Source organism: Microbacterium salsuginis, assembly GCF_012524205.1.
GTDB lineage: Bacteria > Actinomycetota > Actinomycetes > Actinomycetales > Microbacteriaceae > Microbacterium > Microbacterium salsuginis.
This window is the reverse complement of sequence record NZ_JABACI010000001.1, coordinates 1-229,657: the sequence shown is the minus strand read 5'-3', so window position 1 is coordinate 229,657 and position 229,657 is coordinate 1. Positions and strand designations below refer to the sequence as shown.

Below are 229,657 nucleotides of genomic sequence, written 5' to 3'. Positions count from 1 at the left end.
CTTCATCGCGCCCGACCGCCGCGTGCAGCTGCAGGCCAGCCTCATCCGCTCCCACGCCGCGGGCACCGGGCCAGAGGTGGAGCGTGAGGTCGTACGGGCGCTGATCCTGCTGCGGCTGCAGACACTCGCGACCGGCCACACCGGTGTGCGGCCGGTCGTGGTCGAGACCTACGCGGCGATGCTCAACGCGGGGATCACCCCGATCGTGCGCGAATACGGCTCCCTGGGATGCTCGGGCGACCTCGCCCCGCTGTCGCACGTCGCGCTCGCCGCGATGGGAGAGGGCGAGGTCCGCACGGCGGAGGGCGCCCTCGTGCCGGCCGCCGACGCTCTCGCCGCGGCATCCCTTCACCCTCTCGTGCTGCGGGAGAAGGAGGGGCTCGCGCTCATCAACGGCACCGACGGCATGCTCGGGATGCTGCTGCTCGCGATCCACGACCTGTCGATGCTGCTCGATACGGCCGATGTCGCGGCCGGGATGTCGGTCGAGGCGCAGCTCGGCACCGACGCGGTGTTCGCCGCCGATCTGCAGGCGCTGCGTCCCCAGCTCGGTCAGGCGGCGTCGGCGGCGAACCTGCGCGCTGTGCTCGCCGATTCGCCCATCGTCGCCTCCCACCGCGACCCCTCTGTCTGCACGCGGGTGCAGGACGCGTACTCGCTGCGCTGCTCGCCGCAGGTTCACGGCGCCGCCCGCGACACCGTGGACCACGCGCGTCTGATCGCGTCGCGCGAGCTCGCCGCCGCCGTCGACAATCCCGTGATCACCGACGACGGTCGGGTGCAGTCCAACGGCAACTTCCACGGCGCACCTGTCGCCTACGTGCTGGACTTCCTCGCGATCGCGGTGGCCGATGTGGCCTCGATCTCGGAGCGCCGCACCGATCGCGCGCTGGATCCCGCGCGCAGCAACGGATTGCCGCCGTTCCTCGCGCACGAAGTGGGCGTGGACTCCGGCCTGATGATCGCGCAGTACGCCGCGGCCGGGATCGTCTCGGAGCTCAAGCGGCTCGCGGTGCCGGCATCCGTCGACTCCATCCCCTCCTCGGCGATGCAGGAGGATCATGTGTCGATGGGCTGGGCGGCGGCGCGCAAGCTTCGCCGCGCCATCGACGGACTCTCGCGCGTGCTCGCGATCGAGGTGCTGACGGCCGCCCGCGCCCTCGATCTGCGAGCGCCGCTGCAGCCCGGTCCCGCGACCGGCGCTGTGCGCGATCTGGTGCGTGGCGCCGGGGTCGATGGTCCGGGGACCGACCGGTTCCTCTCACCGGAGATGGAGGACGTGGCGGCGCTCGTGAAGAGCGGCGCGGTGGCGGATGCCGGCCTCGGGCACGCTCGCACCTGAGCAAATCCCCGTTCGTCGTCGCCGGTCCCGATAAGCTGAACAGAGTTGTACGGGAAGGAGCGACGATGGCTGCGGTGACCACACAGGCGAAGCGCGCCGATGCGCGGCGCAACATCGAGGCCATCGTCGACGCGGCCACCGCGCTGCTGGCAGTGAATCCCGATGCGAGCGTGCAGGACATCGCGAAGGCCGCGGGCGTGGGAAGGGTCACCCTCTACGGGCACTTCGACTCGCGCACGGCCCTGATCACGGAAGTCGCCACTCGGGCCATCGCGCAGACCGAGGAGTCCTTGCGCGATCTCGACCTCAGCGGCGATCCGCGCGAGGCGATGGCGCAGCTGCTCGACGCGACCTGGCAGCTCACGCATCGCTTCGGAGCCATCGTCGTCGCCGCCGGGCAGGCGCTGCCGCCCGACGAACTGCGGCGTGCGCACGAGGGTCCTGCGAAGCGCGTGCGCGCGCTCCTGCGGCGCGGCCGGCAGGAGCAGAAGTTCCGGGCGGACATGCCGGTCGAGTGGCAGATCACCACGATCCAGGCCGTGCTGCACGCCGCTTCCGGTGCGGTTCACCGCGGCGAGATCGCGGCCGCGGACGCCCCTCGACTCGTCACCGGGACGGTGCTCGGGGCGCTCGCGGCGCCCGCGGGCTCGTGACGGTCAGTGAATGGTCTCGCCCCGTCTGAGCATCTCGACATAGTCGGCGACGCGGGCTGCACGCGACGCCGGCCGCTTCAGATTGGCCACGCGGAAGGCCATCGCGAACCGATTCTGCGCCGACTGGGACGCGAACGCCTGGGCGATCGAGGGGTCCGCGTCGAGGGCTTCCTGGAGCTCCGCCGGTAGCTCGGCGTCGCGTTGCCGATACGCGTTGTCCCATCGCCCGTCCGCCTTTGCGCGGTCGATCTCGCGCTGTCCCTGAGGCCGCATGCGACCTTCTTCGATCAGCCGGGTCACGTGACCGATGTTGACCTTCGACCACATGCTTCGGGTCCGCCGTGGCGTGAAGGTGTGCAGGTAGTAGTCGGCATCGAGCGATTGGGACTGGCCGTCGATCCACCCGAAGCACAGTGCGACATCGAGCGCTTCGGCGTACGTGATGCCGGGCTTGTTCGTCGCCTTCTTCCGCAGTCGCAGTCGCACACCGTTCGGGTCCGGGTCCGCGTCCAACCAGGCTTCCCACTCCGCGACCGTGTCGACGTGCAGTTCGGGCTTGCTCGTGCTGTTCGCCATCTGGGGAGGATAGCCCTGCCCTCCGACTCACTGCGCAGCCGGCGCGCGCCCCGGCACCACCAGCACCGCGACCGCGGCAGCGACCGCGGCCACGACCACGCCGAACCACAGTGCGAGGTTGTACGCGGTGAGCGAACTGCCGACGAGCGCGGCCGCGGCCACGCTCGACACCGCCGAGACGCCGGTCGCCGCGCCGAACTCGTGCATGGTGCTGAGCGCGCCCGACCCGACACCTGCCTCATGCGGTGCGACAGCGGTGAACATGCTGGTCGAGGCGGCGACGAACACCATGCCGATCCCGAATGCCGCGACGCTCATCGCGATGACGAGCACCGTCATGCTGGCGATCGCCGCGGCGGCGGTCAGCCCGATCGCGGTGATGACGAGGCCGGTGACGGCGATCGTGCGCAGACCGAACCGGGGAAGCGTCCGGCCGCCGACCTGCGCGCCGGCGATCGTGCCGATGGCGACGGGGAGGAACACCAGGCCGGTGTCGAGGGCGGAGAATCCGTGCACGCGCTGGAAGATGAACGAGCCCAGGAAGAAGACGGCGATCATCAGCGCTGTCGCGACGAAGATGAGGCCGAGCCCGGCGATGACCGGGCGACGTGCGAGCATGCCGAGGTCGATCAGCGGGGCGCGAGCCACGCGCTGTCGCCATGCGAAGAGCGCGTATCCGATCGCGCCGGCGAGGATCGGCAGCAGCACGACAGGGCTCAGCCAGCCGGCCTCGCCGGCTGCCACGAGTCCGTAGATCACGGCCGCGGTCGAGAGCGTCACGAGCCCGGCGCCGAGCCAATCGAGTGCGCCGCCGGCTCCGGACAGCTTCGGCACGGTGCGCTGGAGCGCGACGAAGAGGAGGACTCCGATCGGGACGTTGACCCAGAACACCCAGGACCAGCCGGGGCCGGATGTCAGCAGTCCGCCGAGCAGGACGCCGAGCGCTGCGCCGGCGCCTCCCAGCGCGGACCACACGCCGAGCGCTTTGGCCAGCTCGGCGCCTGAGAAGGTGCGCGCGATGACTGATAGGGCCGCGGGCGACATCGCCGCCGCCCCCAGGCCCTGCACGCCGCGACCGACGAGCAGCGTGACCGGATCCGAAGCGAATCCCGTCAGCAGCGACGCGATCGTGAACACCGCGAGTCCGGTGAGGACCACCCTGCGGCTGCCGAACACGTCGGCCGCCTTGCCGCCGAGCAGCATCAGGCCGCCGAAGACGAGGGCGTAGATGCTGACGACCCACGTCAGTGCGCTGCGCGAGAGCTCGAGCTCCGCGCCGATCTGCGGGAGCGCCAGCGCGACGACGGTGACGTCGATGATCAGCATGAGCTGGGCGATCCCGAGGAAGGCCAGCATCTGCCAGCGACGACGGTACTGCTCGGTCGCCACGGGCGTTTCACGAGGAGAGGTCGACATCGTTTCACCCTTCGAAGAAGTCGAACAACTATGTACGGGATGAAGATAACATGAACACGAGTGTTCAACAAGAGAACGCGAGACGCGTCAGGACGTCGGGCGCCAGCTGAACATCGCCTTCGTCGTCATGGCGGCGCCGAGGCGCAGGTAGAACCGGTGTGCCGCCTCGTTGTCGGCCCGCGCACCCCACACGATGGCGAGTCGCTCGGGCCTGGCGAGCTCCGCGACCGCCTCCATCAGCTCACGGCCCACGCCCCGGTCGCGCGCCTCGGGCCGGACCCAGAGGTCGTCCAGGGCGATGAGGTCCGACGCCGACCAGAGATGGAACCGTCGGAGCGTCGAGACGTAGCCGACAGGCCGCTCACCGTCGAGGGCGAGCAGCACGCGGACGTCGTCGCGCGCCAGCATCGACTCCCAGTCGGCGGCGGTCGCCTGCACGTGATCCCCCTGGTGCGCGGCGATCTCGCGGACGAGTGTGTCGACGAGCACGGCATCCACCGGGGTCGCCCGCCGGATCCGGATGCCGGTCGGCAGAGTGTGGGGGAGTCCCGTCCCCGAGGGGGCAGAGGTGTCGCTCATGAATCCCGCTCCTTCCGCGTCCCGCACGGTTGGTGAACAGCAGTGTACGAGTTAGGACGCGGGCGTCACGCTAGCAAACCGAACACATATGTTCAAGATTCGCGCAGTGGCGGCAGCGTCGCTGCGACCCGCAGCCACGGGATCGACGCATCCGGTCGGGCAGCGGCGCCGCGCGCGTCGCCGTCGCAGCGCACCACGACAGCCCACTCCTCGAGCGACGCTCCGGCGGCACGCAGACGATCGCGCAGCCGCTTCACCGCCTTCGGACTCGGCCGGCCGGCCACCGACACGTGCGCCATGTGGGTCGCGATGATGGCGGATGCCGCACGCACGAGCGGGTCAGGCAGCCCGAGCCTGCGCCCCAGAGAGGCGGCGATCTCGGCGCCTCGCTCGGCGTGGCCGTAAGACGTGATGCGGCCGTTGCGTCGCTGGGTCGTCTCGGGCTTGCCGATGTCGTGCCACAGCGCCGCGAGTACGAGCAGCTCCCGCGAGTCGGCTGGTGTGGGCGCCGCGGTCTCATCGGCATGCTGCGCGGCAAGGTCGGCTGCCCACAGGGAGTGCACGAGCACGTCGCCCTCGGGATGCCATGTCGGGTCCTGCGGCGTGCGGCCGAGAGCGGCGAGCTCGGGGATCCCGTCGATGAGGCCTCCGTCGCGCAACTGCTTCGACGGCACGCCCGGCCCGCGGAGGATCGCTCGGAGCTGATCTCCGCGTGCGCGGTCGGCAGGAGCCGTTGCGGCGGTCATGCCTGCCATTGGATCAGTCCCTGCCACCCCCGGGCAATGCCCGGGGGTGGCGAGTCTGGTATCTCAGACGCCGGGCCGGCGAATGCCGTTGCCGCAGCGCGGTCCGGCGTGTGGAATCGACCTCATGACCGACACGATCCAGGCCGGGAGCACCTCGCGCGCTGCGCGAACCGTCCGTGCGCCGCGCGGCGGCGAGCGCACGGCGAAGAGCTGGGGCGCCGAAGCCGCCAAGCGCATGCTCATGAACAACCTCGACCCGGAGGTCGCGGAGCACCCGGAGGACCTCGTCGTGTACGGCGGCACCGGCAAGGCCGCCCGCAGCTGGGAGGCGTACGACGCGATCGTCCGCACCCTCGACGAGCTCGAGCCCGACGAGACGCTCCTGGTGCAGTCGGGCAAGCCGGTCGGCGTCTTCCGTACGCACGAGTGGGCGCCGCGCGTGCTCATCGCCAACTCCAATCTCGTGGGGGACTGGGCGACGTGGCCCGAGTTCCGCCGGCTCGAGCACCTGGGCCTCACGATGTACGGGCAGATGACCGCGGGCTCATGGATCTACATCGGCACGCAGGGCATCCTGCAGGGCACGTACGAGACCTTCGCCGCCGTCGCCCGGTCCCTCGGCCGCGACGACCTGGCCGGCACCCTGACGCTCACCGCCGGCTGCGGCGGCATGGGCGGCGCGCAGCCGCTCGCGGTGACCCTCAACGGCGGAGCGGTGCTGATCGTCGACGTCGACGAATCCCGGCTCCAGCGCCGAGTCGAGCACGGCTACCTCGACGAGTACACCACCGACCTCGACGACGCGGTCGCCCGTGTCGTGGCGGCCAAGAATGCGGGCCGAGCACTGTCGGTCGGCGTCGTGGGCAACGCGGCCGAGGTCTTCGGCGACGTCCTGCTCCGCCACCGCGCGGGCGAGGTCGCGGTCGACGTCGTCACCGACCAGACGAGCGCGCACGACCCGCTGGCCTATCTGCCCGCGGGCATCGCGTTCGAGGACTGGAGGGCCGAGGCATCCCGCGACCCCGAGGCCTTCACGGCTCGCGCGCGCGGGAGCATGGCCAAGCACGTGGCGGCGATGGTGGGTTTCATGGATGCCGGAGCCGAGGTCTTCGACTACGGCAACTCGCTGCGGGCCGAGGCGCAGCTCGGCGGGTTCGAGCGGGCCTTCGCCTTTCCGGGTTTCGTGCCGGCATACATCCGCCCGCAGTTCGCGGAAGGCCGCGGACCCTTCCGCTGGGTGGCGCTGTCGGGGGACCCCGAAGACATCCGCAAGACGGACCGCGCGATGAGGGAGCTGTTCCCCGACAACGCCGGGCTGGTGCGCTGGCTCGAGAAGGCCGGCGACGCGGTGCACTTCGAGGGGCTGCCCGCGCGCATCTGCTGGCTCGGCTACCAGGAGCGTCACCTCGCCGGCCTGAAGTTCAACGAGATGGTGGCCGCAGGTGAGCTCGCCGGTCCCATCGTGATCGGGCGCGACCACCTCGACGCCGGTTCCGTCGCCTCGCCCTATCGCGAGACCGAGGCCATGGCCGATGGGTCGGACGCGATCGCCGACTGGCCGCTGCTGAACGCGCTGCTGAACACGGCGTCGGGCGCGGCGTGGGTCTCGATCCACCACGGGGGCGGCGTCGGCATCGGACGCAGCATCCATGCCGGACAGGTCACGGTGGCCGACGGCACGGCCCTGGCGGCGCAGAAGCTCGAGCGCGTGCTCACCAACGATCCGGGCACCGGGGTCATGCGTCACGTCGACGCGGGCTACGATCGCGCGAAGGAGGTCGCCCGTGAGCGCGGCCTGAACGTGCCGATGCTCGGTGCGTAGCGACGGCGCTCTCGTCCAGAATCCACGTCTGCGAGGATTCGCGACCGCCGTGAAGTCTGGCGAGGGAAGAGGGATGCCGTGGGCGCGACCTTGATCACGAACATCGGCGAGCTGACGACCAACGTCGGCCGCGACGGTGACCTCTGCGGCACGCTCCACGACGCCGCCGTGCTGATCGAGGGCACGCGCATCGCGTGGGTGGGGGCTGCGTCGGACGCCGCTGCGCGCATCTCCGACCGCGACATCGCATCGACCCGCCCGGGTGTGGGAGAGCAGCTGCGGTCTCAGCGTCCGAACGACATCACACGCCACCGCGGCGTTGGAGGAGGCGGGGTCGAGATCGTCGACGCGGGCGGCCGGGCGGTGATCCCGGGGTTCGTCGACAGCCACACGCATCTCGTCTTCGGCGGCGATCGTGCCGACGAGTTCGAGGCGCGCATGACCGGCACGCCGTATGCCGCCGGTGGCATACGGCGGACGGTGGCGGCGACCCGCGCGGCGAGCGACGAGGAATTGCGCGGGAGGCTCGCCGGATTCGTCGCCGAGCTGCACGCGCAGGGGACGACGACGTTCGAGATCAAGACCGGTTACGGGCTCACCGTGGCCGACGAAGCACGCCTCGCCCGGCTCGCGGCCGAGGTCACCACCGAGGTCACGTTCCTCGGCGCGCACGTCGTGCCGGCCGAGTACGCCGATCGCCGTGAGGAGTACGTCGAGCTCGTGTGCGGCGAGATGCTCCGAGCGTGCACGGCGCACAGCCGCTGGATCGACGTGTTCTGCGAGCGGGGCGCGTTCAGCCCGGCCGAGAGCGAGCGCATCCTCGTGGCGGGCATCGCCCACGGACTCGCGCCCCGTGTGCACGGCAACCAGCTCGGGCCGGGCGAGGGCGTGCGCCTCGCAGTGGCGCTGGAGGCGGCATCCGTCGACCACTGCACATACCTGAGCGACGCCGACGTCGCGGCCCTGGCGGGCTCGCGGACCGTGGCCACCTTGCTGCCCGGCGTCGAGTTCTCGACGCGCCAGCCCTACCCCGACGCTCGCCGACTGATCGATGCGGGAGTGACCGTCGCGCTCGCCAGCGACTGCAACCCGGGATCGAGCTTCACGAGTTCGATGCCGCTCATGGTCGCGCTCGCCGTCCGCGAGATGGGCATGACCCCGGCCGAAGCCGTGTGGGCGGCGACCGCCGGCGGTGCGCAGGCTCTGCGCCGCGAGGACGTCGGCGGAATCGCCTCGGGCATGCGAGCCGACCTCGTACTGCTCGACGCCCCCACGCGTGTGCACCTGGCCTACCGGCCCGGCGTGCCGCTGGTGCGGAGCGTGTGGGTAGGCGGCGAGCGGCTCTGAGAGCGGCGAGACCTCGGCGCCCTCAGCGGGGTGTGTCGATGGTCCACTCGGCCGGATCGACGGCGGTGGCCACCTCCCAGTCCTCGTCGTCCCAGCGGAATCTCGCGACGGCGCACGTGGGCATGTGGGCGATGCCGTCACCCGACAGCTGAGCCGCGAGCACGCTCATCCCGGGGTCGTGCGCCACGACGAGCACGGATCGGAGTCCGGTCGCCGCGGCGGCGGCGAGCAGGGCGCGCGCCGGCGCCCCATAGAGCTCGGGGGCGAGCGTCACGGCGGCGCCGAGCTCTTCGGCGAACGCCTCGGCCGTCGAGCGGGCCCGCACCGCAGTGCTCGAGAGAATCGCGTCGGGCCGGAATCCCGTCTCGGCGAGCCGCCGCGCCATGCGCGGCGCGTCGCGCCGGCCACGATCGTTCAGCGGACGGTCGTGGTCGTCCAGATGAGGGTCACCCCAGTCGGATTTCGCGTGCCGCACCAGCACGAGCGTGATCCCTGCGCCGGTCATCGCGCGATCGCCTTTGCCGCGAGAAGTTCCAGGACGCACAGCGCCGCGAGCCGCACGGTGCGCCCGTCGGGGGCATCCGCCGTCGCGTCGACCTCGACGATATCGGCGCTGTGCACGCGGGAGTCGGATGCCGCGGCCCGCACGAGCGCACGCAGCTCCCACGCCTGCAGGCCACCGGGGACCGAGGCCGGGCAGCCCGGGGCGACCGCGCGGTCGCACACGTCCACGTCGATGTCGAGATGGATCGGGCCCCCGCCGGAGCCCGCGATCGCGAGCGCCTCGGCGACCACGTCCGGGATGCCACGACGCCGCACCTCGTCGAGGGTGATGACGGTGATGCCGAGGTCGACGGCGCGGCGCGCGTACGCGGCGGAGTTGGCGAAGTCGGCGATCCCCACCTGCACGATGCGGTGCGGGTCCATGCCGGCCTCGACGAGCCGACGCACCGGCGATCCGTTCGACACGCCGTCGCGCAGGTCGAAGTGCGCGTCGAGGGTGATCAGCCCGGATGCTGCCGCGCCCTGTGCGACCGCGTACGTGATCGAGTTGTCTCCGCCGAGCGCCACCACGAGGTCGGCGCGCTCTCTGAGGGCGGCGACAGCGGTGCGGGCGGACGCCTCTCCTGCCGGCCCGTCCGGTTCGTCGACGTCGCCGGCGTCCGCGATGCGCAGCACCTCGTGGAGGTCGATCGGCGGCGGTCCGAGCAGCGTGGGACTGAAGCGGCGCAGCGCCGCCCGGACGGCGGCCGGTGTGGCGTGGGCTCCCGTCGGCGAGAGCGACGTGCGGAAGGCGGGAAGACCCAGCACCGCGGCATCCCATCTGCCCTCATCGTCGAGGCGGGGCCAGCCGCCCGCTCGGGGCCACAGCGGATCGACCCCGAGCTGATCGGCCCGGGGAGGATCGACGGAACGCGGCGGGTCAGCGGAAGGAGTCACTCCACGACGCTACCCCCGCGTCATGCCGAGACGTAGACCCAGGCCGCACGTCCGCTGGCCAGCACGACCGAGGCCCGCCGGTAGAGCGCGACCTCGTACTCGTCCGACGCGTCGAGTTCGTCGTCGGTGACCCACAGTGCCCTGCCCAGCACCTTGTCGAGTGGGTTGCCGGTCGCGCGCACGATCGGATGCACCGCCAGCCCGGACAGGTCCACGACGCGCGGATCCGCGATCTCGGCGTAGTCGACGGTGTACCCCGGTAGTGCGTCGTCGTCACCGTTGATCAGGCGCCCGAACGTGTCGAGCTGCACCTCCGCGTGCTGGAGGGTGCCGTAGCTGAAGAGGAGCTGCGTGGGTTCGTCCGTGGGCTGGTCGATGGGCTCGTCGCGCGACACGGCTTCAGGCTAGCCCGCCTCACCCCAGAAATGCGTGGGCGACGGAGAAGATGGCGAGCCCCGCGAGCGCCCCGACGATCGTGCCGTTCAGTCGGATGTACTGCAGGTCGCGTCCCACCATGAGCTCGATCTTCTCCGTCGTCTCGGCGGGGTCCCAGCGCTCCACGGTGTCGGTGATGATCGACGCGATGTCGTGGCGGTAGCGCTCGACGAGGAAGACGGCGGCGTCCGTCGCCCAGGAGTCGACACGGCGCTGCAGCGCGGCATCCGTCGTCAGCCGCTCGCCGATCTCGGCCAGCGCCTGAGTCGCGCGGCGACGCAGGCCGCTGTCGGGGTCGGCCAGCGAACGCAGCAGTCCCGCTTTCGCGGTGTTCCACGCCTCGGCGGCCAGTGCCCGCATGCGCGGGCTGTCGAAGACCGCGTGCTTGGCGTCTTCGAGCCGGCCGATCGTGGCGGGGTCGTGCTGCAGGTTGTCGGCGAGGCGTTCGAGGTACCCGTCCACCGCGCGGCGGGCAGGATGATCGGCGTCGGCACGGACCGCCGCCACGAACTTGACCGCCTCGTTGTACACGGTGTCGTCGACGAGCCGGTGGGCGACCGAGGGCACCCACGACGGCAGCCGCCGCGAGACGAGGCCGGTGAACGCGGCCTGGTTGGCGGCCAGCCACGTCGCGATGTTCTCCAGCGCCATGTCGACGGCGCCGTGGTGCGCCCCGGAATCGACGATCCGCCCGAGCCACTCGCCCAGCGGCGGACCCCACTCCGGGGAGATGAGGTGCTCGCGCGCGAGGTCTTCGATGACGTCCTGCACGTCGTCGTCGCTGAGCGCCTGCAGCACGCCGGCGGCCATGACGGATGCCTCGGCCGCCACGCGCTCGGCGTGCGCGGGATGCCGCAGCCAGTCGCCGAGCCTGGACGCGATCGCCGTCGCCTCGAGCTTGGTGCGCACGACGTCGCCGCGGAGGAACTCGGTCTCGACGAACTCGCCCAGAGTCCGCCCGATCTCGTTCTTGCGGCTGGGGATGATCGCCGTGTGCGGGATCGGGATTCCGAGCGGATGCCGGAACAGGGCCGTCACGGCGAACCAGTCGGCCAGCGCGCCGACCATGCCGCCCTCGGCCGCGGCACGGACGTAGGCGAGCGCGGGAACCTGCTGCTGGAAGGCGAACGCGACGGCGAACAGCACGGCCATGAACAGCAGCGCGCCCAGCGCGACGCCTTTCATGAATCGCAGTCCGCGCCGGCGCTCCTGGTCGGCGGCGCTCAGCAGGTGGGTCGGAGTTCGCGCCATGCGGTCATCCTCGCACGGGCCCCCGTATGCGCCGCGAGCCCTTCCGTCGCGCCCAGGATCATCGCAGGATGGGCTCATGACCTCGCACCAGCCCGTCGTCCGCGTGTGGCGCGGCGTGATCCGCACTCAGGAACGCGACGAGTACGTCGAGTACGTCGAACGCACCGGGATGGGGGAGTACCGGGCGACGCCGGGCAACCTCGACGCCTGGATCCTCACGCGCGACCTCGGCGACGGCACGACCGAGATCCTCACGGTGTCGCGATGGGAGTCGATGAACGCCGTCCGCAGCTTCGCCGGGGCCGACGTCGACGCCGCGGTGTACTACCCCGAGGACGACGACTTCCTGGTGCAGCGCGACGAGACCGTGCGCCACTACATCCAGGACGCCTGAGTCCGCTACTCCTGCAACGGCCCGAGCCACGCGGTCGCGACGGTCGAGTGCGCCGACTCGGGGTCGGAAGGATGGAACAGCCCTGCCAGCACATCGCGGTAGAGGCGGCCGAGCTCGTTGCGCGAGAAGTACGACGAGCCGCCCGCGACCAGCACGGCGTCGTCCACGATCGCCTTCGCCGCCGTGACGGCACGGTGCTTGACGCCCGCCAGCAGCGAGAACCACCGTGGGCCGTGGTCCGCGAGCACGTCGACGTCTCGGCTGAGAGACTCGATCTGCGGCGGCAGCGCATCGTACGCGAGAGCCATGCCGGCGATGCGCCAGCGGATGTCGGGATCCTGGCTGTACGCCTTGCCGGTGCGCTTGGACGTGCGCCCGCCGGCGGCCGTGACCGCGAGGTCCAGCGCCCGACGCGCGATTCCGGTGTACACCGACGCCAGGAGCAGCTCGAAGACGCTGAAGATGCCGAACACGAGGGGATCGGGGTTCGGCCCGGGCGCGAGCCGACGCACCACTCGGTCAGCGGGAGCGAGTGCGCCGTGCAGCTCGGTCGTGCGGGACTGCGTCGCCCGCATACCGAGGGTGTCCCAGTCGTCGCGCACCACGACGCGGTCCGCCTGCACCTCGGACCGCGGCACGAACGCGTAGACCATCTGCGGGGCGTCCGGGGAGGACGTGTCCAGGCCGTGCAGGCCGAGCTGGGTCCACACCGGGGCGAGCGAAGTGAAGATCTTGGTGCCGGTGAACGCATAGCCGCCGTCAGGGAGCGGCGCGGCATCCGTCCCGCTCCCGAACAGCACCAGATCGTTCCCCGCCTCGCTGATCCCGAACGCGAACACCTCGCCTGCCGCTGCTCCCTCCTGCACGAATCGCAGGGCGTCGATGCCGCGGTCCGCCATCACCTTCGCGACGCCCGTCCACACCAGATGCATGTTGATCGCGAGGGCGGTGGCCGGTGCCGCTCCCGCCAGCCGCTGCTGCAGAACGGATGCCTCGGCCAGCCCGAGGCCCAGACCGCCCAGCTCGCGGGGCACCAGGATGCCCAGATAACCGGCCTGCTTCAGGTCGGCGAGGTCGTCGTCGGGGAACGTGTTCTCGCGGTCGTGCCGCGCTGCGCGCTCGCGCAGACGCTCGAGCAGCTCGTCGGACAGGATCGCGGTCGGGTCGAATTCAGCGGTCACGATCCCATTGTGGCCGCGGGTGGCGCGTCGTGGGCCGGGTGGGCGGATGCGGGCGCTGCACCACGCGGGCGCCTCAGCGGCTGAGGCCCCAGCCCTCGAGGACATCGCGGAGTGCGGAGAGGGTCGCCTCGGGTCGGTCGCGATGAGGCGAGTGACCCGCGCCCGGCACCACCGACATCCCGAACCGCGGATTCCGCGCCACGACCGACTCGGCCGGCTTGCCGCGGAAGATCGAGTAGACGGCGGGGTCCGACGCGATCACGTGGGTGGGCACGTCGACGCGGATCGCGGCATCCGTCACGTCCCACGTCTCATTCTGCGAGCTGGTCTGCTCGACCGCCCAGCGGCTCGCCTGCTGCGCCGACAGTGCCTTGAGCTCGACGTCGTGCTCGTGCCAATCGGGGTGCTCGGCCCGCACGGCGGCTCGGCTCGGGTCATCGAACGAGCGCGTCTGGCTGTCGCGCACGATCTCGCGGTCGCGTCCGGTGAGCGCGATCGCGGGGTCGACGAGGACGAGGTGGCGAGTCCACTGCGGATCCTCCGCGGCGGCGATGACGGATGCCGCGGCACCGAGCGAATGCGCGACGACGAGGTCCCACGCGCTCGTGCCGGGCGGGCGGGTCGGGGCCAGGTCGGCGGCGTACGCGGCGATGCGGTAGTCCAACGCGCGCGGAGCCGTTCCATGACCGCGAAGGTCGACAGCATCCGCTCGCCATCCGGCTTCGGCGAGGGCGACCCCGTACCGCCACATGAGTGCGCCGTTCGATCCCAGTCCGTGGACCAGCAGAGCGTGGCGGGAAGCGGTGGCCGACCCCCAGGTCAGGCGAGGGAGGAGGACGGGGGCAGTCATGACCTCCAGCCTAGGGTCGCCTCATGCCCGTCACACGAACTTGTCGAGCTCCTCCGCGATGCGCCGCACGACGTCGGCCGCGCACTCGGCTTCGTGCTCGGGCAGCCCGTCGATGACGGCGACGATCGCGGAATGATGCGGCGCGAAGGAGTCGTCCACGCGCTGGACCGCGGCATCCGTCGCAACGAGGTAGTGCGCGCGCCGGTCGGTCGGGTGGTCGACGCGCTGGACGTACTCGCGGGCGACGAGCCGGTCCACGACGTTCGTGACGGTCGCACTCGAGGTGTTGAGCATCACCATCAGGTCTTTCGGACCGAGGTCACGGCCGTCACGGCGACCCTGCACGAGGTAGCGCAGTGCGGTGAGATCCATCGTCGAGAGCTCTGACGACTGCTGCGCCTGCTCCATCTGATTGCGCTCGGCCCGCCACAAGTGAAGGATCGCCTCACTCAGCCTGCGACCGGCGTCGGTCTTGGGCTGTTGTGAGTACAGGTGCTCGCTTTCGTGACGCACGACGGTGAGTGGCATGGCAAACCTCCGCGAAGCTTCGAGAGCCCCAGCATAGTACACCACCGCATAGGACAGATTGATGATTTCTTAGTTAGTGAGATACATATAAACTGAACTAGAAACTTGCTGTACAAGATGCAGCAGAACTTGGGAGAAGGGGAAGAGACATGGCGCACCTCTACTACGGGTCCGAGACGGGTCCCGCTGAGATCCCCGACCGGATCTTGGCGCACGTGAAAGTCGTCGCGACCACCAAGCTCCGGCGAGGCGAGAGCTTCCTTCTCACTTGGCGGCACTGCGATCCGGATGCACCGGGTCGCACCTCGATCTGGATGCAGCCGTCGATCCCGTTGCGGTTCGTCTTCGCGAACCCCGACCCCGAGCCCCTGGACGGAGAGTACCTGCGGGACCTCGCGAACCAGGCCAACTCGAGCGGCGGCATCGTGCTCGAGTGGGCGGACGAGGCAGCTCTGCTCGCCGAGCCGGCGTTCGCCCCGGCGCCGGCCGCGGAGGTTGCACGCCGCGAGGCGGGAGAGCTCGTCGCGGCGTGATGGTCCCACAATGGAGGGATGATCTCGACCGAAATGGCTGTCGCGCTGCGCGATGCCGGGCTGGTGTGGCACCCGAGCTCGGGTGACCGGTTCCAGCTCGACGAGCCGGAGTTCGAGGCCGATGTGTTCACCGTCAGTGAGATGACGATCGAGCCGCGCGAGTATCCGACCGGACGCATCCTCGCCTTCAACGGCACGACGGAGTGGGCGCTGGACTCCGTGGCGCTGGAGGACGCCCTGTGGCTGCCGCACGAGCACCAGCTGCGCGAGCTGCTGCGCGGCGCGTTCCGGGCACTGCGGCGGCTGCCTGACACTCATGAGGTCGAGATCGTGATCGGTGACGAGCACCGCGCGTTCCAGCATCCCGAACCCGCCGATGCATACGCGCTCGCAGTTCTGGAGCTGCTGCGCCGGATCGCCTAGCGATCTGGTGCGGCCGGACCAGCTCAGCCGATCGTCTGGACGGGTTCGGTGTCGGGGATCGGGCTCGCATCCCGATGCCGCAGATCGGGGAAGCCGCGAACGAAGATGATGGCGACCGCCAGACCCGCGATGGCGAACCCGCCGGCGGCCACGTAGGCGCCGGTGGGACCGATGTCGTCGATGAGGAACCCCGCGATCGCCGATCCCGCGGCCGCGCCGATGAGCTGGCCGGTGCCGATCCACCCGAAGGCCTCGGCGGTGTCGCTGAACTTCACGCTCGCCGACGTCATGGCGTAGATCACCGCCAGCGCGGGAGCGATGCCCGCCCCCGCGAGCAGAAGGGTGCCTCCGAGCCACCACACGTTGAGCGACACGACGGTCAGGGCGATGCCCACCGTGAAGATCCCGAGGCGTCGCGCCATCGCCCAGCGCCCGATCGGCAGGTGACCGAACGACAGGCCACCCGCCAGACTGCCCACGGCGAACACGCCGAGGACGAGACCGGCTTCGAGGCCGCCGTGGTCGAACGTGGCGACGACGCCGGCCTCCACCGCCGCACACGCGCCGATGAGGAGGAATCCGACGATCGTCGCAAGGAGCACTGGCGGCCGGGCGAGGACGCGGCCAAGGCGCCGCCGGCTGCGCGGGATGCGCACGCGACCGACCTCCGGGGAGAGGATGAACCACGCGCCACCGCCGATGAGCGTCGCCACGATGAGCAGAAGCGCCGGGACGGTGCCCGCCTGCGTCGCGACGAAGGTGATGAGCACCGGCGCGAAGATCCAGATGATCTCCTGCAGCGACGCATCGAGCGAGAACAGCGGAGTGAGCTGCCTGGACGTGACCATCTTGGGGTAGATCGTGCGCACGGCCGACTGGACGGGCGGCGTGGCCAGGCCGCAGATCAGGCCAAGCGCCATGTACGCCGGCAGCGGGAGGAGAAGGAGTGCGATCGCCGCCAGCGACGCGGCGCAGACGGCGAGCGTCGCCGTGAGCACCCGGCGCATGCCCCAGCGTCCCATCCATCGGCTGGTCACCGGGCCGGCGACCGCCTGGCCGACCGACGTGGCCGCCAGCACCAAGCCGGCGGCGCCGTAAGACCCCGTCACGTGCTCGATGTGCAGCAGGATCGCCAGGCTCGTCATGCCGTTCGGGAAGCGCGCGGTCAGCTGCGCGGCGATGATGCGACCGACTCCCGGAGTGCGAAGGAGATCACCGTAGCCAGCCACCACACAACGCTACTGCGGGTGCCGTTCCGGTGTGCACCGGACGTGCGTGCATGCCCGCTGCGCGACACGCCGCGACACGCCGGGGACGCCATCCACAGGCACATCCGATGTCGGGGGCCGCGCGTAGCGTCCCCTCTGTGGATGGATGCGGCCGCGGCATCCGAAACGCGCGTGATTCAGGGATTTTCCAGACTCGTGATCACGTCGCCGGCTGTGGATGAATCGGTGGAGAACCTGTGTTGTACATGGGGACAACGGTGGAAAATCACACGGATGTAACTACTAGCCCTTGTGGTGCTATCGAATGTCGGCACCCATATGTAGTATTGGACTCCCGGTGGGGGGCCTGCCGGAGAATCACCCGGATTCTTCCGGAAGAGTACTGAGGAGAGCAGAATCGACATGGCGATCACGGTCTACACGAAGCCCGCGTGCGTACAGTGCACGGCGACCTACCGAGCGCTGGACTCGAAGGGTATCGAATACGAAATCCACGACCTCTCGCAGGACCCCGCGGCCCTCGAGCAGGTCAAGGCGCTCGGCTACCTCCAGGCGCCCGTCGTCATCACCGACGAAGACCACTGGTCGGGCTTCCGCCCCGACAAGATCGACGAACTCGCCTCGCGTCTGGCCTGACATGTCGGCGCTCACGACGCGGCGCGTCGTGACGGACGCGCCGCTGCTGGTCTACTTCTCGAGCATCTCGGGGAACACCGCGCGCTTCATCGACAAGCTGGGCGCACGGGCGGTGCGGATCCCCCTCCACGGGACCGATCCGCCGCTCGTGGTCGACGAGCCCTTCATCCTCGTCACACCGACCTATGGCGGAGGCCAGGGCCGGGGCGAGGAGAAGGGCGCCGTTCCCAAGCAGGTGATCCGGTTCCTCAACGACGAGCGCAACCGGCGCCACATCCGCGGAGTCATCTCCGCGGGAAACACCAACTTCGGCGAGCACTTCTGTCTCGCCGGCGACATCATCAGCCGCAAGTGTCATGTGCCGCACTTGTACCGGCTCGAGGTATTCGGCACGCCTGAAGACGTGGAACGCGTGAGCGAGGGATTGGAAAGATGGCAGACACTGCACTGACCGAGATGACATTCAAGACGGAGGCGCGCTTCGAGGGCATGGACTACCACGCCCTCAACGCGATGCTCAACCTGTACGACGCCAACGGCAAGATCCAGTTCGACGCCGACAAGCGCGCCGCGCGGGAGTACTTCCTGCAGCACGTGAACCAGAACACGGTGTTCTTCCATTCGCTCAAGGAGCGCCTGGACTACCTGGTCGAGAAGGAGTACTACGAGCCGGCCGTGCTCGAGAAGTACTCGTTCGAGTTCATCCAGAAGCTCAACGACTTCGCCTACGGCAAGAAGTTCCGTTTCGAGACGTTCCTCGGAGCGTTCAAGTACTACACCAGCTACACGCTCAAGACCTTCGACGGCAAGCGCTACCTCGAGCGCTTCGAAGACCGCGTCGTCATGACGGCCCTCGCCCTCGCCGACGGCGACGAGCAGCTCGCGACCAGCCTCGTCGACGAGATCATCTCGGGCCGGTTCCAGCCGGCGACTCCGACGTTCCTCAACGCCGGCAAGGCTCAGCGCGGCGAGCTCGTGTCGTGCTTCCTGCTGCGCATCGAAGACAACATGGAGTCGATCTCGCGCGGCATCAACTCGTCGCTGCAGCTGTCCAAGCGCGGCGGCGGCGTCGCGCTGCTGCTGTCGAACATCCGCGAGTCCGGCGCGCCGATCAAGCAGATCGAGAACCAGTCCTCCGGCATCATCCCCGTGATGAAGCTGCTCGAAGACAGCTTCAGCTACGCCAACCAGCTCGGAGCACGCCAGGGCGCCGGCGCGGTCTACCTCAGCGCCCACCACCCCGACATCATGCGGTTCCTCGACACCAAGCGCGAGAACGCGGACGAGAAGATCCGCATCAAGACGCTCTCGCTCGGCGTCGTCGTTCCCGACATCACGTTCGAGCTCGCCAAGAACGGCGAGGACATGTACCTCTTCTCGCCGTACGACGTCGAGCGCGTCTACGGCGTGCCCTTCGGCGACATCTCGGTCACCGAGAAGTACCGCGAGATGGTCGACGACCCGCGGATCAAGAAGACGAAGATCAACGCGCGCGAGTTCTTCCAGACCCTCGCCGAGATCCAGTTCGAGTCGGGCTACCCGTACATCATGTTCGAAGACACGGTGAACAAGGCCAACCCGATCAAGGGCCGCATCAACATGTCGAACCTCTGCAGCGAGATCCTGCAGGTGAACACGCCGACGACCTTCAACGAGGACCTGTCCTACGGCCAGATCGGCAAGGACATCTCGTGCAACCTGGGCTCGCTCAACATCGCGCTGGCGATGGACGGCGGCGACCTGGCCAAGACGGTGGAGACCAGCATCCGCGCTCTCACCGCGGTCAGCGACCAGAGCCACATCCGCTCCGTGCGCTCGATCGAGGACGGCAACGACCGCTCGCACGCCATCGGCCTGGGCCAGATGAACCTGCACGGCTACCTCGCTCGCGAGCATGTGTACTACGGCTCGGAAGAGGGCGTCGACTTCACCAACATCTACTTCTATTCGGTGCTGTTCCACGCCCTGACCGCCTCGAACAAGATCGCGATCGAGCGCGGCCAGGTGTTCGACGGCTTCTGGGACTCGAAGTACGCCACGGGCGAGTTCTTCGACAAGTACATCGAGCAGGAGTGGACGCCGGCGACCGACAAGGTCAAGGACATGTTCGCCGGACACCACATCCCGACGCAGGACGACTGGCGCCAGCTCAAGGCCTCGATCCAGCAGTACGGCATCTACAACCAGAACCTGCAGGCGGTGCCCCCGACCGGCTCGATCTCGTACATCAACAACTCGACGAGCTCGATCCACCCGATCGCCGCGAAGATCGAGATCCGCAAGGAAGGCAAGCTCGGTCGCGTCTACTACCCGGCCGCGTTCATGACCAACGACAACCTGGAGTACTACCAGGACGCATACGAGATCGGCTACGAGAAGGTCATCGACACGTACGCCGCCGCCACGCAGCACGTCGACCAGGGTCTGTCGCTGACGCTGTTCTTCAAGGACACCGCCACCACGCGCGACATCAACAAGGCGCAGATCTACGCGTGGCGCAAGGGCATCAAGACGATCTACTACATCCGCCTCCGCCAGATGGCGCTGGAGGGCACGGACATGACGGAATGCGTCTCGTGCACACTTTGATGGTCTGATCTGGGATTTTTAGGAAGAGAGAATATGAGCGAGAAGCTCCAGCTCCTGGATCACGTCCAGGCCATCAACTGGAACCGGATCCAGGACGACAAGGACCTCGAGGTGTGGAACCGCCTCGTGAACAATTTCTGGCTGCCCGAGAAGGTGCCGCTGTCCAACGACATCCAGTCGTGGAACACGCTCACCCCCGAGGAGCGGACCCTGACGATGCGGGTGTTCACGGGCCTGACGCTGCTCGACACGATCCAGGGCACCGTGGGCGCCGTGTCGCTCATCCCCGACGCGATCACTCCGCACGAGGAGGCGGTGTACACCAACATCGCGTTCATGGAGTCGGTGCACGCGAAGTCCTATTCATCGATCTTCTCGACGCTGTGCTCGACGAAGGAGATCGACGAGGCCTTCCGGTGGTCGGTCGAGAACGAGAACCTTCAGAAGAAGGCTCGCATCGTGATGGAGTACTACCGAGGTGACGAGCCGCTCAAGCGCAAGGTGGCATCCACCCTGCTGGAGTCGTTCCTGTTCTACTCCGGCTTCTACCTGCCGATGCACTGGTCGTCGCGGGCGAAGCTGACCAACACGGCCGACCTCATCCGCCTCATCATCCGTGACGAGGCCGTGCACGGGTATTACATCGGCTACAAGTTCCAGAAGGGTCTCGAGAAGGTCGACGAGGCGACGCGAGCCGACATCAAGGACTACACGTTCTCGCTGCTGTACGAGCTCTACGACAACGAGATCCAGTACACGCAGGACCTCTACGACGGAGTCGGCCTCACCGAGGACGTCAAGAAGTTCCTGCACTACAACGCCAACAAGGCCCTCATGAACCTGGGCTACGAGGCGATGTTCCCCGCGACCGTCACCGACGTGAACCCGGCGATCCTGTCGGCGCTGTCGCCCAACGCCGACGAGAACCACGACTTCTTCAGCGGGTCGGGTTCGTCGTACGTGATCGGCAAGGCCGAGGCCACCGAGGACGAGGACTGGGACTTCTAGGTCCGCACCAGTGACGAGCGCCCTGCCCGACTGCTGTCGGGCAGGGCGCTCGTCATTGGGCCGCCCCGCAATGGGGAAACCGCGCGAGACCTCCGAAGTGTCGAGCCCCCCGACGAGACCCCGGTGGCACTAATGTCAAAGCCAGGGCGTCCCCAGCGCCCTCGGAGACGGTGTCCCCAGCACCCCTCCATGCCACGGAGCTCGTTCGCCTTGGGGGAGTTCGATAGCCGTGGCGGCTGGGTCCCGGCATCCCCTGCCGGGGCCCAGCGTTCGCACTCCGCGTGCGTTCCGCCGAGTCGCGTAATAGAACCGCGGCGCATCCGTCTCTATCGGAGGGGTGTATGCCGGAGCCCCGGTCCGGCGTCCCCGGCCGCGAGTCCCGAGTTCGCGGCCATCGGGGGCGCCGGCCGTCTCGCGCCGGCCCCCCGGTCATCCTCCTCGCATGGATTCGGCACCTACCCTTTCGCCGGCACGTCTGGCACCGTGGAACGACGACCACGACTCCAGTGAGGGAAGATGACCGATCCGACCATCGAATCCGGCTACGTCGCGCTCGGCGATCTGCGCGTCTACTACGAGCTCCACGGTGAACGGACCGCGGGCTCGACGCCCCTCGCGCTGCTGCACGGGGGATTGTTCGACATCGACCAGCAGTTCGGTCCGCTCCTGCCGCGACTGGCGCAGGGCCGCCTCGTGCTCGCCCTCGACTTCCAGGGCCACGGACGCACGAACGACATCGACCGGCCCTTCGGCTCGACGGCATTCGCCGCAGATGTGATCGGTGTCCTGGATCATGTCGGCATCGACCGCGCGGACGTGTTCGGGTTCAGCGTGGGCGGCGCCGTCGGGATCGAGCTCGCCGTACGGCAGCCCGAACGCGTCCGCAAGCTGATCGCGTCGTCCGTGTCGTTCCGCGCGGACGGGATGCGGGGGAGCGAGAACGCCGAAGCCGTCGGCGCGATGACCGTGGACATGATCGCCGGCACCCCGATGGAGCAGGCGTACCTGGCGAAGTCGCCGCATCCGGATCATGAGCATCTGCAGGGGCTGCTCGACAAGCTCGGCGCCTCCTACGACGGCGGCTTCCCGGACTGGCCGGATGACGACATCCGTGGCATCGCCGCTCCGACGCTGATCACCGTGGGCGATGCCGACATGGTCAGCCTCGATCACGCGGTGGAGTTCCTGCGACTGCGGGGCGGCGACGTCAACGGCGACTTCGAGGGCGTGCCGGCGTCGCAGCTCGCGGTGTTCCCCGGGACGAGCCACTTCTTCGGGCTCGCTCGCACCGACCTCGTCCTGGACGTCGTCGTGCCGTTCCTGGATGGCGAGGGCGGCGCCGGCTGGGCGGACGTGTGAAGCCGGGCGTCACCGCTTGGTCGAGACAGTCACCGTGAACTTCGCGTTGCGCGCGACCTGACGCGTCGGCCCCACCAGCCGTTCCAGGGCGGGACGGTACCGCAGTCCTGAGTTCCAGACGGTCCACAGCTCGCCACCCGACCGCAGCACGCGCGCGGCATCGGCGAACATGCGCGGTGCGATGCCCTCGTGCACGGCGGAGCCCGAGTGGAACGGCGGATTGAGCGCGATGAACGAGGCGCTGGATCCCGGGCGATCCGAGAGCATGTCGTCGCGAGCGACGGTGACGCGGTCGCCCACGCCGTTGGCCGAAGCCGTGGCGCGGGCCGAGGCGACGGCGGCCGCCGACTCATCGCACGCGTAGACGCGCATTCCCGGATGCTGTCGGGCGAGGCTCGCGGCGACGACGCCGGTGCCGCAGGCGAAGTCGATCGCCTCGTCGACCGCCGACAGATCCGAAGGGAGGTGCTCGAGAAGGAAGCGGGTGCCGATGTCGATCGACGTGCCCGCGAACGCCCCGCCGAAGGCGCAGACGACGAGGTCGCCGTGGGTCTCGCGCCGAGGCTCGGGATCGCGACCGTCGTGGGGTTCCCGCGCCACCAGCACCCGCGACTTCTGCCGCGCGTGCGTGACGTCGAGACGGCCGAAGCGCTCGCGCAGCACGTCGTTCATCGCGAGCGACATGTGCTTCACGCGGCCGCCGGCGTAGAGCACGACCTCCGGCGCGGCATGCGCAGCGACGAGGCCGGCGATGTCGCGAAGCGCGTCGAGCGACCGGGGCAGCCGCAGCAGCACGACCTGCGCGCCCTGCACGAGTGCGGCATCCAGCGGCAGGGACGTGAACTCTCGGCTGAGGCCGAAGCGCTCGGCGTTGGCGCTGAGGGCGCGCTCGCCCGTCAGCGGATCCTGATGGGTGCGGATGCCGTGGGCACCGGACTCCGCCGCGCCGAGGGTGAGCGCGCCGTAGCCGTCGCCGATCACGACGAGGCAACCGTCGTCCACCGCTGCCCGGGCGGACGCCGACTCGTCCAGGAGCAGGCGATCGGCGGCATCGGCGGCCACCAGATCAGGGGCCTCGATGTCGGGCCAGCGCCGCAGCGCGTCGAGCGAGAAGGTCACCGCTCAACGGTAACCGTCGGCCGTGGCGGACCGCGGGACGAACGTAGGCTGGGGGGACCCGACCCGAGGAGACCTGTGTTCCGCGCGCCCCTGAACCTGTTCCGCACACTCGCGATCGCGGAGGCGATCTCATGGACGCTGCTGATCCTCGGGCTCATCCTCCGTGCGAGTGCGGACCTTTCGATCGCGGTCACGATCGGTGGCGGCATCCACGGTTTCGTCTTCCTCGCGTACGGTGCGACCGCGGTGCTGGTCGCGAAGAATCAGCGCTGGGGCGCCGGTCCGGCCGTGATCGCCATCGCCAGCGCGGTGGTGCCCTACGCCACGATCCCGACCGAGCTGTGGCTGCACCGCACCGGCAGGCTCGAGGGCCCGTGGCGCCTCGAGCCCACCGGCGATCCCCGCGACGCCGCGTGGCACGACCGGCTCGTGCGGTGGTTCCTGCGCCGCCCGTGGACGCTCGCGATCCTGCTCGCGGCCGCCGTCATCGCGGTGTTCGTGATCCTCCTGATCGTGGGCCCTGCGGGCGGCCGGGACTGAGGCGACCGCCCGGGACTGAGGCGATAGCTCAGTCGCGCGGCGGCAGCTGCTGCAGCGTCCAGGTGTTGCCGTCGGGGTCGTCGAACGTGACGAAGCGGCCCCATGCCTGCTCGTCCACCCCCTGAGCCTCCACGCCGAGTCCGCGCAGGTGCGCGAGCGCCTCATCGGCGTCGGGTACGACGACCTGGATCGTGTTCTGCTGTCCCGGAGCGAGGGTGCTGCCGAGGTTGGTGCCGAACGCGATGGAGCAGGCCGAACCGGGCGGAGTCATCTGCACGAAGCGCAGGCCCTCGTACGGCGTCTGATCGTGATCGGCGTGGAATCCGATGCGCTCGTAGAACTCCTTCGAACGATCGACGTCGCTCACCGGCACGAAGATGAGCTCGATCTTCCAATCCATGGCACTGCCTCCTGTTCGCGGGGTCTCGGCGACCCTCGCGGCTCACGCTACGCCGCACCCCGGACGTCCGCTGTCCGCGAACGAGCGAGGGAATAGCGGGGACCTCTCGCCGTTGAACTTGATACGGCTGTGCTCAAGTTCATAAACTTGACACTCCTCCACTCAAGTTCAGGAGAATCGAATGCCCGAAGACTTCACCCCTTCGAACGGTGCCGACGACAGCTCGCGCGCCTTCGACGAGTTCCTCGCGCGCTACCTCGCGGGCGAACAGGCCCGCGCCGAGCGGTCGATCGATCTGAGTCGGTTCCTCGGTGCGCGCACGCAGGACCTGCTTCAGCGCGCGGGTCGCTTCGCGCTCGAGCGCGGTCAGCGTGAGCTCGACGCTCTGCACGTGCTGCGCGTGCTGGCATCCGAACCGCCCGCCTCCGACGCGATCGAGCGCATCGGGGCCGACGCGCGCGCCATCGTCCGTGCGGCGGAGGAGCGGCTGCCGTCCGCCTCCGCTGCGGCGGACGTCGATGGTGCGGTCGTCACCCCCTCCGTGCAGCGCGCGCTGTTCCACGCCTTCCAGGTCGCCCGCTCGTCGGGATCGACCTACGTCGACCCGGAGCACCTGTTCTTCGCCCTCGTGCTCGCCCAGGACACCCCCGCCGGTCAGGTGCTGGCACGCGCCGGCGTGACGGCCGAGGCGCTCACCCAGAGCGTGCGCGAGACGGTGGCCCCGAGCGGGGACGCGTCGACGGATGCGGGACCGGATGCTGCGGCATCGGGAACGCCCATGCTCGACACGTACGGCACCGACCTGACCGCACGGGCGGCCGCGGGCGACCTCGACCCGGTCATCGGCCGCGCCGACGAGATCGAGCAGACGATCGAGATCCTCAGCCGTCGCACCAAGAACAACCCGGTGCTGGTCGGAGAGGCCGGCGTCGGCAAGACCGCCATCGTGGAGGGCCTGGCACAGGCGATCGTCGACGGCATCGTTCCCGAGCAGCTGCTCGGGAAGCGCGTCGTCGCGCTGGATCTGGCCGCGATGCTCGCGGGCACCCGCTACCGCGGTGACTTCGAGGAGCGCCTGACCAAGACGATGGACGAGATCTCGGAGCACAAGGGCGAGCTCATTGTCTTCATCGACGAGGTGCACACCGTCGTCGGCGCCGGCGGCGCGGGCGACGGCGGCATGGACGCGGGCAACATCCTCAAGCCCCGCCTCGCGCGCGGCGACCTGCACCTGGTCGGTGCGACGACGCTCAAGGAGTACCGCACCGTCGAGAAGGATCCGGCGCTCGAGCGCCGCTTCCAGCCGGTCAAGGTCAGCGAGCCGTCCGTCGAGGATGCCGTCCGCATCCTGCACGGACTGAAGCCCGCCTACGAGGAGCACCACGGCATCGTCTACACCGACGAGGCGCTGCGCGCTGCGGTCGAGCTGAGCGACCGGTACCTCACTGAGCGCGTCCTGCCCGACAAGGCGATCGATCTCATCGACCAGGCGGGTGCGCGGCTGCGCCTGCGGCTCGGCGCCCAGGTCGACGTGACGGCGCTCGTGGAGCGACTGGCGACGCTGGAGGCGGACAAGAACGCCGCCGTGTCGGCCGAGCACTATGAGGAGGCCTCCCGCATCCGCGACGAGATCGCCGACGTGCAGGATCGCCTGGACGAGGCGACGAGCGCCGGCGCCGCCGTGCGCCCTGACGCGATCGTCGACGAGCCCGAGATCGCCGCGGTGATCAGCCGGGCCACCGGCATCCCCGTCAATCGCCTCACCGAGACCGAGCGCGAGCGGCTCGCGCAGCTGGAGGAAGAGCTGCACGCCCGCGTCATCGGCCAGGAGGACGCGGTGGCGGCGGTGGCCAAGGCGGTCCGCCGCAATCGCACCGGCATGGGCGACGCACATCGTCCGGTCGGTTCGTTCCTCTTCCTCGGTCCGACCGGTGTCGGCAAGACCGAGCTGGCGAAGGCCCTCGCGGCGTCGCTGTTCGACGACGAGGGCGCGGTGATCCGCTTCGACATGAGCGAGTTCGGCGAGCGGCACACCGTGTCGCGTCTGGTCGGTGCCCCTCCCGGATATGTCGGCTACGACGAGGCGGGACAGCTGACCGAGCGCGTGCGGCGCAACCCGTACTCCATCGTGCTGTTCGATGAGATCGAGAAGGCGCACCCCGACGTGTTCAACCTGCTGCTGCAGGTGCTCGACGACGGCCGCCTCACCGACGGGCAGGGACGCACTGTGGACTTCCGCAACACCGTGGTCGTGATGACCTCGAACCTCGGTTCGGAGTTCCTCGCCTCGCGCGGCGGGGCCATCGGCTTCATCGCAGATGGCGGCGGCTCGACCGGCTTCGGCTCGGAGAAGGACCTGCGCGACCGCGTGTTCGGCAAGCTCCGCGAGGCGATGCGGCCCGAATTCCTCAACCGCATCGACGAGATCGTGCTGTTCCGCAAGCTCGAGAAGGCGCAGCTGCGCGACATCGTGCGACTGCTGCTGGGCGCGAGCGAGGGGCGTCTCGCCCGCCGCGAGGTCTCGCTCGAGGTGACCGACGCCGCCGTGGACTGGCTGGCCGAGCACGGCTACGAGCCCGAGTATGGAGCGCGTCCGCTGCGCCGGCTGATCCAGCGTGAGGTCGACGATCGCATCGCCGAGCTGTTCGTGTCGGGCGAGCTGGCCGACGGTGGATCCGTGAGCGTGGATGCCGCGGGCGACGAGCTCGTGGTGCGCGCCGCGGCCTACGCTGCGGCGGCGTAACAGCGCCGATGCCGAGAGGCGCCGTGCCTTCGGGTGCGGCGCCTCTCGGCGTTCGGGCGTCTGCGTGCACGCGGCTCACGCCGCCAGCATCCGCTTCAGCGTCCGCGCGTTGAAGACCGCGTGAGCCTCGCCGTCGTTGTTGAAGTAGGCGTACACGTCATGGCCGGAGCGCTCCCACTCCCGGATGCGCTCGGCCCACCATGCCATGTCGTCGTCGGAGTACGAGCCGCCGTACAGCCGCTCACTGTCGGGGCCGTGCAGACGCACGTAGACCAGGCGGCTCGTCGCGCGGAGGATGCAGGGGAGCTTGGCCCCGCTCATCACGCAGTACGCGGCGCCGTGGCGCTCCAGCAGCTGGAACACCTCCTCCTCGTTCCAGGACGGATGCCGGAACTCCACGACCGGCCGAGTCCAGTCCGGCAGCGACGTCAGGAAGTGATCCAGCCTCGCGTCGTCGCGCTCCATCGTGGGCGGCAGCTGCACGATGAGCGGCCCGCGGCGCCCTCGCAGGGCATGCAGCCCCGAGGTCACGCGATCGATCCACACCTCCGGCTCACGAAGGCGCCGGGCATGGGTCAGTCCCCGCGGCGCCTTCACCGTCATCTCGAACCCCTCGGGAAGCCGGTCCCGCCACGCGGCGAAGCGCGCCTCGCCGGGCCAGCGGTAGAAGCTGCCGTTCAGTTCGACGGTGTCGAATTCGGCCACGTACTGCGCGAGCCAGCCGCTCTGCGGTCCGTGGTAGACCCTGCCGCGCCAATGCGGGTAGACCCATCCCGACGTTCCGACCCGTGCCATGGCCCCAGCGTGCAACGGGCAGGGTCGCCGGCGAAACGGGGTTGCCGCCTCGGTGCGCGGCCGCTATGCGGCTGATCCTCGCGATTCGCACTTTGCCTGACACCTTCGTTCATAGTGAAACACTGTGAAACGGAATTTCCGGATGGCGCTCGCGATTTGATCTCCTGTGATGGTGAGTTCTACAGCTCTGCTCGAGCACGAAGACTGGATCGCGGCCCGGCGCCGCAAGGTGACGGCGCCCGACGGCGCGCTCTCGCTGGTGCTGACGCACTGGTCGCCGGCCGGCCAGCCGCCGGTCGATGAGAGTGAAGCGCGCGCGGGGCATCCCGACGACGCGCTCTTCACCCGCCTGCAGCGGGCCGATCTCGACAGCACGGGCCTGACGCAGGAGGGCTACCGCATCTGGCGGCAGGACTCGCCCGCGCAGCAGGCGTTCGAGGAGATCGAGTACTACGACTACGACCCGGCGTGGATCCTTCCCGGCCGCTTCGAGCTGGTCGACGAAGAGCGCGTCGTGCCGTTCGAGCACATCAAGGATGCCGGCGCCACCCGCGCGCTGCCGGTCTCGGGTGACCTGGTGTTCGAGGTCGACGGCACCGAGTACCGCCTGAACGCGTTCGACACGGTCTACGGCGGCCACGCCAAGCTGCAGCTCGTGTTCGGCGACCGCACGAACGGAGCCGAGAGCTACGGGGCGGGGAGGTTCCTCTTCCTGGACCACCCGACCTCGGACCGCGCGCTCACCCCGGGCGACAGCATCCCGATCACCATCGACTTCAATCGCGCCACCGTTCCGCCCTGCGGGTTCTCGAACCAGATGAACTGCCCGCTTCCGCCGCTGCAGAACCGGCTGCCGTTCCCCATCCGGGCCGGCGAGAAGCGCGTGCGCTTCGCCGACGGCTTCACCCTCTAGCCCGCCGCGCCGCGGGCGCGAACACCCGACCAGCACCTGCCTCACCCGAACAGCAAAGGAACCGACGTGTCCTCACGTATCCGACGCCTGGGAGCCGCGGCCGCGGCTCTCACCGCCGCCGCTCTCGTCCTGGCGGGCTGCGCCTCCGGCGCGCCGTCCTCGAGCGGCGCCGCCGGCGAGCCCGACCCGAACGCCGAGATCGTCGTCGGCTCGCAGAACGAGCCCACGAACCTCGACCAGATCTTCGGCGGCAGCTCGGGCGTGACCGAGGTCTTCACCGGGAACGTCTACGAGGGTCTGTTCCGGATCACCGACGACGCCACGGTCGAGCCGCTCCTGGCGGCCGAGACCGAGGTGTCGGAGGACGGCCTGGTCTACACGTTCACCCTTCAGGAGGACGCGACCTTCCACTCCGGCGACCCGGTCGATGCCGAAGCGGTCAAGTACAGCCTCGAGCGCTTCGTGAGCGAGGAGTCGATCGCGGCACGCAAGCGGCAGCTGAGTGTGATCGACCACGTCGACGTCGTGGACGACAAGACCGTCGCCGTCACGCTGACGCAGCCGTCGATCAGCTTCACGTACAACCTCGGCTACGTGTGGATCGTGAATCCGGCAGCGGGCGACCTGACCGCGGCCGAGGACGGCAGCGGCCCGTATCAGCTGGCCGACTACCGCAAGGGCGACTCGATCACCCTCGAGCTGAGCGATGGCTACTGGGGTGACGCGCCCGCGAACGGCGGCGTGGTCTACCAGTACTACGCAGACCCGACCGCGCTGAACAACGCGCTGCTGACGGGCGCCGTCGACCTGGTGACGAGCCAGTCCAACCCCGACAGCCTCGCCGAGTTCGAGGCCGCCGGCTTCGAGATCATCGAGGGCACGTCGACCACGAAGGAGCTCCTCGCGTTCAATGACCGCGTGGCGCCGTTCGACAGCGTCGAGGTTCGAAAGGCGGTCTACTCGGCGATCGACCGCGAGAAGCTGCTCGACGCGATCTGGGACGGCCGCGGCCAGCTCATCGGCTCGATGGTGCCGCCGTCGGAGCCGTGGTTCATCGACCTCGCCGACAACAACCCGTACGACGTCGAACTCGCCGAGGACCTGCTGGCCGAGGCCGGCTATGCCGACGGCTTCACCTTCTCGCTGGACACGCCCGACTCGGGCGTGCACTCGACCGTCGCCGAGTTCGTCAAGTCCGAGCTGGCGAAGGTCGGCATCACCGTCGAGATCAACGTGATCACCGATGACGAGTGGTACCAGAAGGTCTACACCGACAAGGACTTCCAGGCCACGCTGCAGGGCCACGTGAACGACCGCGACATCAACTTCTACGGCAACCCCGACTTCTACTGGGGCTACGACAACGCCGACGTGCAGACGTGGCTCGCCGACTCCGAGAAGGCGGCGTCCACCGACGAGCAGACCGAGCTGGTGAAGAAGGCCAACCAGCAGATCTCGGACGACGCGGCGAGCGTGTGGCTGTACCTCAACCCGCAGCTGCGGATCGCCGCCGAAGGCATCAGCGGTGTCCCGCAGAACGGGCTCAACTCGCTGTTCTACGTGTACGGCATCGAGAAGGCGGCATCATAGGCCGCTACCTCCTCCGACGGACAGGATTGCTGCTGCTGGCCTTCGTGCTGGCGGCGACAATCCTGTTCGTCGTGCTGCGCGTGCTCGGGAACCCGGTCTTCGCGCTGATCTCGGTGGGGGCGACGGATGCTGACATCGCAGCCGCCGCGGCTCGCCTGGGTGTGGACCGCCCGATCTGGGCGCAGTACGTCGACTATCTGCGCCAGCTGGTCACGCTCGACCTGGGCCAATCGTTCACGAACCGCCTCTCGGTGGGCGACGAGATCGTCCGGCGCCTGAACGTCACGCTGCCGCTGACGCTGCTGTCGTTCCTGCTCGCCGTGCTCATCGCGGTGCCCGTCGGCTTCTTCGCCGCCTGGAAGTCGCGCACCTGGTACGGCGCGACGTTCTCGGCGCTGTCGCAGCTCGGGGGAGCGGTGCCGGTGTTCTGGGTGGGCATCCTGCTCGTCGCGGTGCTCTCGCTCGGCTGGCGCGTGTTCCCCGCCGGTGGATTCCCACGCACCGACTGGGAGGACCCGGGCGCCGCGCTCTACGCCCTCGTCCTGCCGGTCACGACCATCGCGCTCGTGGCCGGAAGCGACCTGGCCCGCTATGTCCGCAGCGCCACTCTCGACATCCTCGGTCAGCAGTACATGCGAGCCGCTCGCGCGACGGGGCAGAGCTTCGGTACGGCGCTGTGGCGGCACGGCGTGCGCAACGCCGTCGTGCCGGTCATCTCGATCCTTGCGATCATGCTCTCGACGACGTTCGTCGGCGCGGTGGTGATCGAGCGCGTCTTCGCGCTGCCGGGCCTGGGCGACATGCTGCTGGTCGGCATCAAGGAGCAGGACTTCCCGAGCGTGCAGGGCGTGCTGCTCTTCTCGACCGCTCTCGTATTGCTGCTGGGCTTCGCCGCCGATGTGATCCAGCGACTCATCGACCCGCGCCTGCGCGGCTCGCTCTCGGGCAACCGGCGCACGGCACCGGCGCAGACCGACGTGGTCACGGCGGAGGCGGCCGCATGACCGTGACGATCCCCACCATCCCCGCCGACGCGACCGCGCCGGCAGCATCCGTCCGGCGTCCTCGCGCGCGGCGCTCGATCAACCTCGCCGTGGGCGGCGTGCTCTTCGGCGTCATCGCGATCGTCGCGCTGGTGTCGCTGGTGTGGACGCCGTTCGGCTTGGAGGACACCACGGGTGAGCGCCTCATGCCTCCGTCCGCGGAGCATTGGGCGGGCACCGACCGCCTGGGCCGCGACCTCTTCTCACAGCTCATGGTCGGCGCGAGGCTCGCGCTGATCGTCGGGTTCGGCTCCGTGCTGATCGCGGCGATCCTGGGCGTGACGCTCGGACTGATCGCCGCCGTCGCCAGCAGGTGGCTCGACGACGCGATCTCGAGCCTGCTCGACATCGCGATCGCGTTCCCGACGCTGCTGCTGGCGATGCTCATCGTCGCGTGGCGCGGCGCGTCGATGGAGTCGGCGATCCTGGCCATCGGGCTCGCCGGTGCGGCCGTGATCGCCCGGCTCACCCGCATCACCACGACGCGCGTCCTCGCGCAGGACTTCATCACGGCCTCGCGCACCTCCGGGACGGGGATGATGCGGCTGATCGGGATCCACGTGCTGCCCAATGTGTGGCCGACCCTCATCGTGCCGTTCGCGCTGCAATTCGGCGGCGCCGTGGTGGCCGAAGCATCCCTGTCGTATCTGGGTCTCGGGTCGCCGCCCCCCAATGCGTCGTGGGGACGGATGCTGCAGGAGGCCCAGAGCACGGTGCTCGTCTCGCCGACCGCGGCCATCCTTCCCGGGATCCTGCTGGTGGCCACGATCATCGGCATGAACCTGCTCGCCGACGGACTTCGCGACGTCGCCGATCCGGCTTCGAGGAGCATCCGATGAGCGCGCTGCTGACCCTCGACGGCCTGGGCGTGCGGTTCGAGGGAGCCGAGCCCCGCACGCTCGTGCACGACGTCTCGTTCGACCTCGGCGAGGGGGAGCGCCTGGGCATCATCGGCGAGTCGGGGTCGGGCAAGTCCCTGACGGCGCTGGCGATCCTGGGCCTGCTCGCGCACCCCTTGCGCGCCCGCGGTCGCGCCGTGCTGTCGGCATCCGGGGGCGATGTCGACGTGGTGACGGCTTCGCAGCGCAGGCTGGATCGCGTGCGCGGTTCCGCCGTCGGCGCCGTGTTCCAGGAGCCGCTGGCCTCGCTCGATCCGCTGATGCGCATCGGCAAGCAGCTGGCCTGGCCCTTCGCCCACCATCGGGGACTGCGCGGCGACGCCTTGCGACGCGCGGTGCTCGACGCGCTCGCCGACGTGCAGCTTCCGCATCCGGAGCGCATCGCGCGTGCGTACATCCACGAGATCTCGGGTGGTCAGCGCCAGCGCGTGGCGATCGCCCTCGCGCTCGCGGCGGGTCCGCGACTGCTCATCGCCGACGAGCCGACCACGGCACTGGATGTGACGGTCCAAGCCGGAGTGCTCGCACTGCTGCAGCGGGAGGTCGAAGAGCGGGGGATGTCGCTCATCTTCATCAGTCACGACCTGCCGGTGGTGGCCGGCATCACCGACCGCGTGCTCGTGATGCGCGACGGTCGACAGGTCGAGCTCGCCGGCACCACGACGCTGCTGACCGCACCGGCCGCGGACTACACGCGCACGCTGGTGTCGGCTTCGCGCGAACTCGAGGCGTTCCTGCCCGACAGGGGAGAGGGGGCGCGACGATGACGGATGCCGAGGGCACGACCACGTCGCGAGAGTCGGCGCCGCTGCTGGCCGCCGACCGGGTGAGCTTCCGCTATCACCACGACGCCCCCGTCCTGCATGAGATCGACCTGGCCGTGACGGCGGGTGAGAGCGTGGGGCTCGTCGGCGAATCGGGTGCCGGCAAGACGACGCTCCTGCGCGTCCTCCTCGGACTGGCGACGCCCACCGGCGGGCGTGTGCTGTTCGACGGCGCGCCCCTGGATCGCCGCGACCGGGCCGCGATGCGGCTCTTCCGCCGCGCGGTGCAGCCGGTGTACCAGGATCCGTTCTCGTCACTCGATCCCCGCGTGCGGGTGGGGGACTCGATCGCCGAGCCCATTCGCTCTCTGGGACTGAGGCTGGACCGCGCCGCCCGCGCGGACCGTGTCGGCGAGCTGCTGCGCGCGGTCGATCTGCCCGCGGACGCGGCATCCCGCTATCCCGACGCATTCTCAGGCGGCCAGCGCCAGCGCGTCGCGATCGCGCGCGCTCTCGCACCCGGCCCGCGGCTGCTGCTGGCCGACGAACCGGTCAGCGCGTTGGACACCTCGGTGCGGATGACGGTGATCGAGCTCTTCCAGCGCCTTGCGCGGGAACGCGGCATCGCGATGGTGCTCGTGTCGCACGACCTCACCATCGTCTCGGCGCTGTGCGCGCGGGTAGCCGTACTGCAGAGCGGGCGCGTGGTCGAAGAGGGTCCTACCCGTCGCGTGCTCTCTCAGCCGCGGCATCCGTATACGGCACAGCTTCTGAAGGCGGTGCCGAGGCTGCCGGTCGCCTGAACCGCGGGCTCGCGTGTGTCGTCCCCCGCTGACAGAGTGGTCGCATGACCCGCATCGGCGCGATCTTCAACCCGTACACGCATTCACCCGACGAGTTCCGCGATGCCGTCCTGGCCGCAGAGGAAGCCGGCGTGCCGGAGCTGTGGATCTGGGAGGACTGCTTCCGGCAGTCGGCCTTCGCGACCGTCGGCGCGGCGCTCGCATGGACCGAGCGACTCAAGATCGGCATCGGCATCGCGCCGATGCCGCTGCGCAATGTGGCGGCGACCGCCATGGAGATCGCGACGATCGAACGGCTCTTCCCGGGGCGACTGCTCCCCGGCGTGGGGCACGGCGTGCTGCCGTGGATGGGCCAGGTCGGTGCTCGCGTCGCCTCGCCGCTGACGCTGATGCGTGAGTACGTGCCCGCACTGCGTGCGCTGCTGGCCGGCGAACAGGTCGATGTCGCCGGGCGCTACGTGACGCTCGACGCCGTCCGGCTGGACTACCCGCCTCAGGCGGCCCCGCGCGTGTACGCCGCCGCCGAAGGTCCCAAGACCCTGCAGTTGAGCGGAGAGGTCGCCGACGGCACCGTACTCGACAGCGGTCACACACCGGGTGAGGTCGCGGCCGCGGTCGCGGCGATCCGCGAGGCGCGGGCAGCGGTGGGCCAGGAGGGCGCCGCGGATATCGTCGCCTATGTGGTGGCCGCGTTCGGACCGGATGCCGAAGCTCGTGCCCGCGCGGACGTCGGCGACAAGCCGGACCCGCTCGAACGCGCGGTGTGGGGTGATCCGGCGCAGGTCGCCGAGGGCACACGCGCGTTCTTCGAGGCGGGGGTCGACGAGGTCATCCTGCTGCCGTCGTCACGCGTCGACCTGGCGGAGTTCTACGCGGCCGCTGGTGAGGTCGGTCGTCTGGTCGACGCGACGGCCGCCCGGTGACCGGCCTCCTGTCGATCGGCATCGCGGCGGCGGCAGGACCCGAGCTGGCGGCTCGGATCGCGCCGTTGCTGGAACGCGCAGAACTCCACGCCCTGTGGGTCAACGACACGCCCGGCCACGACTCGCTCGCGGTGCTCGCCGCCGCCGCACGGGTCACCGAGCGGCTGGTGCTGGCGACGGGCGTGATCCCCGTCGATCGGCGTCCGCCCGCCGAGGTGCTCGCCCGTGTGGATGAGCTCGGGCTGCCCGTCGACCGGCTCGTGCTCGGCATCGGCTCCGGCGCCGGCGCAGCCGGCTCTCTCGCTCGCGTCTCCGCGGCTCTGACGACGATGCGCGCGACGGTGCGGTCCGAACGACCCGGAGTCGTGGTGGGTGCGCTCGGCCCGCGCATGCGACGACTCGGGGCCGAGGCATCCGACGGGCTTCTGCTGAGCTGGCTGACGCCCGACCGGGCACGCGCGCAGACCGACGACGCGCACCGACTGGAGCCCGCCGCACACGTGGCGCTGTACGTGCGGGCCGCGAGCGATCCTGCCGCTCGGGCGCGACTGGCGGCCGAAGCGGAGCGCTATGCGGGCTACCCGTCGTACGCCGCCAACTTCACGCGACTGGGCATCGCGGCGCGCGACACCGTGATCGGTCCGGATCGCGTCGGCGACGGCATCCGTCACTATCGTGACTCTGCCGACGAGGTCGTGCTGCGCGCGATCGTCGCGGACGAGACGCCCGAGGACTACGAGCGGTTCGTCGAGGCCGTGGTGGCGGAGTCGTCCGCCACCACGGGCTGACGGTGCTCAGCGACCGGCGCGGGGAAGCTCCACGTCGACCCACACCAGGCGGTGGTCGCTGCTGGGGAACGGGAACGTCCCGGTGAGGGCTGAGAGCGGGTCGGACGAGACGGGCCAGAACACGCCGGCATCGACGACCTGCAGCTTGCGCGAGGGCAGCACGTAGTCCGCGCGCAGGTTGCCCGGCGCGGTGTCGGCGAAGTCGGCGGTGTCGAAGGCGGGGTCGCCGCGGTGGGTGGCGTTCGCGCCGCCCTGAAGGGCGGCGGCTTCGACGGCGCCGTCCGAGGTCGGCCGCGGGTCGACGATGCGCTTGTTGCCGAGCAGCTGATCGATCGCGGCATCCACCGAGTCGCCGTCGAGCGGGTCGGCGTTCTGGTCGCCCGCGATCACGAAGGCCTGCGACGGGTTGAGTCCGCCGCGCACCCCGGCGTCGTCGTAGATATAGCGGCCCTGGCCCGGAGTGACGTAGTCGGCCCAGAAACGGATCTCGTCGTGATTGCGACGGCCGTTCCGGTCCTCGGCGCCGTCGAACGTCGGCGGAGTCGGGTGCGAGGCCAGCAGGTGCACGGTCTGGCGACCGACCTGCACCGGGATGTCCCAGTGGGACTTGCTCGAGAGGCGCATCACGGCGAGCTCGTCGGGCGAGTACCAATCGGCCGGCGCTGCCGTCGCCGGGTCGTCGGGCAGCAGTGCGCCGGGCATGTCCTTCCACAGGAAGTGCTGGAAGGTGCGCACGTCATCAGTGACGATCGGATGCTTCGACAGCACGAGCATGCCGTACTGACCCTCGAACACGCCGAAGCCGAAGGCGTCGTCGCCGCCGCCCACGGTGCCGTCGTTGTTCAGGTCGAATCCGCTGGGGATGCCGGTGTTCGAGGGAGCGACGAACACATACGGGTAGTCGACTGCCGGTGCGCCGTTCTGGCCGACCTCGAGGTAGTTGTCGCGGAAGAGATCGGCCGCGAGTCCGCCCTCGACGTAGTCGAACTCGTTGAGCAGCACCACGTCCGGGTCGGCGCGCTGGATGATCTCGGCCACCGTGCGAGCCTGCGCGTTGGTGCCGGTCGAGAGGTCGGTGACGAGCTGTCCCGGCGCGTTGCGGTTGAGCGACAGGTTGAACGTCGCGACACGCAGGGGATCGGCCTGGGTCGCGCCGGGGGACTCGGCGTGCGGCTGAGCGGCCAGAGCCGGCGTCGCGGCGCCGGTGGCGGCCAGCGCGAGGGCGCCGGCCACGGCGAGCGTGCAGCGGAAGCGGGGGGACATCGGGTCTCCTTCGGGGACGGCGTCGTACAACGGGTGGGTCCACGCTAGGCCTGCCAGGTGACGGGCGGAAGAACACCGTCCGACCGGATGCCGCGGGTCGGAGTCGCCGGTACGGTCAGCGATTCAACACGTCGACTTCGGCAATGGTGTTCAAGCGCTCGAGCAGGAGGTCGCCGGCGGTGCCCATGGTGCCGATGGCCCAGGTCGTGATGAGTGCCGCGATGAGCGCGAAGGCCAGGATCGCGGGCAGCGCGTATCGGCGCCGAACAGTGAGCACGACCGCGACGACGGCGCTGACGATCGCGATGGTCTGCCCCGCCACGGTCGCGAAGGCCATCCGGAGGGCGCTCTCCACGGTGAGAGCGCCGTAGCTGTTCAAGGCGGCGCTCAGGGCGAAGGGGATCACGAGCACGCCGACGATCAGAACCGTCCCGCGGCTGATCCGCCGCCGTCTGGCAGTCGACGCCTGGTCCACGGAAGAGGGCGCGGTCATGGTGGTCACACTACTCACTGAACATTGTGGCGAGCCAGCATCGGCGGCGTGCGTGTGGGGGAACGGGTCAGTCGGCGGGGCGGCGGCGGAGCTGCTTGACGTCGGTGCGGTGCTTCTTCGCCGTCAGGCGTCGCTCCTTCGCGCCCCGGCTCGGGGTCGTGGGTCGCCGCGAGGGCGAGGGTGGGCGGATCGCCTCGGCCACGACGGCCGCCAGGCGAGCGCGGGCGGCATCCCGGTTCCGCAGCTGTGCGCGGTGCTCGGATGCCGCGATCGTGAGCACTCCGTCGACGAGGCGACCGGCAAGCCGCTCGAGGAGCCTCTCGCGCTGCACCGGTGAGAGCACGCTCGAGCGCGCGGCATCCCACACGAGCTCCGCTCGGGAGTCGGCGGTGTTCACGCCCTGGCCGCCCGGGCCGGACGATCGCGAGAACCGCCAGGACAGCTCGGACTCCGGGATCGTGAGCCCCGAGCTGACCCGGAGACCGGGGCGGTGGGGAGCTGGCATGACTCCATCATCCTCCGTGCGTCCGCGGCCGCTCTCGGGTTGGTGCCAGACTGAACCCGATGGATCCCCGTTTCGAAGCGCCCGCGGCGCGAGGCCGTGCCGTCATGGCGGGAGCGTCGGGGTTCGTCGGCTCGGCGCTCGTCCGTGCGCTCGCCGATGACGGCTATGACGTCCGCACGATCGGTCGCTCCGGCGCCGATGCCACGTGGGACGACCGCCGCGGCATCCGTTCCCTCGTCGACGGTGCGGAGATCCTGGTGAACCTCGCCGGCAAGTCCGTGAACTGCCGCTACACCGACGCGAATCGCGACGAGATCCTGCGCTCGCGCGTCGAGACGACACGCCTCCTGAGGAGGGCGGTGACGGATGCCGCAGCCCCGCCGCCGCTGTGGTTCAACGCGAGCACCGCCACGATCTACCGGTACGCGATGGATCGCCCTCAGACCGAGGCCGACGGCGAGCTGGGCAGCGGGTTCTCTGTCGACGTCGCCCGCACGTGGGAGGACGAGTTCTTCGCAGGCGATCTTCCCGCAACCCGTAGAGTCGCCCTCCTCCGCATGGCGATCGTGCTCGGCGACGGCCCCGCGACCGCAGCACTGGTGAGACTCGCACGCCTCGGACTGGGCGGGCCGCAGCACGACGGCTGGTGGTTCCCGCATCGCCGCTACCGCGGCATCGGACCGCACCCGACGGGCGACGGGCGTGCGCCTTCGCATCGGTCGCGCGGGCGGCAGCGCTTCAGCTGGATCCATATCGACGATGTCGTCGGGGCCGTGCGGTTCGTGCGCGATCGCCCCGGCATCTCGGGTCCGGTCAACCTCGCCGCCCCGGCGGCGAGCGACAACCGCACCCTCATGGCGACGCTGCGGCAGGCGGTCCGCGCGCCGATCGGGCTTCCGGCATGGCGGTTCATGCTGGAGCCGGCGATGTGGGCGCTGCGCACCGAGCCGGAGCTGGTGCTCAAGAGCCGGTGGGCCGCGCCGGGCGTGCTCACCGGCGCGGGCTACACCTTCGCCTTCCCCGAGCTCGAGGATGCGGTGCGCGACGTGGTCGCGCGACCGCGCGGGTGACGCTTCTCGCACAGCCAGCCCGCGCCCGTCCGTGTCCTCCCTCGACATCAGCGCTTCGGGTGGCACGACACGCGGCATCCGTCCGGGCGATTCGGCGTGTTGCGCCACCCGAACGGCCGGTCGGGCCCGGACACGTGTCCGCGCCGGGTGCGAGAATGCCGGAATGCTGCTGCATGAGCTCGTGACGGCCACGGATGCCGTGACCGCGACGTCGTCGAGGCTGGCCAAGGTCGCCGCGCTCGCGGCGGCGCTGCGCGATCTCGACCCTGACGAGATCCCGCCCGCGATCGGCCTGCTCACGGCTCGTCCCCGGCAGGGCCGGATCGGCGTCGGCTGGCGGAGCCTGAGCAACCTCGACATCGAGCATGCCGCGGAACCGTCGCTGTCCGTGCTCGACGTCGACGCGGCCCTCACGCGGCTCGCCGTCGCTGATGGTCCGGGATCCGTCGCTGTCCGCCGCGCCACGCTCGACGAGCTCGCCGGCCGGTCCACGCCGGGGGAGTGGGACTTCCTCGCGCGCGTGATCCTCGGCGAGCTGCGCACCGGCGCGCTCGAGGGCGTCCTGCTGGATGCGATCGCGAAGGCGTCCGAGCGGGATGCCGCGACGGTCCGCCGGGCCGCGATGCTGTCGGGAGATCTGGGCGAGACCGCGCGCATCGCGCTGACCGGCACACCCGACGACCTCAGCGCCGTCGGCCTCGAGGTCGGTCGCGGCGTCCTGCCGATGCTCGCCTCGACGGCGGCTTCGACGGCGGAGGCGCTGGCGACCCTCGGGGGCGCAGCATCCGTCGAATACAAGCTCGACGGCGCGCGCATCCAGGTGCATCGCGACGGCGACACCGTGCGGGTCTTCACTCGCAGCCTCGCCGACATCACGCATCGGGTGCCCGAGATCGTCGATGCCGCCCGGGCTCTGCCTGCACAGCGCGTGATCCTCGACGGCGAGACGCTGTCGCTCGACGAGGACGGCGGACCGAGGCCGTTCCAGGACACCATGGCCCGGTTCGGCTCGCTGATCGTCGACGGACGCAACGACGGCGCGGCGGCCGTCCTGCGGCCGTGGTTCTTCGACATCCTGCACCTGGACGGCCGGGACCTGATCGACGAACCGCTCGCGACCCGCCTCGAGGTGCTCGAGCGGATCGCGGGGCCCTCCCGCATGCCGGGCATCGTGACTGACGACCCCGAGCGCGCCGAGCAGTTCTCGCGTGAGGCGCTCGCCGCCGGCCACGAGGGCGTCATGGTCAAGGGCATCGACTCCGCCTACGCGGCGGGGCGGCGGGGCAAGAGCTGGATCAAGGTCAAGCCGGTGCTCACATTCGACCTCGTGGTGCTGGCCGTGGAGTGGGGCTCGGGACGACGTACCGGGCAGCTGTCCAACCTGCACCTGGGTGCACGCGATCCCGACGGGTCGTTCGGTGAGCCCGGGGGCTTCGTCATGGTGGGCAAGACGTTCAAAGGGCTGACGGACGAGACCCTGCGCTGGCAGACCGCCCACTTTCCGACGATCGAGACGCATCGCTCGGCGCACGCGGTGCACGTTCGACCTGAGACGGTGGTCGAGATCGCGATCGACGGCGTGCAGCGCTCGACGCGCTACCCGGGCGGCGTCGCACTGCGCTTCGCGCGTGTGAAGGGCTACCGGCCCGACAAGCGCCCGGACGAGGCCGACACGATCCAGTCGCTGCGCGCGTTGCTGGACCGGTCGCCGTCCACGCCCACGTCCACAGCCGGCGACGCGTAGGGCCCGACTCGATGACACGGATCGTCGTGCTCACCGGCGCCGGCATCTCGGCCGAGAGCGGCGTGCCCACCTTCCGCGGACCCGATGGGCTGTGGGAGGGGCACCGCGTCGAGGACGTCGCCACGCCGGAGGCGTTCGAGATCGACCCCGAGACCGTGCTCGCCTTCTACGACGCTCGGCGCCGGGCTCTGGCAGGCGTGCAGCCCAACCCGGCTCATCGCGCGCTCGCCCGGCTCGAGGGGGCGATCGGCGATGATCTGCTCGTGGTGACCCAGAACGTCGACGACCTGCACGAGCGCGCAGGCTCACGCAACCTGGTGCACATGCACGGCGAACTGCTCCGCGCGCTCTGTGCCGCCTGCGGTGCACGCCCGGTGTGGCAGTCGGACCTGAGCGGGCGTCCACCCTGCCCTGCCTGCGGAGAGCGGATGCTGCGCCCCGACGTGGTCTGGTTCGGCGAGATGCCGTATGACCTCGAGCGCATCGAGCAGGCGATCCTCGTGTGCGACATCTTCGTCTCGATCGGCACGTCGGGCGCGGTGTATCCCGCGGCCGGGTACGCCGCGCTGGCGGCGGCCTGCGGCGCGCGTACGGTCGAGCTGAGCCTCGACCCCAGCGAAGCCCTCGTGCCCTTCGACGAGGTGCGCGCCGGACCGGCGAGCCGCGTCGTGCCGGGCTGGGTGGACGAGCGTCTCGCCATCCACGGACCGTGACACGCGCGAGCGCCGGACGGATGACCCGCCCGGCGCCCGCGACGCAGTCCGATCGACTAGGTTCTGGCGCCGCCGGAGCGCAGCCGCGACAGTGCGTCGACGGTCGCAGCGAGGATCAGCACGCCACCCGTCACGAGCAGGTTGATGCCCGCCGGCAGGTTCAGCAGGGCCAGGCCGTTGGTGATGACGGCGATCACGAGCGCGCCGATCGCGGCGTGGATGAGGCGTCCTCGTCCACCGAACAGGCTCACACCGCCGACGACGGCCGCGGCGACACCCGAGAGCACGATGTCGCGGCCGACGGTGGCGTCGACCGATCCCACGCGGGCGACGCTGAGCAGAGCCGAGAACACCGCGAGGCTCGAGCAGATGACGAACGCCCACCACTTGATCCAGCGCACCTTGATACCCGAACGACGTGCCGCCTCGGCGTTGCCGCCGATCGCGTAGACGTAGCGCCCGAACTTCGTGCGGTCGAGCACGAACGACCCGATCCACAGGATCGTGAGCACGACGGGCACGACGATCGGCACACCGGCGACCTCGACCACGGACTGTCCGCGGTTCTGGTTGAGGATGTAGACGACGGTGCCGCCGATGACCGCGATCGCCGCCAGCTTGATCCACACCAGCGACACCGCTCGGTTGGGCACTCCGGCACGGGTGCGCCGGGCGCGATCCCAGAACGACGTCGCCGCCGAGATCGCGAGCATGATGACGAGCATCAGCCAGCCGGCCCAGACCGGCAGGTTGCCGTTCTGGATCGCGACGAGCTCGGGCACCTCGAGACGGTACAGCCCGCCGGGCCCGATGATGACCAGCGCCAGACCCTGGAATCCCAGGAACAGTCCCAACGTCACGACGAACGATGGGATCCCGATCCGGGCGACGAAGAAGCCTATCAACGCGCCGGTCAGGAAGCCGAAGCCGAAGCCGATGAGCAGTGCGAGCGGCCAGGGGATGCCGAACTGGGCGTTGAGCACCACGAACAGCGCCATGCCCACGCCGCCGGTGACGCCTGCTGACAGGTCGATCTCGCCCAGCAGCAGCACGAACACCAGCGCCATGCCGAGCACGACGAGGGTGGCCGCCTGGTTCAGCAGGTTGGCGAAGTTGCGCTCGGTGAGGAAGAACGGGCTGAGGATCGAGAACAGGATGCCGAGCACCACGAGTCCGCCGACGGCGGGGAGTGCCCCCATATCGCCGCCGCGCACGCGCTGCCACCAGGCCTGCACCTGATCCATCAGCCCGCCCTCGACGCCGCTGCCGATCAGGTCGCTCGCGACCGGGTCGGGTGCCGCCTCGGTCCGGGTCGCGTTGCTGCTCATTCCACGCCTCCTTCGGTGCGGATGGTCTCGGTGCCGACGATCTGCACGCCGAGGGTCTTGGTGCCGGTGATGTAGCCCACGACGTCGTCGCGGGTCGTCTGGCTCGTGGGGATCTGGGCGACCATCTGGCCGAGGTAGAGCACGGCGATGTCGTCGGCGACCTCGAACACGTCGGCGAGATTGTGGCTGATGAGGACCACGGCGACGCCCTGCTCGGAGAGACGCTTGACCAGGTTCAGGACCTGCTCGGTCTGCGCGACGCCGAGTGCGGCGGTCGGCTCGTCGAGGATGACCACACGCGCCTTCTTCAGCACCGCGCGGGCGATGGCGACCGTCTGCCGCTGCCCGCCGGACAGGCTCGAGACCTTCTGCCGCACCGACTTCACGGTGCGCACCGACAGGGAGCGCAGCGTGTCGGAGGCGTCCTTCTCCATGCGTCCCTCATCGAACGTGCCGAGCGAGACCTCCTCGCGTCCGAGGAACATGTTCTGCACGATGTCGAGGTTGTCGCACAGGGCGAGGTCCTGGTACACGACCTCGATGCCGAGATGCGCCGCGTCTCGCGGCGTGTGCAGGTCGCGGTGCTGGCCATCGATGAGGACTTCGCCCTCGTCGTAGGGCTGGACGCCCGCGAGACCCTTGATGAGTGTGGACTTGCCCGCGCCGTTGTCGCCGACCAGTGCGGTGACCTTTCCCGGGTGGACTTCGAGGTCGACGCCCTTGAGGACGCTGACCGGACCGAATGACTTCTTGACCCCGACGAGCCGGATGATCGGCTCTGTGCCGAGGCCGGTGGCGGGGAGGACGTTGGTGTCTGACATGCTCGCTTCCTTGCGCTGTCGGGTGCCGAGCGCGCAGAGGGCGCCGCGCCTTCGATGACGCGACGCCCTCGCGGCTGTGGTCCGAACGTTACTCGGTCACTCCGTACTGTTCACAGGCCGCGGCGACCTCGGGCGTGCAGACGTCGTCGAACGACGCGTCTCCGGCCGCGATGACGTCCTTGACCTCTTCGGGGCCGACCAGGACCGGCGTCACCTGGATGTAGGGCGTGCCGTCCTCGAGCTCGGCATCCGTCTCGACCTCTTCGCCGTTGAGCAGAGCGATCGCGACCTCGACCGCGGCGGCGGCCTCGTCGGCGACGGGCTTGTAGACGGTCGCGGTCTGCCAGCCGAGCAGGATGTTCTGCAGACCGGCCACGTTCGCGTCCTGACCCGACACGGCCACGCCCTGCAGGTTGTTGTCCTGCAGCACCTTGATGACGCCGGCCGCGTTGGTGTCGTTGGCAGCCCACACGCCGTCGACCTGTCCGTTCAGGCTCGTGAGGGCCTGCTCGAAGTTGGTCTGCGACTCGGCCTGGTCCCACACCCCGGGGGGCTCGGCGGCCGCGGTGATGCCGGCCTCTTCCATGACCTCGACGGCGCCGTCGTGGAACATCTTGGCGTTGCCGTCGGTCGGGTCGCCGCCCATGTAGACGACGGTGGCGTCGGCCGGGGCGACGCCCTTGGCCTCGAGCCCGTTGAGGACGGTCTGACCCTGCAGGCGACCGACCTCGACGTTGTCGAACGAGACGTAGTAGTCCGCACCGGCGAACGGGCGGTCGTAGGCGATCACGGGGATGCCCTCGGCCTTGGCGTCGGCTGCCACGGCCTCAGCGGCGCCCTGGTAGTCCACGAGCAGCATGACGCCACAGCCCTGCGTGAGCTGCTGGTCGGCGATCGTCGAGTACGTGTTGACGTTGCCCTGGGCGTTCTGGATGTCGACCTCGAAGCCCGCGGCCTCCAGGCCCTCCTGCAGGTAGACGCGGTCGAAGTTCTCCCAGCGGGGCGACGAGGCCGCGTCGGGCAGGATCACGCACGCACGGCCGGCGGCGTCGCCGCCACCGTCGCCGCCGTCGCCGCCGTCGGTCGGCGTGCCGCCGCCGGCACAGCCGGCGAGCATCACCGCGGCGGAGCCCGTGAGGGCGGCCACGGCGAGCAGTGAAGACTTCTTCATCTCTTGCCTTTCGTCTTTGAAGGGTGCGATTCCCAGGTCGCCCTGGCGCACATCGCGCTTGGAGCGATCATTTCCTGATCGATTCTTGGCGTCAAGTCTTGAACGTAACGCTTTGGCAACGCCGGACGTCTCGAGGGCACGCCGCGGGAATTGCGTTCGTGAAATGAAGGCAGAGCGGGTCGCCGCGCGTCAGGCGCGGCCGCTTGCCGCGCGGGTGCGCCGCGAGATCGAGTCCACGATCACCGCCAGCACCAGCACCACGCCGGTGACCATGAACTGCACGTACGAGTCGAGGTTCATGAGCGTCAGCCCCGATGAGATCGACTGGATGACGACGATCCCGATCAATGCCGAGTACGCCGAGCCGCGGCCGCCGAACAGGCTTGTGCCGCCGATGACCGCGGCGGCGATCGCGTTGAGGTTGACGTCTCCGGTGCCGGAGCTCTGGTTGGCCGATGCCAGCCGCGCGGCGGCGAGGATGCCGCCCGCCGCGGCGAGCGTGGAGCACAGCGCGAACACCGACAGATAGATCCGCTCGACGCGGATGCCGGCGCGTCGTGCCGCCTCGACCGACCCGCCGACGGCGTACACCGAGCGGCCCCAGCGCGTGCGCGTGAGCGCGAAGTTCGCGACCACGACGAGGACCAGGAAGAACACGAACATGACCCCGACGCCGCGATAGAGGTTCAGATACCACGCCGCGACGACGAGGAACACCAGCAGGGCGGCACTGCGCAGCGCGATCTGGGAGTAACTCTGGCTCACCAGGTACGCGGACGCACGGCGCTGGGCGCGCCGGATGAGCGACCAGGCGAAGGCGGCGACCGCCAGCACAGCGACCACGTACGACGCCCACGCGGGCAGGTACATCTGCTGCGCGAACTGGACGATCCACGAGTCGAAGGGGATCCCGATGGAACCCGTCTCGCCCAGCACCCACAGCTGCAGCCCGAGGAAGCCGAGGAGACCCGCGAGCGTGATGACGAAGCTCGGCAGGCCGAAACGCGTGAACAGATACCCGTAGAGCAGGCCGACCAGGCATCCGATCGCGAGGGCGGCCAGCAGCGCGAAGACGAGCGGCCATTGCAGCTGGACGAATGTGACGGCCAGCACCGCCGCGGCAAGACCCGAGACCGAGCCGACCGAGAGATCGATCTCGCCCAGCAGCAGCACGAGCACCACGCCCAGCGCGATCGTGCCGATCGCCGCGCACTGCATGGCGAGGTTGCCGAGGTTCTCGCTCGAGAGGAACACCGGATTGATGAGCTGGAACACCAGCCAGATCACCGCGATGCCCAGGACCGCCGGCACGGCGCCGAGGTCTCCGCCGCGCAATCGAGCGGCGAACATCGCGAGTCCGGCGCGCACGCCGCCGGATCCGAACAGCCCCCGGCCGCCGTCGTCGCCTCCGGCGACCTCGTCGCCCGCGAGGCTCATCGACGCCCGTCCGTACGATCGCCGGGCTTGCGCCGCGCGCCGGTCTGCGGCATCCGGATCACCGTTCCGCCTCCCGTCGGAGGCGCTTCGTGGTCGCCGTCGGCGTCATCGTCGACGCCGGCAGGAACGTCCGCGTCGGACGGAGTTGCGACCAGGCCGGGCCGTTCGGCCGCGCGGCGCGAAGCGGCGTTGTCGGCGGCGCCCGTGATCGCTGCGATCAGGGTCTCGCTCGTGACGTCCGCGACGTTGTAGACGCCGTTGTTCCGTCCGAGCCGCAGCACCACGACGCGGTCGGCGACGGCCATCACGTCCGCCATGTTGTGGCTGATCAGGATCACGCCGTGACCGCGCTCGCGCAGCCGCTCGATCAGGTTCAGCACCTCGGCAGTCTGAGCGACGCCGAGGGCGGCAGTGGGCTCGTCGAGGATCACCACGCGCGGGTCTCCGATGAGCGAACGGGCGATCGCCACCGTCTGCCGCTGGCCCCCCGACAGGGAAGCCACCGGAACGCGCACCGAGGGGATCTTGGCCGACAGCTCGCGCAGCAGGGTCCAGGTTCGCTGCTCCATGTCGACCTCGTCGAGCGTGGCCCCGTCGATGAGCTCACGACCGAGCCACAGGTTGGCCACGACGTCGAGGTTGTCGCACAGCGCGAGGTCCTGGAAGATCGTCTCGATCCCCAGCTCCTGCGCGTCGGCCGGTGAGCCGATCTGCACCAGATCGCCGTCGAACTCGATGGTGCCGGCGTCGGGCGGGTGGACGCCGGCGAGCACCTTGACCAGCGTCGACTTGCCGGCGCCGTTGTCACCCACGAGGGCGACCACTTCGCCCTCGTCGACCCAGAAGTCGACGTCGGTGAGCGCCCTGACCGCGCCGAATCGCTTTCCGATTCCGCGCATCGTCAGCACACGCTCCCGTGGACGTCCTGCCCGCGGGTGCGTCATCGACATCATCGCCCCGACCTCTCCGCCGTCTTTCGATTCCCCGACCAGGGACAGGACCCTACCCGATGCCCGCAGCTTCGCACGCATCGGCGTACGCGGGCGTGCAGATGTCGTCGACGCTCCAGAAGCCGTCCGCCACCACGGTCTCCATGATGTTGTCGACCGTCACCGCGACCGGCTCCAGGAGCGTCGTGGGCGTGCCGTCGATCTCCATCGGTGCGGTCACCTCCTCGCCGCGCAGCAGCGCCACCGCGACCTCGGCGGCAAGCTCCGCCTGCGGCTTGATCGCCTTGTACACCGTCATGTACTGGTCGCCCGTCAGGATCCGCTGAATCGCCGAGAGCTCGGCATCCTGACCCGTCACGACCGGGAGCGGATCGACGTTCGCCACGCGCAGCGCCGCGATCGCCCCGCCGGCGGTGGCATCGTTGGCCGCGTAGACGCCGGTGATCGCATCGCCGTGCTGCGCGATCTGACCGGCGACCCATTCCTGCGCCTTCTCGGGGTTCCACCCCGGTGTGTCGTACTCGGCCAGCACCCGCAGGCCGCTGTCGTCGATGACGCTGTGCGCGCCGCGCTTGAACAGCGCCGCGTTGCTGTCGGTGGGGGAGCCGTTGACCATCAGGATGCCCTCGCCCGCGGCCGCATCGCCGACGCCCTCGACGAACGCCGCCGCCTGCAGCAGACCCACCTTCTCGTTGTCGAACGAGATGTAGTAGGCCAGGTCACCGCCCGCGACGAGCCGGTCGTACGACACCACCGGCACGCCCTTCGCGTTCGCGGAGTTCACGATGCTCACCGCGGCATTGGCGTCGACCGGATCGAGGACGAGCACCCCGGTGCCCGCGGCCAGTGCCGACTCGGCCTGCTGCTGCTGCTTCGCGGCGTCCTGGTCGGCGTTGGAGTACAGCACGTCGTAGTCGCCGAGCTCGGCCACCCGCGCCTCGAACAGCGGCCGGTCGAAGGTCTCGTAGCGCGCGGTCTTGGCGTCGGGCAGCAGCAGCGCGATGGTGTCGTCGCCCGCCCCGCTCGCACCAGGGTCTGCCGATCCCGCGCATGCGGCGAGCACCGCGGCGAAGACGGCGGTGATGGATGCTGCGGCCACCACTCGACGTGCCCTCGTGAGGGCTGCTCCCGATCCCTGCATCGGTTGAGCTTACGCCGAGAACGGCAGCGAGGACGCGGCGGGAAGATCCGGTGGAGCGGGCACGTTCTGGGCGTCGACCGTGACGTGATCGACGGCGATCGCGATCGCCCCGCGAGCCTCGGCCCACTCCCCGAAAGAGGCGCCCACGATCTCTGGCAGCCCGCCCGCTGCCGGCAGTGCCGTGCGCTCGAGGGAGTGCCGCATCGGGGCCATCAGGATCTCGCCCGCCTGACCCAGTTCGCCGCCGACGACGATCAGCTCGGGGTCGAAGAGGTTGCACAGGCTCGCCGCGGCGATGCCGATGTGGCGCCCGGCATCCGCGATCACGCGCCGGGCGCTGCCGTCGCCGGCCTCGGCCGCGTGCAGGAGGTCGCCCAGGCGGTGCATCCCGACGCTCGGCGGGAACAGCGACAGCAGGGCCGGACCGCCGGCGTACGTCTCGAGGCATCCGCGATTGCTGCAGCGGCAGATCGGACCGTTCTCGTCCAGAGTCACGTGGCCGATCTGGCCGGCCTTGCCGTTGAAGCCGCGGAAGAGGTCGCCGCCGACGATGAGCCCGGCGCTGATCGTGTGGCCGACGCGGATGAAGACGGAGGAGGCGGCGGTGCGGCCGTTGCCCTCGCGGGCTTCGGCCAGCCCGCCCAGGTTGGCCTCGCTGTCGACGTGCACCTGGCGGCCGATGCGGGCCGACAGGCTCTCGGCCACGTCGACACCCTCCCAGCCGCGAAGCAGGCCCGGCGTCGAGATCATGCCCGTCCGGGGGTCGACGGGGGCGGGCAGGGCCAGCCCGACCGACAGCAGATCCGACAGTGAGCCGCCGATGGTCTCCATCATGTCGCCGAGCAGCAGCGCCAGCCGGTCGAGCTCCGCGTCGTGGCGGTGGTCCAGCGGCAGCGGCAGGGACGACTGCGTCACGATCGTGCGGGCGGTGTCGGCGATCGCGATCCGCAGATGACGCGAGCTGTAGTGCACGCCGGCGACCAGGCCCAGTCTGCGCGCGAGGGACACCAGCGTCGCGCGACGGCCGCTGCGCGACGTGAAGGACGTGTGGAGCAGGCCGGAGGCCGTCAGCTCCTTGACGATGTTCGAGACCGTGGCCGGCGACAGACCGGTGCTGCCGGCGAGCTCGATCTGCGTCAGACGACCGTGGCGCTTGAGGGATTCGACCACGCGCGCGCGATTCGCCTCGCGCAGCGAGGTCTGCGAGCCCGGCGGCGGGTTTCGGCGTGCCACAGAGCACACTGTACCGGACGAGCGTTTTCCCTGGTCTCCCGCGCATTCGTGCGGCGTCGACAGGCAGGGCGGGCCCTCGCCTCGCGAGGACCCGCCCTGTGGCATCACGTGTGCGCGCTGCCGGTCACCCGGCGGTGCGAGCGCTGGACGCCGATTCGGCGATCAGTCGCTCCTGATCGACCCGGTCCAGATCGTGCAGCGACGAGCCCTTCGTCTCGCGCAGCGAGATCACCGCGACGAGCGTGATCGCGGCCGCGACGGCGAGGTAGATGGCCACGGGAATCCACGAGCCGAAGTTCGACAGCAGCGATGTCGCGATGATGGGCGCGAGCGAGCCGGCCACGATCGATGTGACCTGGTAGCCGAGCGAGACCCCCGAGTAGCGCATGCGGGTGGGGAACATCTCGGACATGATGGCCGGCTGCGGCGCGTACATGAACGCGTGGATGACCAGGCCGAGGCAGATCGCGAGGACGATCACGACGGGGGAGCGCGTGTCGAACATCGGGAAGGCGATGAAGCCCCACGCCGCCGCCAGGACGGTGCCGATGAGGTACACCGGTTTGCGTCCGATGCGATCGGTGAGAGCCCCGATCGGCGGGATCACGACCATGTGGACGATGTGCGCGATCACGAGCCAGCTCAGGATCTGCGCCGTGTTCATCTCCAGCGCCACCGCGAGGTAGGTGATCGAGAAGGTCACCACGAGGTAGTACATGATGTTCTCGGCGAAGCGCAGGCCCATCGCGGTGAGGACGCCGCGGGGGTAGCGCCGGATGACCTCGAGGACGCCGTAGCGGACGTGCTCCTCCGTCTCGACCTGCTTCTGCACCTCGAGGAAGATCGGGGCGTCCGTGATCTTGGTGCGGATGTAGTACCCGACCGCCACGATGACCACCGAGAGCCAGAACCCGACGCGCCAGCCCCACGCGAGGAAGGCCTCCTCGGGAAGCAGGCCGCTGAGAACGAGGAGCACGATGGTGGCGAGCAGGTTGCCGACCGGAACCGCGGCCTGCGGCCACGACGCCCAGAATCCCCGCGACTTGTTGGGCGAGTGCTCGGCGACCAGCAGCACGCCGCCGCCCCATTCGCCGCCGACGGCGAACCCCTGAGCGAACCGCAGGAAGATGAGCAGGCCGACGGCCCAATAGCCGATCTGGTCGAAGGTCGGCAGGCATCCCATCAGGAACGTCGCGACGCCGACGAGGATGATCGCGAGCTGCAGGAGCTTCTTGCGCCCGTACTTGTCGCCGAAGTGGCCGAACACGATGCCGCCGAGCGGACGCGCGATGAAGCCGACCGCGTAGGTGAGGAACGCCTGGATGATCGGGGTGTACGGGTCGTCGGAGGGCGGGAACATGATCTTGTTGAAGACCAGGCTCGCGGCCGTGGCGTAGAGGAAGAACTCGTACCATTCGACGACCGTGCCGGCCATCGAGGCCGTGACGACGCGTCGCAGACTCGACGGCGGAACCTGCTGTGCGGGATCGGATGCTGTGGCTGACGCCATGCGCTGAACCTCCTTGTAGAGCGCGGAAACGGCCGGTGAGCGGCCGTCCGGCGACACTACCTGACGGGGGATTCAGGTTTCAAGGCGAAGTCCATGAGAATGCACTCACCTCACAGGCCGAGGGTCAGGTCTGGCCGGCGGCGAGGCGGATCAGGACGATGTTGCCGGACTCGTCGACTTCGGCCACCGTCGGGTGGGCCTTGACGAACTCCGAGAAGCTCTTGTGTCCGAGCGCCTTCTCGCTGAACGACGGGTCGAGCCGACGGATGAGGCTCTTCACCGCCGACGCGTGCTGCCACTCGACGTCCTCCTTGTCGCTCTCCAGGCGCAGCGCGCGCTCGAGAAGGGCGCCCGCCGGGTCGGCCGCGGCCTTCTTGGCGCGACGGCGCGTCGGCGCAGCATCCTTCTTGCCGGTGACCGGTGGTGCGGCGACCCCCGGGAGCGCATCGTACGAGTCGAACTGGTCGCACGCAGCGGCCAGGGACTTCGCGGTCGAGCCCGCCACCCCGACTCCCACGACATAGCGCCCCAGGCGCTTGCACCGCTGTGCCAGCGGGACGTAGTCCGAGTCGCCCGCGACGATCACGACGTGCGTGAGGTCGGGCAGCCGGAACATGTCCTCCACGGCGTCGACGGCCAGCCGGATGTCGGCGCCGTTCTTCGCGTACGCCGCGGCCGGGAACAGCTGCACCAGGTCGACGGCGCGGGCCACGAGCTGCGAGCGATAGATGGCGTTGACAGGGGCCGACCAGTCCGCGTAGGCCCGCGTCAGCACGAGCGTGCCGAACGACGTGGCGTAGTCGATGATCGCGCCGACATCGATCGTCGCGGCGGCCAGCCGTTCGGCGATCTCGGGGTCGGAGGCATCCGTCGCGATCCTCTGGCGATCCCGCGCGTACGAGTTCTTGCCGTGCACCCGGTCGTACCAGGACATCACGATGTTGTCGAAGTCGAGATACACCGCGACCCGGGCGTTCTGCATGTCGGGCATGTCATTCCTCCCCGGGGTAGCGGACCCCGACCAGTTCGCGGATTTCGTCGAGCGTCGACATGATCGCCACCGTCTCGTCGATGGGCAGGATGTCGGAGTCGTTGCTGCCGTCGGCGATATAGCGTTCGGCGGCCAGCGCCTGGAACTGCATGCCGCGTCCCTCGATCTCTGACACGTAGTCCTCGAGGATCGTGCCGTCGTGCGACACCACCCGGAACGATGTGGCGGTGTACCACACGCGGGCGATCTCGAGGCGGGCGTCGGTGCCGATGATCGCGGCGGTGTTGGGGCCAGCGGCACGGGATGCCGAGATCGTCGTCGACAGCGCGCCCGACTCGTGCGCCATGATCGTGGCCACCTCGGTGTCTGCTCCGGTCTCTCCCAATCGCGCGGACGCGGCGACCGACAGCGGCGCACCCAGGATGTCCCACGCGAACGAGATCGGGTAGATCCCGAGGTCCAGCAGCGCCCCGCCGCCCAGCTCGAGGGCGTTGATGCGGTGCAGCGGATCGCTCGTGATCCGCTGCGTGTGATCGGCGGTGAGCGCGCGCAGCTCGCCGAGCACGCCCGAGGCCACGATCTCGCGGATGCGGACCATGTGCGGCAGATAGCGCGTCCACATCGCCTCCATCGCGAGGAGCCCTCGTTCGGCCGCGGCGTCGCGCACCGCAGCCGCCTCGGCGGCGTTGATGGTGAACGGCTTCTCGATCAGGACGTGCTTGCCGGCCTCCAGCGCGAGCAGCGCGTTGGCGGCGTGCATCGGATGCGGCGTCGCGATGTACACGATGTCGACGTCCGGGTCGGCGACGAGGTCCTCGTACGAACCGTGGGCGCGCGCGATGTCGAACCGTCCGGCGAAGTCGGCGGCCGACTCCAGCCTCCGGGAGCCGACGGCGGCGAGGTCGAGTCCCGCGGTCCGCAGATCGCCGGCGAAGGCACGTGCGATGCCACCGGGACCGAGGATGCCCCAGCGAAGACCGGCGGCGGACGGCGAAGCAGGGGAAGTCATGACTTCGAGGCTACTGCCCGCCGCCGCGACGCTGCACCCGGGGCTAGCGTGCCGCGCTGTCGGCGAGTTGCGGCAGCGGGATCGTGATCGGCTCGAGAGCCCGCTCCAGGTCGGCCACGAGGTCTCGCGGGTCCTCCAGACCGACCGACAGCCGCACCGTCGTGGATCCGATGTGCGCTTCGGCGAGCTGGAGGGGGGACATGTGACTGTGCGTCATGGATGCCGGATGCGCCACGAGACTGCGCGCATCGCCGATGTTCGCGACCAGCCTGATCACTTGAAGGCGCGAGATGAACGACTCGACCAGCTCGAAATCCGCGTCCGGGTCGCCGGTGCCGGGCAGATCGAACGCGAACACCGCGCTCACGCCCCGCGGCAGATAGGTCTGCGCGTTGGCGTGCCAGGGGCTGGATTCCAGACCCGGGTGGTGCACGCGCGCGACGGCGGGGTGCGCGTCGAGGAATCGCGCCACCTCGAGCGCGCTCGCCGTGTGCCGCTCGACGCGCAGATCGAGGGTCTCGAGGCCCTGCAGCAGCTGGAACGCGTTGAACGCCGACAGCGACGGCCCGAGGTCGTGCACGTACTTGGTCTTCACGAGCGCGATGTAAGGCGATCCGCTGACGCCGAACCTCTCGACGAGGCTTCCGTCGGGCACGCGGCGGTACGTCTCGGTCAGCTGCGGCCAGCGCCCGGGATCGGCCGTGAAGTCGAACGTGCCGAGATCCACCACGACGCCGCCCAGCGACGTGCCGTGACCGCCCAGGAACTTCGTGGCCGAATGCACGACGATGTCGGCGCCGAAGTCCTTCGCGCGCTGCAGGTACGGCGTGGCGACGGTGTTGTCGATCACGAGCGGAACCCCCGCCGCCCGCGCCACAGCCGCCACGGCACCGAGATCGAGCACCTGCGCGATGGGGTTGGAGATCGACTCGGCGAACAGCGCGCGCGTGGTGGGGCGCACCGCCGCCGCCCAGGCATCCGTGTCGTCCTGATCGACGAAGGTCACGTCGATGCCCCAGTCGGCGAAGGTGTCCTGCAGCAGGTCGACCGTGCCGCCGTACAGCTGGCGCGCGGCGACGATGTGCTCGCCCTGACGGGCCAGTGCCAGCAGCGCGACCGCGACGGCAGCCTGCCCGGACGCGACGCCGGCGGCGCCGATGCCGCCTTCGAGTTCGGCCACGCGCTTCTCGAACACGAGCACCGTGGGGTTGGCCGCGCGGCTGTAGATGTTGCCCTCGCGGCGGAGCGCGAACAGGTCGCGCGCCTCGCTCAGGGAGCGGAACTCGAAGCCGTTGGACTGGTGGATCGAGGGCACGGCGGTGTTCTCGGCGATGCCCGGGTCGAACCCGGCCTGCACCTGCGCCGTCGCGAAGGAGCGCGAGGCGGCAGCCGGGCGCGGCGACACGGCGGGTCGGGGGTCGTGAGGCATGCGAACCATTGTCGGGCCACGGGCATTCGCGCCCCCGTCGTGTGTCGAACTGTTGCGCCGCCCGTGATCGCGCGCCCCCTCGCCGCTACGGGACGAGGGTCACCTTGCCGTCGACGCCGGCCTCCACCGCCCGATGGGCCTCCGCCGCGTCCGCCAGCGGGAAGGTCGGGCCGAGCTCGAGCGAGAAGCGTCCCGCCGCCATGAGGGCGAGCGTGACGGGCACCGCCTCGTCGCGCCACGCCAGCTGCTGCGCGGTCAGCGGGACGGGAGCGCCCCCGGAGAACGCGCGGATGCCCCAGCCCGCGGCATCCTTCCCCCGCACGAGTGTCGCGACGCGCGCGCGGTCCGCCACCACGTCGACGGAAGTCTGCAGCGCCTCGTCGGTGCCGGCCGCATCGATCGCGACGGTCACGCCGTGCGGCGCGGCGGCGCGGACGCGATCGAGCAGGCCGTCGCCGTATGCGATCGGCGTGGCGCCCAGTGCGCGCACGCGGCCCGAACGGCGCTCCGACGAGGTGGCGACGACGGTCGCACCCCACAGCACGGCGTACTGGATCAGGGCCTGCCCCACCGAGCCCGAGCCGGCGTGCACGAGGAGGGTGTCGCCGGCGCCGACCGACAGAGAGCGCAGCGTCTGATACGCGGTGCCGACGGGGATGCCCAGGGCAGCGCCGCCGGCCGCGGTCACGCCCGGTGGGCGAGGATGCACGCGGCCTGCCGGAAGCAGCACCTCCGTGGCGTACGCCCCGACGGCGCCGGAGAACACCACGGGGTCGCCGACGCGGAGCCCGTCCACGTCGGCGCCGACGGCTGCGACGACTCCCGCGCCGTCGTTGCCGACGCGGCGGGGCTCGGTGATCTCTCCCGAGGGGCGCCGGCCCGATCGGAGCTTGGCGTCGATCGGGTTCACTCCGGCGGCCTCCACCCGGACGACGATCTCACCGGGTCCGGGATCAGGCGTCGGGATGTCGATCCGACGGAGCACCTCGGGGCCGCCGAACTCCGTGTATGCGATGGCAACGCTCATGTCGGGCGCAACCCTCCTCTGCGTATCGGGTATTCCAGGTGCGTCATGCGACGACGGGGGAGATCATCATTGCTCAGCCCGAGCTCAGGGCCTTCTGGATCCGTGGCAGCGACACCGGCTCGGCGGTGCCCAGCGCCTGGGCGAACAGGCTCACACGGTACTCCTCGAGGAGCCACCGTGCGTGGACCAGGTGCGGCGGGGCATCCGGGGCGGGCGGGATCGTCCCGCCCGCGTCGGAGTAGAGCGCCGCGGCCCGCTCGAACTCGGTCATGCGCTGCCGGTCACGGCCGGCGTTGTCGGAAAGCGCGCGGACGCGGTCGAGCGCAGCACGCAGGTAGCGGGGCAGGTGCGTCAGGCGGGCGGTGCCGGTGCGCGAGGCGAAAGAGGGGAAGACGAGTCCGGCCACCTGACCTTTGACATCGTTCAGCGCTCCGAGGAGCGTCAGCGAATTCTGCTCGCGCAGCGCCCTCTCGACGTCGCGCGCGGCGGTGAGGATCCGCGCGGTCAGCGACACCGTCTGGAACAGCTCGTCGACGACGACCGCCGACAGCGTGTCGCGCACCGCCTCGAACCCGGCGCGTGTGCGCACCGGTCTCGCCGCCGTGCGCTGGATGACGGCATCCGCCACGGCCACGCGGCAGTCCTCCACGAGCGCCTTGGCGGACGGGTACGGCGATGCGGCCAGCGCGAGCTTCTCGGCGGAGGTCAGATGCTCCAGCACGTAAGCCACCGGCGAGGGCACCGCCAGGAGCAGCAGTCTGCGCACGCCGTCTCGGGTCGCGCGCTCGGCGGCCTCGGGCGTCGCCTCGATCCGCAGCGCGACCGACGCGCCCTCGTCCACGATCGCGGGATAGCCGCGGACGACGCCGCCTGCGACCTTGGTGTCGACGACCGCCGGCACGTCGCCGAACGACCACTCGGTGAGCCCGGTGCGCTCGGCGAAACCGGTCGCAGCGTCCGCAGCTCCTTGCGCAACAGCGGACGCGCCCACGCGCGTGGGCGGGAGATCGCGCCCCGTTCCGCTCTGCGCACGTGCCACGGAGCGCGCCACCGAGTCGCGCGCGCGTCCGGCGAGCCGGTCCTGCAATGCCGCGAGGTCGCGATCCGAGCCCACGGTGCGGCCGCGCTCGTCGACGGCGCGGAACGACATCAGCAGATGCGAGGGCACCCGCTCCAGCTCGAAGTCGCCGGCCGACACGGGCTGGTTCGCGACGCGCTGGATGCGCGCTGCCAGCGCGTCGCGCAGCGGCGTGGACGGCAGCCCCTGCGTGGCTTCCGGGCCCTGCCCGTCCAGTTCGGCCGACAGCGTCGCGGCCCAGTCCGCCGCCGGCACCACGTGGCGCCGGATGGCCTTCGGCAGCGACCGCAGCAGTGCCGTCACCAGCTCGTCGCGCATGCCCGGCACCTGCCAGTCGAAGCCGTCCGGCCGCAGCTGCGCCAGGAGGGCGAGGGGCACGACGATGGTCACGCCGTCGTCCGGCGCCCCCGGCTCGAAGCGATAGGCGAGCGAGAGCACCTGGTCGCCCTGCTGCCACCGCGCCGGAAAGTCGCGCTCGTCTCCCCGCGAGGCCTCATCGAGCAGGTCGGCCTCGCTCATGTCGAGCAGGCGCGGCGTGCGGCCCGCGGCATCCTGCCACCATGCCTCGAACGAGCGCACATCGAACACGTCGCGCGGCAGCCGAGCATCGTAGAACCGGAAGACGGCCTCGTCGCCGACGAGGATGTCGCGGCGGCGCTCGCGCTCCTCGATCTTCTCGAGCCGGCGACGCAGCTCGAGATTGCGGCGCTCGAATGCGGTGAGCCGCTTGTCGAGGTGCGATGAGTCCCAGTCGCCTTCGACCAGCGCGTGGCGCACGAACAGCTCGCGCGCGAGCGGGCGGTCGAAGCGCGCCAGCTGCACTCGGCGCCGCGGCACGATCTCGAGGCCGAACAGCGTGACCTTCTCGTACGCGGATGCCGCACCCGCCGCCTTGGACCAGTGCGGCTCGCTCAGCCGGCGCTTGGCGAGGTCGCCGGCCAGCGGTTCGGCCCAGGCGGGGTCGATCGCGGCGACGGTGCGGGCGAACAGGCGGCTGGTCTCGACGATCTCGGCGGCCATCACCGCCTGTGGGCGCTTCTTCTTCAGGCCCGAGCCGGGGAAGATCGCGAACCGGGTTCCGCGGGAGCCGAGGTACTCGGCCGAGCGGCGCTGTTCCCGCTCACCGGCACCGCCGCGGCCCCGGGCCGGCTCCTTCGACGTCGCCCGCTCGTCCAGCATGCCGAGGTGCGAGAGCAGCCCCGACAGGATCGCCTTGTGGATCTCGTCGGCGCCGCCGGCGGATCCGCGCGTGGACTTCCGTGCACCGGCCAGCGCGCTCAGCTGCCGGTGGACGTCCACCCATTCCCGCACGCGCACGTAGTTGAGATGCTCGCTGCGGCACATCCGCCGGAACGCGCTCGACCCCAGCTCGGACTGCTTCTCCTGCAGATGGTTCCACAGGTTCAGCAGCGTGAGGAAGTCGCTCGTCGGGTCCGTGAAGCGCGCGTGCAACCGGTCCGCCTCCTCGCGACGCTCCTCCGGTCGCTCGCGCACATCCTGGATCGACAGCCCCGCGACGATCACGAGTACGTCGCGGAGGATCCCGGTGCGCTGCGCCTCGAGGATCATGCGGGCGAACCGGGGATCGATCGGCAGACGCGCGATCTCGCGGCCGAGATCGGTCAGCCGGTGCTCGCCGGATCCCGCACTCGAGCCGCTCGAGGAGCGCACCGCGCCGAGCTCGACCAGGAGTTCGAGCGCCGCCCGCACGCCGCGCGAGTCGGGCGGAGTGAGGAAGGGGAACGACGAGATGTCGCCGAACCCCAGCGAGAGCATCTGCAGGATGACCGAGGCGAGGCTCGTCCGCAGGATCTCGGGCTCGGTGAACTCGTCCCGAGACGCGAAGTCCTCTTCCGAGTAGAGCCGGATCGCCACGCCCGGGCTGGTGCGCCCCGCGCGTCCCGAACGCTGCTGTGCCGAAGCCTGCGACACCGGCTCGATGGGCAGCCGCTGGATCTTGCTGCGGTTGCTGTATCGCGAGATGCGCGCCGTGCCGGTGTCGACCACGTACCGGATGCCGGGGACTGTCAGGCTCGTCTCGGCGACGTTGGTGGCGAGGATGACCCGGCGCCGAACGCCCGGCACCTTCGACGATTCGAACACGCGGTGCTGCTCGGCCGAGCTCAGCCGGCCGTACAGCGGCAGCACCTCGGTGGGAGCGGCATCCTTCGCGTACATGCCGCGGACGGCATCGGTCGCGTCGCGGATCTCGGCCTCGCCCGGCAGGAATACCAGGACGTCGCCGGCGGACTCGCGGTCGAGCTCGCGCAGCGCCGCCGTGATGCCGTCGACGTCATCGCCGCCGGCGTTCTCGGCCGACGCGCTCGCGGCGGCGGGTGGCCGGTACCGGATCTCGACGGGGTACGTGCGGCCGGACACTTCGATGATCGGCGCGGGCGTGCCGTCCGGCTCCGCGAAGTGCTTCGCGAAGCTCTCGGGGTCGATCGTCGCGCTCGTGACGATCACCTTGAGATCGGGGCGCTTCGGCAGGATCCGAGTGAGATAGCCGATGAGGAAGTCCACGTTGAGGGATCGCTCGTGGGCCTCGTCCACGATGATCGTGTCGTAGCGGCGCAGCAGACGGTCGCGATGGATCTCATTGAGCAGGATGCCGTCGGTCATGAGCGCGACGCGGGTGTCGGGCGACACCTTGTCGGTGAAGCGCACCTTGTAGCCCACCGTGGTGCCCAGCGGCACCTGCAGCTCCTCGGCGACGCGCTCCGCGATCGTGCGGGCGGCGATGCGCCGCGGCTGAGTGTGGGCGATGCGCGTGCGTCCGAGCTCGAGGGCGATCTTGGGCAGCTGCGTCGTCTTGCCCGATCCGGTCGCTCCGGCGACGATCACGACCTGGTGGTCGCGGATGGCGGCCGCGATCTCGTCCCGCGCCGCGCTGACGGGCAGCTCGGGCGGGTAGGAGATGACGGGTTCGGGCGCGGACATAGCCTTCGATCGTATCCCGCCCGGCGGGCGGTCCGCCTCGAAGCCCCTTGGTTCGTTCGTCACCTGTGCACGCGAAACGCCGCCGTTGGCGTACACAGGTGGCGAACGAACCAGGGGTGGGTTGTGTCGCAGAGTACTTTGCGATACAAAGTTGTCATGGTCGCGACGACACGGACGCCCACCGGCAGCGGCGCCGGCGCACGATCGCGAGCCCGTGCGCTCGCGTGGGGGCTCGGGCTGCCGGCAGCGCGCGTCGCGATGGTCGCGGCGGCGTGCACGCTCGCGTGGCTCGTGGTGGGCTGGGCCTCGGGTACCGCGACCGCCTTCCCGGTGCCGCCCCTGATCGCGGCGGTGGCCATGCTGCCGGTGAATCTCGTGTGCCTCGGACTGGTCCTGCGCCGGCTGCGCGCAGAGGGTCGCGGGCTGGGCGACCTTGTGGGCTACCGCCGGGGCCGCGTCGGTCGTGACGTGCTGTGGGGGCTGCTGTGGCTGGTGATGCTGTACGTGCCGTTCGTCCTCACGATCATGCTGGTGATGCGCGTGCTCCACGGCGATGCGATGTTCGTCGCGTTCGAGACCGTGTTCTTCGACCCGGAGGCGCTGCCGCCGCTGTCTCCGGTCGCGGCATCCGTCCTGGCCATCGTGGCCGTCGTGACCTTCGCGCCGCTGAACGCGCCGGTCGAGGAGTTCGTCTACCGCGGGACGGCGCAGCAGGATCTTTCGAGACGGATGCCGGTGGCGCTCGCCATCGTCGTGGCGTCGGTCTTCTTCGGGCTGCAGCACATCTGGTACGCGCCGACACCCGACGCGGTGCTGGTCTACGCGTGCGCGTTCTTCGTGTGGGGCGTCGGCTCGGGAATCATCGCGTGGCGGCAGCGCCGGCTGCTGCCGCTCATCGTCGCGCACGGGCTCGTGAACCTCTTGACCTCGCTGCCTTCGCTGGCCGTCCCCTTCCTCCTCGCGAACGGAGCATGATGCGATCCCCCGAAGCCCCCGACGAAGACGGAGAGCAGCCGGCCGATGTCGCGGCGATGCTCGACCTCATCCGCTCCGAACAGGAGCGGATGAGCCGCCGGCTCGCGGCCGGGGTGCCCGCCATCCTGCTCGCGTGGGGCATCGCGTGGTTCGTCGGGTTCATGCTGCTGTGGCTCATCGACGGTGCGCGGCCCGCGATCGCGGTTCCCGTGGCCGTGGCCGCCGTCGCCTTCGCCCTGCTCATGGCGGGCGCCCTCGTGGTCAGCGCGGTCATGGGCGCCCGCATGAGCCGCGGCATCCGCCCCGCACCGGGTGCGGCGTGGACGGGGACGGTGTACGGGCTCACATGGCCGCTGGGGTTCCTGTCGCTCACCGCGCTCGGGCAGGCGCTCATCGTGAACGGCATGCCGCCGGAGCTCGCGAGCATCTATTACCCGACGGCTTCGACGATCTTCGTCGGGATCATGTACGTGCTCGCGGGCGGGATCTGGCGCAATTGGCCGACCATCGCGATGGGCGGCTGGTTCATCGGGGTCGCCGCGGTCGCGCCGTTCTTCGGGTACCCCACCCACTACCTGGTGTTCGCGCTCGCCGCCGGCGGGGTCTTCCTCCTGGGCGCCCTCGTCGCGTGGCTGTGGCTGCGCGGGAGCCGTCGCCGGCCGGACGACGCCGAGGACGTCGATGAGTGAGCTGGACCCGGTCATCCACGCCGCGGCGCGGCTGCGCATCACCGCGGCGCTGGCGACGCTCCACAGGAACGAGAGCATCACCTTCCCGCGTCTTCAGGAACTGCTGGAGATGACCGCGGGGAACCTCTCGACTCACGTGCGCAAGCTCGAGGAGGCGGGGTACGTCACCGTCGAGAAGACGCACCGGGGTCGCACCCCGACCACCTACCTGTCCCTCACCAAGCAGGGGCGACGTGCCTTCGAGGACTACGTCGAGACCCTCCGTTCCGTTCTGGGAGAACAACCATGACTCTTGCCGAGTTCGATCACGTCACGCGCCGTTACGGCGACGTCGTGGCGGTCGACGACATCTCGCTCACGATCGACGCCGGCACCCTCGTGGGCCTTCTGGGCCCCAACGGCGCCGGCAAGACGACGCTGCTCTCGCTGCTGCAGGGGCTGCGACGGCCGACCGCCGGGACGGTGACCCTCTTCGGCGGGAGTCCGCAGGATGCCCGCCGCCGCACGGCGCTCGGGACCACGCCGCAGGAGACGGCGCTGCCCGAGACGCTGCGGGTGGGCGAGGTGATCGACTATGTCGGCGGTCACTTCGCCGATCGCGTCCCGTCAGGCGAGCTTGCGGACGAGTTCGGCCTCGCCGACATGCTCCGTCGTCAGTGCGGCGCGCTCTCGGGCGGGCAGAAGCGGCGCCTGGCGGTCGCGCTGGCCTTCGTCGGCCGCCCGCGCCTCGTGCTCCTGGACGAGCCCACCACGGGCCTCGACGTCGACGCACGACGAACGCTGTGGGCGGCCATCCGGCGTCAGCACGAGGCCGGGGCCACCGTCGTCATCACCAGTCACTACCTCGAAGAGATCGAGGCGCTCGCGCAGCGCGTGATCGTGGTCGGCGAGGGGAGGATGCTCGCCGACGACACGGTCGCCCGCGTGGTCGCGCGCGTCGGAGTCGGACGCGTGCAGCTCTCGAGCCACGAGCCCAAGCGCATCGAGCAGCTCGCGAGCGTCGTGCGCCACGAACGGTCCGACGATCGTGAGATCTTCACGGTCACCGATGCCGACGAGTTCGTGCGGGAGCTGGTCGGCTCCGGGCTGGCGTTCCAAGACCTGACCGTGCGCGGAGCGACGCTCGAAGAGGCCTTCCTCGCACTGACCGAATCCCGCGTCGCAGACGCGTCCCCTCGAAAGGCCGGACAGGCAGCATGACCACCATCACGGCACGGCCCGTCTCGACGGCCCGGCTCACCTTCCTCCACGCCAAGTACGTGCTCATCGAGACGCTCCGGGTGCCCATCGCGGTGATCGGCACGCTCGTCTTCCCGGCGCTCGCGCTCCTGTTCTTCGTCGTCCCGCAGCGAGTCGTCGCCGACAACCCCGAATACGCGACGCAGGCGGTGATCTCCCTCTCGGTGTTCGCCGTGATGTCGAACGCGCTCTTCTCGTTCGGCCTGAACATCTCGGAGAGCCGCGAGAAGCCGTGGGATCCGTATCTGCGGACGCTCCCGGCCCCCGGCACCGCACGCGTGCTCGCACAGATCCTCTCCACCGGCGTGCTCGGTCTCATCGCGATCGTGCCGGTCATCGTGGTGGGCGGCCTGTTCACTGCGGCCGAGGCTCCTCCCGCCCGTCTCCTGGCCGGCCTCGTCGCCCTCGCGGTCGCGTCGCTCCCGTTCATGCTCATCGGCAGCGCGATCGGCTATGCGCTGCCGTTCAAGGCCGCGATCGCCGTGGTGCAGATCGTGATGTTCTCGCTCGCCTTCATCGGCGGGCTGTTCCTGCCACCGGAGATGTTCGCGCCGTGGCTCGACACCGTCTCGCGCTTCACGCCGTCGCGCGAGGCGCGCGAGTTCGTCATCTGGGCGGTCCAGGGCGGGCCGCTGGAGTGGTGGGTGTGGGTCGGCATCGTCGTGTGGACCATCACGTCCTTCGCGCTCGCGGTGACGCTCTTCCGGCGGGATCAGGGACGCCGCTTCCGCTGACGACGGCGGCGACGTGAGCGCGCGGCGCTCGTAGGCTGGGAGTCATGACGATTCCCACCCTGACCCTCAACGACGGCCACACCATCCCGCAGCTCGGCTACGGCGTCTTCCGCGTGCCCGCCGCCGACACCGAGCGAGCCGTGGCCGAGGCGCTGGAGGTCGGCTACCGGCACATCGACACCGCCGCGATCTACGGCAATGAGGAGGGCGTGGGCGCCGCGATCGCCTCGAGCGGCATCGCCCGTGACGAGCTGTTCGTCACGACCAAGCTGTGGAACGACCGTCACCACGACGAGCAGCCGCGCGCCGCGATCGGGGAGAGCCTCGAGCGGCTGGGCATGGACCACGTCGACCTGTACCTCGTGCACTGGCCGGCGCCCGCAAAGGACGAGTACGTCCACGCGTGGGAGAAGATGGTCGAGCTGCGCGACGCCGGTCTCACACGCAGCATCGGCGTCTCGAACCACCTGGTGCCGCACCTGGAGCGCATCATCGCGGCGACCGGCGTCGTGCCGGCCGTGAACCAGATCGAGCTGCACCCCGCCTACCAACAGCGGGACATCACGGACTGGGCCGCCGCCAACGACGTCCGGATCGAGTCGTGGGGTCCGCTCGGCCAGGGCAAGTACGACCTGTTCGCCGCCGAGCCGGTCGCTGCCGCCGCGCAGGCGCACGGTAAGACGCCGGCGCAGGCGGTGCTGCGCTGGCACCTCCAGAAAGGATTCATCGTCTTCCCCAAGTCGGTTCGGCGCGAGAGGCTGGAAGAGAACCTCGACGTCTTCGACTTCGAACTCACCCCTGACGAGGTGGCCGCGATCGACGCGATGGACCCGGGCGACGGTTCGGGACGCGTCAGCTCGCACCCCGACGAGGTGAACTGACGGAGGGACCGGATGCCATGAATCCTCGCCTCGCGGAAGCGACGAGCCCGTACCTGAGAGCCCATGCGGGCAATCCGGTCGCGTGGTTCCCGTGGGGCGAGGAGGCCTTCGCCCAGGCTCGGGCACGAGATGTGCCTGTCATGGTCTCGATCGGATATTCGACGTGCCACTGGTGCCACGTGATGGCGCGCGAGTCGTTCGAGGATGCCGACACCGCGGCCGACCTCGACGCCGGCTTCGTCGCGATCAAAGTGGACCGCGAGGAGCATCCCGAGGTCGACGCCGCCTACATGGCCGCCGCTTCGGCCTTCGCGCCGAACCTCGGCTGGCCGCTCACCGTCTTCGTGACCCCGCAGGGGCGCCCGTTCTACGCGGGCACGTACTATCCGCCGGAGCCTCGTGGCGGCCTGCCGTCGTTCCGTCAGGTGCTGGCGGCGGTGCGCGAGGCGTGGACCGAGCGCCGCGATCAGATCGACGGGACGGCGGATGCTGTCGCGAGCGCGCTCGCCGACGTCCGCGCCTCGGTCGGCTCCGGGCCTTCCGGTGAGGCGACCCTCGATGCGCTGACGGCGCCCGAGATCGCCCAAGCCGCGCGCACACTCGCAGGACGCGAGGATCCGCGCCACGGCGGCTTCGGCGATCCTGCGTCGGCGGCGCCGAAGTTCCCCGTCGCCACGGCCCTGAAGTTCCTGCAGGCCCGCCTCGTGCGCGAGACGGCGGCCGAGGCATCCGTCGTCGCCGACCGCGCGCTCGCCGCGATGGCCGCGTCGCCCCTGCGCGACCCGGTCGAGGGCGGGTTCTTCCGCTATGCGACGCGCCCGGATTGGACGGTGCCGCACTACGAGCGCATGCTCACCGACAACGCGCAGCTGCTCGACGTCGCCACGGATGCGGGTTCGCACGACGTCGCACGGGGGGTCGCAGGCTTCCTCGTCGACGTGCTCCAGCAGCCGACCGGCGGGTTCGGGGCCGCGCAGGACTCGGAGTCATGGATCGACGGCCGGCGCAGCGAAGGCGGGTACTACGCACGGGATGCCGCCGCTCGCGCGGACCTGCAGCCACCCGCCGTCGACGGCAAGGTCGTGACGGGCTGGAACGGGCTCGCGATCGGCGCCCTCGCTCGCGCCGGGGCTCGCTACGGCGAGGAGCGCTGGCTCGAGTCCGCCCGCTGGGCGGCCGATGCGGTGCTCGAGAGCAACGTGAGGCCCGACGGACGCCTGCTGCGCGCCTCCCTCGACGAGATCCCCTCGTCGGCCGCCGCGACCCCGGCCGACTACGGGCAGCTCGCCGCTGGGCTGACAGCCCTGGCCCTCGCCACCGGAGAGGTCGCTTATGCGGTGCGCGCGCGGGAGCTGGTCGACGCGTGCCTGACCGATGACGGCGAGGTCGCGGTGCCGGGCGGCGGCGACCCGGTGCTGGCGGCGCAGGGGATCGGTGCCCCGGATGCCGCCTCCGACGCCGACGAGCCCTCCGGGCGCGCGGCGCTCGCCGAGGCTGCCGTGGCGTTGTGGCTCGTCGGCGCCGGGGACCGCTATCGGGCGGTGGCCGAGCACATCGTCGCGCCGCACGTGCGGGCCGCCGTCGGGCAGCCGCTCGCCTACGGGGCGCTGCTGCGAGTGGCCGCCACCCTCGCGGCAGCGCCGCGACAGCTCGTGATCGTGCTGCCGGATGCGGCACCAACGGGTGCGGGCGGAACCGAAGCGATATCGGCTACGGCCCCAGGTGCCGCGGCCGGTGCCGGCCTCGCGGCGGCGGGGCGTGGCATCCGTTCCGATCTCTTCACGGTGCTCGCGCAGAGCGCCGCAGGCGCGTGGAACCAGGCGGGTTTCGAGCTGTTCGCCGAGAAGACGACGCGCGATGGCCTGCCAACGGCCTACGACTGCCGCGATTTCGCGTGCCGGCTTCCGGTGACCGATCCCACTGAACTGGGGGACTGATTCAGATCCAGCTGGGCAGCCAGTTGTGCAGCCGCCAGAAGTCGTAGGGCACCGCCATGGCCGAGATCACCGGGTACCAGAACGCCGCCAGGAGCAGCGCCACTCCCAGGAACACCAGCACGAGCCGCTGGCCGGTGTGGCGGCGATCGTCGTCAGCACCCGATGCCGCGATGCGCTGCAGGGCGAAGGTGAGCGCCAGCAGCATGAACGGCAGCATCAGCACCGTGTAGAACTGGAACACCGTCCGCTCGGGGAAGAACAGCCACGGCACGTAGGTCACGGCGATTCCGGTGAGCACGAAGGCGTGCCGCCAATCGCGCGACACGATGAACCGGTACGCCAGATACAGCACCGCGGCCACCCCGGCGTACCAGACCAGCGGGTTCGGGATGCTCGACACGACCTGCGAGCACCCGTTGGCCGCGGCGCAGCCGTCCACCCCCAGCGCATCGTGGTGGTAGTACATGCCGGTCGGGCGCAGCAGCAGCGGCCACTGCCACGCGGGGCTCGCGTACGTGTGACCCGATGTGATGCCGGCCGCGGAGTTGTACATGGTCACGTGGAACTGCCACAAGCTCTGCAACGGCAGCGGCACCCATGAGAACAGCCCGGTCGCGGGGTTCGCGTCCGCGACATGACGGTCGTAGCCGCCGTCGGTGACGAGCCAGCCGGTCCACGAGGCGAGGTAGACCACAGCGGCGATCGGGACGAGGAGCAGGAAGGTGACGCCGCCTTGGCGCAGCGCGTCGGAGGGCCAGAACAGCACGCCCGCGCGGCGGCGGGCGAGCGCGTCGGTCACGACGAGATAGATGCCGAGCCCGGCGAGCACCCAGACCCCCGACCATTTGACCGCGCACGCCGCGCCGAGCGCTGCTCCGGCGGCCAGGATCCAGGGCCGGTTCCACAGCAGCGGGCCCCACCTGACCGTTGAGGAGAGCGGGAGCGCGTCGCCGTCGACGCGCGCCGCGACCGTCTCGGCGATGCGCGTCATCGTGCGCTCCCGGTCGACCAGGACGAAGAGGAACGCGAGCAGCACGAAGAACGTGAGCGCGGTGTCCAGGAGCGCCACGCGGCTCATCGAGATCGCGAGCCCGTCCACGGCCATCAGCAGTCCCGCGACGACGGCGAACGTCGTGGACCGTGTGAGGCGCCGGGCGATGAGCATCAGGAGCAGCACCGCCGCGATGCCGAGAAGCGCGGTCGTGAGGCGCCACGTCCACCCCGATCCCGGGCCGAACGCGAGCATGCCGAGGGCGATGATCCACTTGCCCAGCGGCGGATGGATCACGAACGCCGGGTCGGTCGAGAAGACGCCGACGTCGCCCGACAGGAAGCTCGCGTTGCCGTCCTCGGGCCACGACCCCTCGTAGCCCAGCTGCAGCAGCGTCCAGGCGTCCTTGACGTAGTACGTCTCGTCGAACTGGTTCATCAGGTCGTGCGCGGCGCCGAGGTTCCACAGACGCGCGACCGCGGCGAGCACGAGGACGATCGCGGGCCCGAGCCACCGGTACAGCCGCCGCGCCCGCTCGTCGCCGTTCACGCGCCGTGCGAACCGGTCGTACAGACTCGGGCGTGCGGGCCGGCGGGAAGGCGGGGGGAGGAGCGGTGCGGCAGGCGGGTCGGCAGCTGGCCGAAGGGCGTCCGTCACCCGGCCAAGTCTAGGCTGAGGGCGTGATCATCCTCGCGGCGACGCCGATCGGAAACCTGGGGGATGCCTCCCGTCGCCTCGTCGAAGCGCTCGAGCAGGCGACGATCATCGCCGCCGAGGACACACGAACCACGCAGCGTCTGCTCGCGGCGCTCGGGGTGTCCAACCGCCCGCGCCTCATCGCGCTGCACGACCACAACGAGAAGGACCGCGCACCCGAGCTCGTCGAGCTCGCGCGGACCCAGGACGTGCTCGTGCTGAGCGACGCCGGGATGCCGACGGTCAGTGACCCCGGCTACGGAGTCGTGGCCGCGGCCGCCGCCGCCGGTGTCGAGGTCACCGTCATCCCCGGACCCAGCGCGGTGGTGACCGCGCTGGCCGTCTCGGGCCTTCCGACCGATCGCTTCACGTTCGAGGGCTTCGTGGCGCGCAAGCACGGCGAGCGCATGGGGGCGCTGCGCCTGCTCGCCGCCGAGCCGCGCACCATGGTGTTCTTCGAGGCACCCTCACGTCTGGCGGCGACGCTCACCGACATGGCGGCCGCATTCGGCGCCGACCGGCGCGGTGCCGTCTGCCGTGAGCTCACCAAGCTGCACGAGCAGGTCGTGCGGGGCACTCTGGCCGAGCTTGCGACGTGGGCCGAAGGCGGCGTGCGGGGCGAGGTCGTGCTCGTCGTGGAGGGTGGCGCTGCGCGGGAGGTGCCGTTCGCCGATGCGGTCGCGCAGGTGCGGGCACTCGTCGGCGAGGGCGTACGGCGAAAGGATGCCGCGGCCGAAGTGGCCGGACTGACCGGCCACTCCAGCCGCGAGCTGTACCAGGCGACCCTGACGGGTCCGGCCTAGCGCTCCTTCGGCTCCTTCGCCTTCTTGAGCTGACGGATCGCCTTCTCGACGACCTTCGTGGCTGCCTTAACGTCCGCCGCCGTCGCCTTCGAGCCGGCCAGCACCACCTCGCCCACCGCGATCGCGTCGTCGAGGCGCGCGAGCGAGGCGTGCGTATACCGCTCGCGATCAACGGATGCCGCGTCGGAGAGTGCACTCTCCAGTGAGGACGTGTCGGCCTGCTCGCCCCCGCCGACCGATGCCGTGTCGATCAGGCGCACCTCGTCGAGCACACCCCACGCGCCCGCCGAGAGTGAGAACTCGGCTGAGATCTCGACCACGCCGTCGGCCCCGACGATGATCCCGGGCACCTCGGCGGTGTGGAAGTCGTTCCACACCGTGAACTCCATCGGCGCGCTCCACGTGCCTTCCGCGGTGGTCGCCGCGAGGGTGCGCGTGTCGGTGGCCGGGCTGTTCGTGCCCTGCGTCGTCGCCTGCAGCACGTACGTCCCGGCGGGGACTCCCGTCACGGTCTGCGACGCCGACGTCTCGTACGCCCACCCGTTCCAGAAGGTCACCGCGAAGTCGCCGGCGAAGGCGTCTGCGGTCTCCTGGCGCGCGGCAGGCCCGGTGAGGGTCCACGCGCTCAGGTCATCGCTCTCGAACCCGGGGTTCACGACGTGGTTGGGGGCGGTGACGGTCACGCTCGCGGTCACCGCGTGGCCCGAGTCCGTCGTCCCCGGGATGACGTACTGCCCCGGCCCGCGGATCCAGCTCACGGCGTCGCTCCACCGCACCGCGTGGTGCTCGGTCGTGCCGTCGTTGAAGTCGATCGCGAGGGTCGGCGGAAGCGCGATCGGCGTGCCGTCCACTACGGTGAGCGCGACGTCCTCGATCGAGACGATCTGGCGCGGCGCGACCGCACCGGTGCGGACGTACGAGAACGTCCGCAGCGATTCCAGCGGTGTGCCGTCCCACGCGAACAGGGCCTGGTTGTCCCACGCCGACCCACCGTACGAGTCGCCCACGTGGAGCGGGTCGTAGTCGCCGGCCGCGCTCGTCGCCCAGCCCGAGCCGAACTGCTCCCACAGCGCGCGGTTCCCCTCGACCTCGGACGCCGGCCCGACGGGCAGCCACGCCGGCTCCCAGTAGTACACGCCGATCCCGGCGTCTCCGACCGCGGCGACCGCGGCGATGACATCGCGCAGCTCCCAGGCCTGGCCTTGCACGCTCACCGGGTACTGGCCGGTGATGCCGCTCGCCCCGATGACGTTCGGGTAGCCGTCGCCGTCCTCGAGCGTGTGCGCCCAGCTGGTCTCGGCGACCATCACCTGCTTGCCGTAGGTGGTGGCGACGTCCGACAGGACGGCGGTGAGGTTGCCGATCGTGCCGTGCCAGTACGGGTAGTACGAGCTCGCGAACACGTCGTAGTCGACGCCGAAAGCATCCAGTCCCGCTGCGTAGGTCGCGTACCGGCCGGAGGTCTCGGGGTTGGTGAAGTGCACCGCGACGAGTGCGTCCGGCAGCACCTCGCGCACGGCGGCGCTTCCGGCCGAGACGAGTGCGGCGAACTGCGCGTCGATCTCGCGGCCGGGGCGCGTGTGGCCCGCGATGGCGTTGTTGGTCTCATTGCCGATCTGCACCATGCGCACGTCGACGCCGGCATCTTCGAAGCGCTGCAGGGCATCGGCGGTGAACTCGTGCAGAGCCGTGACGGTGTCGGCGTCGCTCAGCCCCGCCCACGCCTTGGGCACGAGCTGGCGCGCCGGGTCGGCCCAGAAGTCGGAGTAGTGGAAGTCGACCAGCGTGTCGATTCCGGCGGCGGTCGCTCGCTGCCCGATCTGGACGGCGCGGTCGACATCGACCGTGCCTCCGCCATAGCCCCGGCCCGACGCGTCGTACGGGTCGTTCCAGACACGGACGCGCACCGAGTTCACGCCGTTGTCGGCGAGCACGTCGAACAGGTCGGCCGGCTGGCCCGCGGCATCCCGGAAGACCACACCGCTGGATTCGAGCGACAGCACGGTCGACACGTCGACGCCCATCGCGAAGTCCTCGGCGAGGCCCTCGATCTTGTCGACGAAGATGCCGGCGTCCACCGGTCCATCATCGGCGGTCTCGCCGGCCGCGGATGCGGTCAGCGCGCCGCTGATGACGAGGGCGACGGATGCTGCGCCCGCGGCGAGCGCGGAGGCCATGGTGCGAGGGCGGATGCGAGTGGTCATGATTCTCCGATCGACGTTGATCAGGGGTCCTCCGGGCGGTTCAGCCCTTGACGGACCCCGCGGTGAGGCCGCCGACGATGTAGCGCTGCAGCGACAGGAACAGGACGAGGACGGGGATCGCGGCGATCACGGCGCCCGCGGCGAAGAGCCCCCAATTGGAGGCCAGCTGGTTGGACACCCACTGGTACATGCCGACCGCGAGGGTCCAGTTCTCCTCCGAGACCAGCACGATCTTGGCGATGATGTAGTCGCCGAAGGCGGCGATGAACGCCAGCAGCGCGACCACCGCGAGGATCGGGGTGACCAGCGGCATGATGAGCCGCCAGAAGATCTGCGCGTGGGTGGCGCCGTCGATCTTGGCGGACTCGTCGATCTCGATCGGCACGGTGTTGAAGAACCCGTACATGAGGAACGTGTTCACGCCGAGCGCGCCGCCGAGGTAGACGCAGATGAGCGCGATCTTGGAGTTGAGTCCGAGCGCGGGCACCACCTCGCCCAGCGCGAGCAGCATCAGGAAGATCGCGACGAAGGCGAGCGCCTGCGGGAACATCTGGATGATGAGCAGCCCCGTGAGGCTCGCCCGGCGGCCCGAGAAGCGGAACCGCGAGAACGCGTACGCCGCGGCGGCGCCCATCAGCACCGCACCGATCGCGGCGATCCCGCCGATGAGCAGCGTGTTGCCCGCCCAGGTCCAGAAACGCGTCTCGCCGAGCGCTGCGTAGTTGGACAGGTCGAGCACGCTGAACAGCGCATTGCTGGCGGCCAGGGTGCCGCGCGGGTTGAGCGAGGCAGACAGCACGTACACCAGCGGGAAGATCGAGTAGAAGACCACGACGACGGCCAGGAGGTATTTCCAGCCGACGTCGAGGAGCCAGCGGCGGCGGCGTGCGGTGCGGCGATCACCCGGATCCGAACGAGTGGTCGAGGCGGTCACGGCAGTGGCGGTGGACATCACTGGAACTCCTCGAGCTTGCGGGTCTGGCGGAACGCGACGGCCGAGATGGCCCCCACGACGGCGAACACCAGGATCGACAGGGCGCTGGCGAGGCCGTAGTCGGCGGCGCCGCCCGAGACCCCCGAGATGTCGTAGATGGCGGAGATCAGGATGTCGGTCGCCCCGAGCGCGTACGGCGCCCCCGGGATCGCCGGGCCGCCGTTGTTGAACATGTAGATGACGGTGAAGTTGTTGAAGCTGAAGGCGAACGACGAGATGAGCAGCGGCGCGGTCGCCACGAGCACCAGCGGCAGGATGATCGAGCGCAACTGCCGCGAGCGGCCCGCGCCGTCCAGCTGCGCCGCCTCGAGCGTGTCCGGCGGGAGAGCCTGCAGCGCACCGGTGCACACCAGGAAGTAGTACGGGTAGGTGAGCCACAGGTTCACCCAGATCACCGCGCCGCGTGCGAGCCACGGGTCCCCGAGCCAGTTGATGTCGGCGCCGAAGAAGAACAGGTCGTTGATCACGCCGAACTCCGCGTTGAACATGCCGCGGAACAGAAGCGCCGACATGAACGCCGGGAACGCGTACGGGAGGATGTACAGCGTCCGCAGGAAGCGTCTGCCCCTGAGCCGCGCGTCGTTGTAGATGAGCGCCAGGAGCAGCCCGAGCGCGAACGGCAGCACCACCGACAGGATCGCGAAGACGAAGGTCCACGCGGTCACCGCCAGGAGCGTCTGCGCGAGGACCGGATCGGTGAACAGCCGCAGGAAGTTGTCGAAGCCGACATTGACGTACCACCCGGTGGGCAGCGCGTCGCCCTCGGCCGACACGAACGAGCCGCGGTCGTTCGCGGTGTACACGGTGCCGGTCGTGGTGTCGGTGATGGTCTGCGCCGAGGCATCCCACACCAGCGTCGACTCGTAGACCGCGCCGGACGAGCCGTCGCGCGTGCGGATCGAGCCGTCGTTCGGGTCATCTGAGACCGGCACCCGCAGCGAGGCGATCTGCTCCTGCAGCGCGGGGTCGGTGATGACCGCGGTGCGCGGCACCACGGTCCAGCCGGGGACATCGGTCGGGACGCCCCCCGCTCCCACCTCGGCGTCGCGGGCGGCGCTCAGCGGCTCGGTCGCCGAGCCGACCTGTACGTCGCCGTCCTCATCGACGATCGCGAAGCCCAGTTCGCCGCCGAGTCGCTCGACCACCGAGAGCGGGTAGGTGGCGGAGTCCTCGATGCGCCGCTCGCCCTGGATGAGCGCCGCCTCGACGGCCTGCTCCTGGGTGCCGGCGTGACCCGTGCCGTAGTTGGTGAAGGCGATGTACGCCGTGTACGCGAAGATGAAGACCTGGAAGACCAGCAGGAACACCAGGCCCGGCAGCAGATACTTCAGCGGCAGTGCGCGCTTGGTGAAGTAGACCACGTCGGCCGCCAGGAGCAGCACGAGCGTCGCGCCGAAGACGACCCACGACTCCGCCCGGAATGCGCTGATCAGCGCCATCACGCCGAAAGCGTTGACCAGCGCCATGAGGGCGACCTTGGCGAGGAAGCCCCAGCCGGGACCGCGCCACCGGCGCGCGTGCGATTCGCGGCGCGGCGGGTGGGCCGTGTCGGGCGGCGAGGCCGGCGTGGTAGGGGCATCCACCGTCATGCTGTGCTCCTGTCGCTGTGCGCGGGTCGGTGGGGGCCGGAGGGCGGGGAGAGGCACTCACCCGCCCTCCGGCGGCTTGTCAGCCGGCGACCGTCTCTTCGAGGTCGGCGACCATGGTGTTCCACGTCGTCACCGGGTCGGCGCCGTTGATGATCTGCGACTGCGCGGCGTTCCACAGGTCCCACACCGATCCCATCTCGGGGATGCTCGGCATCGGCACGCCGGCCTGCGCCGACGCGAGGAAGCCCGCGATGATCGGGTCGGAGGCGACCTCCTCGGCGAGTGTCGACCATGCGGGGATGCGCGGGTCGGCCTCGTACAGCGCGCGCTGCGCGTCCTCGGTGCCCATGTAGTTCACGAGGAACTCCTGCGCGAGCAGGGCGTTCTTCGACTGCGAGCTGAGGTAGAAGCCCTGCACGCCCACGAACGGCGCCGCCGGCTGGCCGCCCGCCGACGGGATCGGGTTGACCGCGACGTTCACGTCGGGGTAGGCACTGATGGCCCACGGTCCCTGGATCGTGTACGGAGCCTGCCCCGAGTTGAACAGCTCGTTGTTGATGTCGTAGTCGACCGTCGTCGAGATGTAGCCGGTGCCGGCCGAGCCGTTCGCGCCGAGCCACGACGCGAACGCCTCGCCCGGAGCACCGCCCATCGCGACCTCCGACGTGTACGACCCCGACTCGTCCTGCACGAAGACGGGTGCGCCGAACGACGTCTGGAAGCCGTACATCGTGTAGCCGTCGCCGGTCTCGCCGTTCGTGTTGATGACGAACGGGCGCTCGGCGCCCGACGCGAGGCCGCGCGCGATCATGTCGTCCCACGACGCCGGCGCCTCTTCGCCGACGAGGTCGACGTTCTGCACGAGCGCGATCGTCTCGAGCGAGTACGGCAGGGCGTACAGCTGGCCGTCGTATGTCATGGCCTGCAGTGCGACCTCCTCGAATTCCGAGGCCTTGTCACCGAGGTCGATGGTGTCGACGACGCCCGCAGCCACGAGCGCGCCGAGCCAGTCGTGCGCGCCGACGGTGATGTCGGGACCCTCGCCGGTCGGCACCTGGGCGATGAAGTCGTTGCGCAGGTCTTCGAAGTTCTTCTGCACGAGGGTCACGGTGGCGCCGGTCTCCTCCTCGAACGCCGCGGCGGCATCCGAGATGGCCTGCTCGCGCTCCTCATCGGTCCAGATGACGAGCTCGACGCCGCTGCCGTCGCTGTTCTCGCCCTCGCCGTCGTCGGTCGAGCCGCCGGCGCAGCCGGCCAGCACGACCGCGGTCGTGAGCGCCAGCGCTCCGAATGCGATCTGCTTACGCATGATGTTCCCTTTCGGTGGTGGTGGGTATTCAGGTGTCGTCGGTCGTGCGCACCACGGCGACGCCGCCGCCGGGCACGGTCAGCTCACCGTCGACGGCGTCACCGGTGAGCAGCTCGACGCCGCTCGCGGTGAGGGTGAGAGGCTCGTCGCGATGGTTGATCGCGACCATGAACGCCGCGTCCGCGCTGCGGCGCACCACGACCTCGAGGCCTTCGGGGCGAGTGGATGCCGTCACTCCGGCATCGGCGTAGACCTCGGCCATGACGGTGCGAAGGCCCGCGGCATCCAGTCGCGTGCTGATGTACCAGCCGCTGCCTGCACCGTGGCGGTGACGCGTGATCGCGGCGCCCTCGGCACCGGGACCGTCGACGTAGGTGCCCAGCGGCTCCGCGCCCTCCAGGACGAGGTCCTCCTGCCAGGCGTCGGCGATCAGGGTGGCCGGGGATGAGCCGGACCAGCGCACCTCGTGACGTGCACCTTCGCGCAGCGGGAGGAACTCCTCCACGACGAGGCCCAGCGCCTCGCGCAGCGGAGCCACGAAGCCGCCGCCGGCGTGCACGGCGTCGTTCTCGTCGACGATCGCCGAGAAGAACGAGACCACCAGCGTGCCGCCGCGAGACACGTAGTCGGTGAGGTTCGCCGCGTCGGCGGCGCTCAGCAGATACTGCGCGGGGGCGATCACCAGCTTGTACCGCGAGAGGTCATGGCCGGGGAGGGCGAAGTCGGCGGTGATGCCGTCGCGCCACAGCGCCTCGTAGAACGCGCGGATGCGCTCGGCGTGTGAGACGTCGACGGACGGGCGCCACTCGAGGTCCTGCGCCCAGAAGGACTCGAAGTCCCACAGGATCGCGACATCCGCCTGCACGCGCGATCCCCGCAGCTCGTCCAGCCGGTCCAAGGCGGCTCCGAGCTCGACGACCTCACGCCACACGCGGGACGATGTGCCGGCGTGGGGGATCATCGCGGAGTGGAACTTCTCGGCGCCCGAGCGTGAGGCGCGCCATTGGAAGAACAGGATCGCGTCGGCCCCGCGGGCGAGATGGGTGAGCGAGTTGCGTGCCATCTCGCCGGGGCGCTTGGCGACGTTCCGCGGCTGCCAGTTGACCGCGGAGGTCGAGTGCTCCATGAGGATCCACGGCTTGCCGCCGCCGACCGACCGGGACAGGTCGGCCGCGATGGCCAGCCCGATCTCACCCTCGGGGTCGGCGGCCCACAGGTAGTGGTCGTCCGAGACGATGTCGACCTCGCGTGCCCAGGCCCACATGTCGGTGGTCCAGCTCTGGTTCGCCATGAAGTTCGTGGTGATCGGCTGCGACGCGTGGGCGCGGATCGCGTCGCGCTCGGCGATGAAGCACTCGCGCAGCTGGTGGTCGGTGAAGCGCGCGAAGTCGAGGCGCTGCGCCGGGTTCACGACCGAGGGGGCGACCGCCGGGGCACCGACGTGATCCCACTCGCCGTAGCGCTGGCCCCAGAAGGCGGTGCCCCACGCGGCGTTGAGCGCGTCGAGTGAGCCGTACTTGCTGCGCAGCCAGCCGCGGAACGCCTGGACCGACTGCGCGGAGTAGTCCTCGCCGACGGGCACGCCGTACTCGTTGTGCACGTGCCACAGCACGACGGCCGGGTGCGAGCCGTAGCGCTCTGCAAGCGCGGAGGCGATCCGGACGATCGCCTCGCGGTACGCCGCCGACGAGTGGGAGGCCATGCCCCGCGCACCGAAGCCCATGACGGTGCCGTCGCGGGTCACGACGCGAGCGTCGGGGTGGTTCGCGAAGAACCAGGCCGGGGGAGAGGCGGTCGGCGTGCCCAGGTCGACCGCGATGCCGTTCTCGTGCAGCAGGTCGAGCAGCTCGTCGAGCCAGGCGAAGTCGAACACGCCCTCGCTGGTCTCCAGCAGAGCCCACGAGAAGATGCCGACGCTGACGAGGTTCACTCCGGCCTCGCGCATGAGCGCGACATCCTCGCGCCACACCTCCCGGGGCCACTGCTCGGGGGTGTAGTCGCCGCCATAGGCGATACCCCGGATCTCGGGCCAGCGGTCGGGCGAGGTCATGGACGCTCCATCGGGTCGAAAGGGTGAGGCTCGGTCGGATCCGAGCGACGGGGAGTCGCGGACTGTGACCGGTCACAGTTCTACCTGAGACGGATGCCGCCCCGCACGGTGGGCACGGCAACCGTTACTCAACTGTGACCGGTCACAGTCGGTGTCGTGTCGGCACGCAGACGAGGACCGCGGGCGGGGTAGAGTCACTCGTCGTGGAGGAGACGACGTCTGTACGGCGCAAGCCGACGATTCGCGACGTGGCTGCGGCCGCGGGCGTCTCGCGCGGCACCGTCTCGCGCGTCATCAACGGCGGCCACTGGGTCTCGCCCGACGCCCGAGTCGCGGTGGAAGAGGCGATCCGCCGCACCGGGTACACCGCCAATCACGCCGCCCGCAGCCTCGCGACCGGCCGTGCCGGCTCGCTCGCGTTCCTCCTGACCGAGCCCCAGCATCTGCTGTTCGACGACCCGACCTTCGCCCTGCTGCTGCGCGGCGCGGCCGAGGCACTGGCCCAGCGGTCCATGACGCTCGTCCTGCTCGTGGCCGGGACGCCGGCCGAGCGGGCCAACGTCGCCCACTTCGTCGGAGCCGGGCACGTCGACGGGGTGCTGCTCATCTCGTCGCACGAAGCCGACCCGCTGGTCGAGCAGCTGCTCGAAGCAGGCGTGCCCACGGTGTGCTGTGGCATCCCGCTCGGCCATGATGCCTCCGTGCCCACCGTCTCGGTCGACGAGATCGGTTCGGCCCGCGAGATGACGCGCTATCTGCGGGAGCGCGGTCACCGCCGCATCGCCATGATCGCGGGGCCGCACGACACCCCCGGTGGACGCTTCCGCCTGGTCGGCTTCCGAGACGAGATGGGTGAGGATTTCGACCCCGACCTGGTGGAAGCCGGCGACTACAGTCAAGACTCCGGCGCTGCCGCGATGTCGCGACTGCTCGAGCGCACGCGCGACATCGACGCGGTCTTCGCGGCCAGCGACCTCATGGCGGCGGGCGCGATCGCGACGCTGCGCGAGGCCGGACTGAGGGTGCCCGACGACATCGCCGTGGCCGGGTTCGACGACTCCGGGCTGGCCGCGACCCACCAGCCGCCGCTCACGACCATGCGCCAGCCGTGGGATCGCCTCAGCGAAGAGATGGTCTCGCTGCTGCTGCGCGTCATCGACGGGGCCGAGCCCGAGCCGATCACGCTCCCCACGACCCTCGTTCGCCGCGCGAGCGCCTGACCGCCCCTCGCCACGACGTTCGTTCGTCACCTGTGTACGCGATACGGCCGCTTTCGACGCTTCTATGTTTGTCAAGTTGCGTCGGCCGCTGGGGTAGCGTCGGGTGTGTGGGGCTTGCTGAGCCCGAGGCAGCTGGTCCCACGAGGCTAAGTGCAGAACTCCTCGGCGCGTTCCTCGAATGCGTCGCGGCTGACGATCATGAAGGTCCCACCTCGCCCGTCATCTCTCACGTACTCGGATTCCTCGTCGTCGCGCGTCGGCCCGGCCAACACTTCGCCTGGTTTGAGTGCTGCGAGTTCCGAAGCGCCGAACTGGCCCGAGAACGCGTTGCCTTCTCGGCTCCCCGCCCAGAGTCGATAGAGAACGTATGTTTCGAGATCCGCCTCGTCGACCGGGAAGGGAACGTCGGCGGCGCTTTCCACCGCCGGGCTCAGGGGGAACTCTATGTTCGGTACTGACTCCCATCTATCGCTCAACGGGGCCCCGTTCTTAGCGTTGGGAAACGAGTTGATCGGGTCGACGATGAGCGTTTCGACGTAGTCCCGGCAGACTCGAATGAGCACCGTGAGGGTCCCATCGTCGTTTCGCTCTACGCCGATCGTGCCGATGAATGGTGGGCTGCAGGCGGTGAGGACGACCGCGAGCCCAATTATCACCGCGATGGAAGCGAGGCGGCGGCGCATGGCGTTACGGTATCGACCCGACGCACCTTCTGGCTGGTCCGTTTCGCAAACGTGATCGAGCATCAGCCCTGCGACATCGCGCACGAGAGCGATGCCCCTCTCCGACGGCGAGAGGGTAGCGGGGCGCTGACGACTCCGTTCCTGTCGTTCGCTATTTGCAGACTCCGCTCTCCGCTGCGCTGCGAGCTCCGCTTATCAACCGCTCACTCGGGCACTTCGTCGTCCCCTCCCCGCGTGATCAGCCGATTGTCGGAGCGAGGGTGGAGGCTGAGGTGGGCCGTTCCTCGGCGGGGTGTTCGTAAAGCGCGTTGAGGGTTCGGTAGAGGTGTCGGGCGAGGTAGCGCTTGATGCACCGTCTGATCTCGCGTCGGGTGCGCCCTTCGGCGAGGCGCTTGTCGAGGTAGGCCTTCGTGCCGGGATCGCGACTCATTCGTGTGATCGCGATGAAGTGAAGCGCCTTGTTCAGACGCCGATCCCCACCCCGGTTCAGACGGTGACGGGTCGTGTTGCCGCTGGACGCGGGGAGCGGGCTCACGCCGGCGAGCGACGCGAACGCGCCGTCGCTTCGGACCCGGCCGGGGTGGGACCACGCCGTGATGACGACCGCGGCGGTGTAAGCGCCGACGCCGGTCTCCTGCAGCAGCGGCGCGGCGGGACTCGCGATGATCAGTTCGGTCAGACGGGCGTGGTTCTCGGTCAGCGCACGCTGCAGGTCCACGATGCGGCGGGCCAGCCGGACGGCCTCGCCTCGCGCGGTGGCGATGGCGAGAGGCTCGATGCGCTTCTGCCAGCGTGATGCCTGCCCGATCTGCGCCGCGGTCAGGGGTCTGCGGGCGTCGATTCCCAGATCATTGGTGCGCAGAAGCGCGGTGAGCGCGTTCACGTTCACCGTCTTCTCCGTGGCCATCTGGTCGCGCGCGGCCACCAGCACGCGCAGCGCTTGGCGGGTCCCGTCGTCGGCGCGGGGACGACGCAGCTGCGTGTCTTCCAGAGGCAGCACTGCTGCTGCAATCGCACGGGCGTCCAACGGGTCGGACTTACCGACGCCGCGGCGGGTCCTCGCGCTGATGCGAGGTGCTTCGACCACCTCGTATCCGCTGTCGGCGGCGGCGCGGGCCAGTCGCGCCCCGTAGGTGGCGACACCCTCGATCGACCACAAGGTATCGGCCTGGCCCCCGGTCAAGCGGCCAGCCCAGCCGATCGCGCGGGCGATGCCCGGTGGTGTGGTCGGGAACTGCTGGCAGGCCAACAGCTGTCCACTCCCCGTCTCGACGACGGCATAGGTGTGTGTCTTCGCGTGGGTATCCACGCCCACGACGAACGGATGGGAGTGCGCGACGATCGTCATTGCGGATCGGTCCTTCCTTTCGATGGAACACGGCACGGCCGCGCGGCGGCCGGCGCCGATCCGGGAGGAAGTCACTTCGCGGCATCACTGTGACGGGCCACGACCCCAGAGGGTCGGGCAGGCTTCTAATCAGGCCATCGAGGTGGGCCAGGTGGCGTCGGCCGCCCTCGCCCGAGACGGACAGATCGAAAGAAAGGCCCACAAGGGGCCAGCGGCATATCGAGCCACGACCGGACGAAGACGACCAACACCAACCCTGCCAGCCAGTCCCAGACCAGCCACCTCGAGACTCACAGCGTGCATATGTGACGAACGAACCGCGTGGGGGCGGGCCGGAGCCCGCTGTCACACCGCCGGCCGGGGCATCCGCTCGAACTAGACTCGTCGGGTGACTTCCGGCCGCCAGTCCTTCTACATCACGACGCCGATCTACTATCCGAGCGACGTGCCCCACATCGGCCACGGCTACACGACCGTGGCCGTCGACGCGCTCGCCCGCTGGCACCGCCAGGCCGGCGACGACACCTGGATGCTGACCGGCACCGACGAGCACGGCCAGAAGATGATGCGCGCCGCGTCGGCCAACGGCGTGACGCCGCAGGAGTGGGTCGACAAGCTCGTCACCGAATCCTGGTTCCCGCTGCTCGAGACGCTGGATGTCGCGAACGACGACTTCATCCGCACCACGCAGGCTCGCCACGAGGAGCGCGTGCAGCAGTTCGTGCAGGCCATCTACGACCGCGGCTACATCTACGCGGGCGAGTACGAGGCCCTGTACTGCGTGGGCTGCGAGGAGTTCAAGCCCGAGTCCGAGATCGTCGACGGCACCGGCGCGTTCGAGGGGCTCAAGGTCTGCGCGATCCACTCGAAGCCGCTGGAGCTGCTGCAGGAGAAGAACTACTTCTTCAAGCTCAGCGAGTTCCAGGACAAGCTCCTCGAGCTGTACTCGAGCGTGCCCGACTTCGTGCGTCCGGACTCGGCGCGCAACGAGGTCGTCTCGTTCGTCAAGAACGGGCTCAAGGACCTGTCGATCTCGCGGTCGGCGTTCGACTGGGGCATCCCGCTGCCGTGGGACGAGAGCCACGTCATCTACGTGTGGGTCGACGCGCTGCTCAACTACGCCACGGCGGTCGGCTACGGCTCCGACCCGGAGGAGTTCGCTCGCCGCTGGCCGGCATACCACGTGGTCGGCAAAGACATCCTGCGCTTCCACGCGGTGATCTGGCCCGCGATGCTGATGGCTGCCGGCGTCGAGGTTCCCAAGGGTGTCTTCGCGCACGGCTGGCTGCTGGTCGGCGGCGAGAAGATGTCGAAGTCGAAGCTCACCGGCATCGCGCCGACCGAGATCACCGACGTGTTCGGCTCCGACGCGTACCGCTTCTACTTCCTGTCGGCGATCGCGTTCGGGCAGGACGGCTCGTTCTCGTGGGAGGACCTGTCGGCCCGCTACCAGGCCGAGCTCGCGAACGGCTTCGGCAACCTGGCCTCGCGCACGACCGCGATGGTCGAGCGCTACTTCGAGGGCGTCGTGCCCCCGCCGGCCGCGTATACCGAGGCCGACGAGCAGATCCAGAAGACGGTGGCGGATGCCGCGGCCGCGGCCGACGCTGCGATGCAGCGGTTCCGCATCGACGAGGCGATCACATCGATCTGGAAGATCGTCGACGCGCTGAACCTGTACATCACCGAGAACGAGCCGTGGGCTCTCGCCAAGGACGATGCCCAGCGTGAGCGCCTGGGCACCGTGCTGTACACGGCCGCCGAGGGGCTGCGCGCCCTGGCCGTGCTGCTCTCGCCAGTGATGCCGGTCTCGACCGAGAAGCTGTGGATCGCGCTGGGCGCGGCCGAGACGCTCGGGCGCCTGCAGGATCAGCCGATCCGCGACGCCGGCGCGTGGGGAGTACTCACACCGGGCACGTCGGTGAACGGACTGGCCCCGCTCTTCCCCCGCGTCGAGCAGTCGGTCTGACGACCCGGTCGTGTCACAGAAGTTGTGCGTCCGGCCGGCGCCGGCGGCGACTTCTGTGACAGCATCCGGAACGCTGTCTGAGAAGATGCGGGCGGGGAGCCCGCGAGCCGCAGGAAGTGAGACACGCATGAGCCAGTCGGCTGATCCGTCGCAGTACGTGCGCACGCGGGAGAAGGGCTCGCGCGATGTGACCTACCCCGACGCTCCGGTTCCCCTCACGGTGCCGGTGTACGACAACCACGCGCATCTCGAGATCGAGGACGGCGAGGAACCCCTGTCGCTGGACGAGCAGCTCGACCGCGCCGCCGCGGTGGGTGTCGCCGGGGTCGTGCAGGCCGGTGGCGACATCGACTCGAGCCGCTGGTCGGCGTGGGCCGCGGCATCCCACCCCCGTGTTCTCGCGGCGGTGGCGATCCACCCCAACGAGGCTCCGGCCTATGCGGCGGCCGGCCGCCTCGGCGACGCGATCGCCGTGATCGACGAGCTCGCCGCGCAGCCGCGGGTGCGCGCGATCGGCGAGACGGGACTCGACTTCTTCCGCACGGCCGAGGACGGGCTGGCGGCCCAGTACGAGAGCTTCGAAGCGCACATCGCACTGGCGAAGAAGCACGGCATCGCGATGCAGATCCACGATCGTGACGCGCATGACGCCGTCCTCGAGACGCTGCAGCGCGAGGGTGCGCCCGAGCGGACGGTGTTCCACTGCTTCTCGGGCGACGTCGAGATGGCCGAGGTCGCCGCCGAACGCGGCTACTACCTGTCGTTCGCGGGCAACGTCACGTTCAAGAACGCGCAGAACCTGCGCGATGCGCTGAAGGTCACGCCGCGCGAGCGGATCCTGGTCGAGACGGATGCCCCGTTCCTGACGCCGACGCCTCATCGGGGTCGTCCGAATGCGCCGTACCTGATCCCGGTGACGGTGCGGTTCCTGGCCGTCGAGCTCGAGGTGGACCTCGACGAGCTGTGCGCCCAGCTCGCCGCGAACACCCTCGAGGTGTACGGCTCGTTCGAGGACTGACGGCGGCGGTCAGTCGATCAGCGGCAGACCACCGGCGCCCGGCTCCTCGTCGCGGCTCGCTCTGTCCGCTTCTTCGGCATCGAGAACCGGCTTGGCCGCAGCGATGTGCGAGATCGAGCGCCACACCAGCAGCAGCGTGATGGCCGAGCCGCCGAACGCGAACCACCACGGCGCCGTGAGCCCCCACGTCTGGGCGATGAGGCCGCCGAGGAACTGGCCGATCACGAGGCCGCCGAAGACGCCGACCATGTTGACCGAGGCGATGCGGCCCTGCAGCTCCATGGGCACGAGGCGCTGGCGCACGGTCGTCGAGATCGTGCCCCACACGAACGCGTACGCGCCGAAGCCGAACATGATCACGAAGGCGACCCACGGCGTGCTCGTGAGCGCGAATCCGAGGTGCATGAGCACCTCGAGCGACAGGCACACGCGCATCAGGGTCGCGAACGACACGTGGCGTTCGAGCCAGCCGAAGCTGCCGATCGCGATGAGCCCGCCGAGCGCGGAGGCCGTCGTGAGCGCGCCGTAGCCGACGGCTCCCATGTTCAGGTGCTCCGTGGCGTACAGCACGAGCACGCCCCACGGCGCCGCCCACGTCACGTTGAACACCAGGATGATGAGCACGAGCGTGCGCACCGGCGGATTGCCGCGCAGCCAGCGGAGCCCCTCGCGGATCGCGTGGGATGTGCCCACGGGCGCGTCGCGTTCGGGAAGCGGCGTGCGGGCGATGCGGGAGATCAGCACGACGGCCAGCGACACGCACAGGATCTGCACCAGGAAGGGCCAGAACGAGCCGATCGCGAAGAGGAAGGCGCCCAGTGGGGGACCGGCCAGCTGATTGCCCACGAGGTAGCCGGCTTGCAGGCGGGCGTTGCCGATGCCGAGATCGGCGGGCCGCACCAGCATCGGCAGCAGCGTGCTGCCGGCCGAATCCGCGAAGACCTCGGCGGTGCCGTACAGGAACGCCGTCGCCAGCACGATCCACACGTTGGCGTGGCCGCTGACCAGGAACACGACCAGCGCCCCGACGATGACGGCTCGCAGGCCGTTGGCCAGCATCACCAGCCGGCGACGGTCATGACGGTCCGCGACCGCACCCGCGAGCAGGCCGAACAGCAGCCACGGCAGGAACTGCATCATCGCGCCGGCCGCGACGAGGATCGGCGACGACGTCATCGAGGCGATCAGCAGGGGCGCCGCCGACAACGCGATTCCGTCGCCGATGTTGCTGGTCCACGACGAGGCGAGCAGCCACCGGAAGTCGATGCCCAGGCGGCGGGGTGCGATGAGTTCGCCGAGCGAGGGCATCCCTCGATCCTACGAGAGACGGACGATGACGGATGCCGCGGGCCGCGGCATCCGTCTCAGGTCGTCGGCGCGGCGCTCTTGCGGATGAAGAGCGTCTCGGTCTGCTCGATGTCCATGCCCTTGGTCTCGGGGACCCTCCAGGCGACGTACACGAACGACAGAGCCGCGAAGACGGCGTACATGCCGTAGGTGAGCGGCAGCGACAGCGCCGACATCGCGGGGAACGAGATGGTGATGAGGAAGTTCGCCACCCACTGCGCTCCGGCGGCCACACCGAGTGCCTTGCCGCGGATGCGGCTGGGGAAGATCTCGCCGAGCAGCACCCACACCAGCGGGCCCCACGACGCTCCGAATCCGACGACGAACACGTTGGCGGCCACGAGCGCGATCGGCCCCCAGGGGGCGGGGAGCGTGACCGCACCCTCGGCGTCGGTCTCGGAGAACAGGAACGACACCGCCATGAGCGCGAGCGACAGCGTCATCAACACCGAGCCGGTGAGCAGGATGGGCTTCCGGCCGACCCGGTCGACCAGGAAGATCGCGATCAGGGTCACCAGCACGTTCGTGATCGAGGTCGCGACGCTGATCGTGAACGAGTCGGTCTCGTCGAAGCCCACCGACTGCCACAGGCTCGTCGAGTAGTAGAAGATCACGTTGATCCCAACGAACTGCTGGAACACCGACAGGATGATGCCGACCCACACGATGCGCTGCAGCCCCAGCACGGGGCCGCGGAGCGAGACGCCGGCGTTCTTGCGATCGGTCTCGATCGCGGTCTGCAGGTCGCGGATGGTGTGGTCGAGGTCGGCGGGAGGCACCAGACGGGCGAAGATCGCCCGTGCCTCGTCGGTGCGGCCCTTCGCGAGCAGGTACCGCGGGGACTCGGGAAGGGTGAACGACAGGATGCCGTACACGGCCGACGGCACGACGCCCACGATGAACATCCAGCGCCATGCTTCGAGCCCGAACCACAGTGGGCTGTCGGCGCCTCCCGCGGTGTTGGCCAGCAGAGCGTCCGAGAGGAGCGCCGCGAAGATGCCGAGGGTGATCGCCAGCTGCTGCAGCGAGGCCAGGCCGCCGCGGATCTGACGCGGCGCGACCTCGGCGATGTAGGCCGGCGCGACCACCGACGCGATGCCGATGCCCAGGCCGCCGATGACGCGCCACAGCGCGAGATCCCACACCGCGAACGCGAGGCCGGCGCCGAGCGAGCTCACGAAGAACATGATCGCGCCGAGGAACATGACGCGCAGGCGCCCCCAGCGGTCCGACAGGTTGCCCGCGAGGATCGCGCCCACTGCGCACCCCAGCAGGGCGATGGCGACCACGAACCCGGTGAGGATCTCGTTGATGCCGAAATCCGCCGAGATGGAGTCGACGGCGCCGTTGATCACCGACGAGTCGAACCCGAACAGGAAGCCGCCGACGGCCGCCGCCACCGACAGGCCGATCGCCCGGCGTCCGTAGGAGCTGCGGAGCGAGAACGCGTCGGCGGGGATGGATGCGGTCGTGTTCATGCCGTCACGCTATCGGTCGGACCGCGCCGCGGCGAGAGGGACGCGCGGCGCACGGAATCGGATCCGCGCGTGCGGACGACGGACGTGACCCGCCGCGCCCCGGCGTCCGGCGACGGCATGTCGCGCCTTGGCTCCGCAGGTGCGGATCCGAGGTTGCGCACCGGCACGCCGTACTGTGGTCGCATGCCCGTGACTCTCCTCGGCGCGGCGGAGATCCGCGCGCTGGCCGCCGAACTCGATGTCACCCCGACCAAGAAGCTGGGCCAGAACTTCGTCGTCGACGCCAACACGGTGCGCAAGATCGTGCAGGTCGCGCAGGTCTCGCCGGGCGAGCGCGTTGTCGAGGTGGGCCCGGGGCTGGGGTCCTTGACGCTGGCGATCCTCGAGGCCGGGGCGTCCGTCACCGCCGTCGAGATCGACCACCGGCTCGCCGAGCGCCTCCCCGTGACCGCGGCCGCGCACGGCGTGGCCGACGGTGCGCTGACCGTGGTCGACGCCGACGCGCTGCGGGTGACCGAGCTCCCGGGCGACCCCACGGTGCTCGTCGCGAACCTGCCCTACAACGTGTCGGTGCCCGTCCTGCTGCATCTGCTCGAGACGTTCCCCGGGCTCCAGCGCGGGGTCGTGATGGTGCAGGCGGAAGTGGGGGAGCGCCTCGCGGCCCCGCCCGGCTCGAAGGTCTATGGGGCGCCGAGTGTCAAGGCCGCCTGGTACGGACCGTGGCGACTGGCCGGCACCGTGTCGCGCCAGGTGTTCTGGCCGGTCCCCAACGTCGACAGCGTGCTGGTCGCCTTCCATCGCGACAGCGTGGAGTCGAGTGGCCGGGAGCCGCGCGGCGATGTCGAACTGCGCCGGCGCACATTCCGGATCGTGGATGCCGCGTTCCAGCAGCGCCGCAAGATGCTCCGGCAGGCATTGGCCGCTGTGCTCGGCGGCACGGCCGCCGAGGCGACGGCCGTCCTGGAACGGGCCGGAGTCGCCCCGACGGCGCGGGGCGAGGAGCTCTCGATCGACGACTTCGTGCGCATCGCGCTCGCGGTCTGATCTCGGCCATTCACGCAACGTTCACCGTGTTGCCAGGGCCCCCTCGTGTCGCGGGGGTAGCCTGCGGACAGGTCCCGGTGGTCGAGGCGAGGATGACGAGACGATGCGCACCGCAGAGTACCCCGCACCCGAGCGGATCCTGCTGCACGTGAGCGACACGCACCTGCGTGCGGGCGGGTCGCGCCTGTTCGATGTCGTGGACGGAGCTCAGCGGCTCGCGCGAGCCCTGGACGCCGTCGAGGCCAGCGGCGTGCAGCCGGACGCGCTCATCTTCACAGGCGACCTCGCCGATCTCGGCGAGCCCGGCGCGTACCGAGACCTGCGCGACATCGTCGAACCGCTCGCGGAGCGGCTGGGCGCTCAGGTGCTGTGGGTCATGGGCAACCACGACGATCGCGCGGCGTTCCGCAGCGGGCTCCTCGGAGAGCTCCCCGGTGCCGACACGATCGACCGGGTCGACGAGCTCGACGGACTGCGCGTGATCACACTCGACTCCACCGTGCCGGGGCACCATCACGGCGAGCTGACGGACGGCCAGCTGGAATGGCTCGCCGACGCACTCGCGACCCCGGCACCGCTGGGCACGATCCTCGCGATGCACCACCCGCCCGTGCCGAGCGTGCTGCCGCTGGCTGCCAGCGTCGAGCTGCTCGATCAGTCACGCTTGGCCGACGTGGTGCGCGGCACCGACGTGCGCGCGATCATCGCCGGCCACCTGCACTATTCGACCTTCGCGACCTTCGCCGGCATCCCCGTCTCGGTCGCCTCGTCCACCTGCTACGCGCAGGACCTCACCGTGCCCACGGGGGGCACTCGGCCCCAGGACGGGGCTCAGGCCTTCAATCTCGTGCACGTGTACGACGACACGATCGTCCACTCGGTCGTGCCGGTCGACGTTCCGCGCACGCTGGAGCACATCGATGCGCAAGAAGCGCGCGACCGTCTGCGTGCGGCGGGTGTGCGCCCGCTCAGCGACGCGCCCGCGGACGCCGCCCGCGCGCCGAGGGATGCGCCGACCGAGCCGATCGCTCTGATCCGCTGACCTGCGCCGCCGAGCCGGTCTCGGCAGGATCGGCCCGCTCCCACGGAGCCCGCACCGGGAACATCCGCTCCAGTGCGGTGCGCATGGCCTCGACGCGGATCGCCTCGGGAACCTCGACCTCGCCGCCGTCGTTGAGGCAGAACATGTCGATGTCGGTGCGCTCCGCGAGCCGCTCCAGACGCCGCAGCGACGCCGACAAGGTCGTCTGCACATACCGGACACGGGGCCGGTGCGTGGCCACGGCGCGGCCGGTCATGAGGGCGTAGTAGTGGTAGAGGCTGTTGGTGACGGAGATATCGCTCGCGGAGCGGAAGCGGGATGCCGCGGTCCGGGCGAAGTCCTCGGGGAATGCCTCTTCGAGCTCGGCCATCACGCTCTTGCGCAGCGGTGCCGCGCAGTGCTCGAGGTCGCGCACGATGGTGCGGCCGAAGCGCTCGCGCAGCAGCGCACGGTTGACCCGCAGCCCGTTGTCGTGCCCGCTGCGATGCAGGGCGGGCTCTCCGGCGCCGATCCGCACCTCGCACTCGACGAACTTCGTCACCCCGCCCGGGGTGAAGAACAGCTCGGGCTCGATCAGGCGCCCGAAGAACATGTCGTCGTTGGAGTACAGGAAGTGCTCGGCCAGGCCCGGGATGCGGTGCAGCTGAGCCTCGACCGCGTGCGAGTTGTGCGTGGGCAGCACGGACGGGTCCCCGAAGAACTCCTCGCTGCGCACGATCGTGACCTTCGGGTGGTCGGCGAGCCATGCGGGCGCCGGCGAGTCGGTCGCGATGAAGATGCGCCGCACCCACGGGGCGTACATGTGGACGCTGCGCAGGGCGTACCTGAGCTCGTCGACATGCCGGTAGCGCGCGGGGCTGTCGTCTCCTTCGCCGACGACGTACTCGGCCATGCGCGCGGCGCGCTGACGCTGGAACTCCGTCGAGGACCCGTCGACCCACGAGAACACCATGTCGACGTCTTCGGTGAACTCGTGCGGCTGCGGGTCGAACATGCCTGAGACGGTGCGCCACGTGCGCCCGTATCGCTCGACGGTGGTGAACGTCAGGTCGGCGCGGGGTACGAGCCGGCGGGTGAGGGCGTTGTCGTTCGGTGCCTCGAGGACGTCGCCGTGCTGTCGCCAGAACTCGATGCGGGCACCCAGCGCGGCGCCGTACCGCAGCGAGCCGTTCACGCTCACGCGCGGGCGGTAGGCCCGCACCACCGACGGCTCCGCGCCGGGGATCAGCGCCGCATTCGCCAGCACGGACGGCCGCCGCTTGGCCTTGATGTAGAGCGGCTCGCGGTCGCACAGGGCTCCCAGCGCCGCGAAGGCGGCGTCACGCGCGGCGACGTCGACGACGAGTGCCGGGACGGCGCGATCCTGCCGGATCAGCGTCACCTCGATGCCGGCGTCCTCGAGGGCCGAGGCGACCAGCAGCAGGTCTTCGATGCGCGCCTGCTCCGGCGTCACCGTGTCATGCACGAGATGCAGGATGCCGCGGTCGAGCACGACATCACGACGATCGAGCAGTTCGGACCATGGGTCCGGCTGCGGGGGGACTACCGACAGAGCGGGCATCGAAACCTCCTTCACGGCGAGGGGAAACGCCGGTGACGTCCAGGCGTCTGGCGAGGGATGCGGCTGACCGGTGGGAACTCACGGAAAGCCGCGGCGGCGCAGGGGACTGCGCTGCTCCTACAGTAGGCGCTCCATGTGTCATTCGTGTTTCCTCGCAGCGACTTCCCTGCTGCGGGCGCGTGTCGCCGCGTTCCTGCGGGCGGGGCGAGACGTCGATAGCCTGGACCGGTGACCGACGAGCCGCGCTACCGTTCCCGTGGAGGCGACCTCCACCGCCCTTACTCCGCCGCCGACGATCGGTACGCCGGTGCGCAGTACCGAAAGGTCGGGACCTCCGGCCTGACGCTTCCGCCCATCTCGCTCGGGCTGTGGTGGAACTTCGGCGACAACATCCCGTTCGACAACCAGCGGGCGCTGCTGCGTCACGCGTTCGGCAGCGGCATCACGCATTTCGACCTCGCCAACAACTACGGCCCGCCCTACGGCTCGGCCGAGACGAACTTCGGCCGGATGATGCGCGAGGACTTCGCCCCGTACCGTGACGAGCTCATCATCTCGTCCAAGGCCGGCTACGACATGTGGCACGGTCCGTACGGCAACGGCGGCTCTCGCAAGTACCTGCTCGCCAGCGCCGAGCAGTCCCTGAAGCGCATGAGCGTGGACTACGTCGACATCTTCTACTCGCACCGCGTCGACCCCGACGTGCCCATCGAAGAGACCGTGGGGGCCCTGGACACGCTGGTACGGCAGGGCAAGGCGCTCTACGTGGGTATCTCGTCCTACAGCGCGGAGCGCACCGCGGTCGCGGCATCCGTCGCCCGCTCGCTCGGGACCCCGTTGGTCATCCACCAGCCGGCCTACTCGATCCTCAACCGCTGGATCGAGGACGGGCTGACCGGCGTGCTGAAGCAGGAGGGCATGGGCGCGATCGCGTTCACCCCGCTCGCGCAGGGGCTGCTCACCGACAAATACCTCGGCGGAGGCCCTGCCGAGCGCGCGCAGCAGCGGGCGTCCCTCCCGCACCAGCAGCTCTCGGAGAAGGGGCTCGCGGTCCTGCGCGGGCTCGACGTGATCGCGAAGGAGCGCGGGCAGTCGCTCGCCCAGCTGGCGCTCCAGTGGGTGCTGCGCGACCCGGTGGTCACCTCGGCGCTCATCGGCGCCTCGCGTCCGGAGCAGCTCGACGAGAACCTGCGCGCGCTGGACGGCCCGGCCTTCAGCACCGAGGAGATCGAGCGCATCGACGCGCTGTCGGACGGCATCGACGTCGACCTCTGGGCGGAATCGGCGCGACGGTGAGCGAGGCCCTCGCCGCCGCCGGCGTCCACGTGCGGGCACCGGGAAAGCTCAATCTCTTCTTCGAGGTCGGCGGCGTGCAGCAGGACGGCTACCACGACGTCGCTTCGGCGTACCAGGCGGTATCGCTGTTCGAGGACGTGTGGGCCACGCCCTCCGACGAGTTCACCGTGGCGGTCTCGGGCACCGTCGATGTGTCGGGCGTCCCGGCGGACGACCGCAACCTCGCCGTGCGAGCGGCCCGGCTCCTCGCGCAGCGGATCGGCTACGACCGCGGGGTGCACCTCGACATCGTCAAGCACGTCCCGGTGGCAGGCGGCATGGGCGGAGGATCAGCGGATGCCGCGGCCGCCCTCGTCGCGTGCGACGCGCTGTGGGGGGCCGAGCTCGGCGGTGCCGAGCTGCACAAGCTCGCGGCACGGCTGGGCGCCGACGTGCCCTTCGCCCTCATGGGAGGGACCGCGGTCGGGACCGGCCGCGGGGACCAGTTGAGTCCGGCGCTGGCGAAGGGACGCTTCGACTGGGTGGTGCTGCCCTCGGACTCGGGGTTGTCGACGCCCGAGGTGTACGCGCACCTGGACGAGCTGCGCACCGGGCCCGACATCGTCGCCGCGCCGAGCGTGCCCGAGGTCGACCCCGCCGTGCTGCACGCGCTGCGCGCCGGCGATCCGGTCGCGCTGGCGGCGCACATCCGAAACGACCTGCAGGTCGCCGCGCTGTCGCTGCGTCCCGAACTGCGGCGCGCCCTCGAGCTAGGCGAGCAGACGGGCGCGCTCGCGGGGCTGGTGTCGGGCTCAGGCCCTACGCTGGCATTCCTGACCGCCGACCCGGAGTCGGCGCTCGAGCTGCAGGTGACGCTGTCGGCTGCGGGGTTCGAGGCACTGCACGTGCACGGGCCCGTCGCCGGCGCCCGCGTCGCCGCCTGAGACCGCCGAGACCCGGGTGCGACCCGGGAGACGCCACCGACCCGTGAGATCCGAGGAGGACACACGATGACCACGACCCCTCAGCCTGACGCCGCCGTCGCCCCGGCGTCGGATCGGGACGCCTTCCGCGCTGCGCCCCTTGACGAGCAGTCGCGCACCCGTCTCGCCGAGAACGGCCTGGAGTACCGGCGCGTCGAGGTCGGCGACGACGGCTTCTCATCGTGGCTGCAGGTCACTGCCCGTGGATTCCAGGACGGCGAGCGCAGCGACGAGCAGATCGCGGCCGCGCGGGAGCGCAGCGGCTATCGGCGCGTCACCGGCGTGTTCGATCCCGCCGCTCCCATGGCGGATGCGCCGGCGGCGACGATCGCCTCATGGCTCGGCGAGCTGAGTGTGCCGGGCGGGCGTGCGATCCCCTCGGCGGCGATCTCGGCCGTCACCGTGTCGCCGACCCACCGTCGCCGCGGCATCGCCCGCGCGATGCTGGAGGGCGAGCTGCGCACGGCGCATGCCGCCGGCATCCCGATGGCGATGCTCACGGTGAGCGAGTCCACGCTCTACGGCCGCTACGGGTTCGCCCCGGCGGCTGCCGCGGCGGCGTGGCGCATCGAGACGCGGCGCGCCACGTGGATCGGGCCGCGGCCCGAGGGCCGGGTCGACTTCATCTCGCGAGAGCGGCTGCGCGAACTGCTCCCCGTCCTGCACGACCGCTCGCGCCGTCGCGTGCCCGGCGAGATCGATGTGCCCGGCGGCCACTGGGACAACTTCGCCGGCACCCGTCCGGACGCCGAGAAGGCGGGCGACAAGCGCGCCGTGCACTACACCGACGCGTCGGGAGAGGTGCGCGGCCTCGCCGTGTACACGGTGCGCGAGAACCACGACGACTTCACCAAGGCCACCGTGAACGTCGGTTACCTCCTCGCCGAGACCGATGACGCGTACGCCGCGCTGTGGCGCTTCCTCCTCGAGCTCGATCTGGTCGCCGAGGTGCAGGCGTCCGAGCTTGCGGCCGACGAGCCGCTGCTGTGGATGATCGCGGATCAGCGCGCGGCGACCGTCACGCTGACCGACCACCAGTACGTGCGGATCCTCGACGTCCCGCGCGCGCTCGAGACGCGCCGGTACCCGGTAGCCGCAACAGTGCTGCTCGACGTGTCCGATCCGCTCGGCCTGGCCGGCGGCCGCTTCCTGCTGGAGGTGGGCGCGGAAGGTGCCGCTCGTGTGACGACCCTGCCGGAGGGCGAGACGCGAGAGGGTGCGATCACCGTGACCCTCGGCATCCAGGAGCTCTCAGCGGTCTATCTCGGCGGCGTGTCGCTGGCGACGCTGGCGGCGGCCCGTCGCGTGCAGTCCGGAGACATCGAGACCGCTGCCCGCGTCTTCGGCTGGCACACGGCGCCCCGGCTGAGCATCTGGTACTGAACGGATCGCCTGCATACGGTGGGAACACCCCGCTTGCGGACGGCGTTCGGCTTGACGGATGCAACCATCCCCAAGAGAGGAATCATGAAGGCAGTGCTCGACGGCGTGACGATCGCCGAGGCCGACAAGGACGATCTGGTGCGCATCGAGGGGAACTGGTACTGGCCACCGGTCGCCGTCACCGAGAATGCGCTCGCGGAGAGCCCGACGCCCTACACCTGCCCGTGGAAGGGCGAAGCCCAGTACTTCTCGGTCAGCAAAGACGGTGCCGCGCTGACCGACGGCGCGTGGTCGTATCCGACGCCCTACCCGACCGCGATCGAGCGCGTCGGGCGGGACTTCTCGGGGTACGTCGCGTTCGACCCCAAGGTGCAGATCGTCGACTGACCTCTCGCTCGCCTAGCCTTGGGGAGACATGGCACATCTTCTCGGGGCCGAGGCCCTGCACCTGGAGTTCCCCACCAAGGTCGTCTTCGACGGCGTCTCCCTGGGTATCGACGAGGGCGACCGCATCGGCGTCGTCGGGCGCAACGGCGACGGCAAGTCGAGCCTGCTGGCGATGCTGGCGGGCCGGCTCGAACCGGATTCGGGTCGCGTCACGGTGCGCAGCGGCGTGCGCGTCGGCGTGCTCGATCAGGCCGACACGCTCGATGACGCTCTGACGGTTCGCGAATCGGTCGTCGGAGATCGCCCGGAGCACGACTGGGCCGGCGACGCACGCGTGCGCGAAGTGATCTCGGGTCTCTTGGGCGAGATCGAGTGGGACGGTCCCGTCACCGGGCTCTCGGGCGGGCAGCGCCGACGCGTCGCGCTGGCGGCCCTCCTCACCGCCGACCACGACGTGCTGTTCCTCGACGAGCCGACCAACCACCTCGACGTCGAGGCGATCGCGTGGCTCGCCGATCACATCAAGCGCCGCTGGCCGGCCAACCAGGGCGCGATGCTGGTCGTGACGCACGATCGCTGGTTCCTCGACGAGGTCTGCACCCGCACGTGGGAGGTGCACGACCGCATCGTCGAGCCGTTCGAGGGCGGCTACGCGGCCTACATCCTGCAGCGCGTCGAGCGTGACCGTCAATCCGCGGCCATCGAGGCCCGCCGCAAGAACCTCGCCCGCAAAGAGCTGGCCTGGCTGCGGCGCGGGGCGCCGGCCCGCACGTCCAAGCCGAAGTTCCGCATCGACGCGGCGAACGAGCTGATCTCGGACGTCCCCGAGATCCGTGACAAGACCGAGCTGCAGTCGCTCGCCGTGTCGCGTCTGGGCAAGGACGTCGTCGACCTGCTGGACGCGTCGGTCGCGTTTGACGGGCGGGAGGTGCTGCACCCGGTGGAGTGGCGCATCGCGCCCGGTGAGCGCACCGGCATCCTCGGCGTCAACGGCGCGGGCAAGTCGACCCTGCTGGGGCTCGTCTCGGGCGAGGTCACGCCCACGTCGGGGCGCGTCAAGCGCGGCAAGACGGTCAAGGTCGCGACCCTCTCGCAGCGCATGGACGAGCTGGATGAGCACCTCGGCGATCCGGTCCGCGTCGTGATCTCGGGGTTGCGCACCACCTACACCTTCGGCACGGGCTCGAAGGCGCAGGATCTCACGCCGGGTCAGCTTCTCGAGCGCATGGGGTTCCAGAGCGCCCAGCTCTCCACGCCCGTGAAAGACCTCTCCGGCGGCCAGAAGCGCCGTCTGCAGCTGCTGCTGATCCTCCTCGAGCAGCCGAACGTGCTGATCCTCGACGAGCCGACGAACGACCTCGACACCGACATGCTGGCAGCGATCGAGGACCTGCTGGACTCCTGGCCGGGGACACTGCTGGTCGTCTCGCACGACCGGTACTTCATCGAGCGCGTCACCGATCAGCAGTACGCGATCCTCGGAGGCCACCTGCGCCACCTGCCGGGCGGCGTCGACGAGTATCTGCGCCTGCGGGAACGGGAGCGCTCGGCCGGCGCGGCCAGTACGAAGGTTCCGGATGCCTCGGCCGCGGCATCCGCTTCTCCCGCGCTCTCCGGCGCCGAGCTGCGCGCCGCGCAGAAGGAGGTCACGGCCCTGGAGCGGCGGCTCGAGAAGCTCGAGGCGCAGATCGCCGCCGCGCGGACCGCCCTGGCCGATCATGACCAGTCCGACTACGTGGGCCTCGGGTCCGAGATGGCACGCATCTCGGATCTCGAGAAGGAGCGCGACGGCGTCGAAGAGCGCTGGTTCGAGCTCACCGAGCACATCGGCTGACGGACCGGATCGCTCGGGCGGTGGAACGGTCGGGCGCGATTCCGCTGCCGTTCACCCTGCGTACCCCTTCGTGACAGATGTCGTGAGTGTGCTCGGACATCGTGATCTCCCGTGTCCTGGCGCGCCCGCGCGCTGCCCTCGCCTCGTTCGCCGCCGTCGCCGTCGCCCTGACCGGAGTGGGTGTCACCACACCGGCGGCGGCCGCCGAGGACGCCCTGCCGCCCCTGATCATCACCGAGGTGATGCAGGACAACGCCGGCACGCCGAGCGACCAGGACTACTTCGAATTCTTCGAGGTCACCAACACCACTGCTGGGCCCGTCGACTTCGCCGACTACCGGGTCCAGTACAACGACGCCGCGTTCATCCGCGCCGTCGAGCCTGGCACGGGCGCGGCACTCGCCGACGCGGTGATCCCGGCAGGCGCCAGCGCCGTGTTCTGGCTGCGCTACGCCGTCGGGACGGGCGACGCCGCCGTCGAGCAGTGGGAGCTCGCGGAGGCGGACTTCCGCGCGCACTACGGCGACGCCGGCTCGAGCTATCCGCTCTTCCACGCGGCCGGTCAGGGCGGCTTCGCCAACTCGGGCGCGCGTTCGCTGCGTCTCTACGAAGGCGAGGGCGCCGACGTGGTCTCCGGTTCGGACTACAACCGCGCCGCGGCGGCCAAGGGCCGATCCGATCACTTCCGCGTACCGGTGACCGGAGTCCTCCTCGCGAACCCCACCGCGGGCCCACCCACCCCCGGCGTCATCGTTCCCGATCAGCTCGTGCGCCCCGCGCCCGAGCCGGAGCCCACCGAGCCGGGTGAGCCGGGCGAGCCGGCCGAGCCCGGTCCCGGCGCAGACGGCAACGCCGGAGAGTACTTCCCCCTCGCGATCACCGAGATCCACGGGGACAATCCGGGGGCCGACGTCTCGGAGTTCGTCGAGGTCACGAACACCACGACCGAGCCGATCGACCTGACAGCGGCCGGCATCGGCCTTCGCTACCACACCAGCCAGTGGAACGCCGGAACACCTCAGCCGTTCCTCCACCTCGATGGGGAGGACGATGCGCCCGTCGTGATCCCCGCCGGCGTTTCGGCGCTGTTCTGGCTGAACTACGGCGCCGACTCCGCCCAGGCGACCCTGACGAAGGAGCAGTTCCGCACCGCCGTCGGCGCCGATCCCGGCGTTCTGGTCTACCGCTTCGGGCCGCAGGCGGGCATCGCCAACGGCGGTGATCGCGGCTTCAGCCTCGTCGGCGCGAACGGCACGATCAGCCGCGCGTGGGCGCCCGCCGACACCGACCCCGCCGGCAACTGGAACGCGCAGTTCGCCGTGCCGAGCACCATCGGCGGCGTCGACGCGATCCTGCAGGAAGCCGGCCCCGCTGTCGCGGTCACGCCGGGCACGGTCACGCTCGAGCAGGTGACGAGCGCGCTCACCCGTCCCACCGACCCGGAGCTGCACGCGCCCCTGCTGCAGATCACCGAGGTCGCACCCGACACCGCGAACGTGGGCGGCGGCGACGCCTACGAGTTCATCGAGGTCTACAACGCCTCGGACGCCCCGATCGACTTCGGCGATTACGCGCTGTCGTATCTGTACACCGACAACGCGCTCGCCGGGCCCGTCACGACGAGCTCCACCCTGTGGCCCGCCGAGCCGGGAGACGTCACGATCGCCGCCGGCGCCACGCTCGTGCTGTGGGTGAAGAACCCCGCGGGCGTGACGGCCGGGCTGACGGTCGCAGATTTCAACGAGGCATTCGGCACGAGCCTCGTGCTCGGGGAAGACATCGTGGAGCTGTTCAACGGCGGCATGGCCAATGCCGGGTCGCGGGGCCTTCAGGTGCGCACGAACACCGGGCACGACATCAGCCGCGCGTACTACTTCGCCGACGATCAGACCACCGCGAGCACAGCGATCCAGTACGGATGGAACCCCCTGACGTCGGCTCCGCTGTGGGCGCCGGCGCCGGCGGACGGCACCGTCCAGACGATGATGCGACTCGACGCCCCCACGCCCGGATCGGTGAGCGCGGATCAGGTGCCTGCGGGCTTCGTGGCCGCTCCGGCGGCGGGCAGCGCGCCGGTCATCACCGACCTGACCGGCAGCTCGGACGTTCCCGACACCGCGGATCTCGACCTCGGCTTCGATGTGACCGACGACGTCCTCGTGCGCACGGTCACGCTTCGCATGGAGGACAACCTCGGCGCGACCGAGACCCGCAATCTCGCCTTCGAGGCCGCGAACCGGTACTACTACTCCGTGCCGGCGGCCGACCTGTTCGGCAAGCGGTGGATCGAGTACACCCTGATCGCGGGCGACGGATCTCAGGATGCCGAGCTCGGCCCGGTGCGGGTGGACCTCGTCGACGGCGAGCCGGACCCCGTGCGGATCAACCTCGCCGAGGGCCAGTTCGTCGGCGGCGACGCCCGCATCTCGGCCACGGCCGACAGCGGCGGGTCCGAACTGGAGCTGACGATCGACGGCGAGCCGGTCGAGGATGCCGTCCCCTCGCTCGAGACCGGTCCCGTCTTCGCCTTCGAGGCCACCAACACCGACGCCTTCTTCCGCAACGGCGTGAAGCTCGGCGACGAGGTGCTGCGGATCTTCGACGAGGGCTACTACTCGCGCATCGTCACGGTCGACGCGACGGTGCCGGTGGAGCGGGTCGTGCCAGGGCAGCAGCTCACGCTCACCATCGCGGCCGGGACCAAGGCGTGGCCCGAGGCGAACGTCAACGAGAACAACGACGACTTCACGACGATGAACCTGCGTCTCGCGCTGCCGGACGGTCGCGTCCTGCGACCCGATCACTGCGCCACCACGAAGGAGCACGAGGGGAGTGTCACCGCCCCCGCATTCGTCGAGTGCCCTGCGCCCGATTCGCGGATCGCGTACTCCGACGCCAACCTCGTCTCGTTCCTGGCCACGTTCACGATCCCGGAGGACGCGTTCACCTCGGTGTCGGCGGTGTGGAAGACGACCGAGGTCGCCGACGGCGCCCACATCGTCGCGGCGACCGCCGGCGAGTCCGCGGCGGAGCGCACCGTGCACGTCGACAACACGGCGCCGGTCATCGAGAGCCCGCTCGTCGACGGAGAGCGCTACCGCGGTCACTTCGCGGTGGATGCGACCGCCACCGACGCGGGAGCGGGTGTCAAGACGATCACGGCGACCCTGGACGGCGCCCCGATCTCGCTTCCGCTGGCGACCACCTCGCTGGCGCTGCAGCCCGGCGCGCACGTCGCGGAGTTCACCGCGACCGACGAGGTCGGCAACGCGGTGACGCGCAGCATCGCGTTCCAGACCGCGGACGAGCAGCCCGGCGTCGTGCTGGACGGGCCGGGGGATGGCGAGATCGTCGAGGGAGACCGTGCCGATCTCACAGCGACCCCCAGCTCACCTGAGCAGGACGCCCTCGACCTGAGCTTCCGCGAGGGGTACGGCTTCGCACCCGGAGACGCGGGCATGACGGTGTCCACGGGCACGGTGACCGACTCGGGCTCTGCGGATCGCACCACGGGCGTCGCGCTGGGCGCGGACGACCTCGCCAAGCTGCTGGGCACCGACGGCGTGAACGTCGAGACCACGAGCACGACCGCTCTTCCGTATCAGCTCTTCACGGTCGCCGTGCCGGAGGGCGCCGGCGCCGGATCGCTGGTGCGCGCCGACTGGCGGGGGAGCGCGAACGCCGACGCCAAGGTGACGCTCTACGCGCGCACCGTGGACGGCGCGTGGGCACAGGCCGACCAGGTGCTGACGACCGACGGCGCGGCCACCGAGTTCACACTCGAGGCGCTCGTGCCGGTCGACGCTCACGCGTCCGACGGCACGCTGACCTTCCTGGTGCAGCACTCCGAGGGCTTCGCCGCGACGGATCTGTCGACCCGTGAAAGCCCCGTGGAGCCGTACCACGCCGAAGCCACCGCGCGCGGCGAGTTCGACTTCACGGTGGGCATCGAGTCCGACACGCAGTACTACAACGAGACCGACGGGTACTACCCGCACCAGCTCGCGATCCACGAGTTCCTGCTCGAGCAGCGGGCGAATCTCAACCTTCAGTACCTGATCCACAACGGCGACATCGTCAATGTCCACACCCAGCCCCACCAGTGGGCGAACGCGGATGCGGCATACCGGATGCTCGACGACGCGGCGCTGCCGTACGGGGTGCTCGCAGGCAACCACGACGTCGGCGGCTTCGCGGCGGACTACACGCAGTACTCGCAGTTCTTCGGGGAGGCGCGTTTCGCCGGCAACCCCTGGTACGGCGGTTCGTACAAGGACAACCGCGGTCACTACGACCTCGTGTCGGTGGGCGGGGTGGACTTCCTGTTCCTGTACATGGGGTGGCCGACGCCGAACGACGAGGCGTCCAACACCGAGGACATCGCCTGGATGAACGAGGTGATCCGCCAGTTCCCCGAGCGCAAGGTCTGGATCAACCTGCACGAGTACATGCTGACGACAGGCGGTCTGGGACCCTTCCCGCAGCGTGTGTTCGAAGAAGTCGTCACGCCGAATCCGAACGTGTTCGCGGTGAGCTCGGGTCACTACCACGACGCCTACACGCGCACGGACGAGATCGACGACGACGGCGACGGGGTCGCGGATCGCACCGTGTACTCGATGCTGTTCGACTACCAGGGCCTGCCCGAGGGCGGGCAGGGGTATCTCCGGCTCGCCCACTTCGACAACGACGGCGGGCGGATCGTCTTCCGCACGTACTCGCCGTCGCTCGACGACTTCGACTCGGACGACGCCTCGCTCAACGATCCGCCGGGCATGCAGGAGTTCGAGATCCCCTACGCGGCGGCGGGAATCGTTCCACAGGCGAAGACGCTCGCAACGGACTCGTTCCGGGTGGAGATCCTGACGGCGAACGAGATCGGCGCCGTCGAGGGGGCGCCGTCGGGGGAGCGCGCGACCGTGTCGTGGGAGGACCTCGCCGACGGCGAGCACGGCTGGTACGTGATCGCAGAGGGGCCGCACGGCGGCATCGAGTACTCGCCGGTGCGCACCTTCACGACGATCCCGGGTGAGACCGACCCGGGCGGGGAACCGGGCGGTGGCGACCCCGGCGACGGGGAGCCGGGCGGTGGCGACCCCGGTGAGGGGGAGCCGGGTGGCGGTGACCCCGGCGAAGGGGAGCCGGGCGACGGCGGAACCGTCGAGCCCTCGGGCAGCGTGGGACCGGCGCCCGGTCACGCGCTCGCTCCGGGAGGCCGCATGCAGGTCGCGTTCCGTGGGTTCCAGCCCGGCGAGGAGGTGCGCTTCGTGCTCCACTCGGCACCGCTCGCACTGCCGGAGGTGCTCACGGCAGGCGCGGACGGCACCGTGACCGGGATCCTCGGGGTCCCGGTCAAGGCGAAGCCGGGCACGCACCGGCTCGAGGCGATCGGGGCATCCGGCCTGTCGGTCATGTCGGATCGGTTCACGATCTCGGCCTTGACGGGAGCGGGGGCGAGCTCGCTGCCCCTGACCGGAGTGGATGTGGTTCCGACGCTCTCCGTCGCGCTGATCCTGCTCGTCCTCGGCGTCGGCGTCGTGCTGGTCGTCCGACGGCGGCGAGTCGCGGGGTAGACGACGCCGGCGCGGGCGATCCGCCCGCGCCGGCCGTCAGCCGGCGGTGTCGAAGCCGAGGCTGAGCTTGCGCAGCAGCGCAGCCAGCCGCTCGCGGTCGCTGCGCGACAAGGCGCCCAGCAGCACGGCCTCGGCATCCACCAGACGCGTGATCGCGGCATCCACCCGGATCCTGCCCTCGTCGGTGAGCGTCACCAGGACGCTGCGACCGTCGTCGGGATCGGCCTCGCGGCGCACCAGGCGGCGACCGACGAGCCGGTCGATGCGGTTCGTCATGGTGCCGCTCGAGACCAGCGTCTGCTGCAGCAGCTGCTTGGGACTGAGCTGGAACGGTTCGCCCGCGCGCCGGAGCGCCGAGAGCACGTCCCATTCCCACGGCTCGAGGTCGCTGCGGCGGAACGCGTCGCGCCGGGCGCGATCCAGATGCCGCGAGAGCCTGTCGACGCGGGAGAGCACGCCGAGCGGTGAGAAGTCGAGGTCGGGCCGCTGCGCGGTCCACGCCTCGACGATGCGGTCGACCTCGTCGCTCTGCGCCGTCATCCCCCCATTATCGGGGCCGGGGCGGACGGTTCCCGCGGAGGGGCATCGTCGCACGGTCTGGCAGACTTGTCGGGCGGCATTCGGCACTCGGGCTGCCGCGGTCCGCCGTAGTGTAATGGCAGCACGACAGCCTTTGGAGCTGTGAGGTCCAGGTTCGAGTCCTGGCGGCGGAGCATGACCGACACCACTCCCGAGAGCCGTCTGGCCGTCGTCGTCCTGGCCGCCGGCCAGGGCACCCGAATGAAGTCCTCGCTGCCCAAGGTGCTGCATCGCATCGGCGGACGCCCGCTCGTGGGCCATGTGCTCGACACGGCATCCGCGCTCGGCCCCGAGCGCGTCGTGGTCGTGGTGCGGCACGAGCGCGATCGCGTCGCCGAAGCGGTCGCCAAGGTCGCGCCGGCCGCGGTCGTGGTCGACCAGGACGAGGTCCCCGGCACCGGGCGCGCCGTCGAGGTGGCCCTCGACGCCCTGGCGGATTTCGCCGGCGACGTCCTGGTGCTGAGCGCCGACGTTCCGCTCCTGGAGCCCGACTCGCTGTCCGCCCTCATCCGCACGCACCGCGACACCGCGGCCGCGGCCACGGTGCTGAGCGCCGTCGTCGACGACGCGTCGGGCTACGGCCGAGTCATCCGCGACGCCGACGGCACCGTCTCGCGCATCGTGGAGCAGAAGGATGCCACGCCCGACGAGGCATCCGTCACCGAGATCAACGCGGGCGTCTACGTCTTCCGCGCCACCGAACTGCGGGCGCAGCTGTCGCTCGTGGGCACGGCGAACGCGCAGGGCGAGAAATACCTCACCGATGTCGTGGCGCTGCTGCGTGCCGCACACCTGTCGGTGGCGGCTTCGCCGGCTCCGGATGCCGCGGCCGCGCTGGGCGTGAACGACCGGGTGCAGCTGGCCGAGGCGGGGCGCGTACTCAATGCGCGCACGGTGCGGCGGTGGCAGCTCGAGGGCGTGACGGTCGTCGATCCCGCCACGACGTGGATCGATGTGGACGCCACCCTCGCGCCCGATGTCACGGTGCTGCCCAACACGCAGATCCTCGGGGCGACCACGATCGCGACCGGGGCCGTGGTCGGACCCGACACCAGCCTCGTGGACTGCGAGGTCGGCGAGGGTGCGGTGCTGCGCCGCATCGAGGCGAACCTCGCCGTCATCGGCGCCGGAGTCACGGTCGGGCCGTACACCCACCTGCGGCCCGGGACGATCCTGGCCGACGGCGTCAAGATGGGGTCGTTCGTCGAGACGAAGAACGCCAAGGTCGGCGCGGGCACGAAGGTGCCCCACTTCATCTACCTGGGCGACGCCGAGGTCGGCAGCCACACCAACCTCGGTGCCGGCACGATCACGGCGAACTACGACGATGTCGCCAAGCACCGGACGGTGATCGGCGACGAGGTGCACACCGGTTCGCACACCGTGCTCGTGGCGCCCATTAGGCTGGGGGACGGCGCGAAGACCGGGGCCGGGGCGGTCGTCCGCAAGGATGTTCCTGCCGGTGCCCTGGCGCTCAGTGTCGCCCCTCAGCGCAACGTCGAGGGGTGGGTCGAGAAGAACAGACCGGGAACCGGTGCGGCGGATGCCGCAGCCAAGGCTCGGTCCGCACAGAAGGCGGACGATGGGGCGCAAGAAGAAGACCGTTGAGCTCGACCGGGCGAACGACATCGCCCCCGGCCTCGTCGCGAAGACCAAGAAGCGCCTCGTCGTCGCGCGCGGCAGTTCGCACCCGGCGCTGGCCGCCGAGGTCACCGAGCATCTCGGCACTGAGCTCGTGCCCACCGAGTACCGCACCTTCGCGTCGGGTGAGATCCTCACGCGGTTCGAGGTGTCGATCCGCGGCTGCGACTTCTTCCTGATCCAGAGCTTCGGCCCGCCGGTCAACGAGTGGCTCATGGAGACGCTCATCATGCTCGATGCCGCCAAGCGCGCGTCGGCCAAGCGCATCACCGTCGTCGCGCCGTACTACCCGTACTCCCGGCAGGACAAGAAGGGACGCGGGCGCGAGCCCATCAGCGCGCGCCTGGTCGCCGACCTGCTGAAGACGGCCGGCGCCGACCGCGTGATGAGCGTCGACCTGCACGCTGCGCAGATCCAGGGATTCTTCGACGGCCCTGTCGATCATCTCTTCGCCAAGCCCGTGCTGCTGGAGTACTTCCAGAGGACGCTCACCGCCGCGGACCGCGAGCTGCTCACGGTGGTCTCGCCCGACACCGGGCGTGTGCGCGTGGCCGACACATGGTCGGACAGCCTGGGGGCGCCCCTCGCGATCATCCACAAGCGGCGCGATCCGAACGTGGCGAACCAGGTGACGGTGAACGAGATCGTCGGTGACGTGAGCGGTCGCGTATGCCTCCTCGTCGACGACATGATCGACACCGGCGGCACCATCGTGAAGGCCGCCGAAGCGCTCAAGGCCAACGGCGCCGTGCGCGTCATCGTGGCCGCGACGCACCCGATCTTCAGCGATCCGGCGTCCGAGCGCCTGCAGAGCGAGGCGATCGACGAGGTCGTGGTCACCGACACCATCCCGATCCCCGAAGAGAAGCGCTTCCCGACGCTGACGATCCTGCCGATCGCGCCCCTGCTGGCCCGTGCGATCCACGAGGTCTTCGAGGACGGATCGGTCACCAGCATGTTCGACGGGGCGGCCTGAGCGCAGACCGCATCACGACGGAGGGACCAGGGGCGCGATGACACAGCAGCTGACAGAGGCCCGTCTCACCGTGGATCGTCCGTGGGCGCAGCCCGCCGACGACGTGCTGGCCCAGTTGGGAGCGGATGCCGCAGGTCTGAGCACCGCGGCGGCCCGCGAGCGTCTCGCGCTGGCCGGACCGAACCGGCTGCCCGAGCCGGTTCGCCGACCGGCCGTCGTGCGGTTCCTGTCGCACTTCAACGACACGCTGATCTACATCCTGCTCGGCGCGGCGGTCATCAAGGCGCTCATGGGCGACTGGGTGGACTTCTCGGTGATCATGGCCGTCGCGATCATCAACGCGGTGATCGGCTTCATCCAGGAGGGCCGAGCCGAGAAGGCACTCGCGGGGATCCGGGGGATGCTGTCGGCCGACGCCAGTGCACGCCGCGACGGCGGCTGGGTCACGGTGCCGTCGGCCGACCTCGTGCCGGGCGACGTCGTGCGGCTGATGCCCGGCGACAAGGTGCCGGCCGATCTGCGGCTGCTGCAGGCGTTCCAGCTGCGGGTGGACGAGTCGGCGCTGACCGGCGAGTCGGTGCCCTCGTCCAAGCGCCTCGATGCGGTCGCCCCCGATGCCGGGGTCGGCGACCGCGCGTCGATGGCGTTCTCGGGCACGATCGTGAGCGCGGGACAGGGCAGGGGCGTGGTCACCGCGACGGGTTCCGACACCGAGATCGGGCGGATCCAGAGCCTCGCGGACGAGGCAGGGGCACTGGCCACCCCGCTCACGCGTCAGCTCGACGGCTTCGGCCGCGTGCTCACGCTGGTCATCCTGGCGATGGCGGCGGTCATGCTGATGATCGGGCGCTTCCTGCACGGGATGCCCTTCGCCGAACTCGTCTCGGCCGCCATCGGCTTCGCCGTCGCGGCGATCCCTGAGGGCCTGCCGGCGCTCGTCACGATCACTCTCGCGATCGGCGTGCAGCAGATGGCGCGGCACAACGCGATCACACGCAAGCTCCCCGCCGTCGAGGCGCTGGGCTCGGTGACGACCGTCTGCTCCGACAAGACCGGCACACTCACCCGCAACGAGATGACCGTGCGACGGGTGGTGACGCCGCTCGCCGACTACGACGTCAGCGGCATCGGCTACACGCCGGAGGGGGCGATCGTTCCGACGACGGGCGGCGCGGCCGGAGCGGATCTGGCCGCGGTGCTCTCGGTGGGGACCCTCTGCAACGACGCCCACATCGTGCGCGCAGACGGCGGCTCGTGGAGCCTGGTCGGCGAGCCCACCGAGGGCGCACTCAAGGTCGTGGCGATGAAGGGCGGCGTGTCGAGCGGAACCAGCCGGCGGGTCGCGGTCCTGCCGTTCGACTCGGCGAACAAGCTCATGGCGACCGTGAACGAGTCGGCGCACAGCTCAGGTGCGGCCGGTGCGTCGCGCGCGATCCTGGTCAAGGGCGCGCCCGACCGGCTGCTCGAGCGCTCGCTGACCCAGCGCGGGGCCGACGGCTCGGAACCGCTCGACCTCGTCCGGTGGGAAGGGGCGGTCGCCGAGCTGAGCTCGCAAGGGCTGCGAGTCCTGGCCGCTGCGCGCAAGCCGGTCCGCGCCGCAACCGACGCCGTGGGGCTGGACGACCTCATCGACCTGGAGTTCCTGGGGCTGTGGGGCATCGTCGACCCACCTCGCCCCGAGGCGATCGCCGCGATCGCGGACTGTCATGCCGCCGGCATCCGGGTCAAGATGATCACCGGCGACCACGCGGGGACCGCCGTCGCCATCGCGACCGAGATGGGCCTGGCGGGGGCGGATGCCGACGTGCTGACAGGTGCCGAGCTCGAGGCGCTCAGCCAAGAGCAGCTCAAAGAGGTCGTGCGCGACGTCGACGTGTACGCCCGCACGAGCCCCGAGCACAAGATCCGCATCGTGCGGGCGCTGCAGTCGCACGGCGAGGTCGTGGCCATGACGGGCGACGGCGTGAACGACGCGCCCGCGCTGACCCGCGCCGACGTCGGGATCGCGATGGGCATCAAAGGCACCGAGGCGACCAAGGAGGCGGCGGAGTTCGTGCTCGCCGACGACAACTTCGCCACCATCCGCAGCGCGATCGCCGAGGGCCGGCGCATCTACGACAATCTGCGGAAGTCGATCGTCTTCCTGTTGCCGACCAACGGCGCGCAGTCGCTCGTGATCCTGGTCGCAGTGCTGTTCGGCCTCACCCTGCCGTTGACGTCGGTGCAGGTGCTGTGGGTGAACATGGTCACGGCGGTCACGCTGTCGCTCGCGCTCGCCTACGAACCTGCCGAGCGCGGCATCATGCGCCGCCCTCCGCGCCCGAGCGGCGGCCCGATCATCGACGGGCGCGAGCTCGGCTTCGTGCTCGCAGTCTCGCTCCTGATCGGCGGGGCGGCGATGGGAGTGTTCTACGGCGTGGTGGCCGCCGGTGTGGATGTCGAGGTCGCCCGCACCGAGGCGGTCCTCATGCTCGCGCTCGGACAGCTCGCCTACCTGTTCAACTGCCGCTTCCTGTCGCGGTCGAGCCTGACGACCGACGTGCTCCGCGGCAACCGCGCCGTGTGGTGGTCGGCACTGGCGCTCCTCGTGCTGCAGGCGATCTACACGTACGTCCCGTTCATGCACGTGCTGTTCGATGCCCGTCCGCTCGCGCTCGGGGACTGGGTGCTGCCGGTCGTGCTGTCGGTCGCGATCTTCCTCGCGGTCGAGGGCCTCAAGGCGGTGCTGCGCGTCCGGCAGCCATCGTCCCGCGTGGCGGCGGCATCCTTCAAAGGCGCTTCATAGGACCCGTTGCGAAGATGCCTGCGGGGCCGCGACATCAGGGCCTCGACGACACGAGCCAGGAGGACCGTCATGATCCGCACCGCACTCGCCCCCCGTCCCGCTCGCGCCGGTGCCACTCTGGCGGCCGTCGCGGGGATCGCCCTCCTCGCCGGCTGCTCGCCGGCGGCCGACGGGGCCACGGACCAGCCGTCCGATGACGCAGGCTCGACCGGATCCGGTTCAGCCGGATCGGGCTCGTACGCCGATGGCACCTACACCGCGGAGGGCACGTACGCGACGCCCGAGACGGTCGAGACGATCTCGGTGACTGTGACTCTCGAGGATGGCGCGGTCACGGAGGTCGAGGTGACCGGCGACCCGCAGCGCGCCGAGTCGGAGCAGTACCAGGGCCAGTTCATCGGCGGGATCGCGGACGTGGTCGTCGGGCAGGACATCGACGAGATCCAGGTCAGCCGTGTGGCGGGATCCTCGCTCACCAGCGGCGGGTTCAACCAGGCGATCGAGGCGATCAAGGCCGACGCCGCGGAGTGACGGATCCCGATGACGCGATGACAGTCGCCGATGCGACGGCGGTCTGGCGGTTCGACGCGATCGGCACGCAGTGGGAGGTCGTGACCGCGCACGAGCTTCCCGGCGCGGTCCGCGACGCGACGATGCTGGTCGTCGAGGGATTCGATTGCGCCTGGTCGCGATTCCGTGAGGACTCCATCGTGAGCGATCTCGCCCGGCGGCCGCGGCAGGTCCCGGCGCCGAGCGATGCCGAGGCCATGCTCGACGCGTTCGCCGCGTTGTCCGAGGCGACGGCCGGCGCCGTGAACCCGCTGATCGGCGACGCGCTCGAGCATCGCGGGTACGACGCGACGTACTCGTTCCGCGACTCCGGCGCGGTGCCGGCGCCGTCGGCGTGGCAAGACCTGCTCACGTGGCGGGACGGGGTCCTCGAGCTGCGGCAGCGGGCGACGATCGATGTCGGCGCGCTCGGCAAGGGCAGGCTCGTCGACCTCGTGCTCGGGGTGGTCGGTGCCGCCGCCGCCGGCGGCGACGTCGTCGTCGACGCGGGCGGCGATCTCGCGGTGCGCGGCGCGCCGCAGCGCATCGGGCTGGAGCATCCGTTCGCCCCCCGTCGCGCCATCGGGGTGTGGGAGGTGACGGATGCCGCTCTCTGTGCCTCCGCGACCAATCGGCGCGCGTGGCCCGGAGCGACCGGTGCGGGGCTGCATCACGTGCTCGATGCGCGCACGGGGGAGCCGGTGCGCACGATCGCCGCCACGTGGGCCGTGGCCACGGACGCGATGACCGCCGACGCGATCGCGACGGCGCTGTTCTTCGAGGGCGGCCCGCGTCTCGCCCATGACTGGGGCGTGGACTGGGTGCGCATGACGACCGACGGCCGCGTCGAGTGGTCTCCCGGTTGCCGTGCCGACCTGTTCGTCCAACGGGATAGCGTTTAAGGGTGACGGACTCCCTCGCTCTCGAGCCGCTGCGGGTGGCCTGACATGCTCGGCACGCTGACGGCCGTCTGGAACCGCGTGTTCGCGGTGCTCGGTCGCGTCTCGATGTATCGCCTGGCCTACGTCGCGCTCGCCGCGCTCGCCGTGATCGCGCTGCTGCTGTCGTTCTTCGGGCTGGTCGGCCCCGGCCCGCTCGAGCTCGTGGTGACCCTGGTCGTACTGGCAGCCGTGTGCGTCGGCGTGGATGCGGCGATGCAGCGTGTGCTCGGCCTGCCGTGGCGCATCGAGTCCTCGCTGATCACCGCCCACATCCTGCTGTTCGTGCTGCGGCCCACGCTCGAGCTCACGGGCGTCGCGGGCATCGCCATCGCCGCCCTCGCGGCGTCGCTGTCGAAATACGTCCTGGCGTGGCGCGGGCGTCACATCTTCAACCCCGCCGCCGTCGGTGCGACCGTCCTCACGCTGCTCAGCGTCGCGTGGCCGGCGCTCGGGTCGTCGTCGTGGTGGGTCGGCACGCCGGCGATGGCCGCGCCCGTGATCGTGCTGGGGATCCTGCTGCTGGTGCGCACCGAGAAGCTGCGCGTGATCACCGGATTCGTCGTGATCGCTGTGGCCGTCGCGGTGGTGCGCACGGCCGCCCAGTACCAGTCCGCCGGGGTCGAGGTCGAGGTGCTCGAGCTGCTGTGGCCGCTTCTGTGGTCTTCGCCGTTCCTCTTCCTCGGCGCGTTCATGCTCTCGGAGCCGCTCACGCTCCCGCCGCGCCGGTGGCAGCAGTTCACCGTCGCCGCGGTGGTCGGCGTCCTGGCCGGCTGGCCGATCCCCGTCGGCGACATCACGCTCGGGCAGGAGCGGGCGCTGCTCATCGGCAACCTCGTCGCCTTCGCCTTCGCGGTGCGCACGGCCGTGCGCCTGACGCTGGTCTCGCGTGCCGCGCCGACCCCGACCGTGCGCGAGCTCACCTTCCGCGTGCACGACCGGCTGTCCTTCGTACCCGGGCAGTACCTCGAGCTCGAGGTCCCGCACCGGCATACCGACGCACGTGGCACGCGGCGCGAGTTCAGCATCGCCTCCGCCCCCGAGGACCTGCCGCAGCTGAAGGTCGCGTTCAAGGACGGCTCCAGCACGAAGCCGCTGAGCTCGTACAAGAAGGCCCTGGCAGTGGTGGGCGAAGGCGACCGGCTCGCGATCACCGGCGTGTGGGGCGACTTCCTGCTGCCCAAGCGCGACGCCGCGCCGATCCTCATGGTCGCGGCCGGGATCGGGGTCACGCCGTTCGTCTCGCAGCTGCGCCACGCGCGGCTGGCGGGCCAAGAGCGCGACATCGTGCTGGTCTATGTGGTGTCGGATGCCGCGGAACTGGCGTACCGCGAAGAGATCGAGGCATCCGGCGTCCACGTGGTGGTGTTCTGTCGCGATCGGCCCGCCGACCTCCCGCCGCACTGGCAATGGGCGCGTGGCGTGCGCCTGGACGCCGACGGCCTGCTGCGGGTCGTGCCCGACATCGCCGCGCGACACGCCTACATCTCGGGACCGGCGGCGCTCATCGCAGATCTCGCGCCTGCACTCGAGCGGGCGCGGTCGATCACGACGGACGCCTTCAGCGGCTACTGATCAGCCCCGGTGCCCAGATCGGGCCGCGCGGGGTCGGTGGGGCGCGCCGGCAGGCGCACCTCGAAGGTCGTGTCGCCGGGCGAGCTCGAGACCGTGAGGGTGCCGCGGTGCGCGTCGACGATCGCACGCGCGATCGACAGGCCCAGGCCGGTGCCACCGGTCTGACGAGCCCGCGAGCGGTCAGCGCGCGAGAACCGCTCGAACAGCTCGTCCGCGATCGCCGGGTCGACACCGGGGCCGTCGTCATGCACGCGCAGCACTGCACTCGCGCCCTCGCGGGCGACGCTCACGGTGACGGTGGTCCCGTCGGGGGTGTGCGTGCGCGCGTTGGCCAGCAGATTGGCCGCGACCTGATGCAGCCGTCCGGCGTCGCCTGCGATCAGCACCGGCTCATCGCCCACGTCCAGCACCCACGTATGGCCGGGTCCGGTCGGCCGCGCATCTCCGACGGCGTCGATCACGAGTCGCGTGAGATCGACCGTGCCGAACACGAGCTCCTGTCCTTCGTCCAGGCGCGCCAGCAGCAGCAGATCCTCGACGAGCGAGGTCATGCGCAGGGACTGCGCCTGGATGCGCTCGAGCGACGTCTCGGTGTTCTCGATCGTGCCGGCGCTGTGGTCGCGGCCGAGCGCACGCAGCGACAGCTCCGAGTAGCCGCGGATGGAGGCCAGCGGCGTGCGCAGCTCGTGGCTCGCATCGGCGACGAAGGCCCGCATCCGCTCCTCGTTGCGCTGGCGGATCGTCAGAGATTCGTCGACGTGATCCAGCAGCGAGTTCAGCGCCTCGCCCACGCGCCCGACCTCGGTGCGTGGATCGGCCTGGGCGTCGGGCACGCGCTCGGCGATGGAGACCTCGCCCTGGTCCAGTCGCTGCGTCGACACCCGCGCCGCGGTGTCGGCCACGGCGCGCAGTGGCGCCAGGCCCGCACGGATCGTCCATGCGGTCGCCGTCGCGAGCAGGATCAGGCCGCCTGCCGTCAGCAGCCCGATCGTTGTGAGCATCTGCCCGATCGTGTGGGCGACCTTGTCGCGGGAGAGGCCGACGACCACGAACGACGACTGGCCGATCCGCTCGCCCTCCACCCGGAACGTGCCCACGTCGTCGACGGTGACGACGAGCGGTCCTTCGCTCGGGACGGTCGCGACGAGCTGCTCGAGCTGCTCGTCGGTGAGTGCGACGATCCCGCCGTCCTCGTCCACGTAGGCGGCGGTCGCGGCGGCGGGCAGCGTCTGCACGACCAGGAGCGTGCCGGCCGGCATGGGCTGTTGAGCGAGGATGTCTGCGGCCGACGTGCCGCCGACCAGGTACGGTCGCGCGAAGCTCGCCGTGCGCTGGGTCTGCTCGCGCAGTTCGCTCGTGAGCCCCTCCTCGACCACTGCGCCCAGGATCGCGCTCGTGGCGACGCCGACCAGGACCAGGATGAACGACGTGATCGACACCACGGTGACGATCAGCTTGCGCTGCAGGGTCCAGGGGGCGTGTCGCGGCGGGCGCTCCTCCTGCGCGGACGAGGCTGCCGCCTCCGCGGGGCGCGGGGCCGGGGCATCCGTCACTGCGGGGCCTTGATCATGTACCCGACGCCGCGCACGGTGTGGATGAGAGGCTCGCGTCCGGCGTCGATCTTCTTCCGCAGGTACGAGATGTACAGCTCGACGACACTGGAGCGTCCGCCGAAGTCGTAGTTCCAGACGCGATCGAGGATCTGCGCCTTCGACACGACGCGGCGCTGATTGCGCATCAGGTAGCGCAGCAGCTCGAACTCGGTCGCGGTGAGCTCGATCTCGTCGCCGGACCGCTCGACCTCGTGGCTGTCCTCGTTGAGCGAGAGGTCGCCGACGCGCAGGATCGGCTCGGCGCCCGCCGTGTGCGCCGTGCCCGCGCGACGCATCAGCCCGCGCAGGCGTGCGACGACCTCCTCGAGGCTGAACGGCTTCGTGACGTAGTCGTCGCCGCCCGCCGTGAGGCCCGCCACGCGGTCGCTCACGGCGTCCTTCGCCGTGAGGAAGAGCACCGGCACGTCATCGCCTGATTGGCGCAGCCGCTGCAGGACGGCCATGCCGTCGAGGTCGGGCATCATGATGTCGAGCACCATGGCGTCGGGTCCGAACTCCCGCGCCGCCTGCAGCGCCTCGAAGCCCGAGGCAGCGGTGCGGACCTCCCAGCCCTCCATGCGCAGCGCCATCGACATCAGGTCGGTGAGCATCTGCTCGTCGTCGACCACGAGCACGCGAAGAGCCGAGCCGTCGGGGCGGAGGAGCGCAGGGGAGGGGGAGGTCATGCGTCCATTGTGGCCGTCAACCTATGCGGTTCCTATGGAGCGCGCTATGCGCGACCTGTGAATGACGGTTCATACCCTCCGCATAGCCCGCGCTGATGCCGCCCTTGAGCGGGTTCCGTAGCTTCCTGGCCGACGGCAGGCAACGCGCCCGCCAGGAGGAGACCCATGTATACGACCTATCTGCGGCGGGAGCTCTCCGGCCGCAAGAAGCAGACGATCATCGTCGCCGCCGGCCTCGCGGTCGCGATCGCCCTCGTGATGATCGTGAACTCCCTCGCGGCCGGGGTGCGCGAGGCGCAGGCACACGCTCTCGAATCGGTGTACGGCGTGGGCACGGACCTGACCGTGACCGGCGCGCAGGCCGACCCCGGCGAGATGCGCGCGCAGACGTTCGAGTTCGGCGCGGACGGTGGCCAGACGGGAGAGGACGGCACGACCGAGCTCAGCCAGTCCCGCCTCATGACCGAGCCCATGCGGTCGACGCTCGACGCGTCGACGCTGGGAGCCGTGACCGGAGTCGACGGCGTGGCCGAGGCATCCGGTGCGCTCAGCCTCACCAACATGACGTTCTCGGGCGAGCTTCCCCAGCCACCCGGCGACGGCACGCAGGGAGCCGCGCCCGAGGGCGAGGCGCAGGGCGGCGAGGTCACGCGATTCGGCGGCGGCGCGTTCGATGTGGACTCGTTCACCGTGCTCGGCATCGACGCGTCAGGCGCGGAAGCCGGGCCGTTGTCGTCCGTCGAGGTGAGCGACGGCCGCGGACTCGCGGTCTCGGACGAGGGCGAGTACGCCGCCGTGCTGGATGCCGCATATGCGGCATCCGCAGAGCTCGCCGTCGGCGACGCTCTCGAGATCGGAGGAGCCGAGTTCCAGATCGTCGGCCTCGTGACCTCCACCACCGACGAGGCCGACACGGCGGCGAACGTCTACATCCCCCTCGACGTCGCGCAGGAGCTCTCGGGGGCCGGGGATGTGATCTCGACGGTGTACGTCCACGCGGAATCGGCCGATGCGATCGCTCAGGTGCAGGCCGCGCTCGAAGAGGAGCTTCCCGATGCAGTCGTCAGCTCGCAGTCGGATCTTGCCGCCTCGGTCTCGGGGTCCCTCTCGAGCGCGTCGGCGCTGATCACGAACCTCGGCACGTGGCTGTCGCTCATCGTGCTGGCGGTGGCGCTCGCGCTCGCGGTGCTGTTCACTCTCTCCGGGGTGTCCCGTCGCACCCGCGAGTTCGGCACGCTCAAGGCGATCGGATGGTCCAACGGCCGTGTCGTGAGCCAGGTGGCGGGGGAGTCCGTCGTGCAGGGGCTGATCGGCGGCGCCGCCGGACTCGCGATCGGATTCGCGGGCATCTGGGCGATCAACCTGATCTCACCCACGGTCTCGACGGCGCCCGCGGCCGACGGACCGACGCGCGCGGGACCGGCCGGCGGCCTGGTCGGCCCCGCCTCCGAGCTCGGAGGGACGGCGCAGGGAGCGGACATCGTGCTGCAGGCGCCGGTCACGGTGTGGGTGGTCGCGGCAGCCGTCGGCATCGCCGTGATCGGGGGCCTGATCGCCGGTGCATTCGGCGGATGGCGGGCAGCGCGGCTCAGTCCGGCCGAAGCCCTGCGCGCGGTCGGGTGAGGGCACGCGATGCCCGAGACCCGAGCCACATCCCGTGAGAAGACCACACCCGACGACAGGAGCAGCGCCATGACCATGATCGACACCCCGTCCCCGGCGACACCGGATGCCGCGCCCCCGGCGCTCTACCGGCTCACCGGCGCGACCCGCACCTACCGGCAGAAGGGGCGCGTCGTGTCGGCGCTCGCCGGCGTCGACCTCGAGATCGCGGCGGGGGACTTCGTCACGATCCAGGGGCCCACGGGCGGCGGCAAGTCCACTCTGCTGCAGCTCCTCGGCGCCTTGGACCGGCCGACGAGCGGATCGGTGACGCTGGGCGACACCGACCTCTCGGCCGCGAGCGGAGGCGAGCTGAGCCGCATCCGCGCGCACGACATCGGCTTCGTGTTCCAGAGCTTCAACCTCATCCCGACGCTGACGGCGGGCGAGAACGTCGACATGGCGCTCGAGCCGCTGCGTCTGACGAAGCGGGAGCGGGCTGACCGGGTCGCCGAGGCGCTCGCCCGTGTGGGGCTGGCTGAGCGCGCCGACCATCGCCCCGGCGAGCTCTCGGGCGGTCAGCAGCAGCGCGTCGCGATCGCACGTGCGATCGTCAAACGCCCGCGCGTGCTGCTGGCAGACGAGCCGACGGGAAACCTCGACGAGAGCATGCGCGACGAGATCCTGACGGTGCTGCAGGCGCTGAACGACGGCGGACCGAACGACACCGGCCTGACCCTCATCGTGGTGACGCACGACTCGGCGGTCGCGCGACGCGCGCGTCGACGGCTGGGGCTGGCGAGCGGTCTGGTGCGCGACATCACGCGCTGAGCGTCAGCCCGCGGTGCGGGCGTGGGCCGCGATGCGATCGAACACCGCGTCGCGGTCCGCGTCCACCCTCTGGTCCTGCGGGTGGGCGTCGTAGTGGGCGAGGATGCGTCGAGCGCCCTCGTCGAAGGTGATCGTGGTGCGGAACTCGGGGGCGAGCGCCGAGATCTTCGAGTTGTCGAACACCATCGAATGGGCCTTGTCGCCGATCAGGGTCGGACCGAGGTCGGGCGCGAACGCGGCGATCGTCTCCGAGGCGACATGCACGAGGTCGGGCTCGGCGACGCCCGCGGCGTCGGCGAGCCAGCCGTAGATCTGGTTCCACGTCGGCGCGTGGGTGCCCGTGATCGTGAACGAGTCGCCGATCGCCGCCGGGTTTCCGAGGAGCGCCGTGAAGGCGACGGCGAAGTCGTCGCTGTGCGTGATCGTCCACTGGGTGGTGCCGTCGCCGTGCACGATCACCGGGCGGCCCGCGCGCATCCGCGCGATGTCGGTCCAGCCGCCGAGCGTCGGCAGCAGCCGCTCGTCGTAGGTGTGCGACGGACGGACGATCGTGACCGGCAGTCCCCGCTCGCGGTGCGCGGCGACCAGGACGTCCTCGCACGCGATCTTGTCGCGCGAATATCCCCAGAACGGGTTGCGCAGCGGCGTCGACTCGGTCACCGGCACGCGACGGGGCGGCTTCTCGTACGCCGATGCCGAGCTGATGAAGACGTACTGGCCGGTGCGGCCCTCGAACAGCTCGAGGTCGGCGGCCACGTGATCCGGGGTGAATGCCAGGAATTCGGCGACGACATCGAACTGCCGGCCCTGGAGCGCACTGCGCACGGCATCGCTGTCGCGCACATCGGCGTGGACGACCTCGACCTCGTCCGGCAACGGGCGTCGAGCGGTCCCGCGATTGAGCACGGTGACCTCGTCGCCTCGTGCCACCGACCGTCGCACGCAAGCCGCGCTGATGGTCCCGGTTCCGCCGATGTACAGGATGCTCGTCACAGCGCCGAGCCTACGCGGCACGGCCGACCTCGTGCACGGCCGGGTGTCGGCGGGAGTCCCGGCGTGTCTCACTCGCTGACGGCGAACAACGGTGCCGGATGTCGGCGGTGCGCTCTATGTTTGCCGTCATGACCATCGACGAGCTCACCACCGCCATCGGCGGTACCGTCATCCGTCCGGGCGACTCCGACTGGGAGTCCGCCCGCCGTTTCCACTCCGGCATCGGAGAACCCGCCCTCATCATCCGCGCCGGCACCGTCGACGACGTGCGCGGCGCCGTCCGATACGCCGCCGCCGAGCGGCTCGACGTCCTGGTCCGCAGTGGCGGGCACAGCGCGTGGGGCACCGTGGCCGGCGGCGTCACGATCGACATCTCCGCCCTCGACGACATCTCGGTCGAGGGCACCCGCGTCCGCGTCGGCGGCGGCGCGCAGTGGGGCGCCGTGGCGCACACGCTCTCCGAGCATGGGCTCGGCATCAGCTCGGGCGACACAGCCTCGGTCGGCGTCGGCGGGCTCACGCTCGGCGGCGGCATCGGCTGGATGGTCCGCGCATGGGGACTTGCCGCCGATCAGCTGGTCGGCGCCCAACTCGTGACAGCCGGAGGGGATGTCGTCGAGGTGACGGATGCCTCGCACCCCGAGCTGATGTGGGCGCTGCGGGGCGGGGGCGGCAACTTCGGCGTCGTCACGCGGTTCGACTTCGAGGCGCACCCGCTCGACCGTGTCGTCGTGGCCGTGCTCGGCGTCGAGGGCGATGCGCGCCCGGTGCTGCGTGCCCTGCGCGACGTCATGACCGACGCGCCCCGCGACCTCACCGTGACGTACATGGATGTTCCGGCGATGGATCCCAGCGCTCCCGCTGGCGCGACCATCACCGCGGTGTGGATCGGCGATGACGAGGACGCGGCACGACGTGCCCTCGCCCCTCTCTCCGAGACGCCCGGCCTGGCCGAACGCGAGTTCGGGGTGCAGTCGTACCCCGACATCCTCCTCGAGACGCCCGAGTTCGATCCCGAGCACCCCATGCCCGGGTTCGTCGGCGGCAATACGCTGCTGCGCGAATTGAGTGACGACGCGATCGAGCGGATCGTCGCCTTCCGCCAGCAGAATCCGGCGTCGGTGGCGTTCCTGCGATCGCTCGGCGGCGCCTACGCCGACGTCCCGCAGGCCGACACGCCCTTCCCCGCGCGAGATGCGACGTGGTTCGCGATGGCGGGGGCGTTCGACGTACCCGGCATGCTCGACGACGCCGGCCGCGCCGGCGCGCTGGCGGCATGGGACGCGATCGAGGCGCTCGGCGCGGGCGTGTACGGCAACTTCACGACATCGACCGACCCTTCGTGGGCCCAGCGGATGTACCCGGCCGACACGATGGCGCGCCTGGCCGCCGTCAAGCGCGAATGGGATCCGCAGAACGTGTTCCGGCGCAACCACAACATCGCGCCGGCCTGAACCCCGCGACGCACGAAGGCCGGGCACCCGCGGGTGCCCGGCCTTCTGCGTGCTACCACGAGGGACGCGCGATGCGCGACTCTCGCGGGTCCATCGCTCAGTGGGTGTCTTCGGCCTCGATCTCGGTGCGGTCGCCGGACCACAGCGTGTGGAAGGTGCCGTCCTTGTCGATGCGCTTGTAGGTGTGGGCGCCGAAGAAGTCGCGCTGGCCCTGGATGAGGGCGGCGGGCAGGCGCTCGGCGCGCAGGCCGTCGTAGTACGCCAGCGACGACGAGAACGCGGGGGCGGGGATGCCGGCGTTCGCCGAGGTCGATACGATGCGGCGCCACGCGCCCTGGGCCCGGCCGAGTGCGTCGACGAAGTACGGCGCGGTCAGCAGCACCGCCAGGTCGGGGGCTTCGGCGTACGCCTCGGTGATGCGGTTGAGGAACTGCGCACGGATGATGCAGCCGCCGCGCCAGATCTTGGCGATGGCGCCGAGATCGATGTTCCAGCCGTACTCGGCGGCGCCGGCGCGGATCTCGTCGAAGCCCTGGCTGTAGGCGACGATCTTGGACGCGTACAGCGCGAGGCGCACGTCCTCGATGAAGGCGTCGACGTCCTCGACCTCGAGGTCCTCCTCCGCGCCCGGCAGCGAGCGCGAGATGGCGCGCTGCTCGGGGTGCGAGGACAGCGAGCGCGCGAACGTGGCTTCGGCGATGCCCGAGACCGGCACCCCCAGCGACAGCGCGGTCTGCACCGTCCACGCGCCGGTGCCCTTCGCGCCGGCCTGGTCGACGATGACGTCCACGAGGGGCTTGCCGGTGGCCGCGTCAACCTGCCGCAGCACTTCGGCGGTGATCTCGATCAGGTACGACTCGAGTTCGCCGCGGTTCCATTCGGCGAACACGTCGGCGATCTCGGCGGGGGACTTGCCGGTGCCTCGGCGGATCAGGTCGTACGCTTCGGCGATCAGCTGCATGTCGGCGTACTCGATGCCGTTGTGCACCATCTTCACGAAGTGCCCGGCGCCGTCGTGGCCGACGTGGGTGACGCAGGGCTCGCCCTCGGCGACGGCGGCGATGGAGCGCAGGATCGGTCCGAGCGTGATCCATGACTCGTCCGAGCCGCCGGGCATGAGCGACGGGCCGAGCAGCGCGCCCTCCTCGCCGCCCGAGACGCCCATGCCGACGAAGTTGATACCGGTCTCGCGCACGGCCTTCTCGCGGCGGATGGTGTCGGTGAAGAGGGCGTTGCCGCCGTCGACGATGATGTCGCCAGGCTCGAAGACGTTCACGAGCGCGTCGATGACCGCATCCGTCGCCTTGCCGGCCTTGACCATGATCACCGCGGTTCGCGGCGTGGTCAGCGACGCGGCGAACTCCTCGTACGAGAACGCCGAGACGAAGTTCGCCTCGGGGTGGGTCGCGAGCAGCTCGTCGGTCTTGGAGCGGCTGCGATTGAACACAGCGACGGTGTTGCCCTCACGACTGGCGAGATTGCGAGCCAGGTTCGAGCCCATCACCGCGAGTCCCACGACGCCGATGTTCGCGGTCGCTGCGGCGACAGCATCCGGACCCTCCGGCTCCGGAGTCGGGCGAGGGACGTCCTCGGCGGCGGGGGCGGCCTCGTGCGCCGTCGTGGCCTGGTCAGGAGCCTGGTCCTGATCGGTCGAGATGCTGGTCTGGGCCTGCTCGCCGGTGCGCGAAGGATCGTTCGAAGACACACATGCTCCTGGGGTCGGGGTCACATCCAGCCTAGAGTCTGGTCCATCCGTGTTACACCGCGTGGCGGGGTGCTCACGCCGCGCGCGGCGGGGATGTGAGCCCGGTCCGCTAACGTGGCCGCGTGGCCCAGGGAGAACAGACGGAGACCGGACGACGGCGCATCGTCGTGATGGGCCCGAGCGGGTCGGGCAAGTCTGTCGTGGGCGCGGTGCTCGCCGAGCGTCTGGGCGTCGCGTTCATCGATGCGGACGACCTGCATCCGGCCGGGAACGTGGCCAAGATGGCGGCCGGCACGCCGTTGGACGACACCGACCGGATGCCATGGCTCGACATCGTGGCGGACGCGCTCGCCTCGGCGACCGAGGGTGCCGTCGTCGCCTGCTCGGCGCTGGCACGCCGCTATCGGGAACGAATCCTCGAGGGGGCGGCCAACGCCGTGTTCGTGGAGCTGCGCGTCTCGCCCGGCGAACTCGAGCGACGCATGAGCACGCGCCAGCACTTCATGCCTCCGGCCCTGCTGGCGTCGCAGCTGCAGGCGCTGGAGAACCTCGACGATGACGAGCCGGGTGTCGTGGTGGACAACGACCGCGCTCCCCACGATGTCGTGACCGAGATCACCCGCGCGCTCGACGCGCGGTGGGGGACGTCGCAGTGACCGTTCAGTCCTTGCGGTAGGCCTGACGCCCGAGACCCCAGAAGGACAGGACGACGCCGAGGCCGCCGATGGCCGCCATCGCGCCGATCAGCCACAGCAGTGCGTGGGACCAGAAGCCGTATTCCATGGGATCCTCCGTCGCCCGCAGGGTCGTGAAGCGGGGGCGTTCCTCATCGTAGCGGGGGCGCTGGTAGACTCGACTCGAACTTCGGCGAGGGATGCCTCGCGCCCGGCGGCAGCGGCGGGTTGCGGCATCCGTGATCGACGCGGTGATGCAGGCCCAACTGGCTTTCCTCACGCGTGTGCGTTCGAGTCGAGAACAGATCCCATAATCCCGGGCCTGCCACCGCGCAGACCGATTCATCCGGCTTCGAGCCGCACAGAAACGGGCCACGCGCCCCCAAGGAGAACCATGTCGACCGAACCCGACACCAAGGTCCACGCCGAGCTCCGCGAGAACTTCGGCAAGGGCTTCGCCCGCCGTCTTCGCGCGGCCGGCAAGATCCCCGCCGTCATCTACGGCCACGGCACCGAGCCCGTGCACGTCGCGCTGCCCGGTCACCAGACCGCGCTGCTCATCCGCCGCGCGAACGCGGTGCTCGAGCTCGACGTGAACGGCACCCACCAGCTGACGCTCGTCAAGGACGTCCAGAAGGACCCGGTGCACCAGGTCATCGAGCACATCGACCTCCTCGTCGTCAAGAAGGGCGAGAAGGTCCAGGTCGAGGTTCCGATCCTCGTCGTGGGCGAGCCGTTCGCCGGCACCATCGCGAACCTCGACGCGCAGACCATCGCGCTCGAGGTCGAGGCGACCCACATCCCGCAGAACATCGAGGTCGACGTCGAGGGCCTCGAGGACGGCACGCACATCACCGCGGCCGACCTGAAGCTGCCCAAGGGTGCGACGCTCGCCGCCGACCCCGAGGTCCTGGTCGTCGCGATCTCGGTTCCGGCCTCCACGCTGGCCGCCGAGGACGAGATCGCCGAGGCCGATGCCGAGGTCGCCGCCGAGCAGTCGGAGCAGGCCGAGCAGGCCGAAGAGGGTGGCGAAGCGGCCGAGTAAACGGCGCAGAGCATGTGACGAGGGGGCGCGGGACACCGCGCCCCCTCGTTCGTCTCGCCGGGGCGGTCGCGATCGCCCCGGTCGGGCAGGATGGAGACATGGCACAGGTCTGGCTGATCGTGGGACTGGGCAATCCCGGCCCCCGCTACGAACTGACTCGCCACAACGTGGGGCAGCTCGTCGTGGACGAACTCGCCGCGCGGCGCGGCGAGACCTTCCGTGCGCACAAGGCGAACGCCCGCGTCGTGGAGACCTGGCTGCGTCCCGGAGGGGCGAAGCTCATCCTCGCCAAGCCCAACACGTTCATGAACGTCTCGGGCGGGCCGGTCGCCGGCCTGGCGAAGTTCTACGGTGTCGAGCCTGCCCACGTGGTGATCGTGCACGACGAGCTCGACATCCCGTTCGACACGATCAAGCTCAAGACCGGCGGTGGGCACGGCGGTCACAACGGCGTGCGCGACGTGGCGAAGGCGCTCGACTCGGGCGAGTTCGCACGCGTACGCGTGGGCATCGGGCGGCCCACCGGCCGGCAGGATCCGGCCGACTGGGTGCTCGACCCGTTCGGTGCGGCCGAGCGCAAGAACCTGCCGATCCTCGTCGGGGACGCCGCCGATGCCGTCGAACAGCTCGTCGACGAAGGGCTGCTGGCCGCGCAGCAGAAGCACCACGCTCCGCGGGTGTGACGAGTCAGCGGGCGGGTTGCTCGCCCGGATCAGCCGCCGATGCCGCTTCCGGCGGCGAAACCGGTGGTGAGGAATCCCTGCACGACGGCGCCGAAGATCACGGGTCCGACAGCTGCGATCACGACGGCCGCGATGCCGGCACCCCGGCCGCGGCGTGTGGCGATGGCGACGATCCCCTGGACGAGGGCCCAGATGCCGATCACCGTGCCGGCCCAGAACGCGATCTCTCCCATGAGGACCCAGTCGCGCACCGGGGTCAGGATCGACCAGTCGAAATCGGTGCCGAGAGCGCCCATCGCGATCTGACGCCCCGTGCCGAGCCCGATATTGAATGAGGCGATTGCCGCGAGCAGGCTCGCCCCGACCGTGGCCAGGAGCGCGAGCACGAGTGCGACGGTGCCGAGCGCGCGGCCGCGGGTGGCCGGTGCGCCCGTGGCGTACTGCGCGCCCGCGCCGGGGTAGCCGGCCGCCGCCGGGTATCCGGCAGGCGCCGCGTAGCCCGCCGGGGGTGCGAATCGGGCCGTGGCGGTGGCGCCGCCGGGCTGGTTCGGTGCCGCCGGCACGCCGAAGGGTGGGGCGGAAGGAGCTGCCCAGCCGCCGTGCGACGCGGAATCAGGCGCCGCGTGCGGGGCGACGTTCCGCTCATCGCCCTGCTCGTGCGTCGCGGAGGCGCCCTCATTCGCAGAGGCGCCCTGATTCGGGGCGGCGGGCGCAGGCTCGGTGGGGTCGCTCACGCGTCTCATCCTAGGAGGCGAGCCCGACGCGACGAGGGGCGGCGGAGCCCGGTGTCGGTGGTGCGACGTAGACTCGTGCGGTGACAGTTCCCGGGATCGTGCGCGCCCTCGAGCAGGCTGAACCATTCCGGGACGCGGTCGCCGCGGCATCGGTCGACGCGGATTTCTCGCTCGTCGAGGGTCTGAGCGCACCGCTGCTCGCCGCACTGGTCGAACGGCGGCGCGCGGCCGGCAAGCCGCCGGTGGTGCTGCTGGTGGCCCCCACGGGGCGCCGTGCCGAATCGCTGGGCCCCGCCCTGGGTGCACTGCTCCCCGGTGCCGAGGTGCTGCACTTTCCGGCGTGGGAGACCCTTCCCCACGAGCGCCTGAGTCCGAGCGCCGAGACCGTCGGCACGCGGCTCGAGGTCCTCACGCGGATCGCGCGATGGGATGCGTCGACTCCTCTCGTGGTCACGGCCTCCGTACGCGGTGCGATCCAGCCGCTTGCCGCGGGGCTGACCGATGTCGCGCCGGTCGAGCTGGTGGCGGGGGGCCGGGGGCACGACCTCGGCGAGGTCGCGGCACGTCTGGTCGAGCTCGCGTATCACCGCGTCGACATGGTCTCGCGACGCGGCGAGTTCGCCCTGCGCGGCGGCATCCTCGACGTCTTCCCCCCGACGGCCGCGCACCCGTACCGCGTCGAGTTCTTCGGCGACGAGGTGGACCAGATCCGCGCGTTCTCGGTCGCCGATCAGCGTTCGCTGCCCGGCGATGTCGCCGAGGTCACCCTGCTCGCCAGTCGTGAGCTGCTGCTGACGGATGCCGTCCGGTCACGCGCTCGCGAGCTCCGGGACGAGTTTCCAGGCCTGGCGGGGATGCTCGAGAAGATGGGCGAGGGCATCCCGGTCGAGGGCATGGAGTCCCTGCTTCCGGCAGTCGTCGACCGGCTCGTGACCCTCGTCGACTATCTGCCCGAGTCGGCTGCGGTCGCTCTGGCTGACCCAGAGCGCGCCGTGACCCGTGCGATCACCCTCGGCGACACGAATCGCGAGTTCCTCGACGCGGCGTGGAGCGCCGCGACGGCCGGCGTGTCGACGCCCGTCGACCTGGGCGCCGGAGACTTCCTCACGCTTCCGCGTCTGCGCGAGGCGACGCGCGATCGTGGCGGAGTCTGGTGGACGCTGAGCGCCTTCGATTCCGGAGAGGCGGATGCCGCGGCCGAGGGCCTGCTGGAGTCCGCGGTCGATGACGACATCGACGTCGCCCTTCAGGCGGCGACGACGATCCGCGTGCCGGGAACCGCCGTGCCGTCGTTCCACGGGAACGTCGAGGGCGCGACGGAGCACGTCGGCGCGCTGCTGGCCGACGGATGGCGCGTCGTGGTCGCGGCATCCGGAACCGGTCTCGTCGAGCGCGCGCGCGACGTCCTCGCCGAGCGGGGGATCGCGGCGCGTCGCGTCGACGACGTGCTCGGAGCGCCCGAGCCGGGTGTCGCCCACCTCGTCGTCTCGGTGCTCGAGCGTGGCTTCGAAGTGCCGGATGCCAAGCTCGCCGTGCTCACCGAGTCGGAGTTCTACGGCCGCACCATCGGCGGCGACCAGCGCGTGGTGAAGAAGCTCGCGTCGCGTCGCAAGGCGGTCGTCGACCCGCTGCAGCTGAAGAACGGCGACTACGTCGTGCACGCGACGCACGGCATCGGCAAGTTCGTCGAGCTGACGCAGCGCGAGGTGTCCAGTGGCGGGCGCAACCCGGTCAAGAGCGTGCGCGAATATCTGGTGCTCGAATACGCGCCGTCCAAGCGCGGCTATCCGGGCGACAAGCTCTTCGTGCCCACCGACCAGCTCGACCTGCTCTCGCGCTACGTCGGCGGCGAGGCGCCCACGCTGTCGAAGATGGGCGGCAGCGACTGGGCGCAGGCCAAGAGCAAGGCGCGCCGCGCGGTGCGCGACATCGCCGTCGAGCTCGTGAAGCTCTATTCCGCCCGCATGGCGGCCAAGGGCTATGCGTTCGGCCCCGATACACCGTGGCAGCGCGAGCTCGAGGAGGCGTTCCCGTTCGCCGAGACGCCCGACCAGCTGCAGACGATCGACGAGATCAAGGCCGACATGGAGAAGCCGATCCCGATGGACCGGCTGCTGTCGGGCGACGTCGGATTCGGCAAGACCGAGGTCGCCGTCCGCGCCGCGTTCAAGGCGATCCAGGACGGCAAGCAGGTCGCCATGCTCGTCCCCACGACGCTGCTCGTCAAGCAGCACCTCGAGACCTTCACCGAGCGCTTCGCCGGCTTCCCGGTCAAGGTGAAGGCGCTCTCGCGGTTCCAGACCGACAAGCAGGCCCGCGAGGTGGTCGCCGGGCTGGCCGACGGGACCATCGACATGGTGATCGGCACGCACCGGATCCTCACCGAGAAGGTGCTCTTCAAGGACCTCGGCCTCATGATCATCGACGAGGAGCAGCGGTTCGGCGTCGAGCACAAGGACCAGCTGAAGAAGCTCAAGACCAACGTCGACATCCTCGCCATGAGCGCGACGCCGATTCCGCGCACGCTCGAGATGGCCGTCACCGGCATCCGCGAGATGTCGACGCTGCAGACGCCACCGGAGGACCGGCATCCGATCCTGTCGTATGTCGGCCCGCGCAACGACAAGCAGATCGCCGCGGCGATCCGCCGCGAGCTGCTGCGCGAGGGCCAGGTGTTCTTCGTTCACAACCGCGTGTCGTCGATCCAGCGGGTCGCGGCGCAGCTGGCGGAGCTGATCCCCGAGGCGCGCATCGCCGTCGCCCACGGGCAGATGGGGGAGCACGCGCTCGAGGAGGTCGTCGATGCGTTCTGGGAGCGTCGCTTCGACGTCCTCGTGTGCACCACGATCGTCGAGACGGGCCTGGACATCTCCAACGCGAACACGATCATCATCGACCGGGCCGACAAGTACGGGCTCTCGCAGCTGCATCAGCTGCGCGGCCGCGTGGGCCGCGCGCGCGAGCGCGCATACGCGTACTTCCTCTACGACGAGCAGAAGCCGCTCAGCGAGACCGCGGCCGATCGACTCGAGACCATCGCTGTGAACAACGATCTCGGCTCCGGCATGCAGGTCGCCCTGAAGGACCTCGAGCTGCGCGGTGCGGGCAATCTGCTGGGCGCCGAGCAGGCCGGGCATATCGCCGGGGTCGGCTTCGACCTCTATCTGCGCATGATCGGCGAGGCGGTCGCGACGTTCCGCGGCGAAGAGGCCGAGGGCCCGACCGAGCTGCGGCTGGAGCTGCCGGTCCAGGCGCGGATCCCCGAGTCGTACATCGACAGCGAGCGGCTCCGCCTCGAGGCGTACCAGAAGCTCTCGGCCGCGGCATCCGCGTCGGCCAAGGACGACGCTCTCGACCTCGTCGTGGACGAGCTCACCGACCGGTACGGCGAGCCTCCGGCCGACGTCGAGGGGCTGCTCGCGGTCGCCCGCCTGCGTCGTCGCGCCGGGCAGGCCGGGCTCGCCGATGTCGTGGCGATGGGCCCGAACCTGCGCATCGCGCCCGCGAATCTGCCCGACTCGATGCGGGTGCGACTGCAGCGCCTCTACCCCAAGGCCAAGCTGCTGTCGGGGGGCGAAGCCGTCGTGGTGCCGCTGCCGACGGCCGCGGGCGAGCGCGTGTCGGATGCCGACCTCATCGCGTGGGTCGGGCAGCTGCTCGACCAGCTGTGGCCCGTCACGACCGACGTGGCGGTGTCGGACCCGGCCTGACGGCGCACCCGCACCACTGTCGCGGAGGGTCGGTCAGATGACGCCCTGCGCGAGCATCGCGTGCGCCACCCGCTCGAACCCGGCCGAGTTCGCCCCCACGACGTAGTCTCCGGGGCGCCCGTAGCGCGCGGCGGCGTCGAACGCCGCGTCGTGGACGTCCTTCATGATCGACCGCAGTTTGGCCTCGCTGTCGTCGAAGCTCCAGCGCTGGCGCGCGGCGTTCTGGCTCATCTCGAGCGCCGACGTCGCGACGCCGCCCGCGTTGGCCGCCTTGCCCGGCCCGAACAGCACGTCCGCTTCCTGGAACGCGGCCACCGCGCCGGGGGTCGACGGCATGTTCGCGCCCTCGGCGACGGCACGCACGCCGTTGCCGATGAGAGTGCGGGCGTCGTCCTCGTCGAGTTCGTTCTGCGTGGCCGATGGGATCGCGATGTCGACCGGGACCTCCCACGGGCGCCCGCCCTCGACGAAGCGCGCACCCGGGCGGCGCGCCGCGTACTCCGCGATGCGGGCGCGCTCGACCTCTTTGATCTCGCGCAGCAGGTCGACATCGATGCCCGCGTCGTCCACGACGTATCCGGACGAGTCGGACGCCGTCACCGGCGTGCCGCCCAGTTGCCACGCCTTCTTGATCGCGTAGATGGCGACATTGCCCGAGCCGGAGACACCGACCCGCGTGCCCTCGAGCGAGGAGCCGCGCATCGCGAGCATCTCCTGGACGAAGAACACCGCGCCGTAGCCGGTGGCCTCGGTGCGGACTTCGGCGCCGCCCCACTGCACGCCCTTGCCGGTGAACATGCCCGACTCATGGCGGTTGGTGATCTTGCGGTACTGCCCGAAGAGGTATCCGATCTCGCGTGCGCCTACGCCGATGTCGCCGGCGGGCACGTCGGTGTGCTCGCCGAGGTGGCGGTAGAGCTCGTTCATGAACGACTGGCAGAAGCGCATGACCTCGGCATCGGACTTGCCGTGCGGATCGAAGTCGCTACCGCCCTTGGCGCCGCCGATTCCCTGACCGGTCAGGGCGTTCTTGAAGATCTGCTCGAAGCCGAGGAACTTGACGATCGACAGGTTGACGCTCGGGTGGAAACGCAGCCCGCCCTTGTACGGGCCGAGCACCGACGAGAACTGCACGCGGAAGCCGCGGTTGACCTGCAGCCGGCCGCGGTCGTCGACCCACGGCACCCGGAAGAGGATCTGCCGCTCGGGCTCGACGAGTCGCTCCACGATGCCCCCGTCGACGAACTGCGGGTGCGCGTCCAGCACGGGGGCGATCGATTCGAGCACTTCGTGCACGGCCTGCTGGAACTCGGGCTCGTGAGGGTTGCGGGCCAGGACGGTGGCGTAGACGTCGCGGACGACGGGGGGCAGAGCGACGAGTGTTTCGGTCACGGGTGGAGCTTTCTTGCCGGAGCCAGGGGATTCCCCGGCCGGCGGCCCGCACCCGCGGGTTCGCGGGGCATCCGGCCGGACGCGGATCTGCGTGGGGGCCGGTGGCATGCGCAGAACGCGCAGCAGCTCGGAGGGGAGACTCCAGCCTAACCCGCCCGCTCGGGTGTGTGACGCGAGGGCGCCGGGCCGCGCTACGCTGGCGCCGATCAGGAGGACCGATGCGATTCGAGCACCTCGGGGCCCAGCCCCGCATCCATCCCGATGCCGTCGTCGCGGCGACGGCGGTCATCAGCGGCGACGTCGAGATCGGCGCCGACTGCCAGATCCTGCACGGCGCCGTGATCACCGCGGAGGGTGGCCCGATCACTCTGGGCGCGAACGTGATCGTGATGGAGAACGCGCTCGTCCGTGCGACGGCGACCAACCCCGTGCATGTCGGCGACCACGTGCTGATCGGCCCGATGGCGAGCGTTTCGGGCGCCGTCATCGAGGACGAGGTGTTCCTCGCGACCGGCACGCGCGTCTTCAACGGCGCCAGGATCGGCAGACGCAGCGAAGTGCGCATCAATGGCGTCGTCCACCTGCGCACGACGCTCGCCCCAGAGACGACGGTGCCGATCGGCTGGGTCGCGGTGGGGGATCCGGTGCAGATCCTGCCTCCTGAGCGCCACGACGAGATCTGGGCGGCGCAGCGCGAGCTCGACTTTCCGGGTTACGTCTTCGGCCTCGATCGCGAGACGCCCGATCTCATGGTGCAGCTCACCGAGCGATACGGCCGGAGTCTCGCGCGGCACGCGGACGATCGCCGCGTGGACTGACGCGATCGACCCTCAGCTCCAGTCCGCGCCGCAGTCGCGGCAGCCGAACTGCGGGGCGGCGTCCGTCTCCCGGTGGCGCAGCTCGTCGCCGCGGTCGAACTCCAGCACGAACCACTCTTCGGCGATGCGGACTTCCGACGACGCGCACACCGGGCACACGTCGATCGCGAGCGTCAGCGTCGCGTCATCTCCTGCTCTGCCCATGCGCCGACGGTAACCCCGGCCGCCGACAGACGCGGCAGCGACGCGCGTGTCGGCGCGGACGCTCAGCGGGCTCGGATCAGCCGGTGTTCTGATCAGCGGTGTTCTGATCAGCCGGTGTTCTGCAGGCCGGCGGCGACCCCCGAGACCGACAGCAGCAGCAGCCGCTGCTGCTCGGGGTCGACCGGGGCGTCCTGGGGCGTGTCGCGCAGCGCGCGCAGGGCCCGCAGCTGCAGCAGCGACAGCGCGTCGACGTACGGACTGCGCATCTTGACCGCGCGCTGCAGCACGGGCTTGTTGCCGAGCAGCTCCGTGCCGCCGGTGACGCGGATGACCCACGACCGGGTGAGCGCCATCTCGTCGCGCACGAGCGCCGCGAGATCCTCGCGGTCGCCGAGCTCGAGGTAGTGCCGCGCGATCCGGTCGTCGGCCTTCGCGAGGCTCATCGCGACGTTGTCGACCAGGGTGCGGAAGAGAGGCCATTCCTCGTACGCACGCTGCAGCAGCGGCTCGTCGCCGACGGCTTCGAGTGCGGTGCCCAGGCCGAACCAGCCGGCGAGATTGATGCGTGCCTGCGTCCACGCGAAAACCCACGGGATCGCGCGCAGGTCCTCGAGCGACTCGACCGAGAGCCCGCGCCGCGCGGGGCGCGAGCCGAGCGCGAGCAGCCCGATCTCCTCCATGGGCGTGACGCGTGCGAACCACGAAGCGAAGCCGGGCGCCTTCACGAGGGCGAAGAAGCGCTCGCGGGATGCCGCATCCATCGTCGCCGCCACGTCCGCGTAGCGCTCGGCAGCGGCGCGGTTGCGCTCTTCGTTCGAGGGCGCCGAGGCGAGCAGGATCGCCGCGGCGACCTGGTCGATGTGGCGCATGGCGATCGCGGGGTCGCCGTAGCGGGCGAAGATGACCTCGCCTTGCTCGGTGAGCTTGAACCGCCCGTCCACCGAATGCGGCGGCTGTGCGAGGATCGCCGAGTTCGCAGGTCCGCCGCCACGCCCCAGGGCGCCGCCGCGGCCGTGGAAGAGCGTCAGCTCGATCCCGTTCTCTCGCGCCCACGCCGAGATGGCCGCCTGCGCCTGGTAGAGCGCGAGATTCGCTGCGACCGGGCCGACGTCCTTCGACGAGTCGGAGTAGCCGAGCATGACCTCGAGGCGACGGCCGGTCGCATCCAGACGGGCCGCGAACTCGGGATGCTCGACGATCTCGGCGAGGATGCCGGGCGCGGCCTGAAGGTCGGCGAACGTCTCGAACAGCGGCACGACGTCGAGGACGGGGGGCGTGCCGTCCGGCCCGACCGCGTGGCGTGCCAGGCGGTGCACGGCGGCGAGGTCGTCGGCCGACTGCGTGAAGGAGACGATGTACCGCCCGGCCGCGCGCGGACCGTAGCGCTCCTGCAGGAACGCGATCGTGCGGATGACGTCGAGCACCTCTTCTGCGAGCTCGCTGAGCGGTGCGCCGCTGGAGGCCGCGGCATCCAGTTCCGCGAGCACCTTCGCGTGGACCGCGGAGTGCTGGCGCACCTCGAGCTCGGTGAGGTGGAAGCCGTAGGTCTCGACCTGCCACAGCAGCTGCTGCAGGTGCCCGTAGGCTTGGCGCGGGGCGCCGGCCTGGACGAGCGAGTCCTGGACGACCCGCAGGTCGGCGAGCAGCTGCTCGGGATCCCGGTACGCCAGGTCGGCGTTGCGCTCGCGCGTCGCCTCGATCCGGCGCGCGATGAGCAGCAGGATGCGCCGGTGCGGTTCGTCGGGCGAGCGCTTGGCGATCTCTTTCGCGGCTTCCTCGTCGGCGGCTTTCAGTCGCTGCCACAGCGCGAGCAGCGCCGGGCTCGGGGGCGTGGTCGTGGCGTCGAGCGTCAGCGTGCGTCCGATGCGGCTGGTGGTGCGCTCGAGCCCGAGCAGCACGTGCTCGCTGGCGATCTTCGCCGCCTTGCGGGTGACGGATGCCGTCACGAAGGGGTTGCCGTCCCGGTCGCCGCCGACCCACGAGCCGACGCGCACGAACGGCCGCACCACGGGGGCGCGCCCTCCGGCGGCCGGGCCCTGCAGCGCGTCGTCGACGCGACGGTAGACGTGCGGGACCGCCGTGTACAGCGTCTCGTCGAAGACCGCCATCACGGCGCGAACCTCGTCCACGGGCGAGGGCTTCTCGGGGCGCAGCGGCGCGGTGCGCCACAGCGTGTCGACCTCTTCGATCATGCGCCGCTCGGCGCGCCGCTCATCCGCACCGTTGCGAAGCGACGAGTCGTGCTCTTCGAGCAGTGCGGCCAGCCGACGGATGCTGGACGAGACGGCGCGGCGGCGGGCCTCGGTGGGGTGCGCGGTGAAGACCGGGTGGAAGCGCATGCTCTGAAGGTGCGCGAGCGCGGTGTCGTCGCCGACCTCGCCGGCCAGGCGCATGAACGCCGCCGCGACGGAGTCGGTGGCGCGCTCGCGGTCGGGGCGGCCGTCCCGCTCGCGCAGGATGCGCACGCGCTGGTGCTCCTCGGCGAGGTTGACCAGGTGGAAGTACGCGGTGAACGCGCGGGCGACCTCGTCGGCCCGCTCGATCGTGAACGAGTCGGCGATCGCGGCCGCGCGCGCGAACGCCTCAGGCGTCTCGTCGGTGTAGGCCTGGATCGTCGCGATGCGCAGCCGTTCGACGTCCTCGTACAGGCCGGGCGATCCGCTCTCGCGCAGAACGCGCCCGAGCAGGGTGCCGAGCATGCGCACGTCGGCCCGCATTCGCTCCGGAATCTCCTGCTCCGCCTCGAATCGTCCGACGACGTCGATCGCTTCGGTGTGGGTGAGTTCGCGCATCCGTCCAGGCTAACGGCGCGACCATCCGCCGTTGACACGGCGGTCGCTGTGTGACGGCCGGGCACGTGCGGGCAGGATCGGAGCGGATCTCGGTAGACTCTCGGGACTGGTGTGCCGGGAAGTCTGGTCGGCGACGCGCTGCGGCGCGATCTGCCGCCCCTGACGAAAGGACCCGTGTGTCCCTGCTCCGCTCCGCCCGCTTTCCAGCGATCATCCTCCTGGTCTCAGCGGTTCTCGCCCTCATTCTCGCCAACTCTCCGGCCGGGCCAGGGATCGCGGCCGTGAAGGACGCCTACGTGGGCATCCCCGGCGTCTTCGAGATGTCCGTCGGGCATTGGGTGCAGGACGGTCTTCTCGCCGTCTTCTTCTTCATCGTGGCGGTCGAGCTGCAGTTCGAACTCACCAACGGCGAGCTGAACTCGGCCCGCAAGGCCCTCCAGCCCGCGATCGCGGCGGCGGGCGGCGTGCTCGTCCCGATCGCCGTCTTCCTTCTCTTTGCGGCCGGATCCGATGCCTCCGACGGCTGGCCCATTCCCACCGCGACCGACATCGCATTCGCGCTGGGTGTTCTCGCCGTCTTCGGCAAGGGCCTGCCCTCCGGCATCCGGATCTTCCTGCTGGCCCTGGCCATCCTCGACGACATCGTCGGCATCGTGTTCATCGCCGTTCTCTTCACCGACGACGTCAATGTCGGCCTGCTCGCCCTGGCCGGAGTGACGGTGATCGTCTTCGGGATCCTCAGCCGTCAGCTCGATACGCGTGGTCGCATTCCGATCGCGATCATCCTGATCGTCCTCGCTGTCACCGCGTGGGTGCTCGTCTACCTGTCGGGCGTTCACGCGACCATCGCGGGCGTTGCTCTGGGGCTGGCGATGGCACAGCAGCCCGCACTGCGCGCGCGTCATGAGCTGGAGCCCTGGGTGAACGGGATCGTCCTGCCGCTGTTCGCGTTCTCGGCGGCGCTCGTCGTCATCCCGGCCGTCTCGCCGTCGCAGCTCTCGCCGGCGTTCTGGGGCATCCTGGTGGCATTGCCCGTCGGCAAGATCATCGGCATCTCGATCGCCGGCTGGATCTCGCTGCGCATCGGGAATCGCGGCGCGGCCCCGCATCTGTCGTTCGCCGACCTTCTCGCCGCCGGCGCACTCGGCGGCATCGGCTTCACCGTGTCGCTCCTGCTCTCCGAGCTCGCTTTCGCCGGTGCCCCGCTGGTCCGCGACGAGGCGACGCTGGGCGTCCTCGGCGGCTCGGTGATCTCGATCGTCCTGGCAGCGGTCCTCGTCGCGCTGCGCGCGCGCCACTACCGCCGGATCGATCCCTCTTCGCGCGGTGACGAGCTGCCGCGCATGGACGACCAGAAGGGTCAGATCGCATGACGGAGATCGCCGGTCGCCCCGACGCCCTGCGCGAGGCGGCAGACACGATGCGGGCGGTGCGAGACCGGTGCGTGTGGACGCAGCAGATCGATCACCGCGCGCTCGTGCCGTACCTGGTCGAAGAGAGCGCCGAGCTCATCGACGCCGTCGAGGAGGGTTCGCGCGCCGAGCTGCGCGAGGAGCTGGGCGACCTGCTGTGGCAGGTGCTCTTCCACGCCGAGATCGCCTCCCGGGACCCCGACGATCCGTTCGACATCGACGACGTCGCACGCGGGCTCACCGACAAGATGGTGCGGCGGCATCCGCATGTCTTCGGTGATGCGGTCGCGACGACGCCCGAAGAGGTGCTCGTGCACTGGAACGCCGCGAAGGCGGCCGAGAAGAGCGAACGCACGAGCGTCCTCGACGGCGTGAGCGAGCGGATGCCGTCGCTCGCGCTCGCCCAGAAGCTCATCGGCAAGGCGGCCCAGGTCGACGTCCCGACCCCCCGGTCGTTGAGCGAGGAGCGCAGGGACGAGACGAAACGCGCCGCGCCGACATCGGAGGCCGCGCTGGGCGACGCGCTCCTGAAGCTCGTGACCACGGCGCGGGCGAACGGATGGGATGCCGAGCGCGCACTGCGGGAGCGTCTGCGAAAGCTCGAGGAGGAGATCCGGTCGGCCGAGCGCACCCCGGCCGACCTGGAAGGATAGCTGCGTGGCATCCGTCAATCCGCCGCGCGGCATGCGCGACTTCCTCCCCGCTGAAAAGGCCCGTCGCGAGCGCGTGCTCGCCGTGATCCGCGAGCGCTATCGCGCGCACGGGTTCGACGAGATCGAGACCCCGGTGATGGAGGAGCACGGCCGCCTGCACGCCGGCATCGGCGGCGACAACGAGAAGCTCGCGTACAACGTGCTCAAGCGCGGCCTCGACGCCGACGCGATCCGGGCAGCCGCCGACGATCCGTCCGAGCTCACCGATCTGGGACTTCGCTACGACCTGACCGTGCCGCTCGCGCGGTTCTATGCGACAAACCGCGGGCAGCTGCCGCCGGTCTTCCGCTCGATCCAGATCGCTCCGGTGTGGCGCGCGGAGCGACCCCAGAAGGGCCGCTACCGCCAGTTCATGCAGTGCGACATCGACATGATCGGGGATGCCTCGTCCCGCGCCGAGGCCGAGCTCATCGTCGCGACGCTCGACACGCTCGACACGCTCGGACTCGAGGGCGGCAGCGTGCGCATCAACGACCGGCGCGTGCTGGACTGGATGCTCGACAGCCTCGGATTCCTCGTCGAGGAGCGGCCGGGCGTTCTCATCACGATCGACAAGCTCGACAAGCTGGGGCCGGCGGGCATCGTCGCCGAGCTGCGCGAGCGCGGCGCGACCCCCGCAGCCGTGGACGTTTTCGATGCTTTCCTGCACCGCCCGCAGACCCTCGAGTACAACGCGTACGGCGAGCGGCAGATCCGCAAGGCGCTCCCCGAGGGCGCCCCCGACGACATCGTCGCCCACCTCGTCGGCATCGGCGAAGCCGTCGCCGCGGCGCGGACGACCGACGGCGCCGAAGCCGCGATCCCCGGCGACATCCCGCTGGTGTTCGACCCGTTCCTGGTGCGCGGCATGGGGTACTACACGGGCACGATCTTCGAGCTCGCACACCCGTCCGTCACGTACTCGCTGGGCGGCGGCGGCCGCTACGACGGCATGATCGGCCGCTTCCTCGGGCAGGACGTGCCCGCCGTGGGATTCTCGATCGGCTTCGAGCGTCTTGTCGACCTCGTCGAAGGGCAGACGGATGCCGCGAGCCCGGCGGTGGTGCTCGTCCACGACCGCGACGTGCCCGACGGGCAGCTTCTCGCGCTCAAGGCCGCGCTGATCGCGGAGGGGTCGCGCGTGCGGCTGGAGCAGCGCACCAAGAACCTCAAGGCGCTGCTCGAGCGTGCAGCCTCCGACGGTTACACGGCGTTCGCGCCGGTCACGGCCGATACGACGCGCGAGGCGCTCGAGGTCAAGCCGCTCGCCTGAGCCGGACCGCGCGATAGGCGATGCCGGCGGCGACGACGATCACGCCTGCCGCGACCGACTGCCACGGGAGGGTCGCGGCGAGCACGAGGCATCCGATGCCGCCGATCACCTGGAGCGCGACGGGGTAGCGCCGCGCTCCGCCGCGCTGGCGGAAGGCCGCGACGTTCGCGACGAGGTAGTACAGCAGCACCCCGAAGGACGAGAAGCCGATCGCGCCACGCAGGTCGACGAACGCGACCAGCAGCAGGACGGCGGCCGCCACGGCGAGCTCGGCACGGTGCGGCACGTGCCAGCGCGGATGCACGCGTGCCAGCGCCACCGGCAGGTCGTGCTCGCGCGCCATCGCGAACGTCGTGCGGCTCACTCCGGCGATGAGTGCCAGCAGGGCGCCGAGGGATGCCGCTGCCGCCCCGACGCGGACCACGGGATCGACCCATCCCCAGCCCGACGCCGCCGCGGCGTCCGCGAGCGGCTGGGTGGATGCGGCGGTGCCGGCCGGCCCGAGGGCACCCAGCACCGCGACCGCGACCGCGATGTACACGGCGAGGGCGATGAGGAACGCGAGGACGATCGCGCGCGGGATGAGGCGCTGCGGGTCGCGCACCTCCTCGCCGAGCGTCGCGATGCGCGCATACCCGGCGAACGCGAAGAACAGCAGCCCCGCCGACTGCAGCGTGCCGTAGACGCCGCCTTCTCCGAGCGTGCCCGCGGTGAGCCAGCCGGGTGCGTCGGGGGCCGAGATGCTCGCCGTCACCCCCACGGCCAGAGTGAGCAGCACCCCGACCACGATGACGCGGGCGGCCTGGGCGGTGCGGGTGACACCGAACCAGTTCACGATCGTCAGCGCCGCGACGGTCGCGAGCGCGACCGGCCGTTCCCACCCCGGCGGAGCCGCGTACGCCGCGAAGGTCAGTGCCATCGCCGCGCAGCTGGCCGTCTTGCCGATCACGAAGCCCCAGCCGGCGGTGAAGCCCCACCACGGGCCGAGCTCGGCGCGGCCATACGCGTACGTGCCGCCCGACGTCGGGTGCGCCGCCGCCAGCTGCGCCGACGACGTGGCGTTGCCGAACGCGACGACGGCCGCGATCGCCAGGCCGATCAGCAAGCCGGTGCCCGCGGCATCCGCTGCCGGCCCCCACACCGCGAACACGCCGGCGCCGATCATCGCACCGAGGCCGATGAAGACGGCATCGGTCAGCCCGAGCCGTCGCTGGAGCGAAGGAGACGCCATGCGCGCACCTTATCCGGTCGCGGTGACGGCGATGGTGCCGGGTCGCGGGGGTGCGTCCCGGCCGGGCATGATCGTTGGATGGCGCTGCGTATCCATACCGTCCTGGCCCCGTTCGGGCCGGCGACCGCGATCGATCTGACCGACGCCCAGGTGGACGAGCTCGGCGGCGGCAAGCGCGCCGCGGTCGTCGTGGACATCGGCGGCCGCACCGCGCGGGTGCGGCTCGCGGTGATGGACGGCCGCAACGTGATCGGGTTGTCCAAGGCGGTGCGCGCGCAGCTGGGCGTGGACATCGGCGACGACGTGGATGCCACGATCTCGCTCGACACCGCCGAGCGGGAGGTCGAGGTGCCCGACGATCTCGCTGCGGCGCTCGATTCGGCAGCGGGCGTGCGGGCGGCATTCGAGGCCCTGTCGTACTCGCGCCGCAAGGAACTCGCGCGCGGCGTGGCCGAGGCCAAGCGACCCGAGACCCGCGAGCGCCGGATCGCCGCGGTGGTCGCGGACCTGACCGGCCCGTAGGCACGGCCGCGCGGTCGGCGCGGCCACCGGCGTCGGAGAACGGTCACCGGCGTGACGGCATCCGTTCACGTGGCCGTTGTGGGATGTCGGCATGGCTCGTGCGCGCGTCGTCTGGTCGCGCGGCGTCGTGATCGGCGCTGCCGGCGTCCTCGTCGGCGGGGGCGTCGCGCTCATCGGGGCGCGCGCTGTCCTGCGGCGACAGGCTGCGGTCGCCCGGCGCCGCATCGGCAAGCCGCTGGGGGAGGAGGCGCTGGACGCCGATCGCGTCTGGCGCCGGCGCTACGACGGCCCGCCGATCGAGCTGGTGGTGCTCGGCGACTCCATCGCCGCAGGCCTCGGCGCCGAGCGACGCAAGGACACGCTCGGGGCACGACTGGCGAAAGGGCTCGCCCGGTCCGCGCACCGGCCGGTGCGGCTGCGGACCGCGGCGATGGTCGGGGCAGAGTCGTCCCTCCTGCCGGCGCAGCTGGCGACCCTTCCCGACGACTATCGCCCCGACGTGGCCGTGGTCATCGTCGGCGGGAACGACGTCACCCACCGTGTGCCGATCCCGGTCGCGGTCGGGCACCTCGAGGACGCCGTCGTGCGGCTGCAGGCGCTGGGAGCCGGGGTGGTCGTGGGAACGTGTCCCGACCTGGGCGCACTGCGACCGGTGCCCCAACCACTCCGATCGCTCGGCTCGCGGCTGTCGAGGGCGCTCGCCGAGGCGCAGGCGCGGGCGGCAGAGCGGCACGGCGCGCGCGCGGTGTCGCTGCGGCGCGCGGTGGGACCGTTCTTCATCACCCAGCCCGACGAGATGTTCAGCCTGGATCGATTCCACCCGAGCGCGCTCGGCTACCGGCGCACGGCCGAGGCGCTGCTGCCGGCCGCTCTGGAGGTCCTGCCCACGGCGTAGCATCCACGCCTGCCGGGGGAGCGGGTCAGCCGGTGCTGACGGAGGCCGCCCACTCGGCGACGCGAGCCGCGCTCTCGTCCTCCGAAAGGTCCTCGACGCGGGTCATGATCGACCACCGCACGCCGAAGGGATCGCGGATGCTGGCGAAGCGATCGCCCGAGACGAAGGTGGAGGGCTCCTCGCGCACGGTCGCTCCGGCGGCGACGGCTCGTGCGGTGACGGCGTCGACGTCGGGCACGTAGATGCCGATCGAGTAGCAGTCGTCATCGCCTTCCGGCGCCGGAACGGTGCCGTACGCGGGGCTCGGGTCGCCGATCTGCAGCAGGCCGAGGCCGAAGTCCAGGCCCGCATGGACAACGACGCCGTCGAACTCGGTCACGTCGCTGACCCGCGCGCCGAAGACATCGCGATAGAACTCCAGAGCCGCCTTGGAGTTGCGGATCGCGAGGAACGGGGTGAGCGTCGTCGCGGCGTTCGGACGCCCGTCGGTCGTGTGCGCACCGGTCACGCCGGTGGTGTTCTCTGCATCTGTCATGTCCTCATCGTGCGCCGCGGCCTCCTCGGCGCGCTTGGAGATTCGCGACAACCTGTGACGTCGGCGCCGCGCACTAGCGTGGGCGGCGTGACCGACCCTTCGCACGCGATCGATCCCTCCCGCGGCGTGCTCTTCCCCGACCGGCTGCCGCGCTTCACGCGCCTTCCGCCGCAGGCAGAGGCATCCGGTCTCGTCTCGTGGTTCTGGGTCCCGCAGTGGGACCTCCCGGACGGCGTCGAGACGCGTCAGCCGATCCTGGGCTACCCGGCTGCCAACCTGGCCGTCGAACCCGACGGCGTCACTCTGTGGGGTGCGACGACACGGGCGTCCGAGCGCGTGCTGAAGGGCAGCGGCTGGGCGGTGGGAGCACTGCTGCGCCCAGCGGCCCTCGCGCGCCTGGCGTCATCGCCGAGCGAGCTGGTCGACGCTTTCGTCGCGTTGGACGCACCCGAGATGCATGCCGCCGTCGTGGCGGCGATGCCCGACGTGAAGGCGGCGACACTCGTGGTGTCGTCGTGGCTCGTCCGGCGGGCGGGGCCGCCCGGTGCTGAAGGCCGCCTCGCGAACGACATGGCGGATCTGCTCATGACCGACCCCCGGATCCTGCGCGTCGAGGACGCGGCCGAGCAGCTGCGGGTCTCGGTGCGCACGCTGCAGCGTCTCGCGCATCGGGCGGTAGGACTTTCGCCCGCGGCGATGATCCGTCGCCGGCGGCTGCAAGAGGCCGCGCAGCGCGTGCGCGAGGACGCCGGGGTGCTGCTGGCAGACGTCGCCGCCGAGCTCGGCTACGCCGACCAGGCGCACCTCGCGAACGACTTCCGCACGGTGCTCGGGCTCACGCCGTCCGAGTATCGCGCCGCCACGTGATCTCGCGGTCTGCGCTCACGCGCTCCCCGTCGCCTGCGTGACGCGCTTCTTCTCGCGCACGTAGACCTCGCGACGCACGCGGGCGACGACGTCCCCTTCGGCATCCGTGATGTCGGTCTCGAACCATTCGAGCACCTTCGCGCCACCGCGGGCTCGCTCACGAAGCTCCTCGGCCTTCTCCCGAGGCACCTCGAAATGCGCCGTCAGCACGCCGCGACCCGGCTTGACGAACTCGATCTCGCCACGGGTGTCCCAGACGACGTAGTCACGGCCGAGCTGGTGCATCACGAGCATGAAGAAGTACGGATCGGTCATGGCCGACATCGATCCGCCGAACGCGGTCTTCACGTAGTTGCGGGTGACCAGATTCACGTGCAGCTCGACTGTCGCGCTCGTCCAGTCCTCGGCGAACCTGCGGACGCGGATGCCGCTCCACAGGTTGGGGGCCCACAGGCTCATTCCGACGGCAAGACGACGAGGGGTCACGCGCATGCGCAGAATGCTGGCGCATTCGCACGCGAGGATTCCAATCCGTTGTCGACGACCCACAATCGACGCGAGTTGCTGTCCGGAACTGTTCTAGTTGTTATAGAATAGTCGCGTGCTGATCCGAATCGACCCGACCAGCGATGACCCGCTGTTCGCGCAGGTGGCCGCCTCGGTGAGAGCGGATGCCGCAGCCGGCCGCCTGCGCCCTGGTGACCGGCTGCCGTCGGCCCGGGAGGTGGCCGAGGCGCTCGGCGTGAATCTCCACACCGTGCTGCGTGCCTACCAGGACCTCCGTGATGAGGGCCTGGTCGACATGCGGCGCGGGCGCGGAGCGGTTCTGACCGACGCCGCGCTGCCGCTCTCGCAGCTGAACGACGACATCGCAGCGCTCGCGGCCCGCGCGAAGGCGCTGGGCCTGTCGGCCGACACACTCGCCTCACTCGTGAAGGAGCAACGATGACCACGACATCCGCAGCCGACGTCCGCCGCGCCCGCCGCGCCTACCTCGCCGTCGCGACCTGGATCCCGATCGCAATGACGTCGGTCGCCGTCGCGCTGATGATCATGTGGCTGGGCGACGTGCCGGCCAGCATCGCCGTCCACTGGGGCCCGGGCGGCGCGCCGGACCGGTTCGGACCCGCGTGGTCGTCGCCGCTGCTGGCGGCGATCCTCGGCTACGGACTGGCCGGGCTCTTCGCGGGCATCGGGGCCGGTGGGAGCCGATCGGGAGAGTGGGGGCCGGTGCTGCGCTTCCTGGGTGCGCTGAGCTGCGGCCTGTCGTTCTTCCTCGCGACGCTCATCACCGTCGCCCTCGCGGTGCAGCGCGGACTGGCCGACGCCGCCGATGCGCCCAGCATCCTGATCCCGCTCGCGATCGCCGCCGGCGCGGGGATCATCACCGGAATCAGCGCGTGGTTCCTGCAGCCGGCGGTGGCCGTCAGCGGCGGATCGGCGGCGACGCCGGCCTCGGCGCTGGCCCTCGGGCCCGGTGAGCGCGCGGTCTGGTTGCGCACGGCGACGATGGCGCGGCCCGCGATCATCGCGATCATCGGCGTGACGCTGCTCATGGCGGCGCTCGCGATCACGAGCGGACTGGCCGGCGGCGAGCTGTGGTGGCTCTTCACCGCGCTCGCGGTGCTGTTCGCGATCCTGTCCGCCACGACGTGCGTCTTCCGCGTCCGGGTGTCAGAAGCGGGACTGCGGGTGACCTCGATCGCCGGATTCCCCCGGTTCGGCGTGGCATCGGCGGACGTCGCCGGCGTCTCTGTCGTGAATGTGGCACCGGTGGCCGACTTCGGTGGCTGGGGGATCCGCTCGGGTCTGGACGGGCGCTTCGGGATCGTGCTGCGAGGGGGCGAGGCGATCCAGGTCGCTCGCCGCAGCGGCGGTCCGTTCGTCGTCACCGTCGACGATGCGGCGACGGGGGCGGCGGTGCTGTCGGCGCTCGCCGCACGCGAGACCGCGGCTCGTCCTTGACGGGGGCGCCCGCCGCTTGTTGGCTGGGCTCATGAGCGAGCCGACCCCTGACGTGTGGCGACGCGTCGACACGTACCTGACCGACACGCTCGTCGGGCACGACCCGAACCTCGAGCAGGCCGTCGCCGACCAGAACGCCGCCGGCCTTCCGCCGATCGAGGTGGCGCCCGTCAACGGCAAGCTCCTGCACCTCCTCGCGCGCATGAGTGGCGCGAAGCGCGTGCTCGAGATCGGCACACTCGGCGCGTACTCCACGATCTGGCTGGCGCGCGGGATCCCGGATGACGGGCGCGTGGTGACCATCGAGGCCGAGCCCCGCATCGCCGACATCGCACGCGCCAATCTCGACCGAGCCGGCGTCGGCCAGAAGGTGGAGATCAGGCTGGGCCGCGGCGCCGACGTGCTGCCGACGCTTGCCGAGGGGATCGTGAGCGGAAGCTCCGACCCGTTCGACCTGGTCTTCATCGACGCCGACAAGGAGTCCAACACCGTCTACCTCGACTGGGCGGCGCGGCTCGGACGCCCGGGAACGGTCGTCGTGGTCGACAACACCGTCCGCGGGGGAGAGGTGGCCAACCCCGCGACCGAGAGCGCGCAGATCATCGGCGTGCAGCGCGGGCTCGAGATGCTCGGGCGGGACCCGCGGTTCGACGCCACAGCGATCCAGACTCTCGATGCGAAGGGCTACGACGGGATCGCGATCGCGCTGGTGGTGTGACCTGTATGCCTGTGGCCGCGCCATGCGGATCACTAGACTCGGGTGCGGACCGACGATGCTCCGACGAACCACCCTCCACAAGCAAGGAGTCCCTCAGTGGCACTGATCGAGGCTGTAGGCGCGCGCGAGATCCTCGACTCGCGCGGAAACCCGACCGTCGAAGTGGAGGTGCTGCTCGACGACGGAATCGTCCAGCGCGCCGCCGTTCCCTCCGGCGCGTCCACCGGCGCCTTCGAGGCGTACGAGCTTCGTGACGGCGACAAGAGCCGCTACGGCGGCAAGGGCGTTCTGAAGGCCGTCGCCGCCGTCATCGACGAGCTCGGCCCGGCGATCGAAGGTGTCGAGGCGAGCGAGCAGCGCGTCATCGATGAGATCCTCATCGAGACCGACGGCACCGAGAACAAGTCGCGCACCGGCGCGAACGCGATCCTGGGCGTCTCGCTCGCCGTCGCCAAGGCCGCCGCCGACTCCGCCGACCTGCCGCTGTTCCGCTACCTCGGCGGCCCCAACGCGCACGTCCTCCCGGTACCGCTCTTCAACGTCATCAACGGCGGATCGCACGCCGACAACGGCATCGACATGCAGGAGTTCTTCCTGGCCCCGATCGGCGCCGAGACGTTCTCGGAGTCGCTGCGGTGGGGGACCGAGGTCTACCACGTCCTCAAGGGCGAGCTGAAGGCCGCCGGCTTCGCGACGGGCCTGGGCGACGAAGGCGGCTTCGCCCCCGATCTGCCGAACAACCGCGAGGGCCTGGACTTCCTCGTGAAGGCGATCGAGAAGGCGGGCTTCACACCCGGCACCGAGATCGCACTGGGTCTCGACGTCGCGGCGACCGAGTTCTTCAACGACGGCGTGTACCGCCTGGACGACAAGGACTGGACGGCCGCAGAGCTCACCGAGTACTACGTCGGCCTGGTCAATGACTACCCGATCGTCACGATCGAGGACGCGCTGGCCGAGGACGACTGGGACAACTGGAAGGCACTCACCGACGCGCTCGGGTCGAAGATCCAGCTCGTCGGCGACGACCTGTTCGTCACCAACCCGACACGCCTGGCCGACGGCATCGCTCGTGGCGTGGCCAACTCGCTGCTCGTCAAGGTGAACCAGATCGGCACGCTGTCCGAGACGCTGGACGCCGTCGACATGGCGCACCGCGCCGGCTACACCGCGATGATCTCGCACCGTTCGGGCGAGACCGAGGACACCACCATCGCCGACCTCGTGGTCGCAACGGGCGCGGGTCAGATCAAGAGCGGCGCGCCCGCCCGGAGCGAGCGCGTCGCGAAATACAATCAGCTTCTGCGCATCGAGGAAGAGCTGGGCGACGCCGCGACGTTCATCGGCCGGGCCGCCTTCCCGCGCTACAAGGGCTGACGCGACGACGGATGACGAGAGGGGGAGCCGTGGCGAACACGACGGCTCCCTCTTCCCGTCCCGCCGGTGCCGCGCGCCCGCCGCGGCAGCGCCCTCCGCGACGACCGGTGGATGTGCGGGAGTGGCTCGGCGGCATCCGGCTGTCGGGCTTCATGGTCATCATGCTCGGTCTGGTCGTCCTGGCCGCATTCGTGCTGGTGCCCACGATCGGCACGTACGTCGATCAGCGGCAGCAGATCGCGGCGCTCGAGGCGGCGGTGCAGCTCAGCCGCGATCAGGTCGAAGAGCTCGAGTCGCAGCGCGAGCGCTGGAACGATCCCGCGTACATCACCACGCAGGCGCGCGAGCGTCTGTACTACGTCAAGCCCGGCGAAGTGATCTATCTCGTCGACGACGATCTGCCTCCCGAGCTCGAGCCGCAGGAGCAGGCGCCCGTGAGCGATGACGTCGAGCAGACCCGGACCGACTGGATGTCGCAGCTCGTGCGGTCGGTGACCGAGGCAGGCCTCGCGCAGACCGTCGCACCGGTCACGGTCGGCGTCCCCGATCCCGGCTCCACGCCGACACCCTGACGTGCGGCGCGGTCCAGCGCCGTCCCAGGCGTCGCCGGTACTCTGACCACGACTGTCTCGACCCCCGCGACCTGGAGGCCCCTGTGACGACCCCGCCGTTCCCCGCGGTCAGCGAGGCCGACCTCGCCGTGCTGCGCGAGCAGCTCGGCCGCCCCGCGAGAGGCGTGATCGGCGTTGCGGCGCGCTGCGTGTGCGGCAACCCGACGGTGGTGGCCACCTCGCCCCGGCTGCCCGACGGCACCCCTTTCCCCACGTTCTACTACCTGACGCATCCCGCGGCCACGGCGGCCATGTCCGTGCTCGAAGCCGATCACGTCATGCGCGCCTTCAACGATGAGCTCGCCGCCGACGAGGACCTCGCCGTCGCCTATGCGCAGGCCCACGCTGCGTATCTGCGGGATCGCGCCGAGTACGGCGAGGTCGAAGAGATCTCGGGGATCTCGGCGGGAGGCATGCCGACGCGGGTGAAATGCCTGCACGCTCTGGCAGGACACGCCCTCGCGGCCGGTCCCGGGGTCAACCCCATCGGCGACCGCGCGCTGGCGATGTCGACGTGGTCGCCGCAGCGCTGCGTGTGCGCGCAGCCGGGAACGTCCGGATGACACGGCGCCTGCTCGCCGCGGCGGCCGCGGGACTCGCGCTCAGCCTCGCGGTGGCGCCTTCGGCGGCCGCGCAGGCGTCGACGCCGCCCGCGGTCGCGCCGACGCCGCCGGCCGAGGACCCGGTCCGCGCCGCGGAGTACTGGCTCGAGGACTACGGGATCGAGAAGGCGTGGGAGACCACGCGCGGTGCTGGCGTCACGATCGCCGTCATCGACACGGGCATCGCGCGCGGCCCGGTCGAGTTCACAGGAGCCGTGAGCGGGGGCACCGACGTATCGGGTGTCGGCTCGGACGACGGGCGTACTCCCGTCGGGGCCGTCGACGCCGACCACGGTAGCTGGGTCGCCTCGCTCGCTGCGGGCCGGGGCACCGGTCCCGACACCGGCATGATCGGCGTCGCGCCGGAGGCGCAGCTGCTGTCGGTCTCGGTCGGCTTCGGCTCGACGGCCACGCGTCCCTTCGCCGACCAGATCGCCGAGGCGATCCGGTGGTCGGTTGACCATGGCGCCGACATCATCAACATGTCGCTCACGACGAACGTGCCCGACTGGCCCGAGAGCTGGGACGACGCGTTCCTCTACGCGTTCGAGAACGACGTCGTGGTGGTCGTCGCCGCCGGAAACCGGGCGAGCGGCACCACCCGGGTGGGTGCCCCTGCCACGATCCCGGGGGTGCTGACCGTGGCCGGTGTCGACCCGCAGGGCAACGCGAGCGTCGACGCGTCCACACAGGGCATCACGATCGGCGTGGCCGCACCGAGCGAGGAGCTGCTGGGGGTTTCGGCCGACGGCCAGATCGTCGTGTGGGACGGCACGAGCGGCGCGGCCCCGATCGTCGCAGGCATCGCGGCACTCGTGCGCGCGGCGCACCCCGACCTCGACGCCGACAACGTGATCAATCGCATCGTCCGCACGGCGCGCCCGCCGGCCGGTGCCACGGAATCCGATCCACTTCTGTACGGCAACGGACTGGTGGATGCCGCGGCAGCGGTCTCGGCGTCGGTGCCAAAGGTGGACTCGAACCCGATGGGGAGCCTCGAGGAATGGGTGCTGGTCTATCGTCGCGCGCAGAGCGAGCCGCGCCCGGCGGAGCCGGAGCCGACCGTGGATGTTCCGGCGCTCCCGCCCGCCGAACCGGCCGAGCGGGCGTCCTCGCCGTTGCTTCCCGATGCCGACACCCTGCTGTACGGCACGCTGCCGCTCACTGCCGCCACAGCGGCGGCTATACTGGTGGCGCTCGGCGTCACCGCAGCTGTCCGACGCATCCGATTGGCGTCCCGCACGCCGAGCCGCTGACACAGGAGGAGTTCTCCACTCGTGACCAACACCGTGCCCAAGATCCTTATCGTCGGTGGCGGCTACGCAGGCTTCTACACTGCCTGGAAGCTCGAGAAGCAGTTGCGCAAGGGTGAGGCCGACGTGACGATCGTCGATCCGCTGCCGTATATGACGTATCAGCCCTTCCTTCCGGAGGTGGCGGCGGGCTCGATCGAGGCTCGTCATTCCGTGGTGGCGCTGCGTCGGCACCTCAAGCGCACGCACGTGGTGGCCGCGAAGGTCACCGGCATCAATCACGCCGGCAAGGTCGCCACGATCACGCCCATCGCGGGTGAGCCGTATGAGTTCGAATACGACCAGATCGTGGTGACTGCCGGTGCCGTCTCGCGCACCTTCCCGATCCCCGGCATCGCCGACAACGCGATCGGCCTCAAGACGATCGAGGAGGCTGTCGCGATCCGCGACAAGCTGATGTCGAACTTCGACAAGGCCTCGGTGCTTCCTCCCGGTCCCGAGCGTGACCGGCTGCTGACGGTCGTCGTGGTCGGCGGCGGTTTCGCCGGTATCGAGGTGTTCGCCGAGCTGCGGTCGCTGGCCTCGTCACTGGTGAAGAGCTACCCGGGGATCACGTTCGATGACACGCACTTCCACCTCATCGAGGCGATGGGCCGCATCATGCCCGAGGTGTCGCTGAAGACGAGCGAGTGGGTGCTGAAGAATCTCGCCAAGCGCGGCGCGTCGGTCCACCTCGACACGCAGGTCACCGGCGCGGTCGACGGCAACGTCGAGCTGTCCACCGGTGAGGTGCTGCCGACGGATCTGATCATCTGGACCGCGGGTGTGATGGCCAACCCGACCGTGGTGCGCGGCGGCGATCTTCCGGTGGAGGAGCGTGGCCGCATCCGCACCCGCGCGGACCTGCGGGTGGGCAGCGAGGACGAGATCGTCGAGGGCGCGTGGGCCGCGGGTGATGTGGCGGCCGTGCCCGATCTGTCCGGCGGGGGCGTCGGCGGCTACTGCGTGCCCAACGCGCAGCACGCCGTGCGCCAGGCCAAGCTGCTGGCAAAGAACCTCGTCGGGGTGCTGCGTGGCGAGCTGCCACGCGAGTACTTCCACAAGAACCTGGGCGCCGTCGCGGGCCTGGGCCTGTGGGTCGGTGTCTTCCAGTCCGGCAAGCTCGCACTCACGGGACCCATCGCGTGGCTCGCCCACCGCGGCTACCACGGCCTGGCGATGCCGTCGTGGGAGCGCAAGTGGCGTGTGCTGTGGGGCTGGTGGAACAACTTCTGGCTCGGTCGCGACCTGGTCAACCTGTCCACCGTGCAGAGCCCCCGCTACGTGTTCGAGGAGTTCGCGGCGCGCCCGCGTCCGGTTCAGCCCGCGGTCACTCCGCCGGCCGAGCCTCGCGGCGCCGGCAAGCAGGCGGATCAGCCCGAGAAGGTCGAAGCAGACAAGGTGTCGGCCAGCCGCTGAGACCGCGTCCTGCAGCGTCTGACGGTAGCCTGAGGGCGGTCGATCCCGCTCCGGGGTTCGACCGCGCCCCCGTAGCCCAATCGGCAGAGGCAGGCGACTTAAAATCGCTTCAGTCTGGGTTCGAGTCCCAGCGGGGGTACGGGTCCGGCGGCCCCTAGGCTGTTGCTCATGCGCGCGCACCCGAAGCGGGACGTATGAATCTCGATCTGCTGTCCACGACCCCGGCGACGAAACCGTGGGAGCAACCCTCGTCCTTCTGGGGGACGATGTCGCACGCCGTCGCGGCGGTGAGCGGGCCGGTGGCCGCGCTCAGCGTCGATGCGCTGCGCTACAACGCCCTCGACATGGTCGTGCGTGCCGGTGGCGTCCCCATCCGCGTAGCCAGCAAGTCGGTGCGCGTGCGATCCGTGCTCGACGCGGTGCTCGCATTGCCTGGTTACCGGGGCATCCTGGCCTTCACGCTGCCGGAGGCGCTGTGGCTCTCGAAGCCCCATGGCGAGATGCCCGCTCACGACGACATCGTGCTCGGATACCCCACCGCGGACCGCGCGGCGATCGCCGCGCTCGTGGCGGATGAGGACGCGCTGTCGCGGATCACGCTCATGGTCGACGATCCGGCCCAGCTCGACCTCGTCGACTCGGTCGCCGGTGCCGCAGCGCGGCCGGAGGTGCGCGTCGCGATCGACGCCGACGCGTCATGGCGGGCGCCGGGGCTCGGCCACGTCGGCGTCCTCCGCTCGCCCGTGCACGAACCCGCAGAGGTGGCGGCGCTGGCACGCACCATCGCGGGCCGCGACGGGTTCCGGCTCGTCGGCCTCATGATGTACGAGGCGCAGATCGCCGGCCAGGGCGATGCGACCGGCCCGGGCGACACGATGATCCGGTGGATGCAGCGACGCTCCGCGGCGGAGCTGCTCGAGCGGCGTGCCGCGATCGTCTCCGCGCTGCGCGACATCGCACCTCTGGAGTTCGTCAACGGCGGCGGAACCGGCTCGCTCGAGCTGACGGCATCCGATCTCTCCGTCACCGAGCTCACCGCGGGCAGCGGGCTGCTCGCCGGTCACCTGTTCGACGGCTACCGAGCGTTCACTCCCGCCCCCGCCGCCGCGTTCGCACTCGAGGTCGTGCGCAAACCCGCACCCGATGTGGCCACCGTCCTCGGCGGCGGCTGGATCGCGTCCGGCCCGGCGCTGCAGTCGCGGCAGCCGCGAGCCGTGTGGCCGCCGGATCTGCAGATGGCCGCCCGCGAGGGGGCGGGCGAAGTGCAGACTCCGCTGCGCGGCGAGGCGGCGCGCGCTCTGGCGGTCGGCGACCGGGTGTGGTTCCGGCACGCGAAGAGCGGCGAGCTCGCGGAGCGGATCGATCGCTATCACCTGGTGGACAGCTCGGTGCCCGGCGCCACGGTCGGCACCGTGGCGACCTACCGCGGCGACGGGCAGGCGTTCCTGTGACGCGTCCGGGCGGCACCTGGCAGAACTGGGGACGGTCCGAGCGGGTGCGTCCTCAGCGCGTCGAGTTCCCGCCGACGATCGAGGCCGTCCAGCGGGCGGTGACGGCTGCCGCCGGGCGCGGAGCGCAGATCAAGGCGGTCGGCGCCGGACACAGCTTCACCGGCATCGCCGTCGCCCCCGGCGTGCTCCTCGAGCTGAGGGATCTGGCAGGGCTCGTCTCCGTCGATGTCGAGCGTGCCAGGGCCACGTTCCTCGCAGGCACGCGCCTGCACCAGGTCCCGGCGCTGCTGGCGCCCCACGGACTGGCGATGGAGAACCTGGGAGACATCGACCGGCAGTCGATCGCCGGTGCGATCTCGACCGGGACGCACGGCACCGGAGCCCGGTTCGGTGGCATCGCCACCCAGGTCGTCGGCGCGACGGTCGTCACCGCGACGGGCGAGCTGTTGCGCGTCGACGAGGAGGAGAACCCGGACCTCGTACCGGCGGTGGCGCTCGGCCTCGGAGCGCTCGGGATCCTGGTCGAGGTGACCCTCCAGTGCGTGCCGTCGTTCGTCCTGCACGCCGTGGAGCAGCCCGAACCGCTCGAAGAGGTCCTTGCGGCCCTCGAGGAGCGCGCGACGGCGGCCGACCACTTCGAGTTCTACTGGTTCCCGCACACCGACCGCGCGATGACGAAGACCAACACGCGGCTGCCCGGCAGTGCGCCGCGGCATCCGCTCACCCCCGTCGGCAAGTGGATCGACGACGCACTCGTGGGCACCGGTCTGCATCAGGTCGCGTGCAGCGTCGCGCGTGCCGTGCCCGTCACGATCCCGGCCATCAACCGGCTGTCGGTGCGCATGTGGGGCGATCGGGAGTTCACGGATGCCTCGGCGCGCGTCTTCGCGACGGCCAGGGCGGTGCGATTCCGTGAGATGGAGTACGCCCTGCCCGTCGAGAACGTGCGGGCGGCCTTCGACGAGGTCCGCGCCCTGGTCGACGAGCGCCGCTGGCGCATCTCATTCCCCGTCGAGGTGCGGTTCGCGGCGGCCGATGCCGTGTGGATGTCCACCGCGTACGGCCGGGCGACGGGCTACATCGCCGTGCACCGGTATTGGCGGGAGGACCCCACGGAGTACTTCGAGGCCGTCGAGCAGATCATGCTGCACCACGGCGGGCGTCCGCACTGGGGCAAGATGCACACGCTGGACGCGGGTGTCCTGCGCGAGCGCTATCCGCGGTTCGACGACTTCGTCGCTCTGCGCGATCGACTCGATCCCGACCGGCTGCTGCGCAACCCGTATCTGGATCGCGTGCTCGGTGGGTAACGGCTGAGAGTCCTGGTCGCGGGCGCATTCCGCTTCGGCACGCGTGGCTAGGATGAGGGCAAACCTCGAACGGAGTCTCAGTTATGGAATGGCTGATCGCGGTCATCATCGTGGTGGCGCTCGTGCTGATCGCCGGCATCTACCTGTGGGCGACCTACAACTCGCTCGTACAGCTGAACGTCCGCGTGGACGAGGCATGGAGCGACATCACGGTGCAGCTGAAGCGCCGCGCCGATCTGCTGCCGAACCTGATCGAGACCGTCAAGGGCTACGCCGCGCATGAGAAGGCGGTGTTCGAGAACGTCACTCGCGCACGCGCCGAGACGCTGTCGGCGTCCGGCCCCGCCGAGGCGGGTGTCGCCGAGGGACACATGCAGCAGGCGCTGAAGTCCCTGTTCGCCGTGGCCGAGGCCTACCCACAGCTGCAGGCCAGCCAGAACTTTCTGCAGCTGCAGCAGTCGATCGTCGACACCGAAGACAAGGTGCAGGCGTCGCGGCGCTTCTACAACGGCGGGGTGCGCGAGCTGAACACCAAGATCAAGGTGTTCCCCAACAACATGTTCGCCCGCAATCTGGGCTTCCACGAGCGCGAGTTCTTCGAGGTCATCGACGGCGCCGCCATCTCGGAACCCCCGCGGGTCCAGTTCTGACGCATGCCGCAACGCCTCTCTCGTGAGCAGGCACGCCGCATCGCCGTGCGCGCCCAGCTGCTGAGCGGGGAGCGACCGGCGGGCATCGTCGAGACGATCGACGCACTGACGATCGTCAACATCGAGCCCACCGCGGCGATCGCGCCCAGTGCCGACCACATCCTGTGGAGCCGCCTGGGCTGGCCGTATCAGCCGGCGGATCTGGTGCGACTGGTGGAGGAGGATCGCGCGATCTTCGAGTGGGGCGGGTTCTATCGGACGATGACCGACCTGCCGCTGCTGCTGCCCGACATGCGGCAGCGGCCCCGGTCCGCCGACGCGCGCGAGTGGCTCGCGGCGAACGACCGCTTCCGTCGCGAGGTGCTGGAACGGCTCCGCAGCGAAGGACCCCTGCGCCCGGCCGACATCCCCGACACGGCCCAGGTCTCGTGGCGGTCGTCCGGGTGGACGAACAACCGCAACACGCTGCAGCTGCTCGAGATGCTCGTGCTGCGCGGCGAGGTGGCGATCTCGTCCCGGGATCGCGCGGGCCGACTGTTCGACCTGGCGGAGCGGGTGTACCCGGCAGACGTGCCCGAACTCTCGGCCGAAGACGCCGCGCGTGAGCGGGCCGAGCGCCGCCTGGCGTCGTTGGGCATTGCTCGTGCGAAGGGCATCGCCCAGCCCCTCGAGCCGATCGATGTGGGTGACGTCGGCGAAGAGGCGGTGGTGGACGGCATCGAGGGCACGTGGCGCGTCGATCCACAGGCGCTGCGAGACGACGAGACGGGCTTCGAACCGAGAACCGCGCTGCTGTCGCCCTTCGATCGTCTGGTGTTCGATCGACGGCGGCTGGAGGAGCTGTTCGGCTACGAGTACCTGCTCGAGATGTACAAGCCCGCCGCCAAGCGGCGGTGGGGGTACTTCGCGCTGCCGATCCTGCACGGCGACCGCTTCGTGGGCAAGCTGGACGCGAAGGCCGACCGCAAGCAGGGCGTGCTGCGGGTCTTCGCGGTGCACGAGGACGAGCCGTTCGACGATGAGCTCGCGGGAGCAGTCGATGGCGAGATCGCCGATCTTGCTCGGTGGCTCAGCCTCGAGGTGCGGGGTGTCGCGACCTCGACGGGCTGATCACCGCACCCCGAGCACCATCTCCTCACCCGAGAAGCGGATCGAGCCGCGCAGCGCCCAGTCGTCGGCACGGTACGTGAACGAACCGGGAGTGCCGTCTCGACGCAGACCGTGCGCCGTGGCCACGACGATGCCGCCGGTGGCGTCGAACGACGTGCCTGTCGGGGAGAGGGTCACGTCCGGAAGCTGCTCGACGCGGAACGCGATGCGCTCGAGCTCGGCCAGATCGGCCTGCCAGGGCACGATCAGGCCGCACTGGTCGGGCACCTCGGCAGCGGCCCGAGTACACGACTCGGCGTATGCGTCGAGCTGTTCCTGTGCCAGGCCGGCGGCGTCGGGGGAGAAGGACGCCTCGACGTCGACGGCCGCCGGCGCGTCGTTGCTCACGCCGATGACCGCGCCGCCCTCCAGGACATCGGAGGGGGCCGCCCTGATGTCGTACACCGCGGGCAGGAGCGCCACCACGGTCTTGGTGGGGGCGAGGGCGTCGCCGATCCGCACCGCGGGCAGCGTCGTGCCGTCCTCGATCGCGGCATGGACCGTGAGCGCGGCCAGGTAGTCCTCGCCCGCGAGCTTCCAATCGGAGCCGACACGGGTCAGCGCGAAGACGATGGTGCGCGACGACCCGTCGATCTCGGCCGTCGCCTCCACCTCTACGCGCCCACCGCGCTCTTCTCCGATGGTCTCTATGCGCGGATCCTGCGCATAACCGGCCGCTCCGGTGAACGAGTCCGCGACCACCACGTCGGCGTCATCGGGAAGCGGATCCGCCCGCATCCCGTCGATCGCCTCCCAGTCGCCGTCGGAGAGTGCGGCCAGATACTCGCGCGCGACGTCTTCCACCGAAGCAGGTCGCAACAGGAACCAGGCCGCCGCACCGGCCGCCGCGACCGCGACGGCAGCGCCGGCGATGATCCCCACGACGGCAGCCCGCTTCACCCCACCACGCTAGCCCGACGGCTCGTCGGCGGCGAGCGCAACGGGTTCGCGTGAGCCCGCGTCATGGCGCAGCGCACCGGGCATTGCACGCGCCACGTCGTCCACCGCGTCCCCCCAGTGTGAGATCGACACCGTCTCCAGGCCCTGCCATGCCGCGGCCGTGCGCAGCTCTTCGGCCAGTCGCGCGGCCGCGTCCGCGGGTGCACCATGCTCCCACCACGCTGACTGGACGAGCAGCCGGGAGCTCGCACGATCGGCCTTGAGGTCGACACGGCCGACGATGTCGTCACCCACCAGGACAGGGAGCGAGTAATAGCCGTAGCGCCGCTTGTGAGCGGGCGTGTAGATCTCGATGCGGTACTCGAAGTCGAAGAGGCGCTCGGCGCGGTCGCGGAACCACACGACGGGATCGAACGGGGTGAGGATGGCCGTCGCGTCGACGCGACGCGGGGTCGCGGCATCCGCGTGCAGCCACGCTTTCGCCGGCTTGCCCCCCGTCGTCCAGCCCGCCACGGTGACGGGGTGAAGCTCGCCGGCATCGGTCAGCTCGTCGATCGCCGAGAGCACCGCCTTGCGATCGGCGATGCGCCAGTAGTCGGCGAGATCGGCCGCCGTCGCGACGCCGTAGGCGCGCGCGGCACGGCGCACCAGCTCACGGATCGCGTCATCCCGCGGCACCTGGACGGTCAGCGCCTCGGGCGGGATCACCTGCTCGGCGAGCCCGTAGCGCCGCTCGAAGCCGCGACGGCCCGCGATCGCCACCTCTCCGAACAGCCACAGGTACTCCAGCGCGTGCTTGACCACGTCCCAGTCCCACCACGGACCGCGGGAGGCCTTGCGGGAGTCATGCTCGATCTGCGCCGGGCGCAGCGGCCCCCGAGCGGCCAGCTCGGCGCGGATCCAATCGACTGTCTCTCGGTGGGTGTCGAACCACCCGCCGGGCTGCGATCCGTACTTCTCGCGCAGCGCCTCCATGCGGAAGCCGAACAGGCCCCAGTCAGACGCCGGGATGAAGGCCGCCACGTGGGCCCAGTACTCGACGTACGGGGCGCGCCGCGCGAACAGGAGCCGGTCCAGGGCCGCGGTGTCGTAGGCGCCGAGCCGCGAGAACAGCGGCATGTAGTGCGAGCGCGCGAAGACGTTGACCGAGTCGATCTGCAGGGTCGCCATGCGGGAGAGAGCGCCGTTGAGCTGCCGGGTTCCCGCGGTCGCGGGACGCGGACGCCCGAAACCCTGGGCGGCCAGTGCGATGCGGCGCGCCTCGGCGGCGCTCAGGTTCGACTTCACGCGCGTCAGCCTAGCGACGGGCACCGACACACGACGCCGCTGCCCGGGGCGCGCAGGGGTGCATGACTCCTGCGGAATGCGACAGTCCTAGACTGGCGAGATGAGCGGCTCCGACGAAAAGCCCCGCGGCTCGCTCTTCGACGCCGTCCGCGACCGGAGCAGGGTCGTCTCGACCGAGCTGTCCGGCTCGATGCCCCGCGGCCTCAGGATCGCGACCGCGTATTCCTGGCGATTCCTCGTGGTCGCCGCTGCGATCGGTGTGGCCGTGTGGCTGGTCATCCAGCTCAAGCTCCTCGTGATCCCGCTGCTCATCGCGATCCTCGTGAGCGCGCTGCTGTATCCCGCGTTCACATGGATGCTCCGTCACCGCGTGCCGCGCTGGATCGCGATCGTCGTGTCGGTCGTCGGCACTCTCGCCATCGTGACCGGGCTGCTCTGGCTCGCCGTCTGGCAGATCACCCGACAATGGTCCACGGTGCAGGACCGCACGGTCGAGGCGATCGGAGAGTTCCGCCAGTACCTCATCGACGGTCCGCTCCACCTGAGCGCGGAGCAGATCGACGATCTGCTGGCCCAGGGGTGGAGCTTCCTTCAGGAGCAGGCCGAGTTGCTGTGGTCGGGCGCCCTCGCGATCGGCTCGACGCTCGGTCACGTGGTCACCGGCACGCTCCTGGCGATCTTCATCCTGCTGTGCCTGCTGGCCGACGGCGCAGGCATCTGGCGCTGGGTGCTGCGGCTGTTCCCGAAGCGGGCGCGCCCCGCCGCCGACGGCGCCGGCCGTGCCGGTTGGGTGACGGTCGTGAACTACGCGCGCACACAGCTGCTGGTCGCGACCATCGACGCCATCGGCATCGGCCTGGGCGCATTCCTGCTCGGCGTGCCGCTGGCCATCCCCGTCGCGGTCCTGGTCTTCCTGGGCGCGTTCGTCCCGTTCGTCGGCGCCGTGGTCACCGGCGCTGTCGCCGTCTTCCTGGCGCTGGTGTACAACGGTCCGTGGATCGCGCTGTGGATGCTGATCGTGGTCCTGGGCGTCCAGCAGCTGGAGGGGCATGTGCTCCAGCCGCTCCTCATGGGATCGGCGGTGAAGGTCCACCCGCTCGCGGTCGTGCTGGTCGTGGCCGGAGGCGCCATGATCGCCGGCATCCCCGGTGCCCTCTTCGCGGTGCCGCTCGCGGCCTTCGTCAACGTCGTCGCCGTCTATCTCGGCCAACGAGCGTGGGAGACCGGCGTCAGACCCAGCGGCGACCTGATCTGGAGTACCGTTCCCCGGCCGAGGAGGATCCGCCCGTGACGACCACGCACTCCCAGCGAGCAGATGTGCCGACGCTGTCGGACGTCGAAGATGCCGCCGCCGTCCTGCGCGGCGTCATCGTGCGCACCCCGCTCGATGAGTCGCAGCACCTCTCGGAGCTGCTGGGCGTCCCCGTCCACCTCAAGCTCGAGAATCTGCAGCGCACCGGATCCTTCAAGATCCGCGGCGCCACGTATCGGCTCTCGCAGCTGACGGCCGAGGAACGCGGCCGCGGCGTGGTCGCGGCCTCCGCCGGCAACCACGCGCAGGGAGTCGCGCTGGCCGCGAAGTCGCTCGGCATCCCCGCGACGATCTTCATGCCGCTCGGCGTGCCGGTGCCGAAGCTCCTCGCCACACGCGGCTACGGGGCCGACGTGGTGCTGGAGGGTGCGACGGTGGAGACGCCGCTGCGCCTCGCCGCGGAGTTCGCCGAGCGCACAGGTGCGGTCTTCATCCACCCCTTCGACCACCCGGACGTGATCGCCGGCCAGGGCACGCTCGGTCTCGAGCTGATGGACGAGATGCCCGAGCTCGACACCGTCGTGCTCGGAATCGGGGGCGGGGGTTTGATCGCGGGTGTCGCGGCGGCGGTCAAGGCGCGGGCGGCCGCGGCCGGCCGCACCGTCCGCGTCATCGGAGTCCAGGCCGAGAACTCCGCGGCCTATCCCGCGTCGCTGCAGGCAGGGCATCCTCTCGAAGTCGCCACCAAGCCGACGATCGCCGACGGCATCGCCGTCGCACGGCCGGGCGACCTGCCGTTCCGCATGATCAGCGAGCTGGTCGACGAGGTCGTCACGGTGACCGAGGACGACATCGCCCGCGCGCTGCTGGTGCTCCTCGAGCGGGCGAAGCAGGTGGTCGAGCCGGCCGGCGCCGTGGGCGTCGCGGCGATCCTCGCCGGCAAGATCACCGCCACCGGTCCCACCGTGAGCGTGCTGACCGGCGGCAACATCGATCCGCTGCTGCTGCAGCGCGTCGTCGCTCACGGGCTTTCGGCATCCGGTCGATACATGACACTGCAGATCCCGCTGCCCGATCGCCCCGGCCAGCTCGCACGCGTATCGGAGCTGCTGGCGCTCGCGGGCGCGAACGTCATCGAGGTGCTCCACACCCGGCATGGGCAGGGACTTCAGATCAGCGAGGTGATCCTGCAGCTGAGCGTCGAGACCCGCGGCGAGGAGCACCGCGCACACGTCATCTCGGTGCTCGAGGACGCCGGCTACGCGCCGAACGTCGTCCCGGACTGACGACGACCGCGGTCAGAGGGGTCACTGACCGTTGTACGTCTCGACCTTCACGATCTCGACGGCGATCTCGCGTCCGTTCGGCGCGGTGTAGGACGTCTTCTCGCCCTCCTTGCGGCCGATGATGGCCGCGCCCAGCGGCGACGCCTCGCTGTACACGTCGAGCTCGGAGCCGACGCCGATCTCGCGGTTGCCGAGCAGGAACACCTCTTCGCCGCCCGCGATGACCGCGGTGACGACGGTGCCCGGCTGCACCACGCCGTTGCTCTCGGGCGCCTCGCCCACCTTGGCCGACTTCAGCAGGTGCTGCAGCGTGCGGATGCGGGCCTCCTGCTTGCCCTGCTCGTCCTTCGCCGCGTGATAGCCGCCGTTCTCCTTGAGGTCGCCCTCTTCGCGGGCGGCCTCGATGCGCTTCGCGATCTCTTCGCGGCCCGTGGTCGAGAGGTGCTCGAGCTCGGCGGCGAGACGGTCGTAGGCATCCTGGGTGAGGAAGGTCTCGGGTGCATCGTTCGACACGGCTGACTCCTTCGGTCGGCGGGGGCACGTCGATAAACCGAACGCCCCGGCTCTCGGCCAGGGCGCGGATCGACTGCAGTCCCGACAGACTACGTCAGGTTGCGGGCGAGGACAAAACCCAGCACGAGTTCACGAAGCCCGTCGTGGCCTCTGCTGTGGTCGGGATCATCTCGCGAAAAGCCCGCGCGTGGGTGTCGGCTGCCTCGATCTCGACGACGCGCCAGCCCACGACGCCGTGGTCCTCGTCCTGTGCCTCGATGGCGCACGCGACGGCGCGGCCGGGGGGAGCGGTGATCTGGAATCCGAGCTCGACCGCGTGCTCGTCCACGATCGCGAACGAGGTGGTGTCGACGTCGACCGCGTCCAGAGAGCCCTGCACCGTGAACCAGCCGAAGGCGGCGACGACCCCCACGGCGAGGACGGCGGCGCCGCCGATCAGCCAGCGTCGCGCGGGGGAGCGGCGGCGCCCGTAGCGCTCGTCGAGCATGTCCTGCGTCGTCATGTCGGATCCGTCGGAAGATTAGGCTGGGACTCCAGGCTATGCGCTCCCGCGCATCGCCGCCGACACCCGCACCGCCCGCCGCCCCGGGCAGAACGAGGACACCCATGCACGACGTGCTCGCCGCCCTGGCAGGTGCCGCGGCGACCCCGACGCCGACCCCGACGCCGCAGGTCGATCCCGAGCTGGTCACCCCCGGTGTCGAGGGGTTCGTCATCACCGCGCTGGTCGCGGTGGCCGTGATCCTGCTGGTGTGGGACATGCTGCGCCGCATTCGCCGCGGACGTGTCCGCGCAGACATCGAAGAGGAGCTGCAGGCGGAACTCGATGCGCAGGAGCAGGGCGACCGCGCCGTCGAGGCGACCGATACCGACGACCAGCGCGTCGACCCCGGCGACGAGCCGCCCGCGCGGACCTGACCGGGCTGCGGCATCCGGAATCTCGTCAGCCGGGCATGCCGAGCGACGGCGAGAACGGATCGAGCGCGATCAGCAGGCATGCCGTCCAATGGCACAGGAACGCCAGGACGGTGCACACGTGGAAGATCTCGTGGAAGCCGAAGTGCCCCGGCCACGGGTTCGGGCGCTTGAGTGCGTAGACGACGGCGCCGAAGGTGTAGAGCAGACCGCCGATGATGACCAGGAGCATCATGACGGCGTTCGCGTTGAAGAGGTCGACGATGTACATGATCGCCGCCCAGCCGAGCACGAGGTACAGCGCGACGTACAGCCAGCGGGGCGCGTTGATCCAGAAGACGCGGAACAGGATGCCCAGCAGCGCGCCGCTCCAGACCAGCGACAGCAGCAGGATGCCCTTCTCGGGAGGGAGCGCGAGCGTCGCGATGGGCGTGTAGGTGCCCGCGATGAGCAGCAGGATGTTGGCGTGGTCGATCCGCTTCAGGATCGCCTTGGTGCGCGGCTTCCAATCGAAACGGTGGTAGACCGCCGAGTTGCCGAACAGCAGCAGCGATGTCGCCATGAACACCGCCGACGCCCATTTCGCGGGCGCGCCCTGCGCCATGACGATCAGCACGATGCCGGCCGCGATCGCGACCGGGAAGGTGCCGGCGTGGATCCATCCCCGCCAGGTGGGCTTGAGCTCCGGAGCGGCCGCGTCCACTGCCGCGGCGTCCATGAGCGGCAGCACGGGAACCTCGGGGGCCTGCGGAAGATGTGCGCGGCGGCTCATGCTCCCAGGGTAGGGGGCGACGCATGCCCGTGTCGGCACATGGTCGGAGCGCGCCCGGCGGGGTAGCGTAGGCGTGTGGCGCGTGCTTCGTCGAATGAGGGCAGGGGACCGCTCTACCGGCTCTACATCAATCGTCTTCGCCGACGGCTCGACCCAGAGACCGTGCCGCGGCACGTGGCGATGATGATCGACGGCAACCGTCGCTGGGCCCGGCAGCTCGGCTTCGATTCGGCCTCGCACGGGCACCGCGCAGGCGCCGCGAAGATGCGGGAGTTCCTGCGCTGGTGCGACGACGTCGGCATCGGGGTGGTGTCGCTGTACCTCCTGTCCAACGACAACCTGGTCAAGCGGGACTCGCGCGAGCTCTCCGACCTCATCGAGATCATCGCCGAGCTGGCCGACGAGCTCTCTCACGAGCGGGACTGGCGGGTCAAGCACGTCGGTCGTTCGGCGGCTCTTCCCGCCGAGCTGGCACGCGTGCTCGCCGATGCGGAGGAGCGCACCCGCGATCATCCTGGACTGCACGTGAACCTCGCCGTCGGCTACGGCGGCCGCGGCGAGATCGTCGATGCGGTGCGAAGCATCATCGCCAAGCACGACCGCGAGGGCGGCTCGCTCGAGGAGCTCGCCGCGAGTCTGACCCCCGAGCAGATCGGCGAGCACCTCTACACCGGCGGCCAGCCCGATCCCGACCTCGTGATCCGCACGTCGGGCGAGCAGCGGCTCAGCGACTTCCTGCTGTGGCAGAGTGCCCACTCGGAGTTCTACTTCGTCGAGGCGCTCGGCCCGGATCTGCGCGAGGTGGACTTCCTGCGCGCCATCCGGGATTTCGCGTCGCGGGACCGTCGTTTCGGCAGCTGAGATCGCCCGGGCGCACGCGAGCTCCCCGCTCTGCCAGAATGACGGCGTGGATCTGGACTCATATGCGGCCTCGTTCGATGGGGAGCCGGGATATCTCGACTGGGCCGCGTTCGGACCGCTCTCACCCGCGGTGCGCGCCGAGGCGCAGGGCGACACCGAACTGCTCGGCTCGGGGCGCCGGAGCAGCATCGAGCTCGTGCGCGACCACGTCCGCGAGGCGCGGGAGCTCGCCGCCCAGCTGATCGGGACGACGGATGCCGCGCAGGTCGTCCTGCAGCCGTCCACGACGTACGGCCTCATGCACGCGATCTACGGTCTCGCCGGCGGGCTCATGCTGGGACGCGGTGAGTTCCCGAGTCTCACCGTCGCCGCGACCCGGGCATCGGAGGCGCTGGGGACGATCCGAGTGCAGTGGCTCGAGCCACCGGACGGGTGCATCACGCCCGACGTGGTGCGCGACGCGCTCGTGGACGAGACGCGGGCGCTCGCGGTGAGCCTCGTCGATTTCCGCACGGGATACCGAGCGGACCTCCCGGCGCTGCGCGAAGTTCTCGGCGACCGGCTGCTCATCGTCGACGCGACGCAGGGCTTCGGCATGGTGGACGTCGACTACACGGTCGCCGACGTCGTGTGCGCACACGGCTACAAGTGGCTGCGCGCGGGGCGGGGCACCGGCTTCGCGTGGTTCGGAGATCGGGCGCTGGAGCGGATCGCGCCGGTGCTGTCGGGCTTCCACGGGGTCGACGGCGATCTGCCGGTCGACGCCGTTCCAGCGCCGTCGTCGTCGGCCCAGGCGTTCTCGGTGGCCGGCGCCGACATGCTCGCCGCCGCGCGGCTCGCGACCGCGCTGCGGGAAGTCGCCGACGTCGGCGTCGCCACGATCGAGGCCGAACTGGCGGCACGCACCGCCGACGTCATGTTCTTCGCCGACCGCTACGACGTTCCCGTCGTCACGGCGCGCGAGCCCGAGCGTCGCGCCGGCATCGTGACACTCGAGCCCGCCGCGCAGGAGGCGGCGCCCCTGGCAGCGTCCCTCGCCAACCACGGGCTCACGGTGACGACCCGCGCCGGCCGCATCCGGGTGGCCCCGCACGTGGGCACCGGCGCCGACACGCTGCGCCTTTTCGGCGACGCACTCGCGGCCTTCTCGTCCGCACGCGTCTGGTGAGCTGAAGTTCACCAGAACGACACGATCCTGTGCGTGTCGTGCGCGCCGGATGTCGGCGGGCGGACGTACGTTCATCACATCGGGCAAGGCGCCCGTTCGAGTCGGCCTTTCGGAAACGACTCGTGACCCTGGTCGACTCGTGACTGCCGGGTTCTCCACCCGGGGCGGGAGTGGGTTGTGACCACACGAGCACCACACAAGCAGCGCAGTCAGAGCCTCGAGCAGGTCGGGGGGATCGATCAGGATCTCCGCACCTACGTGCTCGACACATCGGTGCTGCTGAGCGATCCGCGGGCCTTCTTCCGCTTCGCCGAGCACAGCGTCGTGATCCCCGTCGTGGTGATCACCGAGCTGGAGGGCAAGCGGCACGACCCCGAGATCGGCTACTTCGCCCGGCAGGCGCTGCGTCACCTCGACGAGCTCCGCGTCGAGCACGGCCGGCTCGATTTCCCGGTCCCGGTCGGCGCCGGCGGCACCCTGCGGGTCGAGCTGAACAACACCGACGCGACGGTGCTCCCTTCGGGCATGCGCCTCGGCGACAACGACAGCCGCATCCTCGCCGTCGCGATGCATCTTGCCCAGGACGGGCAGGAGGTGACGGTCGTGTCGAAGGACCTGCCGATGCGTGTCAAGGCGGCATCGCTCGGCATCTCGGCCGAGGAGTACCTCGCCGAGCAGGCCGTCGACTCCGGCTGGACCGGCATCGCCGAGATCGACGTGTCGGGCGACGACGTCAGCGACCTCTACGAGAGCGAGGTCGCCGTCAGCGGCGACGTGCAGGGGCTTCCTGTCAACACCGGCCTGATCATCCACTCCGAGCGCGGTTCCGCGCTCGGACGCGTCGTGGGTGACGGCGAGTACCGGCTCGTGCGCGGGGATCGAGAGGTGTTCGGGCTGCACGGCCGGTCGGCGGAACAGCGCATCGCGATCGACCTGCTCCTGGACCCCGAGGTCGGGATCGTGTCGCTCGGCGGACGGGCGGGCACAGGCAAGTCGGCGCTGGCGCTGTGCGCGGGTCTCGAGGCCGTGCTCGAGCGCCAGCAGCAGCGGAAGATCATCGTGTTCCGTCCGCTGTTCGCGGTCGGCGGGCAGGAGCTCGGCTACCTTCCCGGCGACCAACAGGAGAAGATGAACCCGTGGGGCCAGGCCGTGTTCGACACGCTCGGCTCCGTGGTGTCGTCCAACGTCCTCGAAGAAGTGATCGAACGCGGCATGCTCGAGGTGCTCCCGCTCACCCACATCCGTGGGCGCTCACTCCACGACGCGTTCGTGATCGTGGACGAGGCGCAGTCGCTGGAGCGCAACGTGCTGCTGACGGTGCTCAGCCGCATCGGCCAGAACTCGCGGGTGGTGCTCACGCATGACGTGGGACAGCGCGACAATCTGCGGGTGGGCCGTCACGACGGCGTCGCCTCGGTGATCGAGACGCTGAAGGGCCACGGCCTCTTCGGCCACGTCACGCTGGTGCGGTCCGAGCGCTCGGCCATCGCCGCGCTGGTGACCGATCTGCTGGAGGCCGGCGAGCTGGCCTGACACGCGGAGGGAGACGGGATCGGGATGCCGCGGCATCCCGATCCCGTCGTGTTAGCGGGCGACTGCGCCGTGTGGGCGAGCGGGCCTGGTGGGCGGGTCGGGGGCGAATGAGAAGAGTCTCATGGCCTCTGGCGACGTGACCCGCGCGAGTCTGTCACCATGGACGAGGGCGTTTCCGCGCCATCGGAAGGGGAGGACGACCGTGGACGGACGGGTGGGGCTCGTGATGGGTGGCGTGTCCACCCTCGCGGCGAGCGTCGCCGTGGTGTGCGCGGTCGCCATCAGCAACTCGGCGTCTCTCGCCGACTCTGCGGGCTCCAGCGTCGCCGCTGCGAGTGTGGTGGTGCCGGCATCGCCCTCGTCGGCTCCGACACCTTCCGAGTCCGTTGCTGGTCCCGAAACCGTCCCGGCGCCGACCCCGCTCGTCGTCGACCCGCCGCAGGCCCTTCCCGCAGTATCGGACACCGAGACACCCGTCACTCCTGCCGCGCCCGCCGACGCTCAGCAGGCCGTCGCGGCCGCTGCGGCCGCCGGCCGGTGGGACGACGTCCGCTCCTGGGCCAGCGCACACGGCTGGTCGGCCGAGCGCATCGAAGCGTGGGTGCAGGGCATGCAAGCCGAAGCCGAACGCCGTGCGAGTGCCCACCGGCCCGACCATGACCGAGGCGAGCAGGGGGCGAGCGAGAAGCGGTCAGACCAGCGGCAGTCCGGGCAGGACGAGTGGGGGCAGCTCGGTGGTGACAAGCAGAGCGCCGACAGGCAGCCCGCACCCGCACCCGCACCCGAGCCGGCACCGGCCGCACCCGAAGAGCCCTCCCAACGCCCACCCCATGCGGGTCCGAACCCGCATCCCGCTCACGCGGGCCCAGATCACGAGCAGCGGCCGGACCGGCCGGGCTCGAACAAGGATCGATCGCGCGATTCCCCAGACAGGCGCGGTCGATAACCGGCCGGATCCCCCAATCCGGCCTTTCCCAGCCCCCGGTGTCCCCCAGCACCGGGGGCTTCCTCTTGCCCGGTGGGCGGGAATCACTCCCAGCGGTAGCCGGCGCCGCGGACCGTCACGATGCGGTCCGAGCCCAGCTTGCCCCGGAGGTACCGCACGTAGACGTCGACGACGTTGGAGCCGGGGTCGAAATCCATCCCCCACACACGGCTGAGAAGGAGCTCGCGGCTGAGCACCCGCCCCGGATTGCGCAGGAACTGCTCGGCGAGTGCGAACTCGCGCGCCGAGAGGTCGACCTCTCGGCCGGCAACACTGGCCCGGCGGGCGAGGATGTCGAGAACGACGTCGCCATGGGAGATCGCGACTCCCGGCTGCGGCACCGTCTCGCGCAGGCGCGAGCGCACGCGGGCGAGGAGCTCTTCGAAGACGAACGGCTTCGGAACGTAGTCGTTGGCACCTGCGTCCAGGCCCTCGACCGTGTCGCGGGTGCTCGAGCGTGCGGTCAGCATGATGACCGGCACGACCGAGCCGCGGGATCGCAGCTCACGCAGCACCTCGAATCCGTCCATCGTGGGCAGTCCGACATCCAGCAGCACGAGGTCGGCATCGCCGCGCAATGCGGCCGCGAGCGCCTCGGCGCCGTCCTCGACCACCACGGTCTCGTACCCTGCAGCCTCGAGCCCGCGACTGACGAACGAGGCGATGCGCGGCTCGTCCTCGACGATCAGGATCTTCGTCATCCGGAAGCCTCTCGTTGCAGGACGACATCCCCGGCTCGCACGGGCGCCGGAAGCTCCGGCTCGTGCGGGGGAAGGTGGATCGTGAAGGTGGCGCCGCCGCCGGGAGTGTCCGTCACCGCGCAGCGGCCGCCGTGGCCCTTCGTGATGGCCTCGACGATCGCGAGGCCGAGACCGGACCCGCCGACTGCCCGCTTGCCCTGGGCGCGGTCGAAGCGGCGGAAGATGCGGTGACGGGCGGCCGGCGGGATGCCGGGGCCGTGGTCGCGCACCCACAGGTGGGCGCCGTCCGCATCCAGCGAGCTGCCGATCTCGATGGCCGTACCCGGGGGCGTGTACTTCGCGGCGTTGTCCGCGAGTTGCAGCCACGCCTGCAGCAGCCTGTCGTGGTCCCCGAGGATCGTGCCGGTGGCATGCGCCTCGACCGTCCAGACATGGTCCGGGATCACGGCGACCAGTTCTCCCACGCGGGCCGTCAGGCCGGCGAGGTCGACCTCGGCGGTCGCGTAGGTGTCGGCCTCGGCCGTGGCGAGCCGATCGATGTCTTCGACCAGGCGAGCGAGCCGGTCGAGTTCGGCGATGCCGATCTCGCGCGCAGCCGACACGTCGGACGCATCGCGCGGGTTCATCAGCTCGAGGTGCCCGCGCACGATCGTGATCGGCGTCTTCAGCTCGTGCCGCACGTCGTCGAGCAGCTGACGCTGGACGTCGACCGATCCCTCCAGCCGATCGAGCATCGAGTTCACCGTCCGCGACAGGTCGGCGATGTCGTCGTTGCCCTGGGGCGACAGCCGCAGCGACAGATCGGTGATGGAGATCGCATCCGCCGTCTCGCGCAGGTGCCGGATCGGCGACAGCAGCCGCCCGGTCACGAACCAGCCCACGATCGCGATGGCCGCCAGCACCGCGATGGCCGCGATGATGTAGGTCAGCATCGCGATCGTCACGGGCTCGAGCTCGGCGCCCAGATCGATCGCCCGCACGTAGAGCCCCTGCTGCGGGTCGCCGGGCATCGTCACCGGGATCGCGATGTACCGCAGTGACCCCTGGTCGGTGACCGCAGTGCCCCGCTGGGTCTCTCCGTCCTGCGTCTCGGCGACGATGCGATCTATGAAGGCCTGATTGTCCGAGACGTCGAAGCCCGAGAGCGTCGCAGGAATCCAGCGAGGTGCCCCGTCGAGGAGGGCCAGCGACGCCTCGTTGCGCGCCGGGGCGAGTTGAGCGACCACCGCGTTGAGGTATCCGTCGACGGTCTCGTAGTCGTCGACGTCGACCTCGGCGGTCGCCTCTTCGGCACCGGAGCCCGTCTCCGCGCCGCTGTCGCGCTCGGCGAGTCCCTGGAGGAACTGCACCTGGTTCTTCAGCCGGTCGTCCACGCTCTGCACGACCTGTTCGCGCTGCACCCAGAACGTCACGCTTCCCACGATCGCCAGGCCCACGCACGCCACCGCGAGGATCGCCGCGAGGATCCTGACGCGTGCGGGAATGGGACGGGCGGTTCGGGCCACGTCCCGATTATCCCGCCGTAGAGGCGATTGCCGCACCGGGGGAGGATCCGCCGCGCGCGGCGGCGTTTCCATGAGCATCGTCGTGGGCGCGCCGTTCAGCCCGGGTGGGTCATCGAAAGCAGGTCGAGCTTCTCGTCGAGCTGCTCGAGAGTCACCTCACCGCGCTCGACGAAGCCCAGGTCGATGACCGCTTCGCGGACGGTGATGCCCTTCGAGACGGAGTGCTTCGCGATCTTGGCCGCAGCCTCGTAGCCGATGAGCTTGTTGAGCGGGGTCACGATCGACGGCGACATGCCCGCGTAGGCGGCCGCGCGCTCGACATTGGCCTGGAGTCCGTCGATCGTCTTGTCGGCCAGCAGGCGCGAGGCGTTGGCGAGCAGCTGGATCGACTCGAGCACAGCGGTGCCCATGACCGGAATGGCGACGTTGAGCTCGAAGGCGCCCGAAGCGCCGGCCCATGCGACGGTCGCGTCGTTGCCGATCACACGCGCGCACACCATGAGGGTGGCCTCGGGAACGACGGGGTTCACCTTGCCCGGCATGATGGAGGATCCGGGCTGGAGGTCGGGGATGTGAAGCTCGCCGAGGCCGGTGTTCGGGCCGGAGCCCATCCACCGCAGATCGTTGTTGATCTTCGTCAGCGACACCGCGATGGTGCGGAGGGCGCCGGATGCCTCTACCAGGCCGTCCCGGTTGGCCTGCGCTTCGAAGTGGTCCTTCGCCTCGGTGATGGGCAGCTCGGTGTCGGCCACGATGATCTCGATGACCCGCTGCGGGAAGCCGAGCGGCGTGTTGATGCCGGTGCCGACGGCGGTGCCGCCCAGCGGAACCTCGGCCACACGAGGCAGCACGGCCTGCACGCGCTCGATGCCCAGGCGGATCTGACGCGCGTAGCCCCCGAACTCCTGTCCGAGGGTCACGGGCGTGGCGTCCATCAGGTGCGTGCGGCCGGACTTGACGACGCTCTTCCACGACTCGGCCTTCGCCTCGAGGGCGACCGCGAGGTGGTCGAGCGCCGGGATCAGGTCGTCGATGAGCTCCTGGGTGACGGCGATGTGCACCGAAGTGGGGAAGACGTCGTTCGAGGACTGCGACGCGTTGACGTGGTCGTTGGGGTGCACGAGCGAGCCGAGCGACTGCGTCGCCAGCGTGGCGAGCACCTCGTTCATGTTCATGTTCGACGAGGTGCCGCTGCCGGTCTGATACACGTCGATCGGGAACTGGTCGGCGAACTCGCCCGCGATGATGCGGTCGGCGGCGCCCGCGATCGCGTCGGCGATGCCGGGATCGAGCGTGCCGAGCTCCTTGTTGGCCAGAGCCGCCGCCTTCTTGATGCGCGCGAGCGCGACGATCTGCGCCGGCTCCAGCGGGTCACCCGAGATCGGGAAGTTCTCCACCGCGCGCTGCGTCTGCGCGGCGTAGAGCGCGTCCTTGGGGACGCGGACCTCACCCATGGTGTCGTGCTCGATGCGGTACTCGATGTCGGTCACGTCGTTGTTCCTCACGTTTCGTACGGTGCGGGATAGAGAAGGGTCAGGCCGGCTCGGCGATGCCGACGACCACATCCGGAACGGCGGCGCCTTCGGCAAGACGGTAGTTCGCGCCCACGATCGCAAGGCGGCCCTCGGCCACGGCGTCGCTGATCAGCTCCGACGAGTGCAGCAGCTCGCCCACGGTGTCGCGCAGGTGCTCGCGGCCGACCTCTTCGGCGTCGATGTGATCCGTCGGGACGCCATGGTCTTTCGCAGCTCGCTGCACGCGGCGCACCGCGGGCACGATGGGGGAGATCAGACGCCAGATGTGCGGCGGCAGGGGAGCGGCATCCGGATCCGTGCTGTCGATGGCGGCGCGGACCGCCCCGCACTCGTCGTGCCCGAGGACGACGATCAGCGGGACCTCCAGGACGGCCACGGCGTACTCGAGGCTGCCGATCACGGAGTCCGAGATGACCTGCCCCGCGTTGCGGACGACGAACAGGTCGCCGAGCCCCTTGTCGAAGATGATCTCGGCGGCGAGGCGAGAGTCCGAGCAGCCGAACAGGGCCGCCCGGGGGCGCTGCCCGCTCGCCAGATCATGGCGTCGGTCGACGTCCTGCCGGGGGTGATGCGGCTCACCGGCGACGAATCGGGCGTTGCCGCGCTGCATCTCGCGCCATGCTTTGGCCGGTGTGGTCTCGGCCCCGGGCATCGACGGTGCGGTCATTCCGATTCCTCTCGCAGGGCGGTCACTTCGGCGGCGACGGCGGCGGCGACCTCCTGGAGTGCATCGTCGTCGGCCGTGCCGTAGATGAGGACGGTGTCGGCACCGGCCGGGGCCGCGAGGGCGACGGACAGGTTGCCGTTGCGTGACGGATCGAGCTCGTAGCGGTCCCACGCCACCCCGCCGATCGTCACGGTGTCCACCGGCGCCGCACCGGCGAGCACGCGCGCCGGCCAGGCCTCGTCGGCGTCGAATCCCTGGGAGGCGCGCAGGAACCCGGGCTGGTTCTCGTCTGCGGGCGCGAGCACGATCGTCCACGCCCGGGACGAGCCCTCGTCCTCGACGGCGGCGCTGTTGACGATCCAGTCGTCCGAGAGCTCGGGGGCGATCAGCTCACGCCCCTCGGCGTTCCCGGCGCGCTCGGCGACCGCCGCAACGTCGATCGGCTCCCGCTCGGGCGGTGTGCCGCGGGGGACGGCGAAGATGATCACCGCGACTACGGCGAGCGTCACCAGGAGTGCCGCGACCAGGTTGCGAGTGTTCTGGCTCGACCGGTACACCCGTGAGGACTCGGCCTTGCGGGCGGCGGTCTCATCGGGAGTCTCGGGGCGGCCGAGCTCGGCGACGACGCGGGGATCGCGGGCCATCAGGCCTCGCCGCCCTCGTCACGTGCGGTCGATGCGCGTGCGGCCTCGAGTCGGCGCTTGGCGCCGAGCAGCCATTCCTCGCACCGTGCCGCCAGAGCCTCGCCGCGCTCCCATAGAGCGAGCGAGTGCTCGAGCGTCGGCGATCCCTGCTCGAGCTCGGCGACCACGCGCACGAGCTCGTCGCGGGCCTGCTCGAACGAAAGCGACGCGACGTCGGTGGGCGCGCCGCTGGTCTCGGTCATGGCTTCCATCCTACGTCGGCGTCCCGGCAGCCCCGTCGCCCGGGTCCTCCTCGATCGGCCCCTCGGATCGGGCCGCGAACGACCCCCGGCCCACCGTCACTAGCACGGCAGTGGATGCCGGAGCCTGCGCCGCATCACGCACGATCACGCCGTCGGCCAGGTGCGCGATGGCATAGCCGCGGGCCAGCGTCGACGCGGGGGAGAGAGCACGCAGGGTCGCGCGCAGCTCCGCGGTGCGGCGCCCCTGCACGTCCAGCGCGCGGTCGACCCGCTCCCGGCCGCGTGCGGCGAGCAGCTCGACCTCGTGAGCGCGCGAGGTCAGTAACGACTCCGGGGCCCGCAGCACCGGCCGCGAGCGCAGCTGCTCGAGCTGCGCGATGTCGTGACTGAGCCGCTGGGTCAAGCGCGAAGTCAGCCGTGAGCGCAGCTGGGCCACGATCGCGTGCTGCTCGGCGACATCCGGGACCACACGCTTGGCCGCGTCGGTCGGCGTCGACGCACGCAGGTCGGCGACGTCGTCGAGGAGCGGATGGTCGTTCTCGTGCCCGATCGCACTCACGACGGGAGTGGTCGCGGCGGCCACGGCGCGCACGAGACGCTCGTCGCTGAAGCCCAGCAGTGTCTGCGGGTCGCCGCCGCCGCGGGCGATGACGATCACGTCCACCTCGGGGGCGGCGTCGAGGGCCTTCAGCGCGGCGATCGTCTCTGGGACGCAGCGGTCGCCCTGAACGGCGGCGTACTTGGTGCGGAACCGCACCTGCGGCCAGCGGAGCTCGGCGTTGCGGTGGACGTCCTTCTCGGCATCCGAATTCTCGCCGGTGATGAGGCCGATGACATGAGGGAGGAACGGGATCGGCTTCTTGCGAGCCGGGTCGAAGAGTCCCTCGGAGCGCAGCTGCACCCGCAGGCGCTCGAGGCGCTCCAGCTGGTCGCCGAGCCCGACGTGGCGCATGGCGGAGACCCCGAAGCTGAAGTCTCCGGTCTTGCTGAAGTAGTCCGCCTTGACGCAGGCGATGATGTGATCGCCGACCTTGAGGTCGCCCGGCAGGCGTTCGCGCGTGGACGACCAGATCCGGAACGAGATCGTGGCGTCGGTGACCAGGTCTTTGAGGCGGCCGAAGACGTTGCCGCCGCGCTGGTTCCAGGCCGTGATCTCGCCCTCGACCCACACCGAGCCCCAGTTCTGGATGAAGCCGCGGATGGTGTCGTTCAGTCGCGCCACCGACGTCGGCGCCTGCGGTGTGGAGTCCCGCGGCCGGACCGAGTCCGCGGGAGGCGGCTCGCCGGGGATCGTGGCGGGCTGGAACGTGGTCATGCGGTCCTCTCACTCACAGGTCCCGTCCACGGGGCCGCCCGTAGACTCGTGGGGTGAGCACCGGCACCTTGGGTACGAGATCTGTGAGCATGCCCGTCCCGCGAATCCCGCGGCGGCGCGAACCGCTCCAGGATAACGCCGTCCCCGGACACAAGCGGGTGCTGCTGGCTTCGCCCCGTGGTTACTGCGCGGGCGTGGATCGCGCCGTCATCGCCGTCGAGAAGGCGCTCGAGCGGTTCGGCGCCCCGGTGTACGTGCGCAAGCAGATCGTTCACAACATCCATGTGGTCACCGAGCTCGAGGGCAAGGGGGCGATCTTCGTCGAAGAGGTCGACGAGGTGCCCGAGGGCGCACACGTCGTCTTCAGCGCGCACGGGGTTTCGCCGGCGGTCGTCGCCGCGGCATCCGATCGGGGTCTTCTCGCCATCGACGCGACATGCCCGCTCGTGACCAAGGTGCACCGTGAGGCGGTGCGGTTCGCACGCGATGACTTCGAGATCCTGCTCATCGGCCACGAAGGCCACGAGGAGGTCGAGGGCACGGCGGGCGAGGCGCCCGACCACGTCACGATCGTCAACTCGCCCGACGAGGCCGACACGATCGAGGTGCGCGACCCGTCGAAGGTCGTGTGGCTGTCGCAGACGACGCTCTCGGTCGACGAGACCATGGAGACCGTGCGCCGCCTGCGCGAGCGGTTCCCGCAGCTGCAGGACCCGCCGTCGGACGACATCTGCTACGCCACCCAGAACCGCCAGGTCGCGATCAAGAAGGTCGCGAAGGACGCCGATCTGGTGATCGTCGTCGGTTCGGCGAACTCGTCCAACAGCGTGCGGCTCGTCGAGGTCGCGCTCGAGTACGGTGCCAAGGCCGCGTACCGGGTCGACTACGCCGACGAGATCGAGCAGGCATGGCTCGAGGGTGTCGAGACCGTGGGCGTGACCAGCGGCGCGTCGGTTCCCGACGTCCTGGTGCAGGAGGTGCTGCGCGACCTGTCCGGCGCCGGCTTCCGCGACGTCGAAGAGGTGCGCACTGCCGAAGAGGACCTGCAGTTCTCGCTTCCCAAGGAGCTGCGGACGGATGCCTCGGGCAAGCGCGACGACCGGGCTCTGGGCGGGCGGGCCCGCGCGTGACCGACGCGGCCGTGCCCGACCCGAGCTCTCGCAGCGCTGAGTCCTCGGGTCTCCGGTCGCACGGCGATGAATCATCTCCGCCCCGACCGCACAGTGATGGATCATCGCGGCCCCGGCCGCAATATGGCGAGTACGCGACGCCCGAAGAGCAACGCGCGCGGATCCGGCAGCCGGACGTGACGATCGCCCTCGACGCCGGACGCCCCGTGGAGGCGGCAGCCCCGGCGGCGGCACCCGCCGTGGCCGCACCGGGCGCAGACGTGGTGCCGACCCGGCGGCGCGCGGTGGACCGGATCGTCACGTTCGCCCTGCTCGCGTATGGACTGGTCAACGTCATCTCGTCGTTCTCGGCGTTCCTGGACTACTCCGCGTACGCGGACACGATGTTCACCGTCCTCGGGGTCGAGGCGGAGCTGGCGGATCCCGCCTCGGGACGCCCGTGGGGCATCGCGGCGGCACTGCTGCTGACCGTCGGCTGGCTCGCGACGGCCGCGGTGTCGTGGTGGAGCGTGAGCAAGGGGCGACTGACGTGGTGGATCCCGCTGGTCGCGGGCGTGCTGTTCACCTTCCTCGCCGGCATGCTCATGGTGATTCCGCTCATGAACGACCCGGCCGCGTGGGAAGCCCTCCTCGGCACCCTGCGCTGACACACCTCCGACCCGGTCGCGAGCGCAGCGCGCACGAGGTCCATACTCGGATCACGAAGCACGCACATCCCAGGGTGCGATGAACTCCGGGCGCGCGGGCCTCGTGTCTCCTGCGGGAGGTGAGGATGACACGCGAACGCGCGACGGAGGGCGCCGCGGACGGGTCGGCGGATGATGCCGTGCGACTGGCCGCGCTGTTCGACGAGCACGCGGCACCCGTGTGGCGGTACGTCGTGCACCTGACAGGCGATCGTGCCGGCGCGGACGACGTCGTGCAGGAGACGCTGCTGCGCGCGTGGCGCACGCCCAAGATCCTCGCCGACGAGCCGTCGGCCGCCAGGTCATGGATGTTCACGGTCGCCCGCCACCTGGTGATCGACGAAGTGCGCAGTGCGCGGCGCCGACGTGAGATCGACGTGGCCGAGATGCCCGAGCGGGCCTCGGCCGACGCGACCGATGCCCTGTTCGAAGCGATCCTGATCGAGGAGGGCCTGGCCGCCCTGTCGCCCGAGCATCGTGCGGTCGTCGTGCGGGCGTACTACGGCGGCCTCACGATCGCCGAGATGTCTGCCGAGCTGGAGATCCCCGAGGGCACCGTGAAGTCACGACTGCACTACGGGCTGCGGGCGTTGCGGCTCGCGCTGCAGGAGAGGGGGGTGACGCGATGAACCCGGGTCACGCGGAGGTCGCGGAGTGGGACGCCGCATACCTGCTGGGAGCGCTCAGCCCTTCGGACCGGCGCCGCTACGAAGAGCACCTCGAGGACTGCCCGATCTGCCGCGCGGCGATCGGCGAGCTGGCGCCGACGCTGGGCCTCCTCGGCCGGATCACACCCGAACGAGCCGACTCGATGCTCACGGTGGGCGTGCCGGATGGCGGCCCCGATCCGCGGCGCCGAGACGAGCTGATCGCGCTCGGCAGGGCCCGGCCGAGCACATCGCGCCCGCCGCGTCGACGGCGGGGCTGGGCGTGGACCGGAGGCATCGTCGCAGCCGCCGGCGTGGCGGCGGCGATCGTGGTCGCGGTGATGCTGGTCATCGCACCGGGCTTCCGCAGCATCGAGGTGGTGGCGCTGGATCCCGTCGTGGATGTGCCGTGGACGGCGACGGTGGAGCTTTCGGATGCCGCGTGGGGGACCCGCCTCGAGATGGAATGCCGGTACGCGGGGGAGGACGGAGGCGACGGGGGGAGCAGCAAGAGCTGGCCTTATGCGCTCGTCGTCATCGACGCCGAGGGCACCGCGACGCAGCTCTCGACGTGGCGCGCACGGCCCGGGACGACGGCGCGGCTGAGCGCGGGGACCGCGCTGGACGCCGGTGACATCGTGGCGATCGAGATCCGTGCGCTCGAAGACGACATTGTGCTGATGCGCAGCGAGCTCGATGGGGCGCCAGAGAGCGGGTGAACACCCGGCGGCGGCGCCACCCCGCGGACGAGTGCCTGCGGGCCGGAACGACGGATGCCGCGGCACCTGGCCCTTCACGGGGCTCGGTGCCGCGGCATCCGTTCTGCTGGGTCAGTTCGCGGCGAGGCTCTTGCCGTGCGAGCCCAGCTGCTTCGTCGCCTCGACGACGCGGACCGCCATCGCCGACTCGGCGATCTTGCCCCACGCGCGCGGGTCGTACTGCTTCTTGTTGCCGACCTCGCCGTCGACCTTCAGCACGCCCTCGTAGTTCGAGAACATGTAGCCGGCGATCGAGCGGGTGAAGGCGTACTGCGTGTCGGTGTCGATGTTCATCTTCACGACGCCGTTGGCCACCGCGAGCGCGATCTCTTCGTCGGTCGAGCCGCTCCCCCCGTGGAAGACCAGGTCGAGGGGCTTGGGTCCAGTGCCGAACTTGGCAGCGATGCCCTCCTGGATCTCGCCGAGCAGTTCGGGACGCAGCTTGACGTTGCCCGGCTTGTAGACGCCGTGCACGTTGCCGAAGGTGAGGGCCGAGATGTAGCGGCCGTGCTCGCCGAGGCCGAGCGCCTCGACCGCTTTGGTGACGTCGGCGACGGTCGTGTACAGCGCTTCGTTCGAACCCTCGTGCTTGACGCCGTCCTCTTCGCCGCCGACGACGCCGATCTCGACCTCGAGGATGCCGTTGATGTTGCGGAGGCGGGGGAGCAGCTCCTTGGCGATCTCGATGTTCTCGTCGAGGGGCACGGCCGAGCCGTCCCACATGTGCGACTGGAAGATCGGGTTGCGACCGGCCTTGACCTCTTCCTCCGACGCCTCGATGAGAGGCAGCACGAAGCCGGGGAGGGCCTCCTTGGGGCAGTGGTCGGTGTGCAGTGCGACCGTGATCGGGTAGTTCTTGGCGACCTCGGTGGCGAACTTCGCGAAGGCGAGGGCGCCGGCGGCGCGGGCCTTGACGGTGTGGCCGGCGAAGTAGTCCGCACCGCCGGTGGTGACCTGGAGGATGCCGTCGGACCCGGCTTCGGTCAGTCCCTGGAGGACCGCGTTGATGGTCTGCGAGCTCGACACGTTGATGGCGGGATACGCGAAGCCACCGGCCTTCGCGCGGTCCAGCATGTCGGCGTACTGCTCCGGGGTGGCGACGGGCATGAGTGCTCCCTAGTTCTGTTTCTATCGGGACGAGCTTCACGAAGAAGCCTAGCGAAGCCGGGGTCACCGGACCGGCCGCCCACGTGTGAAGAAGGCGCGGAGTGGACGGTCCTGTCGTCCGTGAAAGAAGTGCGATTCCTTCGTCGCGTGCGGGCCGAAAGCTCGAGTCGCGCGGGGGCATGCTGGCTAGGCTGACCGACATGGTGAGCCTGACCGCGGACATGAGTCCCCTGCAACCCGACCGCAACCTCGCTCTCGAGCTGGTCCGTGCCACGGAGGCGGCAGCGATCCGGGCCGTGCCGTTCATCGGCCGGGGTGACAAGGAGGCCGCCGACGGTGCGGCCGTCGACGCGATGCGGGCGTTCTTCACCACGGTCAACTTCGACGGCACGATCGTCATCGGCGAGGGCGAGAAGGACGAGGCGCCCATGCTCTTCAACGGGGAGCGTGTCGGCAACGGTCGAGGGCCGCAGGCCGACGTCGCGGTGGACCCGATCGACGGCACGTCGCTGACGGCGGCCGGCCGCAACAACGCGCTGTCGGTGATCGCCGTCTCGGACCACGGCACGATGCTGGACGCGTCGAGCGTGTTCTACATGGACAAGCTGGTGACGGGCCCGGCGGGTGTGGGGGTCGTCGACATCCGGCTGCCCATCGGGGAGAACATCCGGCTGCTGGCGAAGGCGCTCGGCAAGCCCGTCGACGAGATCGTGGTCTCGGTGCTGCATCGTCCGCGCCACGAGAAGCTGATCGCCGAGATCCGTGAGGCGGGTGCCGGCACGCGACTCATGACTGACGGCGACGTGGCCGGCGGCATCAACGCCGCGCGGCACAACGCGCGCACCGACATGTGCGTCGGCGTGGGCGGCAGCCCCGAAGGGATCGTGACCGCGTGCGCGATCAAGGCGCTCGGCGGGCACATCCAGGGACGCCTGTGGCCGCGGGACGATGACGAGAAGCAGAAGGGCATCGACGCCGGCCTCAAGCTGGACGGCAACGTCTACGAGGCGGACGAGCTCGTGCGGGGGAGCAACACGATCTTCGTCGCGACCGGAGTGACCGACGGCCAGCTGGTGGCGGGCGTGCGTCGCGAGGGCGGGTACGTCTACACCGAGAGTGTGGTGCTGCGTGGGGCGTCCGGCACATTGCGCCGGATCACGTCGGAGCATCTCGTCTCGAAGTGGCTCTGAACCGGCGGACGACGCCGCGGAGGACGCGCGACGCATGTGAGGACCCTCATGTGACTGGTGTGACTTGTGGGGCTCATGCGACTGGTGGGACGGGTGTGATCGTTTCGTAACGCTGTTGTGGAGGGATGTCTGGCAGAATCGAAGTCGTGTCGAGGGGGACACTTCGTTGTTTCCCAGTCCGTAGGGGGTTGTCGATGTCCGCAACGGTGGGCAAGTCCTCGCCTCAGACCGGTGCTCATGCCGTCGTTCAGAACGCGGTCGTGAAGAACGCCGTGGACCCCGCCCGGCGTCCTGATGTGCTCCTGCGCGTGCGGCGCGAGGAGGGCCACGAGCTCAGCGCATGGTGGATGGTCGGCGCCTTCGTCGGCGTCTCGGCTGCGGTGATCGTCCTGCTCAGCTTCGTCCCCGGCGGCGCCTGACTTCTCCGGCTACCCGTTCGGGTCGCCGATGCGAGCGCGCACATCACCGAGCTCCGCGATCGCCGTCGGCATCGGCTCGCCCAGTGCGTGATCACGCGACGGCTGTTCGCGTGTGGGTTCTTCGAGCGTGCGGTCGAGCATCTCGGGGGCCGTGAGCCGGCGCGGTGACTTCTCGATCGGCGCCGGCTCACTCACGGCGTCGAGCTTGGTCGCGTCGATGCCCGGGAACTTGCGGGCGCTCACCAGTACGCGGGTCTCGAGCGAGCCGGCGAAGCGGTTGTAGCTGTCGACGGTCCGCTCGATCGCGCGCCGCAGGTCGTCGGCATGGGAGGCAAGCGAGCCCAGCCGCTCGTAGAGCTGGTTGCCGAGCTCGAACAAGGTGCGCGCCTCCTGCGAGACGTCCTGCTGGGTCCAGGTGTAGGCCACGGTCTTGAGCACCGCCCACAGGTTCACGGGAGACGCGAGGGCGACCCGCTTGCTGAAGGCGTAGTCCAGCAGCGACGGGTCGGCCTCGAGCGCGGCCGCCAGCAGGGATTCGCTGGGCACGAAGCACACGACGAATTCGGGGCTCGACGACAGCCCCGCCCAGTAGGTCTTGCGGGCGAGCGCATCCACGTGCGAGCGCACGGCCTTCACGTGCCTGCCGAGCAGGGCAGTGCGGCGGGCCGCCTCGGGCCCCTGCGCCGTGAGCGGGATCGCGCTGGCTTCGAGGTACGCGTCGAGCGGCACCTTGGCGTCGACGGCGATCGCCTTGTCTCCGGGCAGGCGGATCACCATGTCAGGGCGTCCGGCTCCCGCATCGGAGGTGATGGATGCCTGCAGGTCGAAGTCGACGTGATGGGTCAGGCCTGCTGCTTCGACGACGCGGCGCAACTGCGTCTCTCCCCACACGCCCCGCGTCGCGCCCGAGCGCAGCGCTCCGGCGAGGGATTCGGTGGTCGCGCGCAGCGCCTCGTCGGACTCGTGGGCGCGGCGCAGCTGCTCTGCCAGCGTGCCGAACTGGGTGTGCCGGTCGCGTTCGAGCTCGTCCACCTTGTGGTGCATCGCGGCGAGGGTCTCCTGCACGGGTGCCAGCGCGCGCAGCACCGACTGCTCGCGACGCTCGCGCTCCTCGCGGGCCGCCTGATCGTGTCGGGCTTGGGACGCCAGCTCGCGGTACAGCGAGTGCTGATGGTCGAGCTGCGCCTGCACGCCGTGATGTGCCGCTTCGGACGCGGCCAGCCGCGCGCGCAGGTCTGCCGTCTCACGGACGGAGCGTGCGGCGCCTCGTGCGAGCCCCGCCGTCCAGCCGGCGAGCGCGCCGAGCACGAGCGTCGCGATCGCGAGCGTCGACATGAGGAGGGCGTCCATAGTCCCAGGGTGCCTGCCACCCCCGACATCGGCTCGGTGGCGCGCCCGACGGCGCTTCGAACGGCCGGCGTCCGTCCGCTGCCGATAGCCGCTGTTCCGCTCGCGGTGACGAGTCGGGGTGCGCTACCGTCGGGCGTACTGGGGGAAGAGATGGCATCGGAAGCACACGACGACCGCTCGGCGCCGACACGGACGGATCGCACGTCGGACGCTGTGCTCGATGTGCCCGTGCTGTCGACCACCGATCGCGGCAGTCGCATGACCACGCTGGCTCCGGGGCAGCCGGTCGGACGGCTCAGCGCGGGGCTCGTGCTGCGGATGCTGGCGGCCAGTGCCCTGTGGGCGGTTGCGGCATCCGTGCCCTTCACCGCTCTGCTGGCACTGGCGCCAGCCTCGCAAGTGGCTCAGACGCTCGGCAGTCCATGGGCCACCGTGGCAGCGCTCATCGTCGGCTTCTTCGCGGTGAGGGAGTCGCTCAACGTGCGCGATCGCGCGAAGTCGACCTTCGGACAGACCCGGGTCGCGGGGTTGCTCGCGGGTCTCACCGTGACGGGCGGGCAGGCCCTCAGCGCCGCCTGGTGGCTGGCGGCCAGTGTGCAGGCGCAGCCGATGCCGCCCCTCGACCTGGCGAACATCGCCACGGCACCTGAGATCCCGCGCGAAGTGGGGGCTCTCGTCGGGGCGGTCTGGGCCGTCTGGGCGGCCACGCAGCTCGCGCGCCTGCCGGGAGCGCTGCATCACGCGCGGTCGCGCCAGCGCACGCTCGAACGCTTGCAGCTTTCCGGCACGCGGCACGAGGGCGTGTTCACCCGAGTCGACTTCCGCAATCACTGGGTGTGGGACCAGCCTCATTTCACCGTCGAGGTGCGCTTCGAGACGCCGGAGGGCGGCGACGTGGTGCGTGCTCACATGCGGACCGACTCCGACCGGGTCCCCGTCGGGGGGACCCGCGCCATCGTGCTGACCGACCCGACCGGTGCGGTGGCAGTGGAACTGGACGACAGGGCCGACATCCTCTGGGAACCCGAGAACAAGTACCGCGCCCCGGAGGGCTGAGCCCGAACCCTCGGTGCCGCTGCGAGTCGCGAGGTCTGGATCAGGCGACGGCGAACGAGATCGCCGGCGCCTCGGCGATGTGGATCTGCGAGACACGCACGCCCGCGGCGTCGACGAGTGCGTCGACGTCGTCGGCGCCCAGGCGGCGCGCTGCGTCGATCATGACGTGCGCACACGCGAGGGCGTCCGCCGTGGCGTTGTGATGCGGGAAGTCGGGAAAACCGGCCTCGGCGGCGACGAACGGCAGGCGATACGAGTCCAGCTGGTACACCTTGCGGGCGACCTGAAGACTGCAGGCGTAGCGGTAGGGCGGGCAGTCGTCACCTGTGGCGTCGCAGGCACGCTTGATGACCGCCATGTCGAAGCCGGCGTTGTGAGCGACCAGGACGTCGTCGCCCGCGAACGCGGTGAGTGCACGGAGCTGCTCGGTCCACGTCGCTGCGTGGATGACGTCTTCCGCGCGGATGCCATGGATGCGCGTGTTCAGTTCGAAGAACACGTCGTGTCCGGCCGGCGGCCGGATCAGCCACCCGGTCTTGTCGACCACTTCGCCGTCGCGCACACGCACGAGCCCGACGGCACACGCAGAGGCGCTGCTGGAGTTCGCCGTCTCGAAGTCGATCGCGGTGAAATCCAGAGGCACCTCCTCAGACTCACCCGGCGTCGGGGATCCCCGCGTCAGGCGCGCCGTGCTCGGCACGGCCCGGCGGCGGCGTCATAGGCTCGAGGTATGAGCAGCCGCGAAGAGATGTCGGTGTCGTTCGGCGCTGTGGCCGGGGCTTATGAGTCGGGCCGGCCCGACTATCCGCGAGAAGCGGTGGATTGGATGCTCGCGCCGGTCCGACAGCACGATCGCGCCCTCCGTGTCGCGGATGTCGGCGCGGGAACCGGCAAGCTCACTCGCACGATCGTCGAGGCGGGCGCGGACGTCGTCGCGATCGACCCCGACTCCAGCATGCTCGCCGAGCTGCGCGAGCACGTCCATGGCGTTCCCACCTTCGTGGGAACTGCCGAACGGATGCCGCTGCCCGACGCCTCGCTCGACGCCGTGCTGCTCGGTCAGGCGTGGCACTGGGTCGATGTGGCGGCCGCGTCCGCGGAGGCCGGCCGCGTGCTTCGATCAGGTGGTGTGCTGGGGCTCGTGTGGAACATCCGCGACGAGGCTGTCCCGTGGATCGCCGAACTCACTCGGGTGATGCACGGCAGTCACGCCGAGACGATGCTCGCCGACGGCGGCGCGCAGGTCTCGGCGCCGATCGGCCCCCTCGAAGAGCACCGGTGGCACTGGACGCGCACGCTCGGACGGGCCGCGTTCCTCGACATGGTGTCGTCACGCAGCTACATCATCACCGCGGGGGCCGAGGAACGCGCGCAGATACTGGCCGCGGTGGGAGACCTGTTCGATGCGCAGCGACGCCGGGACGAGTCCGGCGCCGAGGTCGTCGAGATTCCCTACGTGACACGCGCGTATCGCGGCATCCGCGGCTGACGGCGTCTGCGAGCGGCCAACCACGCGCGGGCGCGGTTCAGCCCACAGGTTCGGCGTGACTGCGGCCGGTGTGATCCCGCGACGGCCCCAGCGGCCCTCGGGTTTAGAAGGGTGCGCGCACCCCACGGATCCCACGGATCCAACTCCGGAACGTCCGTCATATACCAACATTGGTACACAGGTTCGAATCTACCAAGAAGAAACACGCAGAGGAGCCCGTAATTGCGCACCTATGGACGTCTATGCAAGATCTCATGACCCAGGCAGCGCCATAGATTCTTCGCCCCAGATTCGTCACAAGCTTCGATCTGGACCTCCAGGTGGATCGGCGCCGCCGATCCGGCTAGCGTGAGGCGATGCGCACGCTCACCGTCTGCAACTTCGTCACCGTCGACGGCCGCTACGAGGACGACCACCACGACATCGCGTCGTTCTTCGAGCACCAGCATCCGGACTATGCCGGCGCCGATTCGTTCGATCACCACACCACCGCATTGCTGCGCGAATCAGACACGCTCGTCCTCTCGGGGCGGCGCTCCGCGCTGGGAAACCTCGAATACTGGACCGGAGTCCGTGGTGACGCCACCGCCACCGATATCCGGCGAGAGTTCGCCGAGCTGATCCTCGGCGTCGAGAAGATCGTCGTGTCGGACACGATCACCGAGGACGACCTCGCGCCTTATGAGAACGTGCACATCGTGCCGATCGCCGAGGCACGTGACGAGATCCGCGAGCTCAAGCAGGGTGATGGGCGCGGCATCCTGATCCTCCTCGGTCGCGTGCTCTGGAACGACCTCATGCACGCGGGCCTCGTCGACGAGCTGCACCTCGTGACCTTCCCGCTCATTGCGGGAACGGGCGTGCCGCTGTTCGACTCACGTCCTCCGGTCGCCCTGAAGCTGCTCGGCACACGGGTCTGGGAGGAGTCGGGGAACGTGCTGATGCGGTGGCGGGTGGATCCGCACTGAGCGGCCGGGCTCGCACGTCAGCGGCGGGTAGGCTGGATGCCCGTGGCTCTCACCATCGGAATCGTCGGTCTCCCGAACGTCGGCAAGTCGACCCTCTTCAACGCCCTGACCAAGAATCAGGTGCTCGCGGCGAACTATCCCTTCGCGACGATCGAGCCCAACATCGGGGTGGTCAACCTGCCCGATCCGCGACTTGCGAAGCTCGCCGAGATCTTCCACTCCGAGCGGATCCTCCCCGCCGCGGTGTCGTTCGTCGACATCGCCGGCATCGTGCGAGGCGCCAGCGAGGGGGAGGGGCTGGGCAACCAGTTCCTCGCCAACATCCGTGAGGCGGACGCGATCGCCCAGGTCGTGCGCGGATTCGACGACGACGACGTCGTCCACGTCGAGGGCGCGGTGAACCCGCAGAGCGACATGGAGACCATCAACGCGGAGCTGCAGCTCGCCGATCTCCAGACGCTCGAGAAGGCGATCACGCGGTACGAGAAGGAGGTCAAGGGCAAGAAGCTCGACCCCAACGTGCTGTCGACGGCGCAGGCGGCGCAGGACGCGCTTCAGCGCGGCGAACTGCTGTCGGCCGCGGGGATCGACCTCGCGCCGATCCGTGAGCTGGGCCTGCTGACTGCGAAGCCCTTCATCTTCGTCTTCAACGTCGACGAGGCGGTGCTGACGGATGCTGAGCGCAAGGCGGCTTTGGCGGCGCTGGTCGCGCCGGCGCAGGCCGTCTTCCTCGACGCGAAGATCGAGTCCGAGCTGATCGATCTCGACCCGGAGGACGCCGCCGAACTGCTCGCCTCCACCGGTCAGGAGGAGTCCGGCCTCGATCAGCTGGCCCGCATCGGCTTCGACACGCTCGGATTGCAGACCTATCTGACAGCCGGGCCGAAAGAGGCCCGCGCGTGGACGATCGGCAAGGGCTGGAAGGCTCCGCAGGCCGCCGGCGTCATCCACACCGACTTCGAGAAGGGCTTCATCAAGGCCGAGGTGATCTCGTTCGACGACCTCGTCGAGACCGGCTCGGTGGTCGAGGCCCGTGCGAAGGGCAAGGCCCGTCTCGAGGGCAAGGACTACGTCATGCAGGACGGCGACGTGGTCGAGTTCCGCTTCAACGTCTGACCCGCGTCATCCGGCCCGCCCATCCGGGTCGGCACACCACGATCAGTCCCTACGCGAGAGGATGCTCCGTCATGACCGAAATCCAGATCTTCGAGCCCGACGGCCGCGCGATCCGATACGTGGATGAGGGCGAGGGTCCGGTCGCACTGGTGCTGATTCCCGAGCCCGGGCTGGAGCGCGACGCGCTGGGCGTCGTCGGGCACTATCTCGCCGAGGAGGCGGGCTTCCGAGTCGTGCGGATCAGCACCCCGCCCGTGTCGGATCTGCCGGGCGACGGTGAAGGTCTCAGCGAGCGTGCGAACGGCATCGCGGCCGTTCTGGACCACCTGGGCCTGGATCACACCTGGATCGGCGGCCACGGGTTCGGCGGCACCGTCGCCAGGGCGTTCGCCGCGGAGCAGACCGGTCGGGTCAACGGCGTGCTTCTGCTGGGTGTGCAGGACGAGCAGATCGACCTCCCCCCGGCGATCCCCGTACTGATCATCCAGGGGGCCGACGATGACGTCACGCCGCCCGCGAACGGCGAGCGTCTGCACGCGACCGCGCGTGATCGCGCGAGCATCACCAGCATTCCCGGCGCGGGTCATCTGTTCCCGCTCACGCATCCGATCCAGACCGCGGTCGTCATCGAGGAGTACCTCGACTGGGACTGAATGCCGCGCTCTGCGCGTACGGCGTCAGGTCCACGGCAGGCGTGTGGACTCGACGATGTAGATGCCGATCGCGACGATCAGGGCTCCGGCGGCCATCGCGCCCATGAACCAGGCGAGGCGGCGGTTCATGCCGGCCCTGTCACCGCCCGCTCGGCGTGACACCACGAGCATGAACACCCACATCACCGCCACATAGACGATGCCGATGATCGGCAGCACGAGCTGCAGCTGGAACGCGAAGCAGAAGAGCACGATCGCCACGACGGCGAGCACTCCCGAGGGCACGAGCCAGCGCGACGCGGCGCCGGCTTGCAACGCCGGCTGATTGCTGAGGTCGGTCGGATTCGCCGGCGGCTGCTCGTCCGGCAGCCTCATCGGCCCGTGTGCGTCTGAGTTCGGATCGGTCATCGTTCCTCCTCGCGTCCACTCCAGCATCGCCCTCGGAGCGGCTCGCGGTCGCGGGGGTTGACATCCTCTGCCGATGGCGTGAGGTAGGACTGATTCATGCTGGTCTATTCCATGAGTGTCTCCGCCGACGGATTCATCGCCGATCGCGAGGGAGGGTTCGCGTGGAGCGCTCCACGCGACGAGCAGTTCCGGTTCCACGTCGAAGAGGTCCGCGACCTCGGCGCCTGCCTGCTGGGCAGGAAGCTGTACGAGACCATGCTGCCGTGGGAGACCGACCCGGCCCTCCGCGACAGCGAGGACGCGGACGCGTTCGCCGATGCGTGGAGCGCGATCCCGAAGGTGGTCTTCACGCGCACCCTCGATCACGTGGAAGGCAACGCGCGGCTGGCTGCGGCATCCCTCGCCGATGAAGTCGCCGCGACGCAGGCGGCAACGGGCAAAGACGTCGAGATCGGCGGTGCCGGGCTCGCGTCAGCCGCCATCGCACTGGGACTGGTCGACGAGTTCCGGATGTTCCGGAACCCGATCGTGGTCGGCGGCGGGACGCCGTTCCTGCCACCCGTCACCGAGCACATCCCCCTCGAACTCGCCGAGACCCGCACCTTCGGCGACGGGGTGGTCTTCGAGCGCTACCGGCGCGCCGTCGCGCGCTGACGGCCGTCGAGCAGAGCGTGCACGTGGCCCGCTCCCTCGAGCAGACGGATGCTGCGGCGGGTGAGGTCGGCGAGCCGTGCCTGCAGCAGCGCCGTCGCCTCGGCGGTCAGACCATCAGTGCGCCACTGCCCGAGGACGCGCGCGATCTGCGGGATGCCGTAGCCGCCCGCGCGCAGCACCGACACGAGCCGGGCTTCGGCGATCGCCCGGACGTCGTAGCGGCGCGATGCGCCCGTGCGGGCGGGATGGACGAGCCCTTGATCCTCCCAGTGCCGCAGCGCGGACGGTCGCACGCCGAGGGCCTCGGCAAGCTCGCCGATCGCCATGACGTCGCGCTCGTCGGACTCATCCGTCGGGTCCGCCAGCACGGCTTCGAGGCCGCGGAGCGCCTGTCGGACGTCCGAGCGATCACGCGCGATCCCGGCGTGCAGGTCGTCGATCGCTTCCGCGGCATCGTCCACCGTGCCCGCGACGAGAGCCGGGAACATCCGACGTGCCGGCACCGGACCGATCGCCGCCGCGATCGCCCGGTAGGCGCGAAGCGCCGTGACATGGCGGTCGTCGTAGCTGCGGTAGCCGTTCGCAGCGCGCTCGGCGCGCGGGATGACCTCGAGGCGCTCGAGGTCGCGCACCTGCTGGACGGAGTACCCCACGAGCCGGCCGACGGCCGCGGTGGTCAGCAACTGCTCTGGAGGGTTCGTCACTCCGCCTCCTTGGATTCACTACCGAGCCCATGATCAAAGTCCACATAAGCACATGAAGTCCACCATGGAGGAATGGAGTATCAAGAGATCGTGGATGCCGTCCGATCACTGGAGGGAGCGCTCGTGGTCGTTCCCGACGAGAGCGGCCCGTACCCTCAGCTCGCGTGGGGCGACGCGTTCTTCTACTACGCGCCCGACGGCGTGATGCCGGAACGAACCCAGCCCTACGGGACGATCATCACCAAGGACTATCCCGACGACGAGACGTCCGAGCTGGGCACGCCCGGACGGTTCCGGGTGAACATCCACGTCGGGCGCGAGCTCGCCGCGAAGACCATCGATCCTGAGGCCGCACCGGCACAGACCGATGCCTTCTTCGCACACCCGCTCTACGGCGCTGCGGGGTGGGTGTCGGTGGTGAACCCGGCTGGCGGGACAGGGGCCGCGGTGATCTCGCTGCTGCGCACAGCCCATGAGGAGGCACGGGCGCGCTCCGTCCGCCGCGGCCGGCAAGGAGCCGTCGAATGAGCTCGCCGCAGACGCTCAGCGAAGCGGATCGCCGCACTGTCGCGGCATGGGCGGCGGACTGTGCCGAGCGCGTGCTGCCCCTCTTCGAGACCGCGGTGCCCGGTGACGACCGGCCGCGCGACGCGATCGCCCGGGCACGCGCCTTCGCTCGCGGTGAGCTGACCGCCACCGCGGAGATCCGCCGACGGTTCGTGGCCGGACGCGCGGCCAGTGGGGTGAGCGACGCGGTGGCGGTGGCGGCAGCGCGGGCGGCCGCGCAGGCGGCGGGCGTCGCGCACATGGGCGCGCATGCGCTGGGCGCGGCGGCCTATGCCGCCAAGGCGGCGGGTCTGGCGGCACCCGGCCGTGCGGACGCGGCTCAGGCGGAGGTGCGGTGGCAGCTGGATCATATGCCGCAGGACGTCGCTGCCGCGCTCCGGAGGTTGCCGGCACTGGGCGAGGATTCCGCCGGCCCGCTGGGCGCCGGGCTGCTGGCGTCGGGCGAGCTGGGTTCCAACATCCGCGAGATCCAGTCGGCGCTCCACGGAGGCGGGCGCGCCTGACCGGCTCAGCGCGTCACGCTGCCTCGCCGCGGCGCGCCGCGATGACATCGAGCAGATGGGGGAGTGCGGCCTCGATCATGTCCATGGTCGCCGTCAACGAGATGCGGAAGTGCTGCGGCTGATCGAACAGCGTGCCGGGCATCACGTAGACGCCGCGCTCGGCGAGTTCATCGCAGAAGGCGACCGCATCGCCGCCGGGCGCACGCCCCCAGAGGTAGAAGGTGCCTTCGGGACGCGTCACCTCGAGTCCGGCATCCGTCAACGCACCGTAGAGCCGATCGCGTTTGCGCGTGAGCTCGGCCAGATCGATCGTGAGCACCTCGAGCGCGGGCACCGAGTACTGCATGACGGCATCCGGGAAGCCCCATCCGATCGCCAGCCCCAGTGGCATGAGGGCGTCGCGGAGCTCTTCGCGCTCCTCGGTGGGGATGAGAGGGGACAGCGCGAGATACCCGAGCCGCTGTCCGGGGGTCAGGAGCACCTTTCCATAGCTGTAGTCGATGACGGTCCACGGGTAGACCGCGGCCGGAGAGGCGAAGTCCACACCGTCGAAACGGATCCGCCGGTACGGCTCGTCGGAGAGCAGCCAGATCCGGCGCCCGTGCGTCTGCGAGGCGCGCTCGAGGACGTCGGCGAGAGCGTGCCACGTCTCCTTCGCGTAGACCCGGCCGGTCGGGTTCGCCGGTGAGTTGACGATCACGATCCTTGTGTGCGGAGTGATGGCGCCGGCGATCGCGTCGAGATCGAGGTCGAAAGTCACCGGGTTGAGCGCGGCGCGCACAGGAACAAGGTTGACGGCGTGCAGCATCGGCTCGTAGCAGAACCAGCCCGGCACGGGGATGACCACCTCGTCCGCGGCATCCGTCAAGAGAGCCAGCGCGAGCAGGATGGCACCGAACGCGCCCTGGGTCATCGCGATGTCTTCGGGCTCGAACGGCAGGCCCAGCTCCGCGCTGAGTCCGGCCGCGACCGCCTCCTGTGCCGTGCGCTCGCTGGCCTTGTATCCGAACCAGTCCACCGATTGAGGCTCGACCTGCGCGCGCACGGCGGCGGTGAAGCCGGGCAGCGCCATTTCGTGCGGATTCCCGAAGGTCAGATCCAGCGTGCCGGGATCATCCGCGAGGGCACGGATGCGTGCCAGGAACGTCGTCACGACGTCCACGGAGGACTTCGCCTGAGCGGCACGACTCGATATCGCCACAGTGATCACCCTTCGTCCCCAAGTGTGTACGTGACCTGGTCAGCATCCCAACGGGGAGGAGCCACGTCAATGACCGGCGGGACGGTCAGAGACAGGGCGGATGATCGCGGGCGGGGTTCGGTGACGCGGCGAAGGTCAGAAGACGTCGCCGAGCGACATGTCGCTGACGTCGGCGGATGCCATCGGCCGGTCGCCGTTCGGCTGCAGAGCGCGCGTCTTGTCGGCGAGACGCGCCACGGCCTCGCCGTCCTCGAGGTCGGCCATGTCGTCGCGGTCGATCGCCGCGAGCGACGTCATCCAGCCGATCGTCAGCGAGACGTGGGAGGTGGTGCCGTCGAAGCTCATGATCGGTACCCGCACGACGTCCGCTCGGTGTTCGCGCGTGAGCGCCAGCCAGTAGTCGAAGACCGCGTCGGCGATGGCGTTCCCGGTGAGGTACGAACCGACCTCGGTGATCAGCATCTTCATTGTGGCCCCTGTATACGCATGGTGAGACTGCGGCTACCGGGTCTGGGGTAGAGCTTCCACGCTAGTCCTGGCGCAGGAAGCCCGCACCCGAGAGATTGCTGGGATCGAAGTCAGCGCGTGTCCGGGCCGAAATGCAGCTCTCGGCGCACCAGCCGCGCGGCCACGTCACTCAGACGCAGTCCGTGCCCGCGCGCATACGTGCGGATCAGAGTGAACGCCTCGTCCACGGGAACGCCCGCGGTGAACGACACGACCCCCTTGGCCTGCTCGATCAGCACGCGGGAGTTCAGCGCGGTCTGCAGCTGGGTCGACAGGACCTCGGATTCGCGCAGGGTCCGCTCGTGGAGGATGCCGATCGTCGCGACGTCGGCGAACGCGCGCGCGGCGGCCACATCGTCGTCGGGAGGTGACCCCGGTGTCGACCGCAACAGGTTGAGCGTGCCGATCGTGACGTCGCGCAAGCGCATCGGTATCGCTTCGACGGCGGCGAACCCGTTGTCCAGCGCGGTCCGGCGGAACTCGCTCCAGATCGCGGGCGCATCCTCGATGTTCGGCAGGGACACGCGGTCGCCGGTGCGATAGCTCTCGATGCACGGCCCGGCCTCCGCGCCGACTTGCATGACCTCGACCAGCTGGGCGGCCTCGCTGGTCGACGCGATCAGTTCGAGCACGCCGGTGGAGTCGGCGAGCAGGATGCCGGCATCCGTCGTGTCCAGCAAATCGCGGCACGCGTCGACCAGGGTCTGCAGCAGCTCGACGACGTCGTAGTCGTCGACCAGGGTGTCGGCGAGGATCGCGAACGTCTCGAGGAGCCGAGCCTCGCGCGTGAGCGCTGTCATGTCGCCGCCTCGATCCCCGATTCCTGGCGGACGAAGCGCAACCGTCCCTCCACGATGTCTTTCGACACCTGCAAGGCGCTCGCGCCGGTCCCGAAGGCGTGGGCCTGGATCACGAGCAGTGCGTCTTCGGGCGAGAGCCCGAGTTGCGCGAGCACGATGCCGGTCGCCTGGTGGACCACGCGGCGGGAGTACGGCTTGGCATCGGCTGGAGTGTCGGCCTCCAGGCTCGAGAGGGCATCGCGCAGCACGTGGCGCCCGATGATCTCGGCCAGCGCCGTCGCCTGGCGGATGTGGCCGTCGTCGAGCGCCAGCTTGCTCCGTGAGTAGAGATCGACCGCCCCGAACCTCAGGTCGCCAACGACCAGGGGGAGGGCGAACATCGAGGCGATCTCGTCCCGAGCGGCCCCCGCAGCCACGAAGCGCGGCCATCGACGTGCCCCGTCGCTGCGGAAATCCGGCTCTGCGACGAAGCTCGCGCCCCCGACGACCTCCCAGCAGGGCCCTTCGCCCAGGTCGAACTGCAGCTCGTCCAGACGCGCCGCGACGTCATCCGTCGCCGACACCGTCTCGCTGCCGATCACCCGGCCGACGGTCGAGACCGCTGCGCCCGTGACGGGCAGCACCGCGAGGAACGACGAGCTGAATCGCTCGGGGCGGTCGGCCGACCGCTCGAGTTCTTCGAGGGTGATGTCGAATGCGTCAGTCATGGCAAGTCCTCCCACGCTACAGCGAACCTCGGTCAGGATCGCGCCCAATCGGGCATTCCCAGGTGAGGGGCCGAAGGGGGTGAACCGGATGGGCACCATCGTGGACGGCACCGTCGCGAATGGCACCGCGGCGGATGGCACGGTCGCCAGCGCTGCCGTCGAAAAGGCGCCGGCCGCACGTGAGAGCATTGCGAGGTTGGTTCCGGGTTCAGGACGGGTATGCGAGACGGGTTCGAGGCGCTCTACCGCGCGCAGTACGCGGCGGTGCACCGTTTCGCGACCCGGCGGCTGAGCGGCCCGGGCGTGGACGACATCGTCGCCTCGACGTTCGAGCTCGCATGGCGGAAGCTGCCCGACGACCACCCGCAGCCCGTGGGCTGGCTCATTCGCACGGCGGGGAACCTCGTCAAGGCGGAACTGCGCCGGCAGGCGCGTGAGCGGCGTGCCCTCCGCGACGCGGACCTCAGGGGCGCTTCAGACGAAGACCGGAGCGCACTCGACACCCTCGACCGGCTGCTCGGCCAGCTCCCGAGCGCGCAGCGCGAGATCCTGCAGCTCGCCTACTGGGATGGACTGACCGCCGCGCAGATCGCGGTGGTGCTGGGGTGCTCGGAGCAGGCGGCGTGGAAGCGGATCAGCCGCGCGAAGGCGACTTTGCGGGCCGCGTGGCCGACGGATCCCCCGAGCGACAGAGAGGAGGCCGAGACCTATGCGTCGGAACGAGATGGATGATGAGGAGCTCGGCCGCCTGATCCGCGCGCTCGACCCGGCGCGGCACCTGAGCGAGGACGAGCTCGCCGAACGGCAGGAGCGCACCTGGGCGCGCATCACCGCCGCGATCAATGCCGACGCCGCCGGCGCTGACAGGCAGGCACCGGGCCGGCGCACGCGCCGCGCCCGTCTGTGGTGGGGCGTGTCGCTGCCGGCGCTGGCGGCCGCCCTGGTCGCCGTGGTGGTCGTGCTGGTCGTCAACCCCTTCGCCGTCCCCGCGCCCGCGGCGGCACAGGGCCTGCCTCCGCTGCGATACGAAGCATCCGATCTCACTCTCGAACAGCATCTCGAACGCGCGCGCGACCGGCTGGCGGAGAGCCCCGGTCCCGCCGAGCCGTTGCGCGAGGCGACGACGATCGCGTGGTACGCCCACATCACGATGGACGGCCCCGACAAGGGCACTGTCATCTCCCCGGAGGTGATGACCACGACGTGGGAAGAGAACCTCGACATGCGCATCAAGGTCACCGCCGGACGCTCGTACGTCGTCGGCGAGGGCGAGCAGCCGCCGACGCGAGAGGACCTCGCGCCCGAGGGATCCGTGCTGCGCGATGACCAGATCCCCGGCGAGCAGATGATGATCGACGGTGAGCCGCTGCCGTTCCTGGTGCCGGGGAGCGGGCTGGACTTCTACCGCGCCTACGTCGCCGAGGCCGTTGCGATGTCCGAAGGCGATACCACCGGGGCGCTGCGAGCCGTCGAGGACCTCCTCAACCACTGGACCCTCACCAACGCGCAGCAGGCCGATCTGCTGAGTGTGCTGGGCGAGTACCCGGAGCTCCGGCTGCTCGGCCTCACCCAGGACCGCGCCGGGCGTGAGGTGTTCGGCCTCTCGGCCGTCTCCGGCGACGGGGGCCACGAAGAGGTGCTGCTGGTCTCGAGCGGGACGGGCCACATCGTCGCCAGCGAGACCATCTACCTCGACGACGATCCCGAGGTGCCGTTGCCCACGGGGTCCGTGATGAGCTACCAGCTCTGGGGTGTCGACCCCGACACTCGCTGATCGCTGCGGTACCACGATCCCGGCCATGAGGCAACGCCGTGGCGGGTCCTCCGCGGCAGGCTCAGGCTGGGAGCATGGTCTTTCTCGGCTACCACGCTTCCCACGAGCAGATCCCTCCCTCGCAGCTGCTGGCAGACGTCCAGGAGGCGGAGCGCGTCGGCTTCGACGGAGCCATGTGTTCTGACCACCTCGCACCGTGGGGCCTCGCGCAGGGGGAGTCCGGGTACTCATGGAGCTGGCTCGGCGCGGCGCTGGCGACGACGTCGTTGCCGTTCGGCACCGTGACGGCGCCGGGCCAGCGGTACCACCCCGTGATCGCCGCGCAGGCGATCGCGACGCTGGGCGAGATGTTCCCCGGGCGCTTCTGGCCGGCCCTGGGCAGCGGCGAGGCGCTCAACGAACACGTGACCGGCGACGCGTGGCCCCCTAAGGGCGAGAGGCAGGAACGACTGCTGCAATCGGCAACCGTCATACGGCGCCTCCTCGCGGGTGAGCGTGTCGACCACGACGGCATGTTCCAGGCGCACGACGCGCGCGTCTGGAGTCGGCCCTCGCAAGCGCCGCCCCTGCGTGCGGCCGCGGCCTCCGCGCCCACCGCGGCGTGGGCGGCATCGTGGGCCGACGGTCTCATCACGGTCGGCCACGACCCCGATGCCGTCGGCGGGATCCTGGCGGCCTACCGGGATGCCGGGGGCACCGGCCCGTGCGCTGTCCAAGTGCACGTCAGCCTGGCCGGAAGCGAGACCGAGGCGCTGCGGATCGCGACCGACCAGTGGCGTCACTCCACCGCGCCGGCGGAGCTGATGTGGGACATCATGCAGCCGGAGGAATTCGACCGGGTCTCGGATCCGGACGACGTCGACGCACTGCGCCGGGGCGTGCTCGTTTCCGCCGACGAGAGCGAAGTGGCGCAGCGCGTCGCCGCGCTCGCCGCGACCGGCGCCGACGAGGTGTTCCTGCACCACGTCGGCAAGGACCAGAGCGACTTTCTCGCGCGCTGCGGGGAGGGCCTGCTCGCAGCGATCCGCGGGCTCTCGTGAAGGTCGCCGATACCGGCGATCTGTGGTGGAAGACCGCCGTCATGTACGGCCTCGACGTCGAGAAGTTCGCCGACTCGGATGGCGACGGCATCGGTGACTTCTCCGGACTCGTCGACCGCGTCGACTATCTGGCCGATCTGGGCGTGACCTGCATCTGGCTCATGCCGTTCTACCCGACCCCTGACCGCGACGACGGCTACGACGTCACCGACTTCTACGGCGTCGACCCGCGGCTGGGCAGTCATGGCGACGTGGTCGAGTTCCTCCGTACGGCGCGGAGCCGCGGCATCCGGGTCATCATCGATCTCGTCGTGAATCACACCTCGGACCGGCATCCCTGGTTCCTGCAGGCGAAGCGCTCCCGCGCCTCGAAGTACCGCGACTATTACGTATGGCGCGACCGGCCGACCCGCGATTCGGCGAACACGGTTTTTCCCGGCGAAGAGGACAGCGTCTGGGAATGGGAGCCTCGCACCGAGCAGTACTTCCTCCACACCTTCTACCGGCACCAGCCCGACCTCAACCTCGCGAACCCGCACGTGCGCGACGAGATCGCGAAGATCATCGCGTTCTGGCTCGCGCTCGGGGTCGCCGGGTTCCGCATCGACGCCGTGCCGTTCCTGCTCTCGGCGCCGGGCGCGCCGGATGAGGCCGACCCGCATGAGTTCCTCCGCGACGTCAAGCGGTTCACACGGCGCCGGTCGAGTGAGGGGATGCTGCTGGGCGAGGTCGGCCTGCCCCACCGCGATCAGTTCGTGTACTTCGGCGGCACGCGCGGCGACGAACTCGACGCGCAGTTCGACTTCACTCTCACGCAGTCGCTGTTCCTCGCGCTGGCACGCCAGGATGCCCGGCCCCTTGAGCGTGCACTGCGGTCCCGTCCCGCCACCGACGAGCCGGTGGCTTGGACCAACTTCCTTCGCAATCACGACGAGCTCTCGCTCGAGATGCTGCGCGAGCCCGAGCGGCAGGAGGTGTTCGAAGCGCTCGCACCGGACCCGTCCCAGCGCATCTACGGCCGCGGCATCGTGCGGCGACTGGCGCCGATGCTGAACGGGGACCCGCGGCGACTGCACCTCGCGTACAGCCTGTTGTTCTCGCTGCCCGGCAATCCTGTGCTGCACTACGGCGAAGAGATCGGGATGGGCGAGAACCCCGAGCTTCCCGGACGGCAGGCGATGCGCACGCCGATGCAATGGACTCCGGGACCAAACGGCGGCTTCACGACGGCCCCGCCCTCGCGGCTTCCCGTCCCGTTTCCCACGGGCGGATATGCGCCGGATCTCGTCAACGTGCGCAACGAGCGCCAGGATCCCGGCTCGCTCATGCACTTCATCAGCAAGCTGGCGTTCCGCTATCGCTCCACGCCCGAGATCGGCTGGGGCGATTACGACATCATCGACACCGGCCAGCGCAGCGTGTTCGCACACCGCATCACGGCCGACACCGGCACTTTCGTCGCTGTGCATAATCTGGGCGACGCCGCGACGACGGTGACGATCGAGGACACCGGCGCGAACGCGCTCACCGATCTGCTGTCACCGGGCGTGCTGCGGTCCGAGGCGGGCCGGCTGACCCTTCACATGGAGGGGTACGGGTTCCGCTGGCTGCGGGCCGGGGAGGACGGATGACAGGTGCCGGCCATGACGGTCCGGCACCTGCCAGCGCGATGGATGCTGCGGCCGGAGTCACTCCGAGATTTCGGCGACCGTCTCGCCGGTGTCTTCGGGCGCGAGTGCGAGCGCCACGTCGGCCTGGCTGATGATGCCGACGAGGTCGTGGCCGTCGATGACGGGCAGGCGGCGCACCTGGTGGCGCTTCATCGTGTCCAGCGCCTCGACGATGTCGTCGTCGGCCCCGATCGTGATCGGCTTGCCCTCGCCCAGCGAGCCGGCGCTCGTCGTCGCAGGGTCGCCGCCCTGCGCGAGGCACTTCACCACGATGTCACGGTCGGTGAGCATGCCCTTCAGCCGCTTGTCCTCCCCGCAGATCGGCAGGGCGCCGACGTCGAGCGACGCCATCAGGCGTGCCGCATCGACCAGGGTCTCGTTCTCGCCCACGCAGCGCGGGTCGGGGGTCATGATGTCACGGGCGACGGTCATGGTCTGCTCCTCTCGGTTCGGCGCTGCCGTCGCGACCCGTGCGGACGGTCGCTCCGGCACTGTTCGTCAGCGACGCTACGGACGCGCGAGGCCCGAAGCGCAGGGGGTTGACACCCCGCTCCAGCGCGCGTAGCGCGGACTCGGCCCGGGAGCGTCGCGGCGTCCCGCGGGGACTATCCCGGGCGGGGCCGATGTGTCAAGCCCCTCGCCCCGGCTGCCGAGGCGGCGCATCCTTCTTTCAGGAGGTTCGCCATGGCCCATACCTCGAGTGGTCGACGCACCGTCGCACCGACCGAACACGAACGGGACGCGGCGCGGACCGCCGACCCGGAACGGGGAACCGACCGCGCAGCGGCGAATGAACGGCCGCCCGAAGCGGCCGAGCGTCGGCGCTTCGAGCGCGCGCGACCCATGCCGGCAGATCGGCACGAGTAGTCGTGCGCACAGGAGGAAGAAATGTACCGTGACGATGTCCATCAACTGGCGCTCGTGCCGCTGGCCGAGCGTTCGTGGCGGCTCTGCGACCGCAGCGTCGCGCGCAGCGACGCCGCCAGCATCGTCGCCTACGTCGAACTGCTCGACAGCGGCCTGTACGAAGTGGTGTGGGTCTCGATCGGTTTCGGCGTCGCCCGTTATCCGTCGCTCGAGGGGATGTTCCGGGCTGCGGTGCAGATGGTCGAGCGCTCTCGCGGAGCCGGGTCCCTCAAGCCCGAGCCGATCCCGCATCGTCCGCCCGCGCACGCCTGACCGGGACGTGTCCGTCGCCGGTGGCAGGATGGGCGCATGCCAGAGTCACCCGAGGTCGATGCGCTCGCCGGATTCCTCGACGCTGCCGCATCCGGCCGGCAGATCGATGCCGTGGACGTGCTCGAGTTCCGCATCGTCAAGACGCGGGCGACTACGCCCGCGACGCTGATCGGCCGGACGATCACCGGCGCTGCGCGCCACGGCAAGCACATCGAGCTGAAGCTCGGCGACGAGAGCCTCGTCGTGTCGCTCGGGCGGCACGGCTGGATCCGCTGGGTCGAGGGTGAGCGTGACGCGATCGAGGCCGACCCGGATCAGCCTCCATCGCTCGCGACGTTCGAGCTCTCGGGCGATGCGGCCATGCAGATGACGGATGCCGGCACCTGGGTCTCGCTCGGACTCTTCGTCGTGCGGGATCCGGCCGAGGTCCCGGCGGTCGCCAAACTCGGCCCGGATCCCGCCGATCCGGGCTTCTCGCGGGCGGCCTTCGACGCCGCGCTGGGTGGGCGCCGCAAGCAGATCAAGGCGATCCTGCAGGAGCAGGAATCGCTCGCCGGGATCGGCAACGCCTACTCCGACGAGATCCTGCATGCCGCGAAGATCTCGCCGGTCGCCCACGCCGCCGTCCTCGGCGACGAAGAGCGGCAGCGGCTCTTCGAGGCGACCGTCGCCGTGCTGCGGGGAGCGATCGAAGCTCGTCGCGGCATCCCGATCGATCAGCTGAAGGCCGCCAAGGTCGCGGCGATGCAGGTTCACGGCCGCACGGGTGAGGCGTGTCCGGTATGCGGTGGCACGGTGCGCGACTTCACCTTCTCGGGCGCCTCGGCGCAGTACTGCCCGACGTGTCAGACCGGTGACGCGCCACTGTGAGGTCGGTGTCGTGATGACGTGCGCGGCCGCGTCGACGTGGCGCGGGTAGCATGGTCGCCATGACGACGTCGCAGCTCCCGTCCCCGGTCACCCTCCAGCCCGTGCCGGATGACAAGAACCTTCTCACCGTGGTCGAGTCGTCGGACTCCTGCTGCGGTGGCGGCAGCTGCAGCATCGGCTGACGCGCCCCACCGGGGAACCCACGCCGTGACCGACGAGCAGCTGCGGGTGACCCCGCGACTGGCCCGCGTCCTCATGTCGGAGGAGGCCGTCTACGGGCTCATCCTCGTGTCGGGGATGATCGTCGTGAGCGGCACCATCGTCGGCACGTCGGTCAACGCCCTCGTCACGACGGCCGTGACGGTGGTGGTCTTCTTCCTCGCCCACGTCTACGCCGGCACGCTGGGTCGCCTCGCGATGACCGACGGCAAGGCGGGGCTCGGAGAGAGCCTGCTCGCGTCGGCCCGTCATTCCCTCGGGCTGCTGGTGGCGTCGGTGCCGCCTCTGCTGATCCTGCTGCTCGGTACCACGGACCTCATCGACGACACCCTCGCCATCTGGCTCGCTCTCATCGTCAACACCGTGATGCTGGGTGCGCTCGGCTGGATCGCGGTCGCGGCGTGGAGCACCCACTGGACCTCACGGCTGCTGGGCGGTGTCATCACCGCGGCGTTCGGCGGCATCCTGATCGCTCTGAAGGCGACTATCCACCACTGACGTCGCGCCGGCGCGTCGCCGTTCGCAGCGCAGCGGACAAACCGGGACTGAGCCCAGGGACGTCGTCGACCGGCACCGCCAGCGCCAGGAGCGCACGGCTGAAGTAGTTGCGGGCGGCTGCCGCGAGGGTGATGTCTACGATCTGACGATCGGTGAACCCCGCGTCGCGCAGCCGCAATGTGTCGGCGTCGGTCATGGTCCCGGGCGCGACCGACAGCTTCTCGGCGAACGCCACGACGGCCGCGTCCGCTTCGTCCAGTCCTGGGGTGGTACCCGTGCGCGCGAAGCGCTCCAGCTGGTCCTCGTCGAGAACGCCGGCGCGCAGGGACTTGCGGGCATGGGCGAGGAGGCAGTGCGGCGATCCGATGGCCCGTGCTGCGGCGAGTGTCGCCAGCTCGTACGTGCGCACGCCGATGGAGGGCACGATCGCGCGCACGAGAGCGACGAACGCCTCGTGCGCCGCAGGATTCACGGCCATCGCGCTGGTGTACGCGAAGACGAACCCGTCCGCGCGGAGGTCTTCGTCTAACATCTCGGCGGCGTGACCCGTCGCTTCGTCGATGGCGGGTGTGCTGACGATCATCGGAACCTCCGGTCGGCGCGCGGGGCGGGCATCCAGGATGACGGATGCCCCACCCCCGCGTCGAGGGGTGGGGCATCCGTTCCGATCAGTTGCTCTCCGGGTGGGCCGGCGGCTCAGTGCGCGACGGGAGCTCCCATCGGCTGGTCGGCCGGCTTGCGGATCAGGAACGCGCCGACCAGAAGCGGCAGTGCGAGGATCGCGGCGACGAAGAACGCCGCCTGCGTGCCCGCCGCTTCGGCGGCGATCTCGCCTGCGCCGCCCGCGGCGGCCGCGGCGCTCGCTGCCGACATGACGCCGAACATGAGCGCGATGCCGGCCGCACCGGCCACCTGCTGGACCGTGCCGAGGACCGCGGAGCCGTACGAGTAGAACCGGGGCTGCAGTGAGCCGAGCGACGCGGTGAACAGCGGTGTGAACGACAGTGCGAGGCCGAACGAGAGCACCGTCTGCGCGACCGCGATCAGCAGGACCGGCGTGTGGGCCGTGAACGTCGTGTAGAACCACAGCATGGCCGTGGTGATGACGGCGCCCGGGACCAGCAGGACCGTCGTGCCCCAGCGGTCGTAGATGCGGCCGATGACCGGACCTGCCAGACCCATCGCCAGCGCGCCGGGAAGGACGACCAGCCCGGTGACGAGCGGGTTGACCTCGAGAACGCGCTGCAGGTACAGCGGAACGACGGTGATGGCGCCGAAGAACGCCATCGACATGATGGCCATCTGGGCGATCGACAGCGAGAAGTTCGCCGACCGGAAGACCCGCAGGTCGAGCAGCGCGTCGTCCTTTCGCTGCAGCAGCACCTGACGCCAGCCGAAGAGGCCGAGCGAGATCACGCCGACGGCCAGCGCCGCGACGAGCGTCGCGTTCGACGTGGCCGTGGCGGCCGCGGCCTCGGCGCTGGTCCCATGACCGCCTCCGCCGAGCTGGCTGAGTCCGAACACGAGACCGCCGAACCCGAGGGCGGACAGGATCACCGAGAGCACATCGATGGGGGCGCGTGTGGTCTCGCCGAGGTTGTGGATCCATCGGGCGCCGACGACGAGTGCCACGACGGCGATCGGCAGGACGACGCCGAAGATCCAGCGCCACTCGAACGCGCCCAGCAGCGCACCGGCGAGTGTCGGGCCGATGGCCGGAGCCAGCGACATCACGATGCTGACGCGGCCCATCATGCGCCCGCGGATCGCCGCCGGAACGACGGTCATGAGCGTGGTCATGAGGAGCGGCATCATGATCGCGGTGCCGGATGCCTGCACGATGCGGGCGACGAGCAGGACCGGGAAGCCGGGCGCGAGGAACGCCACGAGCGTGCCGGCCGAGAAGAGGCCCATCGCCGCGACATACATCGTGCGGGTGGTGAAACGGCGCAGAAGGAAGCCGGTGATCGGGATGACGACGGCCATCGTCAGCATGAAGGCGGTCGTCAGCCACTGCGCGGCGAGCGCGGTGATGCCGAGGTCGTCGATGAGGTGCGGGATCGCGACGCCCATCGTGGTCTCGTTGAGGATGGCGACGAACGCAGCTGCGAGAAGCAGCCAGATGACGCGGCTCTCCTCACGTCCCAGTGTCGGGACGGTCGCCGCGGCGGCGGGATTCACAGCTGGCATGCTGCCTGTTCCGGGAGTGGTGTCGATGGCGGCCATAGGTCGTCTCCTCGCGGCTCGGATGGACAGCAAAACGCCACCCGAGGGATGGCAAGCCTCCACGATAACGACGGGCGCCGACATCGCATTCCCGATTCCGGGAAACGGATCGTGAAATCCGGCGGATCAGTCCTCGAGCGTCTCGTCCTGTGCGGACTCGTCCCACTTCTCGGAGCCGATCGCGTCGGTCGCGTGCGGCGTCGGCTCGCGCTCCTCGACGCTCTTGGGCATCGGGTTGACGACCTCTTCGTGCGGGATCGCCTGGAGGGCGTCGATCTCTTTGCGCAGCTCCGCGAGGTCGCTGCCGTCGTGCTCGGGGGTGCCGGACGTCGAGGTCATGGCGTCAGCCTAGCGCCGCCGATCCGGTTCGGGCAGCCACGGCCGCCGCGTCCGGGGGCCTCGTTAGGCTGGCGTGCGTGAGCATGCGCGGTGGCGGAGGCGGCGGTGGTGGCGGAGGCCATCCCGGATTCCGCCCCGTCGACAACGAGGCGCAACGACGGCTGAACGCCGAGGCACCGAAGATCCCCCACCTCGGGCGCCGCGTGGTCGCGCTGTTCCGTCCGTACCTGTGGTCGATAGCGATCACGGGCGTGCTCGTCGTCGTGGGTGCCGGGATCGCCGTGATCCCGCCACTGCTGGTGCAGCGCATCTTCGACGACGCGCTCTTCCCCGTCGATGGCGGAACACCCGACATCCCGCTGCTGTGGCGACTGGTCGGGCTGATGATCGGGCTCTTCCTCCTCTCCGCCGCCCTCGGGGTGCTGCAGACGTGGCTCACCTCCACGGTCGGCAACCGCGTCACCGGCGACCTGCGCGTCAAGCTGTTCGATCACCTTCAGGCGATGGAGCTCGGGTTCTTCACGCGCACGAAGACCGGCGTCATCCAGTCACGCCTGCAGAACGACGTCGGCGGCGTCTCGGGCGTGCTCACGAACACCGTGACGAGCATCCTCGGCAACACGGTCACGGTCGTGGCCTCGCTGGTGGCGATGATCCTGATCGACTGGCGGCTCACGATCATCGCCGTGGTCATGATGCCGATCCTCGTGATCGTGCAACGGCGGGTCGGGCAGGTGCGGGCCCGCATCGCGGGCGAGACGCAGGAATCGCTGTCGGAGCTGACCTCGATCACGCAGGAGACCCTGAGCGTGTCGGGCATCCTCCTCTCGAAGTCGTTCAACCGGCAGCGCACCGAGTCGACGCGTTACGCCGACGAGAACCGCAACCAGGTGCGGCTGCAGGTGCGCCGCGCCATGAGCGGGCAGGGCTTCTTCGCCGTCGTGCAGGTGCTGATGTCGAGCGTGCCCGCGGTGATCTACCTCGTGTCGGGCTACTTCATCGTGGGCGGCACCGACGCCATCACCGCCGGCACCGTCGTCGCGTTCACGACCGTGCAGGCGCGTCTGCTCATGCCGCTCATGGGCCTGATGCGGGTCTCGCTCGACCTCCAGACCTCGGCGGCGCTCTTCGCCCGCATCTTCGAGTACCTCGATCTCGTCCCCGCGATCCGCGACGACCCGCACGCGATCACGGTGGACGAGGCGCCCGGCCCGATCGGACGCATCGAGTTCCGCGACGTGGTCTTCCGGTATCCGGATGCCACCGCCGACGCCCGTCCGACGCTCAGCGGCGTCTCGTTCGTGGCCGAGCCGGGGCAGCATGTCGCGTTCGTCGGCCCGTCCGGCGCCGGCAAGACAACGGTGCTGTATCTGACGCCCCGGATGTATGAGGCATCCGACGGCGCCGTCCTGTTCGCGGGGGAGGACGTGCGGCGCCTGCGACAGGAGTCGATCATCGACCACGTCGGCATCGTGTCGCAGGAGACCTATCTGTTCCACGCGACGATCCGCGAGAACCTGCGGTACGCCAGACCGGACGCGACGGATGCCGAGCTCGAGGCCGCGTGCCGCGCGGCCAACATCCACCACGTCATCGAGCGGTTCGAGAACGGCTACGACACCGTCGTGGGAGAACGCGGCTACCGACTGTCGGGCGGCGAGAAGCAGCGCATCGCGATCGCCCGCGTGCTGCTGAAGGACCCTCCGGTCCTGCTGCTGGACGAGGCGACGTCGGCGCTGGACACGGTATCGGAGCGCGTCGTGCAGGAGGCGCTCGACGCGGCGGCGCGCGGGCGCACCACACTGTCGATCGCCCACCGCTTGTCGACCGTGATCGCCGCCGACATCATCCACGTCGTCGAGGCGGGCCGTATCGTCGAGTCCGGCACGCACGCGTCGCTGCTGGCCGCGGGAGGACTCTACGCCGAGCTCGCCGCGCAGCAGCTCGCGACGACCCGGGTGCTCGACACCGAGCTCGACATCGCCGGGTCGGTTCCGCCGGCCGACCACGCCGAGCGCCGCGCCGACGCCGCACCCGACGTCGTCTGAGCCCCGGTCACCACAGGCGCGCCGCGGCGATCGCGGTCGCCGCCGGCTCTGCCGGCGTGTGACCGTCAGCTCGGTCCCACAGCTCGCGCACGAATTCGCCGAGAGCCCGCCGGTAGGCGTCATCGGGGTGGTCCTTCGCGAGGGCGACGAGCGGCGGAACGTCCATCGCGAGGACGAGCCGTATCCGGGCGGCCGCCGCACGGGCCTGGCCGGCCGCATCCAGCACCGCGATGCCCCCCGCGAGCGCCTCGAGGTAGTCGCGCAGCACCGGCAGCTCGTCCTTGTGCTGGGTGATGGAGGACCCGTCCGCTCGCTCGCGCCAGTGCACGATGACGTCGGGGATGACATCGAACGCGCGTGCCCTGGTGTACATCTGCTGGGCGACGATCTGGTCCTCGTACATCTTCCCGACCGGGAAGTGCAGGTCCGCGCGCCGCCAGAAGTCGGTGCGGCTCACTTTCGACCAGGCGACGATGTTGCCGGAGGCCTCGGGGTGGACCTCGAGCGTGATGCCGGACCGAGCCGGATCCGTGGCGGCGATGACCCACGGCTGCACGACGCCCGCGGCGTAGCCGCCCGCGGCATCCGGTCGCAATCGCACATAGGCGCCGAGCGCGAAGTCGCTGCCGCTGCCGGCGAGGGTCCCCACCAGCCGGTCGAGTGCGTGCGGCGTGTAGAGATCGTCGGCGTCGAGGAAGGCGACGAACGGCGTGCGCACGCGTTCCAGACCGGTGTTGCGTGCGGCGCCGAGCCCCCGCCTTTCGCGATGATGCACGACCTCGAAGCGCGGATCCGCGGCTGCCGCGGCGTCGAAGATCGCGCCGGTGGCGTCTGAGGAGGCGTCGTCGACGAGGACGGCGGTCCACTGGCTCAAGGTCTGCGCACGAAGCGAGTCGAGCGCCTCGCCCGCGTACTCCGCGACATCGAACCCGGGCACGACGACGGTCACGAGGGGCGCGGTCAGGGAGGGACTCGGCGAGGTCACGGGCCCGATTGTACGGCTGTGACCGATGCCGCGACCGCGTCGGCGACGGCATCGAGCGGCTCGCGCAGCGCGTGCGCGAACGTGAAGCGCACCGCTGTCTGCGCGACGGCGGGCGTCACCCCGATCGCCACGAGCACGTGCGAGGGCTCGTCGCTCCCCGCGGCGCATGCGGAGCCGCTCGACGAGACGACGCCACGCCGTTCGAGTTCGAGGAGGACTGCTTCTCCGCTCGTGCCTGCGAACGTGAAGCTCGCCGTGCCCGGCAGGCGATGGACGGGATCGCCGGTGACGGCGGCCGACGGCACCGTGGCGAGGACGCGCGCGATGAAGCGGTCGCGGATCGCCGAGACGCGGGCGGATGCCTCGGCCCGCTCGGCCTCGGCGAGCTCGAGCGCCGTCGCGAAGCCGACCGCCCCGGCGACGTCCTCCGTGCCGCTGCGACGTCCGCGTTCCTGACCCCCGCCGTGCATGAGCGGCTCGAGGGGGATCCGTCCGCGGACCGCCAGCACGCCGGTGCCCTTGGGGGCGCCGAGCTTGTGTCCGGCGAGCGAGATCGCGTCGAATCCGAGCTCGGCGGCCGACAGCGGGAGCCATCCCGCCGCCTGCACCCCGTCGAGGTGGAGCGGTACACCGTGCTCGTGTGCGGTCGCGGCGAGGGCCGCGGCATCCTGAATCGTTCCGATCTCGTTGTTCGCGTAGCAGATGCTCACAAGTGCCGTGTCGCCGGTCACGGCGCGGGCGAACGCGTCCGGATCGACCCGGCCGTTCGCGTCGACGGCCACGCGGGTCACTGCGAAGCCGTGGAGGCGCTCGAGGTAGGACGCGGACTCGAGGATGGACTCGTGCTCGATCGGCGTCGTCACGAGGTGACGCCGGCCGAGGGACTGCCACACGCCCAGTCCGATGCCCTTGACCGCGAGGTTGTTCGCCTCGGTGCCGCCCGAGGTGAAGACGACATCGCCGGTGCGCATGCCCAGAACGCGTGCGACCCGCGCGCGGGCATCCGCCAGGGCGTCCGCGGCGGCCTCACCCACGGTGTGATGGCTCGAGGGATTGCCGAACCAGCGCGTGAGGTAGGGCATCATCGCGTCGAGCACTTCCGGCCGCACCGGCGTGGTGGCGGCGTTGTCGAGATACAGCATGCTCGGGGCCCCGTCGCCTCAGGGAGCGTCGATGCGCACGTCGAGGCCGAGATCGAGTGCGGGCGCCGAGTGGGTCAGGGCGCCGACTGAGATGACGTCCACCCCGGTCTCGGCGATGGCCCGCACCGTCTCGAGCGAGACGCTGCCCGAAGCCTCGACCGTGGCACGGCCCGCCACCTGGGCGACGCCGTCGCGGAGCTCGTCGAGCGTGAAGTTGTCGAGCATGATCGTGCCGATGCCGGCGGCGAGGACGGGTTCGATCTGGTCCAGGCGATCGACCTCGACCTCGAGATGCGCCGTGTGCGGCAGTCGGTCCTTGGCGGCCTGGAGGGCCGCAGTGATGGTGGCGCCCCACGCCTCGGGTTCCGCGCGTCGCGCGAGCACGGCGAGGTGGTTGTCTTTGGCCATGACGGCATCCGACAGCGAGTGACGGTGGTTGCGCCCGCCCCCGTCGCGCACGGCCTTGCGCTCGAACGCGCGCAGCCCCGGCGTCGTCTTGCGGGTGTCGGCGATCCGCGCGTGCGTGTGCGCGACCTCGGCGACGTAACGACCGGTGAGCGTCGCGATGCCCGACATGCGCTGCAGGAAGTTCAGGCCGATGCGCTCGGCCGTCAGCACACCCCGCGCAGGACCCGTCACGACCGCAAGCACCGCGCCCGGCTCGAACCACTCGCCGTCCTCGACGACCAGCTGCACGTCGATGGCGGGATCGGTCAGGCGGAAGGCCGCGGCGAAGACGTCGCCACCGCTGAGGACTCCGGCCTCCCGCGCGACGAGATCGGCCCGAGCGCGGGCGTTCTCAGGGATCAGGTACTCGCTCGTGAGGTCGCCCCAGGGCGCGTCCTCCTCGAGGGCGGCGGCGACGATGCGGTCGATCGTGGCACGGTTCAGCACGCGAGGGCCTCCTGTCGGGCTGCGGTGGTCTCGGCGTGGCCGGCGTCGCTGCGGAAATGCGCGCCGACGGATTGCCGCCGGGCAAGGGCCGCCGCGACGAGGTGCTCGGCCACCAGCAGCAGGTTCTCGTCCTCGAAGTCGCGTTCCGCCTGTACAGCGCGCGACTGCGCCCGCCAGCCGGCGATGACGGATGCCGCGTGCGCGAGGCCCCGCTCATCCCGGACCAGACCGGCGTGCTCCCACATGAGATCCTGCAGCGCTCGCCGCGAGAACCCCGGCAGCCTCTGTTCAGTCGTCACGTATGCACGCGGAAGCGGCGTTTCGGTGGGCAGAGACGACGAACGAACCAGCGGGAGGGGCTGCGCCGGCCAAACTCCGGATGCCGCATCAGCGGCGATCGCGTCGCCGGCACGTGCACCGAAGACGGCGCCCTCGAGCAGCGAGTTCGAAGCCAGCCGGTTCGCGCCGTGCACACCGGTGCGCGCCGCCTCGCCCACCGCGTAGAGGCCGGGCAGCGTGGTGCGCCCGACGAGGTCCGTCACGACGCCGCCCATGAGGTAGTGGGCCGCGGGCGTCACCGGGATCGGCTCGCGCGCCCAGTCCAGTCCGCGCTCGCGGACGGCGCGGTCGATGGTCGGGAAGCGCCGGGCGAGGAAGGCGGCACGGGCTGCGGCATCCGTTCCTCCCAGCGACGTCGCATCGAGGAGCACCGGGCGTCCGTCCTGCGCCTCCATCCGGCGCGCGATGGCGCGGGCGACGACGTCGCGGGGCGCCAGCTCGCCGTCGGGGTGCGCGTCGAGTGCGAATCTGCGCCCGCCCTCATCGATGAGCGTCGCACCTTCCCCTCGAACCGCCTCCGACACCAGGAACGACTCTCCGGCCGCCAATACCGTCGGGTGGAACTGGAAGAACTCGAGGTCGGCCACGGCCGCACCGGCGCGGATGGCGGCGGCGATGCCGTCGCCCGTCGCGACGACCGGGTTCGTCGAGTGCGCGTACAGCTCGCCGGCGCCGCCGGTCGCGAGGACCACCGCGTCGGCGCCGACCACCCGGCGCGTGCCCGTCGTGTCAGCGGTCTCGCCGACGAGGAGGTCGATGCCGCGCACGCGCTGCTGCTCGACCACGAGGCCGACGAGGAACGCGTGCTCGATGACGGCCACCTCGCTGGCGCGAAGCCGGGCGACCAGCGCCTTCTCGATGGCGGTGCCGGTGGCATCCCCTCCGGCGTGCAGGATGCGCGGGTAGGAGTGGGCAGCCTCGAGTCCCTTGACGAAAGCGCCCTCGCCGTCGCGGTCGAAGGCCACGCCGAGCGCCACCAGCTCGCGGATGCGCGCCGGGCCCTCGTCGACCAGCACCTGCACGGCGGCGGGATCGCTGAGGCCCGCTCCGGCCACGAGCGTGTCGCGGACGTGATCGTCGGTCCGGTCGTCGGCGAACATGACACCCGCGATCCCGCCCTGCGCGAAGCGCGTGTTGGCGTGGTCGAGGACGTCCTTCGTCACGAGTGTCACGCGACAGCCGTGCTCCACCGCGTGCAGTGCGGTGAGGAGTCCGGCGATGCCCGAGCCGACGACGACGGCATGCGGTGCTGCCGGGGGAGCCGACGTCATGATGCCTTCTCGACCCGCCCGGCCGGCGGCTTGGCCGCCAGCATCCGCTCCAGCGCCACGCGTGCCGGCGCCGCGACGTCCGCCGAGACGGTGATGCGATTGACCACGCGCCCGTCGACGAGACCCTCGAGCACCCACGCGAGATACCCGGGGTGGATGCGGTACATCGTCGAGCAGGGGCACACGACCGGGTCGAGACAGAAGATCTCGTGCTGCGGGTGCTGGGCGGCCAGGCGCTGCACCAGGTTGACCTCGGTGCCGATCGCGAACGTGGTCGGCTCGGTGGCGCCTTCGATCGCCTTGCGGATGTAGTCGGTCGACCCGGCCTCGTCGGCCGCGTCCACGACCTCCATCGGGCACTCCGGGTGCACGATGACGCGCACGCCCGGGTGCTCCGCCCGGGCCGCCTCGATCTGGTCGACGGTGAACCGGCGGTGCACCGAGCAGAAGCCGTGCCACAGGATCACGCGGGCGTCCTCGAGCGTGGAGACGGATGCCCCGCCCAGCGGCCGGCGCGGATTCCACATCGGCATCTGCTCCAGCGGCACGCCCATCGCTTTGGCGGTGTTGCGCCCGAGATGCTGGTCGGGGAAGAACAGCACGCGACGCCCGCGCGCGAACGCCCATTCCAGCACTGTGCGGGCATTGGAGGAGGTGCACACGATGCCGCCGTGGCGACCGACGAAGCCCTTGATCGCCGCGGAGGAGTTCATGTAGGTCACCGGGATGACCGGCACGAGCCCGTCTGCGTCGACGGCATCCATGTCGCCGTAGACCTCGGCGAGCTGCTCCCAGCACTCCTCGACCTGGTCGATGTCGGCCATGTCGGCCATCGAGCAGCCGGCGGCGAGGTTCGGCAGGATCACGGCCTGCTCGGGACGCGAGAGCAGGTCGGCCGTCTCGGCCATGAAGTGGACGCCGCAGAAGACGATCGCCTCGGCGTCGGGGTGCTCCAGCGCGGCGTTCGCGAGCTGGAACGAGTCACCCACGTAGTCCGCGTGGCGCACGACCTCTTCGCGCTGATAGAAGTGGCCCAGCACCACGACGCGCTCGCCGAGGGTCGCCTTGGCTGCGCGGATTCGCGCGTCGAGCTCGTCCTCGGACGCCTCGCGGTACTCGCGCGGCAGTTCGCCCTGCCGAGGGGACACGGTCGGGATGACGTCGCCCATGGACGACCCGGGGCCGTAGCCGGGCCGCGTGTCGAAGTCCCACGGTCCCACCGCGAGATCGGTGCTGCAGGTCTCGGCGGTCGACGCGCCCGCGACGATCGCCTGGATCGCGTGGTCGACCGATGCGTCGGCTGGTCCCGGGTGGGAGAGGGTGATGTTGACGGCGGGCATGACGGTGCTCCGTTCGGGTCGTCAGTCGCGGGCGCCGAGGGGGCCGCGTTCGGCCAGCTCGACGTCCTGGTTGTAGCGGTACAGCCGCGCGGGCCGGTGGCTTCCGGTGCGGAAGCGCTCGGTGGGGATGAGGTTGCCGGAGTTCTCGACCTGCCGGCGGAAGTTCGCCGGATCGAGGCGACGGCCGAGGATCGTCTCGTACACCTCACGCAGCTCGGCCAGGGTGAACTCGTCGGCGAGGAGGCCGTGCGCGATGCGGCTGTAGCCGACCTTGTTGCGCAACCGCCACAGTGCGTAGTCGACGATCTCGTTGTGGTCGAACGCGAGCTCGGGGAGCGCGGCGGCGTCGAACCACGAGACGTTCTCGACGGCGTCGACGATCTCGTCGGGACGGATCAGCGCCCAGTACACGATCGAGACGACGCGCGAGGGGGAGCGGTCGATCGCACCGAACGCGTACAGCTGCTCGAGGTAGCTCGGAGCCAGCCCCGTCGTCTCGGCGAGGGTGCGGGATGCTGCTGCCCCGAGGTCCTCCGTGACGTCGAGCCAGCCGCCGGGAAGCGCCCACTGGCCCTCGTGCGGATCGCGGGTGCGGCGCACGAGCGGCAGCGCGACCGCCGCGGCATCACTGCCGGGCAGGCGACGCAGGGTGAAGATCACCGTCGACACCGCGACGCGGATGGCGTCGTCGATGACGGTGGGGATCGTCTCTGCGGGCATGAGCACCGTTCTGGTCATAGTGACTCTAACTCCTGTCTCCGATCATAGTGTCACGTTGACCAGAACTCAAAACGTGTGACAGCGGATGCCGGCGGTCCCGTCGCGGCACCCTCTCAGGCTGCGTGCGTAGCCTGGCCGGACGACCCCGGAAGGAGTGCGCGTGATCGTCGTCGACGTGCTGATCGTGCTGCTGCTGATCGCCGCCCTCGCCCCCGGCATCCGACGCGGATTCTTCGCGAGCATCGGCACCCTCGCCGGGCTCGCGGCGGGAGCGTTCGCGGCGTACTGGCTGACGCCGCTCGTGAGCACATGGGTGGCCTCGCCGGAGTGGCGCGGCCCGGCCGTGCTCGCCACCGCCCTCGGGCTGGTCGTCCTCGGGGCCGTCCTCGGTGCCGCGGTGGGAGCTGCTCTGCGCTCGGGGGCCGACCGGCTGAAGCTCCGCGGCATCGAGCGCTTCCTGGGCGGCATCGCCTCCCTCGTCGCGGCAGCTCTCGCGCTGGCCCTCGTGGCTCCCGCGATCGCGGTCGCCGGCGTGCCCGTCGTCTCGTCGGCCGTCGCGTCGTCGCAGGTGCTGCGAGGCATCGAGGCGCTCACGCCCGACCCGGTCGACGCCGCGCTCGCACAGCTGCGCGGCGCCGTCATCGACGACGGACTGCCGCAGCTCGGCAGCCTGCTCGGCCCGGGTTCGGCAGAACCCGCCCCGCCGGTCCAGCTGGACGATCCCGAACTGGCCCGCGCCGCGGCATCCGTCGCCCGCGTCTCGGGCACCGCGTACGCGTGCGGGCGCGGACTCACCGGCAGCGGCTTCGTCGTCGCCGAAGACCGGGTCGTCACCAACGCACACGTGCTCGCCGGCGTGGAGACCCCCGTGGTCGAGCTGCCCGGCGTGCCGGCCCGCGAAGGGCGCATCGTCTACTTCGATGCGATCGACGATCTGGCCGTCATCGCGATCGACGACCTGGGCGTCCCGCCGCTGCCGTTCTCACAGACGCTGTCGCCGGGGACGGCGGCCGTCGTACAGGGATATCCGCACGGCGGCCCCTTCACGATGGAGCCGGCCGGCGTGCTCTCGACGGGCACCGTTCCCGTGCCCGACATCTACGACGAGAGCTGGAACCCGCGCGACATCTACGCGCTGCAGGCCGCGGTGCGCCCGGGCAACTCGGGAGGACCGCTGCTGACCGGAGACGGCGCGCTCGCCGGCGTCGTCTTCGCGCGCGGCGAGAACGATCCCGATCTCGGCTACGCGATGACGATGGCCGAGCTCACGCCGGTCGCCGCGCAGGCGCCGTCGCTGTCGGACCGCGTGTCATCCGGAAACTGCGTGGGATGACGCGTCGGAGGCTATGCTGACTGCGCAAGTCAATAACGGCCAACGACCCGTGCGGGAGAGCCTCGGCAGCATCATCGCCGAGCACCGAAGGAGCAAGCCTCCCCGCCAATCTCTCAGGTACCGCGTACCGCTCGGGTGAGGCCGGCTCTGGAAAGTGATTCGAGCGAGCGAGAATCAGGTTGAGTAAGGCGCCCCAGCGCCGCATCGAAACCTCCAGGTGACCCGACCGCTACGAGTCTCCATCTCGTGGCTGAGGTTCCCTGATTCGCTGCGAATCCGCCGACGGTGAAACCCGGATGCACGCATCCGGCGAAACTCTCAGGCCCATGACAGAGGGGGAGTTCACGGACGTCGCCAGGCGTCCGCCCGCCCATCCCGGGAGAACTCATGACCGCATCCGCCCCACCCCCGCGCACCACGGTGCTGCACGACCGCCATGAAGCGCTGGGCGCCTCGTTCACCGACTTCGGTGGCTGGCTCATGCCCGTCCGCTACACGTCCGACCTCGCCGAGCATCACGCCGTGCGCTCGGCCGCGGGCCTGTTCGACATCTCGCATATGGCCGAGTTCCTCGTGACAGGGGCGGACGCGGGCGCATTCCTCGACTACGCGCTCGCCGGGCGGATCTCGGCGATGCGCGACGGCAAGGCGAAGTACTCCCTCGTCCTGGCGGAGTCCGGCGGGATCGTGGACGACGTCATCGTGTACCGGATCGCCGCCGACCGCTTCCTCGTGATCGCGAACGCCGGCAACCGGGAGGCGGTCGCGACGGCGCTCGCCGACCGGGTCGACCGCGCGCCGGTCGCCGCCGCCTTCCTGCGCGACCGGCCGACGGTCACCGGCACCGAGTACTTCGCCCACATCGAGGGGGTGTCGGGGGTGGCGACCGTCGAGGACATCACCGACCAGATTGCGCTCATCGCCGTGCAGGGCCCGGCCGCGCGTTCCGTGGTCGAGGCCACCGCGGGCATCGCCGACGTCTCGCCGGCCTTCGCCGACCTCGGCTACTACGCGTGGGCCGCCGGAACCTTCGAGGGCGAGCCGCTGTTCGTCGCCCGCACCGGCTACACGGGCGAGGACGGGTTCGAGTTGCTCGTGCCGAACCGCGCCGCCGGTGCGCTGTGGGACGCGCTCCTGGCCGCCGGCGAGCCGCACGGACTCGTGCCCGCCGGCCTCGCCGCCCGCGACACGCTGCGACTCGAGGCGGGGATGCCGCTCTACGGCCATGAGCTGTCGCTCGACATCGTGCCGGCACAGGCGGGCCTCGGTCGTGCCGTCGCCGCCGACAAGGACGACTTCGTGGGCAAGGACGGGCTCGCCGCGGTCCTCACCCCTGACGCGCCGGTACTGGTCGGGCTCGAGTCCGACGGACGACGCGCCGGACGTGCCGGCTACGCCGTGCTCGATGCGGCAGAGGCCGACACGCCGATCGGCGAGATCACGAGCGGCGCGCTCAGCCCGACGCTGGGGCATCCGATCGCCATGGCCTTCGTCCCGCCCGCGCTCGCCGAACCCGGCACCGCCCTGTTCATCGACGTGCGGGGTACCCGCATCCCCGCGACCGTGACCACCCTGCCCTTCTACCGGAGGAACTCATGACCGACCTCAACAGCCTCAAGTACACCGACGAGCACGAGTGGGTCGCACTCGACGGCGACATCGCGACGGTCGGCATCACCGACTACGCGGCCGACAAGCTCGGCGATGTCGTGTTCGTCGAGCTGCCCGCCGTCGACTCGACCGTCACCGCGGCCACCGTGGTGGGCGAGATCGAGTCGACCAAGTCGGTCGGCGAGCTCTACGCCCCGCTCACCGGCGTTGTCGTCGAGGCCAATGACGCCGTCGTCGACGACCCGTCGCTGGTCAACTCCGACCCGTACGGCGAGGGCTGGCTGGTCAAGCTGCGGGTCGAGGCATCCGACGTCGCCGAACTGCTCGATCGCGACGCGTACGTCGCCCTCACCGGCGGCGACCAGTGACGGGAGGGTTCGCGCAGCGGCATATCGGAACGGATGCCGCCGCCCAGGGCATCATGCTGCACGCGCTGGGTTTCGACTCGGTCGAGGCTCTCGTGCAGGCAGCGGTGCCGGCATCCATTCGCTCCCGTCCCCGCGCGACGACCGACATCCCGCCCGCGGCCACCGAGGCCGAGGCGCTCGCGGAGCTGCGCGCGCTGGCCTCGCAGAATCGCACGGCACGCCCCATGATCGGGCTCGGCTACTACGACACGCTGACGCCGTCGGTGATCGCGCGCAACATCTTCGAGAATCCGTCGTGGTACACCGCCTACACGCCGTATCAGCCCGAGATCTCGCAGGGGCGGCTCGAGGCGCTCATCAACTTCCAGACGATGGTGACCGACCTCACCGGACTCGCGACGGCGAACGCGTCGATGCTCGACGAGTCCACCGCCGTCGTCGAGGGGATGCTGGTCGCCCGGCGCGCTTCGAAGTCCACGTCGAACGTGTTCGCCGTCGACGCCGACGCGCTGCCGCAGACAAGGGCGCTGCTGGCGCATCGCGCCGCCGCCGTCGGCATCGAGCTGCTCGAGCTCGACCTCGCGCACGGCGCGACCGTGCCCGAGTCGGTGTTCGGCGCCTTCGTGCAGTATCCCGGCGCGTCCGGGAACGTGTGGGACCCGTCGGGCGTGATCGACGCGGTGCACGTGGCCGGCGGTCTCGTCGTCGTCGCGGCCGACCTGCTCGGTCTCACCCTGCTGCGGTCGCCGGGCTCGCTCGGCGCCGACGTCGCGGTCGGCACGACGCAGCGCTTCGGCGTGCCGCTCGGATTCGGCGGGCCGCACGCGGGCTACATGGCCGTGCGGCAGGGTCTGGAACGGCAGCTGCCCGGACGGCTGGTGGGCGTGTCGCAGGATGCGGCGGGGCATCCGGCCTACCGTCTCGCGCTGCAGACGCGCGAGCAGCACATCCGCCGCGAGAAGGCGACCTCCAACATCTGCACGTCGCAGGTGCTGCTCGCCGTGATGGCCTCGATGTACGCCGTCTACCACGGGCCCGAGGGCCTGCAGGCGATCGCGACCGAGGTCGCGCAGAAGGCCGAGGCGCTCGCCGCACGGCTGCGCTCATACGGGCTGTCGCTGACGTCGGACTCGTTCTTCGACACCGTGCGCGTGACCACTCCCGGCCCCTCGGGCCGCGTCATCGAGCGAGCGCGCTCGCTCGGCTACCAGCTGCTGTGGGTCGATGACGCGACCGTGGGCGTCTCGGTCGACGAGACGACCACCGACGCCGACCTCGCCGCGGTCGCGTGGGCATTCGGGCTGCCTGAGGACGAGTTCGCCGGCGCGGGCGAGCAGGGCGAGCGGACGGTGCCGTTCGCGGATGCCGCGCCCCTCGCGGCCGTCCCGCCGGTGCTGCGACGGCGCGATGAGTTCCTGACCCATCCCGTGTTCAACACGCATCGCTCCGAGACGGCGATGATGCGGTACCTCAAGCAGCTCGCCGACCGCGACTACGCCCTCGATCGCGGCATGATCCCGCTGGGCTCGTGCACGATGAAGCTCAACGCGGCCACCGAGATGGCGGCGGTGTCGTGGCCCGAGTTCTCGCGAGTGCATCCGTTCGCGCCCGAGGCCGACGTGCACGGATACCTCGCGCTCATCGAGCAGCTCGAAGTGTGGCTGGCCGAGGTCACCGGCTATGACGCGGTCTCACTGCAGCCCAACGCCGGCTCGCAGGGCGAGCTGGCGGGTCTCATGGCGATCCGCGGCTACCACCGGGCCAACGGCGACCTGGATCGCACCGTGTGCCTGATCCCGTCGTCGGCGCACGGTACGAACGCCGCCTCGGCGGTGCTCGCCGGCATGCGGGTGGTCGTCGTGGCGTGCGACGAGGCCGGCAACGTCGATCTCGGCGACCTGCGCGCGAAGATCTCGGCGCACGCGTCCGAGCTCGCGGCGCTCATGATCACGTACCCGTCGACCCACGGCGTGTACGAGCACGACGTGCTCGAGATCACGCAGGCCGTGCACGACGCCGGCGGGCAGGTGTACATCGACGGCGCCAACCTCAACGCCCTCCTCGGCTATGCGCGATTCGGCGACCTGGGCGGCGATGTCTCGCACCTCAATCTGCACAAGACGTTCGCGATCCCGCACGGCGGCGGCGGACCGGGAGTCGGACCCGTCGCGGCCAAGGCCCACCTCGCGGCATTCCTGCCGTCGCATCCGTTCTCGCAGCGCAAGGACCACGCGGGCGGCGTCTTCGACGGCGGCCCGATCTCGGCGGCGCCGCACGGATCGGCGAGCATCCTGCCGATCTCGTGGGCGTACGTGCGCATGATGGGCGCCGACGGCCTCCGCGACGCGACGGCGGCGGCGGTGCTGTCGGCCAACTACATCGCGGCCCGTCTGCGCGAGCACTTCCCGGTGCTCTACACCGGCGAGGGCGGCCTGGTCGCCCACGAGTGCATCCTGGACCTCCGTCCGCTGCGGGAGGCGACCGGGGTGAGCGTCGACGATGTGGCCAAGCGCCTGATCGACTACGGCTTCCACGCGCCGACGATGTCGTTCCCGGTGGCCGGGACGCTCATGGTCGAGCCCACCGAGTCCGAGGATCTCGGCGAGATCGAGCGCTTCATCGAGGCGATGATCGCGATCAAGGCCGAGGCCCAGGCCGTGGCGGCCGGCGAGTGGCCCGCGGCGGACAACCCGCTCGTGAACGCCCCGCACACGGCCGAGGCGGTCGTGGCGGGGGAGTGGACCCACCCGTACTCGCGCGAGACGGCGGTGTACCCGGTGCATTCGCTCGTGCGCACGAAGTACTGGCCGCCGGTCCGCCGCATCGACCAGGCCTACGGCGACCGCAACCTCGTGTGCGCCTGCCCGCCGATCGAGGCCTTCGCCTGACCCGGCTGACCCTCCCATGGTCGGTGAGACTTTATCTCGCTGCCGAAACCTCGGGTGTCAACCGGGGTCTCGGCAGGCAGGTGGCGTCTCACCGGGAACGGTTGGGCAGCGGCGCCGCTCGGTGCGGCGGGTTCGGCGAGACCGCGCGACGGAGCGAGTACAGCTGGGCGGGCTGCTCAGGGGCGACCTGCTTCAGGCCATGGCCGAGGAGCAGAGTGCGCAACGGGTCCACGGTGGTCGCCTCGACCCAGCCCCAGTGTGCAACGGCTTCGACGTGCCGCGAGCGTAGTCGTGCGTCCCGCTCCCTCTGGCGGCGCAGCAGTTCGCGAGGATCGCCGTACCGCCCGTCGAACTTGAGGTCGCCGTCGGACTCGCCGGCGAGAGAGATGCCCCGCCAGACGAAGTCGGAGCGGTCCTCCTGCCCGCCGGCGGAGCGGAATGTCACCTGCAGAGTCGGCTCCGGGAAGCCAAGCCATGCGATGGTCGCGCGGCTGACGGATTCGAGGGCGGTCTCGGCCAGAGCCGTCGCCGCACCGAGGGGCCAACGCGCCAACGCGCGGCCGCGCTTGCTCGCGCGACCTTCGTTGATGGCGACGAGACTCTCCGCCGAGAGCGAGGGGTCGATCCGCAGGGCAGCATCGGCTGCGGCGAGCCCGATGGCGGCGTGACGAGAGCGGGCGAGGTCCACAGCAGTCTCAGCAGGACTGGTCATGAGCATCCCGCCGATCTCCACCACCTCGCGATGTCCGCCGGTCGTGTGGACTCGGATGCCGGCGACGAGCCTGGCAGTGGCAAGTGGTGAGGCCAGCACATGGACGACGACGGGGTCGCCGAAAATCGACATGCCCTGCAGCGCCGCCGCGGACTCGCAACTGAAGACCACGTCGGGGCAGACCATCGCGACGGCGTGGACCCTCGCTAGATATCGATCCCACGCTGCGAGCGCGTTCCAATCCCGTGCGGAGGCGTACACGCCGGGTCTTATCTTCACGAGTTCGCCGTTTCGAACTCCGCGCTCGGGATGCGCCAAGTCAGCGAAGCGCAGGAGCGCGATCGGGCTGCGGGCGACAGTGAGCAGCGGCATCCCACCACCATCGCCCTCACCGCACTCCGCCGCGCCCGTATCGCTCAACCTGTGGATGCTGCACGCCGCTGCGTCCCTTGGGGAGGAGCCGACGCCGGATCCGTGAGACGTCATCTCGCTGCCGAGACCACGGGCGTCACCCCCGGTCTCGGCAGGCAGATGACGTCTCAGCGTAGGGAGCTCGGGGTCGGGACTGATGCCGCGGCGAGAGGCCTTCGCCTGACCCGGCGTCAGGAACTCGGGGTGGGTGTCGGCGTCGGCGACGGTGGTGGGGCGAAGACCGCCGGCCACAGCGCGGCGGCGACGGGGTAGCCGACGAAGGCGACGATGTCGAGGATCGTGTGGGCGATGACGAGCGGCATCACGCGGCCCCATCGCTTGTAGCACCAGCCGAACACGATCCCCATCGCGACGTTGCCGACGATCGCACCGATGCCCTGATACGCGTGGTACGCACCGCGCAGTGCGGCCGTGGACAGGATGATGGCCCACCAGTTCCAGCCGAAGCGCCGGAGCCGGTCGAACAGGTAGCCGATGAAGATCACCTCTTCGGTGAGCCCCGCCCGCAGCGCCGCGAGCATGAGCAGCGGCACGGTCCACCATGCGGCATCCAGCGGCGACGCCACGACGGCGACGGTCACGCCCAGCGCGCGGCCGGCGGCATAGAGCGCGAGCCCCGGGATACCGATGACGGCAGTGAGCAGGATGCCGCGGCCGAGGTCGCCGCCGAACCTCGTGAAGTCGAGGCCGATGCGGCGCAGCGCGCTCTGCCCCGGCTCCCACAGCAGGTACACGACCAGCGCGACGAGGGCGAGGTCGAAGAACACCGACAGCAGCTGGTACACGATGTCCCACAGCGCGAGTGCGTCGCGCGACGGGTTCACCTGCGTCTGCTGCGAGCCCAGCGGGACCGGTGCGAGGAGGCGCCGCAGGAGCGACAGCAGGGAGTAGACGGCGGACTGGCCGACCGATATCGCAAGGACCAGGCAGACTTCCCACGTGAGCCGCCGGCGCTCCCCTGGGGACATCGGAACCGCGATCGTGGATTCCCTCACATCCGGAAGCCGATTGGTCGCCGTCATCTTGTCAGATTGTCACACTTCGGGTCGATTGAGTTAAGGCTCTGTAACGTTTTCGTCCATCGTTTTGACCATCTCACAACGGGTGCTTATGGTTTTCCCATCCGCGCCCCGTTCGGCCAAGGCCTGACGTGTGCGCACAACCCTGCACAGGAGGAACAGTGAGAATGAAGCGCATCTCGGCCGCGGTGGCGCTCACCGCAGCCGGCGCCCTGGTGATCTCAGGCTGCGCCGCGGGCGGCGGCGACGACACCGGCGACGACTCGGGTCTTGTCGAAGGCTCGGCGATCACAGCCGCGTGGAACCAGGCGTTCTACTCGATGAACGGCAACACGTCGTTCGGAAACGCCACGGCGAACAACAACATCAACTACCTGACCCTCGACGGGTTCAACTACTACAACAACACGCCGGAGCTGGTGGAGAACACGTCGTTCGGCACCTACGAGCTCGTCAGCGAAGACCCGCTCACTGTCACGTTCACGGTCGCCGAGGACGTCACCTGGTCGGACGGCACGCCGGTCGACGCGGCCGACCTCATGCTCAACTGGGCCGCTCTGTCGCGCGCGCTGGACACGCCCGACTTCAGCCCGGACGACTTCACCGACCCTGACACCGGTGAGTTCACCGAGTCGTTCCCGACCGACGTCGTGTACTTCGACTCGGGCGCCACGCCGGAATCCGGCATGGGCCTCGTGTCCGAGACGCCTGAGGTCGGCGAGGACGGCCGCTCGATCACGATGACGTTCGACCAGCCCTTCGTGGACTGGGACCTCGTCTTCACCCCGCCGCTCCCGGCGCACGTGGTGGCCAAGAACGCCCTCGGCATCGAAGACAACGAGGAGGCCAAGCAGGCTCTCCTCGATGCCATCGAGAACGAGGATGCCGAGGCTCTCGCTCCCATCTCGTCGTTCTGGAACTCGGGCTTCAACTTCACCGAGCTGCCCGACGACCCGGAGCGCTACCTCGCGACCGGTCCGTACATGATCACGGACTTCGTGGCCGACGAGTACATCACGCTGAAGGCGAACCCCGAGTACAAGGGTGAGAACGCGGCGAACATCGAAGAGATCACGATCCGCTTCATCCCCGACCCGCTCGCTGCGGTTCAGGCGCTGGAGAACGGCGAGGTCGACATCATCTCGCCGCAGGCGACCGCCGACATCAAGACGGCGCTCGACGGCATCGACGGCATCACGGTCCTGACCGGACTCGAGGGCACGTACGAGCACGTCGACCTGCAGTTCGACCAGGGCAAGAACTCGCAGAACATCTTCTCGAACGCCCAGGCGCGTGAGGCCTTCATGAAGGTCATCCCGCGTCAGGAGATCGTCGACACCCTGATCAAGCCGATCATCGGCGACGACGCGATCCTGCGTGACTCGCAGCTGTTCGTTCCGGGTGCCGAGGGCTACGACGAGGCGGCAGCGGACAACACCTCGGCGAACTTCGCCGAGGTCGACATCGAGGGCGCCAAGGCGCTGCTGGCCGAATCGGGCATCACCGACACCTCGGTCTGCATCCTCTACGCGTCGAACAACCCGCGTCGTGTGAACGAGTTCGCTCTCATCCAGGCGTCGGCCGCTCAGGCCGGCTTCAACGTCACCGACTGCGGTTCTGAGGAGTGGGGCGGCCTGCTCGGCACGCCCGGCGCCTACGACGCATCGCTCTTCGGATGGCAGTCGACCAGCCTCGGTGTGACCAACTCGCTGCCGACGTTCGTCACCGGTGGTATCAACAACATGAACTTCTACTCGAACGAGCGTGTTGACGAGATCATCACCGAGCTGAACGGCACCTTCGATGCGGAGACGCAGATCGAGCTCCAGGTGGAGATGGATCGCCTGCTGTGGGAGGACTTCTACGGCGTGACCATCTTCCAGTTCCCGAGTGTCACCGCCTACAGCGACCGTGTGGAGAACATCGACCCGTCGATCATCGCTCCCACGATCTTCTGGAACGCGTGGGACTGGGCCGTGACCGACGGCGGCTCTGAGGAGTAATCCGATAGCGCGGTGCGCGCCCGGCTCGGGCTGAGCGCGCACCGGGTGGGGTGCAGGTCCCAAGGGGCCTGCACCCCGCCCGCGTTAGACTCCTCCGAGTGGCTGAGCCCGCGACCGGACACGATCCGGTCGCCTGCTCGCGCTCTCTCACCGATTGGCAGGCGGCCACACCATGGCTTCATTCATCATCCGGCGATTGATCGCGTCGATCTTCGTGCTCTTCGCCGCCACCTTCTTGATGTACATCCTCACGGCACTCTCGGGTGACCCGCTCGAGGACCTCAGACAGGGCAACGCGCCCAACAAGGCCGAGCTCATCGAGTCTCGCACCAAGCTCCTCAATCTCGACGTCCCGCCCCCGCTGCGCTACTTCCTGTGGCTCGGCGGCCTGTTCCGCGGCGACCTCGGGGTCAGCATCCAGAATCAGCCCGTCAATGCGCTGCTGGGCAATGCGATCACGTCAACGCTGACGCTGGTCACCACCGCCACGATCGTGGCGATCGTCCTCGGCATCACCGTGGGAATCGTGTCGGCGCTGCGGCAGTACACCGGCTTCGACTACTCCGTCACGCTGCTGGCGTTCCTGTTCTTCTCCCTGCCGATCTTCTGGGTGGCCGTGCTCCTGAAGCAGTACGGTGCGATCCAGCTGAACAACTGGCTCGGCGATCCGACGATCTCGATACCCGCGATCGCGGGGATCTCGATCGTGGCCGGCCTGCTGTGGATGTCGCTCATCGGCGGCAAGTGGAAGCGGCGGCTGATCGTACTCGGTGTCTCGGCGCTCGCGACGGCCGTCGTGCTGACGTACCTGTCGGTGACCGAGTGGTTCGCCGACCCGAGCATCGGCATCGTCGTCTACGCGGCCCTGGCGCTGGGCACCGCGGTCGGGATCACGGCGATCTCGACCGGCCTGCGCAACCGCAAGGCTCTCTACGCGTCACTGATCGTCGCGGTCATCGGCATCGCGCTGTACTTCCCGATGATGAACTCGATCCTCAACAACATGACCCTCTGGTTCTTCCTGGTGCTCGCGGTGCTCGCCGTGGTCGTCAGCGGAGCGATCGGCTGGTTCATGGGAGCGCCCGACCGCGGTCCCGTCGTTCGCACGACGGCGATCGTCGGCTTCCTGGTGGCCTCGTTCATCGCTCTCGAGAAGTACTTCTCGTACTGGGAGGCGTACGCGAACTCCAGCCGCGTGCGCGGCCGGCCGATCGCAACGGTGGGTGCTTCCACGCCGGGCCTCGGCGGCAACTTCTGGGTCCAGGGCATCGATCTCTACACCCACCTGCTGCTGCCGACGATCGCGATCATCCTGATCTCGTTCGCGAGCTACACCCGCTACTCGCGAGCGAGCCTGCTCGAGGTCATGAACCAGGACTACATCCGCACGGCGCGATCGAAGGGGCTGACCCAGCGCACCGTCGTGGTGCGCCACGCGTTCCGCAACGCGCTGATCCCCATCACGACGATCATCGCGTTCGACATCGGCGCGATCGTCGGCGGCGCGGTGATCACCGAGACGGTCTTCGGCTGGACCGGCATGGGGCGACTCTTCGTCACCGCGCTGGGCGCACACGACCCGAACCCCGTGATGGCGTTCTTCGTGGTCACCGGCACGCTGGCCGTCGTCTTCAACCTCATCGCGGACCTCGTCTACGCGGCCCTCGACCCGAGAATCAAGGTGGGCTGACATGAACAGCACGACTTCACAAGAGCCCGGCCTCGAGACTCAGGCCATCGGCGAGATCACGATCGAGCAGAAGGAGACCGAGGGTCTCAGTCAGGGCCAGATCGTCCGCCGGCGCTTCTTCCGCCACCGCGCGGCCGTCATCTCGATGGTCGTCCTGGCATTCATCATCATCCTCGCGTTCACCTCGGTGGGCGTGGACCTGTGGGGCCTGCGGATCCCGGGCTGGTGGATGTACTCGTGGAACGAGATCCCCCCGAAGGTGAACAACGGCGTCCCCACGCTGAGTCTGTGGCCGCTCCAGTTCGGGGACCACCCGTTCGGTCAGGACGAGGTGGGTCGCGACATCTTCGCGGTGGTGATGCGCGGCACGCAGCAGTCCGTCATGGTGATGGTGATCGCCGGCGTCGTCGCGACGATCATCGGCGTCGTCATCGGCGCAGTCGCCGGGTACTACGGCAAGTGGACCGACTCGGTGCTGATGCGCTTCACCGACATCATCATCACCATCCCGCTGATCGTGATCGGCTCGGTGCTCGGCAACGCGTTCGGTAGCCTCGGTGCCGCCGTGCTCGGTGTAGTGATCGGCCTGTTCGCCTGGACGACCATGTCCCGGCTGGTGCGAGGGGAGTTCCTCTCACTGCGCGAACGGGAGTTCGTCGATGCCGCACGTGTGTCCGGCGCTCGCGACCGGCGGATCATCTTCCGGCACATCCTGCCCAACGCCGTCGGCGTGATCGTCGTGAACGCGACGCTGCTGATGGCGGGCGCGATCCTGCTGGAGTCGGCGCTGAGCTTCCTCGGATTCGGTGTGCAGTCGCCCGATACCTCGCTCGGAAAGATCATCTCCGAGAACCAGGCCGCTTTCTCGACGCGGCCATGGATCTTCTGGTGGCCCGGCATCTTCATCATCGCGATCGCGCTGTGCGTGAACTTCATCGGCGACGGTCTGCGCGACGCGTTCGACCCGCGTCAGAAGAAGATGCCCAGCGAGCGTGCGATGGCCCGCGCCGGTCGCGCCAAGGGACCCCGTCCGACCGCTGTCGACACCACGCCGTCCACGACGGACGGCCACATGGTCGATGTCGGCATCGAGACCGCCTACACCGGCGACGTGGTCAACTACCACGACCCGCGTCCGGAGGAGCCGGGAGACGTGCAGCACAAGCCCCTCGACCCGGAGCGGTGACGGTGACGCTGCTAGATCAGCAGGCCGACCACCGTCGCGACCGCCAGGGCCGCGAGGCTCGCCATCGTGGCCCAGTGCCACGTGGTGGTCGACGCCTCGGGGTCCACGCCGCTGGCGAAGGCTCCGGCATCCCGCAACCGCTCCCAGTGGCCGCGGATCAGCTGAGCCAGGTTGCCGCTGGGCACCGTGAGGGCGTCGGCGGGCCTCAGCTCGCCGGCGCCACCCCGGGCCGAGCCTCCGATGCCGTCGAAGTCCTTCGGCGCGAGACCGAGTGTGCGGTGCCGGCCGGGCGCCGGCGCCGCCCACACCGGGACGCGACCGTCGGCCGTCTGCAGCGTCAGCGAGTATCGCGTGTCGATGGCGGTGATCGCCGGCCAGGGCACGAAACGCGTACGCAGCACGTTCTCGACGGTGATGCCGTGCTGCTGCACCCGAAGGCTGGGGCGCCAGAACAGCGCCCACGCCAGGACGGCGACGAGCAGGATCGGCCACACGTAGCGCAGCGCCGATACGGGGTCGGACCAGATCACGGCGACGACGCCCAGGGCGCACACCACAACGGTCACGACAGCGAGGATGCGGCCGAAGACCGGCCGGTAGTGGACCTCCTGGAACGACATGACTTCAAGCTTCGCAGATGGGACATCACGAATGACTGACACGACGGGCATCGACGCCGGAACCACCGCGTCGCACGAGGCCCTGCCGGAGACGATCCTGCAGGTCGACACGCTCGGCGTCGAGTTCTGGGTCGAGGGGGAGTTCTACCCCGCCGCGATCGACATGAACTACGAAGTGCGCCGCGGCGAGGTTCTCGCGATCGTGGGCGAGTCGGGTTCAGGCAAGAGCACGAGCTCGATGGCTCTGCTCGGCCTGCTGCCGGAGAACGCCCGCGTCACCGGCTCGATCAAGCTGCTCGGCCGCGAGCTGCGGGGTGCCGACGACGCCACCCTGCGCTCGCTCCGGGGCAACGAGATCGCGGTGATCTTCCAGGAGCCGATGACGGCGCTCAACCCGGTCTACACCGTCGGGTTCCAGATCATGGAGTCGCTGCGATCGCATGACCGCTCGCTCTCGCCGGGCGACGCGAAGGCGCGGGCGATCGAATTGCTCACCATGGTCGAGATGCCCAACCCGGAGCAGTCGTTCCACAAGTACCCGCACCAGCTGTCGGGCGGCCAGCGTCAGCGCGCGATGATCGCGCAGTCGATCTCGTGCGACCCGCTGCTGCTGATCGCCGACGAGCCGACCACCGCGCTGGACGTCACCGTGCAGGCCGAAGTGCTCGACCTGTTGCGCAACCTCCACAAGCGCCTCGACTCTGCGATCATCCTCATCACCCACGACATGGGCGTGGTGGCCGACCTCGCCGACCGCATCATGGTGATGAAGAACGGCGTCGTGGTCGAGTCCGGCACGGTCGAGAAGATCTTCCACGCCCCGCAGCACCCCTACACGCAGCAGCTCCTCGCGTCGGTGCCTCACCTGGGCCTCGGCGTGCTAGAGGGTGCGGATGCCGGCCCCGCCGTGGTCGCGACCGAGACCTCGACCGTTCCCGCGGTGTCGGCGATCCGCGAGCGGGCCTCCGAGGCTGCGGACGAGATCATCGACGAGCGCACGCCCGTGCTGCACTTCGAGGATGTCGCGATCGACTATCCCAAGCGCGGCCGGATCCCTGCCTTCCGGGCGGCCGAGCACATCGACCTCGCCATCTACCCCGGTGAGATCGTCGGCCTCGTGGGCGAGTCCGGCTCGGGCAAGACGACCCTCGGCCGCGCCGCGATCGGCCTGCTGCCGATCGCGGAGGGCAAGCTGACGGCGGTCGGGACCGACATCTCCCATGCCTCCCAGAAGGACCTGTTCGCGATCCGCCGTCGCACCGGCATCGTCTTCCAGGACCCGGCGTCCTCGCTCAACCCGCGCATGCCGATCGGTCAGTCGATCGGCGAGCCGATCCTGCTCGCCGGTGTGGCCAAGGGTAAGGATCTCGACAAGCGCGTCGAGGAGCTGCTGACGCAGGTGGAGCTGCCCCGCTCGTACCGCAACCGCTTCCCGCACGAGCTCTCGGGCGGCCAGCGCCAGCGTGTCGGCATCGCGCGCGCGCTCGCGCTCGCTCCGGAACTGCTCGTGGCGGACGAGCCGACGTCGGCGCTCGACGTGTCGGTGCAGGCCCGGTTCCTGGACCTTCTCCAGGAGCTGCAGCAGCAGCTGCAGTTCGCGTGCCTCTTCATCAGCCACGACCTGGCCGTGGTGGACATCCTTGCCCACCGCATCGCGGTGATGCACCACGGCAAGCTCGTCGAGACCGGCACGCGTGACGAGATCCTCCGCGGCGCGAAGGACCCGTACACGCAGCGCCTCATCGCCGCGGTGCCCGTCCCCAACCCCGAGGAGCAGCGCGTGCGCCGCGAGGCTCGGGCCGCGCTGCTGCAGCGCAGCGGCTCGGCTGCGAGCTGACGCACAGGAGCGACCGATAGAGTGGGGGATGCCGAATTCCGGCATCTCCCACTTTCGCAAGGATTCCCTCATGGCCCGCGCCCTCCGTCCGGACCTCCGCAACGTCGCCATCGTCGCCCACGTCGACCACGGCAAGACGACTCTCGTCGACGCGATGCTCCGCCAGACCGGCTCCTTCGGCGAGCACGCGCACGTCGAAGAGCGTGCGATGGACTCGAACGATCTCGAGCGCGAGAAGGGGATCACGATTCTCGCGAAGAACACCGCGATCACCTATAACGGCGCTCACACCGACGTCCCGGTCACGATCAACGTGATCGACACCCCCGGCCACGCCGACTTCGGCGGTGAGGTCGAACGCGGCCTCTCGATGGTCGACGGCGTCGTGCTGCTGGTCGACGCGAGCGAGGGTCCGCTCCCGCAGACCCGCTTCGTGCTGCGCAAGGCCCTCGAGGCGAAGCTGCCCGTGATCCTTCTCGTGAACAAGACGGATCGGCCCGACGCCCGCATCGCCGAGGTCGAGGAGGAGGCGCACGACCTTCTGCTGGGCCTGGCCTCCGATCTTCACGAGGACGTCCCCGACCTCGACGTCGACGCACTGCTCGACGTGCCCGTCGTGTACGCCAGCGGCCGTGCGGGCGCGGCATCCCGCACCCGCCCCGCCAACGGCGACCTGCCCGACAACGCCGACCTCGAGCCGCTGTTCGAGGCGATCCTCGAGCACGTGCCGGCACCGTCGTACGACGACGAGGCGCCGCTGCAGGCGTGGGTGACCAACCTGGACTCGAGCCCCTTCCTCGGTCGTCTGGCGCTGCTGCGCGTCTTCAACGGCACGCTGCGCAAGGGCCAGACTGTCGCGTGGGTGCGCCACGACGGCACCACGAGCAACGCCCGGATCACCGAGTTGCTGAAGACCCGCGCTCTCGAGCGCTACCCGGCTGAGTCGGCCGGCCCGGGCGACATCGTCGCGATCGCCGGCTTCGACGACATCACGATCGGCGAGACCATCGCCGACCCCGAGGATGTCCGGCCGCTGCCCCAGATCCACGTCGACGACCCGGCGATCTCGATGACGATCGGCACCAACACCAGCCCGCTGGTCGGCAAGGTCAAGGGCCACAAGCTGACCGCGCGCATGGTGAAGGACCGCCTCGACCGCGAGCTCGTGGGCAACGTCTCGCTCAAGGTCGTCGACATCGGCCGCCCGGACGCGTGGGAGGTGCAGGGCCGCGGTGAGCTGGCGCTGGCGATCCTCGTCGAGAACATGCGTCGCGAAGGCTTCGAGCTGACCGTCGGAAAGCCGCAGGTCGTCACGCGCAAGGGCGAGGACGGCAAGGTGAAGGAGCCCTTCGAGCACCTCACCATCGACGCCCCCGAGGAGTACCTCGGCGCCATCACGCAGCTGATGGCGGCGCGCAAGGGCCGCATGGACAACATGACCAACCACGGCACCGGCTGGGTGCGCATGGAGTTCATCGTCCCCTCGCGCGGCCTCATCGGCTTCCGCACCGAGTTCCTCTCCACGACGCGCGGCACCGGCATCGCGAACGCGATCTCGCACGGCTACGACGACTGGGCTGGTCACATCGTGACGCGCCAGAACGGCTCGATCGTCGCCGACCGCGCCGGCGTCGTGACGCCGTTCGCGATCATCGCGCTGCAGGAGCGCATGTCGTTCTTCGTCCAGCCCACGCAGGAGGTCTACGAGGGCATGGTCATCGGCGAGAACTCGCGCGCCGACGACATGGATGTGAACATCACGAAGGAGAAGAAGCTCACCAATATGCGCTCTTCGACTGCGGACTCGTTCGAGTCGATGACGCCGCCGCGTCAGCTCTCGCTCGAAGAGAGCCTGGAGTTCGCGCGCGACGACGAATGCGTCGAGGTGACCCCCGAGATCGTGCGCATCCGCAAGGTCGTGCTCAACGCGACCGAGCGCGGCCGCACGACCGCGCGCCTGAAGCGTCAGGACGCCAACGCGTAAGGAGACCACCGGATGCCGCGCGTCCGGAGTCGACCAGGCCACCGACCGCGCGTCGGCCCGCCTCCGATGTCGCGTGCTCTCGCTAGCATGACGACGTGAGTCCCCACCATGCCGTCGACGGCGCGCACTTCGACGATGCGCACAGCGCGGGTGAACCACGCAGGGCGGTCCGCGAGGGCCTCGGAGTCGCACTGGCGACCAGCGCCTACGGCATCTCGTTCGGAGCGCTGGCGGTGGCATCCGGGCTCGACGTCTGGCAGACCTGCGTGCTGAGCCTCGTGATGTTCACCGGAGGATCGCAGTTCGCGTTCGTCGGGATCGTGGCCGCGGGCGGGCTGGCCGCGGCGCCGTCGGCGATCGCGTCCGCGGCGCTGCTGGGGGTGCGCAACATCGCGTACGGCATCCGCATGTCGCCCGTGATCGGTCCCGGCTTCTGGCGGCGGGCCGCGGCGGCGCAGTTCACCATCGACGAGTCCACCGCCGTGTCGCTGGCGCAGACCGGGCAGCGCGCCCGGACGCTGGGCTTCTGGGTCACCGGGATCGGCATCTACATCGGGTGGAACCTGTCGACCCTCGCGGGTGCGCTCCTGGGCGACGTGCTCGGCGACCCGCGGGCGTATGGACTGGATGCCGCGGCCGCCGCCGCATTCCTCGCGCTGCTGTGGCCGCGTCTGCGTGCACGGCAGCCGATCGTGGTGGGAATCGCCGCGGCCGTCATCGCCACGATCCTCACGCCGGTGCTCATGCCCGGGCTGCCCGTCATCATCGCCGCGGTCGTGGCGATCCTGGTGGGCTGGACGAACTGGCTCGGTCGACCGGCGACGCCGGTGGCAGGAGCGCTCGGCGACGAGCCCGACGACGTTCCCGAGCGGGAGGGACTGCCATGACCATGTGGACCGCGGTGCTCCTGGCATCCATCATCTGCGTCGCGCTCAAGACCATCGGCTACCTCATCCCACCGCGATGGGTCGAGTCGCCGCGCCCCCTGCGGATCGCCGACCTGCTGACCGTCGCGCTGCTGGCGGCGCTCGTGGCGGTGCAGACCGTCGGCGCCGGACAGGCGGTGGTCGTCGACGCTCGCGTCCCGGCAGTGCTCGTGGCCGCAGGACTGCTGCTCCTGCGGGCGCCGTTCCTCGTCGTGGTCGTCGCGGCGGCACTTGTGGCGGCACTCCTGCGGCTGTGGGGCTGGGCGGCATGAGCGCATCCCGACACGGGCGATGCTCCTGCCGGGCTAGAGTCGACGGGTGCGCACGTCTGTCCTCGCCCGTATCGGCACCTGGGTCGTCGCACTGCTCATAGGCGCCGTCTACGGACTGGCCGGGACGATCGCGCATGCCTACCGGATCGGATGGCTCCCCGTCGGTCTCGTGCTCGCGGCGATCGGGTGCGCCGCGCTGCTCCTGGCGGTGCGCCTGCTGACAGCCGATCGCGGCGCCACGCTCGCCACCGGCCTGGGCATGATGCTCGCGACCCTCGTGTTCTCGGGCAGCGGGCCGGGAGGATCGGTGATCGTGCCTCAGACCGAACTGGCCATCGCGTGGACCTTCGCGGTGCCGATCCTCGTTGCGGTGATCGTCGCGTGGCCCGAGCGGACTCGCGCGACCGCCGGCCGCGCCGCGCCCCGCTGACCGCACGGCGAAGCGCGCGCAGCGCGCGACATCGCGACCGAGCGCGGGCGGCGCAACTAGACTGGTGGCGTGACGTATGTGATCGCCCTTCCCTGCGTCGATGTCAAGGACCGCGCCTGCATCGACGAGTGCCCGGTGGACTGCATCTACGAGGGTGAGCGGTCGCTGTACATCCACCCTGATGAGTGCGTGGACTGCGGTGCGTGCGAGCCGGTGTGCCCGGTCGAGGCGATCTACTACGAGGACGATCTGCCCGACGAGTGGCAGGACTACTACAAGGCCAACGTCGAGTTCTTCGACGATGTGGGCTCGCCCGGCGGCGCCGCCAAGGTGGGCGTGATCCACAAGGACCACCCGATCATCGCCGCGCTCCCGCCGCAGGAACACTGACGTGGGGGTCGCCGACCTCGCCGATTACCCCTGGGACGCCGTCGCACCGTACGCGGCGCGCGCACGGGCGCATCCGGACGGGATCGTCGATCTGTCGGTGGGGTCGCCGGTCGATCCGACTCCCGATGTCGTGGCCGAAGCGCTGCGCGCCGCCACGGACGCGCACGCCTACCCGCAGACCGTCGGCACACCCGCTCTCCGTTCGGCGATCGCGCAGTGGTATGCCCGCCGGCGCGGCGTGCCCGGGCTCACGGCCGACCACGTTCTGCCCACCGTGGGGTCGAAAGAGCTCGTGGCGCTGCTGCCGCTGCTGCTCGATCTCGGCCCGGGCGATGTCGTCGTCCATCCGCGGGCCGCATACCCGACGTACGAGGTCGGCGCGCGTCTGGTCGGCGCGACGCCGGTCGCAGCAGACGATCCGGCCGCGTGGCCGGTGGGCACGCGGCTGGCGTGGGTCAACTCGCCGGGCAACCCCGACGGGCGGGTGCTCGACGTCGCCGCGCTGCGAGCGGCGGTCGCCCGTGCGCGCGAGCTGGGCGCCGTTCTGGTGTCCGACGAGTGCTACGCGGAGCTCGGCTGGGACGAGCCGTGGCTCTCGACCCCCATCCCTTCGTCGCTGGATCCTCGAGTGACGGACGGCGAACTGCGCGGCATCCTGTCGGTGTATTCGCTCAGCAAGCAGTCCAACCTCGCGGGCTACCGCGCGGCATTCCTGGCCGGCGACCCCGAGCTCGTGGCGCGCCTGCTCACCGGGCGCAAGCACCTCGGGCTGATGCTGCCTCTCCCGGTCCAGGCCGCCATGGTGGCTGCGCTGGGTGACGAGCGCCACGTGCTCGAGCAGAAGGAGCGGTATCGCGACCGTCGAGCCGTGCTCAGGCCCGCCGTGGAGGCGGCCGGCTTCCGGATCGACGGCAGTGAGGCGGGCCTGTATCTGTGGGCGACCGAAGGTCGTGACGCGTGGGAGAGTCTGGGGCGGCTCGCCGATCTCGGCATCCTGGCGGGTCCGGGGCACTTCTACGGAACCCACTTCCCTCAGCACATCCGGCTGTCGCTGACTGCCACCGACGAGCGCGTCGCGGCAGCGGCCGCGCGGCTCTCGGCGTCGGTGTGAGGATTCCTCCACCGGATGCCCCATCCCTTTGGCCGTGTCAGCAGTAGGCGCGGTGGCGCACTAGGCTGTATGAGCGGCGGTGCGGCATCTCCGTCCCCGCTCCTCGTTCCCCGCGGACACGCCATTGCGTCCCCGCTGGAGCGGGACGACACCCCCGGCACGACCAGAAATCGCGAGGAGGCGCCGTGAGCGACGCGGGCACCCAGCAGGAGAAGGCCACCCTCACGATCGGCGAGCAGACCGCCGAGTTCCCGCTGCTGCGGGGAAGTGACGGCACCCCGAGCGTGGACATCTCCACCTTCACCCGCCAGACCGGGCACACGGCACTGGACTACGGCTTCGTCAACACCGCGGCGACGAAGTCCGCGATCACCTACATCGACGGCGACCAGGGCATCCTGCGCTATCGCGGGTACCCGATCGAGCAGCTGGCCAAGAACAGCACCTACCTCGAGGTGGCGTGGCTCCTGATCTACGGCGAGCTTCCGACGGCCGACGAGCTCGCCGAGTTCGACGGCCGCATCCGCCGCCACACCCTGCTGCACGAGGATCTCAAGCGCTTCTTCTCGGCGCTCCCGCACACCGCCCACCCGATGTCGGTGCTGTCGGCGGCGACCGCAGCTCTGTCCACGTACTACGAGAACGAGTCCGACCCGAACAATCCCGAGCACGTCGAGCTCAACACGATCCGCATGCTCGCGAAGCTGCCCGTGATCGCCGCCTACGCGCACAAGAAGAGCATCGGGCAGGCGTTCCTGTACCCCGACAACTCGCTCGGGTTCGTCGACAACTTCCTCAAGCTCAACTTCGGTGTGCTGAGCGAGGTGTATGACGTGAACCCGGTCATGTCGCGCGCGCTCGAGCGGCTGCTGATCCTGCACGAGGACCACGAGCAGAACGCCTCGACGTCCACCGTTCGCCTGGTCGGCTCGACCGGCGCCAACCAGTTCTCGTCGATCTCGGCCGGCATCAACGCGCTCTACGGGCCGCTGCACGGCGGGGCCAACGAGGCCGTCCTCAACATGCTCGGCCAGATCCGCGACTCCGGCGAGAGTGTGCAGCGCTTCGTCGAGCGGGTCAAGAACAAGGAGGACGGCGTCAAGCTGATGGGCTTCGGCCACCGGGTCTACAAGAACTACGACCCGCGCGCCAAGCTCGTGAAGGAGTCCGCCGACGAGGTCCTCGAGGCGCTGGGGGTGAGCGATCCGCTGCTCGACCTGGCCAAGCAGCTCGAAGAGATCGCGCTCAACGACGACTACTTCAAGGAGCGCCGTCTCTACCCGAACGTCGACTTCTACACCGGCGTGATCTACAAGGCGATGGGGTTCCCCACGCGCATGTTCACGGTGCTCTTCGCGATCGGGCGCCTTCCCGGTTGGCTCGCGCAGTGGCGCGAGGCCTCGGGCGACCCGCAGACGAAGATCGGCCGCCCGCAGCAGCTGTACGTCGGCGCTCGTGAGCGCGACTACCCCGGCACCGCGTGAGTGCGAGCCCCGAAAGAATCGGCCCGGCACGCTGACGCGTCCGGGCCGATTCGCTCAGGGGTCAGGCGTGCAGTGCCTCGTTGAGCGTCACGCCGGTGCCGGCGCGCTGAACGACCTCGACCGCGCCGGTCACGGAGTTGCGCCGGTAGAGCAGCCCGTCGCGTCCTGACAGCTCGGATCCCTTCACCACCTGCGGGCCGCCCTCGGCGCGCGGCGGCGCATCGGCCACCACGATCTTGGTGCCGGCGGTGACGTACAGGCCGGCCTCGACGATGCAGTCGTCACCGAGCGAGATCCCGATGCCGGCGTTCGCTCCGAGAAGCGTGCGGGCTCCGACCGAGACCTTGTGCGTTCCGCCGCCGGAGAGGGTGCCCATGATGGAGGCGCCGCCGCCGATGTCGCTGCCGTCGCCGATCACGACACCCTGCGAGACGCGACCTTCGATCATGCTCTGACCGAGCGTCCCGGCGTTGAAGTTCACGAATCCCTCGTGCATGACGGTGGTTCCGGGGGAGAGGTACGCGCCGAGCCGCACGCGCGAGGCGTCGGCGATGCGGACACCCGCCGGGGTGACGTAGTCGAGGAGCCGGGGGAACTTGTCCAGTCCCTGCACCTGGATGCCGTCGCGTGCGAGGAACGGGCGCAGTCGCGTGAGCGCATCCGGATGCATCGGGCCCGCCGTCGTCCATGCGACATTCGGAAGGTGGCCGAAGATGCCGTCGAGATTCAGTTCGTTCGGGCGGACGAGCCGGTGCGACAGCGCGTGGAGCCGGAGGTAGGCGTCGGCCGTCGATGCCGGCGCGACGTCGAGGTCCGCCTCGACGGTGACCACCTCCACCGTGACGGCTCGCCGTGCGTCGGCGACGGCGAGCCGCTCGAGCTCGTCGGGCGGCATCTGCGGGTCGTAGCCGAGCGGGATTCGTCCCTCAGAAGGGGAGGGGAACCAGGTGTCCAGCACCGTTCCGTCGTCAGCAAGCGTCGCGAGGCCCACGCCCCACACCCATCGTTCTTCGCTCATGCCGTCAACGGTAGCGCGGTGGCGGAACGCACCGGAATCTCGCGGATCCGCCGTGCGACACGCCCGGGAGGCGCGGCCGATTGGCCAGCCGGCGCGAATCCGACGTAGAGTATCTCTTGTTCGCCCCAAAGGGTAGAGCGGAGCGGCCGAGAGGCCCCGCCCCCTCAAGCGGAGAACGAACCCCCTCCACCGGATCAGCTTCTGATCCGGACGGTCTTCGGACCGGGAAGGGAAGCCCTCGAGGCGAGGAACGTCAGTTTGACGGGCCGAGCACCGAGAGCTAAACTAGTGAAGTTGCCCTGCTGTGCTGGCTGCCTTGTGTGGTGGTTGGTGGGTGGGTGCGTCTGATCCTTGAGAACTCAACAGCGTGCACTTGTCAAATGCCAAATAACCTCGTCGGCCATCTTTTGGTG

At 70.2% G+C, this 229,657-nt stretch carries 211 protein-coding genes, 2 tRNA genes and 1 riboswitch (1 of these 214 cut by a window edge); of the genes, 123 read left to right on the top strand and 90 right to left on the bottom strand.

Annotated features, from left to right (window positions below):
- Positions 1-1,342 carry the 3' portion of a histidine ammonia-lyase gene (gene hutH, locus HF576_RS01055; protein WP_168910939.1) on the top strand. The gene continues 224 nt to the left of window position 1, outside the view, so only the last 1,342 of its 1,566 coding nucleotides appear in the window; its start codon lies off the left edge, out of view; its stop codon occupies positions 1,340-1,342.
- A gap of 65 nt (positions 1,343-1,407) precedes the next feature.
- Entirely contained in the window at positions 1,408-1,995 is a 588-nt protein-coding gene (locus tag HF576_RS01050; protein ID WP_168910938.1) for a TetR/AcrR family transcriptional regulator, read from the top strand.
- Between the two features lie 3 nt (positions 1,996-1,998).
- On the opposite strand, the gene HF576_RS01045 is transcribed toward HF576_RS01050, so the two are convergent.
- The 4 genes from HF576_RS01045 to HF576_RS01030 form a co-directional block, all read right to left on the bottom strand.
- Complete coding sequence (locus HF576_RS01045) at positions 1,999-2,571, bottom strand: YdeI/OmpD-associated family protein (RefSeq protein WP_168910937.1); 573 nt, start codon at positions 2,569-2,571, stop codon at positions 1,999-2,001.
- 27 nt (positions 2,572-2,598) lie between these two features.
- Positions 2,599-3,987 carry an MFS transporter gene (locus HF576_RS01040; RefSeq protein ID WP_168910936.1) on the bottom strand — a complete coding sequence of 463 codons (1,389 nt, stop codon included), beginning with the start codon at positions 3,985-3,987 and terminating at the stop codon, positions 2,599-2,601.
- Between the two features lie 87 nt (positions 3,988-4,074).
- Positions 4,075-4,566: a GNAT family N-acetyltransferase gene (locus HF576_RS01035; protein ID WP_168910935.1), complete on the bottom strand. Its 492-nt coding sequence runs from the start codon at positions 4,564-4,566 to the stop codon at positions 4,075-4,077.
- 92 nt (positions 4,567-4,658) lie between these two features.
- The gene (locus tag HF576_RS01030) at positions 4,659-5,312 is read right to left on the bottom strand and encodes an HDIG domain-containing metalloprotein (protein ID WP_168910934.1); all 654 of its coding nucleotides are present in this window, start codon (positions 5,310-5,312) and stop codon (positions 4,659-4,661) included.
- Positions 5,313-5,436: 124 nt separating this feature from the next.
- Between HF576_RS01030 and hutU the strand changes: the two genes are divergently transcribed.
- Both hutU and hutI read left to right on the top strand, forming a co-directional pair.
- Positions 5,437-7,134 (top strand): urocanate hydratase, encoded by a 1,698-nt coding sequence (gene hutU / locus HF576_RS01025; RefSeq protein WP_168910933.1) that lies wholly within the window; start codon positions 5,437-5,439, stop codon positions 7,132-7,134.
- Positions 7,135-7,212: 78 nt separating this feature from the next.
- Positions 7,213-8,481: an imidazolonepropionase gene (gene hutI, locus HF576_RS01020; protein WP_168910932.1), complete on the top strand. Its 1,269-nt coding sequence runs from the start codon at positions 7,213-7,215 to the stop codon at positions 8,479-8,481.
- Between the two features lie 22 nt (positions 8,482-8,503).
- On the opposite strand, the gene HF576_RS01015 is transcribed toward hutI, so the two are convergent.
- Genes HF576_RS01015 through HF576_RS01000 form a run of 4 tightly spaced genes read right to left on the bottom strand, consistent with a single transcriptional unit; the run spans position 8,504 to position 11,607 of the window.
- Positions 8,504-8,986 (bottom strand): SixA phosphatase family protein, encoded by a 483-nt coding sequence (locus HF576_RS01015; protein ID WP_168910931.1) that lies wholly within the window; start codon positions 8,984-8,986, stop codon positions 8,504-8,506.
- A complete protein-coding gene (locus HF576_RS01010) occupies positions 8,983-9,921 on the bottom strand; it encodes an agmatinase family protein (protein ID WP_425522961.1) in 939 nt (312 codons plus the stop codon). The genes HF576_RS01015 and HF576_RS01010 overlap by 4 nt, the downstream gene beginning before the upstream one ends.
- A 20-nt stretch (positions 9,922-9,941) precedes the next feature.
- Complete coding sequence (locus HF576_RS01005) at positions 9,942-10,316, bottom strand: gamma-glutamylcyclotransferase family protein (protein ID WP_343234136.1); 375 nt, start codon at positions 10,314-10,316, stop codon at positions 9,942-9,944.
- 19 nt (positions 10,317-10,335) lie between these two features.
- On the bottom strand, positions 10,336-11,607 hold the full coding sequence (locus HF576_RS01000) for a DUF445 domain-containing protein (protein ID WP_168910930.1): 1,272 nt from the start codon (positions 11,605-11,607) through the stop codon (positions 10,336-10,338).
- Positions 11,608-11,683: 76 nt separating this feature from the next.
- Here HF576_RS01000 and HF576_RS00995 point away from each other — a divergent pair, with 76 nt between their 5' ends.
- Positions 11,684-12,001 (top strand): hypothetical protein, encoded by a 318-nt coding sequence (locus tag HF576_RS00995; RefSeq protein ID WP_205834609.1) that lies wholly within the window; start codon positions 11,684-11,686, stop codon positions 11,999-12,001.
- Between the two features lie 5 nt (positions 12,002-12,006).
- Here HF576_RS00995 and HF576_RS00990 read toward each other — a convergent pair whose 3' ends face one another.
- The 3 genes from HF576_RS00990 to HF576_RS00980 all read right to left on the bottom strand — a co-directional run bounded on the left by HF576_RS00990 (position 12,007) and on the right by HF576_RS00980 (position 14,560).
- Positions 12,007-13,182, bottom strand: a complete 1,176-nt coding sequence (locus HF576_RS00990) for an acyl-CoA dehydrogenase family protein (RefSeq protein ID WP_168910929.1) — start codon at positions 13,180-13,182, stop codon at positions 12,007-12,009.
- 73 nt (positions 13,183-13,255) lie between these two features.
- A complete protein-coding gene (locus tag HF576_RS00985; RefSeq protein ID WP_168910928.1) occupies positions 13,256-14,032 on the bottom strand; it encodes an alpha/beta fold hydrolase in 777 nt (258 codons plus the stop codon).
- Positions 14,033-14,062: 30 nt separating this feature from the next.
- The gene (locus HF576_RS00980) at positions 14,063-14,560 is read right to left on the bottom strand and encodes a MarR family winged helix-turn-helix transcriptional regulator (RefSeq protein WP_168910927.1); all 498 of its coding nucleotides are present in this window, start codon (positions 14,558-14,560) and stop codon (positions 14,063-14,065) included.
- A gap of 149 nt (positions 14,561-14,709) precedes the next feature.
- Between HF576_RS00980 and HF576_RS00975 the strand changes: the two genes are divergently transcribed.
- Together HF576_RS00975 and HF576_RS00970 are read left to right on the top strand one after the other, a co-directional pair.
- Positions 14,710-15,093, top strand: a complete 384-nt coding sequence (locus HF576_RS00975) for a DUF7882 family protein (RefSeq protein ID WP_168910926.1) — start codon at positions 14,710-14,712, stop codon at positions 15,091-15,093.
- A gap of 18 nt (positions 15,094-15,111) precedes the next feature.
- Positions 15,112-15,516, top strand: coding sequence for a pilus assembly protein CpaE (locus HF576_RS00970; protein ID WP_168910925.1), 405 nt, complete (start codon positions 15,112-15,114; stop codon positions 15,514-15,516).
- Positions 15,517-15,539: 23 nt separating this feature from the next.
- Here HF576_RS00970 and HF576_RS00965 read toward each other — a convergent pair whose 3' ends face one another.
- On the bottom strand, positions 15,540-16,745 hold the full coding sequence (locus HF576_RS00965) for an MFS transporter (RefSeq protein ID WP_168910924.1): 1,206 nt from the start codon (positions 16,743-16,745) through the stop codon (positions 15,540-15,542).
- 402 nt (positions 16,746-17,147) lie between these two features.
- Between HF576_RS00965 and nrdH the strand changes: the two genes are divergently transcribed.
- From nrdH to HF576_RS00940, 5 genes are all read left to right on the top strand, one after another.
- Positions 17,148-17,381 (top strand): glutaredoxin-like protein NrdH, encoded by a 234-nt coding sequence (nrdH, locus tag HF576_RS00960; RefSeq protein WP_109210303.1) that lies wholly within the window; start codon positions 17,148-17,150, stop codon positions 17,379-17,381.
- A gap of 1 nt (position 17,382) precedes the next feature.
- Positions 17,383-17,832, top strand: coding sequence for a class Ib ribonucleoside-diphosphate reductase assembly flavoprotein NrdI (nrdI, locus tag HF576_RS00955; protein WP_168910923.1), 450 nt, complete (start codon positions 17,383-17,385; stop codon positions 17,830-17,832).
- 5 nt (positions 17,833-17,837) lie between these two features.
- Positions 17,838-19,970: a class 1b ribonucleoside-diphosphate reductase subunit alpha gene (gene nrdE / locus HF576_RS00950; RefSeq protein WP_205834830.1), complete on the top strand. Its 2,133-nt coding sequence runs from the start codon at positions 17,838-17,840 to the stop codon at positions 19,968-19,970.
- A 33-nt stretch (positions 19,971-20,003) separates the two neighbouring features.
- Positions 20,004-20,978: a class 1b ribonucleoside-diphosphate reductase subunit beta gene (gene nrdF, locus HF576_RS00945; protein ID WP_168910921.1), complete on the top strand. Its 975-nt coding sequence runs from the start codon at positions 20,004-20,006 to the stop codon at positions 20,976-20,978.
- Between the two features lie 516 nt (positions 20,979-21,494).
- Positions 21,495-22,337 carry an alpha/beta fold hydrolase gene (locus tag HF576_RS00940; RefSeq protein ID WP_168910920.1) on the top strand — a complete coding sequence of 281 codons (843 nt, stop codon included), beginning with the start codon at positions 21,495-21,497 and terminating at the stop codon, positions 22,335-22,337.
- Between the two features lie 9 nt (positions 22,338-22,346).
- On the opposite strand, the gene HF576_RS00935 is transcribed toward HF576_RS00940, so the two are convergent.
- A complete protein-coding gene (locus HF576_RS00935; protein WP_168910919.1) occupies positions 22,347-23,456 on the bottom strand; it encodes a methyltransferase in 1,110 nt (369 codons plus the stop codon).
- Positions 23,457-23,531: 75 nt separating this feature from the next.
- Between HF576_RS00935 and HF576_RS00930 the strand changes: the two genes are divergently transcribed.
- Positions 23,532-23,996 carry a DUF3817 domain-containing protein gene (locus tag HF576_RS00930; RefSeq protein ID WP_168910918.1) on the top strand — a complete coding sequence of 155 codons (465 nt, stop codon included), beginning with the start codon at positions 23,532-23,534 and terminating at the stop codon, positions 23,994-23,996.
- 28 nt (positions 23,997-24,024) lie between these two features.
- On the opposite strand, the gene HF576_RS00925 is transcribed toward HF576_RS00930, so the two are convergent.
- Complete coding sequence (locus tag HF576_RS00925; protein WP_168910917.1) at positions 24,025-24,396, bottom strand: VOC family protein; 372 nt, start codon at positions 24,394-24,396, stop codon at positions 24,025-24,027.
- A gap of 181 nt (positions 24,397-24,577) precedes the next feature.
- On the opposite strand from HF576_RS00925, the gene HF576_RS00920 reads away from it, so the two are divergent.
- Positions 24,578-27,139 carry an ATP-dependent Clp protease ATP-binding subunit gene (locus tag HF576_RS00920; RefSeq protein WP_168910916.1) on the top strand — a complete coding sequence of 854 codons (2,562 nt, stop codon included), beginning with the start codon at positions 24,578-24,580 and terminating at the stop codon, positions 27,137-27,139.
- A gap of 75 nt (positions 27,140-27,214) precedes the next feature.
- Here HF576_RS00920 and HF576_RS00915 read toward each other — a convergent pair whose 3' ends face one another.
- Positions 27,215-27,934: a DUF72 domain-containing protein gene (locus tag HF576_RS00915; protein ID WP_168910915.1), complete on the bottom strand. Its 720-nt coding sequence runs from the start codon at positions 27,932-27,934 to the stop codon at positions 27,215-27,217.
- 172 nt (positions 27,935-28,106) lie between these two features.
- On the opposite strand from HF576_RS00915, the gene HF576_RS00910 reads away from it, so the two are divergent.
- The 8 genes from HF576_RS00910 (at position 28,107) to HF576_RS00875 (ending at position 35,657) form a co-directional block, all read left to right on the top strand.
- The gene (locus tag HF576_RS00910; RefSeq protein ID WP_343234135.1) at positions 28,107-28,847 is read left to right on the top strand and encodes a DUF1684 domain-containing protein; all 741 of its coding nucleotides are present in this window, start codon (positions 28,107-28,109) and stop codon (positions 28,845-28,847) included.
- A 66-nt stretch (positions 28,848-28,913) separates the two neighbouring features.
- On the top strand, positions 28,914-30,437 hold the full coding sequence (locus HF576_RS00905; RefSeq protein WP_168910913.1) for an ABC transporter substrate-binding protein: 1,524 nt from the start codon (positions 28,914-28,916) through the stop codon (positions 30,435-30,437).
- Positions 30,431-31,441: an ABC transporter permease gene (locus HF576_RS00900; protein ID WP_343234189.1), complete on the top strand. Its 1,011-nt coding sequence runs from the start codon at positions 30,431-30,433 to the stop codon at positions 31,439-31,441. Before HF576_RS00905 ends, HF576_RS00900 begins: the two co-directional genes overlap by 7 nt.
- Entirely contained in the window at positions 31,438-32,319 is an 882-nt protein-coding gene (locus HF576_RS00895) for an ABC transporter permease (protein ID WP_168910912.1), read from the top strand. Before HF576_RS00900 ends, HF576_RS00895 begins: the two co-directional genes overlap by 4 nt.
- The gene (locus HF576_RS00890) at positions 32,316-33,146 is read left to right on the top strand and encodes an ATP-binding cassette domain-containing protein (RefSeq protein ID WP_168910911.1); all 831 of its coding nucleotides are present in this window, start codon (positions 32,316-32,318) and stop codon (positions 33,144-33,146) included. The genes HF576_RS00895 and HF576_RS00890 overlap by 4 nt, the downstream gene beginning before the upstream one ends.
- Complete coding sequence (locus HF576_RS00885; RefSeq protein ID WP_168910910.1) at positions 33,143-33,946, top strand: ABC transporter ATP-binding protein; 804 nt, start codon at positions 33,143-33,145, stop codon at positions 33,944-33,946. The genes HF576_RS00890 and HF576_RS00885 overlap by 4 nt, the downstream gene beginning before the upstream one ends.
- Positions 33,947-33,990: 44 nt before the next feature.
- Positions 33,991-34,869, top strand: coding sequence for an LLM class flavin-dependent oxidoreductase (locus tag HF576_RS00880; RefSeq protein WP_168910909.1), 879 nt, complete (start codon positions 33,991-33,993; stop codon positions 34,867-34,869).
- Positions 34,866-35,657 carry an LLM class flavin-dependent oxidoreductase gene (locus HF576_RS00875; protein ID WP_168910908.1) on the top strand — a complete coding sequence of 264 codons (792 nt, stop codon included), beginning with the start codon at positions 34,866-34,868 and terminating at the stop codon, positions 35,655-35,657. The genes HF576_RS00880 and HF576_RS00875 overlap by 4 nt, the downstream gene beginning before the upstream one ends.
- A 6-nt stretch (positions 35,658-35,663) precedes the next feature.
- Here HF576_RS00875 and HF576_RS00870 read toward each other — a convergent pair whose 3' ends face one another.
- The 3 genes from HF576_RS00870 to arfB form a co-directional block, all read right to left on the bottom strand.
- Positions 35,664-36,920 carry an endonuclease/exonuclease/phosphatase family protein gene (locus tag HF576_RS00870; RefSeq protein WP_168910907.1) on the bottom strand — a complete coding sequence of 419 codons (1,257 nt, stop codon included), beginning with the start codon at positions 36,918-36,920 and terminating at the stop codon, positions 35,664-35,666.
- Positions 36,921-37,035: 115 nt separating this feature from the next.
- Positions 37,036-37,413: a hypothetical protein gene (locus tag HF576_RS00865; RefSeq protein WP_168910906.1), complete on the bottom strand. Its 378-nt coding sequence runs from the start codon at positions 37,411-37,413 to the stop codon at positions 37,036-37,038.
- Between the two features lie 67 nt (positions 37,414-37,480).
- Positions 37,481-37,918 carry an alternative ribosome rescue aminoacyl-tRNA hydrolase ArfB gene (arfB, locus tag HF576_RS00860; protein WP_168910905.1) on the bottom strand — a complete coding sequence of 146 codons (438 nt, stop codon included), beginning with the start codon at positions 37,916-37,918 and terminating at the stop codon, positions 37,481-37,483.
- A gap of 59 nt (positions 37,919-37,977) precedes the next feature.
- Between arfB and HF576_RS00855 the strand changes: the two genes are divergently transcribed.
- The 3 genes from HF576_RS00855 (at position 37,978) to HF576_RS00845 (ending at position 41,445) form a co-directional block, all read left to right on the top strand.
- Entirely contained in the window at positions 37,978-38,988 is a 1,011-nt protein-coding gene (locus tag HF576_RS00855; protein ID WP_168910904.1) for an epimerase, read from the top strand.
- A gap of 163 nt (positions 38,989-39,151) precedes the next feature.
- Positions 39,152-40,732, top strand: coding sequence for an ATP-dependent DNA ligase (locus HF576_RS00850; protein WP_168910903.1), 1,581 nt, complete (start codon positions 39,152-39,154; stop codon positions 40,730-40,732).
- 11 nt (positions 40,733-40,743) lie between these two features.
- Entirely contained in the window at positions 40,744-41,445 is a 702-nt protein-coding gene (locus HF576_RS00845) for an NAD-dependent deacylase (protein WP_168910902.1), read from the top strand.
- Positions 41,446-41,501: 56 nt separating this feature from the next.
- Here HF576_RS00845 and HF576_RS00840 read toward each other — a convergent pair whose 3' ends face one another.
- The 13 genes from HF576_RS00840 to hrpA form a co-directional block, all read right to left on the bottom strand.
- Entirely contained in the window at positions 41,502-42,773 is a 1,272-nt protein-coding gene (locus HF576_RS00840; protein WP_168910901.1) for a sugar ABC transporter permease, read from the bottom strand.
- A complete protein-coding gene (locus HF576_RS00835) occupies positions 42,770-43,594 on the bottom strand; it encodes an ATP-binding cassette domain-containing protein (RefSeq protein WP_168910900.1) in 825 nt (274 codons plus the stop codon). Before HF576_RS00835 ends, HF576_RS00840 begins: the two co-directional genes overlap by 4 nt.
- Before the next feature lie 88 nt (positions 43,595-43,682).
- The gene (locus HF576_RS00830; RefSeq protein WP_168910899.1) at positions 43,683-44,765 is read right to left on the bottom strand and encodes a substrate-binding domain-containing protein; all 1,083 of its coding nucleotides are present in this window, start codon (positions 44,763-44,765) and stop codon (positions 43,683-43,685) included.
- A 189-nt stretch (positions 44,766-44,954) separates the two neighbouring features.
- Entirely contained in the window at positions 44,955-46,115 is a 1,161-nt protein-coding gene (locus HF576_RS00825) for a sugar ABC transporter permease (RefSeq protein ID WP_240948664.1), read from the bottom strand.
- 83 nt (positions 46,116-46,198) lie between these two features.
- The gene (locus HF576_RS00820; RefSeq protein WP_425522960.1) at positions 46,199-47,146 is read right to left on the bottom strand and encodes an ATP-binding cassette domain-containing protein; all 948 of its coding nucleotides are present in this window, start codon (positions 47,144-47,146) and stop codon (positions 46,199-46,201) included.
- Positions 47,147-47,204: 58 nt separating this feature from the next.
- Positions 47,205-48,293, bottom strand: a complete 1,089-nt coding sequence (locus HF576_RS00815; RefSeq protein WP_168910897.1) for a sugar ABC transporter substrate-binding protein — start codon at positions 48,291-48,293, stop codon at positions 47,205-47,207.
- Between the two features lie 9 nt (positions 48,294-48,302).
- On the bottom strand, positions 48,303-49,526 hold the full coding sequence (locus tag HF576_RS00810) for an ROK family transcriptional regulator (protein ID WP_343234134.1): 1,224 nt from the start codon (positions 49,524-49,526) through the stop codon (positions 48,303-48,305).
- Between the two features lie 124 nt (positions 49,527-49,650).
- On the bottom strand, positions 49,651-51,036 hold the full coding sequence (locus HF576_RS00805; protein ID WP_168910896.1) for an MFS transporter: 1,386 nt from the start codon (positions 51,034-51,036) through the stop codon (positions 49,651-49,653).
- A 124-nt stretch (positions 51,037-51,160) separates the two neighbouring features.
- Entirely contained in the window at positions 51,161-52,027 is an 867-nt protein-coding gene (locus HF576_RS00800) for an NYN domain-containing protein (RefSeq protein WP_168910895.1), read from the bottom strand.
- 1 nt (position 52,028) lies between these two features.
- On the bottom strand, positions 52,029-53,036 hold the full coding sequence (locus HF576_RS00795) for a Gfo/Idh/MocA family protein (RefSeq protein WP_168910894.1): 1,008 nt from the start codon (positions 53,034-53,036) through the stop codon (positions 52,029-52,031).
- A 43-nt stretch (positions 53,037-53,079) separates the two neighbouring features.
- Positions 53,080-54,465 carry an O-acetylhomoserine aminocarboxypropyltransferase/cysteine synthase family protein gene (locus HF576_RS00790; RefSeq protein ID WP_168910893.1) on the bottom strand — a complete coding sequence of 462 codons (1,386 nt, stop codon included), beginning with the start codon at positions 54,463-54,465 and terminating at the stop codon, positions 53,080-53,082.
- Between the two features lie 85 nt (positions 54,466-54,550).
- Positions 54,551-55,492 (bottom strand): quinone oxidoreductase family protein, encoded by a 942-nt coding sequence (locus HF576_RS00785; RefSeq protein ID WP_168910892.1) that lies wholly within the window; start codon positions 55,490-55,492, stop codon positions 54,551-54,553.
- A 73-nt stretch (positions 55,493-55,565) separates the two neighbouring features.
- A complete protein-coding gene (gene hrpA / locus HF576_RS00780) occupies positions 55,566-59,510 on the bottom strand; it encodes an ATP-dependent RNA helicase HrpA (protein ID WP_168910891.1) in 3,945 nt (1,314 codons plus the stop codon).
- Between the two features lie 156 nt (positions 59,511-59,666).
- Between hrpA and HF576_RS00775 the strand changes: the two genes are divergently transcribed.
- The 7 genes from HF576_RS00775 to HF576_RS00745 are packed head-to-tail and all read left to right on the top strand — an operon-like array spanning position 59,667 to position 65,965.
- A complete protein-coding gene (locus HF576_RS00775) occupies positions 59,667-60,485 on the top strand; it encodes a CPBP family intramembrane glutamic endopeptidase (protein WP_168910890.1) in 819 nt (272 codons plus the stop codon).
- Positions 60,485-61,174 carry a hypothetical protein gene (locus HF576_RS00770; RefSeq protein WP_168910889.1) on the top strand — a complete coding sequence of 230 codons (690 nt, stop codon included), beginning with the start codon at positions 60,485-60,487 and terminating at the stop codon, positions 61,172-61,174. Before HF576_RS00775 ends, HF576_RS00770 begins: the two co-directional genes overlap by 1 nt.
- Positions 61,167-61,463, top strand: a complete 297-nt coding sequence (locus HF576_RS00765; RefSeq protein WP_168910888.1) for a winged helix-turn-helix domain-containing protein — start codon at positions 61,167-61,169, stop codon at positions 61,461-61,463. The genes HF576_RS00770 and HF576_RS00765 overlap by 8 nt, the downstream gene beginning before the upstream one ends.
- On the top strand, positions 61,460-62,374 hold the full coding sequence (locus tag HF576_RS00760; protein WP_168910887.1) for an ABC transporter ATP-binding protein: 915 nt from the start codon (positions 61,460-61,462) through the stop codon (positions 62,372-62,374). Before HF576_RS00765 ends, HF576_RS00760 begins: the two co-directional genes overlap by 4 nt.
- Complete coding sequence (locus HF576_RS00755; RefSeq protein WP_168910886.1) at positions 62,371-63,147, top strand: ABC transporter permease; 777 nt, start codon at positions 62,371-62,373, stop codon at positions 63,145-63,147. Before HF576_RS00760 ends, HF576_RS00755 begins: the two co-directional genes overlap by 4 nt.
- Positions 63,148-63,191: 44 nt before the next feature.
- Complete coding sequence (locus HF576_RS00750; RefSeq protein ID WP_168910885.1) at positions 63,192-64,028, top strand: aldo/keto reductase; 837 nt, start codon at positions 63,192-63,194, stop codon at positions 64,026-64,028.
- 17 nt (positions 64,029-64,045) lie between these two features.
- Positions 64,046-65,965: a thioredoxin domain-containing protein gene (locus HF576_RS00745; RefSeq protein ID WP_168910884.1), complete on the top strand. Its 1,920-nt coding sequence runs from the start codon at positions 64,046-64,048 to the stop codon at positions 65,963-65,965.
- Position 65,966: 1 nt separating this feature from the next.
- Here HF576_RS00745 and HF576_RS00740 read toward each other — a convergent pair whose 3' ends face one another.
- Complete coding sequence (locus tag HF576_RS00740) at positions 65,967-67,613, bottom strand: dolichyl-phosphate-mannose--protein mannosyltransferase (RefSeq protein WP_343234133.1); 1,647 nt, start codon at positions 67,611-67,613, stop codon at positions 65,967-65,969.
- 23 nt (positions 67,614-67,636) lie between these two features.
- On the opposite strand from HF576_RS00740, the gene rsmI reads away from it, so the two are divergent.
- Positions 67,637-68,455, top strand: coding sequence for a 16S rRNA (cytidine(1402)-2'-O)-methyltransferase (gene rsmI / locus HF576_RS00735; protein WP_168910883.1), 819 nt, complete (start codon positions 67,637-67,639; stop codon positions 68,453-68,455).
- Here the strand turns inward: rsmI and HF576_RS00730 are convergent.
- The 5 genes from HF576_RS00730 to HF576_RS00710 form a co-directional block, all read right to left on the bottom strand.
- Complete coding sequence (locus HF576_RS00730; protein WP_240948607.1) at positions 68,452-70,659, bottom strand: glycosyl hydrolase 53 family protein; 2,208 nt, start codon at positions 70,657-70,659, stop codon at positions 68,452-68,454. The genes rsmI and HF576_RS00730 overlap by 4 nt on opposite strands.
- 40 nt (positions 70,660-70,699) lie before the next feature.
- On the bottom strand, positions 70,700-71,611 hold the full coding sequence (locus HF576_RS00725; RefSeq protein WP_168910882.1) for a sugar ABC transporter permease: 912 nt from the start codon (positions 71,609-71,611) through the stop codon (positions 70,700-70,702).
- Positions 71,611-73,242, bottom strand: coding sequence for an ABC transporter permease subunit (locus HF576_RS00720; protein ID WP_168910881.1), 1,632 nt, complete (start codon positions 73,240-73,242; stop codon positions 71,611-71,613). Before HF576_RS00720 ends, HF576_RS00725 begins: the two co-directional genes overlap by 1 nt.
- A 79-nt stretch (positions 73,243-73,321) precedes the next feature.
- Positions 73,322-74,551, bottom strand: a complete 1,230-nt coding sequence (locus HF576_RS00715) for a sugar ABC transporter substrate-binding protein (RefSeq protein WP_168910880.1) — start codon at positions 74,549-74,551, stop codon at positions 73,322-73,324.
- 28 nt (positions 74,552-74,579) lie between these two features.
- On the bottom strand, positions 74,580-76,601 hold the full coding sequence (locus HF576_RS00710; RefSeq protein ID WP_168910879.1) for a beta-galactosidase: 2,022 nt from the start codon (positions 76,599-76,601) through the stop codon (positions 74,580-74,582).
- 203 nt (positions 76,602-76,804) lie between these two features.
- Between HF576_RS00710 and HF576_RS00705 the strand changes: the two genes are divergently transcribed.
- Positions 76,805-77,821 carry a substrate-binding domain-containing protein gene (locus HF576_RS00705; RefSeq protein ID WP_168910878.1) on the top strand — a complete coding sequence of 339 codons (1,017 nt, stop codon included), beginning with the start codon at positions 76,805-76,807 and terminating at the stop codon, positions 77,819-77,821.
- A gap of 146 nt (positions 77,822-77,967) precedes the next feature.
- Here the strand turns inward: HF576_RS00705 and HF576_RS00700 are convergent, their stop codons facing one another.
- The gene (locus tag HF576_RS00700) at positions 77,968-78,504 is read right to left on the bottom strand and encodes a hypothetical protein (RefSeq protein ID WP_168910877.1); all 537 of its coding nucleotides are present in this window, start codon (positions 78,502-78,504) and stop codon (positions 77,968-77,970) included.
- 238 nt (positions 78,505-78,742) lie between these two features.
- Positions 78,743-79,852: an IS110 family RNA-guided transposase gene (locus tag HF576_RS00695; RefSeq protein WP_168910876.1), complete on the bottom strand. Its 1,110-nt coding sequence runs from the start codon at positions 79,850-79,852 to the stop codon at positions 78,743-78,745.
- Between the two features lie 388 nt (positions 79,853-80,240).
- On the opposite strand from HF576_RS00695, the gene metG reads away from it, so the two are divergent.
- Positions 80,241-81,821 carry a methionine--tRNA ligase gene (metG, locus tag HF576_RS00690; protein ID WP_168910875.1) on the top strand — a complete coding sequence of 527 codons (1,581 nt, stop codon included), beginning with the start codon at positions 80,241-80,243 and terminating at the stop codon, positions 81,819-81,821.
- Between the two features lie 127 nt (positions 81,822-81,948).
- Positions 81,949-82,839: a TatD family hydrolase gene (locus HF576_RS00685; protein ID WP_168910874.1), complete on the top strand. Its 891-nt coding sequence runs from the start codon at positions 81,949-81,951 to the stop codon at positions 82,837-82,839.
- Positions 82,840-82,848: 9 nt separating this feature from the next.
- Here HF576_RS00685 and HF576_RS00680 read toward each other — a convergent pair whose 3' ends face one another.
- A complete protein-coding gene (locus tag HF576_RS00680) occupies positions 82,849-84,147 on the bottom strand; it encodes an MFS transporter (protein ID WP_168910873.1) in 1,299 nt (432 codons plus the stop codon).
- A gap of 56 nt (positions 84,148-84,203) precedes the next feature.
- The gene (locus HF576_RS00675; RefSeq protein ID WP_168910872.1) at positions 84,204-85,664 is read right to left on the bottom strand and encodes a sugar porter family MFS transporter; all 1,461 of its coding nucleotides are present in this window, start codon (positions 85,662-85,664) and stop codon (positions 84,204-84,206) included.
- Positions 85,665-85,847: 183 nt separating this feature from the next.
- Here HF576_RS00675 and rsmA point away from each other — a divergent pair, with 183 nt between their 5' ends.
- Positions 85,848-86,708 (top strand): 16S rRNA (adenine(1518)-N(6)/adenine(1519)-N(6))-dimethyltransferase RsmA, encoded by an 861-nt coding sequence (rsmA, locus tag HF576_RS00670; RefSeq protein WP_168910871.1) that lies wholly within the window; start codon positions 85,848-85,850, stop codon positions 86,706-86,708.
- A 103-nt stretch (positions 86,709-86,811) separates the two neighbouring features.
- Complete coding sequence (locus tag HF576_RS00665) at positions 86,812-87,750, top strand: phosphodiesterase (RefSeq protein ID WP_168910870.1); 939 nt, start codon at positions 86,812-86,814, stop codon at positions 87,748-87,750.
- On the opposite strand, the gene HF576_RS00660 is transcribed toward HF576_RS00665, so the two are convergent.
- Positions 87,677-89,311 carry a stealth family protein gene (locus HF576_RS00660; protein ID WP_168910869.1) on the bottom strand — a complete coding sequence of 545 codons (1,635 nt, stop codon included), beginning with the start codon at positions 89,309-89,311 and terminating at the stop codon, positions 87,677-87,679. The two genes, HF576_RS00665 and HF576_RS00660, sit on opposite strands and share 74 nt — an antisense overlap.
- Positions 89,312-89,539: 228 nt before the next feature.
- Between HF576_RS00660 and mgrA the strand changes: the two genes are divergently transcribed.
- From mgrA to HF576_RS00630, 6 genes are all read left to right on the top strand, one after another.
- Complete coding sequence (gene mgrA, locus HF576_RS00655) at positions 89,540-90,607, top strand: L-glyceraldehyde 3-phosphate reductase (protein ID WP_168910868.1); 1,068 nt, start codon at positions 89,540-89,542, stop codon at positions 90,605-90,607.
- Complete coding sequence (locus tag HF576_RS00650; protein ID WP_168910867.1) at positions 90,604-91,530, top strand: 4-(cytidine 5'-diphospho)-2-C-methyl-D-erythritol kinase; 927 nt, start codon at positions 90,604-90,606, stop codon at positions 91,528-91,530. The genes mgrA and HF576_RS00650 overlap by 4 nt, the downstream gene beginning before the upstream one ends.
- A gap of 66 nt (positions 91,531-91,596) precedes the next feature.
- Positions 91,597-92,952, top strand: a complete 1,356-nt coding sequence (locus HF576_RS00645; protein ID WP_168910866.1) for a GNAT family N-acetyltransferase — start codon at positions 91,597-91,599, stop codon at positions 92,950-92,952.
- 84 nt (positions 92,953-93,036) lie between these two features.
- The gene (locus HF576_RS00640; protein ID WP_168910865.1) at positions 93,037-93,339 is read left to right on the top strand and encodes a DUF427 domain-containing protein; all 303 of its coding nucleotides are present in this window, start codon (positions 93,037-93,039) and stop codon (positions 93,337-93,339) included.
- Between the two features lie 28 nt (positions 93,340-93,367).
- A complete protein-coding gene (locus HF576_RS00635) occupies positions 93,368-95,173 on the top strand; it encodes an ABC-F family ATP-binding cassette domain-containing protein (protein ID WP_168910864.1) in 1,806 nt (601 codons plus the stop codon).
- Positions 95,174-95,274: 101 nt separating this feature from the next.
- Positions 95,275-100,746: a lamin tail domain-containing protein gene (locus HF576_RS00630; protein WP_168910863.1), complete on the top strand. Its 5,472-nt coding sequence runs from the start codon at positions 95,275-95,277 to the stop codon at positions 100,744-100,746.
- A gap of 36 nt (positions 100,747-100,782) precedes the next feature.
- On the opposite strand, the gene HF576_RS00625 is transcribed toward HF576_RS00630, so the two are convergent.
- Positions 100,783-101,286 carry a MarR family winged helix-turn-helix transcriptional regulator gene (locus tag HF576_RS00625; RefSeq protein WP_168910862.1) on the bottom strand — a complete coding sequence of 168 codons (504 nt, stop codon included), beginning with the start codon at positions 101,284-101,286 and terminating at the stop codon, positions 100,783-100,785.
- A 101-nt stretch (positions 101,287-101,387) separates the two neighbouring features.
- Here HF576_RS00625 and HF576_RS00620 point away from each other — a divergent pair.
- From HF576_RS00620 to HF576_RS00590, 7 genes are all read left to right on the top strand, one after another.
- Positions 101,388-101,459, top strand: a tRNA-Gln gene (locus HF576_RS00620).
- A 1-nt stretch (position 101,460) separates the two neighbouring features.
- Complete coding sequence (glmU, locus tag HF576_RS00615) at positions 101,461-102,933, top strand: bifunctional UDP-N-acetylglucosamine diphosphorylase/glucosamine-1-phosphate N-acetyltransferase GlmU (protein WP_168910861.1); 1,473 nt, start codon at positions 101,461-101,463, stop codon at positions 102,931-102,933.
- Positions 102,908-103,942: a ribose-phosphate diphosphokinase gene (locus HF576_RS00610; protein ID WP_168910860.1), complete on the top strand. Its 1,035-nt coding sequence runs from the start codon at positions 102,908-102,910 to the stop codon at positions 103,940-103,942. Before glmU ends, HF576_RS00610 begins: the two co-directional genes overlap by 26 nt.
- 37 nt (positions 103,943-103,979) lie before the next feature.
- Entirely contained in the window at positions 103,980-106,727 is a 2,748-nt protein-coding gene (locus tag HF576_RS00605) for an HAD-IC family P-type ATPase (RefSeq protein WP_168910859.1), read from the top strand.
- Positions 106,728-106,796: 69 nt separating this feature from the next.
- Positions 106,797-107,258, top strand: coding sequence for an FMN-binding protein (locus tag HF576_RS00600; protein ID WP_168910858.1), 462 nt, complete (start codon positions 106,797-106,799; stop codon positions 107,256-107,258).
- A 17-nt stretch (positions 107,259-107,275) separates the two neighbouring features.
- Entirely contained in the window at positions 107,276-108,178 is a 903-nt protein-coding gene (locus tag HF576_RS00595) for an FAD:protein FMN transferase (RefSeq protein WP_168910857.1), read from the top strand.
- A 45-nt stretch (positions 108,179-108,223) separates the two neighbouring features.
- Complete coding sequence (locus HF576_RS00590; protein ID WP_168910856.1) at positions 108,224-109,789, top strand: FAD-dependent oxidoreductase; 1,566 nt, start codon at positions 108,224-108,226, stop codon at positions 109,787-109,789.
- Here the strand turns inward: HF576_RS00590 and HF576_RS00585 are convergent.
- Positions 109,783-111,342: a sensor histidine kinase gene (locus tag HF576_RS00585; protein ID WP_343234132.1), complete on the bottom strand. Its 1,560-nt coding sequence runs from the start codon at positions 111,340-111,342 to the stop codon at positions 109,783-109,785. The two genes, HF576_RS00590 and HF576_RS00585, sit on opposite strands and share 7 nt — an antisense overlap.
- Positions 111,339-112,067, bottom strand: coding sequence for a response regulator transcription factor (locus HF576_RS00580; protein ID WP_168910855.1), 729 nt, complete (start codon positions 112,065-112,067; stop codon positions 111,339-111,341). Before HF576_RS00580 ends, HF576_RS00585 begins: the two co-directional genes overlap by 4 nt.
- A gap of 165 nt (positions 112,068-112,232) precedes the next feature.
- Between HF576_RS00580 and HF576_RS00575 the strand changes: the two genes are divergently transcribed.
- Together HF576_RS00575 and HF576_RS00570 are read left to right on the top strand one after the other, a co-directional pair.
- Entirely contained in the window at positions 112,233-113,690 is a 1,458-nt protein-coding gene (locus HF576_RS00575; RefSeq protein WP_168910854.1) for an ABC transporter permease, read from the top strand.
- A 69-nt stretch (positions 113,691-113,759) separates the two neighbouring features.
- On the top strand, positions 113,760-114,500 hold the full coding sequence (locus HF576_RS00570) for an ABC transporter ATP-binding protein (RefSeq protein WP_168910853.1): 741 nt from the start codon (positions 113,760-113,762) through the stop codon (positions 114,498-114,500).
- 3 nt (positions 114,501-114,503) lie between these two features.
- Here HF576_RS00570 and HF576_RS00565 read toward each other — a convergent pair whose 3' ends face one another.
- A complete protein-coding gene (locus HF576_RS00565; RefSeq protein WP_168910852.1) occupies positions 114,504-115,493 on the bottom strand; it encodes an NAD-dependent epimerase/dehydratase family protein in 990 nt (329 codons plus the stop codon).
- A gap of 128 nt (positions 115,494-115,621) precedes the next feature.
- On the opposite strand from HF576_RS00565, the gene HF576_RS00560 reads away from it, so the two are divergent.
- Entirely contained in the window at positions 115,622-116,947 is a 1,326-nt protein-coding gene (locus HF576_RS00560) for an FAD-binding oxidoreductase (RefSeq protein WP_168910851.1), read from the top strand.
- A gap of 97 nt (positions 116,948-117,044) precedes the next feature.
- On the opposite strand, the gene gndA is transcribed toward HF576_RS00560, so the two are convergent.
- The gene (gene gndA / locus HF576_RS00555; protein ID WP_343234188.1) at positions 117,045-118,472 is read right to left on the bottom strand and encodes an NADP-dependent phosphogluconate dehydrogenase; all 1,428 of its coding nucleotides are present in this window, start codon (positions 118,470-118,472) and stop codon (positions 117,045-117,047) included.
- Positions 118,473-118,822: 350 nt separating this feature from the next.
- Here gndA and HF576_RS00550 point away from each other — a divergent pair, with 350 nt between their 5' ends.
- Positions 118,823-119,308, top strand: coding sequence for a gluconokinase (locus HF576_RS00550; protein WP_168912003.1), 486 nt, complete (start codon positions 118,823-118,825; stop codon positions 119,306-119,308).
- A 4-nt stretch (positions 119,309-119,312) separates the two neighbouring features.
- Here HF576_RS00550 and HF576_RS20515 read toward each other — a convergent pair whose 3' ends face one another.
- Positions 119,313-119,435 (bottom strand): hypothetical protein, encoded by a 123-nt coding sequence (locus tag HF576_RS20515; protein ID WP_277348799.1) that lies wholly within the window; start codon positions 119,433-119,435, stop codon positions 119,313-119,315.
- A gap of 285 nt (positions 119,436-119,720) precedes the next feature.
- Here HF576_RS20515 and HF576_RS00545 point away from each other — a divergent pair, with 285 nt between their 5' ends.
- Both HF576_RS00545 and pth read left to right on the top strand, forming a co-directional pair.
- On the top strand, positions 119,721-120,371 hold the full coding sequence (locus HF576_RS00545; protein WP_168910850.1) for a 50S ribosomal protein L25/general stress protein Ctc: 651 nt from the start codon (positions 119,721-119,723) through the stop codon (positions 120,369-120,371).
- A gap of 98 nt (positions 120,372-120,469) precedes the next feature.
- Positions 120,470-121,054, top strand: coding sequence for an aminoacyl-tRNA hydrolase (pth, locus tag HF576_RS00540; RefSeq protein ID WP_168910849.1), 585 nt, complete (start codon positions 120,470-120,472; stop codon positions 121,052-121,054).
- 29 nt (positions 121,055-121,083) lie between these two features.
- On the opposite strand, the gene HF576_RS00535 is transcribed toward pth, so the two are convergent.
- The gene (locus tag HF576_RS00535) at positions 121,084-121,788 is read right to left on the bottom strand and encodes a hypothetical protein (protein WP_205834607.1); all 705 of its coding nucleotides are present in this window, start codon (positions 121,786-121,788) and stop codon (positions 121,084-121,086) included.
- Between the two features lie 80 nt (positions 121,789-121,868).
- On the opposite strand from HF576_RS00535, the gene mfd reads away from it, so the two are divergent.
- Complete coding sequence (gene mfd, locus HF576_RS00530) at positions 121,869-125,498, top strand: transcription-repair coupling factor (RefSeq protein ID WP_168910848.1); 3,630 nt, start codon at positions 121,869-121,871, stop codon at positions 125,496-125,498.
- Positions 125,499-125,531: 33 nt separating this feature from the next.
- On the opposite strand, the gene gdhA is transcribed toward mfd, so the two are convergent.
- Positions 125,532-126,890: an NADP-specific glutamate dehydrogenase gene (gene gdhA, locus HF576_RS00525; RefSeq protein WP_343234131.1), complete on the bottom strand. Its 1,359-nt coding sequence runs from the start codon at positions 126,888-126,890 to the stop codon at positions 125,532-125,534.
- Between the two features lie 218 nt (positions 126,891-127,108).
- Between gdhA and HF576_RS00520 the strand changes: the two genes are divergently transcribed.
- A complete protein-coding gene (locus HF576_RS00520; protein WP_168910846.1) occupies positions 127,109-127,708 on the top strand; it encodes a gamma carbonic anhydrase family protein in 600 nt (199 codons plus the stop codon).
- A 12-nt stretch (positions 127,709-127,720) separates the two neighbouring features.
- Here HF576_RS00520 and HF576_RS00515 read toward each other — a convergent pair whose 3' ends face one another.
- Together HF576_RS00515 and HF576_RS00510 are read right to left on the bottom strand one after the other, a co-directional pair.
- A complete protein-coding gene (locus HF576_RS00515; RefSeq protein WP_168910845.1) occupies positions 127,721-127,912 on the bottom strand; it encodes a hypothetical protein in 192 nt (63 codons plus the stop codon).
- A 107-nt stretch (positions 127,913-128,019) separates the two neighbouring features.
- Positions 128,020-130,704 carry a phosphoenolpyruvate carboxylase gene (locus HF576_RS00510; protein WP_168910844.1) on the bottom strand — a complete coding sequence of 895 codons (2,685 nt, stop codon included), beginning with the start codon at positions 130,702-130,704 and terminating at the stop codon, positions 128,020-128,022.
- A 176-nt stretch (positions 130,705-130,880) separates the two neighbouring features.
- On the opposite strand from HF576_RS00510, the gene HF576_RS00505 reads away from it, so the two are divergent.
- The 3 genes from HF576_RS00505 to hisS are packed head-to-tail and all read left to right on the top strand — an operon-like array spanning position 130,881 to position 134,081.
- Positions 130,881-132,077, top strand: a complete 1,197-nt coding sequence (locus tag HF576_RS00505; RefSeq protein ID WP_168910843.1) for a Na+/H+ antiporter NhaA — start codon at positions 130,881-130,883, stop codon at positions 132,075-132,077.
- Entirely contained in the window at positions 132,074-132,769 is a 696-nt protein-coding gene (locus HF576_RS00500) for a nucleoside triphosphate pyrophosphohydrolase (RefSeq protein WP_168910842.1), read from the top strand. Before HF576_RS00505 ends, HF576_RS00500 begins: the two co-directional genes overlap by 4 nt.
- Before the next feature lie 31 nt (positions 132,770-132,800).
- Positions 132,801-134,081 (top strand): histidine--tRNA ligase, encoded by a 1,281-nt coding sequence (hisS, locus tag HF576_RS00495; protein WP_240948658.1) that lies wholly within the window; start codon positions 132,801-132,803, stop codon positions 134,079-134,081.
- Here the strand turns inward: hisS and HF576_RS00490 are convergent.
- Positions 134,065-135,312, bottom strand: a complete 1,248-nt coding sequence (locus HF576_RS00490) for an APC family permease (protein WP_168910840.1) — start codon at positions 135,310-135,312, stop codon at positions 134,065-134,067. The genes hisS and HF576_RS00490 overlap by 17 nt on opposite strands.
- Before the next feature lie 78 nt (positions 135,313-135,390).
- On the opposite strand from HF576_RS00490, the gene HF576_RS00485 reads away from it, so the two are divergent.
- Positions 135,391-135,834, top strand: a complete 444-nt coding sequence (locus HF576_RS00485; protein WP_168910839.1) for a YdeI/OmpD-associated family protein — start codon at positions 135,391-135,393, stop codon at positions 135,832-135,834.
- 91 nt (positions 135,835-135,925) lie between these two features.
- The gene (locus tag HF576_RS00480) at positions 135,926-136,729 is read left to right on the top strand and encodes an SGNH/GDSL hydrolase family protein (RefSeq protein ID WP_168910838.1); all 804 of its coding nucleotides are present in this window, start codon (positions 135,926-135,928) and stop codon (positions 136,727-136,729) included.
- Between the two features lie 25 nt (positions 136,730-136,754).
- On the opposite strand, the gene HF576_RS00475 is transcribed toward HF576_RS00480, so the two are convergent.
- Positions 136,755-137,264, bottom strand: a complete 510-nt coding sequence (locus HF576_RS00475) for a VOC family protein (RefSeq protein WP_168910837.1) — start codon at positions 137,262-137,264, stop codon at positions 136,755-136,757.
- 87 nt (positions 137,265-137,351) lie between these two features.
- On the opposite strand from HF576_RS00475, the gene HF576_RS00470 reads away from it, so the two are divergent.
- Entirely contained in the window at positions 137,352-138,131 is a 780-nt protein-coding gene (locus HF576_RS00470; RefSeq protein ID WP_168910836.1) for a helix-turn-helix domain-containing protein, read from the top strand.
- Between the two features lie 15 nt (positions 138,132-138,146).
- On the opposite strand, the gene HF576_RS00465 is transcribed toward HF576_RS00470, so the two are convergent.
- The gene (locus HF576_RS00465; protein WP_168910835.1) at positions 138,147-138,623 is read right to left on the bottom strand and encodes a DUF4442 domain-containing protein; all 477 of its coding nucleotides are present in this window, start codon (positions 138,621-138,623) and stop codon (positions 138,147-138,149) included.
- Positions 138,624-138,732: 109 nt separating this feature from the next.
- Here HF576_RS00465 and HF576_RS00460 point away from each other — a divergent pair, with 109 nt between their 5' ends.
- The 13 genes from HF576_RS00460 (at position 138,733) to HF576_RS00400 (ending at position 150,636) form a co-directional block, all read left to right on the top strand.
- Positions 138,733-139,080: a GntR family transcriptional regulator gene (locus tag HF576_RS00460; RefSeq protein ID WP_168910834.1), complete on the top strand. Its 348-nt coding sequence runs from the start codon at positions 138,733-138,735 to the stop codon at positions 139,078-139,080.
- On the top strand, positions 139,077-140,096 hold the full coding sequence (locus tag HF576_RS00455) for a DUF1648 domain-containing protein (RefSeq protein WP_168910833.1): 1,020 nt from the start codon (positions 139,077-139,079) through the stop codon (positions 140,094-140,096). The genes HF576_RS00460 and HF576_RS00455 overlap by 4 nt, the downstream gene beginning before the upstream one ends.
- 31 nt (positions 140,097-140,127) lie before the next feature.
- A complete protein-coding gene (locus HF576_RS00450; RefSeq protein WP_168910832.1) occupies positions 140,128-140,814 on the top strand; it encodes an O-methyltransferase in 687 nt (228 codons plus the stop codon).
- A 96-nt stretch (positions 140,815-140,910) separates the two neighbouring features.
- Positions 140,911-142,191, top strand: a complete 1,281-nt coding sequence (gene eno / locus HF576_RS00445) for a phosphopyruvate hydratase (protein ID WP_168910831.1) — start codon at positions 140,911-140,913, stop codon at positions 142,189-142,191.
- A gap of 29 nt (positions 142,192-142,220) precedes the next feature.
- Complete coding sequence (locus HF576_RS00440) at positions 142,221-142,763, top strand: FtsB family cell division protein (protein WP_343234130.1); 543 nt, start codon at positions 142,221-142,223, stop codon at positions 142,761-142,763.
- An 83-nt stretch (positions 142,764-142,846) separates the two neighbouring features.
- Positions 142,847-143,365 carry a DUF501 domain-containing protein gene (locus HF576_RS00435; protein WP_168910830.1) on the top strand — a complete coding sequence of 173 codons (519 nt, stop codon included), beginning with the start codon at positions 142,847-142,849 and terminating at the stop codon, positions 143,363-143,365.
- Entirely contained in the window at positions 143,362-144,660 is a 1,299-nt protein-coding gene (locus HF576_RS00430) for a S8 family peptidase (protein WP_168910829.1), read from the top strand. Before HF576_RS00435 ends, HF576_RS00430 begins: the two co-directional genes overlap by 4 nt.
- A gap of 33 nt (positions 144,661-144,693) precedes the next feature.
- The gene (locus HF576_RS00425) at positions 144,694-146,115 is read left to right on the top strand and encodes an FAD-dependent oxidoreductase (protein WP_168912001.1); all 1,422 of its coding nucleotides are present in this window, start codon (positions 144,694-144,696) and stop codon (positions 146,113-146,115) included.
- 65 nt (positions 146,116-146,180) lie between these two features.
- Positions 146,181-146,254: transfer RNA gene (locus tag HF576_RS00420), tRNA-Leu, on the top strand.
- A gap of 55 nt (positions 146,255-146,309) precedes the next feature.
- Positions 146,310-147,566 carry an alanine racemase gene (locus HF576_RS00415; RefSeq protein WP_168910828.1) on the top strand — a complete coding sequence of 419 codons (1,257 nt, stop codon included), beginning with the start codon at positions 146,310-146,312 and terminating at the stop codon, positions 147,564-147,566.
- Positions 147,563-148,876: a D-arabinono-1,4-lactone oxidase gene (locus HF576_RS00410; protein WP_168910827.1), complete on the top strand. Its 1,314-nt coding sequence runs from the start codon at positions 147,563-147,565 to the stop codon at positions 148,874-148,876. Before HF576_RS00415 ends, HF576_RS00410 begins: the two co-directional genes overlap by 4 nt.
- 83 nt (positions 148,877-148,959) lie before the next feature.
- Positions 148,960-149,526: a LemA family protein gene (locus HF576_RS00405; protein ID WP_168910826.1), complete on the top strand. Its 567-nt coding sequence runs from the start codon at positions 148,960-148,962 to the stop codon at positions 149,524-149,526.
- A gap of 3 nt (positions 149,527-149,529) precedes the next feature.
- A complete protein-coding gene (locus HF576_RS00400; RefSeq protein WP_168910825.1) occupies positions 149,530-150,636 on the top strand; it encodes a DNA glycosylase AlkZ-like family protein in 1,107 nt (368 codons plus the stop codon).
- On the opposite strand, the gene HF576_RS00395 is transcribed toward HF576_RS00400, so the two are convergent.
- Positions 150,637-151,575 carry a hypothetical protein gene (locus HF576_RS00395; protein ID WP_168910824.1) on the bottom strand — a complete coding sequence of 313 codons (939 nt, stop codon included), beginning with the start codon at positions 151,573-151,575 and terminating at the stop codon, positions 150,637-150,639.
- 9 nt (positions 151,576-151,584) lie between these two features.
- Entirely contained in the window at positions 151,585-152,862 is a 1,278-nt protein-coding gene (locus HF576_RS00390) for a DNA glycosylase AlkZ-like family protein (RefSeq protein ID WP_168910823.1), read from the bottom strand.
- A 100-nt stretch (positions 152,863-152,962) separates the two neighbouring features.
- Between HF576_RS00390 and HF576_RS00385 the strand changes: the two genes are divergently transcribed.
- Positions 152,963-154,153 carry an AI-2E family transporter gene (locus HF576_RS00385; RefSeq protein WP_168910822.1) on the top strand — a complete coding sequence of 397 codons (1,191 nt, stop codon included), beginning with the start codon at positions 152,963-152,965 and terminating at the stop codon, positions 154,151-154,153.
- Complete coding sequence (gene ilvA / locus HF576_RS00380) at positions 154,150-155,400, top strand: threonine ammonia-lyase (protein WP_168910821.1); 1,251 nt, start codon at positions 154,150-154,152, stop codon at positions 155,398-155,400. Before HF576_RS00385 ends, ilvA begins: the two co-directional genes overlap by 4 nt.
- Before the next feature lie 21 nt (positions 155,401-155,421).
- Here the strand turns inward: ilvA and greA are convergent, their stop codons facing one another.
- The gene (gene greA / locus HF576_RS00375; protein ID WP_168910820.1) at positions 155,422-155,913 is read right to left on the bottom strand and encodes a transcription elongation factor GreA; all 492 of its coding nucleotides are present in this window, start codon (positions 155,911-155,913) and stop codon (positions 155,422-155,424) included.
- Between the two features lie 94 nt (positions 155,914-156,007).
- Positions 156,008-156,415 carry a DUF4307 domain-containing protein gene (locus HF576_RS00370; protein ID WP_168910819.1) on the bottom strand — a complete coding sequence of 136 codons (408 nt, stop codon included), beginning with the start codon at positions 156,413-156,415 and terminating at the stop codon, positions 156,008-156,010.
- 104 nt (positions 156,416-156,519) lie between these two features.
- Between HF576_RS00370 and HF576_RS00365 the strand changes: the two genes are divergently transcribed.
- Positions 156,520-156,831 carry a hypothetical protein gene (locus HF576_RS00365; protein WP_168910818.1) on the top strand — a complete coding sequence of 104 codons (312 nt, stop codon included), beginning with the start codon at positions 156,520-156,522 and terminating at the stop codon, positions 156,829-156,831.
- Positions 156,832-156,856: 25 nt separating this feature from the next.
- Here HF576_RS00365 and trhA read toward each other — a convergent pair whose 3' ends face one another.
- Positions 156,857-157,600, bottom strand: coding sequence for a PAQR family membrane homeostasis protein TrhA (gene trhA, locus HF576_RS00360; RefSeq protein ID WP_168910817.1), 744 nt, complete (start codon positions 157,598-157,600; stop codon positions 156,857-156,859).
- Between the two features lie 75 nt (positions 157,601-157,675).
- Between trhA and HF576_RS00355 the strand changes: the two genes are divergently transcribed.
- The 4 genes from HF576_RS00355 (at position 157,676) to HF576_RS00340 (ending at position 162,108) form a co-directional block, all read left to right on the top strand.
- Positions 157,676-158,461 (top strand): isoprenyl transferase, encoded by a 786-nt coding sequence (locus tag HF576_RS00355; protein ID WP_168910816.1) that lies wholly within the window; start codon positions 157,676-157,678, stop codon positions 158,459-158,461.
- 46 nt (positions 158,462-158,507) lie between these two features.
- Positions 158,508-159,629: an aminotransferase class V-fold PLP-dependent enzyme gene (locus HF576_RS00350; RefSeq protein ID WP_168910815.1), complete on the top strand. Its 1,122-nt coding sequence runs from the start codon at positions 158,508-158,510 to the stop codon at positions 159,627-159,629.
- A 177-nt stretch (positions 159,630-159,806) separates the two neighbouring features.
- Positions 159,807-161,162: an RNA 5'-3' helicase PhoH2 gene (phoH2, locus tag HF576_RS00345; RefSeq protein WP_168910814.1), complete on the top strand. Its 1,356-nt coding sequence runs from the start codon at positions 159,807-159,809 to the stop codon at positions 161,160-161,162.
- 202 nt (positions 161,163-161,364) lie between these two features.
- Positions 161,365-162,108: a hypothetical protein gene (locus HF576_RS00340; protein WP_168910813.1), complete on the top strand. Its 744-nt coding sequence runs from the start codon at positions 161,365-161,367 to the stop codon at positions 162,106-162,108.
- A gap of 83 nt (positions 162,109-162,191) precedes the next feature.
- On the opposite strand, the gene HF576_RS00335 is transcribed toward HF576_RS00340, so the two are convergent.
- The 7 genes from HF576_RS00335 to xseA form a co-directional block, all read right to left on the bottom strand.
- On the bottom strand, positions 162,192-162,848 hold the full coding sequence (locus HF576_RS00335; RefSeq protein WP_168910812.1) for a response regulator transcription factor: 657 nt from the start codon (positions 162,846-162,848) through the stop codon (positions 162,192-162,194).
- On the bottom strand, positions 162,845-164,353 hold the full coding sequence (locus HF576_RS20660) for a sensor histidine kinase (RefSeq protein WP_343234129.1): 1,509 nt from the start codon (positions 164,351-164,353) through the stop codon (positions 162,845-162,847). Before HF576_RS20660 ends, HF576_RS00335 begins: the two co-directional genes overlap by 4 nt.
- 95 nt (positions 164,354-164,448) lie before the next feature.
- Positions 164,449-165,843, bottom strand: coding sequence for an aspartate ammonia-lyase (locus tag HF576_RS00325; protein WP_168910810.1), 1,395 nt, complete (start codon positions 165,841-165,843; stop codon positions 164,449-164,451).
- Positions 165,844-165,886: 43 nt separating this feature from the next.
- Positions 165,887-166,555: a carbonic anhydrase gene (locus HF576_RS00320; protein WP_277348798.1), complete on the bottom strand. Its 669-nt coding sequence runs from the start codon at positions 166,553-166,555 to the stop codon at positions 165,887-165,889.
- Positions 166,552-167,199, bottom strand: coding sequence for a DUF4245 family protein (locus HF576_RS00315; RefSeq protein ID WP_168910809.1), 648 nt, complete (start codon positions 167,197-167,199; stop codon positions 166,552-166,554). The genes HF576_RS00320 and HF576_RS00315 overlap by 4 nt, the downstream gene beginning before the upstream one ends.
- Positions 167,199-167,441 (bottom strand): exodeoxyribonuclease VII small subunit, encoded by a 243-nt coding sequence (locus HF576_RS00310; RefSeq protein WP_168910808.1) that lies wholly within the window; start codon positions 167,439-167,441, stop codon positions 167,199-167,201. The genes HF576_RS00315 and HF576_RS00310 overlap by 1 nt, the downstream gene beginning before the upstream one ends.
- 10 nt (positions 167,442-167,451) lie before the next feature.
- Complete coding sequence (gene xseA / locus HF576_RS00305) at positions 167,452-168,756, bottom strand: exodeoxyribonuclease VII large subunit (protein ID WP_168910807.1); 1,305 nt, start codon at positions 168,754-168,756, stop codon at positions 167,452-167,454.
- 89 nt (positions 168,757-168,845) lie between these two features.
- On the opposite strand from xseA, the gene HF576_RS00300 reads away from it, so the two are divergent.
- The 4 genes from HF576_RS00300 (at position 168,846) to HF576_RS00285 (ending at position 171,938) form a co-directional block, all read left to right on the top strand.
- Positions 168,846-169,886: a 4-hydroxy-3-methylbut-2-enyl diphosphate reductase gene (locus tag HF576_RS00300; RefSeq protein WP_205834600.1), complete on the top strand. Its 1,041-nt coding sequence runs from the start codon at positions 168,846-168,848 to the stop codon at positions 169,884-169,886.
- A complete protein-coding gene (locus HF576_RS00295; RefSeq protein ID WP_343234128.1) occupies positions 169,883-170,533 on the top strand; it encodes a DUF6264 family protein in 651 nt (216 codons plus the stop codon). Before HF576_RS00300 ends, HF576_RS00295 begins: the two co-directional genes overlap by 4 nt.
- Before the next feature lie 125 nt (positions 170,534-170,658).
- The gene (locus HF576_RS00290; RefSeq protein ID WP_168910806.1) at positions 170,659-171,201 is read left to right on the top strand and encodes a sigma-70 family RNA polymerase sigma factor; all 543 of its coding nucleotides are present in this window, start codon (positions 170,659-170,661) and stop codon (positions 171,199-171,201) included.
- The gene (locus tag HF576_RS00285) at positions 171,198-171,938 is read left to right on the top strand and encodes a zf-HC2 domain-containing protein (protein WP_168910805.1); all 741 of its coding nucleotides are present in this window, start codon (positions 171,198-171,200) and stop codon (positions 171,936-171,938) included. The genes HF576_RS00290 and HF576_RS00285 overlap by 4 nt, the downstream gene beginning before the upstream one ends.
- Before the next feature lie 111 nt (positions 171,939-172,049).
- On the opposite strand, the gene fbaA is transcribed toward HF576_RS00285, so the two are convergent.
- Positions 172,050-173,084: a class II fructose-bisphosphate aldolase gene (gene fbaA, locus HF576_RS00280; RefSeq protein ID WP_168910804.1), complete on the bottom strand. Its 1,035-nt coding sequence runs from the start codon at positions 173,082-173,084 to the stop codon at positions 172,050-172,052.
- A gap of 200 nt (positions 173,085-173,284) precedes the next feature.
- Between fbaA and glpX the strand changes: the two genes are divergently transcribed.
- Both glpX and HF576_RS00270 read left to right on the top strand, forming a co-directional pair.
- On the top strand, positions 173,285-174,274 hold the full coding sequence (gene glpX, locus HF576_RS00275; protein ID WP_168910803.1) for a class II fructose-bisphosphatase: 990 nt from the start codon (positions 173,285-173,287) through the stop codon (positions 174,272-174,274).
- A gap of 194 nt (positions 174,275-174,468) precedes the next feature.
- On the top strand, positions 174,469-174,693 hold the full coding sequence (locus tag HF576_RS00270; protein WP_168910802.1) for a UDP-N-acetylmuramyl pentapeptide phosphotransferase: 225 nt from the start codon (positions 174,469-174,471) through the stop codon (positions 174,691-174,693).
- A gap of 9 nt (positions 174,694-174,702) precedes the next feature.
- On the opposite strand, the gene HF576_RS00265 is transcribed toward HF576_RS00270, so the two are convergent.
- On the bottom strand, positions 174,703-176,043 hold the full coding sequence (locus HF576_RS00265) for a DNA recombination protein RmuC (protein ID WP_168910801.1): 1,341 nt from the start codon (positions 176,041-176,043) through the stop codon (positions 174,703-174,705).
- Positions 176,044-176,052: 9 nt separating this feature from the next.
- Here HF576_RS00265 and HF576_RS00260 point away from each other — a divergent pair, with 9 nt between their 5' ends.
- Positions 176,053-177,099: a hypothetical protein gene (locus HF576_RS00260; RefSeq protein WP_168910800.1), complete on the top strand. Its 1,047-nt coding sequence runs from the start codon at positions 176,053-176,055 to the stop codon at positions 177,097-177,099.
- Positions 177,100-177,139: 40 nt separating this feature from the next.
- Here the strand turns inward: HF576_RS00260 and HF576_RS00255 are convergent, their stop codons facing one another.
- Positions 177,140-177,742, bottom strand: a complete 603-nt coding sequence (locus HF576_RS00255) for an exonuclease domain-containing protein (protein ID WP_168910799.1) — start codon at positions 177,740-177,742, stop codon at positions 177,140-177,142.
- 87 nt (positions 177,743-177,829) lie between these two features.
- Between HF576_RS00255 and HF576_RS00250 the strand changes: the two genes are divergently transcribed.
- The 4 genes from HF576_RS00250 (at position 177,830) to HF576_RS00235 (ending at position 181,325) form a co-directional block, all read left to right on the top strand.
- Complete coding sequence (locus tag HF576_RS00250; RefSeq protein ID WP_168910798.1) at positions 177,830-178,588, top strand: class I SAM-dependent methyltransferase; 759 nt, start codon at positions 177,830-177,832, stop codon at positions 178,586-178,588.
- Positions 178,589-178,944: 356 nt separating this feature from the next.
- Positions 178,945-179,556, top strand: a complete 612-nt coding sequence (locus HF576_RS00245) for a dihydrofolate reductase family protein (RefSeq protein WP_168910797.1) — start codon at positions 178,945-178,947, stop codon at positions 179,554-179,556.
- 42 nt (positions 179,557-179,598) lie between these two features.
- Positions 179,599-180,672 (top strand): redox-regulated ATPase YchF, encoded by a 1,074-nt coding sequence (ychF, locus tag HF576_RS00240; RefSeq protein ID WP_168910796.1) that lies wholly within the window; start codon positions 179,599-179,601, stop codon positions 180,670-180,672.
- Between the two features lie 71 nt (positions 180,673-180,743).
- Entirely contained in the window at positions 180,744-181,325 is a 582-nt protein-coding gene (locus HF576_RS00235) for an alpha/beta fold hydrolase (protein WP_168910795.1), read from the top strand.
- 24 nt (positions 181,326-181,349) lie between these two features.
- Here the strand turns inward: HF576_RS00235 and HF576_RS00230 are convergent, their stop codons facing one another.
- Positions 181,350-181,733, bottom strand: a complete 384-nt coding sequence (locus HF576_RS00230) for a hypothetical protein (RefSeq protein ID WP_168910794.1) — start codon at positions 181,731-181,733, stop codon at positions 181,350-181,352.
- Positions 181,734-181,829: 96 nt separating this feature from the next.
- Between HF576_RS00230 and HF576_RS00225 the strand changes: the two genes are divergently transcribed.
- Complete coding sequence (locus HF576_RS00225; RefSeq protein ID WP_168910793.1) at positions 181,830-182,387, top strand: dihydrofolate reductase family protein; 558 nt, start codon at positions 181,830-181,832, stop codon at positions 182,385-182,387.
- Here HF576_RS00225 and HF576_RS00220 read toward each other — a convergent pair.
- Entirely contained in the window at positions 182,363-183,091 is a 729-nt protein-coding gene (locus HF576_RS00220) for a MerR family transcriptional regulator (RefSeq protein ID WP_343234127.1), read from the bottom strand. The two genes, HF576_RS00225 and HF576_RS00220, sit on opposite strands and share 25 nt — an antisense overlap.
- 72 nt (positions 183,092-183,163) lie before the next feature.
- Between HF576_RS00220 and HF576_RS00215 the strand changes: the two genes are divergently transcribed.
- Both HF576_RS00215 and HF576_RS00210 read left to right on the top strand, forming a co-directional pair.
- Positions 183,164-183,619 carry a DUF6194 family protein gene (locus tag HF576_RS00215; RefSeq protein WP_168910792.1) on the top strand — a complete coding sequence of 152 codons (456 nt, stop codon included), beginning with the start codon at positions 183,164-183,166 and terminating at the stop codon, positions 183,617-183,619.
- Positions 183,616-184,161 carry a putative immunity protein gene (locus HF576_RS00210; protein ID WP_168910791.1) on the top strand — a complete coding sequence of 182 codons (546 nt, stop codon included), beginning with the start codon at positions 183,616-183,618 and terminating at the stop codon, positions 184,159-184,161. The genes HF576_RS00215 and HF576_RS00210 overlap by 4 nt, the downstream gene beginning before the upstream one ends.
- Positions 184,162-184,174: 13 nt before the next feature.
- Here HF576_RS00210 and HF576_RS00205 read toward each other — a convergent pair whose 3' ends face one another.
- The 4 genes from HF576_RS00205 to HF576_RS00190 all read right to left on the bottom strand — a co-directional run bounded on the left by HF576_RS00205 (position 184,175) and on the right by HF576_RS00190 (position 187,376).
- Positions 184,175-185,362: an aminotransferase class I/II-fold pyridoxal phosphate-dependent enzyme gene (locus HF576_RS00205; protein ID WP_168910790.1), complete on the bottom strand. Its 1,188-nt coding sequence runs from the start codon at positions 185,360-185,362 to the stop codon at positions 184,175-184,177.
- Between the two features lie 135 nt (positions 185,363-185,497).
- Positions 185,498-185,830, bottom strand: a complete 333-nt coding sequence (locus HF576_RS00200) for a hypothetical protein (protein ID WP_168910789.1) — start codon at positions 185,828-185,830, stop codon at positions 185,498-185,500.
- Positions 185,831-185,940: 110 nt separating this feature from the next.
- Positions 185,941-186,669, bottom strand: coding sequence for a GAF and ANTAR domain-containing protein (locus tag HF576_RS00195; protein WP_168910788.1), 729 nt, complete (start codon positions 186,667-186,669; stop codon positions 185,941-185,943).
- Entirely contained in the window at positions 186,666-187,376 is a 711-nt protein-coding gene (locus HF576_RS00190; RefSeq protein ID WP_168910787.1) for a GAF and ANTAR domain-containing protein, read from the bottom strand. Before HF576_RS00190 ends, HF576_RS00195 begins: the two co-directional genes overlap by 4 nt.
- 219 nt (positions 187,377-187,595) lie before the next feature.
- On the opposite strand from HF576_RS00190, the gene HF576_RS00185 reads away from it, so the two are divergent.
- The 4 genes from HF576_RS00185 (at position 187,596) to HF576_RS00170 (ending at position 191,821) form a co-directional block, all read left to right on the top strand.
- Entirely contained in the window at positions 187,596-188,108 is a 513-nt protein-coding gene (locus HF576_RS00185) for an RNA polymerase sigma factor (RefSeq protein WP_168910786.1), read from the top strand.
- Positions 188,086-189,150 carry a hypothetical protein gene (locus HF576_RS00180; RefSeq protein WP_168910785.1) on the top strand — a complete coding sequence of 355 codons (1,065 nt, stop codon included), beginning with the start codon at positions 188,086-188,088 and terminating at the stop codon, positions 189,148-189,150. The genes HF576_RS00185 and HF576_RS00180 overlap by 23 nt, the downstream gene beginning before the upstream one ends.
- 74 nt (positions 189,151-189,224) lie before the next feature.
- On the top strand, positions 189,225-190,190 hold the full coding sequence (locus tag HF576_RS00175) for a TIGR03885 family FMN-dependent LLM class oxidoreductase (RefSeq protein ID WP_168910784.1): 966 nt from the start codon (positions 189,225-189,227) through the stop codon (positions 190,188-190,190).
- Positions 190,187-191,821 (top strand): alpha-amylase family glycosyl hydrolase, encoded by a 1,635-nt coding sequence (locus tag HF576_RS00170; protein ID WP_168910783.1) that lies wholly within the window; start codon positions 190,187-190,189, stop codon positions 191,819-191,821. The genes HF576_RS00175 and HF576_RS00170 overlap by 4 nt, the downstream gene beginning before the upstream one ends.
- Before the next feature lie 57 nt (positions 191,822-191,878).
- Here HF576_RS00170 and HF576_RS00165 read toward each other — a convergent pair whose 3' ends face one another.
- Positions 191,879-192,292: a CBS domain-containing protein gene (locus HF576_RS00165; RefSeq protein ID WP_168910782.1), complete on the bottom strand. Its 414-nt coding sequence runs from the start codon at positions 192,290-192,292 to the stop codon at positions 191,879-191,881.
- Positions 192,293-192,748: 456 nt separating this feature from the next.
- Between HF576_RS00165 and HF576_RS00160 the strand changes: the two genes are divergently transcribed.
- From HF576_RS00160 to HF576_RS00150, 4 genes are read left to right on the top strand one after another with little or no spacing between them, the layout of a single operon-like run.
- Entirely contained in the window at positions 192,749-193,039 is a 291-nt protein-coding gene (locus HF576_RS00160) for a hypothetical protein (protein WP_168910781.1), read from the top strand.
- 36 nt (positions 193,040-193,075) lie between these two features.
- Positions 193,076-193,909: an Fpg/Nei family DNA glycosylase gene (locus HF576_RS00155; protein WP_168910780.1), complete on the top strand. Its 834-nt coding sequence runs from the start codon at positions 193,076-193,078 to the stop codon at positions 193,907-193,909.
- Between the two features lie 59 nt (positions 193,910-193,968).
- Positions 193,969-194,091, top strand: coding sequence for a hypothetical protein (locus HF576_RS20510; protein ID WP_277348797.1), 123 nt, complete (start codon positions 193,969-193,971; stop codon positions 194,089-194,091).
- 25 nt (positions 194,092-194,116) lie between these two features.
- Positions 194,117-194,626 (top strand): hypothetical protein, encoded by a 510-nt coding sequence (locus tag HF576_RS00150; protein ID WP_168910779.1) that lies wholly within the window; start codon positions 194,117-194,119, stop codon positions 194,624-194,626.
- Here the strand turns inward: HF576_RS00150 and HF576_RS00145 are convergent.
- The 3 genes from HF576_RS00145 to HF576_RS00135 all read right to left on the bottom strand — a co-directional run bounded on the left by HF576_RS00145 (position 194,613) and on the right by HF576_RS00135 (position 197,191).
- Complete coding sequence (locus HF576_RS00145; protein WP_168910778.1) at positions 194,613-195,209, bottom strand: carboxymuconolactone decarboxylase family protein; 597 nt, start codon at positions 195,207-195,209, stop codon at positions 194,613-194,615. The genes HF576_RS00150 and HF576_RS00145 overlap by 14 nt on opposite strands.
- Positions 195,210-195,322: 113 nt before the next feature.
- The gene (locus HF576_RS00140) at positions 195,323-196,852 is read right to left on the bottom strand and encodes a DHA2 family efflux MFS transporter permease subunit (RefSeq protein ID WP_205834594.1); all 1,530 of its coding nucleotides are present in this window, start codon (positions 196,850-196,852) and stop codon (positions 195,323-195,325) included.
- A gap of 126 nt (positions 196,853-196,978) precedes the next feature.
- Entirely contained in the window at positions 196,979-197,191 is a 213-nt protein-coding gene (locus HF576_RS00135) for a hypothetical protein (RefSeq protein WP_168910777.1), read from the bottom strand.
- A gap of 83 nt (positions 197,192-197,274) precedes the next feature.
- Here HF576_RS00135 and HF576_RS00130 point away from each other — a divergent pair, with 83 nt between their 5' ends.
- Positions 197,275-199,239 carry an ABC transporter ATP-binding protein gene (locus HF576_RS00130; protein ID WP_168911995.1) on the top strand — a complete coding sequence of 655 codons (1,965 nt, stop codon included), beginning with the start codon at positions 197,275-197,277 and terminating at the stop codon, positions 199,237-199,239.
- 7 nt (positions 199,240-199,246) lie between these two features.
- Here HF576_RS00130 and HF576_RS00125 read toward each other — a convergent pair whose 3' ends face one another.
- The 6 genes from HF576_RS00125 to HF576_RS00100 are packed head-to-tail and all read right to left on the bottom strand — an operon-like array spanning position 199,247 to position 205,948.
- The gene (locus tag HF576_RS00125; RefSeq protein ID WP_168911994.1) at positions 199,247-200,203 is read right to left on the bottom strand and encodes a glycosyltransferase family 2 protein; all 957 of its coding nucleotides are present in this window, start codon (positions 200,201-200,203) and stop codon (positions 199,247-199,249) included.
- Between the two features lie 17 nt (positions 200,204-200,220).
- Positions 200,221-201,366, bottom strand: coding sequence for a cysteine desulfurase family protein (locus HF576_RS00120; RefSeq protein WP_168910776.1), 1,146 nt, complete (start codon positions 201,364-201,366; stop codon positions 200,221-200,223).
- An 18-nt stretch (positions 201,367-201,384) separates the two neighbouring features.
- Complete coding sequence (gene nadC, locus HF576_RS00115) at positions 201,385-202,260, bottom strand: carboxylating nicotinate-nucleotide diphosphorylase (protein WP_168910775.1); 876 nt, start codon at positions 202,258-202,260, stop codon at positions 201,385-201,387.
- Positions 202,254-203,870, bottom strand: coding sequence for an L-aspartate oxidase (gene nadB, locus HF576_RS00110; RefSeq protein WP_168910774.1), 1,617 nt, complete (start codon positions 203,868-203,870; stop codon positions 202,254-202,256). Before nadB ends, nadC begins: the two co-directional genes overlap by 7 nt.
- Positions 203,867-205,210 carry a quinolinate synthase NadA gene (gene nadA, locus HF576_RS00105; protein ID WP_168910773.1) on the bottom strand — a complete coding sequence of 448 codons (1,344 nt, stop codon included), beginning with the start codon at positions 205,208-205,210 and terminating at the stop codon, positions 203,867-203,869. The genes nadB and nadA overlap by 4 nt, the downstream gene beginning before the upstream one ends.
- 21 nt (positions 205,211-205,231) lie before the next feature.
- A complete protein-coding gene (locus tag HF576_RS00100) occupies positions 205,232-205,948 on the bottom strand; it encodes an NUDIX hydrolase (RefSeq protein ID WP_168910772.1) in 717 nt (238 codons plus the stop codon).
- Between the two features lie 142 nt (positions 205,949-206,090).
- Here HF576_RS00100 and HF576_RS00095 point away from each other — a divergent pair, with 142 nt between their 5' ends.
- The 4 genes from HF576_RS00095 to gcvP all read left to right on the top strand — a co-directional run bounded on the left by HF576_RS00095 (position 206,091) and on the right by gcvP (position 212,130).
- On the top strand, positions 206,091-207,263 hold the full coding sequence (locus HF576_RS00095; RefSeq protein ID WP_168910771.1) for a MarP family serine protease: 1,173 nt from the start codon (positions 206,091-206,093) through the stop codon (positions 207,261-207,263).
- 42 nt (positions 207,264-207,305) lie between these two features.
- Positions 207,306-207,403: riboswitch (glycine riboswitch) on the top strand.
- A 247-nt stretch (positions 207,404-207,650) separates the two neighbouring features.
- Positions 207,651-208,862 (top strand): glycine cleavage system aminomethyltransferase GcvT, encoded by a 1,212-nt coding sequence (locus HF576_RS00090; protein ID WP_168910770.1) that lies wholly within the window; start codon positions 207,651-207,653, stop codon positions 208,860-208,862.
- A complete protein-coding gene (gene gcvH / locus HF576_RS00085) occupies positions 208,859-209,242 on the top strand; it encodes a glycine cleavage system protein GcvH (RefSeq protein ID WP_168910769.1) in 384 nt (127 codons plus the stop codon). The genes HF576_RS00090 and gcvH overlap by 4 nt, the downstream gene beginning before the upstream one ends.
- 53 nt (positions 209,243-209,295) lie before the next feature.
- Complete coding sequence (gcvP, locus tag HF576_RS00080; RefSeq protein WP_240948653.1) at positions 209,296-212,130, top strand: aminomethyl-transferring glycine dehydrogenase; 2,835 nt, start codon at positions 209,296-209,298, stop codon at positions 212,128-212,130.
- An 88-nt stretch (positions 212,131-212,218) separates the two neighbouring features.
- On the opposite strand, the gene HF576_RS00075 is transcribed toward gcvP, so the two are convergent.
- Positions 212,219-213,214, bottom strand: coding sequence for a hypothetical protein (locus HF576_RS00075; protein WP_168910767.1), 996 nt, complete (start codon positions 213,212-213,214; stop codon positions 212,219-212,221).
- A 230-nt stretch (positions 213,215-213,444) separates the two neighbouring features.
- On the bottom strand, positions 213,445-214,296 hold the full coding sequence (locus tag HF576_RS00070; protein WP_425522958.1) for a CPBP family intramembrane glutamic endopeptidase: 852 nt from the start codon (positions 214,294-214,296) through the stop codon (positions 213,445-213,447).
- A 164-nt stretch (positions 214,297-214,460) separates the two neighbouring features.
- Between HF576_RS00070 and HF576_RS00065 the strand changes: the two genes are divergently transcribed.
- The 3 genes from HF576_RS00065 to HF576_RS00055 all read left to right on the top strand — a co-directional run bounded on the left by HF576_RS00065 (position 214,461) and on the right by HF576_RS00055 (position 219,172).
- Positions 214,461-216,296: an ABC transporter family substrate-binding protein gene (locus HF576_RS00065; RefSeq protein WP_168910766.1), complete on the top strand. Its 1,836-nt coding sequence runs from the start codon at positions 214,461-214,463 to the stop codon at positions 216,294-216,296.
- Positions 216,297-216,468: 172 nt separating this feature from the next.
- Positions 216,469-217,986, top strand: a complete 1,518-nt coding sequence (locus tag HF576_RS00060) for an ABC transporter permease (RefSeq protein ID WP_168910765.1) — start codon at positions 216,469-216,471, stop codon at positions 217,984-217,986.
- 1 nt (position 217,987) lies between these two features.
- Complete coding sequence (locus tag HF576_RS00055; RefSeq protein WP_168910764.1) at positions 217,988-219,172, top strand: ABC transporter permease; 1,185 nt, start codon at positions 217,988-217,990, stop codon at positions 219,170-219,172.
- Between the two features lie 11 nt (positions 219,173-219,183).
- Here HF576_RS00055 and HF576_RS00050 read toward each other — a convergent pair whose 3' ends face one another.
- Entirely contained in the window at positions 219,184-219,792 is a 609-nt protein-coding gene (locus tag HF576_RS00050) for a PH domain-containing protein (RefSeq protein ID WP_168910763.1), read from the bottom strand.
- 31 nt (positions 219,793-219,823) lie between these two features.
- Here HF576_RS00050 and HF576_RS00045 point away from each other — a divergent pair, with 31 nt between their 5' ends.
- From HF576_RS00045 to HF576_RS00010, 8 genes are all read left to right on the top strand, one after another.
- Positions 219,824-221,629, top strand: coding sequence for a dipeptide ABC transporter ATP-binding protein (locus tag HF576_RS00045; RefSeq protein ID WP_168910762.1), 1,806 nt, complete (start codon positions 219,824-219,826; stop codon positions 221,627-221,629).
- Positions 221,630-221,699: 70 nt separating this feature from the next.
- Positions 221,700-223,613 carry a translational GTPase TypA gene (gene typA / locus HF576_RS00040; RefSeq protein ID WP_168910761.1) on the top strand — a complete coding sequence of 638 codons (1,914 nt, stop codon included), beginning with the start codon at positions 221,700-221,702 and terminating at the stop codon, positions 223,611-223,613.
- A 95-nt stretch (positions 223,614-223,708) separates the two neighbouring features.
- The gene (locus HF576_RS00035; RefSeq protein ID WP_168910760.1) at positions 223,709-224,500 is read left to right on the top strand and encodes an AzlC family ABC transporter permease; all 792 of its coding nucleotides are present in this window, start codon (positions 223,709-223,711) and stop codon (positions 224,498-224,500) included.
- Positions 224,497-224,811, top strand: coding sequence for an AzlD domain-containing protein (locus HF576_RS00030; protein WP_168910759.1), 315 nt, complete (start codon positions 224,497-224,499; stop codon positions 224,809-224,811). The genes HF576_RS00035 and HF576_RS00030 overlap by 4 nt, the downstream gene beginning before the upstream one ends.
- Before the next feature lie 46 nt (positions 224,812-224,857).
- Positions 224,858-225,241, top strand: coding sequence for a DUF6113 family protein (locus HF576_RS00025; RefSeq protein WP_168910758.1), 384 nt, complete (start codon positions 224,858-224,860; stop codon positions 225,239-225,241).
- A gap of 69 nt (positions 225,242-225,310) precedes the next feature.
- The gene (fdxA, locus tag HF576_RS00020) at positions 225,311-225,631 is read left to right on the top strand and encodes a ferredoxin (RefSeq protein WP_168910757.1); all 321 of its coding nucleotides are present in this window, start codon (positions 225,311-225,313) and stop codon (positions 225,629-225,631) included.
- A 1-nt stretch (position 225,632) separates the two neighbouring features.
- Positions 225,633-226,742 carry a succinyldiaminopimelate transaminase gene (gene dapC, locus HF576_RS00015; protein WP_168910756.1) on the top strand — a complete coding sequence of 370 codons (1,110 nt, stop codon included), beginning with the start codon at positions 225,633-225,635 and terminating at the stop codon, positions 226,740-226,742.
- Between the two features lie 185 nt (positions 226,743-226,927).
- Positions 226,928-228,226: a citrate synthase gene (locus HF576_RS00010; protein ID WP_168910755.1), complete on the top strand. Its 1,299-nt coding sequence runs from the start codon at positions 226,928-226,930 to the stop codon at positions 228,224-228,226.
- Positions 228,227-228,287: 61 nt separating this feature from the next.
- On the opposite strand, the gene dapD is transcribed toward HF576_RS00010, so the two are convergent.
- The gene (gene dapD / locus HF576_RS00005) at positions 228,288-229,244 is read right to left on the bottom strand and encodes a 2,3,4,5-tetrahydropyridine-2,6-dicarboxylate N-succinyltransferase (RefSeq protein WP_168910754.1); all 957 of its coding nucleotides are present in this window, start codon (positions 229,242-229,244) and stop codon (positions 228,288-228,290) included.
- Positions 229,245-229,657 lie beyond the last annotated feature (413 nt).

Excerpts from the sequence above, each read along its gene's own strand:
- HF576_RS01050 (WP_168910938.1), top strand. The coding sequence starts at position 1,408 with ATGGCTGCGGTGACCACACAGGCGAAGCGCGCCGATGCGCGGCGCAAC.
- HF576_RS01045 (WP_168910937.1), bottom strand. The coding sequence starts at position 2,571 with ATGGCGAACAGCACGAGCAAGCCCGAACTGCACGTCGACACGGTCGCG.
- HF576_RS01040 (WP_168910936.1), bottom strand. The coding sequence starts at position 3,987 with ATGTCGACCTCTCCTCGTGAAACGCCCGTGGCGACCGAGCAGTACCGT.
- HF576_RS01035 (WP_168910935.1), bottom strand. The coding sequence starts at position 4,566 with ATGAGCGACACCTCTGCCCCCTCGGGGACGGGACTCCCCCACACTCTG.
- HF576_RS01030 (WP_168910934.1), bottom strand. The coding sequence starts at position 5,312 with ATGACCGCCGCAACGGCTCCTGCCGACCGCGCACGCGGAGATCAGCTC.
- hutU (WP_168910933.1), top strand. The coding sequence starts at position 5,437 with ATGACCGACACGATCCAGGCCGGGAGCACCTCGCGCGCTGCGCGAACC.
- HF576_RS01015 (WP_168910931.1), bottom strand. The coding sequence starts at position 8,986 with ATGACCGGCGCAGGGATCACGCTCGTGCTGGTGCGGCACGCGAAATCC.
- HF576_RS01000 (WP_168910930.1), bottom strand. The coding sequence starts at position 11,607 with ATGGCGCGAACTCCGACCCACCTGCTGAGCGCCGCCGACCAGGAGCGC.
- HF576_RS00995 (WP_205834609.1), top strand. The coding sequence starts at position 11,684 with ATGACCTCGCACCAGCCCGTCGTCCGCGTGTGGCGCGGCGTGATCCGC.
- HF576_RS00985 (WP_168910928.1), bottom strand. The coding sequence starts at position 14,032 with ATGACTGCCCCCGTCCTCCTCCCTCGCCTGACCTGGGGGTCGGCCACC.
- HF576_RS00980 (WP_168910927.1), bottom strand. The coding sequence starts at position 14,560 with ATGCCACTCACCGTCGTGCGTCACGAAAGCGAGCACCTGTACTCACAA.
- HF576_RS00975 (WP_168910926.1), top strand. The coding sequence starts at position 14,710 with ATGGCGCACCTCTACTACGGGTCCGAGACGGGTCCCGCTGAGATCCCC.
- HF576_RS00970 (WP_168910925.1), top strand. The coding sequence starts at position 15,112 with ATGATCTCGACCGAAATGGCTGTCGCGCTGCGCGATGCCGGGCTGGTG.
- nrdH (WP_109210303.1), top strand. The coding sequence starts at position 17,148 with ATGGCGATCACGGTCTACACGAAGCCCGCGTGCGTACAGTGCACGGCG.
- nrdI (WP_168910923.1), top strand. The coding sequence starts at position 17,383 with ATGTCGGCGCTCACGACGCGGCGCGTCGTGACGGACGCGCCGCTGCTG.
- nrdE (WP_205834830.1), top strand. The coding sequence starts at position 17,838 with ATGACATTCAAGACGGAGGCGCGCTTCGAGGGCATGGACTACCACGCC.
- nrdF (WP_168910921.1), top strand. The coding sequence starts at position 20,004 with ATGAGCGAGAAGCTCCAGCTCCTGGATCACGTCCAGGCCATCAACTGG.
- HF576_RS00940 (WP_168910920.1), top strand. The coding sequence starts at position 21,495 with ATGACCGATCCGACCATCGAATCCGGCTACGTCGCGCTCGGCGATCTG.
- HF576_RS00925 (WP_168910917.1), bottom strand. The coding sequence starts at position 24,396 with ATGGATTGGAAGATCGAGCTCATCTTCGTGCCGGTGAGCGACGTCGAT.
- HF576_RS00920 (WP_168910916.1), top strand. The coding sequence starts at position 24,578 with ATGCCCGAAGACTTCACCCCTTCGAACGGTGCCGACGACAGCTCGCGC.
- HF576_RS00915 (WP_168910915.1), bottom strand. The coding sequence starts at position 27,934 with ATGGCACGGGTCGGAACGTCGGGATGGGTCTACCCGCATTGGCGCGGC.
- HF576_RS00895 (WP_168910912.1), top strand. The coding sequence starts at position 31,438 with ATGACCGTGACGATCCCCACCATCCCCGCCGACGCGACCGCGCCGGCA.
- HF576_RS00890 (WP_168910911.1), top strand. The coding sequence starts at position 32,316 with ATGAGCGCGCTGCTGACCCTCGACGGCCTGGGCGTGCGGTTCGAGGGA.
- HF576_RS00885 (WP_168910910.1), top strand. The coding sequence starts at position 33,143 with ATGACGGATGCCGAGGGCACGACCACGTCGCGAGAGTCGGCGCCGCTG.
- HF576_RS00880 (WP_168910909.1), top strand. The coding sequence starts at position 33,991 with ATGACCCGCATCGGCGCGATCTTCAACCCGTACACGCATTCACCCGAC.
- HF576_RS00870 (WP_168910907.1), bottom strand. The coding sequence starts at position 36,920 with ATGTCCCCCCGCTTCCGCTGCACGCTCGCCGTGGCCGGCGCCCTCGCG.
- HF576_RS00865 (WP_168910906.1), bottom strand. The coding sequence starts at position 37,413 with ATGACCGCGCCCTCTTCCGTGGACCAGGCGTCGACTGCCAGACGGCGG.
- arfB (WP_168910905.1), bottom strand. The coding sequence starts at position 37,918 with ATGCCAGCTCCCCACCGCCCCGGTCTCCGGGTCAGCTCGGGGCTCACG.
- HF576_RS00855 (WP_168910904.1), top strand. The coding sequence starts at position 37,978 with ATGGATCCCCGTTTCGAAGCGCCCGCGGCGCGAGGCCGTGCCGTCATG.
- HF576_RS00850 (WP_168910903.1), top strand. The coding sequence starts at position 39,152 with ATGCTGCTGCATGAGCTCGTGACGGCCACGGATGCCGTGACCGCGACG.
- HF576_RS00845 (WP_168910902.1), top strand. The coding sequence starts at position 40,744 with ATGACACGGATCGTCGTGCTCACCGGCGCCGGCATCTCGGCCGAGAGC.
- HF576_RS00840 (WP_168910901.1), bottom strand. The coding sequence starts at position 42,773 with ATGAGCAGCAACGCGACCCGGACCGAGGCGGCACCCGACCCGGTCGCG.
- HF576_RS00835 (WP_168910900.1), bottom strand. The coding sequence starts at position 43,594 with ATGTCAGACACCAACGTCCTCCCCGCCACCGGCCTCGGCACAGAGCCG.
- HF576_RS00830 (WP_168910899.1), bottom strand. The coding sequence starts at position 44,765 with ATGAAGAAGTCTTCACTGCTCGCCGTGGCCGCCCTCACGGGCTCCGCC.
- HF576_RS00825 (WP_240948664.1), bottom strand. The coding sequence starts at position 46,115 with ATGTTCGCCGCTCGATTGCGCGGCGGAGACCTCGGCGCCGTGCCGGCG.
- HF576_RS00820 (WP_425522960.1), bottom strand. The coding sequence starts at position 47,146 with ATGACGCACCCGCGGGCAGGACGTCCACGGGAGCGTGTGCTGACGATG.
- HF576_RS00815 (WP_168910897.1), bottom strand. The coding sequence starts at position 48,293 with ATGCAGGGATCGGGAGCAGCCCTCACGAGGGCACGTCGAGTGGTGGCC.
- HF576_RS00805 (WP_168910896.1), bottom strand. The coding sequence starts at position 51,036 with ATGGCGTCAGCCACAGCATCCGATCCCGCACAGCAGGTTCCGCCGTCG.
- HF576_RS00800 (WP_168910895.1), bottom strand. The coding sequence starts at position 52,027 with ATGCCCGACATGCAGAACGCCCGGGTCGCGGTGTATCTCGACTTCGAC.
- HF576_RS00795 (WP_168910894.1), bottom strand. The coding sequence starts at position 53,036 with ATGACTTCCCCTGCTTCGCCGTCCGCCGCCGGTCTTCGCTGGGGCATC.
- HF576_RS00790 (WP_168910893.1), bottom strand. The coding sequence starts at position 54,465 with ATGCCTCACGACCCCCGACCCGCCGTGTCGCCGCGCCCGGCTGCCGCC.
- HF576_RS00785 (WP_168910892.1), bottom strand. The coding sequence starts at position 55,492 with ATGAGCGTTGCCATCGCATACACGGAGTTCGGCGGCCCCGAGGTGCTC.
- hrpA (WP_168910891.1), bottom strand. The coding sequence starts at position 59,510 with ATGTCCGCGCCCGAACCCGTCATCTCCTACCCGCCCGAGCTGCCCGTC.
- HF576_RS00775 (WP_168910890.1), top strand. The coding sequence starts at position 59,667 with ATGGTCGCGACGACACGGACGCCCACCGGCAGCGGCGCCGGCGCACGA.
- HF576_RS00770 (WP_168910889.1), top strand. The coding sequence starts at position 60,485 with ATGCGATCCCCCGAAGCCCCCGACGAAGACGGAGAGCAGCCGGCCGAT.
- HF576_RS00765 (WP_168910888.1), top strand. The coding sequence starts at position 61,167 with ATGAGTGAGCTGGACCCGGTCATCCACGCCGCGGCGCGGCTGCGCATC.
- HF576_RS00760 (WP_168910887.1), top strand. The coding sequence starts at position 61,460 with ATGACTCTTGCCGAGTTCGATCACGTCACGCGCCGTTACGGCGACGTC.
- HF576_RS00755 (WP_168910886.1), top strand. The coding sequence starts at position 62,371 with ATGACCACCATCACGGCACGGCCCGTCTCGACGGCCCGGCTCACCTTC.
- HF576_RS00750 (WP_168910885.1), top strand. The coding sequence starts at position 63,192 with ATGACGATTCCCACCCTGACCCTCAACGACGGCCACACCATCCCGCAG.
- HF576_RS00745 (WP_168910884.1), top strand. The coding sequence starts at position 64,046 with ATGAATCCTCGCCTCGCGGAAGCGACGAGCCCGTACCTGAGAGCCCAT.
- HF576_RS00730 (WP_240948607.1), bottom strand. The coding sequence starts at position 70,659 with ATGACCACTCGCATCCGCCCTCGCACCATGGCCTCCGCGCTCGCCGCG.
- HF576_RS00725 (WP_168910882.1), bottom strand. The coding sequence starts at position 71,611 with ATGTCCACCGCCACTGCCGTGACCGCCTCGACCACTCGTTCGGATCCG.
- HF576_RS00720 (WP_168910881.1), bottom strand. The coding sequence starts at position 73,242 with ATGACGGTGGATGCCCCTACCACGCCGGCCTCGCCGCCCGACACGGCC.
- HF576_RS00715 (WP_168910880.1), bottom strand. The coding sequence starts at position 74,551 with ATGCGTAAGCAGATCGCATTCGGAGCGCTGGCGCTCACGACCGCGGTC.
- HF576_RS00710 (WP_168910879.1), bottom strand. The coding sequence starts at position 76,601 with ATGACCTCGCCCGACCGCTGGCCCGAGATCCGGGGTATCGCCTATGGC.
- HF576_RS00700 (WP_168910877.1), bottom strand. The coding sequence starts at position 78,504 with ATGCGCCGCCGCCTCGCTTCCATCGCGGTGATAATTGGGCTCGCGGTC.
- HF576_RS00695 (WP_168910876.1), bottom strand. The coding sequence starts at position 79,852 with ATGACGATCGTCGCGCACTCCCATCCGTTCGTCGTGGGCGTGGATACC.
- HF576_RS00685 (WP_168910874.1), top strand. The coding sequence starts at position 81,949 with ATGAGCCAGTCGGCTGATCCGTCGCAGTACGTGCGCACGCGGGAGAAG.
- HF576_RS00680 (WP_168910873.1), bottom strand. The coding sequence starts at position 84,147 with ATGCCCTCGCTCGGCGAACTCATCGCACCCCGCCGCCTGGGCATCGAC.
- HF576_RS00675 (WP_168910872.1), bottom strand. The coding sequence starts at position 85,664 with ATGAACACGACCGCATCCATCCCCGCCGACGCGTTCTCGCTCCGCAGC.
- rsmA (WP_168910871.1), top strand. The coding sequence starts at position 85,848 with ATGCCCGTGACTCTCCTCGGCGCGGCGGAGATCCGCGCGCTGGCCGCC.
- HF576_RS00665 (WP_168910870.1), top strand. The coding sequence starts at position 86,812 with ATGCGCACCGCAGAGTACCCCGCACCCGAGCGGATCCTGCTGCACGTG.
- HF576_RS00660 (WP_168910869.1), bottom strand. The coding sequence starts at position 89,311 with ATGCCCGCTCTGTCGGTAGTCCCCCCGCAGCCGGACCCATGGTCCGAA.
- HF576_RS00645 (WP_168910866.1), top strand. The coding sequence starts at position 91,597 with ATGACCACGACCCCTCAGCCTGACGCCGCCGTCGCCCCGGCGTCGGAT.
- HF576_RS00640 (WP_168910865.1), top strand. The coding sequence starts at position 93,037 with ATGAAGGCAGTGCTCGACGGCGTGACGATCGCCGAGGCCGACAAGGAC.
- HF576_RS00635 (WP_168910864.1), top strand. The coding sequence starts at position 93,368 with ATGGCACATCTTCTCGGGGCCGAGGCCCTGCACCTGGAGTTCCCCACC.
- HF576_RS00625 (WP_168910862.1), bottom strand. The coding sequence starts at position 101,286 with ATGACGGCGCAGAGCGACGAGGTCGACCGCATCGTCGAGGCGTGGACC.
- glmU (WP_168910861.1), top strand. The coding sequence starts at position 101,461 with ATGACCGACACCACTCCCGAGAGCCGTCTGGCCGTCGTCGTCCTGGCC.
- HF576_RS00610 (WP_168910860.1), top strand. The coding sequence starts at position 102,908 with ATGGGGCGCAAGAAGAAGACCGTTGAGCTCGACCGGGCGAACGACATC.
- HF576_RS00605 (WP_168910859.1), top strand. The coding sequence starts at position 103,980 with ATGACACAGCAGCTGACAGAGGCCCGTCTCACCGTGGATCGTCCGTGG.
- HF576_RS00600 (WP_168910858.1), top strand. The coding sequence starts at position 106,797 with ATGATCCGCACCGCACTCGCCCCCCGTCCCGCTCGCGCCGGTGCCACT.
- HF576_RS00595 (WP_168910857.1), top strand. The coding sequence starts at position 107,276 with ATGACAGTCGCCGATGCGACGGCGGTCTGGCGGTTCGACGCGATCGGC.
- HF576_RS00590 (WP_168910856.1), top strand. The coding sequence starts at position 108,224 with ATGCTCGGCACGCTGACGGCCGTCTGGAACCGCGTGTTCGCGGTGCTC.
- HF576_RS00580 (WP_168910855.1), bottom strand. The coding sequence starts at position 112,067 with ATGACCTCCCCCTCCCCTGCGCTCCTCCGCCCCGACGGCTCGGCTCTT.
- HF576_RS00575 (WP_168910854.1), top strand. The coding sequence starts at position 112,233 with ATGTATACGACCTATCTGCGGCGGGAGCTCTCCGGCCGCAAGAAGCAG.
- HF576_RS00570 (WP_168910853.1), top strand. The coding sequence starts at position 113,760 with ATGACCATGATCGACACCCCGTCCCCGGCGACACCGGATGCCGCGCCC.
- HF576_RS00560 (WP_168910851.1), top strand. The coding sequence starts at position 115,622 with ATGACCATCGACGAGCTCACCACCGCCATCGGCGGTACCGTCATCCGT.
- HF576_RS00550 (WP_168912003.1), top strand. The coding sequence starts at position 118,823 with ATGGGCCCGAGCGGGTCGGGCAAGTCTGTCGTGGGCGCGGTGCTCGCC.
- HF576_RS20515 (WP_277348799.1), bottom strand. The coding sequence starts at position 119,435 with ATGGAATACGGCTTCTGGTCCCACGCACTGCTGTGGCTGATCGGCGCG.
- HF576_RS00545 (WP_168910850.1), top strand. The coding sequence starts at position 119,721 with ATGTCGACCGAACCCGACACCAAGGTCCACGCCGAGCTCCGCGAGAAC.
- pth (WP_168910849.1), top strand. The coding sequence starts at position 120,470 with ATGGCACAGGTCTGGCTGATCGTGGGACTGGGCAATCCCGGCCCCCGC.
- HF576_RS00520 (WP_168910846.1), top strand. The coding sequence starts at position 127,109 with ATGCGATTCGAGCACCTCGGGGCCCAGCCCCGCATCCATCCCGATGCC.
- HF576_RS00515 (WP_168910845.1), bottom strand. The coding sequence starts at position 127,912 with ATGGGCAGAGCAGGAGATGACGCGACGCTGACGCTCGCGATCGACGTG.
- HF576_RS00510 (WP_168910844.1), bottom strand. The coding sequence starts at position 130,704 with ATGCGCGAACTCACCCACACCGAAGCGATCGACGTCGTCGGACGATTC.
- HF576_RS00500 (WP_168910842.1), top strand. The coding sequence starts at position 132,074 with ATGACGGAGATCGCCGGTCGCCCCGACGCCCTGCGCGAGGCGGCAGAC.
- hisS (WP_240948658.1), top strand. The coding sequence starts at position 132,801 with ATGCGCGACTTCCTCCCCGCTGAAAAGGCCCGTCGCGAGCGCGTGCTC.
- HF576_RS00490 (WP_168910840.1), bottom strand. The coding sequence starts at position 135,312 with ATGGCGTCTCCTTCGCTCCAGCGACGGCTCGGGCTGACCGATGCCGTC.
- HF576_RS00485 (WP_168910839.1), top strand. The coding sequence starts at position 135,391 with ATGGCGCTGCGTATCCATACCGTCCTGGCCCCGTTCGGGCCGGCGACC.
- HF576_RS00480 (WP_168910838.1), top strand. The coding sequence starts at position 135,926 with ATGGCTCGTGCGCGCGTCGTCTGGTCGCGCGGCGTCGTGATCGGCGCT.
- HF576_RS00475 (WP_168910837.1), bottom strand. The coding sequence starts at position 137,264 with ATGACAGATGCAGAGAACACCACCGGCGTGACCGGTGCGCACACGACC.
- HF576_RS00465 (WP_168910835.1), bottom strand. The coding sequence starts at position 138,623 with ATGCGCGTGACCCCTCGTCGTCTTGCCGTCGGAATGAGCCTGTGGGCC.
- HF576_RS00455 (WP_168910833.1), top strand. The coding sequence starts at position 139,077 with ATGACCACGACATCCGCAGCCGACGTCCGCCGCGCCCGCCGCGCCTAC.
- HF576_RS00450 (WP_168910832.1), top strand. The coding sequence starts at position 140,128 with ATGAGCGAGCCGACCCCTGACGTGTGGCGACGCGTCGACACGTACCTG.
- HF576_RS00430 (WP_168910829.1), top strand. The coding sequence starts at position 143,362 with ATGACACGGCGCCTGCTCGCCGCGGCGGCCGCGGGACTCGCGCTCAGC.
- HF576_RS00415 (WP_168910828.1), top strand. The coding sequence starts at position 146,310 with ATGAATCTCGATCTGCTGTCCACGACCCCGGCGACGAAACCGTGGGAG.
- HF576_RS00405 (WP_168910826.1), top strand. The coding sequence starts at position 148,960 with ATGGAATGGCTGATCGCGGTCATCATCGTGGTGGCGCTCGTGCTGATC.
- HF576_RS00400 (WP_168910825.1), top strand. The coding sequence starts at position 149,530 with ATGCCGCAACGCCTCTCTCGTGAGCAGGCACGCCGCATCGCCGTGCGC.
- HF576_RS00385 (WP_168910822.1), top strand. The coding sequence starts at position 152,963 with ATGAGCGGCTCCGACGAAAAGCCCCGCGGCTCGCTCTTCGACGCCGTC.
- HF576_RS00370 (WP_168910819.1), bottom strand. The coding sequence starts at position 156,415 with ATGACGACGCAGGACATGCTCGACGAGCGCTACGGGCGCCGCCGCTCC.
- HF576_RS00365 (WP_168910818.1), top strand. The coding sequence starts at position 156,520 with ATGCACGACGTGCTCGCCGCCCTGGCAGGTGCCGCGGCGACCCCGACG.
- trhA (WP_168910817.1), bottom strand. The coding sequence starts at position 157,600 with ATGAGCCGCCGCGCACATCTTCCGCAGGCCCCCGAGGTTCCCGTGCTG.
- HF576_RS00335 (WP_168910812.1), bottom strand. The coding sequence starts at position 162,848 with ATGACGAAGATCCTGATCGTCGAGGACGAGCCGCGCATCGCCTCGTTC.
- HF576_RS00320 (WP_277348798.1), bottom strand. The coding sequence starts at position 166,555 with ATGACCGCACCGTCGATGCCCGGGGCCGAGACCACACCGGCCAAAGCA.
- HF576_RS00315 (WP_168910809.1), bottom strand. The coding sequence starts at position 167,199 with ATGGCCCGCGATCCCCGCGTCGTCGCCGAGCTCGGCCGCCCCGAGACT.
- HF576_RS00310 (WP_168910808.1), bottom strand. The coding sequence starts at position 167,441 with ATGACCGAGACCAGCGGCGCGCCCACCGACGTCGCGTCGCTTTCGTTC.
- xseA (WP_168910807.1), bottom strand. The coding sequence starts at position 168,756 with ATGACCACGTTCCAGCCCGCCACGATCCCCGGCGAGCCGCCTCCCGCG.
- HF576_RS00300 (WP_205834600.1), top strand. The coding sequence starts at position 168,846 with ATGCCCGTCCCGCGAATCCCGCGGCGGCGCGAACCGCTCCAGGATAAC.
- HF576_RS00290 (WP_168910806.1), top strand. The coding sequence starts at position 170,659 with ATGACACGCGAACGCGCGACGGAGGGCGCCGCGGACGGGTCGGCGGAT.
- HF576_RS00285 (WP_168910805.1), top strand. The coding sequence starts at position 171,198 with ATGAACCCGGGTCACGCGGAGGTCGCGGAGTGGGACGCCGCATACCTG.
- fbaA (WP_168910804.1), bottom strand. The coding sequence starts at position 173,084 with ATGCCCGTCGCCACCCCGGAGCAGTACGCCGACATGCTGGACCGCGCG.
- glpX (WP_168910803.1), top strand. The coding sequence starts at position 173,285 with ATGGTGAGCCTGACCGCGGACATGAGTCCCCTGCAACCCGACCGCAAC.
- HF576_RS00270 (WP_168910802.1), top strand. The coding sequence starts at position 174,469 with ATGTCCGCAACGGTGGGCAAGTCCTCGCCTCAGACCGGTGCTCATGCC.
- HF576_RS00265 (WP_168910801.1), bottom strand. The coding sequence starts at position 176,043 with ATGGACGCCCTCCTCATGTCGACGCTCGCGATCGCGACGCTCGTGCTC.
- HF576_RS00250 (WP_168910798.1), top strand. The coding sequence starts at position 177,830 with ATGAGCAGCCGCGAAGAGATGTCGGTGTCGTTCGGCGCTGTGGCCGGG.
- HF576_RS00245 (WP_168910797.1), top strand. The coding sequence starts at position 178,945 with ATGCGCACGCTCACCGTCTGCAACTTCGTCACCGTCGACGGCCGCTAC.
- HF576_RS00235 (WP_168910795.1), top strand. The coding sequence starts at position 180,744 with ATGACCGAAATCCAGATCTTCGAGCCCGACGGCCGCGCGATCCGATAC.
- HF576_RS00230 (WP_168910794.1), bottom strand. The coding sequence starts at position 181,733 with ATGACCGATCCGAACTCAGACGCACACGGGCCGATGAGGCTGCCGGAC.
- HF576_RS00225 (WP_168910793.1), top strand. The coding sequence starts at position 181,830 with ATGCTGGTCTATTCCATGAGTGTCTCCGCCGACGGATTCATCGCCGAT.
- HF576_RS00215 (WP_168910792.1), top strand. The coding sequence starts at position 183,164 with ATGGAGTATCAAGAGATCGTGGATGCCGTCCGATCACTGGAGGGAGCG.
- HF576_RS00210 (WP_168910791.1), top strand. The coding sequence starts at position 183,616 with ATGAGCTCGCCGCAGACGCTCAGCGAAGCGGATCGCCGCACTGTCGCG.
- HF576_RS00200 (WP_168910789.1), bottom strand. The coding sequence starts at position 185,830 with ATGAAGATGCTGATCACCGAGGTCGGTTCGTACCTCACCGGGAACGCC.
- HF576_RS00195 (WP_168910788.1), bottom strand. The coding sequence starts at position 186,669 with ATGACAGCGCTCACGCGCGAGGCTCGGCTCCTCGAGACGTTCGCGATC.
- HF576_RS00190 (WP_168910787.1), bottom strand. The coding sequence starts at position 187,376 with ATGACTGACGCATTCGACATCACCCTCGAAGAACTCGAGCGGTCGGCC.
- HF576_RS00185 (WP_168910786.1), top strand. The coding sequence starts at position 187,596 with ATGCGAGACGGGTTCGAGGCGCTCTACCGCGCGCAGTACGCGGCGGTG.
- HF576_RS00180 (WP_168910785.1), top strand. The coding sequence starts at position 188,086 with ATGCGTCGGAACGAGATGGATGATGAGGAGCTCGGCCGCCTGATCCGC.
- HF576_RS00175 (WP_168910784.1), top strand. The coding sequence starts at position 189,225 with ATGGTCTTTCTCGGCTACCACGCTTCCCACGAGCAGATCCCTCCCTCG.
- HF576_RS00165 (WP_168910782.1), bottom strand. The coding sequence starts at position 192,292 with ATGACCGTCGCCCGTGACATCATGACCCCCGACCCGCGCTGCGTGGGC.
- HF576_RS00160 (WP_168910781.1), top strand. The coding sequence starts at position 192,749 with ATGTACCGTGACGATGTCCATCAACTGGCGCTCGTGCCGCTGGCCGAG.
- HF576_RS00155 (WP_168910780.1), top strand. The coding sequence starts at position 193,076 with ATGCCAGAGTCACCCGAGGTCGATGCGCTCGCCGGATTCCTCGACGCT.
- HF576_RS20510 (WP_277348797.1), top strand. The coding sequence starts at position 193,969 with ATGACGACGTCGCAGCTCCCGTCCCCGGTCACCCTCCAGCCCGTGCCG.
- HF576_RS00145 (WP_168910778.1), bottom strand. The coding sequence starts at position 195,209 with ATGATCGTCAGCACACCCGCCATCGACGAAGCGACGGGTCACGCCGCC.
- HF576_RS00140 (WP_205834594.1), bottom strand. The coding sequence starts at position 196,852 with ATGGCCGCCATCGACACCACTCCCGGAACAGGCAGCATGCCAGCTGTG.
- HF576_RS00135 (WP_168910777.1), bottom strand. The coding sequence starts at position 197,191 with ATGACCTCGACGTCCGGCACCCCCGAGCACGACGGCAGCGACCTCGCG.
- HF576_RS00130 (WP_168911995.1), top strand. The coding sequence starts at position 197,275 with ATGCGCGGTGGCGGAGGCGGCGGTGGTGGCGGAGGCCATCCCGGATTC.
- HF576_RS00120 (WP_168910776.1), bottom strand. The coding sequence starts at position 201,366 with ATGCTGTATCTCGACAACGCCGCCACCACGCCGGTGCGGCCGGAAGTG.
- nadB (WP_168910774.1), bottom strand. The coding sequence starts at position 203,870 with ATGACGTCGGCTCCCCCGGCAGCACCGCATGCCGTCGTCGTCGGCTCG.
- nadA (WP_168910773.1), bottom strand. The coding sequence starts at position 205,210 with ATGCCCGCCGTCAACATCACCCTCTCCCACCCGGGACCAGCCGACGCA.
- HF576_RS00100 (WP_168910772.1), bottom strand. The coding sequence starts at position 205,948 with ATGACCAGAACGGTGCTCATGCCCGCAGAGACGATCCCCACCGTCATC.
- HF576_RS00090 (WP_168910770.1), top strand. The coding sequence starts at position 207,651 with ATGACCGCATCCGCCCCACCCCCGCGCACCACGGTGCTGCACGACCGC.
- gcvH (WP_168910769.1), top strand. The coding sequence starts at position 208,859 with ATGACCGACCTCAACAGCCTCAAGTACACCGACGAGCACGAGTGGGTC.
- gcvP (WP_240948653.1), top strand. The coding sequence starts at position 209,296 with ATGCTGCACGCGCTGGGTTTCGACTCGGTCGAGGCTCTCGTGCAGGCA.
- HF576_RS00075 (WP_168910767.1), bottom strand. The coding sequence starts at position 213,214 with ATGCCGCTGCTCACTGTCGCCCGCAGCCCGATCGCGCTCCTGCGCTTC.
- HF576_RS00070 (WP_425522958.1), bottom strand. The coding sequence starts at position 214,296 with ATGACGGCGACCAATCGGCTTCCGGATGTGAGGGAATCCACGATCGCG.
- HF576_RS00065 (WP_168910766.1), top strand. The coding sequence starts at position 214,461 with ATGAAGCGCATCTCGGCCGCGGTGGCGCTCACCGCAGCCGGCGCCCTG.
- HF576_RS00060 (WP_168910765.1), top strand. The coding sequence starts at position 216,469 with ATGGCTTCATTCATCATCCGGCGATTGATCGCGTCGATCTTCGTGCTC.
- HF576_RS00055 (WP_168910764.1), top strand. The coding sequence starts at position 217,988 with ATGAACAGCACGACTTCACAAGAGCCCGGCCTCGAGACTCAGGCCATC.
- HF576_RS00050 (WP_168910763.1), bottom strand. The coding sequence starts at position 219,792 with ATGTCGTTCCAGGAGGTCCACTACCGGCCGGTCTTCGGCCGCATCCTC.
- HF576_RS00045 (WP_168910762.1), top strand. The coding sequence starts at position 219,824 with ATGACTGACACGACGGGCATCGACGCCGGAACCACCGCGTCGCACGAG.
- typA (WP_168910761.1), top strand. The coding sequence starts at position 221,700 with ATGGCCCGCGCCCTCCGTCCGGACCTCCGCAACGTCGCCATCGTCGCC.
- HF576_RS00030 (WP_168910759.1), top strand. The coding sequence starts at position 224,497 with ATGACCATGTGGACCGCGGTGCTCCTGGCATCCATCATCTGCGTCGCG.
- dapD (WP_168910754.1), bottom strand. The coding sequence starts at position 229,244 with ATGAGCGAAGAACGATGGGTGTGGGGCGTGGGCCTCGCGACGCTTGCT.